Source organism: Microbispora sp. H10885 (assembly GCF_014161415.1).
Classification (GTDB): domain Bacteria; phylum Actinomycetota; class Actinomycetes; order Streptosporangiales; family Streptosporangiaceae; genus Microbispora; species Microbispora triticiradicis.
Genome location: NZ_JABBWY010000005.1, coordinates 113,766 through 342,351, shown reverse-complemented (window position 1 = coordinate 342,351; position 228,586 = coordinate 113,766). Strand labels below are relative to the sequence as shown.

Below are 228,586 nucleotides of genomic sequence, written 5' to 3'. Positions count from 1 at the left end.
GGGCACCGCCCTGTGCGCGGTGGAGGCGTCCCCGGCCGGATCCGCCGGAGGGACCGTACGGGTGACCCCGGCCACCTCGCTCGACCTGACCCGGCCGATCGCGACCGTGTCGTTCGCCTCGGCTCCCGCGCGCGTCCTCGCCACCGCCGGCGGCCCGGAGACGCCGTGGGTGCGGGAGGCCCTGCTGCGCGGCGCGGGGCTGCTCGCCTCCGAACAGCTCGGGATCGCCGAGTGGTGCCTCGCCACCACGGTCGCGTACGTCAGGGAGCGCAGGCAGTTCGCCCGGCCGGTGGGGTCGTTCCAGGCGGTCAAGCACCGGCTGGCCGACCTGTGGCTGGAGATCGCGGGAGCCAGGGCGGCGGCCCGGAACGCGGCCGCCCGGCTGGCGGAGGCGCCGGTCGCGGGACCGCCCGGCGGCGACGCGGCGGTGGCCGTCACGGTGGCCGTCGCCGTGGCTCAGGCGCACTGCGGAGCGGTCGCCGTCCACGCCGCCGAGGAGTGCGTGCAGCTTCACGGCGGCATCGGGATGACCTGGGAACACCCCGCGCACCTGTACCTCAAGCGGGCCAAGGCCGACCAGATCGCCCTGGGCACGCCGGGCGACCATCGCGAGGCCCTCGCCGGTCCGGCGGACCTCCCCGCGCCGGTCTGACCTCTCAGAGCCGCTTCTCAGAGCCGCTTCTCAGAGCCGCTTCTCAGAGCCGCTTCTCAGGGACGCAGTGATCTGAGCAGGAGGTCGGCGAAGTGGCGGCCGACCTCCTCGCCGGTCAGCGGGCCGTCCGGGTGATACCAGGTGCCGAGGTGGTGGACCGAGCCGAAGAAGAAGTCGACCACCATCTCGGCGGGGATGTCGTCGCGGAAGACGCCGTCGCGCTGCCCCTCGGCGACCAGGCCGCGGAACCGCTCGTGGTAGCGGCGCCGCTCGGCCCGCACGGTCTTGTAGGTCTCGGGGGCGAGCTGGTGCATCGACCTGAAGAAGATCTTGGAGTCGTCCAGGTTGTCGACCGTGGTCACGACGACGTCCGTCGCCGCCGCGTGGAGCCGCTCGGCCACCGGGCCCCCGGCGTCGGCGAAGCGGTTGAGCCGCTCCATCTGCAGGCGCAGCACCCGGGCGTAGATCTCGTGCAGCAGGTCGTCCTTGGACCCGAAGTAGTGGTACATCGCGCCCTTGGTGACCCCGGCCGCCGCGACGATCTCCTGGACCGAGGTGCTCTCGAAGCCCCTCTCGGCGAACAGCCGGGTCGCCTCGGCGAGCAGGCGCCGCCGTACGGGCTCCTCCACGGGCGCGCCGCCGACGGGTGCGGAGCGATCCGATACACGCCGGGCCATCCTGACCTCCTCGTCGTCCGGCCCAAGCATACCGACTGGTCGGTCGCCGCCTGGGGACTGCGCTGCTCGGTAATGCGTGATCCAAGGACTGGCGGAATCGCATTACTTCCCTCACCTTAGGAGGGTTGGGATTCCCGCTCGGGTATCCCGGGAGAAAGCCGCATGCAGACTGTGGGGGTTGGCGTGCCAAACGGTTCCATCTATGTGCCGAAAGACGAGAAGTTCACCGGCGCATCGCCGCAGAACCTGTACGTGACGTTCTGGTTCGCCGGGCGCAAGAACCGGATCCGGATACGGGCCGCCATCGCGGTCGCGGGCTTCGTCGTCGGCAACCTGCTGGGCTCCCGGCTCGGGTTGAACCCGTTCGTCGCGGGAGTCGTGCTGGGCGCCCTGGCGGGCGGCGTGGACTGGTTCGTCGCCTGGCGGCTGTACGAGCGCACGGCGGTGTGGCGGGGCAAACGCCGCGGCGAGGTGCGCACCGGGCGGCTGCTGCGCCTCATGCTGCGCCGTCGCGGCTACCGGGTCATGGACGGCCGGGCCGTCCCCGGAGAGGCGTCGATCGACCACCTCGTCATCGGCCCCGGCGGCGTGTGGATCGTGGACAACGAGGCGTGGTCGCCCGACACCCTCATCGCGCGGTACGGCGAGCGGCTCTTCTTCGACGAGAAGTTCGGCACCTCGGTCGCCAAGGGCCTGATCTCCGCCGCCGAGTCGATGGCGGCGCTGCTGACCAAGGAGACCGGGATCGCGGTGACGATCGCCCCGGTGCTCGCCGTGCACGGCGGAAAGATCAAGGCCTGGGGCGGCGTCCTGAGCGGCGAGGGACTGACCGTCGCCTACCCCCGCCGCGTCGCTGGCTGGATCCGCTCCAACGGGTCGGCGGCGTACACGGAGGAGCAGATCGACCTGCTGGCGCGCACGGCCGCCCGCATCCTGCGCCGCATGAGCTGACCCGGGCCGCATGAGCCGACCGGGGCCGCCGGGCCGGACGTCGCTGCGCTCCGGCCCGATTTTGAGCGCTCTGAGGTGTGCGATAGCCTCTAAGAGCTCTGCGCCGCTAGCTCAGTTGGTTAGAGCAGCTGACTCTTAATCAGCGGGTCCGGGGTTCGAGTCCCTGGCGGCGCACCGAATCCGGAAGCCCAGGTCGTCATCGGCCTGGGCTTTCGTCATTCGCTGATCCTTGTGGCCGGTGCCGGCGGTGCGGGGCGAGGATGCCGTAGGCCGGGCCCGGCGCGCTCCCCGAACCGGCCTGAAGTGCTACTCGGACGGCGCCGACCATACCTTCGGCCGATACCGCGCCGGGTTCGGGCCTCGCAGGATCAAGCCATGCCATACGAAGATCCGCACGCCGCGCCGAGAGCCGAGGCCCTCACCAGGCATGACAAGGCTCGCCCGGCTCTGACCGACCGGATCCTGCGGGCCGGCCTGGCCGCGGTCGCCGGACTGCTCACCCTGACGGTCTTCGCCTCCTGGACGCCGGCGTCCGCCTCTCCCGCACACGCCTCCGCCGGCTCTTCGGTCACGCCGAGCGGCAGGCCGTATCTGCCCGAGCCGACCGGTCCCCATCCGGTCGGCACGACGTCCATGCGTCTGGAGGACACCTCGCGCCCCGACCCCTGGGTCCCCGCGGCCAGGTCGAGGGAGCTCATGGTCTCCCTCTGGTATCCGGCGAAGTCCCGGATCGGACGGCGGGCGCCCTACATGACGCCCAGGGAGTCGGAGCTCATCCTGAAGGGCAAAGGGGTGACGGGCGTGCCGCCCGACGTGCTGAGCAGAACGCGGACCCACGCGTTCAGCGGCGCCGGACCGGCGGGACGCCGACACACTCTGCCCCTGGTCGTGCTCTCTCCCGGCTTCACCGACCCCCGCAGCTCGCTCACGGCCCTGGCCGAGGAACTGGCGAGCAGAGGCTACGTGGTGGCCGGCGTCGACCACACGTACGAGACCTTCGCCACCACGTTCCCCGGCGGGCGGCTGACGACCTGCGCCGCGTGCGAACTCGAAGGCGTCGACGACTTCGGTGCGAAAGCGGTGAGGAACCGGGCGGCCGACGTCTCCTTCGTGATCGATCAGCTGACGGGTCCGCACTCCAGGTGGACGGGCGCCTCGCTGATCGACGCGTCCCGGATCGCGATGGCGGGCACGTCCCTCGGAGGCGCGAGCGCCGCCGAGACGATGCTGAAGGACTCCCGGGTGCGTGCCGGAATCAACATGGACGGCCTCATGTTCGCCCCGATCCCCGCGAGCGGGGTGGCGCGCCCGTTCCTGTTCCTGGGCCAGCCGTTGCACAGCCCAGGGGGAGAGGACGCCACCTGGGACCGCGACTGGGCACACCTGACCGGGTGGAAGCGCTGGCTCGTGGTGGCCGGAGCGGTGCACCCGTCCTTCAGCGACTACGACCTGCTGGCCCAGCAGATCGGCGTCGACCTCGGCAGCCGCCTCCCCGGAAGCCGCTCCGTGGACATCACCCGCAGGTACGTCCGAGCCTTCCTCGACCTGCACCTGCGCGGTAGGCCACAGCCCCTGCTAGACAGGCCGTCGGCACGCTACCCCGAGGTCGAATTCTGCACGCCGGAGACGAAGACCTGCACATAGAGGGGTCGACGGCCGGGGTCACGGGGTCCGGGTTTCGAATGCCTGGCGGCGCGCCGCTTCGGACAGCCCGGGCCGATCCGCCCGGGCCGTCCGCGACTCCCGGGTGGCGTGCAGGGACGCGAGCAGGCGGACGCGTTCGTCGTCCGCGGTGCCGGGCTCGGCCGTGTAGACGAGCAGGACCGGCCCGGGATTTCCGGGCAGAGGATAGACGTCCCAGTCGAGGGTGAGCTCGCCCACCTGGGGATGCCGGAACAGCTTCGTCCCGTGAACCGTCTCACGCACCTCGTGCCGGGCCCAGAGCCGGCGGAAGTCCGCGCTGCGGATGCTCAGCTCACCGATGATCGTCGTGGCGCGCGGATGGGTCGGATCGGTCGCGACGGCGGCCCGCAACATGCCGATGTACTGCAGGGCGGTGGTCTCCCAGTCGGGGCAGCGCGCAGGGGTCCCGGGATCCTCGAACAGCACCATGAGCATGTTCCGCCGCCCCGGCGGCAGGGTGGCCGGATCGCCGAGCAGCGCCTCGGCGAGCGTGTTCCACGCGAGCACGTCGAGGTGGCGGCCGAGCACGACCGCGGGAGTGCCCATGACGTGCAGGAGTCGCCTTGTGCCGTCCGGCACGCGCTCGGGGGCGCGGCGCGTGCGGACGGCCGCCGGTCGCCGTGCCGCCCGGGCGAGGGTGAACAGGTGCCGGCGTTCCTCGTCGTCGAGGTCGAGCGCGGAGGCGAGGGCGTCGAGCACCTCGTCGGAGGGCCGCACCTCACGGCCCTGCTCCATGCGTTGGTAGTAGTCGGTGCTCAGCCCGGCCAGCAGCGCGACCTCCTCACGTCGCAGGCCGGCCACCTTGCGCCGGGGCCCCGGCTCCAGGCCGACGTCCCGCGGGCGCAACCGGCCGCGCCGGGCACGCAGGAAGTCACCGAGCTCACGGGCGTACGCGTGGTCGACAGCCATGACGACAGTCTGCCGCCGCGGTCCGCGCCGAAGGTAGGTCCGGCGTTCCCAGGGAAACGCGTGCGACCGAGTCCCGGCGACCCCGTCCTAGCGTCGTCGCCATGACCGAATGGAACGCCAGTCACATTCCCGATCAGCACGGCCGGGTCGCCGTCGTCACCGGCGCGAACTCGGGACTCGGCCTGGTCACCGCGACCGAACTCGCCCGTCACGGGGCACACGTCGTGATGGCCGTACGCGACGTCGCCGCGGGCGAGCGGGCGGCCGAGACGATCCGGCGCTCCGCACCACGGGCCGGGATCGAGGTGCGGGAGCTCGACCTGGCCTCGCTCGCATCGGTGCGCGCGTTCGCGACGGGCATGACCGCCGGCTTCCCGGCGATCGATCTGCTGGTCAACAACGCCGGTCTGGTCCTCCTCGGCCCGGCCCGCACGACGGCCGACGGGTTCGAGCTCCAGCTCGGCACCAACATGCTGGGCCACTTCGCCCTCACCGGCCTGCTGCTCGGCAGTCTCGGCCGGGCGGACGCCGCACGGGTGGTCAGCCTCAGCTCGATCACCCACAAGAAGGCCCGCCTCGACTTCGACGACCTGATGTCGCGGCGCGACTTCAACGCCAGTCGCGCGTACGGCCGCTCCAAGCTCGCCACCACCGCCTTCGGCCTCGAACTCGACCGCCGCCTGCGCGCCGCCGGATCACCGGTCGTCAGCGTCGTCGCCCATCCCGGGCTGTCCAGAAGCAATCTCACCCCCCGGGCCTGGGAGCACCGCGGCCGGATCGGGCGGATCCTCGCCCGAGGCGGGCTGCTGGTGACGCAGCCGGCCGAGCGGGGGGCGCTGCCCCAGCTCTTCGCCGCGACCGCGCCCGGCGTGCGCGGCGGCCAGTTCTTCGGGCCGTCCGGCCTCTTCGAGACGCGCGGCCGGGTCGTCGAGGTCCGCCCCAGCGCGCACGCGGCCGACCCTGCCGTCGGGCGCCGCCTCTGGACCGCCGCCGAAGACCTGACCGGCGTCATCTACCCCTGACCCCCGCCCGGCTCGGAAGCCACCGGGTCGAGGGTGTGGATGCGGCCGAACTCGCCGTCGTAGCCGGGGTCCTTGGTCACCTCGCCGTTCCGCAGGCGGCCGACCGCCTCGGCGAGGCGCGGCGAGCAGGCGGCGATGTCGGCGAGGGGAAGATCGCCCAGGATCGCGAGTTCCGGGCCGAGCGCGGCCACGAGCCGGTCGGTCTCGGCGGCCACCTTCTTGCTCTTCGGGCCCACGCCGAGGATCTCCGCCACGACGTCCGGCAGCGGGAGGAGGTTGCGGAAGCCCGCCGCGCCGCGCGGGCTCCGGCCGGCCGGGCGGTCGGCGAGGTCCTCGACCCTGCTCTGCACGCCGACCGTGAGCGTACGGCCGCAGACCGGGCAGATTCCGCCGAGCTTGCGGGTCTCCTCCGGGTCGAGCCGCACGCCGCACTTGCGGTGACCGTCGACGTGGTACTTGCCCGCCTCGGGGAAGAACTCCGTCGTGCCGGCCAGTCCGTCACCGCTGCGCAGGGCCTCCAGCACGGCGAAGTAGTCGAGGCCGGTGTCGAACACCGTCGTCTCGCGGCCGACGATGGGCGGCGAGTGGGCGTCGGAGTAGCTCACCAGCCGATAGCCGTCCAGCCCGGAGACCTGCCACATCATGCCGGGGTCGGCCGACAGCCCCGTCTCCAGCGCGAACACGTGCTCGGTGAGGTCGCCGAAGCACTCCTCCAGCGTGTCGAACCCCGACTTCGAGCCGAACACGCCGAACCAGGGCGTCCAGACGTGTGCCGGCACCAGGTAGGCGCCCTCGCCCCGGGCCAGGGTCGTCTCCAGCAGGTCCCGCGCGCTCATGCGTACGGTGGGCCGCCCGTCCACGCCGAGGTCGGCGATCCCGGCCAGGACCCGGTTGAACGCCTCCACCTGCTCGAAGCCGGGCAGGTGGACGAGATGGTGGATCTTGCGGGACCGGCCGCCCTGCCGGTAGACCGTGGAGACCTCCACGGTCAGCATGTACCGCACGGGCGCGGTCGCGACGCTGCCGGGGAGGGTGCGGGAGACCTCCCGGTCGAGGTCCTCGCGGAGCCGGAACAGCCCCGGCTCGGCCGGTACGAGAGCGGTGCGCAGCCGGTCCAGCCAGGCCGGGTGGGTGAAGTCGCCGGTGCCCATCAGCGTGACGCCCTTGCGCCGCGCCCACCAGGTCAGCTGCTCCAGGTCGCTGTTCCTGCTGCACGCGTAGGCGTACCTGGAGTGCATGTGCAGGTCGGCGTGGAATCGCACGGCGAACCTCCCTTCGCTTGACCAACGATCTACCACGTTGCCGACGCCGGAAGGCCGAAACACGGCCCGGACCGGAACCGTCACGGGCTGGGGGACGGCCGGGGGCCACCGGCGCAGCCCGGCCGCAGGGGGACGGGGTGCTCGGCCCAGCGCAGCGCGCACCCCGCCACGACGACCGGATACCAGCGTCGCAGCGGCTGACCGCTCTCCAGCGCGCCGGCCAGCGCCTCCAGCATCGCGACGTGCGACGGCCAGCCCATCGGGCCGTCGTACGCCAGCTTCTCCTGCCACGAGGCCTCACCCACACGGCCCGTACGCGGCTCGACGAACAGGTCCCGGCTGTAGCCGTCGCTGCCGATCGCCAGGAGGCTGCCGTGCCACTTCCCGTGCTCGGGGTCGGCTCCCTCCCGATCGCCCCACATCACCAGGGAGCGGCAGTTGGAGTCGTTCCTGTCGTCGATGTCGAAGAGGCCGAGCAGGTCGTACGACGGCGGGAGCTGGAAGCCCGCTCCGGAACCGTCCTCGGTGCCGTCGTGCCGGAGGTAGGAGGCGTACAGGTCGTCGGGCAGGCGGCGTGAGTGCGTGGCCTCCCATCGGGCGAGGTCCTCCGGGTCGGCGCCGAGCTTGAGCTGTCGCAGCGTGGCCGAGGCGTGCGCGGCCAGCCACCGTTCGATCCGGTCCCACGCCCGGTTCACCCGTGCGGCGACCGCCGGATCGGGCGCGCGAAGTGGGTACGTGGACTGGTCGTCTGCGAAGGCCGGGTCCTGAGCCTCCAGGATCTCCGCCGCGCTCTGGTCGTCGTCCCACAGGACCGGCGGGCAGTCGATGGCCTTCGCCTCCTCCGGGGTGAGCGCGTTGGCCCTGATCCTCGCTTCAATCGCGGGATCGCCGCAGGACAGCGACACCAGGCCGCCGAAGGCGTAGGAGCAGGTCACCGTATTCCCACCAGGATCCGGCTCGCCCGCGAGCCCGGCCGTCAGGAGCGCGGTCACGAGCGCCGGCCCCGCGACGCGTGTCCACCGGGATGCGATCACCCGCGCACCTTATCGATCTTGCGTCCCGCCATACCGGGAAATTCGCAAGTATGTGCGGTCGGTCGTGCCGCACGTCGATCCGGGTTGGTTTGATGGGGGCATGAAGACGGCGGAGTGGTACCGGTACTTCGCGGAGCGGGAGGCCAGGGGGCACAGCCCGGTCTACGAGGCGCTGGGCCTCGCCGTGGCCGCCGACCCCGGGCTGCTCGAACTGATCGACGGCCTGCCGGAGCCGAAGCGGCAGCCCAACCTGCTGTTCGCCGCGGTGCGCTTCCTCGGCGGGCCGTACGACGACTTCGGCCGCTTCCGCGCCTGGACCGTACGGCACTGGGACCGCGTGCGGGAGACCGTGCTCGCCCGGCGGACGCAGACCAACGAGACGGGCCGGTGCGCGAGCCTGCTGCCCGTGCTGGCGGCGCTGCCGCGGCCGCTGGCCCTCGTCGAGGTGGGCGCGTCGGCGGGGCTGTGCCTCTACCCGGACCGCTACCGCTACCGCTACGACGACCCTGCCGGCCCTGGGCCGGAGATCGGACCGGCCGCGAGCCCGGTCCTGCTCACCTGCCGGACGAACGGCCGGGTGCCGGTGCCGGACCACCCGCCGGAGATCGTGTGGCGGGCCGGGATCGACCTCGACCCCGTCGACGTACGCGACGACGAGGCCGTGCGCTGGCTGGAGTGCCTGGTCTGGCCGGGACAGGACGACCGGCTGGCGCGGCTGCGCGGGGCGGTGCGGATGGCGCGGCGGGACCCGCCGCGCCTGGTGCGAGGAGACGCCTCGGCCGTCCTGCCCGATCTCGTCGCCGCCGCCCCCGCCGGGGCGACGGTCGTCGTCTTCCACAGCGCGCTGATGCCGTACCTCGACGCCGGAGCGCGGAACCGGTTCGTGGCACTGGTGCGCGGCCTGCGGGCCCACGGACTTCCGGTGCGGTGGATCTCCAACGAGGGCGCGCCCCGGCTGCCCTCGGTGCTCGCGGGGCTGAGGGCCGCCCTGCCAGGCGACCGGCTGACGTTCCTGACCGCGCTCGACGGCCGCCCGCTCGCCATGACCGGCCCGCACGGCGAGTGGCTGGACTGGCTCGCCTGACCGAGTGCGGCGGATGCCGATACTGGGGTCATGACGCTTTACGACGAGATCGGCACGACGTACAGCGCCGTCCGCAGGCCGGACCCGAGGGTGGCCGCCAGGATCACCGCCGCGATCGGGGACGCCGCCACGGTCGTCAACGTGGGGGCGGGCGCGGGGTCGTACGAGCCGCCGCGGACCCTGCTCGCGGTCGAGCCGAGCGCGGTGATGATCGCGCAGCGGCCGCCGGGGGCGGCCCCCGCGGTGCGGGCCCGGGCCGAGGCCCTGCCCCTCGCCGACGACGTGGCCGACGCCGCGATGGCGATCCTGACCGTGCACCACTGGTCGGACCTCCCGGCCGGGATCGCCGAGATGCGCCGGGTCGCCCGGCGCCGCGTGGTGATCCTCACCTGGGACCAGGAGGTCACCAGGGACTACTGGTTCCTCGCCGAGTACCTGCCCGAGGGCGTGGCGCTGGACGAGGGCCGCACCCCCTCGATCGCCGAGCTCGGCCGGATGCTCGGCGGCGCCAGGGTGGAGGCCGTGCCGGTCCCGCACGACTGCGCCGACGGGTTCGGCGCCGCCTACTGGCGCCGCCCGGGGGCCTATCTCGACCCCGTCGCCCAGTCGGGCATGTCGGTGTTCGGCCAGCTCGGCCCGGAGATCGTACGGCCGGCCCTCGACCGGCTCGCGGCCGACCTGGAGTCGGGCCGCTGGCACGAGCGGCACCGCGACCTGCTGGGCCTGGAGGAGTACGACGCCGGCTACCGGCTGCTCGTCGCGGACCTGTGAGCCGACCTGTGGGCCGACCTGTGGGCCGCCGTGCGGACCGCCGGCCGCCGCGAACGGCGGCCGGCGAGCCACTCTTCGTCAGGCCTTGACCTCGACCGCCGCGGGCGGCGCCTCGGCGCGGCTGCGCAGCGCCTCCAGGCCGACCAGGTCGTCGGGCTCGGCGTCCGGGGTCTCCTGGTCGAACCGCGCCAGCGCCGGGTGACGCAGCGCGATCGTGATCGTGAGGGCGATGGCCAGCCCGCAGACCACGTACAGCAGGCCGATCCCGCGCCCCTCGCCGACCCCGAGGACCTTGCCGACCGAGCCGGCCAGCGCGCCGTCCGGCCGCATCAGCGGCTCGAAGACCAGCCCCACCAGCCAGGCCTGCACGGCCAGCCCGACCGGCTGGGTCGACAGCGCGAGCATCCGGTTGATCGAGATGACGCGGGCGTGGTAGCGCTGCGGCACCTTCGAGTGGATGATCGTCAGCCAGATGCCGTCGCTGATCGTCATCATCAGCGACATGCCGAACGCGCCGAGCGTGATCAGGATGAGCGACGGCCGCAGACCGGCGATGGCGCAGAAGATCCCGAGCACTCCGGCGGCGGCCAGCATGCCGAACATCCGGCGGTCGCGCGGGCCGCCCCACAGCGTGATGACCAGGCCGCCGCAGACCGCCCCGATGCCCGCGAGCAGCGCGACCCGCCCGGTGTCGGCCAGCTCGCCGACCGACAGCACCAGCGGCGGGATCATGATGAACCCGGTGAACAGGAAGAAGTTCACGATGAACATCGTGAAGGCCATCGCCCGCAGGCCCCGCCGCCGGAGCAGGTAGCGGAAGCCGTTGCGGATCTCGGCGGAGACGGTCTCCCGGCGCCGCCAGGCCATGCTGGCCGGGAAGCGCACCAGCAGGGTCACCGTGAACGCGGCCGCGTAACAGACCACGTTGGCCGTGAGGATGCCCTCGATGCCGATCAGCGCCAGCACGGCGACGGAGAACAGCGGCACCATCAGCTGGGCCACGGCGTTGCCGAGCTGGACGACCCCTCCCACGTGATGCAGGTAGGCCTTGGGCGCGAGCTGCGGGCCCGCCGACTGCCAGGCCACCCGTTGCAGGGTCACCGATATCGATAGCAGCACCAGCAGGCCGTACAGCAGCGGCATGTTCAGGGTGTCGGAGACCATCAGCGCGAGCAGCCCGGCCTGTACGGCGAGGGACATGCCGTCGGCCACCAGCATCGCCCGTTTGCGGTCGTACCGGTCCACCAGCGCGCCGATCAGCGGGGCGAGGATCAGCCCCGGCACCAGCCCGACGATGGCGAACAGGCCGAACTGCACCAGCGAGCCGTTCTTCAGGTACGCCCAGATCGGCACGGCGAACTCGGTCATCACCGCGCCGATCATCGAGACGATCTGGCCGGTCGCCACCGTGAAGAACCGGCCGAGGGTGGGCTGCGGCCCGTCCGTGTCGGCCTTCCGGTCGGACGAGACGGCCTCCCGCCACCAGGTCGCCGTGTCGCCGGGCGCCGGGACGTGCCACTCCTCGGGACGGTCCACGGAGGTGTGCGCGGTGGTGACGATCGCGGCCAGCTCCTCGGTGCGGTACCGGAGGAAGTAGTGCCCGGCCTCGGCCATCACGACCAGCGCGGTGGTCTCGGAGACGCAGTGCCAGTCGCGGTAGCGCTCCTCGTAGAAGTCGGTCAGCGCGTCGCGGTCGCCCACGATGGAGATCACCGGGGCGCGCAGCTGCGGGCTCTGCTGCTCGACCAGCTCGCTGAAGTAGTCCTCACCGGCCCGCGCGTCCACCCGCATCGTGCTGATGATGTGGTCGACCTGCTCGGGGTCGAGGTCCTGCAGGTCGGCGCCCATCGCGCGCAGCCAGTTGGCGTGCGCGTTGGCGTTGTCCAGCGCCTTGCTGCGGAAGATCCGGCCGAGCAGGCCGTTCAGGCCCTTCGTGGGGGTGGCGAACGGGAAGCTCCCGCCGGTGTAGACGGCTTCGACGCGCCGCCCCTCCGCCTCCAGCCTGCGCGCGATCTCGGCGGTCAGCGCGCTGCCGACGCAGTGGCCGTACAGCGCGACCGGGCCGCGCACGCGCTCGACGACCTCGTCGCAGACCCGCTGCGCGGCCTCGTGGAACGGGATCGGGCTCTCCTCGACCCCGAGCTCGTGGCCCGGCAGGGCGACCGAGAACAGCGAGTGCCCGGCCGGCAGCGCGTCGGCCAGCGGCTGGTAGACCATCGCGCTGGCCCCGCCGTACGGGATGCAGACCAGCGACAGCGTCGGCGTCTTCACCGGCCGGGTCAGCTCGACCAGCAGCCCCCGCGCGCCCTCGCCCGCGGCGCCCTCCGGGGTGCCGTTGGCCCTGTCGATCAGCGCGGCCAGCTCCCGCACGGTGCGGTTGGCGATCGCGTCGAGCACGGTCACCTGGTAGCCGTCGGAGGGCAGCGCCTGGCGCAGCTTGGCGACCATGCGGATGAGCAGCAGCGAGTGGCCGCCCAGCGCGTTGAAGTCGCTGTCGATCGAGATGGCCTCGATGCCGAGGACCTCCCGCCAGACCCCGGCCACCACGATCTCGGTCTCGGTCTCCGGCTCCGCCAGGTCCTCCGTCGCCCGGACGACCGGGTCGGGCAGCGCCTTGCGGTCCACCTTGCCGTTCGCGTTGAGCGGGATGCTGTCCAGCGGCACGAACATCGACGGGACCATGTACTCCGGCAGCCGCGCCGCGCAGTGGTCCGCGAGGTCTCCGGGCTCCTGCGCCTCGGGCACGTAGTAGGCGACGAGCCGCTTGTCCTCGGGCGTGAACGCGTGCACGACGACGACCGCGTCCCGCACGCCGGGGTGGTCGAGCACCGCCGCCCTGACCTCGTCCAGCTCGATGCGGTAGCCGCGGATCTTCACCTGGTCGTCGAAGCGGCCGAGGAAGACCACGTTCCCGTCGCGGGCCCAGGCGACCCGGTCGCCGGTGCGGTACATCCGCCCGCCCGGCACGAAGGGATCGGCCAGGAACCGCTCCTCGGTGAGGTCGGGCCGGTTCAGGTAGCCGCGGGTGACGCCCACGCCGCCGACGTACAGCTCGCCCGGCACGCCGACCGGCTGCAGCCGCCGGTTCGGGCCGAGGACGTACATCCGCATGTTGGGCAGCGGACGCCCGATCGGCACGACCTCCACGAGCTGGGCGTCCCGGACCGGGTAGATACACGTGCCGACCGACGCCTCGGTGGGACCGTACTCGTTGACGAGCCGCCCCGGGCCGAGCATCTCCATCCACCGGTTGGCCATCGACCCGGGCAGCGCCTCGCCCGCCACGACGATCGTGCCGGCGAGCGCCTCGGCCTGCCGGGCGTCGATCTGGTGGCCGAGCACCTCCAGATGTCCGGGCGTGCACTTGATGAAGCTGTACGGCCCGCCCGCGACGAGCAGCGCGCCCAGCTCGCCCATGTCGAAGTCCTGCGCCAGCACGGTGACCCGCTGGCCGGTGACGAGCGGCGCCCAGAGGTTGGGGACCACGAGGTCGAACGCCACCGAGCCGAACAGCGGCGCTCCGCCGTCGCCCTGGCTCGCCAGGTCCTCCACGGCCCACCACACGTGGTTCACCAGGCCGCGGTGGGTGACCTGCACGCCCTTCGGCTTCCCGGTCGACCCCGAGGTGAAGATCACGTACGCCAGCCGGTCGATGTCGTACGGCACGCCCACCGGGTCCGCGGGCAGGGCGTCGAGCACGCCGCTCCCCACGTCGACCACGTCGTCCAGCGCGTCGACGCCGTCGAACAGGTGCGCGTACCCCGCTGAGGTCAGGACCAGCGGGGTCGCGGCGATCGACAGCATGTCCGAGACGCGCTGCGCGGGGAACTTGGGATCCATCGGCAGGTACGCCGCGCCGGCCTTCCACACGCCGAGCAGGCAGGCGATCAGCTCCGGGCTCCGGTCGAGCAGCACGCCCACTGTGTCCTCGGGCCCGATGCCCCGCTCGCGCAGCAGGTGGGCGACCTGGTTGGCGCGGGCGTGCAGCTCGGCGTACGTCGTGGTGCGGCCCTCGAACGCGACCGCGACCGCATCGGAGTCCGCGTGCCGCTCCAGCAACTCGGGCAGGGCCACATCCGGGTACGGCCGGGCCGAGTCGTTCCAGGCGCCCAGCGCGAGATCGCGTTCGGCGTCGGTGAGCAGGTCCAGGTCGGCGAGCGGGGTGTCCGGGGCGGCGGCGATCCGCTCGGCCAGCGCGCGGTAGTGCCCGGCGAGCCGGGCGACCGCGTCCGCGTCGAACCGGTCCTTCTGGTAGGTCAGGTAGAGCTCGGGGTCGCCGCCGCCGTTCAGGTGCACCAGCAGCGCGAGGTCGTAGGTGAAGTCGTCGACCTCGTGCGCCCAGACCGACGCCTCCAGCCCCGGCCAGCGCCCGCGCTGGTCGCGGAAGACCCGCAGCGAGAAGCCCACGGTCGACAGCGAGAAGTTGCGGGCGTCCCGGTCGCGCAGCGCCCCCGCCAGCTCGGAGAACGGCAGGTGGTTGGTGAGCGCCTCGCCGAGGCGGCGCCGCACCCCCGCCGCGGCCTCGCGGAAGGAGGGGTTGCCCGACAGGTCGGCGCGCAGCGGGAGGGCGTTGACGAAGCAGCCGAGCACGGGCTCCAGCTCCACCCGGCGGCGCCCGCCGTCGACGGTGGCGATCGTCAGGTCGTCCTGGCCGGTGTAGCGGGCCAGCGCCATCGAGAAGACCGTGAGCAGGGCCACGAACGGCGTGGTCCCGGGGCCGCCCGCCTCACGCAGCGCCCGCAGGACCTCCTCCGGCAGCGTGAACAGGTGGCAGTCGCTTCGCCTGCCCTCGGGGACGGCCTGGTCGGTTCTGGCGATCGGCAGCTCGACGGAGGCGGCGCCGTCGAGCCGGTCGCGCCAGTAGGCGAGCCGCCGTTCCCGCCGCTCGCCGGTCAGCTCACGCCGGGACCAGGCCGCGTAGTCGGCGTACTGGAGCGGGGGAGGGGCGACCCCGGCGGGGCGGCCCTCGTGGGCGGCGGCGTACACGGTGGTGAGCTCGTCCACGATGATGCCGACCGACCACCCGTCGCAGGCGATGTGGTGGCAGACGAACATCAGCACGTGGTCCTCGTCGCCCAGCTGGACCAGCGTCGTGCGGTAGACCGGCCCGGTCTCCAGGTCGAAGCGCTCGACCGCGGCCCGGGACGTGATCTCGCGGGCCCGCTCCTCCCGTTCGGACTCGGGCAGGTCGCGCAGGTCGATGACGTCGAGAGGCGCGGGCCCGGGGTCGAGGACGACCTGCCGGGGCTCGGGCCCGTCGCCCTCGTAGACCGTGCGCAGAATCTCGTGGCGTTCGACCAGGGTGTCCAGGGCGATGGTCAGAGCCCGGACGTCGAGCGGGCCGGCGAGCCGCAGGCCGATCGTGGCGTTCGGCGCCGGGGCGCCTTCGGCGAAACGGGCGCCGAGCCACATCTGGGCCTGCTCATAGGAGCAGGGGGCGGGCCCCGCGCCGCGTGGCGTGATCGCGTCTGCGGCGGCCGCCCGGGCGGCGAGCAGCCGGCGCAGCGCCTCCTGCCTGCGTGGGGAAAGCGACGCTATTAGATGCTCGTTGTCAGTCGTCGGCGTTATCGTCACCGAGCGTTCTCCTCTCTGCGCACAAATGCGCAGGCGCCAACTGACCAGACGGAAAAGTGGTTGATCGAGAAACGCTTGAACGTTGAATTCCGCAGGGGTCGCCGCATATCCCGCCACTTTTGGCGGCGGGACGCATGGGAGCGCTCCCACGAAAGGATTATTACGATACGTGATACACCCTGGTAACGCAAGCCTTACATTGACCTGCTGTTGGCCACATTCGGTAAGAGGAAATCGACCTTCCGTGATCATGCGCAGACGAGGGAAGGTTCGGCCGCACAGGCCTTGCCGAGTGCCACAGCAAGATGTCGAATAACCTGACTGAGGTGGTCGGAAAAGGCGTGTAACTTGTTTCTTGCGCGGCACCCTATCGGGGTTCTATGTTGGCCGCCGGAATGAATTTCCGCAGGGGCGCCGCCTATTCGAGGGCCCGCCTGCCTCCTCAATTCGACTTGTCGTCGTGGCCGATCACGGCCGGATATCGCTCAGCAGGAGGACGCATGAACGACGGCTGGACGCCCCTGGAGATAAACCCGGACGGCCCCGCCACTCCCGAAGGGCTGGTCGAGCGCCTGCGCGGGCTGGACGTGGGCGATCTGCTCGTACGGGAGAAGGCCCTCGTCTTCCGCGGTTTCGGCGTCACGCCCGAGACTCTGGACCCGGTCATGGACATGCTCCTGCCCAACCGGCTGGCGTACGTCCACGGCAACTCGCCCCGCACCAAGGTCGGCGGCAACGTCTACACCTCCACCGAGTACCCGCCCGAGTACACGATCTCTATGCACAACGAGTTGTCGTACTCCGCCACCTGGCCCTCCCGGCTGCTGTTCTTCTGCGAGAAGGCGGCCGAGACCGGCGGGGCCACCCCGGTGGTGGACGGCGTGCGCTGGCTGGAGTCGCTCGACGACGAGGTCAGGGAGGCCTTCGCCAAGGGCGTGCGCTACACCCAGAACCTGCACGCCGGCCGGGGGCTCGGCAAGAGCTGGCAGGAGACGTTCGAGACCGAGGACCGCGACCAGGTGGCCGAGTTCCTCGACGGCATCCGAGCCGACTGGCAGTGGCGGCCCGACGGCGGCGTGCGGGTCTCGCAGATCAGGCCGTCCACCACCCGGCACCCCGTGACCGGGGCCGAGGTGTGGTTCAACCAGGCCGACCAGTGGCACCCCGCCTCGCTCGGCGACGAGACCGCCGCCATGCTCGCCGAGCTCATGCCGCCGGAGGAGCTGCCGCAGTCCGTGACGTTCCCCGACGGCGCGCCGATCCCCGGCGACTACGTCATCCAGGCGCGCGACCGCGGCCTGGACAACGCGGTGGACGTCGACTGGCGGAGCGGCGACCTGCTGCTGATCGACAACGTGCTCGTCGGTCACGGCCGCCGGCCCTTCACCGGCTCCCGCCGCGTCCTCGTCGCCATGTCCGACTGAAAGCCCCGTCCGACTGAGAGCACGGCCGACTGAAAGCCGTCTCCGACTTCCAAGCCGTCTCCGGCTGAGAGGGGATCCGCAGTGAGCAAGATCGCTTTGGGGGTCGCCGCGACCTTCACCGCCGAGCCGCTCGGGGACGCCCTGAGATTCTGGCTCGCCGAGCTGGGGACCGAGGGGGACGTCGCCTTCGCTCCGTACGACCAGGTCTTCCCCTCCCTGCTCGACCCGGGCAGCGTGCTCGGCCGGGCCGGCGCCGTGGTCGTCCTCGTCCGCGCCGAAGACCTCACGGCCGGCGCGGCGGATGCGGCCGGCGGGGACTGGGCCGCTCTCGACGCCGCCGCGGACGACCTGGCCACCGCGCTCCGGACGTCGGCGGCCGCGGCGGGCACCCCCCACCTCGTCGCCGTCTGCCCCGCCTCGCCCGAGCACGGCTCGACCGGCGCCCACGCGCGCCTGACCGCCAGGCTGGCCCAGACGCTGGAGGACGACCGCGCGGTCGCCGTGCTCACCTCGGCCGAGCCGTACGAGCCGGCGGACCCGGAGGCCGTCCACGACGCGTTCGCCGACCGGACCGGCAACGTCCCCTACACCGACCACTACTTCGCCGCGCTCGCCGCGGCGGTCGTACGCCGCCTGCAGGCCGTGACCACCCCGCGTCCCAAGGTCGTCGTCGCCGACTGCGACGGCACCCTGTGGGACGGCGTTGTCGGCGAGGACGGCCCGGACGGTGTCGTGATCGGCCCCGAGCGCGAGGAGATCTGGCGGGAACTGGCCCGGCAGGTCGCGGCGGGCCGGCTGCTGTGCCTGTGCAGCAAGAACGAGGAGAAGGACGTCCGCGAGGTCTTCGCCCGGCATCCCGGGCTGCCCTTCGGCCTGGACGACGTCACGGCGATGCGCGTCGGCTGGGAGGCCAAGTCGCAGGCCCTGCGCTCGCTGGCCGACGAGCTGAACCTCGGGCTCGACTCCTTCGTCTTCCTCGACGACAGCCCGGTCGAGTGCGCCGAGGTCCGGGCCGGCTGCCCCGAGGTGCTGACCCTCCAGATGCCACCCCGCGCCGCGGAGGCGGCGGCCTTCCTGCGGCACTGCTGGCCGCTCGACCTCGCTGCGGTCACCGAGGCCGACCGCGAGCGCACCCGGCGCTACCAGGAGGAACGGCGGCGCGAGCAGGCCAGGGACGAGATGTCCCTCGCCGACTTCTTCGCCACGCTCGACCTGCGGGTGACGATCACCCCGGCCGGCCCCGAACACGAGGCGCGGGCCGCCCAGCTCGCCGAGCGGACCAACCAGTTCAACCTCTCGGGGACCCGGCGCCTGGACGGCGACGAGACGTTCGTCGTGGACGTCAGCGACCGCTTCGGCGACTACGGCGTCGTCGGCCTCACCGACGTGCGGACGGACGGGGACGCGCTGCGCGCCGGCGCGTTCCTGCTGAGCTGCCGCGCGCTCGGGCGCGGGGTCGAGCACCGCATGCTCGCCCACCTGGGCGCGCTCGCGCGCGACCGCGGGCTGGCCCGGGTCGCGCTGTCGTTCCGGGCGACCGAACGCAACCAGCCCGCCAGGGACTTCCTCGCCACCCTGCCCGCCACCGCCGAGCCGTACGGCGAGGAGGCGGCGTGGTACGTCCTCACCGCGGCCGACGCCGCGGCCGTCGTCCACTCACCCGTCCACTCACCTGTCCACCCATCGGGCCCTGCTGAGGAGAGGGCAGCGGGGCTCGTCCGGATCGATCCGACGGCCGTGCCCGCCGGATGGGCGGCCGTCGAGCGGATCGCGACCCGGCTCACGGGCCCCGAGGCGATCCTGGACGCGATGCGGGCCGCGCGCCCGGCGACCGAGGTGGCCGGGGCGACGCCCGTCGAGGCGACCGTCATGCGGTGGTGGGCGGAGCTGCTCGACAAGCCGCCCACCTCGGTGAACGACGGCTTCTTCGAGCTGGGCGGCCACTCGCTGCGGCTGGTGCAGTTCATGGCCCGGGTGCGCGCCGAGTTCGGGGTGGAGCTGCCCTTCGACACCCTCTACACCACCTCGTTCACCATCGCCGAGGTGGCCAAGGTGATCGAGGAGCGGCAGCTCGCCGAGACCGGCGACGAGGAGCTGGCCGGGCTGCTCGACGAGCTCGCGGGCCTGTCGGACGAGGAGATCGACGCCCTGCTCGAATCAGGGCTCGAATCGGGGAACGGCTGATCCGCATGGCCACGATGCTGCTGAGCACCCACGGCACGAACGGCGACGTGCTCCCCTTCATACGGATCGGGCGTGAGCTGGCGGAGCGCGGTCACGAGGTCACCGTGCTCACGCACTCCTGGTTCGCCGACCGGATAGCGGCCGCGGGCCTGCGGCACCTGCCGATCGACACCGCGGAGGGTTACGACCGGCACCTGGACGACGCCCGGCGCTACATGCTCGACCCGCTGAAGGACCCGGACGGCGTGCTCCGGCTCTACCGGCGCAACGGCCTCTTCGAGCTGCTGGTCGAGGAGGTGCGCATGATCGAGGCGCACTACCGGCCGGGGGAGACGGTGGTGGTCGCCCGGCACACCTCGGGCATCGCCGCGCTGATGGCCGCCGAGCTGCACGGGGTCCCGGTGGCGCTGGCGTCCGTCACGCCCCACCAGTACGTCTCGCTGCCGGTCCTCGCCAACCTCTTCCGGCACGTGCTCGGTGAGGGGTACGACGAGGTCTACCGGACGTTCGGCCTGCGCCCGGTCCGCGACTGGGCCGCCTACCTGAACAACGCCCCGGTCCAGCTGGTGCTGTGGCCGGAGTGGTTCGACGCCGCGGGCCTGCCGGCGCCCGCGAACGCCGTGCGCTGCGGGTTCGTGCTCGGCGACACGGCGGAGGGGCCGGTCCCCGACTGGGCCGAGCCACCCGTGCTGATCACCGGTGGCACCGGCCAGGTGCTGCACGACCGGTTCTACGAGGTGGCGGCCGCCGCGTGCCGGCGGATCGGGAGGCGGGCCCTGCTGGTGAACCGGCACCCGGCGTTCCAGCCGGAGTCGCTGCCCGACGGGGTGGAGTGGGTGCCCTCGGCGCCGTTCGCCTCGTTCATGCCTCGTGTCGCGGCCGTCGTCCACCACGGCGGGATCGGCACGCTCGCCCGGGCGCTGGCGTCGTCGACCCCGCAGGTGCTGCTCGCCCACGGAGTCGACCGCCCCGACAACGCGGAGCGGCTCGACCGCGCGGGTGTGGCGGAGTGGCTGCCCGTGTCCCACTGGGACGAGGAACGCGCCGCCGGGCTGCTCGCCCGTGCCCTCGCCGACGACGGGTACCGCGAGCGGATCGCCCCGCTCGCGGCCGACGCCGCATCGGAGGACGGCGTACGGGTCGCCGCCGACCACGCGGAGGCCCTGATCGGCACCGACGAGATCCTGCGGCGGCCGGTCCCGCGCGAGCGGCTGGCCCGGCTCACCCCCGAGCAGAAGGTGCGGCTGGCCGCCCTGGCCCGCGCCCGCCGCGGCTGAAGGGGCGTGTGAAGGAGGGCCTCCCGGGTACGCCGTACGCCCACGGAGGGGGAGGCCCATGAGCGAGGTGACGGCGCCGATCTCGCGCTTCGACTACGACAAGGTGGCGATCGTCACCGGAGCCGACTCGGGGATCGGGCGGGCGACCGCGGTGGCGCTCGCCGCGCACGGGTTCGACGTCGGGGTCACCTACCACCAGGACGAGAAGGGCGCGCGGGAGACGGCCGCGCAGGTGGCGGAGCAGGGCCGCCGCGCGGCCGTCCGGCGGCACGACCTCACCGACCCCGTGACCGCCGCCGAGGTGATCGACGAACTCGCCGGCGAGCTGGGCGGCCTCGGCGTGCTGGTGAACAACGCGGGCACCGGAACGGCCGAGCCGCTGCTCGACATCGGCTACGACCGGTGGCGAGAGGTGGTGGCGGTCGACCTGGACGGGCCGTTCCTGTGCTCCCAGCGCGCCGCCCGCCGGATGATCGAGCGCGGCGCGGGCGGGCGGATCATCAATGTGACGAGCGTCCACGAGGAGTATCCCCGCCTGGGAGCGGGGCCGTACTGCGCGGCGAAGGGCGGCCTGCGGATGCTCAGCCGCACGCTCGCGCTGGAGCTGGCCAGGCACGGCATCACGGTCAACACCGTGGCCCCCGGAGAGATCGCGACTCCGATGACCGGCCAGGAGGACCGGCCGCCCCGGCCCGGCACCCGGCCCGGCTACCCACTGGGCCGTCCCGGCGACGCCCGCGAGGTCGCCCAGGTGATCGCCTTCCTGGCCGGCCCGGGCTCGTCGTACGTCACCGGCGCGTCGGTCTTCGTGGACGGCGGGCTCGGCCTGATGGGTCCCCAGGCCGCCGGTGACGCGGACGAGGACCTCTGGGCGTCCGCCTGAGCGAACCGGCTCAGGTGAGGTCTCGAAGCCAGCGGAGGGCGACCGCGCCGGCCAGGCGGGGCGGCACCGTGCCCGCGCCGAGCCCGACGTCCACGAGCAGGTCGAACACCTCGGTGCGGCGGGCGGCCACGGAGATCGCCGCGTCGATGAAGCCGGGGGAGCGGGCGGCCAGGGAGAGCACGTCGGTGGTGCGCAGGTGCCGCCCGAGCGCCCGGCGCAGGGCCCGCCGGTAGGCCCGCAGCGGGTCCGCCGGCGAGCCGATCGCGGCCTCGGCGGCGAGCCGCCCCGACAGCAGCGCGTAGTAGATGCCCTCGCCGGTCAGCGGATTGACAAGGCTCGCCGCGTCGCCCGCCAGCAGCACCCGGCCCGCCCCCGGCACCGGCCGTCCGCTCGACAGCGGCAGGTGGTGGGCCCGCAGGTCGCGGACGGGCGACCTGATCTCGCCGAGCAGGGGCAGCAGCCGGTCCAGCCGCCCGTGCAGGATCTCGCGCCCCGGCCGGCCGGTCTGTCTCAGCATCGGCAGCAGCAGCCCGTAACCGACGTTGGCCGTGCCGTCGCCCACCGGGAACGACCAGGCGTAGGCCGGCCAGCCCTCGCTCCGCATGACGATGACCTGCACGTCGTCGTCCGGCGGCACGTCGGCGTACCCGCGCACCGCGATGGCGGTGTGCCGGTCCGGGCTCGGCGGGACGCCGATCAGCCGCCGGACGGCCGAGTTGGCGCCGTCGGCGGCGACGACCACCCGCGCCGCCACCTCGCCGTCGAGCACGACGAGCCCGTCGCGGACGGCCAGCGTGCGCACCCGGTGGCGGCGTACCTCCACGCCGCGCGCCGCGGCGGCCTCGACCAGCCGGGCGTCGAAGACCCGGCGGGGAACCACGTGGTTGGGCCGCGCGACCGCGGCCGAGACCCGGACCCCGCCGGGCGACGTCACCGCCAGGCGCGGGGTGGGCCGGTGGTCGGAGAGGAGATCGGGCAGGCCGAGCAGCGCGAGCTCCTGCCGCGCGTGCGCCGCGATGCCGTCGCCGCAGGGCTTGTCCCGCGGGAAGGCCGCCCGGTCGAGCAGCAGCACCCGGCAGCCGGGGTCGAGCTGCCTGGCCCGCAGCGCGGCGGCGGAGCCCGCCGGTCCGGCGCCCACCACCACGAGGTCCCACACGTCGTCCACATTCACAGACCGTACGTGGAGAAGAGGCTGGTGGTGGGCCACGACTTCACCGAGTTCGCGGCGGTGTGGAGAAGGGCGTCGATGTCCCCGTAGTTCAGTCCCGAGGCGTCGTCGCGCTGGTCGAACAGCACCACCCAGCTCAGTCCGTCGTAGCGCCGGACCATGAGCGTGGAGGTGCCGGCCAGCGACCCCGTGTGCCAGGTGTTGCGGCCCCCGGTGACCGGGCGGACCTGCCAGCCGAGGCCGTAGTACCAGCCGTCGGAGTTGACCCCGATCGACGGCTTGGCGAACGCCTTGGAGATCGACGCCGAGGTCAGCACGCCGGCCGCGTCGAAGAGGGTGGTGAACTTGGCCAGGTCGACGGCCGTGGCGAGCCAGCCGCCGTGGGCGGCCATGTTCTCCAGGTTGAACCCGCCGTAGGGGAAGGGCACCACGGAGTTCGAGGTGTCGATCACGCTCTTGCCGGTGTACTGCGAGAAATACGGTGCCTCGCCCGCCTTGCGGAGACTCTTCGCGGTCCTGCCGAGCGCCATCCGCTTGATCTTGAGGGGTGTCAGCACCTTGCTCTGGACGTAGCTCGCGTACGAGACGCCGCTCACCCTCTCGATGATCTTCTGAAGGAGGACGTATCCGTAGTTCGAGTACGCGTACGTCGTGCCGGGGGCGTGGTCGAGCTTGAGACCGGACGTGTGCGCGATGATCTGCGCCTGCGTGATCGGCAGCGGGACGCCGAGCGCCGCCGCGATGACCCGGTCCCTGAACATCGGGTCGCCCGAAACCTCGGAGTCCCACCCGCCGAGGTGCTGGAGCAGGTGGGTCACGGTCACGGCGGCGAGGCGCGGATCGGCGGTCGTGCTCAGCCCCAGCAGCGGCGCCACCTTGGCCGAGAGGCTGAGCTTGCCGTCCTGCGCCAGCTTCAGCACCGCGGCGGCGGTGACCGGCTTGCTCAGGCTCGCGACGCGGAACAGCGAGGTGGGACCGGCCGCGAACGAGGTGTCCGCCGTCCAGTTGTAGCCCCGGGCGAGCACCAGCTTGCCCTTGCGGACCACGGCGAGGGACGCGTGCGGGATCGTCCGTGCCTGCATGAAGCGCTTCAGCGTGTCGTCGAAGGGCTTCAGCGACGTCGCGCCGCGGCCGGTGACGCTCCACACGCGGGCGGCCGCGCCCGCCGGCGACGCGGGCAGCCCGGCGGCGAGCCCCGCCACGGCGCCGCCCGCCAGCAGGCGCAGGGTGTTCCTCCGGGTTACCGAAAACCTGTCCGAAATCATGACCGTTGATCTTAGGGGAGCTCTGACCGGTCGTTACCGCCCCCCTGACCGCGCCGACAGGCCGACGATCCAGCCTGGTACTCGTCACTTTTAGCGATCATACCATCACAATAGGTAGCGACTTGATAAGTTCAATTAGCTGCTGGTGAGGCTTATCAAAATGGAAGAGGCGGCCGGGTGGCGGGCAGAGGCAGGCCGAGTCGGACCACGGTATACGCACGTCTGGGCATGGCGCTCGCCGAACTCAACGACCGGCTCGGCGGCTTGCCCAATCCGCGGGAGGCCCAGGAGATCTGGGACGACATCTGGCATGAGGAGGCCCATCACTCTACGGCCCTTGAGGGGAACACGCTCGTGCTCCGCGAGGTTCGAGCCCTTCTTGACCAGGGAAGGGCGGTGGGAGCGAAGGCCCTCCGCGAGTACAACGAGGTGCGTGGCTACGCCACGGCAGCGCAGTGGGTTTACGGGCAGGCGTTGGAGCCGGACGCCTGGCACGACGGAAACCTCATCACGATCAACGAGGTCCGGAGGGTGCATCATGCGGCGATGACCCCGGTGTGGGATGTCGCACCACATCCGGACGCGACGGATCGAGAGGGGCCGGGGAACTTCCGCGAGCACGACATCATGCCCTTCTCCGAAGGGATGATGCCGCCGCCCTGGCCCTTGGTGCCGGAGCAGGTCGGTCAATGGGTCACGGAGGTGTGCGTTCTGGGCAAACGGATCGAGGCGGGTGACGAGCTTGAACATCCCCTGCCCGAGGAGCTGGCCAGGTTGCACAACGGCTTCGAGCGCATCCACCCCTTCCTTGACGGCAACGGTCGTACGGGACGTCTCGTTGTGAATCTCGTTCTCGTCAGACTTCGCTACCCTCCGATCATCATTCTGAAGCGACAGCGTTCCTCCTACCTCGCGGCGCTGCGGCGAGCGGACAACGGGGACTACGGGGCGCTGGGCGAGTTGATCGCACGCGCGATGGAGGACAATCTCAACCGCTTCATCGTCCCGAACATCGCCGGGCCTGCCCGTCTGGTTCCGCTGGCGGCGCTCGCCGACGATGAGTTCAGCCTCGCGGCTCTCCGGCAGGCCGCTCAGCGTGGTCGTCTCAAAGCCGTCCAGGGGGCCGACGGGATCTGGAGGTCCTCACGCAAGTCCGTTGAGGCGTACCGGGCCTCGAAGCACCAGCGGCCGGTGGGGCGCGGGCAGGCGTGACGGAGGCCGCGGCGGGGTGGCCGCGGCCTCCTGGCTTCACCGGGACATGCCGGCGCCTGCGCGTCTGGACCTAGATCCTGCCGGTGCCGGCGTTGGCGAGGACGTTCGCCTTCACGCCGCTCGGGTTGTCGACCGTGTACGAGTACGGGATGGAGGCGACGCTGCCGGAGGTCTGCGGCGTGCCGGAGTTCACGAGGTAGTTGTTGCGGGCGACGATCGAGCCGCCCGGCGAGGAGCCTTCGGAGGTGTGCGTGGGCTCGGCGACGTTCTCGAAGTAGTTGCCCTCGACGAGGACCCCGGCGCCGCAGGTGGAGGCGATGCCGTAGCTGTAGTCCGTGTACGACGGGTTCTTGTAGTAGTAGTTGCTGAACACGTGGACCGGGTTGCCGAAGCGCACTCTCGGGTTGCGCTGGGCGCAGGTCTGGAACGCGTTGTGGTGGTACGTCACCCGCAGGTGCCCGGTGTCCTCGGAGCCGTTGCTGTCGCTGTGGCCGACGAGCGAGCACTTGACGTGGTCGTGGAGCTTGTTCCAGGACACGGTGACGTAGTCGGAGCCGTGCGTGATGTCGAGCAGGCCGTCGTAGTAGTCGGTGCCGTGGCTCGTGTCGCTCGACAGGTCGTTGTGGTCGAGCCACACCCGCTTGGCGTTGTCGAGGTGGATCGCGTCGCCGTTGCCGTTGCCGGCCGGGACCTTGGAGATCTTCAGGTTGCGCACGACGACGTTGGAGACGTCGCGGATGTTGACGCCGCAGCCGGTCAGCCCGGAGTTCGCGCCGACCCCGACGAGGGTGGTGTTGCCGCCCACCCGTACGTCCTCGGAGCAGGTGAAGTTGCCGTTGATCTGGACGGTCTTCGCGGTGTCACCCTTCACGGCGGCGGTGAGCGCGGTCAGCGAGGTGACCGTCGTCGCCGGCCCGCCGGCGCCGCCGCTGGTGCCGCCGCCCTGCGTCGCCCAGCCGACCAGCCCGGTGGTGGGCGGAGTGGTGGGGCCGCCCGTGGGGGTGGAGGTCGGGGTGCTGGTGGGGGTCCCGCTCGGGGTGGAGCCGGTGGGCTGGAGGGTCCACTGTTTGGTGGCGACCGAGTCGCAGGAGTTCTGCTGGACGAGGGCGCCGGAGGTGGTGGAGTTGTCGGCGGTGTTGAGGCATTTGTCGCTGTTGGCGTTGATGATGCGGTAGGTGGATCCGGAGGCGGTGAGTTCCCAGGTTTGGGAGGTGGCGCCGGTGCAGGTTTCCTGTTGGACGGCTTTGCCGGCGGAGGTGGAGGCGCCGGTGACGCCGGCGCATTTGCCGCTGTTGCCGGCGGTGAGGCGGACGCCGCTGTCTTGGGCGGACAGGGTCCAGGTCTGGTTGGTCGTGCCGGTGCAGGCCGAGACGGTGAGTTGTACGCCGTCGGAGCCGCTGTTGCCGGGGACGGTGAGGCACAGGCCGCTGGCGCCGTTGACGATGCGGTAGGCGCCGGTGGTGGGTGCGGCGTTGGAGACGCCGGTGAAGACTCCGCCGACCAGGGCGACGACCCCGGCGACGGCGCCGGCCACCCCGGCTGCGTTTCTGGTGCTCCTTCTCAAGGCCGAGCTCCTTGCGTGTCGTGCAGGACCCCTGACCGAGGGGATGAATCCTGGTCCCACGAGGAATTCATGGACGTGAACGACATTCATGGGTAGGAACGCCAGGCTCAAGGTACGGACCTGTCCAGCGGTGGTCAACGGTCACCGCCGGGGTCTCGTGCGTACGCGGCGCGCCGTACGAGATCATCGTGAAACGTTCACGCCGGACGTGCCGGGGAGGAGTGGCGGATGACCGACGAACAGGTGTTCAGCGCGTGGCTGCGGGACCGCAGCGAGCCCGACTGGACGGCGGTGGTCACGCATCCCTTCGCCGCGGCGATCAGCCGCGGCACCGCCGACATGCGGCGCTACCTGGAGCAGGACTTCCAGTTCGTGGACGCCTTCACGGCGCTGCTCGGTGCGGCCGTCGCCGCGGCCGACTCCTTCGAGTCGCGGGTGGCCGTGGGCCGCTTCCTCGGGCAGACGGTGGCCGACACCGAGCGCGGCTACTTCCACCGCGCGCTCGCCGCGGTCGGCGGCGATCCGGCCCCGCCCGTGCTGGAACCGGTGACGATCGAGTTCCGCGCGCTGATGGACGAGGTGCGCCTCAGCCAGGACTATCCGCTGATCCTGGCCGTGCTGTGCGTGGCCGAGTGGACCTATCTCGGCTGGGCCACCCGGATCCCCGCCGAGGGCGGGACCTTCGTCCACCGCGAGTGGGTCGAGTTGCACAGCGGGCCGGAGTTCGAGGCGTGGGTCGGCTTCCTGCGCGGCGAACTCGACCGGCTCGGCCCGGGACTGGACGAGAGCGGCCGGGCCCGCGTGCTGGACGTCTTCGGCCGCGCGACCGCCCTGGAGCGCCGCTTCTTCGACATGGCGGCCGGCTGATCGGCAGGGTCGTCTCAGGGAGCGCGCAGGGCCAGCGCGGCGAGGCGGCGCAGGGAGAGCCGGAGGAAGACGGCGCTCAGCGGCCCGGCGACCCGCCAGCCGATCCGGCCGGCCACCCCGAAGGGCAGGTGCAGGTGCTCCTCCCACAGGATCCTGCTCCCGCCGCCGGGGCGGGGCAGCACCTGGAACCTCCCCGTCCCGCGGACGACCCGGCCGGTGTGGCGGACCTCCACCTCGTCCGGCGGACGCCAGCCGGTGACGTCCATCGTGTCCAGGAACGAGAGCGGGCCGATCCCGGTCGTCGCCGCGAGCCTGCTGCCCCTGCTGTGGCCGTCGCCCTCGACCACCCACGCCCGGGTCAGCAGCATCCACTCGTGGTGCCGGGGCCAGTCGGTCAGCACGGCGAAGACACGCTCCGGGCTCGCCTGCGCGTCCACCGTCACCGTGAGAGTCTCCATGCCTGTCCCCATGCCAGTCCCCATGCCAGTCCATACGCATCGGTCGTCGCCGCCGGACGCCTCCCGTCCCGGAGGCGCGGGCCGTCAAAGAAGCGGGCTATGCCAGGAAGCGGACCGCGTGCGACGTGGCGCCGTCCGCGGCGAACCCGAGCAGGCGCTCACCCTCGTCGGCCAGCGCGTCCCGGGCCGCCGAATCCAGCGGTGCGAACGGCTCGATCTCCAGGGTCGCCGTCTCCCCGGCCCGCTCGATCCGCCACAGCCCGGCCACGAACCCGTCGACCAGGATCGTCGCCCGGACGATCCCGTTCACCGTGAACACCCGCCGCCGGTGCTCGTCGGCGATGATCCGCCTCCGGTCGGCGTGTGAGAGCAGCAGGTTGTCGAACTCGGGCAGGAACCGCACCGGCGCCTCGGCGTCCGGCTCCGGCGGCGGCGCGCCCGGCACGTCGAGAAGCTCCACGCCGTTCTCGTCCCGGTACGCCACCAGGTCCAGGCCCTTCACCACCGAGCGGAGCCCGGTCAGGCCGGACCAGGTCCGCAGGTCCGCGAGCGACGCTGGCCCGAAGGCGGCGAGATACCGCAGCACCATGTCCCCGGCGGCCGAGCCGTCGCCGAGCGGGCGGCCCAGCCACGACTCGGCCGGGACGTGGCGGGCCTGCGACGAGGCGCCCCACACGCCCCGCGGCGGCACCTGCACCAGCGGCACGATCCCGCGTACGGCCCTTGCCAGGGCCTCGCCGTCCGGCCACCGCTCGCCCAGCCGTGCGGCGAGCTCGGTGAACGTGAGGGGCCGCTCGTCCATCAGCGCGCGGGCGGCGGCCTCCACCTCCCGGAGGTCGGCCTCCGGCAGGCGTCCCGCGACCGACGTGCGGAGCCAGCGGTCGAGGACGGGCTGCACGACCGGGCGCAGGGCCAGGCAGTCGTCGGCGCTGACGAGGTGGATCGTGCCGCGCATCAGCACGATCCGCACGACGGAACGGCCGACGAGCAGATCGGCCAGGTCCTCGTGCCGGAAGCCGAGCAGCCGCGTCCACAGGCCGACGTACGCCGACAGGGGCGCCTGGGACTGCATGCCCACCAGGCGTTCGATCGCGGCCGACGCCTTCATGGTGTGGCGGCGCAGCAGCATCTGACGGTCGAGCAGGGCGCGGTTGAGCGCACGTGTGGTCAGGGCGGGGGTGAGCACGCGTGGGGTGAGCACGCCGTCAACCTAACGCCCCCGACCGACATTCCGGCCGCGCCCTGCTGCCGGGATCACTACCGGGCCTTGCTTGCCGGGACCGCTGCCGGGATCCGCTCAGGTGCGCACGAGCGGCGTGTCGACGAGGTGCTCGGCGAGGAACCACGCCTGCAGCTCGCCCGTACGGACGACCTCGGAGACGAGCAGGTCGTTGGTGCCGTCGTCGCCCATGTCGGCCGCCCGGGAGGCGGCGTCGTGCGCGGCGACCAGGATCGTCTCGTGGGCTTCGAGAAGCCGCGAGAGCATGGCGGGCACCTCCTCCACGCCGTCCGGCGGCCGTGGGATCACGGTCATCTCCGCCACCTGGCGCGGATCGCCGACCGCGACCCCGCCGAGCGTCTGGATCCGTTCGGCGACGGCGTCGATGATCGGCAACTGCTCGCTCGCGTGCTTGTCGAGCAGCAGGTGCAACTGGTAGAAGGTCGGCCCCCGCATGAGCCAGTGGTGCTTCTTGTACAGGCTGTACAGGATCTGCGTGTCGGCCAGGATCTGGTTGAGCCGCTGGCAGGAGTACTCCCGGGTCTCTCTCGGCAGGCCGACGGGGAAGTCCCGGACCGTGCCGAACGACTGGATCTCCACACCCCTCTGGTGCAACCAGGGCTGGCTGCTCGCACGGACTCCGGAGGAAGGGTTGGCAGCCAAGACGTCGCTCCTCACTCATTCGGTTTGTAGCTACCAGTGAGTCTTTCGCCTGGTATGTCCCCTAAACGCCTTCTATAGCGATTTGGCCAAGGTGAACCCTCCGGCCCCGTGCCCGCGTACCTCGGAGGTGTTGAGACTTCCGCGTCACCACGCCCTCGCGTTCGCCGCCGTCGCGGCCGCCGTCCTGTCGTCCGCCCTGTCCTCTGCCTGCGCCGGCCCGGACGCGACCCCCGTGTACGGCCCGCCGCCCACCGTCGAGCAACTCGCCGCGCGGGCGGGCTGCACCCCGAAGATGCAGATCGACGCGGCGGAACTCCGCCAGGGGCACTGCCACACGCCGATCGGCGACTTCTTCCTCACCACCTTCACCACCCAGAGGGGCAAGGACGAGTGGATGGACCAGGCGCCGGAGTACAGCCCCCACCTCGTCGGCGACATCTGGACCGCCCTCGCGCCCCGGGACGTCCTCGACCGGCTCCGGCTGAGGATCGGCGGCGACCTCCACCTCAAGGACCACAGGGTCAAGAGCCCCGGGTGAGCCGGGCGCTATCCGGCCCGCAGAGCCTCCTCCCGGCCCTCCGACAGCCGGGCGGCCGTGCGCTCCGCCGTACGCCTGGCCCAGCGGCCGGTGGTCAGGACGGCGAGACCCAGGACGAGCAGGCCGTACGCGGCGGTGATCCAGTGGCCGGTGCGCGCGGCCGGCACGAAGCGCGCGCCGGAGGCGGCGGCCACGACGGCTCCGGCGATGGCCACGCCCAGCGACTGGCCGACCTGGCGGCTGGTCGAGGCGACCGCGGCGGCCACTCCCGCCTGCTCCAGCGGCATCCCGGAGACCGCGGTGTTGGTGATCGGCGGGTTCAGCATGCCGAACCCCACACCGAAGATCACGTAGATCCCGAGCAGGAGGGGGAGGGGCGTGGTGAGCGTCACCTGGGCGAGCAGCGCCCCGGCGGCGGCGAGGCAGACGCCTCCGGCGACCAGCGGCGCGCGCGGGCCGCGCGTGCCCACGAGCCGGCCGGACAGCGGCCCGACGATCATCGTGCTCACCGCGACGGGCAGCGTGCACAGCCCGGCGTCGAACGCGGAGAGGCCGCGGTGTCCCTGCAGGTAGAGCGTGTTGAGGAAGAGGAACGCGCCCAGGGCGGCGAAGCCGGAGACCGCCATGAGGGCCGCTCCGGAGAACGGCGCGCTGCCGAAGAACCGCATGTCGATGAGCGGTTCGGGCCTGCGCAGTTCGTAGGCGACCAGCCCGGCCAGGGCCGCCGCCGCGACCGCGAAACAGGCGGCGCTGACCGCGGCGCCCGCCGCCGGGCCCTCGATGATCCCGTACGTCAGTGTGCCGAGCAGGACGATGACCAGCACCTGCCCGGCCGGGTCGAGCCGGCGTGCGGCCGGCGCCTTGGACTCGGGCACGTAACGCCAGGTGAGGAACACCGCGAGCAGGCCGATGGGCACGTTGATCCAGAAGATCGCCCGCCAGCCGACGCTGTCGGTGAGCAGGCCGCCGATCACCGGGCCGAGCGCCATGCTGATCCCCACGACCCCGCCCCACACGCCGATCGCCTGGGCCCGCTCCCTGCGGTCGGTGAACGTGTTCGTGATGATCGACATGGCGACCGGGTTCATCATCGACCCGCCGACGGCCTGGACGACCCGGGAGGCGACCAGCCAGGCGAGGCTCGGCGCGAGGCTGCACAACAGGGACCCGGCCGAGAAGATCACCAGCCCGGTCTGGAAGGTGCGCCGGCGGCCCACGCGGTCCGCCGTGGACCCGGCCAGCATGAGCAGGCCGGCGAGCGTCAGCGTGTAGGCGTCGACCGTCCACTGCAGGCCCGAGACCGGCGCGTGCAGGTCCCGCCCGAGGGCGGGCAGCGCGACGTTCACGATCGTGTTGTCCAGCGACACGATCAGCAGGCTCATGCAGCAGATCAGGAGAACAAGAATCCGCCTTCGGCGGGTCATTTACGACACCTCACCACGCAACCGTACAGAAGCGGTCAAAAGTGGGTTGAGGTGGGTCGGGAGGCCGCCCCCGGCGGCCTCCTGGCGGTCTCCTGGCAGGCTCGCGAGGTCAGATCTCCAGTCTGTCCTCGATCGAGCGGAGCTGGTGCCGGGCCAGCGCCAGGTTGGCCCGGGCGCGGTCGAGGGCGAGGTAGAGGAACAGGCCCTTGCCGCCGCGACCGGTCAGCGGCCGGATGAGGTGGTACTGCGAGCCCAGCGTGATGAGGATGTCCTCGATCGTCTCGTTCAGCTGGAGCGCCTCGATCGCCCGCAGCTTGGCCCTGACCACCTCGGTGTTGGCCGCCGCGGCCACCTGGAGGTCGAGGTCCTTGGACCCGCCGAGCGCGCCCAGCGCCATCCCGCTTCCGTAGTCGGCCACCACCGCGCCGACCGCGCCGTCGATGGTCAGCATCTCCTTGAGGGAGACATCCATGTTCGCCATGCGTTCTCTCCTGGTTGGTGTTCGTGTCCGCGGTCGCCCGCTGGCGCTATCCGCGTCCGGCGATGGCGGCGATCCTGTCCGCCGCCCTGCGTCCCTCGATCCGGAGCAGGCCGAGGTTCGCCCCCGGGCCCGCGAGAACGGTGAGGACGAGCGTGGGTCCCGCGGCGTAGCACGCGGTGTGCCCCTGGGCCGCGGAGACCAGCGTCTCCTCCAGCCGCCCGATCTGGGTGAGATCGGTCATCTTCCGGCTCAGCGACAGCAGCGCCGACGTGAGCGCCGCCGTCTGCTCGGTGCCTGTGCCTGTGCCGTGGCCGTTGCCGGTGGAGAGGTCCGTGGTCACGAGCATGCCGTCGACCGTGCACGTGAGCGCCCCGGTGATCTCGGGCGCCCGCTCGCGCAGGACGACCAGCTCCCGATGTATGTCGTGGCGAAGATCCACCGAGGCATCCCTTCCGGCCCGCTTGAGCCACCCGATCACTACAGCGCCTCCAGCGCGTCACGCACTCTGAGCAGCAGGTTCACGTCGGTCACGGCGCCGGCGACCGGAACCGCCGCCGGCCGGGGCGTGCGCGTGGGCAGCGCGGCCGGCTGTTCGTCCGGCTGTTCGTCCGGCTGTTCGTCCGGCTGTTCGTCCGGTTCCGCCTGATCCCTCGCCAGCAGGCCCGCCGCCGCGAGCTCCCGTACGGCCAGCAGCGTGGAGTAGGCCGGGTGCCCGAGACGGCGGGCCAGCTCGACCGGAGTGGCGGTGGAGTCGGCGGCCAGCAGCAGCTCCCACTGCAACCGGGTGAGCAGCGCGTGGGTGCCGGGAATCCGCCGCAGGGGCGTCACCGGCCGCGCGTCCAGCTCGGCCGACGGCCACGCCCGCTCCAGCCGCGCCCGCCGCCTGGCGCACTCGCGCAGCAGCCCCGGCACGTCGAAGAACCAGTGGACCCCGAGCCAGTGCGCGTCGCCCGCCCTGAACCTGGTCCGGAGCGTCCTCGGGGCGAGCAGGAAGAACGCGGCGTCCAGCGTGGCCGACAGCACGCAGAACTCCAGCTCGCCCCGGCTGAGCACACCCCTGCTCACGAGCAGCGCGCCGCCGTCCCCGCCCGGCCCGGCCTCCTGCCGCGCGTGCCGGATCCCGGCGGCGTCGATCCGGCCCGACCCGCCGAGCAGGTCCTCCACCCCGGGCGTGGCCGCGCAGTCCACGTACGACACCCGGCCGCGTACGAGGTAGACCGTGCCCTCCTTGCCCACCCGCAGCGAGCCGGTGGCCTCGTCCTGGGCGAGACCGGCGAGCACGGTGTCCAGAGCCGGAGCGGACCCGGGCCGGGTTCCCATCAGGAGGCGACCAGCTCGTCCGTGACGGCGCGCAGCCGCAGCCGGGCCAGGGCGAGGTTCGCCCGCTCCACGTCCAGCCGTACGCACAGCAGCAGCGGGCCGTCGAACATCATCTCCATGGGCCGTACGAGGTGGTAGGACGTGCCCGTGGTCACGATCACGTCCTCGACCCGGAGGCCGGTCTCCTCGGACGCCGTCGCTACGCCGTCGAGCGTGGCGCGGTAGGCCGCGCTGAGCCCGGCGGCCGCCCGGCCGGGATCGGCGATCCCCCTCGCCGCGACGGCCATTCCGCTGGTGTGGTCGACCAGAATGGCGCCGAGAGCGCCAGGGATCGACATGGCCTCCGAGAGGCAGTCCTCTATCCCGATCAACCCGTCACTCCCGTCACGTCACGCCTCGCCGATACAGCGCGGCCAACATTAGAGGAGCAGGTGGACGGGCCACCCGAGTCGGAAACGGGCTGGGATGAATGGATTAATCCATAAGAATAAGAATTGTTCTCCCCGGACTGGTAATCCCGGTTTTCATGAAATTTCCTCGTATCGAGCGTCTCGGTGGGCAGGGCGCGGGGAACCTCGTACGGCGGCCAGAATGGGAGGCGTGGAACGGATCCTGGTCAGCGCCTGCCTGCTCGGCCGCCGGGTGCGGTACGACGGCGGGGCCAAGACGAGCGACGACGACCTGCTCGCCCGGTGGCGGGCGGAGGGGCGGCTCGTACCGTTCTGCCCCGAGGTCGAGGGCGGGCTGCCCGTGCCCCGCCCGCCGGCCGAGATCGAGGGCGGTGCGGGCGGTGCGGCGGTGCTCACGGGAGAGGCCCGGATCCTGACGCCGGACGGCGCCGACGTGACCGAGGCGTTCCTGTCCGGGGCGCGGCAGGCCCTCGCCGCCGCCCGGTCCTCCGGCGTACGGATCGCGATCCTCAAGGAGGGCAGCCCGTCGTGCGGGTCGCTGCGGATCTACGACGGCACCCACCGCGGCAGGACCACCCCGGGGCAGGGGGTGACCACCGCGCTGCTGGAGCTGAACGGCGTCCGCGTCTTCGGCGAGGACCGCGTCCCCGACGCCGCCCGCTACCTGGAGACCCTCACGTAGCTCAGGGGGACAGCGGATCCGCGGTGACGATGACGGCCTTCTCGTCGGGCTTGTGCACCAGGACGTTGTCCACGTAGGACCGCACCGCGGCGTCCAGGCCGACGTCCTTGCCGGCCGCCTCCGACATGTACCAGCGGTGGTCGAGCACCTCGTGGAAGAGCTGGGCCGGTTCCAGCTTGCGCCGCATGGCGGCCGGGATCGCGCTCACCACCGCCTGGAACACCTCGGCCAGCCAGCGGTGCGCCACGATCGCCTCGTCCTCGTGCCGCAGCCCGTTCGACACCCGGAACGCGTCGAGGTCGTTGAGCAGCCGCCTGGCCTGGTTCTCCTCCACGTCGAGGCCGGTCAGGCGGAGCAGCCGGCGCTGGTGGTGCCCGGCGTCCACGACCTTCGGCCGTACGATCAGCCGGGACGTGCCGGCCTTGCGGCGCACCATCATCTCGGCCACGTCGAAACCGAGCGAGTTGAGCCGGCGCACCCGCTGGTCGACCCGGTGCCAGTCGACCTCCTCGATGATCTCGTCCTCGGTCAGCTCGTCCCACAGCCGGTGATAACGCTCGACCAGCTGGTCGGCGAAGACCAGCGGGTCGATGGTCGGGTGGAGCAGCCCGCCGGCCTCCAGGTCGAGCATCTCCCCGTAGATGTTCACGTGCGCCACGTCGATGTCGTGGGCGCGCTGGCCCTCGCTGATCGCGGGGTGGAGGTCGCCGGTCTCGGCGTCCACGAGATAGGCGGCGAACGCGCCGGCGTCCCGGCGGAACAACGTGTTCGACAGCGAGCAGTCGCCCCAGTAGAAGCCGCTCAGGTGGAGCCGTACGAGCAGCACGGCGAGCGCGTCGAGCAGGCGGGTCAGCGTGTCGGGCCGCACCGAGCCCGACAGCACGGCGCGGTACGGCAGGGAGAACTGCAGGTGCCGGGTGATCAGGGCGGAGTCGAGCTCCGAGCCGTCGGCGGCGCTGCGCCCGGTCACCACGGCCACCGGCTCGACCGACGGCGCGTCGTGCCGGGCCAGATCCCACAGCAGGCGGTACTCCCGCTTGGCGTACCGGGTGCTGATCTCCTTGATCGCGTAGACCCGGCCGGACAGCCGGGCGAAGCGCACGACGTGCCGGGAGATGCCGCGCGGCAGCGTCACCAGGTGGTGGACGGGCCATTCTTCGAGGGGGAGGTCCCAGGGCAGGCGGATCAGGTCGGGGTCGCTGGGGGCTCCGGTGATCTGCAGGGGCACCGATTGCTCCTTATCTGGGGGCTTCCACACAAGTGTCGCGGATAGAGTCGGGCGCTATGACGCTGGTGGACGAGTTCATCGATTGGTACCTGGCCGAGAACCCGGTCATGGCCGCTCTGCTGGGGGCCGACGGGTACGACCGCACGCTGGGCGACTTCAGCGAGGCCGCCTTCACGGGACGGGAGCGGGCGGCCGAGGAATGGCTGCGCAAGCTGTCTGAGGCGACCCCCGAGGACCCGGGGGACGAGATCGACCGCGACCTGGTCGCCGCCCATCTGCGCGGCGCCGTGGCGCTGGCCCGCTGGCCGGAGTGGCGGCGCGATCCGGCCGCCTACCTCGGTCTGGTCTTCGCCTCGATGTTCACGCCGTTCCAGCAGCGCCTCAAGCCGGAGGCCGAGCTGGTCGACGCCGCCGTCGCGCGCCTCGCCGAGGTGCCGGCCGTGCTCGCCGCCTGCCGGGCGAACCTGGTCCCCGAGATCGCCGCCGACCTGCTGGTGCGGCGCGGCCTCGACCAGGCGCGTACGGGACGCCGGTTCCTGACCGAGACGCTGCCCGCCCAGGTCGGCGATCCGGAGCTGCGGGCGCGGCTCGCCCGGGCCGCCGAGCCCGCCGCCGACGCCTTCGACGGGCTGGTCCGCTTCCTGGAGGACTTCCGGCCGGGGGGCAGCTGGCGGATGGGCGAGGAGCTCTACTCCGCCCTGCTGCGCGAGCGGGAGATGCTCGGGTACGGCGCCCCCGAGCTGCACGAGAAGGGCAGGCAGGCCTGGGCCGAGCTCGACGGGCGGATGACCGAGGTCGCGTCCCGCCTCGGACCGGGCACGTGGCGGGAGGCGATGGAGTCGCTCATGGACGACCACCCGCCGACCCTGGAGGCCATGCGCGCCGAGTACGAGGCCGAGACGTTGCGGGCCCGCGACTTCGTCCGCGAGCGGGGACTGGTGACCTTCCCGGAGGGGGAGGAGTGCCGCGTCGAGCCGTCTCCGGAGTTCCAGCGGCCCATCATCGCCGTGGCGAGCTACCTCGCCCCGCCGCCGCTGTCGGCCTCGCGGGACGGGATCTTCTTCGTGCCGTACACGCCGGACGGCTTCACCGAGGAGCAGGTGCGGCAGCGGCTGCGGACCAACTCACGGGCCCAGATGCCCTCGATCAGCGTCCACGAGGCCTACCCCGGGCACCACTGGCACCTCGGGTGGATGGCCGGCAATCCGCGCCGCGCCCGCAAGATCTTCCGTACGCCGTACTTCGTGGAGGGCTGGGCGCTCTACGTCGAGAAGCTGATGCACGAGCAGGGCTACTTCGACACCCCGCAGACCGAGCTCGCCCACCTCGACTGCCGCATCTGGCGGGCCGCCCGCATCGTCGTGGACACCGCGCTGCACTGCGACGACATGACGCCGGAGCAGGCGGAGGAGTTCCTCACCACGAAGGCGTCCCTGTCGCCGGGGACCGCCGCGGGAGAGGTCAGCCGCTACTGCGCCTGGCCCACCCAGGCTCCCTCGTACCTCACCGGCGCACTGGAGATCGAGCGCATCAGGGCCGACTACGCGGGCGACCTGCGGACCTTCCACGACACGATCGCCGGGTCCGGCGGCCTGCCGCTCGGCCTCGCCAGGAAGGCCGTGCTGGGCTGAGCTTCGCATCCCGGGTTCCGGGCGCGTGGGTCAGCCGGCGAGCGCACGTTCGATCACGGCGGTGAGCTGGTCCTCGGTGAGCACCGCGGGCCGGCCCACCCCCAGGGCGCGGACGTAGACCTCACACAGCCATTCGAGCAGGCGGGTCGCCTCGAACGCCTGCTCCAGGCCGTTCCCGATCGTCACCGCGCCGTGGCTGGCCATCAGGGCGCCCTGCCTGCCCTCGATCGCGGCGAGGACTCCCCGCGCCAGTTCCGGCGTGCCGTACGTCGCGTACGGGGCGACCCGGACCGTGCCGCCGAGCAGCAGCGCGTTGTAGTGGACCGGCGGCAGCTCGGTCATGGTGGACGCGACGACGGTCGCGAAGACCGAGTGGGTGTGGACCACGGCCCGCGCGGAGGTCGCCTCGTACAGGGCGAGATGCGTCGGCGTCTCCGAGGAGGGCTTGGTCCCGCCGTCGACCACCCGGCCGGTGAGGTCGAGGACCGGGCAGTCCTCGGGCCGGAGCCGGTCGAGTGCCACTCCGGACGGAGTGACGACGACCAGGTCGCCATCCCGGGCGCTCAGGTTGCCCGAGGTCCCGATCACCAGACCGAGTTCCGCCGCCCTGCGGCCGTACTCGCACAGCTCACGCCGCAGCTCGTCCACTCGCTCGTTCACCTGCTCGTCCACCCCGTCATCCACCCGGCGAATCTACACAATCGGCGGGTTTTCGTGATGTCCTGAACCCATGTACGAGGCTTCCGAGTGGCGTCGCGAGGGTGACACGATCCGCAGGACCGTCGTCGCCCGCGACTTCCGTACGGCCATCGCGATCGTCAACGACATCGCCGAGCAGGCCGAGGCGCTGAACCACCATCCCGACATCGACATCCGGTGGCGCACCCTGCATCTGGCGCTGACCACCCACGACGCGGGCGGCCTCACCGACCTCGACTACAAACTCGCCGCCCGCATCGACGCCATAGTCGCCGACCACGAGGCAGGATCCGCACAACCCTGAAGCACGGGCTCCCGATCTTCGAAGCCCGCGCTGCCCGCGCGCTGCCCGCACTGCCCGCACTGCCCGCGCTGCCGCCGGCCCTGCGCTTCGCGGGTGCGGCGTCACGCCGCTGCGCCCGAGCACGGTTAGCGGAGTCGTCCCGCCCCTTGCTGCGGCTTTTTTGGGCGCTTTCGTCCGGCTGGACCCCCTTATGCGGTGGCTTTGATCGGCACGTGACTGTGCGATTTGTGTCGGGAGCTGACGACGTCGTGCAGTATGTCGCGCAGTGATATATGCCGATTTATTTGATTCGCTGTCGCAGCGTCATCCCCGCGCGCCTGTGACTCCAGCAAAATCGCTGCTCAGGGTGTTCGTGGCGCGCTGGTGTGGAAGAATTCATACAGGATTTCGAATCGGCAGGGGAGGTGTGATGGATCTGTTCGACATGAATCCTGAGCGCCTCCATCGTTCGAACGATACTGGTGATGGCGACTGGTGGGATCAGCTCATCGCCGGCTCGCCCCTTTGGTCGTCCGAGGGCGCACTTGCCCGTGAATACGTGCCGATCGTCGATCCCGATGTACGAAACGACGCGAGCCGGCACGGTATCCCGGCGAATTTCCCCTTCATTCGAGCATTTAAGACTCGTGCGGGTACCGCTGCCGTTGACGACTCCAGCGCTGACGACTCCAGCGCTGATGAAATCGTGAATGGCCCCGCCCCTGATGGCACTCCTGACCATGCCGACATCCTCGGCCCTGGAGTCGGTTCCGCCGCCCCTGCCCCTCGCGCAGGAGATGCCGACAGCGGCGCCCCTGGCCCTGGCCCTGCCGGTGCCTGTGCCGGTGCTGATGCCCTGGGCGCCGATGCCGCGCGCGTCGATGCCGCGCGCGTCGATGCCGCGCGCGTCGATGCCGCGCGCGTCGATGCCGCGCGCGTCGATGCCGCGCGCACGGATGCAGGGCGCACCGATGGCGGTGCCGCCGACGGTGCTTTTCCTGACGGTGATCCTCCCGGTTGTGCTTCTCCCGACGCGGCTTGTCCGGATGGCGCCGGGGGTGCCTACAGCGGCGCTTCCGGCGGCGTTTCCGCTGGTGCTTCTGGTGGTGAGTCCGGTGGCGCGTCTGGCGGTGCCAGGGGCGCCGACCAGAACGATGCGGGCCCGGACCGGGATGCTTCTGGTGCTGGTGGGTCGTCGTCGTGGGTGGCGGTGGCGGCGGTTGGTGAGGCGGCGCGGGCAGTGGCGCTGGTGCCGGTGCCTGAGTCGGCGGAGGTATGTCTGGCCGAGGCCGAGGAGTTGCTGGCGGCCCGTGACCGCATCACCAGCGCGCTGGCCGCCCGGGTGGGCCGGGTCCACCGGGCTGGGGAGGCGAAGAGCCATGGGCATGCCTCGACCAGGTTGTGGTTGCGCTCTGTCGGGGGCATGACGATCCCGGGTGCGGGCCGGTTGGTGACGATGGGCGTGGAGTTGGGTCGCCTGTCGCGGGTGCGTGAGCGGTTCGCCGAGGGCAGCTTGGCCGAGGGGATCGTGGAGGCGATCTGCACGGCTACCGCGGGGTTGACCGACGATCAGGTCACGACGGCTGAGGCGATTTTGCTGGAGTTGGCAGGTTCGGCGGGGGCGGCGGAGGTGGCCAAGGCGGGGCGGTATCTGCGGGCGGTGCTGGACCCCGACGGCCACGAAAGCGATGAGCAGGCCGACTTCGACCGCCGGTTCTTTAGGGTGCGGCGGCGCCGGAACGGCGGGCTGGAGGGAGAGTTCTACCTCCCGGTCGAGGCCGCCGCGCGGTTGCAGCACCTGCTCGATGTCTACGCCAGGCCCAAGGCCGAGGGCGACGACCGCACCCCGAGCGTGCGGAACGCCGATGCGGTCATCGCGTTCCTGGACAACAAGATCGCGACCGAGCTCCTGGTGCTGGTCAACGCCGAATCCCTCCCCGACGACCCCCCAGCCGACAACCCCGGAGCCGACAACCCCGGAGCCGACAACCCCGGAGCCGACAACCCCGGAGCCGACAACCCCGCAGGCACCGACCCCTCAGGCGATCCCACAGCTGACCCCACAGGCACCGATCCCTCAAGCGACCCCTCGGGCGACCACCCCACGAGCGGCCCCTCGCGCACCGACCCCTCAGGTGATCCCACAGCCGACCACCCCACCAGCGACTCCTCGCGCACCGACCCGAGCGACGGCCCTGGCCCAGACCTCGGTTCATGCGGCCCTGGCTCCGTCCCCGGCGCTGACGCCTGCGTCAGCGAGGACTTCGGCACGCCTTGCGCCGCGACAACCGATGCCGACAGCGAGCCCTCTGCTCCCGAGCGCCCGGCCACAGGCGGCCCGGCCGTCGTCTGGCCGCACTTCGACGCGGCCGACGGCGACGAGCGTGCCGACCTCGGCGAGGTTGGTGAGGTCGGCGAGGTGGGCGAGGTCGCCGACACCCGGCAGGGTCACGCCGACGAGGCAGAGACGCACAGACACCGAGCCTGGAATTCGCAGCGCACTCGTGCGCAGCAGACGCATGCCCCTGATCCCCCGACTGAGCCCGCGACCAAGAGTGACGTCGCCACTGGCGCTCCAACGGAGGACGGTCCAAGCGGGGACTGCCCTGGGGATCGCCGTGCTCACGGCAGCCCCGGTGGGGACCGCTCTGCCGACGACTGCCCGGCGGAGGGCTACTGGCATGCCTTCACGCCAGGTGGGGCGCCGCATGGGATGTCCCGGGCAGGAGCCGATGCTCCGCCGGGTGTGGAAAGCGACGATGACGCGTGGCCGGGGGTGTGGGTGAACAGTCCGCCGCCGGGGGTGTGGTTGCGGGGGTTGCCGGGGTTGATCCTGGCGACCGGGCATCTGCTGCCCGCCTCCACCGTGCACCGGCTGGCCCGTACCAGCACTTTGGTGCGGATCGTGATGGACGCCGGTGGGCAGGTGCTGGACATGGGCCGCAAGGTGCGGTTGGCGACCCCGGCGCAGCGGCGGGCGGTCTTCGCCCGGTATGCGACCTGCTGGGTGGACGGCTGCCCGCTGCCGGCCACGATGTGCCAGATCGACCACGCCGAGGACTGGTGCAGCGGCGGGCTGACCGACCTCAAACTGCTGGGACCGGCGTGCCAGTTCCACAACCGCGACCGCTACCGCCACCCCACCCGCTACACCCGCCGCAAGATCGGAGACGACCGCTGGGCCTTCACCTACCGCAACCCCCGAGACTCCCGAAACCCCCGAAGTGCCCGGCGGCGCCAATGACTGTGAACCTCTCGACGCCGCTGGCCGGTCAGCCGAACAGGTCAGCCGAACAGGTCGGCCGGGGGTACGGGGGCGAGGATGGAGTCGCCGTCGTGGATGGGGGCGGCCCCGGCGACCAGCCGGGTAAGGTCTCCGTCCGCGACGCATCGGGCCTGGGTGAGGCCGCCCGCGGCCCTGCGGGTCAGCGCCTCGACGGGCAACTGCCCGGGGGCCGCCGTCAGGATGACGTTGCCGAACCTGCGGCCGCGCAGGATGCCGGGCTCGGCGAGCAGTGCGGTGTGGGGGAACACGCGGGCGGCCGTGGAGACGACCCGTTTGACGAAGGGCAGGCCCTTGCCGTCCGCGATGTTGATCAGGGCGGTACCGGAGGGACGCAGGACACGGGCCATCTCCGCCATGTACTCCGCGGTCGCGAGCTCGACCGGCATGGTCGCGCCCGTGAACGCGTCGAGCACGAACAGGTCGGCCGAGGCGTCGGGCAGAGCGGCGGTCGCCGTGCGGCCGTCCGCCACCCGGACCTTCAGCCGGGGCACGGACTTGAGCCTCAGCTGGTCGCGTACGAGCTGGACCAGTCCGGCGTCCGGCTCGACGACGATGTGCCGGGACCCGGGCCTGCGGGCGGAGACGTAGCGCGGGATCGTGCAGGCCCCGCCGCCGACATGCACGGCGTCGAGCGGGCCCTCCGGCAGGCAGTCGATCACGGCGGCGATGAGCTGTACGTAGGAGAAGTCCAGATAGGTGGGATCGGTCAGGTCCACGTACGACTGGGGCACGCCGTCCCTGATCAGCATCCACCCGTCGGGCCGGTCGAGGTCGCGCAGGAGCTCCACCTCGCCGAAGGTCACTTGATAGCGGCCTGGCAACGGTTCTTTGCTCCTTGCCACCTTTGGCTCCTTTCGCGTGATATGAGAACCGTATGCGGAACAGGGCCCTGCTCGCCCTCGTCACGGTCGCCGCGGCCATTTTCGTCTTCGGCGTGGTCGGCCTCGTGGTCTCGGGCAGGCAGGAGCCGGTGATGGTCGCCACGCCGGTCGCGTCCCCCACCCTTCCGCGAACGCTCCAACTGCGTCCGGACGGCTCGCCGGACGAGACGGCCGCCGCCTACTTCGACGCCTGGGCCAAGGGCGACTACGAGGCGATGCGCGACCTCGTCGACGAGCCGCCGGCCGACTTCGCCGACCAGCACCGCCAGTTCGAGGACGCCGCGCTGTCGAACTCGATGCGGATCACGCCCGGGACCGTGAAACGCGACGGGGACGAGACGGCCGAGGTGCCCTTCACGCAGGAGCGGGACGAGCCGGACAAGGGGCCCTGGCGTTTCGACTCGGTCCTGCGCCTGGCCGTACGGGACGCCACCTGGAAGGTCCTGTGGACGCCGGCCGTCCTGTTTCCCGAGATCGAAGCCGGTGGCCGCCTGGTCAGGACCACGCCGACGGCCGGGCCGCTGCGGCCGGTGACCCGGGAGGGAGAGGAGTTCCCCCAGGACTCGGACGCCGACGCGTACCTCGACGGGCTGGCGGGTCAGGTGGCGGCGCCCACGAACGGTGTCGAGGTGGGGTGGGAGCTGCGGGTCGAGAACCCCGCGTCGCCGTCGAAGGTCGTCCTCGCCTACACGCCCAAGCAGCAACCGGCCGGCGTGCGGACGACCATTGAGTGGTCGGTTCAGGCGGCGGCGGCCCGGGCGCTCGACGGCGTGCCGCAGCGGGCCGCCATCGTCGCCGTACGGCCGACGACCGGGGAGATCCTCGCGGTCGCCGACCGTCTGGGCGGACGGGGCGCCTTCGAGCGCAAGTACGCCCCCGGTTCGACGTTCAAGACGGTCACGGCCGCCGCCCTGCTCGGTGGAGGGCTGGCCCCCGACACCACGGTGGAGTGCCCGGCGGTGTACCAGATCCCCTTCCACCGGGCGATCCCCAACTACCACGACGAGGACCACGGGGCGGTCACGCTGCGCCACGCCTTCGCCCTGTCGTGCAACACCACCTTCGCTCGGTTGACGGTCGAGCGGCTGAACGCCGACAGGCTGGTCGAGCAGGCGAGGGCGTTCGGCTTCGGCGTGCAGGGGGAGAGCGGCGGCGGGGAGGGCAGTGGGCAGGGTGGTGGCTACACGTGCGGCAGCCTGAAACGGCCGGAGAACCCCGACGCGCTCGCCGAGGACTCCTTCGGGCAGGGCACGGTCGAGGCGACCCCCCTGTGCATGGCGCTGGTCGCGGCGGCGGTGAAGAGCGGCGAGTGGCGGCCGGCCCGCCCGCTGGCGGATGACGCGTCCCAGGGCGAGCTGCCGCAGAGCGTCCCCCTACCGGCGAACGTGGCGGAGGGGCTGCGCGACCTGATGAGCGCGGTCACCGTCGACGGGACCGCCGCCGAGGCCCACCTGCCGGAGGGGGTGGCCGGCAAGACCGGCACGGCGGAGGACTGGCAGGGCGGCCAGGACCACGCCTGGTTCATCGGCTACCAGGGTGACCTCGCCTTCGCCGTGTTCGTCGAGCACGGCGGCACCGGGCGGAGCGCCGCCGTGCCCATCGCCGCCCGCTTCCTGCAGGCCCTCTAGACCCTTCAGACACCGACCCTTCAGACACCGGGCCAGGCGAACCGGTGGGTGTGGATCCCGAAGTAGGTGAACGCCTCGGCCCTGGTGACGCCGGGCACCCGTTTGACGTGGTCGTTGAGCACCGCGAGGAGCTCGGCGGGCTCCCGGCACACCACCTCGGCGAACAGGTCGAACGAGCCCGCCGTGAGCACCACGTAGATCACGCCGGACAGTTCGCTGATCCGGTCGGCGACCTCGTGCACGTCGCTGTCGACGCGTACGCCGATCAGCGCCATGACCGGCAGGCCCAGCGCCATCGGGTCGGTGACCCCGACGATCTGCACGACGCCCTCGTCGCGCAGCCGCTGCACCCGCTGCCGTACGGCGGGGGCGGACAGGCCGGTCGCCTCGGCGAGCGCGGTGTAGGAGGCCCGGCCGTCCCGCTGCAGCTCGCGCAGCAGGACCCGGTCGATCTCGTCCGGGATCATGCGACCAGCTCGGCGACCGCCGCCGCGAACACCTCGTGGTGCCGGTCCACGTTGGCCTCGGTCGTGGCCGGGGACATCAGCGCCATGTTGTGGAACGGCGTGAGCAGCACCCCCCGGTTGGCCAGGTAGACGTGCAGGTAGTCGTCCAGGTCGGGGTCGCCGGCCGCGTTCGACTCGCCGCCGTTGCGCGGAGCAGGGCTGGTGAAGCGATACTCGGCGCGTGCGCCCAGCCGGCTGACCGACCACGGCAGGCCGTGGTCGCCGATGATCTCCTCGACCCCCTTGGCGAAGCGGGTCGCCAGCTCGGTCATGACGGTGAACGCGTCGTCGGTGAGCACGTGCTCCAGCGTGGCCCGCATGGCGGCGACCGACAGGGGGTTGCCCGCCAGCGTGCCGCCGACCCCGCCCATGTCGACCAGGTCGAGCCCGTCCATCGCCTCGATCCGCGCGGCGACCTCGGCCGACAGGCCGTACCCGCCGCTCGGGATGCCGCCGCCGACGGCCTTGCCGATCGTCACGATGTCGGGACGCAGGTCCCAGGCCTTCGTGCAGCCGCCGGGCCCGGCCGAGAAGGTGTGGGTCTCGTCGTTGATCAGCAGGCTGCCGTGCCGCCGGGTCAGCTCGCGCACGCCCTCCAGGTAGCCCGGCTCGGGCAGCACGATCCCGATGTTGGTCAGGGCGGGCTCCATCAGGACCGCCGCGACGTCGCCGTACGCGAGTTCGCGCTCAAGCGCGGGCAGGTCGTTGAACTCCACGACGCGGGAGGTCACAGTGGGGTCGACCGGTGCGCCGACGTTGCCCTCGCGGGACACCTGCCGGCCGTCCGGGCCGACCACGATCAGCACCTCGTCCACGCTGCCGTGGTAGCAGTAGCTGTTGACCAGGATCTTCGGCCTTCCGGTGATCGCCCGGGCCAGCCGGATCGCCCACCGGTTGGCGTCGGTGGCGGTCAGCGAGAAGCTCCAGTACGGCAGGCCGAACCGGCGGCCGAGCTCGGCGCCGACCCAGGCCGCGTCCTCGGTCGGCATCATCACGGTGGCGCCGCCCAGGCGGCCGAACCGGTCGGCGACCGCCTCCACGGTCGCCCGCGGTGAGTGCCCGGCCATCGCGCCCGTGTCGCCGAGGCAGAGATCGACGTACTCGTGGCCGTCGAGGTCGGTGACGCGGGCGCCGTGGGCCTCGGCCAGGTACAGCGGGAAGCCCGCGGCCGTCTTGTTCATCCACGTCATCGGCACGCCGCCGAAGAGGTGCCCTCTCGCCTGCTCGTACGCGGCGGCCGAGCGCGGGTTCCGCTCCCGGAAGAGGCCACGCTCGCGGTCGAGCAGCCGGGCCAGGTGAGTGCGGTCGATCATGTTCCCTGCCTCAGAAAAGCTTGCTGAACCCAGTGTCGGCCACGGATTCTGAAGTAAACGTACACAACCACGTTCGTTTCGTCATCACCGGGGTGGTCGCGTCCGTAGTCGGGAAAACTTCTCGTCTGAAAAATATTTGTCCTGGACGGTAGTAAGGCGGAAACCATTCACATAGTTGACCGGCTGTGAGGGAATCATCTCGTCTCCCGGCCTGACGCGGAGGCGACATGGACCCCAGCGCTGTGCACGACGCCCTTGCACGGCACCTGCTCGTCGACGGCTTCCGGCTGGTGCTCGACCTGGACCGGAGCGCGGGCTCCTGGCTGGTCGACGCCCGTGACGGGCGCAGGTATCTGGACTTCTACACGTTCTTCGCCTCGTCGCCGCTCGGGGTCAACCCCTTCGCCGGCGACCCCGGGTTCGTCGGGCTGCTCGGCCGGGTGGCGGCCAACAAGCCCGCCAACTCCGATATCTACACCGTGCACCTCGCCGAGTTCGTCGAGACGTTCCGGCGGGTGCTCGGCGATCCGGAACTGCCGCACCTGTTCTTCGTCGAGGGTGGGTCGGCGGCCGTGGAGAACGCGCTCAAGTGCGCCTTCGACTGGAAGAGCCGCTGGAATGAAGCCCACGGCCGTCATCCGGGTCTCGGCACCCGGGTCCTCCACCTGACCCGGGCCTTCCACGGCCGCGGCGGCTACGCGCTCTCGCTCACCAACACCGACGCCGTCAAGACCGACCGGTTCCCCCGGTTCTACTGGCCGCGCGTCGACGTCCCGGCGATCCACCTCGGGGACGTCGAACGCGCCGAGAAGCGGGCGCTGGCGCAGGCGAGGGAGGCGTTCGAGCGGTTCCGCCACGACATCGCCTGCTTCATCGCCGAGCCGATCCAGGGCGAAGGGGGCGACAACCACATGCGCCCCGAGTTCCTGCGGGCCATGCAGGGCCTGTGCCACGAGTACGAGGCGCTGTTCGTGCTGGACGAGGTACAGACCGGGGTGGGTCTCACCGGCACGCCCTGGGCGTACCAGCAGCTCGGGCTGGCCCCCGACATCGTGGCCTTCGCGAAGAAGGTGCAGGTCGGCGGCATCATGGCGGGCCGCAGGGTGGACCTGGTGCCGGACAACGTGTTCCGGGTGAGCGGCCGGATCAACTCCACCTGGGGCGGCGGGCTGACCGACATGGTGCGGTCCCGCCGGATGCTGGAGATCATCGAGCGGGACGGGCTGATCCCGAGAGCGGCCATCCTGGGCGAGAAGCTGCTGGGCGCCCTGCGGGGCCTGGAGTCCGACGGCCTGGTCGCCAACGCGCGGGGTCGCGGGCTCATGTGCGCCTTCGACGTCCCCGACCCCGGCGGGCTGGTCACCCGGCTGCGGGAGGAGCGGGCGATCCTGGTCCTGCGCTGCGGCGAGCGGTCGGTGCGGCTACGCCCTGCCCTGTCCGTCCAGCCCGACGAGCTTGAGCACGGCCTCGCCGGTCTCCGCGCCTGCCTCGCCGGCGTCTGAGCACCTCTCCCGTCCTTCCCCGGACGGCTCCGCCTCGCCGCGCCAGCGGCAGATGGCCCTGACCCGCGACTCCACGCCCAGCTTCGCGTAGATGCGGTTCACGTGGTTCTTCACGGTCTTCTCGCTCAGGAACAGCCGCTGGGCGATCTCGCCATTGGAGTGACCTGTCGCGATCAGCTCCATGACCTCGCTCTCTCGCTTACTCAACCCAAGGGCGGTGTGGTCGTCGCCTCTCATCCGGCCTCCGTCGAAGACGTCAGAGATCGCCGGGGCCCCCGCGCGGCGGTTGTCAGGCAGCATAACCCTCAATGTCCACCGATGGGGGCTAAGAGGGCTGACTTGCCCGGGTCAATGCCCTCCGTGGACCGTGACGGTTTCGAGGTGCGGATCGGCGGCGATCTCGGCCGGCGTGAAGCGCTCGGTCACCCACCCGCCGCGCGAGAACAGCGCCGTCTGGTCGGTGTGGTGCGGCGACGCGGGGTTGGCGGACAGGGAGTAGGTGAGGACGGTCCGCGTGCGGGGGCCGTCCTTGGTGAGCTCGACGGCCATCATGAAGCTGGAGCCGGTGTTCACCTCCGGATAGCGTCCGTCCGTGCCCAGCGGTCCGCCCGTGCGCACCCGGTCGAAGCAGCCCTCTCCTTCCGTGCAGCCGGGAATCGGGATCGAGGAGTAGCTCTGCGCCTGCCCGGGGGTGAGCGTCAGGGGAATCCGGTTGGACCGGAAGCGGAGCACGGCGCCGGCGAGGGCCTGCCGTACGGTCGGGTCGTCGCTCTTGAGCCCGCTCGGGGTGGTCAGCGGGCGCGCGGGGTCGAACGGCACCCGCCACGGGCTGAAGACCGGCTCTCCCGGCTTGGTGGGGCGGCCCAGCCGGCTGAAGAACTCGCGCCACAGGACGGCGCCCTCGCCGTCCAGGGTGGCGCGCCCGTTCCACTTCTCCAACGTCCGGCAGGCCTCGCGCACGTCCAGGAGTTCGGGGTGGGTGCGGCACAGCTTCAGCAGGTCGTCGCGCATGAGCTCGAAGGTGAGGTTGCGCTTGCCGCGCACCGTGGCCTGCAGCGTCTCCAGCGTGAAGCCGGGCGTGCCGAGCCCGTCGGCGCCGGACAGCCGCTGGGCGATCATGTCGAGGCTTACCCGCGGGCGCGGCTCCAGGTCGGTGCCCGTCTGGCCGTACGCCTCGGGATAGCCGGTGAGCGGCTTCGCCGGGTTCGTCATCCAGTAGGTGTTGTTGGAGTTGGCCACGTAGTCGGCGCGGACCAGCCTCGGCTGGTTGCCCGGCCCGAAGACGCCCGGCACGACGGCGTCGCCGTCCCTGCCCCACAGGCACGCGGAGGTCGAGCCGTCCAGGACGTACTCATCGAGGCCCGGAACGGGCGAGGGCCTGGCGCAGCGCTCCGCCTCGGCGTCGGTGACGTGGGGGACGAGAGAGGTGTCGGCGAAGTAGGCGGTCCCGCTCGCGTCGGTGGCGAGGGTGTGGACGAACGGCATCCCCTGGTAGGTCCGCTGGGCCGTGCGCAGCTCGTCGAGGCTGCCCGCCCTGGCCATCGCCAGCCACTCGTCGGCCGCCCGCAGGTTGGCGGCGTTCGCGTCGGCCAGCGCGTACGCGGCCTCGTCGGTCCGGCCGATGGCGAGCACCGGGCCGTAGCGGGAGGTGAGGAGCGTGTGGCCGGAGACGGTGCCGTCCGGCAGGGTGACCTCCACCTCCTGCTCGCCCATCGGCTCGGCCCGGCCGTCCACGGTGTAGCTGTGGCCGTCCGCGAGCTTCAGCCGGTAGACGGTGAAGTGCTGGGCGTGGGAGACGGTGTGGGTCCAGGCGACCTTGGCGTTGTGGCCGATCTGGACGACCGGGGTGCCGTACAGGCTGCCGCCGGAGACGTCGAGCACGCCGGGGATGGTGAGCTGGACCTGGTAGAAGCGGCGGATCCCCTGCCAGGGGAAGTGCGGGTCGGCCAGCACCATGCCGCCGCCCCCGCGCGTGGCCCGACGGCCGAGCGCCCAGGCGTTGCTGCCGGCCGCCGGTTTGGGTTGCGGTCCCTCGGGTTCGGGTTCGGCTATCCCGGTGACGGCCTCCTTGAACGAGGAGCTCGACGTCATGCGGGCGAGGTCGAGCAGGTTGTTCCACATGTCGGTGGCGGTGATCGGACCGACCCACGCCTTGCCCCGGCAGGTGGGGTCGGGCAGGTTCGCCACGCCGGTGTCCGCGAGGTAGCGGTTGTATCCGGCGACGTAGCCGTCGACCAGGCGGCGCAGCTCGCCGCTCGGGCCGACCGGCGCGGGCCGGGCCAGCAGCCGCCGTACGACGCCGGATTCGGCGACGCTCTTGTAGTAGACGTCGCCGGCGAGGTTGGAGACCGGCCGGACCGGATCGTCGGACTCGGCCTCCGGGCCGAAGTAGCGGGAGCGTTCGCCGCGTAGCGTCACCACCCAGGAGGCCAGCGTGCACAGGTTGTCCTGGGCGAAGGCGTAGCCGTACCCGAATCCGAGGCCGCCGTAGTCCTTGGCGGTGATGTGCGGGATGCCGTACTCGGTGCGCCGGATCGTGGCCGAGTAGCCTCCGCCGGCCGCCTCCGCGGGGGGTACGGCCGCGACGGCGGGGGCGAGTAACGCCAGCGTGATCGCCGCAGTAGGCATGAGCCTCATGGGAGCTCCTATTCGAAACGCGCGTTGTCGGGCGTGGTCATGCGCCGCAGCAGCGGCAGCGTCGTGAGGATCACCAGGAGGGAGGCGGCCAGGCCGCCGCCGAGGGAGGCGAAGTAGACGGGCCCAGGCATCGCGATCGACGCGCTCCTCATCGCGAGGGCGTCGATGAGCGGCTCGGCCACGCCGAAGCCGGAGCCGGCGGCGAGCGCGGCGGCCAGCACGAGCGGCAGCACCGACTCCAGCAGCACCACCGCGGCCAGGGTGCGCGTGGGCGTGCCCGCCAGCCGCAGCAGGGTGAACGGCCGCCTGCGCTCCACCAGCCCGCCGCCGGCCGCCACCACGAGGCCGCAGGCGCCGGCGACCAGGGTGAGCCCGACCATGGCCAGCGCGACGTTCTCCGCCTGGACGTAGAGGTCCGCCCTGACCTCGGCGATCTCGGCGAAGGTCATCGGCGCTTCGACGGTGTAGCCGGACAGCAGGGTGCGCAGCCGCTCCAGTGTCGCGGGATCGCGTGTGGTGATCATGATGGCCGCCAGGTCGAGCCCGTCGGTGGAGGCGTGCGGACTGGCCGGGCCCGCCAGCGGAAGGAGTCTGTCGACGGTGAGAGGGTTGTCGGCGCCGACGATGCGGGCGAAGTTGCCCGCCACGGCCCGGGCGCCCCTGCCGTCGATGTTCACAGGGCAGCGGCCGAGTACGGGGAAGCGGGCCAAGTCGGTGCACTCGACGACGTACGGCATGGGCGGCGGGCCGTCGGGCCGCGGGCCGGCATCGACCGGCAGCGCATTGACCGGCAGCGCATTGATCGGCAGCGCGTAGATCGGCAGCACGTCCACGCCCGGGCGGGCGTGCAGCCGGTCGAGGAGCTCCGTCCCCGCCCGCGGTGAGAGGCCGGAGACGCCCGGCCGGTCGAACCTGGCGCCCAGAACGTCGTTGAGCGTGCCCCCGGCCACCTTCTGCTGGCCGGCGACCACCGTCGGCACGAGGGCCGCGATCGTCGTTCCGATGAACACCGCCAGCACCAGCCCGCTCACCGACCTGAAGGCGGTCTTCGGATCGGCGGCCAGGCGCCGCGCGGCCAGCAGCGTCGCCCCGCCCCGGGTCAGCCGGGCGGCCAGGCGCGCGGCGACCATGGTCAGCCAGGGCCCGGCCAGCATCAGCCCGGCCATGACCAGCGCGAGCGCGACGACGGCCGGCAGATCGTCGGGCTCGCCGTTCCGGTACACCGGGCCCGCGAACATCCCCAGCCCTGCCAGCAGCGGGATCACCCGCCACGCTCGCGGCGGGGACGCGGCGGTCTTCCGCGCCACGCCGAGCGGCGAGATCCGCACCCGGCGCAGCGACCACAGGGCGGCGCAGGCCGCCACGACCGGCACGCCGCAGAGCACGGCGGCGTACTGCCAGGCGTGCGGGGCGACCAGCCCGGGGAAGAACCGGGCACCGGTGATCCGCACCCCGGCCACGGCCGGCCGGACGAGCTGGAAGATCGCGAGGCCGGTCAGCGCGCCCACCAGCGCGCCCAGCGCGGCGTCCACCGTCGCGAGCACGTTGATCTGCCGCGTGGTCGCTCCGACCAGGCGGATCGCGGCGAAGCGGGTCTCGCGGCGAGCCGCGGCCAGCCGGGTGGCGGTGCCCACGAGCACCAGCAGCGGGACGATCAGCCCGACGGCGGCCATGCCGAAGCCGAACCGGTAGACGTCCGCGCTGTCGTCGAACGCGGGCTCGGTGGAGACCGTGTCGACCTGCCTGGCGCCGGGCATGGCGACGACCTGATCCGGCGTCTGTCCTACCACCACGACCAGCTCGTCGGGCCCGGACAGCGCCGCGTCGCCGATCAGTCCGGCGCGCGTGCCGGGGAAGCGGGCGGCCAGCTCCTCACGGGGTGCCGAGTCCAGCAGCCCGGCCATCGCGGGCGAGGCGTAGTACTGCCCCGGGCCCGGCATGCGGGACAGGCCGGGGACGACCGGCGCCCGCGTGCCGAGCGCGGCGGCGTCGAGCCTCTTGATCGTCCGGCCCCCGTAGAAGTCCTCGTGGTAGTTCCACAGCGCGCCGTCGGCCGTCGCGTCGAGGGCCCAGCTGCTGGGCGCCGAGCCGGTCGTGCACTCCCAGCAGGGACGGCCGCCGGTGGCCTGGAAGGCGTTGAACAGCGACAGCGTGGCCAGCAGCACCGCGACGCCGGCCGCCACCCCGACGGCGATCAGCGCCAGCCTGGCCGCCGCCTCCCTGCCGCTGCTCAGCGACAGCCGCAGGCCCAGCCGGATCACCGGACGGCCCCGATCGTGTACGGGTCGGAGACACGGCCGTCGCGCACCACGACCTCCCGGTCGGCGCAGGCGGCCACCCGGGCGTCATGGGTGACCACGATCACGGTGGCGCCCTCCTCGCGGGCCAGGCCCACCAGCAGGTCCATCACGTGCTCGCCGGTGAGCGTGTCCAGCGCGCCGGTGGGCTCGTCGGCGAACACGACCCGCGGCCGCGTCACCAGCGCTCTGGCGATCGCCACGCGCTGCGCCTGCCCGCCGGACAGCTCCCCGGTGCGCCGGCCGCCCAGGTCGGCCAGTTCCAGCCGCTCCAGCCATTCGGCCGCCCGCCGCTGGGCGTGCTTTCTCCTGGCGCGGCCCAGCAGCAGCGGCAGCATCACGTTGTCGGCCGCGGTCAGCTCCGGCACGAGCTGGCCGAACTGGAAGACGAAGCCGAAGGCGGTGCGCCGCAGCTCGCTGCGGCTGCCGTCGTCCAGGGTGTCCAAACGGCGTCCGTCGAACCACACCTCGCCGCTGTCGGGCGTGAAGATGCCGGCCAGGCAGTGCAGCAGCGTCGACTTGCCGGACCCGCTGGGACCCATGATCGCCACGACCTCGCCCGCGGCAACCGACAGGTTCGCCTCCCGCAGCGCGGGCGTGCTTCCGTAGGAGCGGCTGACCCCCCGAGCTTCGATGATCACGATGCGCGCACCACCTCGGCCAGGGCCCCCAGCCGGGCCTGGGTGACGTCGATCCACCGCAGGTCCGCCTCCAGGTGGAACATGGCGTGGTCGGCCAGCAGGGCGTCGGTCAGAGGGCCGCCGCGCTTGATCTCCGCCAGCTCCCGCATGCGCCGCATGTGCGTGGCGCGCTGCGCGTCCAGATAACCGGCCGCGTCCCGGCCCAGCATCAGCGCCAGCACGACCTTGGTGAACAGCACGGTCTGCAGGTACGGCTCGGCCGCGACCGGTTCGGCCAGCCACGTGGCGACCTCCTGCCTGCCCAGCGGGGTGATGGCGTAGCGCTTGCGGTCCGGCCCGTCGCCCGGTTCGCTCTGACCGGTGACCTTGCCGTCCCTGGCCAGGCGGCCCAGCGTCGAGTACACCTGCCCGAAGGGCAGCGGCCTGCCCCGGCCGAAGATGGTGTCGTAGTCGCGTTTCAGGTCGTATCCGTGGCTCGGCTCCCGTTCCAGCAGGCCGAGCAACGCGAGGGGAACGGTCATGTGCGCGACTATACATCGAGTGTATACGCGGAGGTGATAATTGCTCATGGAAAAACGAACGGCCGGTCCGTGAGGACCGGCCGTTCGCCGTTGGGGTGAGTGATGGGACTTGAACCCACGACATCCAGGACCACAACCTGGCGCTCTGCCAGCTGAGCTACACCCACCATGTCCGCCGTTCGCGGCGTACGAAGAAAGTGTAGCGGTATTTTCGAGTCCTCCGCGCCCTCGATACCGCACGTCCCTCCCGAGGTCCGGAGGGTCCGGAGGTCCGCCTCCTACGATCCGGAGACGGCCTCGGCGACCTCGCGGGCGGTGGCCGAGTCGGGACCCGGCTGCGGGACGAAGACCGCGGCACGGTAGTAGCGCAGCTCCCGGATGCTCTCCGTGATGTCGGCCAGCGCGCGGTGTCCACCCTGCTTCTCGGGAGAGGCGAAGTAGACCCGGGGATACCAGCGGCGGGCGAGTTCCTTGATCGACGACACGTCGATCATCCGGTAGTGCAGGTGGCCGTCCACCAGAGGCATGTCCCGGGCGATGAAGGCGCGGTCGGTCGCGATGGAGTTGCCGCACAGCGGCGCCCGCTTGGCCTCGGGGATGTGGGACCGGATGTAGCCGAGCACGACCGCCTCGGCCTCGGCCAGCGTCACCCCCGTCGAGAGGGCCCGCAGCAGTCCCGAGGCCGTGTGCATCTCCCGCACGACGTCCGACATCTGTTCCAGTGTCTCGGCGGGCGGCTTGATGACGACGTCCACGCCCTCGTCCAGCTGGTTCAGCTCACCGTCGGTGACGATGCAGGCCACCTCGACCAGCGCGTCACGGCCCAGGTCGAGCCCGGTCATCTCACAGTCGATCCAAACCAGCGGGTCAGTCATGCCTCAAGCGTAATAGGGACGTCACTGGGCTTGGAGCGAGTTCAGCACCCGCTTGACGACCGACTGGTCCAGGTTGTCGGGCACCGAGACGTACAACATCGCCGGTTGGACCCCCTGGCCGCGGTCCACGAGGACGAACGCGCCCCGCTCCGTCTTCCAGGCGAGCTTCTGGGCGGTGGACGCCTTGGAGAAGTCCATCTCGAACTCGATGACCCAGCCCTGCTTGCCGCTCACCTTCATGGCCTCGCTGCGCAGGACCTTGCGCGTGTGCGGAAGGCCGTAGAAGGCGGGTTCGTACGCGACGAGCATCGTCTGGGAGAGCCGCTCGAAGTCCTGGGGGCCGGTGTAGGGGATGACCCGGGGCAGTTCGGCGGCGAAGACGCTGCCCACCCAGCTGCTGCCCTTGCCGTCGTAGTCCTGCTGGGACATCGCCTGGTAGCCGCTCGTCCACAGCGGGAACTGTTCGTTGGACGGGTTGTTGATCTCCTGTGACTTCGGCACCACCCACTTGCCGCCCGGGAAGGCGTAGGACAGCCCGGACACCGAGTCGTTGATCCGGCCGCCGGTCGGCTCCGGCAGCGTGGGCAGCGGCCGGGACTGCTCCGGGCTCGGCTGGGGCGGCACGGTCTGGTCCAGCCGCGGCGGGGCCGTCGTCGCCGGCTCGGGGCGGGCGGTCACCGTTCCGGCGCGGTCGCGCAGGAGGACGAACGCGCCGCCGATGAGGAGCGCCAGCACGACCACCGCCGCGATGCCCCCGACGATCCACGGCCACACCGCCGTGCTCCGCTGCTGCGTGCCGAACTGGGGCGCGGGAAGCTGGGCCGTGGGCGCGCCCTGCTGGCCGGGATGGCCCTGCTGACCCTGATAGCCCCACGGCGGCCCGTAACCCCCGGGGCCATAGCCTCCAGGGCCCCCAGGGCCGGGGCCTCCGGGACCGCCGGGGCCGTAACCTCCGGGACCGCCCGAGGGCTGGGTCCACTGCTGGGCCGGTGCGGCCTGGCTCGGCACAGCCTGACTAGGCACAGTGTGGGCCGGCGCAGTGTGGGCTGGCACAGTGTGGGCCGGCGCCGTCTGGGGCGGTGCCGTCTGATCGGGTGCGGCCGCGGCCTCCTGCCCCGGCTGTCCGGGGGCGTGGGTGGCGTCGGTCCACTGATTGCCGTCCCACCATCGCAGGAGGGGGGAGCCGTACGGGTCCGGATACCAGCCGGCAGGGGTCGTCGTCATGCGCGCCACACTAATGAAGTCAGCATTTGTAGGTAAAACTTGCCGCGTCCTGAATCGATTTCCCGGTCGTCGTGGGGGAAAGGACACGGAGCGTCGCCGATCCCTTGAACGATCCGGGGCCGGTCACCTTCCAGTGCAGGGGGAGATGTACCGACGTGTCCCCGGAGGATACCCGCTGCTCCTGCTCCTGCCGTTTGCGGTCGTCGCTGCGGATCCAGAGGTAGCGGATCGTCCCGGCCCCGCCGTTGGTCGTGACCACCCCGACGAAGTCGGCCGTGCCGTCACAGCGCACCGTCTTCTTGGCCACCTTGACGTCGACGCCGCTCACCGCGGCCTCCACGGCGGGTGTCTGCCGAAGCCACAGGATCACCGCCGCGATCAGGATCGCCAGCAGCGCCGTGCCCGCCCAGGCCGTCGTACGCCGGCGGCGCCGGGGCGGGGCGGCGGCCGGGCGCCCCTGGGCGACGGCGGAGGTCCGGCCCGACCGCCAGATCTGCGCCGCCGTGGTCTCGGACGGGGCCTCGGTCGGCACGCCGGGCCCGAACCGCATCAGCACGTCGTCGTCCATGCCGGAGGACGCGCCGGAGGACGCGCCGGAGGGTACGGCGGAAGGCAGGTCGAGCAGGGTCACCGCCTCACCCGCGGCCGGCACAGAGCCGGGAACAGAGCCGGGCAGAGAACCAGGCACAGGACCGGGCACAGGACCGGGAACGGACCCGAAGAAGTCGCGCGCGGCCCGGGCGAGCCGGTCTCGTGTCATGAACCCGGGCGGCAGCCCCTCGCGCCCGGAGAGCAGGGTGTCACGGGCGGCGGCCAGCCCGTGGGCGGTGGCGGCGCTGATCGCCCGGCGCAGGAGATCCGCCTCGGGCCCGGCCGTCTGTCCGGCGGCGAGTCGCCGGGCGAGCGTCACCCAGGCCGCGACGTCGTGTTCCGGCGGCGCGTGCTCGCCGCGGAGCGCCGCCACCAGGCCGCGCTCGGCGAGCAGCGCCGCGCCGTCCTCGGAGACGACGACGGTTCCGGCGCCGAACGCGCCGTGCGTCAGCCCGGCGGCGTGTACGGAGGCGAGCGTCTGCGCCGTCTCCAGGAGGACGGCGGCCACGCTGCCCGCGTCGAGATGCCCGCCGGCGCTCCTCAGCAGCTCGTCGAGGGACGGCATCGCGCGGCCGGTGATCAGCCACACCTCGTCGCGCGCGGCCACCAGGTCGACGACGGGCAGCAGCCCGGCCGCCCCGCCGCGCTGGAGGCGCAGGTCGTCGGCGACCGTCGCGACCAGCCGTTCCCTCGCCCGGGCCGCCGCCGCTGGTTCGAACCGCAGCACGCTGGACGGCCTGCCGCCGGGGGAGACCGCGTCCGTCCAGACGCCGGCCTCGCTGATCCGGGTGCGGCCGGTGAGCCGGTGCCCCGCGACCGTCACCGGGGCACCTCCTCCGGCGGTGAGCTGCTGCCGGTCCCGCTCACGGTCGGGGTGGGCCGCGTCGTGGGCGGCGTCGAGGTCCGGGTGGCGCTCGGCCTGGGGGAGGGCCGCGTGGTGGGCGGGTCGCCGGGGATCGACGCGGTGACCGTGGGGTCGGGCTGCGAGGTGGGCTTCGCCGAGGGCTTCGGCCGCGTCGTGGGCCGGGCCGTGGGCCGCGGCGTCGGCCGCACGGTGGGCTTGACCGTCGGTTTCACGGTCGGCCTGCGCGTCGGCCGGAGGGTCGGGTTCACGTTCGGCCGGCCGGTCGCGGTGGGCCGGACGACCGGCGTCGGTGAGGCGACCGGCTTCGGGCTGGTGGAGGCGGGGGAGGGCTCGGGGGAGGGCTCGGAGTCCTCCGGCTCCTCCGTTGGAGTGTCGCCGGTCGTCGAGGGATCGATCCCGAGGGGGCTCGGCGTCGCGATCGTCGTGCCCGCCTGCAGGGTGGTCCCGCTGACCGTCTGCACGAGCGCCACGGTTCCGGCCGCGATCACGACCATTCCGGCCAGGGTCAGGCCGATCTTCATCCGGGCCTGGCCCAGCAGGCCGCCCAGCCGGGTCTCGGCCAGCGTCGTGCCGGCCTCGGGAACGTCCTTCTTGAGGGGGAAGAACGGCACCAGCAGCCCGGCGAGCGCCGCGAGCCGCCGCCGTCCCCGCTCCTCCCAGGCCGGGCCGTACGCGCCGGCGGCGACGGTCTCCAGTTCCCGCAGGAACTCCTCGGCGGAGGCGTACCGGTCCTCGGGCCGCTTGGCCATGCCGCGCTCCACGAGCCCGCGCAGCGGCGGCGGCACCTCGTCGACTGGCGGAGGCATGGTCTGGTGCTGGCGGGCCAGCGCGGCGATGTTCTGGGCGCGGAACGGCCGGCTGCCGGTGAGGCACTCGAAGAACACGACGGTGGCCGCGTAGACGTCGCCGGCCCGGCCCGCCCTGCCGCCGGACCACTGCTCCGGCGCCATGTACGGCGGGGTGCCGGAGGCGTTCACGCCCTCGCCGGCCTGGACGGCGATGCCGAAGTCGACGAGCTTGCTGTTGCCGTCGGCCTCGACCATGACGTTCTCCGGCTTGTAGTCCCGGTGAACGACCCCGATCTCGTGCGCCGAGGCCAGGCCGAGCAGCGAGCCCTTCAGCACGGTGAGCGCGGCCTCGGGGCCGGTGGGCCCCTCCGATCGCAGCATCGCGCGCAGCGAGACGCCGTCGACCAGTTCCATGACGATGGCCGCGCCGCGGGAGGTCTCGGCGTACTCGTAGAAGCGGGCGGCGTGCGGATTGGGATCCATCGCCGCGAGCAGCCGGGCCTCGTGCCGGAACCGGGCGACGAAGTGGAGGTCCGTCATCAACTGATCGGACAGGTACTTGATCGCCACCGGGACGTCGTCGGCGTCGTGCCGGGCGAGCACCACCCGCCCGCCGCCCCCCACGCCGAGTTCCTTGATCTCGGTATAGCCGGGGACGCGCCAGGCGTCCGTCTGGCCGTACATAACGGTCTCCTCATCGCCTGGGGCCCCCGCCGCATCCGAGACCGTAGCTTAGTGACGACCCCGCCATTGCGATGAAAAGTCATGATTCAGTTAGGTTTGGTGTCAGTACCGGCGGTCGCCGACATGTGGCGGAACCGGGATGCCGGGGGTGAGGCGCGGGTCGGGCTCGGGGACGCCCCAGGACACGGCGAGCGGCAGCACGCCCGCCCAGACGGGCAGGTCGTAGTCCTCCTCGTCGTCCTTCGGCGGTCCCTGCCGCACCTTAACCGACGCCTCCTCAAGCGGCAGCGCGAGCACGGCCGTCGCGGCCATCTCCTTGCGGTCGGGCGGGCGTACGACGTCCCACTGACCGGGCGCGAGCTGCTCGGTGATCGCCCGCAGCCCGGCGAGCCGCTCCTCGGGGTCGTCCACGAGCCGGGCCGTCCCGTAGACCATGGCGCAGCGGTAGTTCACCGAGTGGTGGAACGCGGAACGGGCCAGCACGACGCCGTCGAGATGGGTCACGGTGACGCAGACCTGAGCGCCGGAGCCGGCCCGCAGCGAGGCGGCCCCGGTGGAGCCGTGCAGGTAGAGGGTGTCGCCGATCCGCCCGTAGCCGGTGGGGATCACCATGGGGGAGCCGCCGGCCAGCACGCCGAGGTGACAGACGAGACCGGCGTCCAGGATGGCGTACAGGTCCGCGCGGTCGGTGCGGGCCCGGTCCTTCGAGCGGTTCAGGGTGGTGCGAGGGGTCGTGGAGAGCATGTCCGTTACGTTATGTCCAGGGTGGACTGGTGGAACATGTCCACTTCTGGCCGCCGCGGGGAGACCACTTTTGCGGAGAACACTTTTGCGGAGAACGCTGTGCGCCTGACCATCGATGTGCCGCTGACGGTGGACCGCGCCGCTCCGGCGTCGCTCGCCGTCCAGGTCGCCGCCCAGTTGCGGGAGGCCATGCGTACGGGCGGGCTCAAGGCGGGGGAGCGGCTGCCGTCCACCCGGAGACTCGCGGTCCTGCTGGGGGTCAGCAGGACCGTCGTGACCGACGCCTACCAGCAGCTCTACGCGGAGGGGTGGCTGGAGGGGCGGCACGGATCGGGCACCTACGTCGCCGAGGACGCGCTGCCGTACGAGTACGCGGTCCCGGACCACGCCGCCACCGGCACGGCCGGGACGGGCGAGGACGCCCCGGCGGCGTCGGCCGCTCCCGGGGACGTGGTGGACCTGCGGCCGGGGCGGCCGTGGGTGTTCGGGTACGACCGGGCGGCCTGGCGGCGGGCCTGGCGATCCGCCGGCGACCTGCCGCTGAACGCCTTCCCCGACCCCTACGGCCACCCGGAGCTGCGCGAACTGCTGGCCGGGCACCTGCGCAGGGCCCGGGCGGTGCCGGTGGACGCGGGGAACGTCATGGTGACCCGGGGCACCGGCAACGGCCTCGACCTGGTCGCGGCGACGCTGCTGGGTCCGGGAACCCGGGCCGGGGTCGAGGAGCCGGGCTGGGGGGCGGCCCGGCGCGTGTTCGCCTCGCGGGGGGCGGAGGTCGTGCCCTGCCCGGTGGACGAGCAGGGCGTGATCGTCGAGGCGCTCCCCGACGACCTGCGGGTGCTCTACACCACGCCCGCGCACCAGTTCCCGGTGGGCGGCAGGCTGCCGATCCCGCGCAGGGAGCGGCTGCTCGCCTGGGCCCGCAGGACCGGCGCGGTCGTCGTGGAGGACGACTACGACGCCGAGTTCCGCTACGACGTCGCGCCGCTGCCCGCGCTCTACGGGCTCGACCCCGCGCGGGTGGTGCTGCTCGGCACGCTGTCGAAGTCGCTCGGTCCCGACGTGGGCCTCGGCTGGCTGGTCGCCCCGGCGGACCTGCTCGGCAGGGTCGCCGAGCGCCGGGCGCGCGTCGCCGACCGCACGTCGGGGCCGGTCCAGCGGGCCGTGACGACCCTGCTGGAACGTGGCGACCTCGACCGGCACCTGCGCAGGATGCGGCTGGAGTACGCCCGCCGGAGGGCCGCCATCGTCGAGGCGCTCGGGCCGCGCGTGCGCGGTGACACGGCCGGGCTCCACGTGATGGTCGCGCTGCCCGCCGCCGTCGTCCCCGGCCTCGTACGGCGGGCCGGGGAACACGGCGTGCTCCTGGACACGACCGAACGCCACCACCTCGGGCCGCCCCGGGTGCACGGCCTCGTGCTGGGGTACGGCTCCGCCTCCCTCGCCGGGGTGCGGCGCGGATGCGCGGTGATCCGGGCGCTCATACCTCCTGGAGAAGCCTGAGCCCGCCCCTGGGCAGGGCGTCCTCCAAGCCGGACGCGTCCTCTCCGATGATGCGGGCGATGTCGATCGACCCCGGGTCGCCCTCCCGGGTGCCGGGCACCTGGGAGTGGCCGAAGTGCCCGCCCCGCGCCCACAGGCGCCTGCTGCGCTCCGCCGCCAGGGAGTGGGGATAGGGCAGCGGGGGGCCGGCCGGCCAGCGGCGCGGCACCCCCCAGGAGTCGAGCCAGGCCAGGATGTCGTCCAGGCCGTCGAGCTTGGTGTCGGTGAACGGTTCCCTCGCCGAACCGATGACGTGGATCTGCACGCAGACCCGTCCGTTCCTGCCCCGGTCCGCCGCCAGCGCGCCGCCCGCCAGGGTGGGCGGGAGCAACTGGACGATCTCCCCGGTCACCGGGTTCCACACCAGGTGGGAGGGCCGGCGGAGATGGATCAGCCGCTGGGCGACGGATCTGGCCGAAACCCCGTGGGGATCGGCGGGCCAGATGAACCAGACGGTCCTCGGGGCTCCTCCGAGCATCGATCCGGAGTCCCCGGGGGAGGGAAGTCGGCTTGCGCCGGGCAGCCATGCTTGGGCCACAATGCCCCCTCAAATCCTCGGTCGCGTCGTTTTTCCCCTTTCAAACTTTCCTCGACACCTCAGGTCGCCTGATTGTTACCGCCCGGTGCTGATCTCCTCACGAGGAAGGAGAGGACACCGGATCGTCGGCGGGACTCGGGCTGGGGGTGGACCCGTCACCGGGGTCGTCACTGGGCCGGGTGGTCGGGCCGGGACCGTCGTCGCCGTTCCCCTCCTGCCCGTCCCAGGAGATCCGGCAGGACGGCCGGCCCGCGGCCGACCGGAAGGTCACCACACCGCTGCCCGGGACCGCCGGATCGGCGACGGCGAGCGTGATCCGTCCGCTCGCCCCCGCGCGCAGCCTGCCCTGCCGGGGGGAGACGGTGACGCCGCCGGACGCGGCGGCCGTCCACTCGATCACCGAGCCGCGCGCGGCCAGGGTGATCGTCGCGCCGGTGGCCCCGCCGAGGTCGCCCGGGCACAGGGCGGTCAGCGACGGCCTCGGCGCGCGGGTCGTACGGGAGGATGTCGGCCGCGACCGCCCCGGCGGTGGGAGGGTGTGGGGCGGGGCGGTCGCGGCCGGGTGGGGGGAGTCGTCCGGAGGGGCGGAGGGGTCGCCGTCCTGGTCATCGGTCTGGTCATCGGTCTGGTCGTCGGCCTGCTCGTCGGCCGGCGGGTCGCCCTCGTCCAGATCCAGCGCGGGATCCATCGCGGGGTCCAGGGCGGGGTCCGGCGCGGGGGAAGGGGCAGGGGAGGCGGTGGGGGGCACGCGCACCGCCTCCAGGCGGTCGGCGGGGGACTCCCCGGAGACCAGCGCGAGCCCGCCCGCGGTGGCGAAGACGCAGGCGGCGGCGAGCAGCACCGGGGCCACCTTGAGCGGCCGGGGCCGTCTGCGCGCTCCCCCGTGCCCACCGCTGTGCCCACCGCTGCGCCGGGCCCGCCCCTGTGCCCGTCCCCGCGCCGCGGCGGCCGGGAAGCCGCGGTGGTCGAGGGGAGCGGTGGCGTCGGCCGGGGGGTCGGCGCGCAGGATCGAGTCGATCACCTGGCGGCGGGCGGACAGCGGCGGATACGCGATGGGGATCATGTCCAGCAGCCGTTCGGCCGACACGTGCCTGCCCCGGCCCTCCCGGCAGATCTCGCAGCCGGCGACGTGCCTGCTCAGCCGCTTGCGCAGCGGGTCGCTCAGCGGCCCGTCCCGCCAGTCGGCGCCCACGCCGTTGTCCACCAGGGCCGACAGGCCGGGGCAGTGGGCCCGGGCGACCCTGGCCAGCACGAGGGCCGCCGCGCCGTTCTCCAGGTGGTCCCGGGCCCGGCCGAGCCGCGCCGACACCTGCCGGGAGGACAGCCCGAGGACCGATCCGGCCTCGGCGGGCGTCAGGCCGTGCCGTACGGCGAGGATGAGCGCCTCGCGCTCGGCGGCGCCGAGTTCCCCCAGCACCTCCTGCACGAGCGCGGCGAGCGGGGGATCGGCGGACTCGTCGAGAGCGATCACCGGTCCGGCGTGGCCGCCCGTGGTCTCGGGCGCGGCGCACTCGGACCGGGTCAGCGCGTACAGCCACGCCCGCAGCCGGACGGGCTCGGTCAGCCGATCCGCGTAGCAGGACGCGGCGACCAGCGCGTCGTGCATGGCGCGCGCCGCGGCCTCCAGGTCGCGAAGCAGGGTGTAGGCGTAGTCGCTCAGCCGGTCGGCGTACGCGTCGTACAGGGCGGCCGCCGCCTCGGCGTCGCCACGCCGCAGCGCCTCCAGCAGTCGATGGTCGTCGGCTCGCCCGACGCCGGGCCATTCGGGCAACGGATATTCCTCCCCGTGTGACGGAACCGGATGTCGCCGATCCCCACACGAGTGGGACGCCGCCCTGACGGGCGCCGTTTACGGGCCGCGCGGCCGTGCCCGAAATCATGCCCAACCGGCATGACCTGCGAAAATAGGGACTGATGCGGCCCTTGTGAATCAGGAGGTCACCGCTGCCCGCCGTCCCCGCAGTCGGGCGCGCAGAGGCGGCGCGCGATGCCCTTGAGGAAGATGTTGCGGATCTCCAGCACCGTCTGCGGGAAGAACGCGGCGCCGCCTGTGGCCTTGGCGATGGAGGTCATCTGCGTCCGGTCCTCGTCCTTCTGCGTGTTGTAGGAGATGATCAGGAGGCTGACCGGCCGCTTGGGATCGAAGGCGCCCTTCAGCTTTCGCAGGATCTCGGTGTTGGAGATGCCGCCGTTCGGGTCGTCGTTGCCGACGCCGTCGGTGAACAGCAGGATCGTGTTGACCTTGTCGGGTTCGTACTCCTTGGTCATCTTCTGGTAGGCGGCCCAGAGCGTGTCGTTCAGGCCGGTGTTCCCGGTGGGGATGGCCTGCGCGCTCTGCAGCGCCTTCGTGATCACGTCACGGCGGGTCACACCGTTGATCTGCTGGGCCAGCGGCCCGATGTGCACGACGGGCTTCCAGTCGACGCCCTTGCCCTGCAGGTTGTCGGAGAACGCCCAGATGCCGATCTCGGCCTTGTCGGGGAACAGCTTCAGGCCCTCGACGCTGATGTCGGTGATCGCGCGCATCCGGGTGATGCCGCTCTTGTCGGCGGGCAGCGCCATGGTGCCGGAGATGTCCATCAGCGCGAGCAGCTTGGTGCCGAGCTTGATCTGGTGCCAGGCCTGGGAGAGCCGGGTGACGGCCGCCGCGTCCGGCAGCGGGATCGTGGCCGGTTTCTTGGCGCTGACGCCGTTGTCCGGCTTGAGCAGGCTGCCGCCCTTGCCGTCCGGCGTGCGGAAACCGTAGTCCTGGACGGTCTTCCTGCCGCTGGGGGAGGAGACCTCGGCGGCGAAGGCCTGCGCGGCCTTGCGCGCCGCGGCGTCCCGGGCCGTGACGATCAGCGGGTAGTCCAGGCTGACCGTGCCCTCGGCCGGATAGAGCGCGACCGCCGGGTTCGAGGGGGTCGTCGTCGTGTTGTACGACCAGACGGCCTGCTCGGAGGTCACGCCGACGGGAATGCGGGCCGCGGCCTTGGTCAGCGTGGCGAACAGGCTGTCGGGCGACGGCACGGTCGACTCCGAGAGCCTGCGCAGCACGCCGACGAGCGTCTCCTCGCTCCCGCCTCCCTGGTTGAGCACGGCGGCCCCGGCCAGCAGCGCGCCGAGACCCGCGGCGTTCTGGGTGGGGTCGAGCGCGAGCACGCGCACCTTCTTCGCCAGGCCGTCGGGGTTGGCGGCGTTCGCGGCGCTCATCAGGCCGGTCCAGCTCGGGCTGAAGGCCGACTGCAGCTTGTCCGCGCCGGCCCTGGAAGCGGCCAGTACGACGGGGGTGCTGGCGGCGTTCGCCGCGGGCTTGGGCGCGCTCTTCAGGCCGGTCAGCCAGAGGCTGGAGTCGGGAATCCACAGGTCGGGGTCGAGCTTGCCGCTGGTGGGCCCGGTGCCGGCCAGCCCGTTGGCGACGTCGGCGGACTGCGCGGCCTTGACCGTCACGGCGACGCACCTGCCGTCCACGGAATTGCCCGCCTGGCCGAACCTGGAGGCGATCTTCTTGATGGCCGGCTGGATGTCGGGTGAGGCCACGACCGACAGCGACACCTTCTCGCCGGCGCAGCCCGGGCTCTTGTTCACCACCACGTACGCCGCGACGCCGAGGAGCACGGCCAGGGCGACCGCCCCGGCCAGGGGGACGAGCACCGAGCCCCGCCCGGCCCGCCGCCGCGGCGGGGGCTCGTACGGGGGCTCGTACGGGGGTTCGAAGCCGCCATCGAGCTCGTCTGTGCGGTGCCGTCCGCCCACGGTGCCCCCTTTCTCCACAATTTCTTAGGGGACGATACTGGCAGGGCGATGCATGGTGGTACGGCCGTTTCTCCGTCTGAGCATGGTTCCGTCCGGCATGGTTCGCGAACGGCGTACCCTGGGCCGGTGGTCATCCCGGTCGAGGACGCCGCCGACGCCCGTCTGGCGGATTACGTGCGGTTGCGCGACGTCGACCTGCGCAGGAGCGTGGAGAGCGAGCGCGGGCTGTTCGTCGCCGAGGGCGAGAAGGTGATCAGGCGCGCGATCGGGGCCGGCCATCCGGTGCGCTCGGTGCTCACCACGGCCAAGTGGCTCGACGCGCTCGCCGACGTCGTCGACGGGACCGCTGGGGGAACCACCGTCTACCTGGTCTCCGACGAGGTGATGGAGGGGGTGACCGGCTTCCCGGTGCACCGTGGCGCGCTCGCCGCCATGGAACGGACCGAACTGCCCTCCGTCGGCGCCCTCCTGACGGACGCGGAGCGGATCCTCGTCCTGGAGGACCTGGTCGACCACGGCAACGTGGGGGCGATCTTCCGCTGCGCGGCGGCGCTCGGCGTCGGCGCGATCGTGCTGTCGCCGCGCTGCGCCGACCCCCTCTACCGCAGGGCCGTCAAGGTGTCGATGGGCGCGGTGTTCGCCATCCCGTACGCCCGGATGACCGACTGGCACGGCGGGCTGGCGGAGGTCAGGGCGGCCGGGTTCCGCCTGCTGGCGCTCACGCCGGACCAGTCGGCCGTGCCGCTGGACGAGGCCCCGCTGTCCGGCCGGGTCGCCCTCATGCTCGGCTCCGAGGGAGACGGGCTGTCGTCCCACTGGCTGCACGAGGCCGACCAGCCCGTCTGCATCCCGATGAGCCCCCGGGCGATGGACCTCGGCGTCGACTCGCTCAACGTGGTCGCCGCCGCGGCCGTCGCCTGCCACGGCCTGCTCAGGCGCTGACTCAGGGGGCTGACTCAGGGGGCTTACTCAGGGGAGCGCGAGCCCCTGCTCGTCGATCCAGTCGAGGAGCCTGCGCGCGGTGGTGTAGCGCGCCCGTTCGCTGCGCTCGCCCAGCAGCACCCCGACGTACGTGCGATCGTCGCGGGTGACGGCGAACGACAGGCAGTATCCGGCCTGGCGGGTGTAGCCGGTCTTCAGCCCCACCGCGCCGTCCTTCAGCAGTTCGTTGGTGTTGCGCCACACGTGCGCCCGGTGGAGGCGCGACTTCGTCACCGCGCGCTTGGGGCTCCGGGCGACGGTCGCGATCACCGGGTCCCCCAGCGCGGCCACGGCCAGCGTCGCCTGGTCGCGGGCGGTCGAGTAGCCCTTGGAAGGCAGCCCGTCGGGGTTGGCGTAACGGGTGTCGCGCAGCCCGAGACGCTTCGCCGTGTCGTTCATCTGCGCCACGAACTTCGCCGTCCCGGGGCCGTACCGCTCGGCCAGGGCGTGCGCGGCGTCCGCGCCGGAGGGCAGCATGAGCGCGTAGAGCAGGTCGCGCACGGTGAGCCGCTCGCCCGCCCGCAGCCCCGCCGCCGAGGCGCCGCCGGCCAGTGCGTGCTTCACGTCGGCCTTGGTGATCGTCACCACGTCGTCCAGCCGGGCCCGGCGGCGGACGACGTACGCGGTCATGACCTTGGTGAGGCTCGCGACCGGCACCCGCCGCGTCTCCCGCTTGGCGAACTGGATCGTTCCCGTCGTGACGTCGACCAGATAGGCCTCGCTGGCCGTCACCGACGGCGCCGCGGACCGTGCTGAGGACCGTGCCGCGTGTGCTGTCCCAGAGTGCGCCGCGGACACCGGGCGGGCGTCCGCGGGCGCCGCGACGGCCCCTGCCGTGACGAGGGCGGCGGCGGTCAGCGCGATGAGTACCCCGTTACGCATCCCGACATGATCGCACGGCTTCGGGGGCGGGGGCGCCGGGCCGGTTCCTGCGGCGGCGCAGGAGCAGCGCGACCACGACGGCCGCGGCGAGCACGGCCGCGGCGGCCAGCGCCGGGGACCGGGCGGCGAGCGACAGCCAGGCCCACAGGAGCGAGTAGAGACCGAAGGAGGTCACCGGGACCCAGGTCAGGCAGCCGAGGGCGCTCGCCACCAGATACCAGCGGTAGTCCACCCGCAGCGCGCCGGCCACCCACGGCAGGGTGTGCCGGAGGCCGGGCACCCAGAAGCAGCCGTACACGGCGAGCGCGCCCCACCGGCGCACCACGCCCTCCACACGCTCGATGCGCTCCCGGCCGATCCTGCGGCCCACCCGGGAGCGGTAGAGGGCGTCGCCGAGCCTGCGGCCGATCCAGTAGTACGCCTGGAACGCGCCGAACAGGGCGACCGCGCCGACCGCGACGACCAGCCACAGGGGCAGGCCGAACACCGAGGCCGCCGTGGGGTCAGGGATTCGCACGTGCTCTCACCACCGGTCCGGGGGGAGTCATCAGGCAAGCCTCACCTTAGCGTCACCGAACGCCACGTCTGCAAGCAGATGGCAACTCACGGTCAATCCACCCTCCGTACACCTGAGAGTGACGAAAACAACGAGGCGACGGGTTCGCGAAGTTGTGCGGTGTGACGCGGCCGGGGAACGCGCCCACCACCGACAGGGGCCTTCGCGAACTCGCCTCCACACTCCGGGTCCACAGCTCCGGCGCGGGCCGGGGCTCATCCGCCGAGCGCCGCGCCGGCCTCGGCGACCCAGCGTGGCACACCCACCCGCTCGGCCACGGCCAGCGCCTTCTCGTAGTGCTCCCGGGACGGCAGGCCGAGCCGTACGGCGAGGTCCCCGAGGGTCTTGGCCACCGGCCAGAGGGCGACCACCCCCGTGCCCGCCCCGGCGATGCGGTCGTGGAAGGGCGCTAGCTTCTCGTACGCCTCCCGCATCCTGCCTTCGTCGTCGAGCAGCATCCCCGCGAGCGCGCGCCAGATGAGCGTCAGCTCGTAGAGGAAGTCGGTGCGGACCGGCTCCCGGCTCGCGGCCACCACCCGGGCGTCCCGGTCGTGGCCCGCGGCGGCGAGCGCCACGGCGTAGGCGTCGAGCGTCCACTTGGCGCCGCGCTGGTGGGCCTCGCTCAGCGGATCGACCATCTCCGCGGCCCGCCCGTCCACCAGGTGCAGGCAGAACGTGGCGATCAGCGGCAGGTCCTGGCGGCCTTCGAGCATGCCCGCGCGCGCGGTCAGCCGGGCCGCGTTGCGGTAGGCGCGCTCGGCCCCCGCGTAGTCGCCGGTGATCATCAGCCGCTGCCCGGCGTACCACGCGCCGACGGCGGCGGGGGCGGGCAGGTCGTAACGCCGTCCGAGCCGCTCGGCCTGGGCGAGGTGCTCGTCGGCCTCGGCGAAGGCGCCCCGCGCCGCCGCGCACTCCAGCAGCACGAGGTGCGCCAGCGTCTGCACGGCGATCTGACCCGACTCCGCGCCGACCCGCAGCAGTTCGCGGCCGATCGTCTCCCGCTCGTCGACCTGCGTCAGCGTGTACGACTGCCGCAGCCGGCCGCTCAGCGCCATGGCGAGCAGCGCGGGGTCGCCGCTCGACCTGGCCAGCTCCTCGGCCTCCAGCGACGCCTGGTAGCCGCGCTCGGTCGCCGACCCCTCCAGTTCGAGGGCGAGCGTGGCGAGCAGGCTGGCCCGCAGCGACTGCTCTCCTGCCGGCAGCTCGACCAGGGCCTTCTCGGTGACGTCGACGATCTCCCAGGCCGTGCGGGTGAAGTCGCGGGCGATGCCCTTGTGCGGCACCGCGAGGGCCGCCGCGACGCGGGCGGTCAGCTCCAGGTCGCCGAACGGCAGCGCGACCGCCATCGCCTCTCCCCGGTGCGCGCGGGCGGCGGTCATGTCGCCGCACAGCGCCAGCGCCCTGATCATGCGCAGCTGTAACTCCAGCCGGTTCCGTACGGGTCCCCGGCCCGCGTGCGCCCGGTCGAAGGCGGCGATGGCCTGCTGCCACAGGGTGGCCGCCTCCCGGTGGGCGAACCTCCGCTCGGCCTGCTCGGCCGCGAGGCCGGCATACCGCACCGCCTTGGCGGCCGTTTCCACCGTGCCCGCCGCGTCGTAGTGGTGGGCCAGCGCGGCGACGTCGTTCGGGCTGCGCTGCTCGATGACGGAGGCGACCGCCGCGTGCAGCCGCGACCGGCGCAGCCGGGAGGCGTCGGAGTAGAACGTGTCCCTGACCAGGTCGTGGTCGAACCTGAGCTTCCCGGGGCCGGGCTCGGTCACGAGGCCGGCGAGCAGCGCCGCCTCGACCGCGTCCACCACCGCGTCCTCGTCGCCCGAGACGTCGACGAGCACGTCCACGTCCACGTCGCGGCCGATCACCGCGGCCTGGAGCAGCACCTGCTGGGCCCGCTCGGGGAGCCGGGCGATCCGCCGCCGCAACACGTCGCGCACGCCCGAGGGCACCTCGGAGATGTCCGCCTCGGCCTCGAACAGGCGGGCCGTCTCCTTCACGAAGAACGGGTTGCCCCCGGCCCGCTCGACGATCGTGCTGACGACCTCCTCGTCCACCTCGCGCACGCAGGTCGCCCGGACCAGTTCCGCCACCGCCGCGTCGTCCAGGCCGCCGAGGCCGACCCGCACCGGGTCGAGCCGGGCGAGCGCGGCCAGCACGTCCTGCTGCTGGTCGTTCAGCTCGCCGTCGCGGCAGGTCACCACGACCAGCACCCGGCTGGCGGCGAGCAGGCTCGGCAGCGCGCGCAGCAGCGCGAGCGTCTGGTCGTCGGCCCAGTGCAGGTCCTCCAGGAGGATCAGCAGCGGAGCCTCCCTGGCGACCGCGGACAGGTAGCCGCCGACCGCCCGGTGCAGCCGGAAGCCCCCCGACGTCTCGTCGTCGCCCGTGTCCGGGGCGGCGTCGTCCAGCAGCGGCGCGAGCAGCGCGGCGTACTCGCCCGCGCCCCTGCGGGAGATGAGGGCGCGCAGCACCTCCACCCAGGCCCAGCCCGGCGGGGTCGCCGTGCTGTCGGGGCAGCCGCCGGTCGCCCCTATCCAGCCCTCCTGCTCCAGCCGCTCGAACAGCCGCCGTACGAGCGTCGACTTGCCCGCGCCGGGGTCGCCGCTGATCACGGCGACGGTGAACCGGCCCGCCTGCGCGCGGGGCACTGCGGAGGCGAGCGCGGCCAGCTCGGCGTCGCGCCCGACGAACGGCTCGGGCTCCAGCGGCGGCGCGTCCCCGGTCGCGACCGGGCGCGGCGGCCAGGTCGCGGTGATCTCGACGGGCCGGCGGGGCGCGGGCAGCACGAGGTCGAGCCCGGGATCCTGGGCGAGGATGTCCGACTCCAGCTTCCGCAGCGCGGGGCCGGGGTCGATGCCCAGCTCGTCGTCCAGGATCGTGCGGGCCCTGCGCAGGGCGGCCAGGGCGTCGCCCTGGCGCCCGCACCGGTACAGGCCGAGCGCGAGCAGCCGCCAGCCCTCCTCGCGCAGGGCGTGCTCGGTGGTCAGCGCCTCCAGGTCGGGCACGGTCTCGGCGTGCAGGCCCATCCGCAGCCCGGCGTCGGCGTGCCGTTCCCTGGCCACCAGGCGCAGCTCGCTGAGCCGCGCCACCTCCGCCTCGGCCCACGACTGGTCGGCGAAGTCCGAGTACGGCGTGCCCTGCCACAGCGCGAGCGCCGACTCCAGCCGGGCCCGGGCGGACTGCGGGTTCTCCTCCAGCCGCTCTCCGGCCGACCGGACCGTGGCCTCGAAGCGCAGCGCGTCGACCTGCTCGGGAGCGGCGCGCAGGGCGTAGCCGGACGCGACGGTCACGAGCAGCCGGTTCGGCCCGCCGCGCGGCCGGTTCGGCTCCAGCACCCGGCGCAGCCGGGAGATGTACACCTGCAGGCCCGACTGCGCGCCCTTGGCCGCGTCGTCGTCCCACAGGTCGAACAGCAGGGTGTCCACCGGCACCACCTGGCCGCGCGCGGCGAGGAGGCGGGCCAGCACCGCCCGCTGCCGCAGCCCGCCGAGGTCGAGCTCGGCGGCGCCGTCGTGCGCCCCCACCGGCCCGAGGACCCGGAACGTCACCGGGCTCGTCGGGGGAGTCATGGGGCGCTCCTCTGCTGTTGTCGTGTGCCAGGGCGGACGGGGTGGCAGGCGTCTGTCAGGCGTCACCGTATGCGCGCCCCGAAGCGGGCACAAGGCTTTCCCCAAGCCGTGCGCCCTCACCTTCTCGCCCTGCGATATTAGGCGATCAACCGGGTGATCACGGGCGATATCGGGGTGAGTCTCGCGGCAGGACTGGCCAGAGGACTGGCGGGAAGACCGGCAGGAGGCTCAGAGGGCGCTGGAGTGCCGCACGGCGGCCGGGTCCGCGTCCGGGTCGGCGTCAGGGTCGGCGTCCGGCCCGGCGGCCCGCGCCTCCCGCCTGCGCAGCAGCGCCCAGCCGCCGAGCGCGAGCCCGCCCCACGGGATCTCGATCGTGTACGTCCAGAAGCCGAACAGCACGGCCGCGGCGGTGGCCCCGCCCGCGGGCTGGCCGAACGCCCCGATCAGCAGGGTGGCGACGCCGCCCTCCATGATCCCCGCCCCGCTGGGCGTGACGAGGGCGGTGGTGAGGACGCGGCTCAGCGCGAACACGGCGACGGTCTCGGCCGGCCCCGGGTAGGAGTCGGTGGCGACCATGCAGGCGGCCATGATGAGGCACTGCAGCGACAGGAACGCGACCATCCCCAGCGACAGCCCGGCCCACCGGGTGTGGATGATCCCGGCCGTGTCCCTGCGCAGCCGCTCGATGGCCGCCGACGCCGCGTGCTCGGCCGGGCGGAACCGCCGGGGCGCGAGCCGTACGAGCCGGTCGAGCGCACGGCCGAGCAGGGCGGCGGCGCGGTCCCAGTAGAGGGCGGCCGCCACCACGGCCACCAGCGCGAGGATCGAGACCGCGCCGGCCCAGCCCGCCTTGGCGACGGTGGGGTTGGTGGCCTTGCCCGCGATCAGCAGGCAGGCGATCCCCACGGCGGGCAGGATGAACCGGAACAGCGAGTTCCAGATGCCGGTGACCAGCGTGTAGACGACGATCGGCCGGTTCGCGAAGCCCCAGCCGCGGGTCATGCCGAACGTCAGGGCCACCCCGGCCGCGCCGCCGAACGGCAGCAGGTTGCTGACCGCGCTGCCGGCCGCGTTGAGCGTGAGCGCCTGCGGGTGGGTGAGGCCGGGCAGGGCGGAGGTCATCACGTACGTGTACGCATACAGGCTGGCCAGCCAGAGCAGGGTCATCAGCGCGATGGTCTGCCAGCCGAGGCCGCCGAACCGCAGGCCGATCTCGTGCCAGCTCACGGTCGCGCCGGTCAGCGTGTGCACGATCTGCGGCAGGTAGACCACCAGGGCCACGGCGAGCCCGAGCGACACCGTGGACAGCGCGATCTGCAGCCACTTCCTGTTCACCCGCGAATGCCCCCAGTCCGGTCTCCGGTCGCCTTCAGTCTGCCGGGCCGCGAGACCGCCCGGCTCCTCCTCACGGAGGATCACGTCCCCTAGGGGGAGTCGAACGGATGCCTGAGGCGGGTGCCTCTGGGCAGCCCCCGGCGGACGAACCACTCGGTGCCGAAGACGAAGCGGTAGGCGGGACCGGGGATCCTGAGCATGGCGCCCAGTGTGCGGTCGCCGTCACCGCCGGTCGCCTGGCTGGCGTGGGCCGCCATCGACGCGCGCTTCGCCTTCGCGTACCTGCGTACGCTGACCCGGTGGGTGATCGCGTCGCGCGGGGAGTAGGCCCGCTCGAAGCTCCGCACGTCGATCGCCGGGTAGAACCTGGCGGCCAGCCGTACGCCCCTGAGTAGCAGGTCGCGGTCGACCGTCGCCTCCAGCACGATGGGCGTGCCGGCGATCTCGGCGGCCCGGCTGCCGACCCGGTAGACCTGCACGTGGTCGGGGTGGCCGTAGCCCCCCGCCGGGTCGTAGATCGTGAGCAGGTCGGCGGCCTCCTCCTTGAGCACCGAGGCCAGCCGTTGCGCCGCGTCCTCGACGTCGGCGTCGATGAACGCGTTGTCGGGCCGGTCGTCGGCCACGCCGCCGTCGATCGCCAGGCCGGAGTCGCCGTAGCCGAGCAGCACGACCCGGGCGCAGCCGAGGGCCGCGGCCGAGCGGTACAGCTCGTCCATTCTGGTCCTGCCCAGTTCCTCGCCCCTGGGCAGTTCGGCGAGGCCGCGCTCTCCGGCGGTCGCGACGACGAGCACCACCCGGTGTCCCTCGTCGGCCAGCATCGCCATGGTTCCGGCCGTCAGCAGCGCCTCGTCGTCGGGATGGGCGTGGAAGAACACCGCTGTGCTCATCGCGCCCCACGGAACGTTGTCATAGTGTGCTCCACCACGTGTCGTCCTCGTGCCATGATCCCACGTGGTCCGCGTCCCGCGACGCCACCCCTGCCGGGGAGCGGCCGGTTTGATGGGCATCGCGCGCTCTGTCAGGCTGACCCGGTGAGGATTCTCCACGTCAGCGACTGCTACCTGCCGCGGCTCGGAGGCATCGAGGTGCAGGTCGCGGATCTCGTCAGGGCGCAGCGTGAGGCGGGCCACCAGGTGGAGGTGGTGACGGCGACGCCGGGGGAGCCGCTGCCCGGCGTACACCGGGTGGTCGCGAACCTCCCGTTCGACCTGCCGGTGCACCCGCGCGGGACCGCCCACCTGCTCCGGATCATGGCGAGCGGGCGGTACGACGTCGCGCACGTCCACACCGGGGCCGTCTCGCCGTTCGCGTGGATGGGGGTGCGGGCGGCGGTGCGGGCCGGGCTTCCGGTGGTCGCGACCGTGCACAGCATGTGGGACCCGGTCACCCGGGGGATGTACCGGGCGCTGCAGGGCGCCTTCGGCTGGCGGCGCTGGGGGCTGGTCGTCAGCGCGGTCAGCGAGGCCGCCGCCCGGCCCATCCGCGACGTGGCGGGTCCGCGCGTGCCGGTGCAGGTCGTCTCGAACGGGCTCGACGTGACCTCCTGGCGGCCCGGCCCGGCGGACGGGCTGGTCGACGGGCCCGTGGACGGCCCGGTGGACGGCTTGGCGGACGGGGCCGTGCACGTGGTCGCGGTGGGCAGGCTGGCGCCGCGCAAGCAGCCGCTGCGGCTGCTCAAGCTGCTGGAGGCGGCGCGTGCGCGGGTGCCGGGGGACATCGCGATGCGCGCGACGATCGTGGGGGACGGCCCCGCCCGCGGGCGGATGGAGCGTTATCTGCGGGAGCGGCGGATGGGCTGGGTGTCCCTGCCGGGCAGGTACACACGGGAGCAGATCAGGGCGTTGCTGGCCGCGGCCGACGTGTTCGTCGCCCCGGCCCCGCGCGAGTCGTTCGGGCTGGCCGCGCTGGAGGCCCGCGCGGCCGGGGTGCCGGTCGTGGCACGGGCGCAGAGCGGCGTGGCCGACTTCGTCAGTCCCGGCAAGGAGGGCCTGCTGGGCCGTACCTTCGACGACCTGGTGGCCTCGGTCGTCCGGCTGACCCGCGACTCCGCCCTGCGGCAGTCGATCGCCGAGCACAACCGGGAGACCGAGCCGGTCAGGTGTTCCTGGCCCGCGGTGCTGGAGGGCTTCGCCCGCTGCTACGAGCTGGCCAGGGGCTGACCGAAGCCGCGTTCAGAACGGGAGGACCCTTCCCGAGGGGGTGCGCAGGTCGACCGGGGCTGGCGTTCTCGGCGGCCGCGGTCGCTGCACGATCTGCACCTTCTTCATCCGGCCCTCCTTTCGGCGGTGTCCGCTCGGCTGGTGCCGTCATGATTCCCATGATTTGGCCAGGATTACCCTCCGTGCGTCAGTTCTTGTTCTTGTAACATCCGCCGTCCGGTCACCCCGGCGTCTCCCGCCGCCGCGGAGGGCCTGGCGCGGGCCGGGGCCGGGGATGTGAACGCTCACTCACCGGCGGGCGGCTCGTGATCTATCTGATAAGGACGGGGTGCTCGATTTGGCGCCGATTAGCGAGCGCCGTCTCGATGTGCTGTTCCATGGCCCGCGCGCGATCGTGATCACCCTGCCGGGAGCTGGCGGAGGCGAGATCGCGAACCACCCGCAGCACCGCCGCCGCGACTTCCTGCAGATGTGTTTCCCGGTGCCAGTTCCCGCTGAGCGGGTCCAGGCCGAGGACATTCAGCATGGCCCGGGCCGAGCGGCATTCCCGCGCCGCCCTCTCGCGGTCTCCGGCGGCCAGCGCGGCGTTGCCGTCGGCCACCGCCGCGTGGACGGCGGCCAGGGCCTGCGGCACGTTCAGGTCGCTGTCCATCGCCGCGCTGAACTGCGCGGGAAGGGGGGAGGGAAGGGGAGCGGCGGCGTCGGAGCCCACCCGCATCACGAACCTCTCGACGCGCCGGTAGGCCGCGGCCGCCTCGTCCAGGGCGTCGAGGCTGAATTCCACCGGAGACCGGTAATGGGCGGCCGCCAGGTAATAGCGGAGTTCGGCCGGCCGTACGCGGTCGAGCAGGGCCGGGAGGGCCAGCGGGTTGCGCAGGTGTTTACGCACTTTCTCGCCGCCCTGGGTGACCGGTCCGTTATGCAGCCAGAATCGCGCGAACGCGTCTCCGGCGGCCCGTGACTGGGCCATCTCGTTCTCGTGGTGCGGGAATATGAGATTGGCTCCGCCGCCGTGGATGTCGAATTCCGTGCCGAGATATCGGCGGGCCATCGCGGAACATTCCAGATGCCACCCCGGGCGCCCCTCGCCCCAGGGTGAGTGCCACACCGGCTCGCCGGGCTTGGCGCTCTTCCACAACGCGAAATCGCGAGGGTCGCGTTTTCCGCGTTCGTGTTCCTCGGCCGCCCGGAGATGCCGGGCCTGCTGCCGCGAAAGGGACCCGTAGTGTGGATAGGAGTCGACCGAGAAATAGACGTTGCCGTCGGCCTCGTAGGCGTGCCCGGCCGCCACGAGCTCCTCGATCATCTCGACCATCTCGGGGATGTGCCCGGTCGCCCGTGGCTCCACGCTGGGAGGAAGGCAGCCCAGGGCGGCGTAGGCGCGGACGAAGGCGCGGTGCACGGGATCGGTGATCCGCCACCAGGGAATTCCCTCGGAAAGTGACCTGCCGATTATCTTGTCTTCGATGTCGGTGACGTTACGGCAGAGCAGGACCTCGTATCCGCTGCTTTTCAGCCAGCGGTGCAGAATATCGAAGTTCACCTGCGACCTGAGCTGTCCCACATGCGGCGGAACGACGACGGTGGGGCCGCAGAGATAAATCGACACCTTTCCGGGAATTCGGGGGACGAAATCGCGGACGGCGCGGCGATGCGTATCGTAAAGGCGAAGACCCACCTAGCCGAGGGTAAGCGACTTATCCGCTCGCTGTCGATAGTGCGGGCCGACCCGGGTTCGCACACCGGGAAATGTCGATTGTGAGGGCGGGTGAGGGTGGGGGAATAAGGACGTCTCGCCCGCTCGTTGCCGCTGCCATGGAGCCGACGAAACGGGGCCGTGTCCGGGTGGAGCCGACGGCCAAGCGCGTGCGCGTCTATGTCGAGGGGCTGCCGGTGGCCGACACCACTCGCGCCCTGCTGGTCTGGGAGGTTCCCTACTACCCGACGTACTACTTCCCGGTGGAGGACGTCCGCATGGACGCGCTCAAGGCCACCGGCGAGACGCGGCACTCGCCGAGCAGGGGCGACGCGCCGGTCCACGACGTGGCCGGCAGGCCGGGCGCCGCCGTTGTCCACGGCGACGACGCGCCGCTGCCGGAGATCCGCGGGTACGTCCGCTTCGACTGGGACGCGATGGACAACTGGTTCGAGGAGGACGAGGAGGTCTTCGTCCACGCCCGCGACCCCTACACCCGGGTGGACGTCCTGGCCGCTTCGCGCCACGTCCGGGTGGAGGTGGAGGGCGTCACCGTCGCCGACTCGCGCAGTCCCCGCATCCTGTTCGAGACCGGCCTGCCCCCGCGGTACTACCTGCCCAAGACCGACGTGCGGCTGGACCTGCTGCGGCCGTCGGAGACCGTGACGCGCTGCCCGTACAAGGGGCGGGCGGAGTACTGGTCGGTCGGCGAGGACGAGCAGGGCAGGGACCTCGTCTGGTCCTATCCCACCCCGCTCCCGGAGTCCCAGAAGATCGCCGGACTGGTCGCCTTCTACGACGAGAAGGTGGACGTCTACATCGACGGCGTTCTCCAGCCCCGCCCGAAGACCAAGTTCGCCTGACCCGGCACGGCGGGCGGGGTGCTGGTCCGGCCGGACGGGACCGTCGCGCGGGCGGGGGACCGCTGCGCCGGGGGCCGGCCCGGCCGGCGCGCCGTCCCACTGGTTCGTCCCCGCGGTGCCGTCCGGCCGGCGTCGGGTCAGCGTCGGGTCAGCGTCGGGTCAGCGGCGGATGACGTGCAGGACGCTGGCGATGCGCTCGGCGGCGGTGACGACGTCCGAGGCGTGGCCGATGCGGCCCGCCCAGGACAGCCAGTACCACCACTCGCCGTCGCTGGCGTTGGACGCCAGCACGTCCTCGGCCATCGTGGGCTCCATGGGGTTGATGACACGCAGACGCGGGTAGAGGCCTGCCGGCGCAGTCAGGCGTACCTGGAACGAGTGAGCCTCGAGCTGGGCCGCGAGCCGCTCCAGATGGTCCATCGCCGCACTTCGGTCTACCGTCGTCATCGTCGCCTCCGGGGAACGTCAGGACCTATCACCGGAAAGGGTGAACCCGCTACGACACACCGGCAATCGTCCGGATCCCGCGAAACCGCGCAATAACCAGGGAACTCACCCCGATTCCGTGGAACGCACACGGGTTCCCGGCCACGAACGCATAACAGTCGCGGGGGGTTGGGTGCCTGCTCCTTTACGTTGGGGAAACAACCGTAAACGGGGACTCTGCACAAACGGAGGGCGTGTCCATGGCCCGCGGAGAGCACTCACCCGCTTGCGCGCGACGCTGGCGCGAACAGGCGCAGATACGGCAGTGGACGCTGTGGCAGACCGTCCAGGCGATCCACGGGTGCTGCGGCGTGAGCCTGCTGAAGGCCCACCGGCTCGGGCGCGGCTGGTCGGCCCGGCAGGCCATCGAGGAGCTGGAGCACCTGTGTGACCAGCAGGACCTCGGGCACCCGCACGCGAGCATCGACCTGCTGAACGCCTGGGAGAACAACCGGGCCCGCCCCCGCCCGCAGACGATCGACCTGCTGGCCCGTTTGTACCGTGCCAACGCCGTGCGGCTCGGCCTCGCCGCCGACTACTGCGAGGACACGGGCGGGCAGCGGATCGTCGTCGTGGGGCCCGGACAGACCGGCGAGCAGGCCCGCACCGAGGACCTCACCGCCGACGACGCCGAGCGCCGGGCGCTGTTCCACCAGGCGATGCTGCTGGGCACGCCGAACGGCCGGTTCTTCGCCGAGGTCGAGGGCATCCGTCACGAGCTCGACCGCACCCTCGCCCTGGGCACGGTGAACGAGGACCAGCTCGACCGGCTGGACGAGCAGGTCCTGCGTTACCGCCGTGAGTACATGACCACCCCGCCGATGCCCATGCTCTGCCGCGTCATGCTGGAGATCTCCGACGTGCGCCGGCTGAGCGCCGCCCGCCAGCCGTCCTCGGTTCAGCGCCGCCTGCTCACCGCGACCACGATGCTCACCCTGCTCGCCGCCGACGCGCTGATGAAGCTGGGCGACACGCGCCAGGCCCACGCGTGGTACGGCACCGCCCGCGCCGCCTCCGACGACGTGGGCGACCTGCGGCTGCGCGCGCTGGTCCGCGCCCAGCAGACGATGCTCCTCTACTACTACGGCGACCTGAACGAGACCGTCCGGCTGGCCCGCGAGGCGCGGATGCTGGCCGGCTCGGCGCCCAGCTCCCCGGCGGCGCTGGCGGCGGCGGCCGAGGCCCGCGCGCTGGCCAGGATGGGAGACGGCAAGGCGGCCAGGATCGCGCTCGCCGAGGCCGAGCAGATCTTCGCCCGGATGCGCGGCATGAGCCAGGACGACCTGGCCTTCGTCTTCACCGAGAAGCGGATGACCTTCTACCGCACCGGGACCCTGATCGAGCTGGGGGACGCCCAGAAGATCCAGGGGATGGACACGTTCCCGCCGGGCTTCCAGACGATCGACCCGGCGCTGATCCTGCTCGACCAGGCGAGCCACCTCGCGAGGACCGGCGACCACGAGGAGGCCTGCCGGATCGCGGCCGAGGCGCTGCGGCAGGTGCCGGCCGAGCACCGCACCTCGATCGTGGTGACGCGGGCCAGGGCTCTGCTCGCGGACGCCGATCCCGCTCTGCCCGCCGTGCGGCGCCTGCGGCAGGTGCTGGCCGAGTCGTCGCCCGCGCTCGTGCTGAGCGGGCTGTTCCCGTCCGCAGAGAACGCCTGACGCCGTCGTGAGGACCTCCGGCATGAGGATCATGGAACGCCCGTCGCTGGCCGAGGAGGCGTTCGAGGTCCTGCGCGAGGTCTGCGCGCGGATCGGCGTGGACGCGCGCGGCGCGCAACTCATGCGGCTGCGCAGCAACGCCGTCTTCAAGCTGCGCGCGAACGCCGCCGGTGGCGGCGCGGCGGCCGGGGAGATGGTGGTGCGGATCGCGACGGCGCCGGACGCGCTGACCCGCCTGCCGGTGGTCCTGGCGGTCGCCCGCTGGCTCGCCGACCGGGGCTTCCCGACCGTGCGGCCGGTCGACGAGATTCCCGGCCAGCCCATCGTCCACGAGGGCCGCGCGGTGACCTTCTGGCGGTACGTCCCCTCCTGGGGCCGTCCGACCACCCGGCAACTCGGCCGGGTGCTGCGCAGCCTCCACCGTGAGCCGGTGCCGCCGATGGGGCTGCGGGCGCTCACCGACCCGCTCGCCGAGGTGCGGCACGCCGTGGAGCAGCGGGCCGAGGTGCTCACCCCCGGGCAGCGCTCCTGGCTGAGAGACCGCATCGAGGAGCTCACCGGGCGCTGGCGCGACCTGGACACCGGCGCGCCGGTGCTGCTGCACGGCGACGCGTGGATCGACAACCTGCTGCGCCGCCAGGACGGGCACGTCGTGCTGTGCGACTGGGACGGCGTGGCCGTCGGGCCGCGCGAGTGGGACCTGGTGCACACCTATCACGGGCAGCGCCGCTTCGGGCTGTCGACGGACGACGTGGACGGCTTCGCCCACGCGTACGGCTCCGACCTTCGGCAGTGGCCGGGCTACGGCACGCTCATGGAGGTGCGGGACATGTACGCCGTGGGCATCCACATCCGCAACGCCGCCGGAGACCCGTTCTCCCGCCAGGAGCTGCCCCGCCGGCTCGACTCGCTCACGCGCGGTGACGGCCACGCCCGCTGGTACATGGCGGCACCGGCATAGCCTCAGGTAATCGCGGGTACTGTCCGTACAGGCTGTGAGTGTCGCAGTGGACGATTTCCAAAAACGTGGTCTGTGAAAAGCGCACCCGGGTTGTTCCCGGCGGCGGGCGTGCGTGCCATTCCAGCGTCCCACGCGGATGGGCGACGATTCCGCTACGCAGCCTCATGCTCCCGACCTGGGAACATGGTGCGGCTTCCAAGAAGGAGAAGCAGTTGTCTGAAGGCACTGTCAAGTGGTTCAACTCGGAAAAGGGCTTCGGTTTCATCGCTCCGGACGACGGCACCGCTGACGTGTTCGTTCATTATTCGGCGATAACGTCGAACGGTTATCGTACGCTGGACCAGAACCAGCGGGTCAGTTACGTGACCGTTCAGGGCACCAAGGGACCGCAGGCCGAACAGGTCACGCCGCTGTAGATCGTGACCCTCGGTGACGGTGCGGCAGTGAGCGGCCGCACGGGCGGTACCGCGTCGGCCCGCGCCGTTCCGGCGGCGCGGGCCCGATGTTTTGCCGCTCCTTTGCCGGGAAGCGGGAACGGTCATGAGACTCAGCATGACCTCCGACCTCTGGTGGAAGAACGCGGTCGTGTACTGCCTCGACATCGAGACCTTCGCCGACGGCAACGGCGACGGGATCGGCGACTTCCGGGGCGCGATCCAGCGCATCGACCACCTGGACAGGATGGGTGTCACGTGCATCTGGCTGATGCCGTTCTTCCCGACCCCTGACAAGGACGACGGGTACGACATCACCGACTTCTACAACGTCGACCCGCGCCTGGGGACGCTCGGCGACTTCGTCGAGTTCATGCGGGTGGCCAGGGACCGCGGCATCAGGGTCATCGCCGACCTCGTGGTCAACCACACCTCCGACCAGCATCCCTGGTTCAAGGAGGCGCGTTCCAGCCGGGACTCCCGCTACCGTGACTGGTACATCTGGTCGGACAAGCCGGAGCCGGACGACCCCCAGGGCGTCGTGTTCCCCGACAAGGAGGACAGCCTCTGGGAGTACGACGAGAAGACCGAGCAGTACTACTACCACCGGTTCTACCGGTTCCAGCCCGACCTGAACACGGCCAACCCCGAGGTGCAGGACGAGATCTCCCGCATCCTCGGCTTCTGGATGGAGCTCGGCCTGTCGGGGTTCCGGGTGGACGCCGTGCCGTTCCTCATCGAGCAGGTCACCGACAGCGGTGACGACCTGCCCGACCCGCACGAGTTCTTCGCCTGCCTGCGGGCGTTCCTCAGCCGCCGCGACGGCAGCGCGATCCTGCTCGGCGAGGTCAACCTGCCGTACCCGGACCTCGTGAAGTACTTCGGCAACGACCTCGGCGACGAGCTCACCATGTGCTTCGACTTCATCAGCATGCAGCGGACGTACCTGTCGCTGGCGCGCGAGGACGCCCGGCCGCTCGCCGCCGCGCTGCGGGAGCGGCCCAACCCGCCCAGGGACAGCCAGTGGGCGACGTTCATGCGCAACCACGACGAGCTCACGCTCGACAAGCTCAGCGACTCCGAACGCGAGGAGGTCTTCGCGGCGTTCGGCCCGGACAAGGACATGCAGGTGTTCGGGCGTGGCCTGCGGCGCCGCCTGCCGACGATGCTCGGCGGCGACCTGGAGCGGATCAAGATGGTCTACAGCCTGCTGTTCTCCCTGCCGGGCACACCCGTGCTCTTCTACGGCGAGGAGATCGGCATGGGGGAGAACCTGGAGATCGAGGGCCGTCTCGCCGTACGGACGCCCATGCAGTGGACCCCGCACCGCAACGGCGGCTTCAGCGACGCCGATCCCGCCAAGGTGAGCATTCCCATGCCGAAGGGCGACTTCGGCCCGGAGAAGGTGAACGTCAGCGCCCAGGAACGCGACCCCGACTCGCTCCTGGCGTGGATCACCCGCCTGATCCGGCACTACCGCGACTGCCCCGAGTTCGCCTGGGGGAAGTACACCGTGCTCGACACGGGCGTGGACGCGGTGTTCGCGCACCGCGCGGACTGCGACGGCGAGACGGTCGTCGCCGTGCACAACCTCGGCGACGCCGAGACCGAGGTGGAGCTCACGCTGGAGGGGTTCGACTCGTCGAAGGTGCTGACCGACCTGCTCGTGGACGGCCGGATCGAGATCGACGACTCGGGCAGGGCCGGTTTCCCCATGGGCCGGTACGGCTGCCGCTGGTTCCGGGCCTCCGCCCCCGAGACCGCCCCCGCCGACTCCGCAGACCCTTCCTAGGGGACGCCTCAGGGGCGGCTCCGGTGGATCTCCGATGGGCCGCCGCCATCCCCATGGCCACAGTGAGGAGCCATGGGGATGGTCTTGGGATACACGCTGGTCGCCGCCGGCGCCGCCGTGATGTTCGTGCTTCATCTGACGGCGGGGCTCGACCCGCTGACGGACATGATCAGTGAGTACGCCTTCGCGCCGCACGGCCTGCTGCTGCCCGTCTCGCTGACGCTGCTCGCGGCCGGCTCCGCCGTGCTCGCCGTACGGCTGGCGCGGCTGGACCGGCGCCCGGCCCTGCTGGTCGGCGTGTGGAGCGGCTGCCTGCTGCTGGTCGCCGGGTTCCCGACCGACCGGCCGGGGCTGTCCCTGTCGGTGTCCGGGGGCATCCACCGCTACGCGGCGTTCGCCGCGTTCGTCAGTCTTCCGCTGGCCGGGCTGCTCGTCGCCAGGGCCACCCGGTCGCGGCCGGTCCGGCTGCTGTGCGCGGTCGCGCTCGGGTCGCTCGTCCTGGTGGTCGTGCCGTACGCCCTCCGCGCGCTGGGCCTCGACCCCGGCATGGTGCCCGCCGGTCTCACGCAGCGCCTGACCGTCGTCTCGGAGGTGGCGGCGCTGCTGGTGATGGCGGCCTCAGCCGCCGCAGCTCAGGTACGCGAAGGCGCCGGAGCGGACCTTGTAGGAGTCCCGCACCCGGGTCCGGCCCGTCTCGGTGTCGACCTTCAGGACGGTCACCACGTCGCGGGATCCCCGCGACCGCACCAGGTGCAGGGTCACCTCGTGCCCGCCGGTCCAGTCGATCATGTCGAGCGCGGCGTCCTTCGGCAGGGAGAAGCGGACCGAGCCCGTCGCCTGGTCGGTCGCGACGTCGTAGAAGCGCAGCCTCGCCTTCTCGCCGAGGCCGGTGACGTAGGCGACCGTGCGGTCGTCGGCGGACAGTCCCCATGGGCCGTTGTTGGCCACGATCTGGGGCGGGACGGCGGCGGCCAGTTCGGCGCCCGTGTCGTCGTGGACGGCCAGCCCGATGGTGTTCTCGTCGCCGGCCCGCTGCAGGAGGACGGCCGAGCCGTCCCCGCTGAAGCCCGCGAACCCGTCCGTCCCCGGGGTGGTGCCGGTCGCGCTCGCCCGCGCCACGTCGAACAGGCGGACCCGGGTGTGGCCGTCCCCCGTGGTGTAGCCGAGGGCGAGGCGGTCGCCGTCCTGGGAGAGCTTCAGCCAGGCCGCGTTCATGCCGACGCCGCGCGGCAGCGGATTCCTCGGCATCACGCGGACGCCACCCTGAACCCCGCCGTGGAACTCGCGTACGACGAGCCGGTGGTCGGACTTGCGGAAGTAGGCCACCGACTCGCCGTCGCCGCTGACCGTGAGCGGGGCGCTGTTGGTCCTGTCGGGCCTGCCCTTGGCGGTCAGCGGCCACAGCATGGCGTCCTTGAGCGCGACCCGCCTGCCGTCGAGCAGGTCCAGCCGCCAGGTGTGGCAGGGCGTCGCGGTGCCGTCCTTGCGCGGGCAGGAGTCCACCGACGCGTAGCGGATCGTGTGGTGGATCGTGCCGTGGGAGGCCCGCGCCTGCGCGGCGGCGGCGGTGGCGGGTGCTGCCGCCGGGATGGCCAGTGCCGGGATGGTCAGCACGGTCAGGGCGAGGCCGGTCAGTCCCCGTGTGCGGGTGGGGTGCTGCATGATCATCTCCTTTCCGGGATGTCATGCATTGGACCCGTCCGGGACCCGGCCGGTTCTGTCACGTGTTGATATCGGCCTGCCGGTGGTCGAGGGTCTCCAGCGCGTCCTCGACGGCACGGTGGAAGGTCGGATAGGCGTACATCATGTGCCGCAGCCGTGCGGTGGGGATCTCGTTCTGCACCGCCACCACGAGCGCGCCGAGAACCTCGCCGCCCGCCGGACCGCTGCTGGTGGCGCCGACCAGCACCCCGCGCCGCGCGTCCTCGACCAGCTTGACCAGGCCCTCGTGCCCCGGCCCGTGGATCCAGCCCCGGGCCGAGTCGCCGAGGGCGGCGAACCCCACCCGCACCTCGACGCCGGCCTCCCGGGCCTCCCGCTCGGTCATGCCGACCGCGCCGACCTCCGGGTCGGTGAACGTGACGCGCGGCACCGCGCGGTAGTCGGCGGCGGGCCCGCCCTCGCCGAGGATGTCGCGGGCGGCGATCCTGCCCTGGTAGACGGCGACGTGCGTGTAGGCGCCGCGGCCGGTCACGTCGCCCACCGCCCAGACGCCGTCGCCGGCCCGCATCCGGTCGTCCACCTCGACGAACCGGGCCTTCTCGTCCAGGCCGGCGTTCCCGGCGCCGATCGCCGCCAGGTCGACGCTGCGCCCGGTCGCCACCAGCAGGTGTGCGGCGCGCAGGATCCGGTCGTCGCCGAGCGTCAGGGCGAAGCCGTCGCCGTCGTGCCGCACCCGTTCGACGGCGACGCCGGTGTGCGTCTCGACGCGTTCCCCGGCGAACACGCGGGCCAGCAGCGCGCCCGCCTCCGGCTCCTCGCGGGGCAGCAGGCGGCCGGCGCCCTCCACGATCGTGACCCGGGCGCCGAACCGGGCGAAGACCTGGGCGAGCTCGCAGCCGATAGCTCCGCCGCCGAGCACGATCAGCGACTCGGGCACCCGCCGCGCCACGACGGCGTCCCGGTTGGTCCAGTACGGCGTGCCCTCCAGGCCGTCGATCGGCGGAACGGCGGGAGTGGTGCCGGTGGCGACGACGATCCCCCGCCGGGCACGCAGCCTGCGGCCGTCCACGGTCACCTCGCGCGGGCCGGTGATCCGGCCGCGGCCGCGGACGACCTCGACTCCTGCGCTCTCGAAGTGCTCGGCCCTGTCGGCGTCGCTCCAGTCGTCGGTGCCCTCCCCGGTGATCCGGTCGATCACCGGGGTCCACGCCGGGGTCACCCGGACCGACCCGGCCACACCGGGCACGCGGCGGGCCTCGGCCAGCAGGTCGGCCGCGCGCACCATCATCTTCGAGGGGACGCAGCCCCAGTAGGCGCACTCGCCCCCGATCAGGCCGGCCTCCACGGCGGCCACGCCGAGCCCCGCCTCCGCCAGCCGTCCCGCGACGCCCTCGCCGCCGGGTCCCATGCCGAGCACCACAACGTCGTAGGCCCCGTCTCCAGTCATGCCCGTCCACTGCCCGCGGACGGCCCCTGTGCACGTACGGGAACACTGGGAAAAACGTGAGGAGGGGGCGGGCCGTGACCGGCCCGCCCCCTCCTCACGCGGTCGTCGGGTCGTTCGTCAGATGAGGCCCAGCGCCTTGACGGCGTCGCGCTCCTCCACCAGCTCGCCGACCGAGGCGTCGATCCGCTCGCGGGAGAACGCGTCGATCTCCAGACCCTGGACGATCTCCCAGCGGCCGTTCCTGGACACGACGGGGAAGGACGAGATGAGGCCCTCCGGCACGCCGTACGAGCCGTCGGACGGCACCGCGGCGGAGGTCCAGTCGCCCTCGGGCGTGCCGTTCACCCAGTCGTGCACGTGGTCGATCGCCGCGTTGGCCGCCGACGCGGCCGACGACGCGCCGCGCGCCTCGATGATCGCCGCGCCGCGCTTGGCGACGGTCGGGATGAAGGTGTCGCGCAGCCACTCCTCCTCGACGAGCTCGGCCGCGACCTTGCCGCCGACCTCGGTGTGGAAGAGGTCCGGGTACTGCGTCGCGGAGTGGTTGCCCCAGATCGTCATCTTGCTGATCTCGGTCACCGGGACGCTCAGCTTGCCGGCGAGCTGCGACAGCGCGCGGTTGTGGTCGAGGCGGGTCATCGCGGTGAACCGCTCGGCCGGCACGTCGGGAGCGGCGGACCGCGCGATGAGCGCGTTGGTGTTGGCCGGGTTGCCCACGACGAGCACGCGGATGTCGTCGGCGGCGTTGTCGTTGATGGCCCTGCCCTGCGGGCCGAAGATCCCGCCGTTGGCCTCGAGCAGGTCGCCGCGCTCCATGCCCTTCGTACGGGGGCGGGCGCCGACGAGCAGCGCGACGTTGGCGCCGTCGAAGGCCCGGGCCGGGTCGTCGGAGATCTCGATGCCGCGCAGCAGCGGGAACGCGCAGTCGTCGAGTTCCATCGCCGTGCCCTCGGCCGCCTTCACGGCCTGCGGGATCTCCAGGAGGCTGAGCTTCACCGGGGTGTCGGCCCCGAGAAGCTGGCCCGAGGCGACGCGGAACAGCAGCGCGTAACCGATCTGGCCGGCCGCGCCGGTGACGGTCACTTTGACGGTCATGACGATCCCCATTCGCGATATGTGTGACTCACGGATGCTACCCGCCGGATCCCGTCCCCTCGTGACCAGGTCAGGTTCGTGTCCGGTGCCGTCCGCCCCGGGCGTTCCGCCGGGGCCGCCCGGCGGAACGCCCGGAGGAGGCGGGTTGACGCGCAGTAGGCCCCTGGCCACGCGTTTCACGGATGAATGGGTGAAACTTTCACGTAACACGCAGGCGTCTTCGGGCGTAACGTCACCATGGATGCCCTGTTCGGGCGGCGGGTACACGCCGGGTGGGCTTTCCGTGGCGATGTGGGTCTTGACGGGTCTCTGTACGGCGCCGGGGGTGGTGCCTATGGTTCGTGGGAGCGCTCCCAAGCGCAGAAACCACCGCCAGGAGGACCTTCCCAATGAGATCCACCCCCCGACCGGGAGCCGTGAGCTCCACGGTGCGCCGCGGCCTGGTCGCGGCGGCCGTGCTCGCGATCGGCTCCACGGCGGCCGTGGCCACCGCCACTTCGGCGAGTGCCGCGGTCTCCTGCAAAGTCACCTACTCCGCCAGTCAGTGGCAGGGCGGCATGTCCGCCAACCTGACCATCCAGAACCTGGGCGACGCGCTCAGCAACTGGACGCTCACGTTCACCTTCCCGAACAGCGGCCAGAAGGTCGCCCAGGGCTGGTCGGCCAACTGGAGCCAGTCGGGCAGCAACGTGAGCGCGACCGCGCTCGACTGGAACAAGTCGCTGGCGACCGGCGCGTCGACGAGCCTCGGCTTCAACGGCACCTGGACCGGCAGCAACCCGTCGCCGACCGACTTCAAGATCAACGGTGTGTCCTGCAACGGCACCCCGCAGTCGCCGTCGCAGTCGCCGTCCCAGTCGCCGTCGCGGTCTCCTTCGCAGTCGCCGTCTCAGTCTCCTTCGCAGTCCCCCTCGCAGTCGCCGTCTCAGTCTCCTTCGCAGTCGCCGTCGCAGTCCCCGTCCCAGTCGCCGTCGTACTCGCCGCCGCCGCCCGGGACCCACGTGGACAACCCGTACTCCGGCGCCACGGGCTACGTGAACCCGGACTGGTCGAGGAGCGCGTCGAACGAGCCGGGCGGCTCGAAGATCGCCAACACCTCCACGGCGGTCTGGCTGGACCGCATCGCCGCGATCAGCTCCGGCTCCGCGGGCCAGAACAGCTTGGGTCTGCGTGACCACCTGGACGAGGCGGTCAGGCAGGACGCGGCCAACGGCAGCGCGCCTCTCACGATCCAGGTCGTCATCTACGACCTGCCGAACCGTGACTGCTCGGCGCTCGCCTCCAACGGTGAGCTGAAGATCGCGAACAACGGCCTCGCGCGGTACAAGTCCGAGTACATCGACGTGATCGCCGGGATCATGGCTGACTCGAAGTACTCCAACCTCCGCATCGTGACGATCATCGAGCCCGACTCGCTGCCGAACCTGATCACCAACGTCAGCAACTTCCAGGCGTGCCAGGAGGCCCAGTCCTCGGGCGCCTACGTCCAGGGTGTGCAGTACGCGCTGAACAAGCTGCACGCGATCCGGAACGTCTACACCTACATCGACGCGGCGCACCACGCCTGGCTCGGCTGGGACACCAACTTCGGCCCGGTGGTGAACCTCTTCCACCAGGTCGCGTCCGGGACCACCGCGGGCGTGAACAGCGTCGACGGCTTCATCACGAACACCGCCAACTTCGCCGCGCTGTCCGAGCCGTACTTCACCATCAACACCTCGGTGAACGGCCAGTCGGTGCGTCAGTCCAAGTGGGTCGACTGGAACTACTACGTGGACGAGCAGACCTTCGCGGTCGGCCTGCGCAACGCCCTGGTGGCGAAGGGCTTCCCGAACACGCTGGGCATGCTGATCGACACCTCCCGCAACGGCTGGGGCGGCTCGGCCCGTCCGACCAAGGCGAGCACGTCCACCAACGTGGACACCTTCGTCAACGAGTCCCGCGTCGACCGCCGGATCCACGCCGGCAACTGGTGCAACCAGTCCGGTGCCGGCATGGGCGAGCGGCCGAGGGCGAACCCCGCCACCGGTCTCGACGCCTACGTCTGGATCAAGCCTCCGGGTGAGTCCGACGGCGCCAGCGCGCAGATCCCGAACGACGAGGGCAAGGGCGCGGACCCGATGTGCGACCCGACCTACCACGGCAACAGCCTGAACGGCAACAACCTGACGGGCGCGCTCGCCAACGCCCCGCTGTCGGGCCACTGGTTCTCCGCCCAGTTCCAGCAGCTCCTGGCGAACGCCTACCCGCCCATCTCGTAACCCGAGGAACCGCGTAGGCGCACAAGAAGGCGGGCCCCGTCGCGATCGCGACGGGGCCCGCCCCTTTTCTGCGTGTACCGCGCCGGTCAGGTGTAGTGGCTCGACCGGCTGCTCCGGGTGAGCTTGAACACGACCGACACGATCAGGGCGATCGCGCCGATGATCAGGACCCACTTCAGTGCGCCGAAGATGAGCCCGATCACGGAGCCGAGAAGGAAGAACCCGACGACGACGGCTGCTGCGATGAGGAGAATGCGTCCCATGCCTTCACGGTACGGGCCGCACTCCCCCCGCTCACAGGGCCGAAGGCCAAGTTCAGGGCAGACTCAGGGTCATCTCAGGGTGCGCCTCGGCAGGGGAGATCAGTCGTTGGCGTGCAGCGCGGCGTTGAGCTCGATGCCCCTGCTCTCCCTGGACACCGCCTCGACGGCCCCGGTCGTCGAGTTGCGGCGCAGCAGCAGGCCCGACTTGCCCGACAGCTCCCTGGCCTTCACGACCTGCCCGTCCGGGAGGGCGACCTTGGTGCCTGCCGTGACGTACAGCCCGGCCTCCACCACGCAGTCGTCGCCCAGCGAGATGCCGATGCCCGAATTGGCCCCGAGCAGGCACCGCTCGCCGATCGAGATGACCTCCTTGCCGCCGCCGGACAGCGTCCCCATGATCGAGGCGCCGCCGCCCACGTCGGAGCCGTCGCCCACGACGACCCCGGCGGAGATCCGGCCCTCCACCATCGAGGCGCCGAGCGTGCCGGCGTTGTAGTTGACGAAACCCTCGTGCATGACGGTGGTGCCGCTCGCCAGGTGGGCCCCGAGCCGTACGCGGTCGGCGTCGGCGATCCGCACGCCCGCGGGCAGCACGTAGTCGACCATCCGGGGGAACTTGTCCACGCCGTACACGGTCACCGGGCCGCGGGCCCGGAGGCGCAGCCGCACCTCCTCGAAGCCCTCCGCGCGGCACGGGCCGTGGTTGGTCCACACGACGTTGGCCAGCAGCCCGAAGATCCCGTCGAGGTTGAGCCCGCGCGGCCGGACCAGACGGTGGGACAGCAGGTGCAGGCGCAGGTACGCGTCGTGCGCGTCGGCCGGCGGAGCCGCCAGGTCGGCGACGCCGGTGCGCACGGCCACGACCTCGACGCCGCGGGCGGGGTCGGGGCCGACGAGCTCCGCCATGTGCTCGCCCAGGTCCTCGTGGGAGATCGGCTCGGTGCCCACGGCCGGGGGCTCGCCCAGCGCCGGGAAGGGGAACCAGGTGTCCAGCACGGTGCCGTCCGCGGCGATCGTGGCCAGGCCGATGCCGTACGCACCAGAGGTGGAGTCGATAGCTGTCATGGGCACCTACGCTACCGGCTCAGGATCCGGGATCTCCGGGGCGGACCAGACCCGACTCGTAGGCGTGCCGTACGGCCTGGGCGCGGTCGCGCAGGCCGAGCTTGGCGAGCAGCCGGTTGATGTGCGTGCTCACCGTCGCCTCGGCGATCGACAGCGCGGCCGCGATCTCGCCGTTCGACAGTCCCCGCGCGACCAGGCGGAGCACCTGCTCCTCGCGGGCCGTCAGCCCCGACTCGCCGGACGGCGTAGCGGCGGGCCGCGCGCGCCGGTAGGCGTCGACGACCCGCTCCGTCACGGCCGGGTCGAGCAGGACCTCTCCGCGCGCCGCGCTGCGGATCGCCGCGAACAGGTGTTCGGGCGGCGAGACCTTGAGCAGGAAGCCGCTCACCCCCGAGCGCAGGGCGTGGTCGAGGTTCTCGTCGGTGTCGTACGTCGTCAGCAGGATCACCCGTGGCGGCCGTGGGGAGGCGAGGATCCGCCGGGCCGCTTCCAGGCCGTCGAGGCGCGGCATCGCGATGTCGAGCAGCACGACGTCGGGCCGCAGGCTCCGGGCCAGCTCGACGGCGCGCTCGCCGTCGGACGCCTCGTCCAGCACGGTGAGGTCCGGCTGCGTCCCGATGACCAGTCGCAGCCCGGCCCGGACCATCGCCTGGTCGTCGGCGATCAGGATCCCGATCGCATCCGTGCCGTCCGGAGCGTCGTTCACGGCGTCGTTCACGGCGTCGTTCACGGCGTCGCTCACAGCGGCAGCACCGCCCGGACGCCGAAGCCGCCCGAGGGGAGTGGCGCCGCGGTGAGCGTGCCGCGGAACAGCGCGGCCCGCTCCCGCATGCCGATGAGCCCGTGCCCGCTCCCTCGCGTGCCCGGCCGGGGGCGCCCTTCGCGGGGGCCGTGGTCCACGACGTCGAGGCGCAGCTCCCGAGGGGTGTAGGCGACGGTCACCTCCGCCTGGGTGGCGCCGGCGTGCTTGAGCGTGTTGGTCAGCGCCTCCTGCACGATGCGGTAGGCCGACAGGTCGAGCCCGGCGGACAGCGGCACCGGATCGCCCCGCACCTCCAGGGTCACGTCGAGCCCGGCGGCCCTGACCTGGTCCAGCAGGTCCCGCAGCCCGTCGAGGCCGGCCCGCGGCCCCGGGACCTCGGCCGGCGATCCGCGCAGCAGGCCGAGCATCCGGCGCAGCTCGTCCACGGCGCCCCGGCCGGTCTCCTCGACGGCGGTGAGCACCTGCCGCTCGCGTTCCTGGTCCTCGCGCAGCATGAGCCGTACGCCGCCGGTCTGCATGGTCATCACGCTGACGCTGTGGGCGACGATGTCGTGCAGTTCGCGCGCTATCCGGGCGCGCTCCTCCGCCACCGCCTCGCGGGCCAGCAGTTCGCCGCGCTCGGCGGCCTGCTCGGCGAGCGCGCGGTGCCGGCGTACGGCGAGGCCCGCGCCCGCCGCGATCGCGCACATCACCAGCGCGACGGCGACGTCCCCCGGGCCGGACGGCGGGGACGACGCGGCCAGCATGGCGGCCACGAAGGCACCGGTCGCGCCGAGGCCGCACATGGCCTTGACGCCGCGCGGCCGGACCTCCGACAGGAGTGTGAACAACAGTACGAGCTGGGTGTAGAACTGCCAGGCCGCCGCCATCCGGGGCGTCAGGACGAGCAACGCGACGTTGGCGGCGGAGTAGACGGCGAGGATCGCGAAGGGGGCGCGACGCCGGAACAGCACGCCGGCGGCGGCGACGAGCCCGGCGGCTGTCCAGAGGAGCAGATGGCCGCGTGAGGGGGCTGCCGTGCGCCCGCTGACCTCCTCGGCGACCGCGAACAGGCCCACGGCCACCGCGACGAGCCAGTCGACGGGGGCGGGGAGACGGCGGTGGAGCATGACGCAGACAGTAGTGGTCACTCGTTCAGATATTCACGCCCATTGCATGACAAAAGGGGCACACCGCCCCTGGCCATGCCCGCTGCCCGGCGTCCTTCGCGACCGGGGGATGCGGGGGGCGCGGAAATCCGCCTGGAGGGGGACCAGGGGTCAAAGAACGCTTTGACGACGGGTCCCGGGACCGATCCGTACGGTCCACCGCATGCTTACCAACGCGAACTCCTTCCGCCGCGTCGCGGCGGGCGCCAGCCTCGTCCTTGCTCCGCTCTGCCTGCTCCTCGGCATGGCCGCCGACCCGTCGGAGCCGGGGGTCGAGGACCCCCTGGTGTACGCGCACAACCCGGGGGCCGTGGGCGTCAGCGCGACCCTCCTCCACTACGCGTGGATCCTGTGGGTCCCCGGTGTGATCGGCCTCGTCCACCTCGTACGCGGGAAGGGCGTGGTGCTCGCCCACATCGCCGGGGTGATGGCGGTCCTCGGCCTGATCAACTTCTCGGCGCTCATGATCTCCGACTTCTTCGACATCGTGGCCTACCAGATGCTCCCGGCGGACCAGGCGGAGAAGCTCATGCAGGACGCGGCGCAGCCCGCGATGATCGCCGCCTGGCAGATGCCCGGCATGATCGGAAGCTTCCTCGGGCTCGTCCTCGTGGCCGTCGCGTACGCCCGGGCGGGCCGGGCGGGATGGTGGTTCCCGGCCGGTGTGCTGGCCGGGATCATCGTCTGGCTGTTCGGCGCGAGCGCCTGGAACCTCGTCCTGGGGCTCGGCGGCCCGGTCGTCCTGCTCGTGGTCTTCGGCGTCGTGGGCGTCTCGATGATCCGGATGCGGGACGAGGAGTGGGCCGCGACCTCCGCGTGACCCCTGTTGTCACCCTGTTTCGCCGGGTCTCAGGTTGGAAGAGGCGTTTGCGGGGAAAGTTGACTCGGCACCACCGAGTCGTGTGAGACGGGTCGCGTGAGGCGAGGGGGGCGGATGGCCGACGTGCAGGAGTACGCTCGGAGCTGCTTCCGCGGAGCCGCGTCGAACCGTTTGGGCGTCGAGCTGGAGTTCCTGGTGTTCGACGCGGTGGACCCGGCGAGGCCGGTCCCCGTCGCCAGGATCGCGGACGCGCTCCCGCCGCTCCCGGGCGGCAGCAAGGTGACCTTCGAGCCCGGCGGTCAGCTCGAACTGTCGGCCCCGCCGGACGCCCTGCCCGCCGCGATCGCCAAGCTCACCGCCGACGTCGAGGCCGTACGGCTCGCGCTCACCCGGGCCGGGCTGCGGCTGGGCAACCGCGGCCTCGACGTGCTCCGCCCGCCGGCCAGGCAGTTGACCGAGCCGAGGTACGAGGCGATGGACGCCTTCCTGGGCCGTCCGTACGGCCGGACGATGATGTGCTCGACGGCCTCGATCCAGGTCAACCTGGACTTCGGTGACGATCCGCGGAGCCGCTGGGAACGAGCCCACGCGCTCGGCCCGGTGCTCGTGGCCGCCTTCGCCAACTCACCCGCCGGCGGGTGGGTATCCGGGCGCCAGGCCGTGTGGAGCCGCCTCGATCCGACCAGGACCGCTCCCGTCGCACAACGCCTGGACGGGGGAGGCGACCCGGCGGACGACTGGGCGCGCTACCTCCTCGACGCGCGTCTGATGATGGTCCGGGAGGGCGACGACTGCCGGCCCGTCCTCGACGGCTCGGCGTTCCGCGACTTCGCCCGGGTGGCCGGGCGGCCCGCCGGCGAGGCCGACCTCGTCTACCACGCGACCACGCTCTTCCCGCCGGTGCGGCCCCGGGGCTGGCTGGAGGTGCGCTACCTCGACGCGCAGGGTCCCGCCGGATGGCCCGTGTGCGCGGCCGTCGTCCACGCGCTCGTCACCGACGACCAGGCGGCGGCGACCGCCATGGAGGCCGCCCGGCCGCTCGCCGGCAGGTGGACGGACGCCGCCCGCCTCGGGCTCACCGACTCCGCCCTGCGCCGCTGCGCCTCCGTCTGCTTCCGCGCCGCCGCCGAGGCCCTGCCTCGGCTCGGAGCCGGGCCCCGGCTGGTCGGCCGGGTCCGCGCCTTCGCCTCCCGGCACATCGAATCCGGCCGCCCACCGGCCGTCGACCGGATGGAGGAGATGTTCGCATGACCGAACTCGACATCGGCATGCCCGGCCTGAAGGACAGGATCGCGGCCGAACTCGCCGCCGTACGGGAGCGGTCCCTCGTCTACACCGACGCCGACGACGACGTGCTGACGCGCCAGCACTCGCCTCTCATGTCGCCGCTGGTCTGGGACCTCGCCCACGTCGGCAACTACGAGGAGCTGTGGGTGCTGCGGGAGGCGGGCGGCATCGAGCCGCTGCGCCCGGAGATCGACCACCTCTACGACGCGTTCAGGTATCCGCGCGCGGACCGGCCCACGCTGCCGCTGCTCGCCCCGGCCGAGGCCAGGAGGTACATCTCGGGCGTACGCGGCCGGGTGCTCGACGTCCTCGACCGGCTGGACCCGGCCGACCCCGACCCGCTGCGGGCCGGCGGTTTCGTCTTCGGGCTGGTCCTGCAGCACGAGCACCAGCACGACGAGACCATGCTGGCCACGCTGCAGCTGTCCCGGCGGCCGGGACTGGTGCGGGACGGCGAGCTGCCGCCCGGCGCTCCGGCCGCCGATCCCGAGGTCCACATCCCCGCCGGGATCTTCAGCATGGGCACGGACACGGTGGCCTGGGCGTACGACAACGAACGCCCGGCGCACCGGCGGCACCTGCCGGGCTACTGGATCGACCGTCACCCCGTCACCTGCGGGGCGTACCTGCGGTTCGTCGAGGACGGCGGCTACCGCGACCCGCGCTGGTGGCTGCCGCAGGGCTGGGAGTGGGTCGAGCGGAGCGGTGTGGACGCCCCGCTGTTCTGGACGAGGGACGGCGACACCTGGTGGCGGCTCCGCTTCGGCCGGGAGGAGCCGGTGCCGCCGGACGAGCCGGTCCAGCACGTCTCGTGGTACGAGGCCGACGCGTACGCCCGGTGGGCGGGCAAGCGGCTGCCGACCGAGGCCGAGTGGGAGAAGGCGTGCGGGGGCCGCGAGTATCCCTGGGGCGACGCCGGGCCCACCGACCTCGCTTACCGGGCGAACCTGGGACACCGGGCCGCGCGGCCCGCGCCGGCCGGGGCGTACCCGGCGGGCGCGAGCCCGTACGGCGTCGAGCAACTCGTCGGCGACGTCTGGGAGTGGACGGATTCGTGGTTCCAGCCCTACCCGGGCTTCCGGAGCTTCCCGTACAGGGAGTACAGCGAGGTCTTCTTCGGGGAGACCTACCGGGTGCTGCGCGGCGGGTCGTGGGCCACCCATCCCTCCGCGGTGCGGACGACCTTCCGCAACTGGGACCTCCCGATCCGCAGGCAGATCTTCGCCGGGTTCCGCTGCGCCCGCTCGGAGGACTAGGCGATGTGCCGCCACGCGGCGTGGCTGGGGCCGGCGCGGTCCCTGGCCTCGCTCGTCAGCGACCCCGAGCACGGCCTGCTTCGCCAGTCGTACGCGCCGCGCCTGCAGAGGTACGGCACCGTGAACGCCGACGGGTTCGGGTTCGGGTGGTACGACGCGGCCCTGCCGGAGCCGGTCCGCTACCGCCGGGCGGTGCCGATGTGGGCGGACGCCAACATGCCCGGCCTCGCCGCGGCGGCGCGCTCGTCGTGCCTGCTCGCGGCGGTCCGGTCGGCCACGACCGGCATGCCGGTCGAGGAGACGGCGACGGCGCCGTTCGCCGACGGGCGCTGGCTGCTCAGCCACAACGGCAGGGTCCGGCGCGAGGCGGTCCGGCCCCTGGTGACCGGCGTGGAGGCCGACCCGGAGAGCGCGTGCGACTCGGCGTGGCTCGCCGCGGCGGTGTTCGCCCGCCTCCGCGGCGGTGTGCCGCTCGCCGACGCGCTGCCCCTCGTCGTGCGCGGGGCCGCGGAGGGGGACCGGCACGCGCGGCTCAACCTGCTCGTGACGGGCGGCGCGGAGGTGGCGGCCGTCGCCTGGGGCGACACCCTGTTCACCCACCTGGAGGAGGGAGTGCTCGTGTCCAGCGAGCCGCTGGACGACCGGCCCGGTTGGCGGGCCGTGCCCGACCGCAGCCTGCTGCTCGCCTCCCCCGACGGCGTGGCGGTGACACCCATCGACTGAGAGGTGGCCCATGAGCATGATCGATCATCTCGGCGGCGACTACCTGCGCCAGACTCTGGAGGGCGACGTGCGCGCCGGGCTCACCTCCACACCGAAGTGGCTGCCGCCCAAGTGGTTCTACGACGCGGCCGGAGGCGAGCTGTTCGCCCGGATCACCCGGCTGGCCGAGTACTACCCCACCCGGTGCGAGCTGGAGATCCTGCGCCGCCGGGCCGTCGACGTCGCGGCCCTCAGCCGCGCCGACACGCTCGTCGAACTGGGCTCGGGCACCAGCGAGAAGACCGTGCTCCTGCTCGACGCGCTGGCCGCCGCCGGGACGCTCCGGACCTACGTCCCGGTCGACGTGGACGCCGTCACGCTGGAGGCCGCGGCCGAGCGGCTCGCCGTACGCTATCGCGGCCTGGACGTGCGGCCGGTGCGCGCCGACTTCGAGCGGCACCTGGCGCTGCTGCCGAGGACGGGCAGGCGGCTGGTCGCGTTCCTCGGCGGGACCATCGGCAACCTCACGCCCGCCGCCCGGGAGGTGTTCCTCAAGGAACTGCGCGCCACCATGCGGCCGGGGGACACCCTGCTCCTCGGCGCCGACCTGGTGAAGGACCACGCCCGGCTGGTCGCGGCGTACGACGACCCGCGGGGCGTCACGGCCGCCTTCAACCGCAACGTGCTCCGGGTGGTCAACCGCGAGCTGGACGCCGCCTTCGAGCCGGAGGCGTTCGAGCACGTCGCGCTGTACGACGAGGACAACGAGTGGATCGAGATGCGGCTGCGGGCGACCCGGCCGATGGAGGTCCCGATCAGGGCGCTCGGCCTGACGGCCGGCTTCGCCGAGGGGGAGGAGCTGCGCACGGAGATCAGCGCCAAGTTCCGCAGGGAGGGCCTGCTCGGCGAGCTGTCCCGGGCCGGGTTCGCGGTCGCCCGCTGGTACACCGACAGCGGAGGCGACTTCGCGCTGACCCTCGCCGCCGTGCCGATCGTCAACAGCTGAGCCGGCGACCCGCGGCGGCCGGGACTGCCGCGGACAGCGGCAGGCGCAGGACGAAGCGGGCGCCGCGCGGGGAGTCCTCGACGCGGAGCGTGCCGTGGTGCGCGTCCGCCGTGATGCGGCAGAGGGCGAGGCCCAGCCCGGTGCCCTTGGGGTCGCGGCGGCGCCCGTCCTTCAGCCGGACGAACGGCTCGAAGACGCGCTCGCGGTCCTCCGGCGCGATGCCGTCGCCGTCGTCGAGCACGGTGACGACCGCCTCGTCCCCGGCCCGCTCGACGCTGACCTCCACCTCGCTGTGCGCGTGCCGCTGGGCGTTGACCAGCAGGTTGGTCAGCACGCCGCACAGCTGGACCCGGTTGCCGAGGACGGTCACGTCGTCCCTGATCTCGGCGCGCACCGGCACCCCGTCCGTACGGGCGGCGGCCTCCTCCCGCGCGAGCGTCCCGAGGTCGACCGGCTCGGGCTCGGCCGCCGCGGCCGTGCGGACACGGGCCACCGCGAGCATCTCGTTGATGATCGCCTGGCAGCGCTCGGTGGTGCGCACCGCCGTGCGCAGGGTCTCGTACGGATCGGTGTCATCGCGGTAGAGCAGGGCCTCCTCCAGCTGCGTCCGCAGCCCGGCCAGGGGGGTCCGCAGCTCGTGGGAGACCATCGAGGCGAAGTGCCGCTGCTGGCGCACCGAGGAGTCGAGGTGTTCGAGCAGGTTGTTGGAGGCCCGGGCCAGCTCGGCGATCTCGTCGCGGCCGCGCGGCTGCGGCACCCGCAGGCTGAGGTCGCACACGGTGATCTCTTCGACCTTCTCGCGGATCTCCCGGACGGGACGCAGAGTGCGCCCCGCCGCGCGCCAGCTCGCCCACGTCCAGCCGGCCGTCATGAGCAACACCCCGATCGCGATGAACAGTTCCAGCCGCCGCGTCGCCAGGAGAGCCGGCTCGGCCCTCCCGGAGTAGACGGCGTGCGGCTCGCCGTTCCAGAAGAGCCGGGTCTGCACCGGCAGCACCCGTACGGCGGTGACCACGATGCACCGCTCCCCGTCCCGGCACTCGATCCGGTACTGCAGGCGGTCCTGGTCGCCGGGCATGGGAGAGGTCAGCGGCGGCCTGCCGGTCGCCCCCCGGCTGGCGGTGATCACCCGGTTCCGCGAGTCGACGAGCTGCACCAGGTTCTCGGGCGCGGCGGGCGGCTCCGGGACGCCGTCGGGGCCCATCGAGGCGATCCACTCGGTGGCCACCCGCTGGGCGTCGATGAACAGGTGCGAGTGGATCCGGTTCCGGACCGCGAGGTCCAGGCCCACTCCGATCACGGTGAGGACCACGAGGGAGAGGACCGCGCTCATCGTGGCGATGCGCGCCTGGATCGAACTCGGGCGTAAAAGGAAAGGAATGCGCCTGCCAGCCATGACCCCTCCCCGAATCTGTGTAATGCAATGCCCGCATAAAAAGATATGAGACGTATCCGAGATCGGAACCCTCAGGACAAAAAGGATCACAAGTCTTACCAGCTCAGGGCCGATGCTTGGCTGTCCCTTTACGCTCGCCTCACGCCCCTTTCCCGGACCGTGGGAACAGCGGTCGCCGAGGTGAAATCGCGCCGCATGTGAAAAGGGTGGCGGCGCCCGCGGCGAGGACGAGACACGCGGTCACCACCGCCGCGACCGCCGGCCAGGGAATCACCAGGGGGACGGCCGCGCCGGCCTTCTGGGACAGCCCGGCGCGCATCCCGAGCAGCGCGGGTACGGCCACCGCGAACCCCAGCGTGGTGCCGATCCCGGTGACGAGCACCGCCTCGGCCGCGGTCGCCCCGATCACCTGCCGCCGCGTCGCTCCGGACAGGCGCAGGACGGCGAACTCGCGCACGCGCGCCGACGCCGCCATCACCTGCGTGTTCACGATCGCCAGGCCGGAGTAGCCGGCCGAGACCCCCACCAGCAGGAGCGTGAACAGCCAGACGAGCCGGTCCTCCTCCGCCTGGTCGGCGGCCGGACTCCCCATGGCGTACGCCGCGGCGGTCGTCCGCACCATGCCGGTGACGAGCACGGTGAAGCCCACCGTCAGCAGCACCGGGGCCGCCGTGGCGGCGGTGCGCCGTACGGCCGCCAACGCGTTCCGCCCGGCCAGCATGCCCACGGCCGCCCGGGAGATCGGCCACGCGAATGCGCGGACGAGTGGCGGGAGGGTGACCGGCGCGAGCAGGGTGAGCCCCATGATGAGCGCCATCGCGGCGACCAGGACGGCGTTCACCAGGGAGTCCTCCCGCGCGGAGGCGCTCGCCGCCGCCAGGGCCAGGCCGCCGGCGACCGCCATGACGCCGGTGATCCACCGCAGGCGCGTCATCGGCGTGCCGCCCGCCGCGTGGTCGCGCAGGGCCTCCAGCGGGCGGACCCGGGCGGCCCGGCCCGACGCGGACCACGCGCCGAGCAGGCCCGCCGCGATCCCGGCCGCGACCGCGCCGGCCACGGGCAGCGGGGTGAGGCGCACGTCGAACGATGCGGGCTCGAAGCCCGCCGTGACGAGCACCCGGCCCAGGGCGGGCGCGACGGCGGCGCCCAGCAGGGCCCCGGCCACGGCCGCGACGACGCCCACGGCGAGCGCCTCGCCGTACACGATCAGCCGCACCTGGCGCGGGGTCGCGCCGGCCACCCGCAGCAGGCCGAACTCCCGGCGCCGCTGGACGACCCGGAACGCGAACGTGGAGGCGACCACGAACACCGAAACGAAGCCGCCGAGCAGCGCCATCGCGGTCAGCACCTGCATGCCGATCCAGCGGGTCCGCGCGTCGGCGGCGGGCTCGGCCTCCGCCCGGTCCTCCCCCGAAAGCACCCGCGCCGTGCCGTCCCCGGCGCCGCGCACGGCGCGCCCGGCCGCCGCCCGAACGGCGGAGAGATCGGCTCCTGGCTCGGTGCGCAGCCCGATGACGCGGACCCCGTCCCCGGACCGTGTCACCCCGTCCCCGGACCGCGCCGCCTCGTCGTCGGAGACGTACGGCCCGGGGTCACGGTAGGGGACGACCGCCGCGACACCGGGCACGGACGCCAGGGCGCGGACCAGCGCCTCCGTCGTCTCGGGCGACCAGGGCGGGTTCTCGGCGAAGTTGTTCTCCTCCCCGGGCACGCCGGGGCCGCGCACGAGCAGGGGCACGGCGGCGTACCGGGCGGGCACGCGCGGGCCGGCGGACGTCAGCAGCAGCGCGCTCGCGGTGAGGATCGCGGCGCCGAGGCAGAGCGCGGCGAAGGTGCCCGCCAGGCCGGTCCACCGGCCGCGGAGCAGCGAAAGACTCAGCGGCCGGTTCAGTGGCCGGTTCAGTGGCCGGTCCAGTGGGCGGTCCAGTGGGCGGTTCAGCACGTCTCCTCCAGCAGCGCCACGCGGGCGGCGATCTCGGTGGCGCTCGACCGGTCCAGTTCCCCGGCGAGCCGCCCGTCGGCGAGCAGCACGACCCGGTCGCCGTACGCCGCGGCGGCGGGGTCGTGCGTGACCATGACGACGGTCTGCCCGTGGGCGTCCACGAGCGCGCGCAGGAGTTCCATGACCACCCGGGACGCGGCGCGGTCGAGCGCGCCGGTCGGTTCGTCGGCGAAGAGCACGGCGGGCCGGGTGATCAGCGTGCGGGCGATCGCCACCCGCTGCCGCTCGCCGCCGGAGAGTTCGGCGGGCCGGTGCCCGGCCCGCCGCTCCAGGCCGACCTCGGCGAGCGCCTCGCGCACCTCGTCCCTGCCGGGCCGGCGCCCGGCCAGGCGGAGGGGAAGCGCCACGTTCTCCTCGGCGGTGAGCGAGTCGGCGAGGTTGTACTCCTGGAACACGAAGCCGACCCGTTCCCGGCGCAGCAGGGTGAGCGCCTTCTCGCCGAGCGGGCCGAGGTCGACGCCGCCGATCAGGACGGTCCCGTCCGTCGGCCGGTCGAGCCCGGCGGCGCAGTGCAGCAGCGTCGACTTGCCGGAGCCCGAGGGCCCCATCACGGCCGTGAAGGTCCCCTGGGCGAAGCCGAGGGTCACCCCGTCGAGAGCGTTCACCGCGCCGGGCCCGGTGCCGTACACCATGCGGACCGAGTCGAGCAGGACCGCCTGCGCCGTACCTGTCTGTGCTGTGCCTGTCTGTGCCGTGCCTGTCTGTCTGGTGCCGGATCGCGTCGTGCCGGTTCGTGTCATGGACCCGAGCCAACCGGGGGCGGGCCCGCGAGGCACTGGCGCTGAGGCGAGAACCGGAGGTATCCCCAGCACTACCGACAACGGCGGGCCCGGCGGCTAGCGTCGATGCCGTGGTCGCCCCCTTCCTCGTCCCCGCCGTCGCCCCTCTCACGCCCCGTACCGCGCTGGAGGCGCTCGGCGGGCCGCCCCAGCGGTTCCTCGCCTCGGCCTGGCCGTGGCGGTCGCTGGTGTACCTGCTGACCGGGATCGTCCCCGGTTCCGCCTTCGCCGCGGTCCTGACGCCGGTCCGGGCGATGGACGGCCCGGCAGCCGTACCGGTGTCCCTCGTGGTGGCGGCCGTGCTGCTCACGCCCGTGGCCCGGTTCGAGCGGTGGCGGCTGAGATACGTGGACCGGCAGCCCGTACGCGGACTGCCGGGCGGGTGGTGGCCGGGATGGCGGGAGGCGGGGCACACCCTCGTGGGGCTGTTCGCGCTCTGGTGGGTCGACCTGCTGGTGGCGGCGGCCGCGATCGGGGGGCCCGCGGTGCTGATCCTCTCCCCGGTCGTTCAGCCGATCGCTCCCGAGGGGGAGGCGACTCTGGCGGAGACCTTCGCCGGCTCGGCCGTCGGACTGCTGCTGGTGCCCGTCGCGGCGTACACGGTCAGCGCCTGGGCGGGCGCCCGGGCCGCGATGGCGCGGGCGATGCTGGTCCCGCAGGAGGCCGAGATGCGGGAGATCGCGCGGTCCCGGGCCCGGCTGGTGGACGCCTTCGAGGCCGAGCGCCGCCGCATCGAGCGCGACCTGCACGACGGCGCGCAGCAGCGGCTGGTCGCGCTTTCGATGAAGCTGGGCCTGGCCGGGCTCGACCTCCCGCCGGGCTCGCCCGCGGCCCTGCGGCTCGACGAGGCGCGCGAGCTGGCCGGGCAGGCGCTGGAGGAACTGCGCGAGCTGATCCGCGGCGTCCATCCGCAGGTGCTCGCCGATCGCGGGCTGCCCGCCGCCGTACGCGACGTCGCCGGGAGGTCGCCCGTGCCCGCGCGGGCGGACATCGCGCTGGACCGGCGGCTCCCCGAGCGGGTGGAGGCGGCGGCCTACTACGTCGCCTGCGAGGCGCTCGCGAACGTGGCCAAGCACAGCGGGGCCGGCTCCTGCACGGTGCGCGGCCGGCTGCGCGGCGCACGGCTCGTGCTGGAGGTCGCCGACGACGGGCGCGGGGGAGCGGACCCGGCGTGCGGCACCGGTCTGACCGGGCTCGCCGACCGGGTGGCGGCTGTCGGGGGCACGCTCACCGTCGACAGCCCGTACGGCGGCCCGACCACGGTGCGGGCGGAGATCCCGTGCGAAAGGTGATCCCGTGCGTGTGGTGATAGCCGAAGACTCGGTGCTGCTCCGGGAGGGCCTCGTGGGCCTGCTGGAACGCTTCGGGCACGAGGTCGTCGCGGCGGTCGGCGACGCCGCCGCGCTGGTCGCCGCGGTCGCCGAGCAGGACCCGGACGTCGTCGTCGCCGACGTGCGCATGCCGCCCGGATTCAGCGACGAGGGGCTGCGGGCGGTGCTGGAACTGCGGGCGGCGCGGCCGTCCCTCGCCGTCCTGGTGCTCAGCCAGTACGTCGAACAGACCTACGCCGCCGAACTGCTCGACCAGACCCGGTGCCCGGGCGGGGGCGGGGTGGGTTATCTGCTGAAGGACCGCATCGGCGACGTCACGCAGTTCGCCGGGGCGGTGACGACGGTCGCGGGCGGTGGCACGGTCATCGACGCCGAGGTCGTCCGCCAGCTGCTGCGCGGGCGGCGCGACCCGGTGGCCCGGCTCTCACCGCGCGAGCGCGAGGTGCTCGCCCTGGTCGCGGAGGGCAGGTCCAACGCCGCGATCGCCCGCGCGCTGTTCGTCACCGAGGCGGCCGTCGCCAAGCACATCGCGAGCATCCTCGCCAAGCTCGACCTGCCTCCGGACGCGGACGACCACCGCCGTGTGCTCGCGGTGCTCGCCTACCTGCGTGCCGGAGTCTGAGCGGGCCTGAGGTCGCGCCGCGCCGGTCGCGTGCGGATGACCGAGCGCCGGTCCCGGCGCCGGTGGGGGCGGGAAGGCGTGCCGGGCGGCTCTGTGCGTGCTCGCCCGGCGAACGCCCCGTCAGCGTCCCGCGCTGGAGATGACCTTCTCGGGAACGACGCGTACGGTGACGCGCTGCTCTCCCGGCTGGCGGTAGGGGTAGGCGTCCACCCCGAGGTACTTCTTCGCCAAGCCGTCGATGACCGCGTCCGCGCCTTCGAGCTCCAGCGTGGCGGTGCCGGAGACGCTGACGAAGCGGAAGGCGTTGCCCGGGTCGAGCACGCTGACCGACACCCGGGGGTTGGCGCGCAGGTGCCGCTCCTTCGCCCGTCCCACGGCGGTGTTGAAGACGACTTCCTCTCCGTCGATGTCGACCCACACCACGGTGTTGTGCAGCGATCCGTCCGGCCTGACGGTCGTCACCCAGGCGTGGACCGGCTCCTTCAGTAAAGCCACGGCGTTCTCATCGAGCTTGCTCATTCGACTTCTCCTCGGTCGGTCGGCGCTGGCCCAGATCGGCAACACGACAGCGCACGACCACATTCTCTTCCCGAGGACGGGGGACATGATCCTCGCCTCCGGATCAGCGTACGGAGACGGGCTCGGGGGCGGGCATGACGGGGCGCCTGACCTCCTCCCGCAGCCGGGGCGCGAGCTCGGTGGTCAGCGGCGCCCTCTCGGTCCGCAGCCGGTTGAGCGCGAGCACGAGCGCGGTGCCCCACAGCAGGTGCCCCGCCAGCAGCGTGGCCTGGCGGCCCGGGCGGTCCTTCGGCAGGGGCGCGTACGCGCCGATGCTCGGAGCGAGGCCCCGGCAGCCGAAGTGCCACACCAGCAGCCCGTACGCCGTGCCGATCGGGACCGGCACCCGCTGACCGGCCGACAGCAGGCCCAGCACGGTGCCGCAGCTCGACCCGAAGGCGTAGTGCGCGATGGTCGAGAGCACGCTCTCGCCCGGTCGGGGACGGCTCCCGCGGCCCGGCAGAGTCATCCGGGCGAATCGCCGCGGCGGCGGCTCCTCCAGCAGACCGGCCCTGTCCGCCGCCATCAGCATCGCGCTGTACACCGCCGTCGCGAGCGCGCCGCCGACGGCGCCGTTCACCAGGTTGCGCATCATGAGGAGCCTTTTCCCACCCCGGCCGGATCACCCGCCCTCGCGGTGCCCCGTTCTCGGTAAACAATCAAGGCGTCGCACGACAGCCGTGGGCGAGTCGCGGAGCTCGTGGTATGCCGGTCGGGTGGCAGGGACGGTCACATGCCGAAGATCCCGCGGAGAAGCCGGCGGATGGAGTTGGAGCGCGGCTCGGCCCGGGTCTCCTGGTCGCTCGGACGGGTGGCGGGCACGGGTCGGGCCTCCTGATCAGGGGCGGCGGTCGCGGAGCGGGGCTTGTTCTCTACGAGCCGGCAGCCCAGCGACAGGTAAGCACGCAACTGGTCGTAGTAGATGCGCCCGGTGACGAACCTGCCGTCTTCCACCGACCACATTCCGCAACCCCTCCAGAAGACGGGGCGGCCGGTGCCGGGGATCACGGTGCCGTCCGGGAGCAGCATTTCCCCCGTCTGGGTTCCCGACGTGACCCATTCGACGGAAACGGTGTCACCGCAGACCGAGATCGTGATGACCCTGGTCGTCAGGTCGGGCACGGTGGAGAAGAACTGGCCGAAATACCACTCGATCTGTTCGTGCCCCTCCACCACGCCGACGGGGGTCACGAGAACGGCGTCCGCGTGGAAGCAGTCCAGAAGGCGCCGTTTGTCGTGCGTGCAGAGCGCCTCCGCGAAAGCGTCATGGATCTCCCGAGGATCGGGCATGGCTCCCCCTCGCCCTCACGGAAGCGTACTCCGGTGGTGAGAACGGCCGGTCTCATCGAGGAGTAAGGCCTTGTCCAAGAATGTCAACTCGCGACGATGGAGGTGAGCAGGCGGTCCCAGTCGGCGAGGAAGCGGTCGAGGTTGTAGCGGGCGAGCGCGGCCGAGCGGGCGGCCTTGCCGGCCTGGGCGGCGAGCTCCGGTTCGTTGGCGAACCGGTCGAGGGCCCGCAGCAGCGTGGGGATCTTGGTCGAGACGACCCCCGCCTCCGGCGGCACCGCCTCGACGGCCTCGGTGGTGGCGAGGGCGACGACCGGCATGCCGATCATCATGGCCTCGATCAGCGACAGGCCGAGCGAGGTCCAGCGGTAGGGGTGCAGGTAGACCCGGCGCCTGGCGAGCTCGGCGTGCATGGCGCTCTGCGGCAGGTCCTCGAAGGCCTCCATCGCCCCGTCGAGGCCGAGCTTGGCGGGCAGGTTCGTCACCTGCATGCCGAACACGTCGATCGGGGCGCCCGTGGCGAAGGTGGGCAGCAGGTCGGTGCCCGCCACCCGCCAGCGTCTGATCGGCTCGTTGACGACCACCCCCGCGCGGGGCAGTTCACCGCTGTAGAGGTGGCCGGGGTCCACCACGCCGTGCTCGATCACGTGGGTCGGCGCGCGGCCGGAGTCCCAGAAGAGGTCGTTGAAGTGGGTGACGTGGACGAGGGGGATGTCGTCCCGGTCCGCCAGCGGGTGGCGGGTCTTCGGCACGTCTCCCGCGGGGGTGTTGTGTTCGACGTAGACGCCCGGCACGTCGCGGCCCAGCCACTCACGGGCGAGCTCGATCTCGTGCGGCCGCTGGTAGACGATCAGGTCGACGTCCTCGGCGGCCAGCCGGTCGTGGGGCACCTCCCGCACGGTGCCGGGCCAGGGATAGGTCTCCGCCCGGCCCCGCCCGTCCGGGCCGCGGTCGGGCGTGAGCGGCACCAGGTATTCGTGCCCCCCGTGCACGAAGGAGGTGGTCCACGAACCGTGGACGTGCCAGACCATGATCTTCATCGTGTCGCTCCCCGTCCGTCCTTCTGCAGACTCTGGAACACCGTGCCTCCTGTCGCGCCTCCCCGCCGGGCGCGTCACCCCTCTGCCCCGCCCGTACCCGCTTAAGGCTCAGCCGTGAGCGGAATCCTCGGCAGCACCAGATCGACCGCCGCGGCGAGGTCGGGCGCCACCTCGAGGGCCGCGGCCACCTCCTCCGGCAGCGTCACCGGGGTCGGCACGAGGACGCCCCGCGCGCCCGCCGCGCGGGCCGCCTCCACATCCCGGCCGATGTCGCCGATCACGACGCAGTCGACGGGCGAGACGCCGAGCCGGCGGGCGGCGCTCAGCACGAGGCCGGGCGCGGGCTTGCGGCAGGCGCAGCGGTCGCCGTCGTCGTGCTCGCAGATCTCCCACACGTCGAACGGGCCCAGCAGGGCCTCCACCCGGTCGTTCACGGCCCGCAGGGCCTCCGGCGCGATCAGCCCCTTGGCCACCCCCGACTGGTTGGTGACCACACCGATCGGGACACCGGCCGCGCGGAGCCGGTCCAGCGCCTCCCGCGCCCCCTCCACCGGCGCCACGCGGCCGGGATCGCTGTTGTAGGGAACGTCGTGGACGAGAGTGCCGTCACGGTCGAAGAGCACCGCGGCGGGCTGGTGAGCGGGCTGGGTCACGGGCGGCCTCCTGCGGAATCGCCCGCCGGGCTACCCGGAGGAAATCGGAGCAAACGCACTGTTACCACGACCTGACCGCGTGCTGACTACCTGCAGGTCAGCGCATTTGGCTACGCAGAGTAGCGGTTATTGAGCACATCCCCCACTCACGTCGACTTCTCTACAAAGCAGTGTTTAGCGCCACTTCTCTCGGTAACCAGACCGGCACTGCGCAACGGAGGGAAACCGATGCGGTTCTTGGGCATAAACGCGATATTTCATGATCCAGCCGCCGCGTTGGTCGTGGATGGCGAGGTGGTCGCCGCAGCGGAGGAGGAGCGCTTCAGCCGGCGCAAGCACGGCAAGCGGCCGGTGCCGTTCTCCGCCTGGGAACTGCCCGAGCAGGCCGCGGCGTGGTGCCTGGAACAGGCCGGCCTGCGACCCGAGGACCTCGACGGCGTCGCCTACTCCTACGACCCGGAGCTGGTGCTGCCCGGAGGGGAGGGACAGGACGCGCGCTGGGAGGAGATGCGCACCACCTACGCGCGCCGGGCCCCCAACTTCCTGGCGACCGCCCTGCCGGGGCTGGACTCCGCCCAGGTGCGGTTCGTCCCCCACCACATCGCGCACGCCGCGTCGGCCGGGCTGGCCGCGCCGTACCGCGAGTCGGCGGTGCTGGTCTGCGACGGCCGGGGCGAGGCCGTGTCGCACCTCGCCGGGCACTACCGGGACGGCGAGCTCACCATCCTGGCGAGCCAGGCCCTGCCGCACTCCCTCGGACTGATGTACGAGGACCTCACCGCGCACCTCGGCTTCCTGCGGTCGAGCGACGAGTACAAGGTGATGGCCCTCGCCTCCTACGGCGAGCCGCGGTTCCTGCGGGAGATGCGCGAGCTCGTTTACCCCACGGGCGACGGCGGTTTCCGGGTCGAGCCGATCGACTGGAGCGTCTACGCCAAGGCCCTCGGCAAGGGCGAGAAGTGGACCTCCGACCACGCCGACCTCGCGGCCAGCGTGCAGACGCGACTGGAGGAGGTGCTGCTCGACCTCGCCAGGTGGCTGCACGAGCGGACCGGCGCCCGTTATCTGACGATGGCCGGGGGAGTGGCGCTGAACTGCGTGGCCAACACCCGGCTGTTCGCCGAGAGTCCGTTCGAGGACGTCTGGGTGCAGCCCGCGGCGGGCGACTCCGGCACCGCGCTCGGCGGGGCGCTGCACCTCGCGCAGGCCTCCGGCGACCGGGTCGCCCCGATGCCCGGCGCCGACCTCGGCCGCGGCTGGACCGACGAGGAGCTCGGCGCCTGGCTCGACGTGGCGAAGGTGCCGTACGAGCGGCCCGCCGACCTCGCCGCGGCCGTCGCCGCCGAACTGGCCGCCGACCGCGTCGTGGCCTGGTTCCAGGGCCGCGCCGAGTACGGCCCCCGCGCCCTCGGCCGCCGCTCCCTGCTCGCCAACCCCGGCAATCCCCGCAACACCGAGCGGCTCAACGACGTGAAGGGCCGCGAGCAGTTCCGCCCCATCGCCCCGATGGTCCTCGCGGAACGCGCCTCCACGATCTTCGGCAGGGGCCCGATGTCGAGCCCGTACATGCTGTTCGTCCACGACGTGAAGCCCGAGTGGCGCGACCGCGTCCCCGCCGTCGTCCACGTCGACGGCACGGCCCGCATCCAGACGATCGAGCGCGGGCGCGACCCGCTGCTCGCCCGGTTACTCGAGGAGTTCGAGGCCCGCACCGGGGTTCCCGTGGTGGTCAACACGAGCCTCAACACGGCGGGCCGTCCGATGGTGGACGACCCGCGCGACGCGCTGGAGTGCTTCGGCTCGGCGCCCGTGGACGTGCTCGTTCTCGGCCCGTACGTCGTGCGCAGGGGGGCGGTGTTCGCGGGATGACATCGGAGACGGCCCGGCAGACGACACAGCAGGCGACACAGCAGGCGACACAGCAGACCAACCGGCAGAGCGGCCGGAAGCGGAGGAACGCGCCCGCGGACGCCACCCCCCAGGGGCCGGCGGTCACCGTCGTCATCCCGACGATCGGGCGGCCGAGCCTGGCCGCCACGCTCGCCGCCATCGGCCCCCGGGAAGCCGCCGGCCCCCAGGAGGGGGACGGCCCCGAGGTGATCGTGGTGGACGACCGTCCGGGGGAGGACGCCGAGGCCCTGCCGGTCCCCGCCGGCGTACGAGTGCTCAGGTCGGGCGGGCGCGGCCCGGCCGCCGCCCGCAACGTGGGCTGGCGGGCGGCGACGACCCCGTGGGTGGCGTTCCTGGACGACGACGTGGTGCCGGGGCCCGGCTGGGCGCGGGCGCTGGCGGCCGACCTCGCCCGCCTGCCCGCGCACGTGGGCGGCAGCCAGGGACGGCTGGAGGTGCCGCTGCCCGGCTCCGCCGAGGGCCGCCGCCCGACCGACGCCGAGCGCAACACGGCCGGCCTGGCCGGCGCCGACTGGATCACCGCCGACATGGCCTACCGCAGGACCGCCCTGGAGGCGACCGGCGGGTTCGACGAACGCTTCCCCGGTGCGTACCGGGAGGACGCCGACCTCGCGATACGCGTGGAGCGGGCCGGGTTCTGCCTGGTGAAGGGGGAGCGCCTGACCCGGCATCCGGTGCGCGGCGACGGCTTCTGGTCCAGCGTGCGCTTCCAGCGCGGCAACGCCTCCGACGCGATCATGCGCCAGGCGTACGGCCGCGACTGGCGTCTGTTCATCGGCGGGCCGGGCAGGCTCAGGCGGCACGCCCTCACCACCGGCGCGGGCCTGCTCGCGCTCACGCTGGCCGCCGCCGGCGTGCGGACCGGCCGCCGGACGCGTCTCGCCGCGGGCGCCGCCGGGCTCGCCTGGCTCGGCCTCACCGGAGAGTTCGCCTGGGCGCGGATCGCCCCCGGGCCGCGTACGCCCGGGGAGATCTGGCGCATGGCCGTGACCAGCGTGGTGATTCCGCCGGTCGCGTGCGCCCACCGGCTCAGGGGCGAGCTGGCGGTGCGGACGGGGAGGCGTCCGTGATCGGGACCGCACTGGTGGTGCGGCCCGACAACGCGGGAGACGTGCTGCTCGCGGGACCCGCCGTGCGCGCCGTCGCCGCCGGGGCGCGGGAGGTCGTGATGCTCGCCGGTCCGTACGGCAGGGCGGCGGCCGAACTGCTGCCCGGCGTCGGCCGCGTGCTGGAGTGGCGCGCCCCCTGGATCGACCCCGACCGGATGCCGGTGACCTCCGAGCACGCGGCCCGCCTGGTCGATCAGGTGCGCGCCGTCGGCCCCGACCTGGCCGTGATCTTCACGTCCTTCCACCAGTCGGCGCTGCCGACGGCCCTGCTGCTGCGGCTCGCCGGGGTGCCGCGCATCGCCGCGATCAGCGAGGACTACCCCGGCTCCCTGCTCGACGTGCGTCACGTCGTGGACGAGAGCGTGGACGTCCCCGAGCCGGAGCGGATGCTCGGCCTCGCCCGCGCGGCCGGCTTCGTCCTGCCGCCGGGCGACGACGGGCGGCTCGCCGTACGCGGGCCGCTGCCGGACGTGGAGCGCCTCACCGGCCCGCCGGGCTACGTGGTGGTGCATCCCGGCACGACCGCGCAGGCCAGGGCGTGGCCCGTGGAACGCTGGGCGGAGGCGGTCGAGGCGCTGCTGGCCGCGGGCGAGCGGGTCGTCGTCACCGGCAGCCCGGGGGAGCGGGCCCTGACCGCGATCGTCTCCGGTCCCGCGGCGGACCTCGGCGGGGCGACCACGTTCGCCGAACTGGCCGCCGTGCTGGCCGGGGCGTCGGTGGTCGTGGCGGCCAACACCGGTCCCGCCCATCTCGCGGCGGCGGTCGGCACGCCTGTGGTCAGTCTGTTCGCGCCGGTCGTGCCCGCCGCCCGCTGGGCGCCGTACGGCGTGCCCTCGGTGCTCCTCGGCGACCAGGACGCCCCCTGCAGGGGGAGCAGGGCGAGGCTCTGCCCCGTCCCCGGCCATCCGTGCCTGTCCGCCGTCAGCGGCGCGCAGGTCGTGGACGCCGTCCGCGACCTGGCCGCGGCGAAGGAGTCGCTCGGCGGGGTGGTCACGGAGCTCGGCGAGGCGGTCACGGAGGGGGTGCCATGAGGATCGCGCTGGTGTCGGAGCACGCGAGCCCGCTCGCGACCCTCGGCGGCGTGGACGCCGGCGGGCAGAACGTGCACGTGGCGGCGCTGGCCCTGGCCCTGGCGGAGCGGGGCAACGAGGTCGTCGTGCACACGCGGCGCACCTCCCCGGAGCAGCCGGACACCGTGCCCATGGAGCCCGGCGTCACCGTCGAGCACGTGCCGGCCGGGCCGCCCGAGCCGCTGCCCAAGGACGAGCTGCTGCCGCACATGCCGGAGTTCGGGGCGCACCTCGCCCGCCGGTGGAAGGCCGAGCGGCCCGACGTCGCGCACGCCCACTTCTGGATGAGCGGCCTGGCCACCCTGACGGCGGCCGAGCCGCTCGGCGTCCCGGTCGTGCAGACCTACCACGCGCTCGGCACGGTGAAGCGGCGCTGGCAGGGCGAGGCCGACACGAGCCCGGCGACCCGGATCTCCGCCGAGCGCGACATCGGCCGCCGGGCCGTCGCGGTGGTCGCCACCTGCTCCGACGAGGTGCGGGAACTCGTCGCGCTGGGCGTGCCGCGCGACCGGATCGCGGTCGTGCCGTGCGGCGTCGACCTCGGCCTGTTCCACCCCGGCGGCCCGGCCGCTCCGCGCGGCGACCGGCCCCGGGTGCTGAGCATCGGGCGCATGGTGCCGCGCAAGGGGGTGGACACCGTCGTCCGCGCGCTGCGGCACGTGCCCGGCGCCGAACTCGTCATCGCGGGCGGCGACCCGGGCGACGAGGAGGGCACGCGGCTGCGCGCGCTGGCGGACGGCCTCGGCCTCGGCGACCGGGTCCGGCTGATCGGCAGCGTGGGCCGGGCCGAGGTGCCCGCCCTCATGCGCTCCGCCGACGTGCTGGTGACCGTCCCGTGGTACGAGCCGTTCGGCATGGTGCCCCTGGAGGCCCTGGCCTGCGGGGTGCCGGTGATCGCCTCGGCGGTCGGCGGCCACCTCGACACCGTCGCGGGGTGCGGCGTGCTCGTGCCGCCCCGGCGGCCCCGCGCGCTGTCCCGCGCGCTCGGCGACCTGCTCGCCCGGCCCGAGCTGCGGTCGGCGCTGTCGGCCGCCGGGGCCCGGCGGGCGCGCGCCCGCTACGGCTGGCGGAGGATCGCCGAGCAGACCGAGTCCGTGTACCGAAACCTGGCCGGCGGGCGTCTCGGCGTCCTCGCCGCCGCGGGAGGCTGAGCGATGCATCCTCACCTGGCCCGGCTGAGCACCGCACTGACGGCGGTCGACCCGGAGACACCCAAGATCCACGCCTGGGGTTACAAGCTCGCCGCCGTGCTGAGCGGCGGCGGACGGCTGCTCGCGTGCGGCAACGGCGGCTCGGCCGCCGAGGCGCAGCACCTGACCGCCGAGCTGGTCGGGCGCTACCGCGCCGACCGGAGGCCGTACGCCGCGATCCCGCTGCACGGCGACACCTCGTCGCTGACCGCCATCGGCAACGACTTCGGCCTGAAGGAGCTGTACGCGCGGCAGGTGCGGGCGCACGGCCGCCCCGGCGACGTGCTGATCTGCCTGTCCACCAGCGGGACGAGCGCCAACGTGACCGAGGCGGCCGAGGCCGGCCGCGAGTGCGGCCTGACCACCTGGGCGCTGACCGGCCCCGGGCCGAACCCGCTGGCCGACCTCTGCGACGAGGCCCTGACGGTGCCCGCCGACGACACCGCGACCATCCAGGAGGTGCATCTCACGGTGATCCACATGCTGTGTGACGTGATCGAGAAGGCCGTCGCGTGAGCGCACCACTCGTCATCGTCGGAGACTCCCTGCTCGACGTCGACGTCGAGGGCACGGCCGACCGGCTGTGTCCCGACGCGCCCGTCCCCGTGGTCGAGGGGCAGGCGGAGCACCACCGGCCGGGCGGCGCCGGCCTCGCGGCGCTGCTCGCCGCCCGCGACGGCACACCGGTGACGCTGGTCACCGCCGTCGGCGACGACCCCTCCGGCCGCTGCCTGGAGGACCTGCTGTCGCCCACGGTCGAGATCGTACGGCTCCCGCTGCGCGGCACGACCGTGCGCAAGACCCGGGTCCGGGCCCGGGGGCAGACGCTGGTCAGGATCGACACCGGAGACGGCCGGGCCATGGGGCGGCCGGGCCAGGTGGCCCCCAGGAGATCCACAGGAGCCTCGGCCTTCGCCCGCGCCGCGGACGCCCTCGCCTCGGCGGGCGCGGTGCTGGTGGCCGACTACGGGCGCGGCGTGGCCGACCTGCTCCGGGAGTTGCTGCGCGGCCTCGACGTGCCGGTCGTCTGGGACCCCCACCCGCGCGGGTCGCTGCCCGTGCCGGGCTGCGCGCTCGTCACGCCCAGCGAGGCGGAGGCCCGGGGCATGTGCGGCGAGCCGTACGTCTCGCCGGAGCGCACGGCCCGCAGGCTCGTGCGCGATCTCGACGCCGAGGCCGTCGCGATCACGCTTGGTGAGCGCGGCGCGATGCTGGCCCGTCGCGGCGGCAGGTTCGGGCCGGTCCCCGCCCCGCACGTCGCCGTCGGCGCGGACGCCTGCGGCGCCGGCGACCGCTTCGCCGCGGCGGCGGCCCTCGCCCTGGCGGACGGCGCGTCCACCGAGGACGCCGTCGCCCGCGCGGTCGGCGAGGCCACCAGGTTCGTGGCGGACGGCGGGGCAGCCGCCCTCCGCCTGCCGCGTCCGGCCGCCGAGGCGCCCGTGCCGTTCCCGTCCGGCGCCTCCGCCTTCGAGGTGGCCGCCGCCGTGCGGGCCTCCGGAGGCCGGCTCATCGCGACCGGCGGATGCTTCGACCTGCTGCACGCCGGCCACGTGAGCCTGCTGCGGCGGGCCAGGGCGCTCGGCGACGCCCTCGTGGTCTGCGTCAACTCCGACGACTCGATCCGGCGGCTCAAGGGCCCGAGCAGGCCGCTGGTGAGCGAGCGCGACCGCGTCGAGGTGCTGCGCGCGCTGGGCTGCGTGGACGCCGTGACGGTCTTCGGCGAGGACACGCCGTCCCAGGTCATCGAGCGGCTGTGCCCCGACGTGTGGGTGAAGGGGGGCGACTACGACGAGCGGTCGATGCCCGAGGCCGAGGCCGTGCGCCGGGCCGGCGGGGAGGTCGTCATCCTGCCGACCGTGCCCGGATATTCCACCACGGGCCTGATCGCCGCCGCCCGGGCCGCATCGTGACCTCCGTCGCGGGTAGCGGTCCTCCAGTCGAAAGGGAAACCCAATGGTGGGAAACGTACTGATCACCGGCGGCGCGTCCGGCCTCGGCCGGGCCACCGCGGCGGCGGTCGCCAAGGCCGGCGGCCGGCCGCTGGTCGTCGATCTCAACGAGCCGGACGGCGGGTTCGACCACGTGCGCGCCGACCTCGCCGACCGGGAGCAGGCCGAGCGGGCCGTACGCGAGCTCGCCGAGCGGGCGGGCGGACTCGACGCCGTGGTCACGGCGGCGGGCGTCGACGCCTGCGGACGGCTGGAGGACGTGGCCGCCGACAGGTGGGAGCGGGTGATCGGGGTCAACCTCCTCGGCACCGCCGCGGTGGTCCGGGCGGCCCTGCCGTTCCTGCGCGAGTCCGGGGGCAGAGTCGTCACCGTCGCCTCCACGCTCGGCGTGCGGGCGCTCAGCGACGCCACGGCCTACTGCGCCTCGAAGTTCGGCGTGGTGGGCTTCACCCGGGCCCTGGCGGCCGAGCTGGCCGGGCAGGTCGGGGTGACCCTGCTGATCCCCGGCGGCATGCACACGAACTTCTTCGACGACCGGCCCGAGCAGTACAAGCCCGGCCCCGACGCCCGGCTGAACCAGCCGGAGGACGTCGCGTCGGCGATCCTGTTCGCCCTCGGCCAGCCGCGGGGCTGCGAGGTCAGGGAGCTGGTCGTGGCGGCCTCGACGGAGACGTCATGGCCCTAGAGGAACCCGGAAGACCGGTCCTGCTCGCCCTGCGCGGGCTGGGGCTCGGCGACCTGCTGGCCTCGGTGCCCGCGCTGCGGGCGCTGCGGCGGGCGCATCCCGGGCATCACTTCGTGCTCGCCACCCCCGCCTACCTCGGCGGGCTGCTCCCGCTGATCGGCGGCGTCGACGAACTGATCGACGTGTCCGGGCCGGGACCGGTGCCGTACGCGTCGCCGGACGTCGCGGTGAACCTCCACGGCAGCGGCCCGGAGAGCATCCAGGCGCTGCGCCGCACGCGGCCGGGCCGCCTGCTCACCCACACGCACCCCGCCGTCCCCGGCTCGGACGGCCCGGAGTGGGACGCGGAGACGCACGAGCGTCAGCGGTGGTGCGCACTGCTGGAGTGGTACGGCATCGCGGCCGACCCCGACGACCTCGCGCTCGGCGACCCGGGGCCGGGGCCGCTGCCCGGCGGCGAGGTGGTCATCCATCCGGGCGCGGCGTTCCGGGCCCGGCAGTGGCCGCCGGACCGCTTCGCCCAGGTGGCCGCCGAGCTCGTCCGGACGGGCCACCGGGTCGTCGTCACGGGCGGGGTGACCGAGATCGCGCTCGCCCGGCACGTCGCGGCCCTCGCCGGGCTGCCGGAGGAGTCGGTGCTGGCCGGCCGTACGAACCTGCCCGAGCTCGCCGCGCTCACGGCGCACGCGGCGCTGGTGGTGTGCGGCGACACCGGCATGTCACACCTGGCCACCGCCGTCGGCACGCCCTCGGTCATCCTGTACGGCCCGGTCCCGCCCGCGCTGTGGGGGCCGCCGCCGGGCCGCCCGCACATCGCGCTGTGGGCCGGACGCCGGGGAGACCCGCACGGCGACACGCCGTCGGAAGGCCTGCTGGAGATCGGAGTGCCCGAGGTGCTGGACGCGGTCAGAAGGTTACGAGGAGTGGAGGTGCGGTGAAGGGATCCCGTGTCGTGGTCACCGGAGGAGCCGGGTTCCTCGGCTCCTACCTGTGCGAACGCCTGGTCGAGAAGGGCGCGGCGGTCGTCTGCCTGGACAACTTCCTCACCGGCTCCCCGCGCAACGTCGAGCACCTGATCGGCCGCCCGGCGTTCCGGCTGGTGGAGTGCGACCTCACCGGGTTCGTCCACGTGCCCGGCCAGGTGGACCTGGTGCTCCACTTCGCGTCGGCGGCGTCGCCCGCCGACTACCTGCGTCATCCGATCGAGACGCTGAAGGTCGGCAGCATGGGCACGCTGCACGCGCTCGGACTCGCCGCCGAGAAGAGCGCCCGGCTGGTCCTCGCGTCCACCAGCGAGGTGTACGGCGACCCGCTGGAGCACCCGCAGAAGGAGACGTACTGGGGCAACGTCAACCCGGTCGGGCCGCGCAGCGTGTACGACGAGGCCAAACGCTTCGCCGAGGCGCTGACCACGGCCTACCACGACTCGCGGGGCGTCGACACCGCCATCGCGCGGATCTTCAACACCTACGGCCCCCGGATGCGGCCGCACGACGGCCGGGCGATTCCCACCTTCATCCGGCAGGCGCTGCTGGGCGAGCCGATCACCGTGACCGGCGACGGCAGCCAGACGAGGTCGATCTGCTACGTGGACGACACGGTCGACGGCGTGCTCGCGCTCGCCGCGAGCGACTTCGCCGGGCCGGTGAACATCGGCAACCCGGCGGAGATGTCGATGTCGGACCTGGCGGAGACGATCCGGGACCTCGCGGGCTCCTCCTCGCCGGTCCGGTTCATCGACCGGCCGGTGGACGACCCGGCCGTACGCCGCCCCGACACCTCGCTCGCCGAGGAGCGGCTCGGGTGGCGTCCCCGCGTCGACCCCGTCACCGGCCTGCGCCGCACCATCGACTGGTTCGAGAAGGAGCTGAACTCCCCGTACTCCGTCGCCTCCTGATCGCCGCCGTCCCGGGCCCCCGCCCCGGCGGGGGCCTCAGTCCAGGCCCGTTCCCTCCCGCCACGCGTCGTCCGCGGCCCGGTGCCGGTGATCACGGGGGGACATGCCGAAGGCGGCGCGGAAGTTGCGGCTGAAGGTCGCGGCGTCGCTGAAACCCCAGCGGGCGGCGATGGTCTGGATGGGCCGTGCTCGCAGCAGGGGGTCGGCGAGATCGCGGTGGCACCCCTCAAGGCGGCACCGGCGAATCCAGCCCGCCACGCTCATCCCCTGCTCCTGGAAGATCTTGTACAGGTGCCGTACGGAGATCCCGTGCGCCGCGGCGATCATCTCCGCGTTCAGGTCCGGATCACCGAGCCGCTGCCGGATGAAATGGTGGATCAGCGACAGCAGAGCCTGGTGCCGCGACTCGGGCGCCAGCGCGCGGGTGGCCTCGCACCGGTGCGCGCAGGCCGCCGCGACCAGGTCGAGGGTGACGGCGCCCAGCGCCTCCGCGTCCTGGCGGGTGAGGTCGCCGGCGTTCTCCGTCAGCTGCCTCAGGTGCGCGGCCAGGACACCGGTGATCCCGGCCCGCGCGGGAAACGGAGCCGCGACGAGCCGCCCGATCATGTCGGACCGAAGGCCCAGCGAGGATCTCGGGAACTGGACGATCAGAGATTCCGCCGGCCCACGGTCGGCCCCTCGCCATCCCTGCCACGGCTGGGACGAGTCGATGAGAAGAAGGTGATTCACCGCGAAGCGCGCCTCCCGGCCCGCCTGCGTCATCGCACCGTCGCCGGCGAGAACGAGGTGGAGCTGGAAGACCTCCGGATCCGTCTGCCGGATGAGCTTCGCGGGCCGGCTCACCTGCAGCCTACTGTGGCTCATCGCCGACAACGTGACCGCGCCGAGGTCGAACAGCCGCGCCGACGCGTTGAAGTCGGCGGGGCTGTCCGAGGCCGGCCACGTGCTCACGAGTGTCTGCGACAACGTCTGATGCCAGAAAGGAAAACGGTCCCGAGCGGCCAGGTCCCTGGTGCTCCACTCCAGAACTTGCATCCGCACCCCCCGACGCACACAAATCGGCATCAAGTTTACAGAAATCGTCAAGACGTAATTCCGCAATCTCCGGCATACCGACGTCGCATACCGAATTCCGGGTGCACCACATTCGTTAGTGGTGCAGATCTGAAAACAAGCGCCGAAGGCCGGGGCCGCCGAGGTGGAAGCGCCTGGAGTGCGATCGCGCGACCGCCGTCAGGGCGTACGGACCCGAGGGGCCCGGGCCCGCTTCGGGTTTCGGCGCGCCCGTGGGTTTGGTAAGGCTGTAGGCATGATCTTTCCCGCGAGGGCGCTCAACACCGCCGTACTCACCCTTCTGGTCGTCCCGATCACCACGGTCGCCGCCGCTCCCCAGGCGACGGCCGACGCCGGGGGCAGCTCCCACGCGGCGGCGTCGGCCCGCCGTCTCCTGGCCCAGCTGAAGGTCGCCAGGCCGCTGCCGCTCCGCGGATACAGCCATCGGCGGTTCCAGCCCCGGTGGGCGCACCACAAGGGAGCGTGCGACGCGCGGGAGGTGGTCCTCGCCCGCCAGGGGCGGGGGGTGCGCAGGGACGCGCACTGCCGCCCCGTCAAGGGCGCCTGGTACAGCCCGTACGACGGCAGGGTGCTGAAAAGCGTCAAGCAGGTCGACGTGGACCACCTGGTGCCCCTGGCGTACGCCTGGCGCTCCGGCGCCGCCCGATGGAGCCAGGCGCGTCGCCGGGCTTTCGCCAACGACCTCACCCGGCCCGAGCTGGTCGTGGTGAGCCATTCGGTGAACATGGCCAAGGGAGGCCGGGGCCCGCAGAGCTGGCGTCCGCCGCGCCGGAGCCACTGGTGCCGCTACGCCACGGCGTGGATCGCCGTCAAGCACCACCACCGGCTCTCCGTGACCGGGAAGGAGAGGACGGCCCTGCTCAACATGCTCCGCACCTGCCGGCGCTGACCCCCCGCCCGCCGCTCCCGGACCGCCTTCACGGCCGGGAGACGGCGTCGGCGGCGGTGCGCACGATGGCGGACAGCGTGTCGCCGTGGGCACCGTGCCAGTAGACGCGGCCGCAGGCGAGGCAGCGGGCGAACGCGTCGTAGCTGCGCCGGGTGCCGGGCTCCAGCGCGTCCTCCACCTCTGCCTTGCCGACCGGCGTGAGCGTTCCGTTGCAGGCGGTGCAGCGGGTCCACGGTGCCAGCGGCGGCCGGAACCGGTCGAGCACGTCGAGGAACTGGTCGTCCGGCCGGGCGCCGCGCACGTACGCGCCGTGCCGCAGCGACCGGCGGCGCAGGATGCCGCGGTCCTGCGTGAGCAGCACCCGTTCCTCGGCGCCCGCCTGCTCGATGAGGGCGTCGTCGTCCATGTCGTTGTGGTAGGCGGTGTCCAGGCCGACCAGGCGGAGACGGCGGGCCAGCGTGCCGAGATGGACGTCGAGGAGGAACCGGATCCCCGGGATCACCTGCGGCCTGCGTACCGGCCGGACGTCCACGACCTCACCCGGGCGCGGCCGGTACGACGGGCCGGCCGGGCGCTCCGCCGCGGTCAGCCCGCCGACCTCGGTCAGCGGCACCCCGGCCGACTCGATCACGTGCCCGAGCGAGGAGGTCCCGTCGTAGGGCAGGAACACCTCGGGCCGCCGGTTGCGCGGCGCGAGGAAGAGCCACAGATCAGGCGAGAAGCGTACGGACAGGTCCATGCTCCCAGCATGCCCCTCGGCATGCGGGCCGCCGGGCCGCGGACGAAGGCCCCGCTGCCGTCCGCCGGGGGGAGGGCGGCAGCGGGGCCGTACAGAGGGTGGGCAGGGGCTCAGGCGGCGACGGTCGTCCGGCCGCGGACCTGGAGGACGGTCAGCAGGCCGACGACGACGGTGACGGCGCCGGTGATCCAGGCGGTCCACGCCGAGGCGGCGTCGCCGTCGAAACCGAACGCCCAGGGCGAGACGAACAGCAGGGCGCCGAACGCCGCGGTCACCCAGGAACTCGCGCCGCCCGCGCCCAGGATGGACCACAGGGCGGAGACGACGAGGAGCGCGCCGAGGACGAGCAGGGGTTGCGTCGCGGCCTGGGCGTCGGCCCAGAAGAACGGCGCGACCACCGCGACCAGTCCGGCGAGGAGGGCGACGACGTCGGACAACGATCTCGTGAGATCCATCCGTGCCTCCGTACGGGAGAGATTGGCTGTGCTCCGACACTCCGTCTGATTGACCGCCCGGTCAACAACCCGTTACGTCAGGATTTCCTAACCCTGAGTGACAACGCACTGAACGCGCGGGTCGCGGACTCCGCGCGGAAACCTCCCCCTGTACGGCGATGGCCGCCCGCCCGGGAAAGTCCCGGCGCCGGCGGCCACCTTCACGAACCGGTCAGCGCCTGCCCCTGACCTTGACGGTCTCCTTGTTGTAGTTGTCGCCGGCGCCGTCCGGCTTGTAGTTCTTCTCGAAGTTGCCGGCGATGTCCACAGCGAACCAGCGGACCTCCGTGGTCTGGTTCACCGTGATCCTCTGCGCGCCCTCGCGCATGCCGGCCGCGGCCAGCTTGGGCGAGTTCAGCGTCGGGCGGCCGCCGTCGAGCGTGTAGTAGACGTTCGCCGGCTCGTCGGTCGTGAACGTGAACGTCACCGAGGTGTCGTCCTTCGCGAGCTCCTTGAGCCGGGAGTCCGGCCGGTGGTGGTCCTCCCCGTACTCCCGCGCCACCTCCAGGATGGCGATCTGGCCGCCCGCGAACTCCATCGCCTCCTCGTGGCCCTCCTCGAAGGGCGGCTGGAAGCCGACCGCGCGGTACTGCTTGGTGGCCTGGTCGTAGACGTCCGCGCCGACCTCGAAGTCCCAGCCGATGATGCCGCGGTTGTACCAGTGCTCGTCGGCGCTGTTGCCCGCCGCCGAGTAGAGCACGTCGACCACCGGGCCGGTGCGCCCCGGCCAGATCGCCGTTCCGCGCCAGTCCTGCACGGCCGACAGGATGTGACCGGACGCGTTCCAGAAGAAGCTCTCGGTGCCGAAGTCGGTCCGCGGCAGCGTCTCACGCCCGGCGGTCTTGTACGCCCCCGGAGGCCACATGAAGTAACCGCCGTAGGAGTGCGTGTTCATGGCGAACCTGATGTTCGGGAACGTGTCGACGAGCCACACCTGGTTGCGCGTCTCGGGCTCCGAGAGCTCCGACGGCCCGCCGAACGTGTCGCTGGTGCAGGTCGTGGAGGCGCCGTTGAACCCGTCGAACACCGAGCCGACGGTGAAGTTGCGGTTGAGGTCGACACCCCAGGAGTTGCGGCGCCCCGGGTCTCCGTTGGCGGCCGGGCAGTGGTCGGTCATGTTGCGCCGCTGCATGTTGAAGTCGTACATCGAGTAGTGGCCGCCGTCGGGGTTGGCCGTCGGCATCACGAAGATGTCGAGGTCGTCGACGAGCCTGCGGGTGGCCGGGTCCTCGTTGTAGTTGCGCAGCAGCCGCTCGGCGGTCTCCACGCAGGTCACGGGGGTCACCCACTCGCGGGCGTGCTCCTGGCAGTAGAGGAAGACCCCGACCTTCGAGCCGTCCCGGTGCCTGCCGATCCGCAGGGCCTTCATCTGGAACGGCCGGCGCGAGACCGTCGCCGGAGCCAGCAGGCCGTCGGTCAGCCGGGTCGCGGGGGCCTCCGCCACCAGGCCGTTCCCGGCGTTGCCCCGGTAGGTGGCGGCGGTGAGCAGCGCGGAGGCGGCGGCGTCGCCGTTGAGGGCGGCCACCACCTGCGCGGCCGTGCTGCTGATCGCCCCGGAGGCGTCGGTGGCGAGGGTGACCGCCACGTTCCCGCCGGTGACCGCGACCGACAGCGGGGTTCCGGTGGTGGCCGGCCTCACCAGCGCGACGCTCACGTCGTTGCCGCCCTCGCTGCCGTACGCCTTGGAACTCACGTAGAAGGTGCTCGCGGCGGCGGCGCCGGTCCCGCTGCCGAACTGCGCCTGGGCCGCCCGCCGGTAGCCGTTCGTCCGGTACGGCAGGTCGACGATCTCCGCGATCTTCGGGAACTGCTCGGCGAGCCCGGTGATGCGGCCGGTGACCTCGGTCGGGTCCATGTAGTGGTCGACGAAGTCCGACACGTAGTGCTTGCTCGGGGGCTTGCGCCTCTCGCCGAGCCACTTGGTCACCGGCACCGTGACCGAGCCGCCCCGGCTGCTGGTCACCGTGACCTTCGTGGGGACCTGCGCCACGGGGACGGGCGCGCTGAACCGGTGGTACATGTACTGCCCGGCGTCGGTGAAGCGGGACATGGTCGTCGTGCCGCCGGAGCCGTGGGCCGTGCCGGGACCGCTGTCCCAGGTGGCGGTCAGCACGGTCTGCGCGTCGGCCGCGCTCGACTTCACCTCGGCCGACAGGAAGCTCTGGCCGTCCAGGCTGGTGAACCACTCGGCGCGCAGCGGGGTGAGCGTGTCGGTCTCCGCGGCGTCGGCGGCGGCGGAGGCGAGGGCCTGCCGCCGCTCGGCGAGGTTCGCGGCGTAGTCGCCCTGGTCGGATATCGCGTCGCGGACGTCGAAGCCCTGGTCGCGCAGGCCCTGCGCCTCGCCGGGGCTGAGCACGGCGTGCACCTCGACGCCGCCGTCGACCGGCTTGGTGTACTCGGCCAGGTCGACGCCCAGCGAGACCAGCCTGTCCACCGCCGCCTGGTCGGCGACGACGACCCGCATCAGCGCGACGCCGTCCTGCGCGGTGCCGGACACGCGGTCGGGCGGCACCGGCTGGGGTGAGGGATCGGCGAGCACCGGGAGGGCGTTCAGGGTGAGCGCCAGAGGGAGCGCGAGCACGGCCGCGTAACGCCGCGTTCGGCGGGGGGAGCTCCTCATCGGGTTTTCCTCCATCTGGCGTGCCCCTCCAGGCAGGGGGGTCGGCCGGACCGGGGCACGCAGGTCGAAGGAAGTCTTCGTCGGTGTAGGAACTTCGTCAAGGAGCTCCAACTCTCCGATTTCGGGATTTTTCCGTAATGGGACGCATTAGTGCCGAATTGAGGGTTGTGGTGCACGCGCCTCATTGGTAACGGCCGTGCCGATAGCCGGAACTCTATCCGCAACCGCTGGTCTGGGGTTACTTCATGTGCTAGTCATGTTACCTAAAGTAATCGTCAAACTGCTGGAGGTGTCATGCTCGCGGGCGTACTCGCCGCCGTGGCGGCCGTCGGCCTGGTGGCCCTGTCCGTCATCCTCTTCCGCACACTGGGCCGGGGCACCGACGACCGCGATCCGGGCGGCACCTCCGCCGGCCACGCCGGGTCGATGCTCTCCTCGCTCTTCCTGCTCGTGTTCGCCATCGCGATCGTCGTGCCGTGGACCTCGGCCGACGCGGCGCGGCAGAACACCTATCTGGAGACGCAGGCCCTCGTCGAGACCTACTGGGCCGCCGCGCCCCTGCCCGTCCCCGACGCCGGCCAGTTACGCGAGGGGCTGAGGGAGTACGCGCGGTACGTCGTCGACGACGAGTGGCCGCTGATGGCCGCCGGGCGGCTCGGTCCGGAGGGGACGGACCGGCTGGAGTCCCTGCGCGCCTACGTGGCGGGACTGCCGGTGACGACGGACGAGGCCCGCGACGCGAAGAGCGCGGTGCTGGACCGGATGGCGGACCTGTTCGCCGCCCGGCGGCAGCGCGCGGCGGACGCGGGGACGGCGCCGCCGCCGGGAGTCCTCCTGCTGACGGTCGTCACGGGCGTCCTCGTCGTCGTCTTCCCGTTCCTGGCCGGGGCGAGACCCCGGGGCTTCGCGCTCATCCCGGTCACGGCCATGGCGATCCTGCTCGGCGTGGGCGTCTACCTGGCCTGGAACATCGCCCATCCCTTCAGCGGGGGCCTGGCGGTCAAGCCGGACGCCTTCGTGAGCGCCCTGCACGAGTTCCAGCGGATCCCCGAGGGCCGCTGACATGGGCCGGACGGCGGGCCTGCGCATGGCCGTCGCGGCCGTCTCCGCCTGCGCCGCGCTGTCAGCCGCGTTCCCCGGGCAGGCGCGGGCCGAGCGCCACACGCTCGCCGCGGCCGGGGCGGCGGCATCGGGGCGGCTGGAGACCGGGGGGACGGTGCGGGCGGCGGAAATCACGGCGACGGCCGTCGGCCCCGGAATCGCGCCCGGAGTCGTGGGCGGCGTGGCGGGTGCGTCCCGCACGGCTGCCGACCCGCACCGGCCGGGGGCGCGGATCGGCCTCTGCGTCGACGTCGACGTGATCGTCGGCCTGCACGTGGAGGTGGGCGTCGGAGGCCCGGCCCGCTGCACGCCGCCGACACCCGTGCCGCCGCCTCCGCCTGCCCCGCAACCCGCGCCTCCCAGCCCGCAACCACCGCCACCGCCACCGCCACCGGCGTCGCCTGCGCCCGCGAAGCCCAGGCCGGCCCCGCCGAAGGCGCCGCGCCCCTCCCAGCGTCCGGCCGTGCCCCGGCCGCCGGTCGTCGTGGCGCCGTCACCCCGTCCTCATGCGACTCGTCCCCATGCGACCCCGCGGCCCGTGGCCACGCCGTCGGCGTCCTCCGTCCACCGGGTGCCGGCCAGGCATGCCGCGACGCCTGTACGGCGCCGCGACCCTCTGGGGTCGCTCACGGTCGTCGTGGTCCTGTGCGTGGCGATCGCCGCCGCCGCGGCCGCCGCGTTCCGGGTGCGGTAGCCGTACGCCGTCAGCGCCGGGCCATGCCGGGAGAGGGATCGGCGAGCGCGGCGCCGAACACCCACGACGAGGTCTGGGCGATGAAGTCCCCGGGGAACCCGAGCGTGAACCCGGTGGCCTGTTCCAGCCGCTCGCGGATCTCGGGAGGGAGGGCGAGACCGGCCGAGGCGAGATTGTCCCGGAGCTGGTCGGCGGAACGCGCCCCGACGATCGGGTGGACGGCGGGGGAGCGGCTCATCGTCCACGCGATCGCCACCTGGGACGGGGTCGCCCCGAGTTCGCCGGCGGCATCCCGCACGGCCCGGGCCACGGCGTGGTCGCGGTCCGAAAGGGACTGTGCGGCCAGCCGTCCGGCGGGCGCGGGCCCGTCCGCACCGGTGTACTTGCCGGACAGCACGCCGCCCCCGAGCGGGCTCCACGCCGTGACGCCGAGCCCGAGAGACTCGGCCATGGGCAGCAGCTCCCTCTCGATGTCGCGCTGCAGCAGGCTGTACGGCACCTGCAGGCCGACGAAGGGACTCCACCCGCGCCACTCGGCGAGGGTGTTGGCACGGGCCACGACCCAGGCGGGGGCGTCGGAGATCCCCACGTACAGCACCTTGCCGGCCTGAACGGCGTCGTCCAGGGCGCGCATCGTCTCCTCGATCGGGGTGTCGCGGTCCCACATGTGCACCCAGTAGAGATCGAGGTAGTCCGTACGCAACCGGCGCAGGCTGGTCTCCAGCGAGGCCCTCAGGTTCTTGCGGTGGTTCCCCGCGGCGTTCGGGTCGGCGCGGTCCCGCGAGACGGTGTACTTCGTGCCGAGGACGAACGACTCGCGCCGGCCTTCGAGCAGCTCGCCGAGGATCTCCTCGCTGGCTCCGTCGCGGTAGTTGACGGCGGTGTCGATCGTGTTGCCGCCCGCCTCGGCGTACAGGTCGAGCATCCGGCGGCACTCCTGTGGAGGCGCGCCGACCCCGCCCTGCTCGCCGAAGGTCATCGCGCCGAGGATCAGATCGGACACGCGCAGGCCGCTCGCGCCCAGGGTTCGGTATCTCATGCCGTGGCCGATCCCCGGACGTCCTGGTCCAGTGCCCAGCGGTGCCCGCACGGATCGAGCGGCTGACCGGATAACTGTGTCATAGGCAAGACTATACACGTTGTATGGACAACGTGTCTGCCTCCGATGGCCGCTCACGGCGTGCCGACGCCACTGGCCGTCCGGTCGCTCGGGGTCCCGTGGTCCTGCACCGGCTTCGCGGCCGCTTCGTGGCTCGCCGGCCTGTCGGCCGGGAGAGCGACGGCGGGGACGACCGCGGCGGCGGTGATGCCGATCGCCCACCAGAACGCGCTCTGGAAGGCGCCGGTGGCGCCGTGGCCGAGGAGCGACTGCAGCGCGACAGCCACGATCGCGGTGCCGAACGAGGCGCCCACCTGCTGGACGATGCGGGTGTTCATGGTGGCGTGCGGGATGCCCGCCGGTTGGATGTCCCGGTAGGCGACGGACATCGGCGGGATCAGCACCGCCCCGATCCCCAGACCGCGAACCAGCAGCACGGCTCCCAGCCACCACAGGCTCGTGTCCGGCCCGGCGAGCGCGAACGGGACGGTGGCGACGGCGGCGAGCAGGAAGGCGGCGATCGTCACGGCCCGCGCCCCGAACCGGCCGACCAGCCTGCCGATCACGAAGCGCGAGACGAGCGCCCCGGCACCCTGCGGGATCATCAGCAGTCCGGCGTCCAGCACGCTGTCACCGCGTAGCTGCTGGTAGTAGAGCGGAAGCAGGAACATTCCGGCGTACATCGCCGCGCCCGCGGCGAACAGGGCCGCGGAGGCGCTGCCGAGCGAGCGCACGCGCAGCAGCCGTACGTCGACGATCGGCTCCCGCTCGCCGGGCCGCGACGCCCAGGCGACGAACGCGGCCAGCAGGACGAGTCCGGCCGGCAGCGGCACCAGCACTCCGGCGTGGGCGATCCCACCGTTCTCGGACAGTTGCGAGAGGCCGAGCAGGATTCCCGCCAGCGCCGGCGCGAGCAGCACCAGGCCGATCCAGTCCAGGCGCCCGCGCCCGTCCGAGGGGCCGGGGCGGCCGGCGGGCAGGAAGCGCCACGCCAGCAGCAGCCCGGCCGCGATCACGGGCACGTTGACGAGGAACAGCCAGCGCCAGCTCAGCCAGTTGAGGATCACGCCGCCGATCACCGGGCCGAGGATCGGGCCGAGCGCGACCGGCAGGCTGACGGCCGCCATCAGCCGGCTGCTGACCCGCCCGCCCGCGGCTCTCACCGCGAGCGTCTGCATCAGCGGGAAGATCAGCCCGGCGGCGAAGCCCTGCAGCACCCGGAAGCCGATCAGGGCGGCGTCGTTCCACGCCACCGCGCACAGCACCGAGGCGAGCGCGAACAGCACCAGCGCGGCCATCCAGACCCGCCTGCCGCCCCAGCGGCGCTCCGCCCACCCGGTGGCCGGGATCGCGACGGCCATCGCCAGCAGGAAGCCGGTGGTGACCCACTGGATCGTGCCGGTGGTCGAGTGCAGCTTCACGACCAGCGTGTGGATCGCCAGCGTCACCATCGTCGAGTCGAGGATCGCCGCGATCCCGCCCACGACCAGCGCGATCAGCGCGTGCTTCACCTGTGGCGACAGCTTCGCCTCGGTGGTCTCCGTCATCGTCTCGTCCCTGAGATAAGAGTGGAATCCATCTCTTAAGAGACTAGGGCGCGTTGTTAAGAAATGTAAACCTCTCTTATGATGGAGTCGTGACATCTGCCGCCGCGTCCTCTCGTCAGCGCCGGCGCGGGCCCGAGCTCGAGGCCGCGCTGCTGGACGCGGCGTGGGACGAGCTGCTCGAGGCCGGCTTCGCGAAGCTGACCATGGAGTCCGTGGCCTCCCGCGCCGGCACCGGCGTCGCCGTGCTGTACCGCCGCTGGGCCAACAAGAACCAGCTCGTGCTCGCCGCGCTCGAGCACTACCGGAACAGCCATCCGGTCGATCTCCCCGACACCGGCACCCTGCGCGGCGACCTCCTCGCCGCACTCACCGGCATGGGCGAGGCCCGCGCCGCCTTCTCCGCCATCGCCGCGGCCGCGGCCTTCTCGGGGCTGCTGGCCGATACCGGGCTCACCCCCGCTCAGGTACGCGAACGGATCCTGGGCGACCAGCCGCTCTCGCGCGTCAGGGTCATCTACCAGCGCGCCCACGACCGCGGCGAGATCGACCTGGAACGGATCCCTCCCGCGGTGCTCGCCATGCCGTTCGACCTGGTGCGCCACGACCTGCTCATGGACCTCACGTCCCTGAAGCCCGCACGCGTGACGTCGATCGTCGACGAGATCTTCCTCCCTCTCGTCCACAGCTATCACGACGGGCCGGGGCCGGCGGGAACCGTCTCACCCGCCCCGGCCTGAGCGCCGTGGAGTCCTTGCAGCTCGTCGTATTCTGAGGGGCATGCCTTCGAAGCGCGGCGCGCAGCCGGCCCGCAGATCGGTCGCGGAGCCGGCGTCCACCGGGCTGCGGGAGCGCATCCTGTCCGCGACCCGCGAACTGCTCAGGGAGCGCCGGTTCGACACCCTCAGCGTCGCCGACATCCTCACCGCCGCGGAGGTCTCCCGGGCGAGCTTCTACTTCTACTTCCCGAGCAGGCAGGCGGTGCTCGGCGAACTGGTGCGCGACGCCGTGGCGCAGGGGCAGCAGGCCGCGCGCCCCTGGGTCGAGGGGCTGCAGGACCCCGTCGCCGCCATGCGCGCGGGGGTACGGGACGGTGCCCGGCTGTGGCGCGACAACGCCGGCGTCCTCATGGCCATCGTGGAGAACCAGGGCTCGGACGAGGGCCTGCGAGCCCTCTGGCTGGAGCAGATGAACCTGTTCACCGACGCCGCCGCGGCCCGTATCGAGTCCGACCCGCAGGTTCGCGGGCGGCTCGGGGACCTGGACGTGCGCGCCGTCGCCGCGTCGCTCACCTGGATGGGCGAACGGCTCTACTACCTCGCCGCGGCCGGGGTTCCCCCGTTCCACGACGAGGAGGTGCTCGTCGACGTCCTCACCAACGCCTGGACGTCCATCCTCTACGGCCGGCCGGTCACCCCACTGGTGGAGCACCCGGCGGGGTGACCACTCCGCGCCGAGTCCGATCGGTGCGCGCCGGCGCCGCCCGGGAAGGCGGCGCCGGCTCCGTTGCAGGCCTGAGGGCCGGCCTCAGGCCCTGCGGGCCCGGGTGACGACCTCCTCGCCCGTGAGCGGGCTGCTGGGGTGGTGGCTCAGGCACAGCGGCGTACGGACCTTGGTGAACGACCCGCCCTCGACCGCCGCGTAGAACTGGCCGGACCGCAGCCGGGACACGTCCGGGACGTCGCCGCCCTTGGCCTTGGCCAGCTCGCGCGCCGCCGTGATCTGCGCCGGCGCGTTGAGCAGGCCGAAGAACTGCGTGGCCGCGTTGCCCGTGATCTGGTTGTGCAGCCCCTTCGGCGCCTGGGTGGCGAACACCAGCCCGAGGCCGTACTTGCGCGCCTGGGCGGCGAGGGCGAGCGTGCTCTGGGTGCAGGCGGTGGCCGCCCCGGACGGCGCGAAGGTCTGCGCCTCGTCCATCACGAACAACCCGCCGAGCGGCCGGTCTCCGGCAGGGTGCCGCTTGATCCAGGAGAACAGCGCCATCTGCAGCTGGTTGACGAAGCTCTGCCGCTGGGCGTCGGAGGTCAGGCCGGTGAGGCTGATCACCGAGACGCGGGCTCGCTTCCCCTCCGCCGGGGTCAGCAGGACGCCGGGGTCGACCGGAACCCCCTTCCCGGCGAACAGAGGATCGCTGATCATCTCGGCCCGCAGGTGCTGGGCCATCTCGGTCGCGAGCCTGGCCGCGCCCTCGAGGCGGCTCACGCCGTCCGGCAGGTCGTCGAGCAGGGCGACGAGCCCGTTGAGCGCCGTGCCACCCTGCCGTCCGTAATGGACGACGGCCTCGCGCAGCACCGCCCGGCCCAGGTGTGCCCTCGCCGTCCTCCCGTCGACCTTGGCCCGCGGCACCAGCGCGGCGAGGGCGGCGTCCACCGCCTCCCCGAACTCGTCGGGGTCGTCGAGCACGCTCGCGAAGTCCGGCAGCGGCTGGAAGCTCAGCGGGCGTCCCTGCTCCTTGCGAGGGGTCCAGACGACCACATCGGTGTTCGCCAGATAGTCGGCGGCCCTGGCCGCGTCGTCCTCGCCCCACGCGCCGGGCGGCTCGGGCCACGCGTCGCCGAGCCGCGCCAGGTCGTTGTTCGGGTCGAGGACGACCGAAGAGACCCCCTGCAGAGCGCACTCCTCCACCAGCCGCCGGATCAGGACGGTCTTCCCCGACCCCGAACCGGCGAAGATCGCCACATGCTTCCGCAGGGCGTCCAGTGCGATCCGCACCGGCCGGTCGTCCGAGCTCGCCGCTCCGATCGTCAGGTACGGAGTCGTCAGTGCATCAATGGGCGACAGTGGCCTGCGAGGGCGAGGAACCACCGGTTCCTCCGCAGGAGTCTGCTCCGCAGTCGGCACCTCGGCCGGTGGTGCCTCGGCAAAGGACGGCGGCGGCCCGAACCGCTGATCGGAAGCAGCCGGGTCGTTGCCCACGTCGCTGGGCAGCACATCATCGGTAGGGGGCGATCCGGGCGCAGCGCCGGAGGTCGGGGACGGCACGTCGGACACGGGCTGGCGCGTCGGTCCGGGCACGGTCTCCTGCTGGTGCAGCCGCGCCCGCCGGTCGGGGTTGGCGACAGGCCGGGGCTGGTCCGGCCGCGTGGCCGCCCGCGAGGACCTCGCGCGCCCGGAGCCGTCGACGGCTCCGGCCCCGGACAGGCCCGGCACCGCCGCGTCGCTCAGCGCCTCGGCGAACAGCTTCACCTCGCTGGTCGGTCTGCGGGCGACCAGCCAGGCCTGAAGGTGCGGCGGGTTCTCGGCCAGCAGGGTGCGCAGCGCGGCGAAGATCCCCAGGTCGTCGTCCACGACCTGGAGGATCCGCCCACCCGCCTGCTCGAAGGCGGCCAGCGCCTCCTGGGTGACCGGCCCTTTCGCCCAGCCCTGGTTCCTGAGCACGAACAGCTTCCGCTGGGGGATCCGGTCGTTGAGCCCCGCCGCCGTCGACGCGTTGAGCAGGCGGGTCAGCGCTGCGGTGTGATGGGTCGCGGAGATGGCCCGGAAGCACCAATGGGCCTCGTTCTCGGTCGCCTCGTCCAGGGTGCGCCGCAGGCGCGCGTGCAGGGGCGGCTTGGAACTCGGCGACGGGTCCTGGCTGAACACACGTCCCGCCTCACCCTGCTCGGCGATCCAGGCCTGCAGCCCGGCCGACAGCAGCCCGGGCATCACGGCGTCCTCCGTCACCGGGTCAAGCGCCCCCGCCACGTCCGCCCGCTCCCTCAGCTCTGCGAACCGCCTGTCGAGCGCGCCGAGCTCCGGCCGGGGTTTCGGGTCCACAACGATCGGGTCGATCCGCGTGTGCTCGTTGAGGCGTTCCAGCTCTGTGACCCGCCCGCTCGTCAGGCACGACTGAACGTGCTTGTCGATGCGGATGAGCAGCTGACGAGGGGTGTACTCGTGGGCCTGCCCAAACGCCTCCGGCCGCACCGGCCAGGTCGGATAGGGAGGCGTGAACCCCACCGCGCCGTACTGCGCGGCGAACCGCTTCTCCACCAGGGCGCGTCCGGTCTCCGCGTCGGGGATCGTCTTGAGCAAAGGCGTCAACCGGAACCTGTCCTGCACGGTGTCGGTGGCGTACTTCTGGATCTTCACCCAGGTGGGAGGGATGGCGGACAACACGGTCAGGGTGCGGCGCGTCACCTCGCGCAGGGTCATGAGCCCGCCGGCGATCGGCTCGACGGCCCTTCTGTACTCCGCGCTCTCCTCGCCGCCGTGGCCCATGGCGGTCGTGGACTGGGCGATCAGTGTGTCGATCTGGTCCACGGCGATGACCGAGGGACCGGTCAGGGCGAGCAGCCGGGACAGGCTCCTGACGACCTCCTGCGGGGACCTGTCCTTCGTCCGGAACCCCCAGCCGCCACGCTCGCCCGGGTCGGCCTCCGGGAGGCAGGTCAGATAGGCCTCACCGATGTCCTGAGCGGTCAGGTCGCGGGACGCGCACAGCGCGAGGGCGCGTGCGATGTCCTGGGCGTCACGGCCGGCGTCCTGGTTGTACACGCGCAGGGCCCGGATGAAGACGTCCAGGTCGTCCCTCGTGAGAGGAGTGTCACCGATCACCGCGTGACGTACCGGTTGCGGCACGTCGGCCAGCAGGCACAGCCTCCAGAGCAGCTCGGTCAGCTGACTCGCCGAGTTCGCCATGGGGCGGGACAGGCTGTCGAGCATTGAGAGGAGCGTGCTCTCCCAGAAGGTCCGCGCGTCCAGGAGTCCGACGAGGAAGAAGTAGCCATCCTCCTCCTGCACCTTCTGCCGGATCCAGCCGAGCAGGTGCGTCTTGCCCGCGCCTCGCTGGCCCTGGACGACGACCCCGATCGGGCTCGCGTCCGGGCTCTCCTCCGCCTCGATGAATCCGTCGAGGATGGTCCGCACGGTCTGCCGGTGCAGGCTCTCGACATGGAACGGCGAGGGCCGCCACACGTCGTCGGCCACCCGGACGTAGTTGAAGCGCAGCGCAGAGAGGGCCTGCAGCTCCTCGCTCGTCATCATGCTCCAATCAGGATCAGGTGCTTGGCCTGGTCCCCGATGGTCACCGCGGCCCGCCTGTCGTCGTCGCTCAGCGCCTTCTGGTTCGACTCGGGGATGAGGTGCACGTCGGGCTGGGCGATCATCCGGCGGAGGGCGGCGTCGACCAGTTCTCGCGGGGCCTCGCCCAGCAGCGGGCGCAGCCGGGTCAGGCTCACCCAGGCGTTCGGCCCGTCGGCGAGCTGCGCGTACGCCTTCCGGATCGACGTCTCGACGTCATCGGAGAGGAAGGTGGCCACGCTCGCGTCCGAGGCCCTCGAAACCGTCTTCTCCTGGGTGGTGATCGTCTCCTCGACTCCCCTGGGGGGCGTCGTTGCGGGGTCCTGCCGGCCGAAGACGTCGGCGAGGCTGCTCTCGCTGCGGCTGACGTGCCGCTGGACGCCCGCCACGAGCGCCCTGACCGCAGCGGCGGCGAAACCGGTGCCCGGGGCGCCGACGCCGGCCCGGAAGAGCTCCGACGCGTGGTGCCAGCCCTTGTCGGTCAGCACGTGGCTGTAGGAGCGCCCCTGCTTCCGGCTGTCCATGTATCCGCCGGCGTTGAGGGCGGTCCGCTCCTTGCCGGTGATGGTGACGCCGTACTTCTCCTTGAGCTCGGGATTGGAGAGCTCCCGATCCTCGGCCATGAGGACCAGGAGGGCGCAGGTCGCGGAGAAGGACAGGGGTTTGTCAGGCATGGGGGGATCCTTCGAACGTTCCATTGCGGCGGGTGTGGAGGAAATGCTCGATCTCGGCCAGGACGGTGCCGATGTGGCCGAGGACCTGGTCGTTGGTGAAGCGACGTACGGCGTAGCCCTCCTGCTGGAGGCGCAGATCGCGGCGCAGGTCGGCGGTGCGGCGGCGCGGGCCGAGGTGCTCGGGGCCGTCGATCTCGACGACGCAACGTTCCGCGCGGAACAGCAGGTCGACCCTGATGGGAGTGGTGAGCGGGCCCGACCGGTACGTCTGGTTCCAGGCCCGTCCCGCCGCCCATGCGCAGGAGGTCAGCGCGGTCTCCAGGCTCTTCTCGGCGGCGCTGCCGGGGTGTGGCAGCCCGGCGATGGGCGGATAGGCGAGCACCGGCAGCGGTTGGTCGTCCGCCGGACCGCGGGTGCCGGTCAGTTCACGGGCGAGGGCTGCCACCTCGTCGGGGATCGGGGCGGTCACGCTCTCGACGCGATCGACCGCCCGCAGGGGCGGCCCGGTGAGCCAGACGCCGAACCGGCCGTGCTGGGCGAGCCATTCGCACCCCGTCACCAGCACCTCCTCGGCGGCGGGGGAGAGCCCGGAGGACGGCCGTACGAGGATCGCCGCCTCCGGACGCCGATAGCCGTCGCGGAGCACCCGGGCCAGCCCCGCGGCGCGGACCTCGGGCGGGAAGGGCCCGGTCCGGCCCGCCGTACGGTCACCGGCCGCGACCCCGCTCGCGCCGGCCCGCTCACGCAGGGCCCGCTCGGCGAGGTGGGCGAGGAAGGGGGCGAAGTGCCGGGTGGTCGAGGCCGTGCGCAGGGCAAGGGCCCGTACGGCGGGGACGGCCGCGCCACCGGCCCCGGTGATGCCGTCCGCGTCCGGCAGCCAGGCGGGAAACATCGCCACCGCCGCGGTCTCCAGCTCGCCCAGCACGTCGGCGACGAGATCCGCGGGGGTCCGGGCGGGGCGGGGAGCGTAGGCGACCAGCGCGGGCGCGTCGTCGGGGAGGGGTTCCAGCGCGAGGGCAACCGCCCCGGCGTCCTCGCCGACGTGCACGACCCGGCCGACGGGAAGATCGTTCCACGACCGCGCCATCACGCCGTCCCCACCTGCTTGGTTGAAGATCCGACAATCTTGACCCGGCAGAGGGTATCCGGCGGCGGCAGGGTCGTGCATGAGATCCGAAATTTCCCGATAAAGGCCGAGGCCGGTACGGCGGATCAGGCGGTCTCGGACCTGATCAGGCGGAGGAACGCCTTGATGCCCGACAGGACCTCCTGGTTGTCGGTGAGACGGCTGAGGGAGTCCTCGAACTTCCTGCCCACCGCGTCGAGGCGGCGATCGAGGTCGTCGGCGCGGGCCGTGGCCGCGTGCAACCCGGCGCGCGTCTCAGGGACGAGGGCGTCGAGACGCTCGGCCAGTTCGGTGGCCCGGGCCTCCAGCGCCGCGACGCGCTCGGCCAGCGCGACGGCGTCCTCGCGGGGGTAGCGGACCTCCTCCAGCATCGTGGTCATCCGGCCGCGCAGGTGGGCGAACCAGGCGCCCGCCGGCCGGAGGAACGTGGCGAGCAGGTAGAAGACCGCGAAGTAGTAGCCGACCGTCTCACCGGAGAAGTACGTGATCACCGCGAGGAGGGCGGCCGACACCAGGTGAGCGGCTACGGCGGCCCGGCGCATGCGGACCGCGATGCGGCGGGCCTCGGCCTCCCGTTCCGGTGGGATCGTCATCCCGCGCTCGCGGCTGACCCGGATCTCGTGGATCAGCGCGTGGGCCTGGAAGTACACGTTCCACGGAAGCGTCAGGAGCACGATCAGCCAGATCAGGCACAGCGCCCCGAATCCGAGGGAGACGACCACCGGCAGCGGGACGTCCACCACGTAGACCAGGACGATCCCGGCGATCGTCGAAATGATCGTCAGAAAGACGATTCCGCTTCTGCTCACGACGGCCCTTCCCTCAGGTGTTCCGGGCACCAGTGTCGCCGCCGGACCGCGGCCCGGGCATGAGCATGATCACCCGGATCGTCTGAGTAGGACCGCTCAGTGAGGAAGGGGTGACCCGCGAGGACGCGGGCCACCCCTGACGGGAAGGAAGGGTCAGAAGACCGGGACCCCGTCGCGGACGAGCTTCCAGTTCGCCTCGGCGAAGGTCGCCGGGTCGATGGTGCCGGTTCCCGCGGCGTACTCGATCAGCGCCTGGCGGATCTCCACCTGGGCGTTGTACACCACGGGAGCCGTGCTGACGTGCGGGAACCCGCCGCCGCCCGACTGGCGGTAGTTGTTGATCGCCACGATGAACTGCTGGTCGGCGGCGACGGGCTTGCCCTGGTACGACAGGCCGGCGATGCGCTGGCCGACCGGCTTGGCGATGTCGATGTCGTACGTCACGCCGGACAGCTGGTCGTAGTTGTAGTCGGGCGTGCCGCCGGCGTTGGTGAGCGTGGCGAGGTCGATCGGCGCGCCCGGAGCGACCTGGGCGAAGTACTTCGCCGAGTACTCCAGGAAGTCCTTGATCTGGGCGCCCGTCATCTTGATGCCGAGCAGTGTGTTGTCGTAGACGTACAGCCCGGCCATGTCACGCACGCTGACGGGGCCGGCCGGGAACACGGCGCTGCGGCTGAACGGCGCGGCGATGGACAGCACGGGCAGCGAGGCGTCGGCGGTGCCCGCGACGCCCTTGCTCACGAGCTCGGTCTGCACCTTCTGGATGTAGTCGAGGATCGGCGTGTCCTTGTACGGCGACTCGGCCGCGGCCAGCTGCTCCTTCGACTGCGCGATCACCTGGTTGACGTAGCCGACGGTCTTGTCGTGCTGCTTCTTCATCAGCGCGACGATCTTCGGGTCCTCGGCCACGCCGTTGGTGTTCAGCGTGGTGGACGACTTGCCGGTGACGGTCCACTTCCCGCGCTCCTTGGCGAGGGTGAAGTCGACGACGCTGAGGCGCTGGCCCCACTTACCGGGCTCGGTGAGCAGCACCTGCCGCCCGGTGGCCTTGTTGGTGACGAACCGCTGCGGCACGTCGTTGTGGGCGTGCCCGAACAGCACGGCGTCGACGCCGGGCACCTCCTCGGCGACCATGGCGGCGGCGTTCTCCACCGGCAGGTCCGAGCCGTACGACGACAGGCCGTTGTCGCCCGCGTGGGCGGTGACCAGGACGACGTCGGCGCCGAGGCCGCGGATGACCGGCACCCACTTCTTGGCGGTCGTGACGAGGTCGAGGAACTTCAGCTTTCCGTCGACATTCGCCTTGTCCCAGATCGCGACGCCGGGGTTGGTGAGGCCGAGCACCCCGACCTTGATCGGCTTCTCGCCCTTGACGTTCATCGTCTTGATGACGAACGGCCGGTAGGCCGGGAGGCCGGTTCCGGCGGAGACGGCGTTCGCGCCGAGGACCGGCGCCTTCATCTGCTTCACCCACGCGCCGAGCAGCGGCAGGCCGTAGTTGAACTCGTGGTTGCCGAGCGTCACGGCGTCGTACCCGATGGCGTTCATGGCCTTCGCCATGGGGTGGGTCTCGCCGGTCGAGGTGATCGGCTCGATCTTGGCGTAGTAGTAGTCCAGCGGTGTGCCCTGGAGGGTGTCGCCGGAGTCGAAGAGCAGGGTGTGGCCGGCGCCGCGGTCGGCCCTGATCTGCGAGACCATCGTCGAGATCTTGGCCAGGCCCACGTCGTTGTGCGCGCTGTCGTCGTACTCCGCGTTCTTGTAGTAGTCCCAGTTGAGCGCGTTTCCGTGGATGTCGGAACTGGCCATGACGGTGATCTTCACCGTCTTGGCGGGTGCCGCCGAGGCGGCGGCGCCGGGCAGGAGGAGACCGAGGGCCACGGTGGTGGCGCCCGCGGTCAGCCTGATCGCTGAACTCATGGTGGGTGACGATAGTGTCACGCAATTACCAAGTGGTCACGAAGTTCTTAACCGGACATGTCGCTACAAGGTGACACGCTTCTCACCCGGGCCGGGGTAGGACCGATGAGGTGGCCGACAAACTCGAGACGTACCGGGCGAAACGCGACCCTGCGCGCACCGGCGAGCCCATGCCCGCCGACGGCCCGTCGCCGCGGGGTGAGGACGACACGTTCGTGATCCAGGAGCACCACGCCCGGTCCCTGCACTGGGACCTGCGCCTGGAGCGGGGCGGTGTGCTGGTCTCGTGGGCGATCCCCAAGGGCCTGCCGCCCGACCCCGCGACCAACCACCTCGCCGTGCACACCGAGGACCACCCCATGGAGTACGCCCGCTTCGAGGGCGAGATCCCCAGGGGCGAGTACGGCGGCGGCACGATGACGATCTGGGACCGCGGCCGCTACGCGACCGAGAAGTGGAGCGACCGCGAGGTGAAGGTCGTGCTGAGCGGTTCCCGGGTGGCCGGGCGCTACGTGCTCTTCCGGACCCGCGGCCGCAACTGGATGATCCACCGGATGGACCCCCCGGACGGCGGGTGGGAGCCCCCACCGGCGCGGCCGGCGCCCATGACCCCGGCGAGCCGGACCCGCGTCCCCCGCGACCCCGAGCGGTACGCCTGGGAGTTCTGGTGGGGCGGGCGGCGGGCGCTGGCGCACGTGGAGGGCGGCAGGCTCACCCTGCGCGACGCGGACGGCGCCGACGTCACCGTGGAGCACCGCTGGCTGCGCCCGCTGGCCGAGTCGCTCGGCAGCCGGGCCGTGATCCTCGATGGCGAGGTGGCGGCCCTCGGGGCGACCCTCGTCTACGTCTGCTACGACCTGCTCTACGACGACGGGCGGTCGCTGCTGGACGAGCCGTTCGAGCGCCGTCGTACGCGCCTGGAGGCGCTCGCGGTGACCGGGCCGCGCTGGCAGACCGCGCCGTCCTGGCCCGGGGAGGTCCACGCGGTACGGCGGGCGGCGGCCGAGCAGGGCCTGCCGGGCGTGGTGGGCAAACGGCTCGACTCGGCGTACGCGCCGGGGGAGGAGTCCGCGGCCTGGGTGCGCCTGCCGGGTAAGGGGGACGGCGCGGGGTAGTCGCCGGGAAGGGGAGGTGCGGCCATGAGCGGTCCCAGTGGAAGCGGGGGAGCGGCCGGGCGGCGGCATCCGGTCACCGGCGAGCACAAGTACGAGCAGGAGATCACCTCGGCGGACGAGCACGAGGAGCGGCCGGGACGGAGCCTGGTCACGACCGACCACGAGGTGATCAGGCGATGGGCGGGGGACCGGGACGCCACTCCCGCCACCGTCCCCGGCACCGAGCACGAGGGCCGTCCGGGGGTTCTCCGCTTCGACTTCCCGGGCTACGGCGGCGAGGACCTGAAGCACATCTCCTGGGACGAGTGGTTCAGGACGTTCGAGGAGCGCCGGCTCGACTTCGTCTACCAGGAACATCGCAAGGACGGCAGCCCGAGCAACTTCTTCCGCCTGGAGAACCCCGGCCGGGAGGACGCCTAGCCGGTCCTCCACGTGGGGGTCAGTTTGTGGCCGGAGAGGAAGAGAGGGCCATGGGTGCGGACCGGCCCGTCGGGGTGACCGCCAGGGAGCCGGAGCAGGCGGGGCAGGAGCCGGGCGGTGTCGGCGTCCCAGTAGACCCATTCGGTGTCGCCGCCCTTGGAGGTCAGCGGTGCGCGCCGCTGGGCTCCTGCTCAACGGCACCCCGACGAGAAACCTGCCCGGCTAGGGCAGGTCAGTCCTTGGTTGGCAGGGCGGCGCGGGCGATGACGTCACGTTTGGCCGCTTCGTGTTCGGCGGCCTCGTGTTCGGCGGCGGTGCGCCTGTCGTAGGCGGCGCGGGCCGCGGCGATGGCGTTCTGGTGTTCCTCGGTCCAGTGGACCAGGGCGCGGATGGTGCTGTGCGGGGTCGCGCCCATCTGCGTCAGTTCGTAGTCCACGCGTGGCGGGACGGTCGGGTGCACCGTTCGGCTCACCAGCCCGTCGCGTTCCAGGTGCCGCAGGGTGCGGGTCAGCATCCGCTGGCTGACCCCGTCGATCGCGCGGCGCAGCTCGGTGAAGCGCAGGCTGCGCTTGTCGAGCAGCGCGATCACCAGGAGTGACCACTTGTCGGCGATGCGGTCGAGGATCTGCCGCACCTCGCAGTCGGCGCGCTGGTCCCAATCGACGTGGCGATGCTGAACGTGGCGCTGCCGGCGATCCGCGCCGATCTGGGCCTGTCCACCGGGATGCTCAGCGGGGTCGTCAGCGCCTACGTGCTGGGCTACGGCGGGTTCATGTTGCTGGGCGGACGCGCCGCCGACCTGCTGGGCCACCGCCGGATGTTCGTGTCGTGGCTGGCGGCATCCCGGTGACGGCCCCGGCCTGACCGCCGGCGTGTTCGTCGCGGGCCTGACGCTGCTGGGGCTGTTCACCGCAGTCGAGCGGCGCTCTTCGTCCCCGCTGGTGCGGCTGGGGATTCTGCACCCGGCGCCGCTGGTGCGCGTCAACGTGGCCGCGCTGTTGTTCCTGGCCGCGTTCGCGGGCTTCCAGTTCCTGGCCACCTTGTACCTCCAGGAACTGTGCGGCTGGAGCACGATGCAGACCGGTCTGGCCATGCTGGTGATCGGCATCGACACCGTCCTCGCGCCCGCCCTGACGCCGCGCCTGGTGAACCGTTTCGGCAACACCCGCGTGCTGTTCGGCGGCCTCGTCCTCGCGGCGGCCGCGTACGCGCTGTTCCTGCCCGTCAGGATGGACTGGACCTATGCCGCCATGCTTCCGGCGCTGCTCCTGCTCGGTTCGGTCTTCTCCCTGGCGTACGGCCCGCTCACCATGGCCGCCACCGACGGCGTCGCCGAGGACGAGCACGGCTTGGCGGGCGGCCTGCTCTACACCTCCATCCAGTTCGGAACGGCGCTCGGACTGTCGGCCGTCACCGCCGTCAGCGTCGCCGCCGGCACGGGCCTGGACGCCCTGCGCACAGCGCTGATCGTCCCCGTGACGGCGGACGCACTCGGCGCCATCGTCATCGCCTTCGGCCTCCGCGCCCCCGCCACGCCCAATGGTCCAGCCCAACCGGCACCAGCCGAGGCCGCGACCACCGTCTGAGCAAGGGCCACCGAGAGGAAGGAACGAGCGTCGGCCACACACGTGACATCGTTCGCCGAGATCAACAGCCGGTTCGACGCCTTATCAGGTGGTCCTCGCGGAGCGGACGAACCCGAGCTCGGCGGCGTAGTCCTCCAGCTTCGCCCGCAGTTGGCGGCGTCCCCGGTGCAGGCGCGACATCACCGTGCCGATGGGGACGTCCATGATCTCCGCGATCTCCTTGTAGGCGAAGCCCTCCACGTCGGCGAGGTAGACGGCCATCCGGAAGTCCTCCTGCAGTTCCTGGAGCGCCTGCTTCACCCGGGAGTCGGGCAGGCTCTCCAGCGCCTCCACCTCGGCGGATTTCAGCCCCGTCGAGGTGTGCGAGGCCGCCTCGGCGAGCTGCCAGTCCTCCACGTCCTCCGTCACGGCCCGCTGCGGCTGGCGCTGCTGGCGCCGGTAGGTGTTGATGTAGGTGTTCGTCAGGATGCGGTACAGCCAGGCCCGGAGGTTCGTGCCCTCGCGGAACTGGTGGAAGTTGCTGAACGCCCGCATGTAGACGTCCTGCACGAGGTCCTCGGCGTCGGTGGGGTTGCGGGCGAGCCGTAGGGCCCCGGCGTAGATCTGGCCGATGTACGGCAGCGCGTCCCGCTCGAACCGCAGCCGCCGCCGTTCGACCGCCGTGTCGTCGACGATCGTCATTTCCCCACCTCCTTGAGGGACTGCTTTATAGTTACGACCGCTTTGTCCGATCCGGTCGCACGGGTCGCCTACCCGTGGTCTCCGTTTCAACACGGCTTGCCACCGGCTTTCCGGTTCGCGCCGGCGCGGCCACCCTGACCCACGCCTCGACGCGGTCGGGTAGGGCGGTTGTCGGAGAAGAATCCCTGGCGGCCGGTTCTCAGGCCGCGTCGCGGCGGCCGGCGGACCGGATCGTGCCGCTGGAGGAGGGGCCACCGGAGGCGGGACCGCCCGCGGGCGGGCCCTCGGGAGCGTGCGGGGCGAGGTCGGCGCCGCGCGGGGTCCGGTACGGCTCGCGCGCCCGCAGGTCCACGGTCTGGATGGTCCGGCTGATGTCGCTGGGCGTCACCAGGCCGACGATCCGGCCGTCGTCCAGCACCACCGCCCGGCCGTCGGCGGAGCCGCTCATCCGCTGGAGCAGTTCGGTGAGGAGGTCGTCCGGCCGGGCCGACGGCACGTCCGGCGGCGGGCAGGCGATCTCCCGGAGCGGCGTGACCTCCCTGCGGCCGGGGTCGACGGCCCGGACGCGGCCCAGCGTCACCAGCCCCGCGAACCGGCCGTCGTCGTCGACGAGCGGATAGGTGGACAGGTGATGGCGGAGCACGAGCCGGTCGATCAGCCCGGCCACCGTCTCGCCTGGATGGGCCGTGATGGGGTGCCGGGACATGACCTCCGCCACCTTGATCCCGTGCAGCGCGGCGTCGATCTGCGTCTGCTGCTCCTCCGCGCTGGCGGCGTTGACCAGGAAGAGGCCGATGAGGGCCAGCCAGAGCCCCTGGAAGCCGAGCCCGGAGACGAGGTTGAGGAACCCCAGGACGATCAGCGTGTAGCCGAACACCCGGCCCGCCCGGGCGGCGGCGACGGCGGCCCGGAGGCGGTCGCCCCAGCGCGCCCACAGGAAGGCGCGGAGCACCCGGCCGCCGTCCAGCGGCGCGGCGGGGATCAGGTTGAACACCGCCAGCAGCACGTTCACCGCGGCCAGGTAGCCGAACATCCCGCTTACCAGCGCGGGCCCGCCCACGGCGGAGACCCCCCACGTCACGAGGGCGAAGAGGCCGCCGAGCACGACGCTGGTGAGCGGGCCGACCCCGGCGATCCTGAGGTCCGCGCCGGGGGAGCGGGGCTCGCCGCGGAGCTGGGCCACACCGCCGAGCAGCCAGAGCGTGATGCCGGTGACCTCCACGTCGTGCCGGCGCGCGACGATGGCGTGCGCGAGCTCGTGCGCGAGCAGCGAGGCCAGGAAGAGCACGGCCGACACCAGCGCGGCCAGCACGTACGCCGCGGTCGGCAGGCCGGGGAAGGCGATCGGGAAGCGCCCGAAGGCCAGCCCGACGACCAGGATCACGACGATCACGAGAACGCTGACGTTGAGCCCGACCGGGACCCCGCCGATGCGGCCGAGACTGATCGACGATCGCATCCTGCCTCCCCTCGTCCCTGTGACAGGGCCTACCCACAAAGGCACAGGTCACGCGGTTGTGGAGGGCCTGGAGGCCGCGACGCACGGTCAGCGGGACGCCGCAGGGCACCGCTGTGCGTATATCGCGCGAACCGTGTGGGAATCAGAACCCGCTCGTGGTGCTCCGCCGACCTACTCGAAAGCGGCGCTTGACCGGCCTCTGGCTAAAGTTGGTTGACAGCGTTGCGTACCGACCGTCGAAGGACAGTCGTCATGTCCGACCCATGGGCTGTGAAGCGCCAGCTAACCGTCGCGCTCAACGAACATGACCTGGAGGGCGTGCTCGAGATCTTCAGCCCGGACGCCGTCCTCGTCTCGCCCTTCGGTGTGGCGGAGGGACTCGAGCAGATCGGGTGGATGTACGAGCAGATCTTCAAGAGCTTCCCCGACTTCCACCTCTTCGCGTGGTACGAAGCCGTCACCTGCGAGGCGCCCCTGATGGTGGAGTGGACGGCCACGGGCACGCACCTCGGGCCCATCCTGCTGCCGAACGGGTGCGAACTGCAGGGGACCGGTCGCCCGGTCACCTTCCGCGGCACCTGCGCGTCCTTCGTCGAGGACGGCAAGATCAAGAGCCATCGGGAGTATTTCGACCAGTTGGAGCTGTACGCCCAGCTCGGTCTGTGCCTGACGGCCCCGGGCTGAGCGCCGGCGCGGCGCCGGCCGCGGACCTCGTCAGGTGGGTCCGCGGCCGCCGCCGGTGGATCACCTCAGGTAGATGTTCGGCCTGGCGGGGGTCGCCATGCCGTCGCCGAGGAAGAAGCCCGGGTGGGGCGGCTGGTTGTAGGCGGTGTTCTGCCAGGCGATCGCCAGCCGGTACGTCGGGTCGTGCATGAGGGTGTGGATCTGCCGGGTGGTCGCGGTGGTCGTGCTGTAGATCCGCAGGGCGGTGTTGTCGCTCGTCGGCCAGACGACCTCCTCGCGCCAGTCGCCGAACAGGTCGGCCGACAGCGACGGGGTCGACTTGGTGCCGTTGTTGGAGTGGACCCCGCTCGCCGTCAGCAGCCGGGTGTCGCCACCGGTGCCGTACTTGTCGATGTGGGTGGCGTCGAGCAGTTCGCGCACCGGGTCGGCGTCCCACCACACGAGGAAGTTCGTCGAGCCGGGCTTGCGGCCGACGTTCTGTCCCCTGGTGTTGTAGACGCCGGAGACGGCGGACGACCACGACTCTGCGCCCGGGCTGCCGGACCAGATGTCGCCGGAGACGCCGCGTCCGTTGTCGCAGCCGCAGGAGCCGTTGGTCCAGATGATCGATCCGGTGCGGGCGTCGGCCATCCACGCCGCGGGCTTGCTGGTGTCCTCGTCGACCTTGAACACCTCCAGTCCGGCCCGCGACGGGTCGAGGTCGCCGACGTGCAGCGCGTCGCCGTGCCCGTTGCCCGTGTTCCACAGCGGCGCGCCGTTGTCGTTGACCGCCATCGCGCCGAAGACGATCTCGTCCCTGCCGTCGCCGTCCACGTCGGCCACCGCCAGGTTGTGGTTGCCCTGGCCGGTGTACTGGCTGCCGCTGGAGTTGGAGTCGAACGTCCACCGCTTGGTCAGGGAGCCGTTGCGGAAGTCCCACGCCGCGATGACCGTACGGGTGTAGTAGCCGCGCGACATGATCAGCGACGGGCGGGCGCCGTCGAGGTAGGCGGTGGCGGCGAGGAAGCGGTCCACCCGGTTGCCGTAGGAGTCGCCCCAGGAGGAGACCGTCCCGCGCGGCGGGTCGTAGTTCACGGTGGACAGGGCGGCGCCGGTCTGGCCGTTGAACATCGTCAGGTACTCCGGCCCGGACAGGACGTAGCCGGAGGAGTTGCGGTAGTCGGCCGAGGAACTGCCGATGACCCTCCCGGTGCCGTCCTTGGTGCCGTCGGCGGTCTTCATCGCCACCTCGGCCCTGCCGTCGCCGTCGTAGTCGTACACCTGGAACTGCGTGTAGTGCGCGCCCGCGCGGATGTTGCGGCCGAGGTCGATCCGCCACAGGCGGGAGCCGTTGAGCCGGTACGCGTCGACGAAGACGTTGCCGGTGTACCCGGACTGGGAGTTGTCCTTGGCGTTGGACGGGTCCCACTTCAGCACGATCTCGTACTGGCCGTCGCCGTCGAGGTCGCCCACGCTCGCGTCGTTGGCGCTGTAGGTGTAGGAGACTCCGTCGGGCGTCGTGCCGCCGGACGGCGGCTGGATGGGCACGTCGAGGTGGTCGCCGCCGGTGAAGCGCAGCGACGTCTCCGACGAGGCCTGCTCGGCGCCGTTCACCACGGCCCGCACCGTGTACGACGCGTCGGCGGCGGCTCCGGAGTCGAGGTAGTTCGTGGAGTTGGTGATCGGCGAGGAGTTCAGCCTGGTCGATCCCCGGTAGACGTTGAACCCCGTGCCGGCGTTCTCGGTGCCGAGCAGCCGCCAGGAGACCAGGTTGCCGCTGCCGGACCGCACGCTGATCAGGCCGCGGTTGAGGTTCTCCATCTGCCGCGCCCCGGCCGGGATGGTCGTGGGGCTCGCCGACGGGCTCGGGGAGGGGCTGGGCGACGCGCTGGGCGACCGCGTCGGGCTGGCGCTGGGGCTGGGCGAGGCGCTGGGGCTGGGTGACGCGCTGGGACTCGCGCTGGGGCTGCTCGTGACCCCGCCGGTGCAGGTGGTGCCGTTGAGCGAGAAGCTCGCGGGCACGGGGTTGGCGGAGTCGTTCCACGAGCCGTTGAAGCCGAACGACGCCGTCCCGCCGGTGGGGATCGACCCGTTGTAGCCGGCGTCCTTCGCGGTCACCTGCGCGCCGCTCTGGGTGACCGTCGCGTTCCACGCCTGCGTCACCGTCTGTCCCGCGGTGTACGTCCAGGTGAGCGTCCAGCCGTTGACGGCGTCGCCGAGGTTGGTGATCGTCACGGAGGTGCCGAACCCGCCCTGCCACTGGTTCGTCACCTGATAGTCGACCCGGCAGCCCGCCGCCGCCGACGCGGGGAGGGCGGGCAGCGCCCCGGCTCCCGCGAGGGCGGCGGCCGAGGCCACGGCGGCGATCGACGCGAATCTTCGTCGTGTGGTCATCCAAGCTCCAGACGAGGGTGCCGGTGGTGCCGGCAGGGCCGCGACGGCGTCCGGGACGCACCGCGGACGCGACGGCGCCATGCCGGGTGCCGCGTCATCACAACGCGAAACGGGCGCAGTGGTCAAACACCCCCGATTCACCCATGTGGACGCAGCCGCCCGCCGCGTTCCCGGATGGCCGCCCGAGCAGGTGAGAGCGCTCGCGGCCGGGCCCGTGCCGGTCGTCCCCGCCACGCCGGCCGGTGATGATCACTGAAAATTTCACCTCCAGGGCACGGCCGCGCTGGGAACGTGCACAGACCCGACCGGCCGCCGGCTGCATCCGCGGCCTCCGCCGGGCTCGAATACCGATGCGTAGACGTACGGCACGTCACGGCAAGAGGAGGAGCGGCCCATGCCACAGCCTGCCACGGTGATCGTCGTCGGCGCGGGACTCGCGGGCCTGGCCTGTGCCGTCCATCTGCACAGGGCGGGGGTGGCGGTCCGGGTCCTGGAGGCCTCGGACGGCGTGGGCGGCCGGATCCGCACCGACATCGTGGACGGCTTCCGGCTCGACCGCGGGTTCCAGGTCTTCAACACCGGCTATCCGGAGGCCGCCCGGGTCCTCGACATCCCGGCGCTGCGCCTGCGTCCGTTCACCTCGGGGGTGATCGTCTTCCGGGACGGGCGGCACGAGCGGGTGACGCTGCCGTGGCGGCATCCGCGCCAGGCGCTCAGCGGCCTGTTCGCCCGGGTGGGCACACCGGTGGACAAGGCCGTGCTCGCCGCGGTGACCACCCGCGACCTGCTGCTGCCCGGCTCCCTCGTACGGAGGCGGGGCGGCGCCGAGCGCCGCACCACCGAGGAGGAACTGCGGCACTGGGGCGCGTCCCCGGAGGTCGTCGAGAACCTGTTCCGGCCCTTCCTGTCGGGGGTGGTCCTGGAGCGGGAACTGGAGACCTCCGGCCGGATCTTCCACCTGCTCTGGCGGTCCTTCGTGCGGGGCGTCATCGGCCTGCCGGCCCTCGGGATGGGGCGGATCCCCGAGCAGCTCGCCGGCCGCCTCCCGCCGGACGCGGTCCGCCTGGAGACCCCCGTCGGCGCGCTGACCCCCACCGGCGTCGCCCTCGGCGGCGGGGGCGAGATGGAGGCGGCCGCCGTCGTGGTCGCGGCCGACCCGGCCACGGCGGGACGGCTCCTGCCCGGCCTGCCGGTGCCCGCGATGCGGTCGGTGACGACCTTCTACCACGCCGCTCCCGCGTCGCCGCTCTGGGAGCCGACGCAGATCGTGGACGCGGAGGGCGTGATCACCGACACGATCGTGGTCACCGACGCCGCGCCCGAGTACTCGTCCGACGGCCGCGCGCTGATCTCCACCTCGGTCCTCGGCGTGCACGGCGACCGGGACGAGCCCCGGGTGCGGGACCGGCTGGCGCGGATCTACGGCGACACCTCGTCGTGGGAGCACGTCGCCACCTACGCGATCGAGGCGGCCCTGCCCGCGATGCCGCCCCCGATGCCGCTGCGCCGCCCGGTGCGGGTGCCGGTCGAGGGTCCCGGGGCGCGGCGCTACGTCTGCGGCGACCACCGTGACACCGGGTCCATCCAGGGCGCGCTGGTCTCCGGACGGCGGGCCGCCCGGGCGGTGCTGGAGGACCTGCGCACGCGCCCGGCGGCGGCCCGGCAGGGCCGGACCGCCCGCGACCGCGCCGGTCAGGCCTGAGCGCCGGAGCCGGAGCCGTCGCCGGTACCGCTGCCGGAGCCGCTGCCGGGGTCCTCGCCGGAGTCCGCGCGGGCACCGTTGCCGGGCAGGTCCAGCCAGTGCTGCATGCAGACGATGAGCTCCTCGGCGTCGACGGGCTTGGTGACGTAGTCGCTCGCGCCCGACGACAGCGTCTTCTCGCGGTCGCCGTGCATCGCCTTGGCGGTCACCGCGATGATCGGCAGCTTGGCGAAGCGCGGCATGGACCGGATGGCGGCGGTGGCGGCGTAGCCGTCCATCTCCGGCATCATGATGTCCATCAGCACCAGGTCCACGTCGTCGTTGCGCATCAGCACGTCGATGCCCTTGCGGCCGTTCTCCGCGTACAGCACCTGCATGCCGTGCAGTTCGAGGATCGTGGTGAGGGCGAAGACGTTGCGCACGTCGTCGTCCACCACCAGGACCTTGCGGCCGACCAGCGCGCTGTCGACCTTCCCGGTCTCGTGCGCGCCCTCCTCGGCGGGCGGCTGCTGCACGAGCGGCAGCACGTCGCCGGGCTCGTTCGCCGACAGGTGCAGCGTGATCCGCTCACGCAGTTCGTCCAGGCTGGGCAGGCGCTCCAGCGGCTGGTTGCGGGAGCGCACCTGGAGCAGGTCCTCCTGCGGACGCGACAGCTTGCGCGAGTGGTGCGCGAGCACCGGCAGCGTCCGCAGGGAGGCGTCGCGGTCCAGGCCCCTCAGGAAGTCCGCCACGATGTCGTGGGGCATGCCGAGGTCGAGGACGATGCAGTGCACGCTCTCCCGGAGCAGCAGCGACAGCGCCGAGTCCGGGTCGTTCGCGGTCGACACCTGCACGGATCCGTGGGTGTCGCGCAGGTCCGCCGCGACGCTCTGCGCCAGCATCGACAGCAGGCCGCCCGGCCTGGCCTCGACGACCAGCAGACGGCGGCGCGCCCCGCCGCCACTCCTGCCGTCCCCGTTCTCGCCGTTCCTGCGGTCGGGTCCGGCGCCCAGGACGGCCGCGACGGCGCCGGCCGTCGTCACCGGGGAGACCTGAGTCCGCTCCGGTTCCGGCACGCCGGCCTCCGGCTCGTCCCGGTCCGCCAGGTTCTGGGCGGCGAAGTGGGTCAGCGGGAGATAGAGGGTGAACGTGCTGCCCTCGCCCAGCGCGCTCGTCGCGTGGATCTCGCCGCCGAGCAGGGTGGCGATCTCCCGGCTGATCGACAGGCCGAGGCCGGTGCCGCCGTACTTGCGGCTGGTCGTGCCGTCGGCCTGCTGGAAGGCGTCGAAGATCTGCGAGAGGTTCTCCGGGGCGATGCCGATGCCGGTGTCCACCACGTGGAAGGCGAGGACCTCCTGCCCGGAGGCGCCCGGCAGGTCCGCGCCGGGCGCGCGTTCGATGCGGAGTTCGACCGAGCCCGCCTCGGTGAACTTGACCGCGTTCGACAGCAGGTTGCGCAGCACCTGCCGCAGCCGCTGCTCGTCGGTCATCAGGCGGGCCGGGACGCCGGAGGCGACGGTGACGCCGAAGCGCAGGCCCTTCTGGGTCGTCAGCGGCCGGAAGTTGGCCTCCACGTAGTCGAGGAGCTGACGCAGGCTGACCGGCTCCGGCGTGATGTCCATCTTGCCGGCCTCGATCTTCGACAGGTCGAGGATGTCGTTGATGAGCTGCAGCAGGTCGGTGCCGGCCGAGTGGATGACGTTCGCGTACTCCACCTGCTTGGGCGTGAGGTTGCGGGTGGGGTTCTGCGCGAGGAGCTGGGCCAGGATGAGCAGCGAGTTGAGCGGGGTGCGCAGCTCGTGGCTCATGTTGGCGAGGAACTCGCTCTTGTACTTCGAGGCCAGCGCGAGCTGCTGGGCGCGGTCCTCCAGCTCCTGACGGGCCTGCTCGATCTCGGTGTTCTTGGTCTCGATGTCGCGGTTCTGCTGGGCCAGCAGCTCCGCCTTCTCCTCCAGCTCCGCGTTCGAGCGCTGCAGCTCCTCCTGCCGCACCTGCAGCTCGGTGGCGAGCCGCTGCGACTCGGCGAGCAGCGCGTCGGTGCGGGCGTTGGCCACGATCGTGTTGACGTTGACGCCGATCGTCTCGACGAGCTGCTCCAGGAAGTCGCGGTGGGCCGTGGAGAACCGGCCCAGGCTGGCCAGCTCGATCACGCCGAGAACCTGGTCCTCCACCACGATCGGCAGCACGACGAGGCTGGCCGGACCGGCCTGCCCGAGGCTGGACGAGACCGTCAGGTAGGCCGGCGGGACCTCCTCCACCAGGATCGTCCGCCTGGCCTGCGCGGCCTGGCCGACGAGGGACTCCCCGAACGCGTGGCGGCGGGAGATCTCCCGGTGGCCGTAGCAGCCGACCACCCGCAGCTCCGCGCCCGCCGGGGTCTCCTCCGCCAGCAGGAACGTGCCGTGCTGCGCGTTGACCAGCGGCGCCAGCTCGTTCATGACCAGCTCGGCGACCGCCGACAGGTCGCGGTGGCCCTGCATGAGCCCGGAGATGCGGGCCAGGTTGGTCTTGAGCCAGTCCTGCTCCTGGTTGGCCCGGGTCGACTCGCGTAGCGACTCCACCATGGAGTTGACGTTGTCCTTGAGGTCGGCGAGCTCGCCCTCCGCGTCCACCGTGATGGAGCGGGTGAGGTCGCCGGAGGTCACGGCGCTGGTGACCTCGGCGATCGCGCGCACCTGGCGGGTGAGGTTGCCGGCCAGCTCGTTGACGTTCTCGGTCAGCCGCTTCCAGGTGCCCGACACGCCCTCGACCTCGGCCTGACCGCCCAGCCGTCCCTCGCTGCCCACCTCGCGGGCGACGCGGGTGACCTCGGCGGCGAACGACGAGAGCTGGTCGACCATCGTGTTGATGGTCGTCTTGAGCTCCAGGATCTCGCCCCGGGCGTCGACGTCGATCTTCTTGGTCAGGTCGCCCTGGGCGACCGCCGTCGTGACCTGGGCGATGGACCGCACCTGGTTGGTCAGGTTGTCGGCCATCGAGTTCACGTTGTCGGTGAGGTCCTTCCAGGTGCCCGCCACGTTGGGCACCCGGGCCTGGCCGCCGAGCTGGCCTTCGGTGCCGACCTCGCGGGCCACGCGGGTGACCTCGTCGGCGAAGGCGCTGAGGGTGTCGACCATGGTGTTGATGGTCTGGGCGAGCGCGGCGACCTCGCCCTTGGCCTCGACGGTGATCTTCTGGGAGAGGTCGCCCTTGGCGACGGCGGTGGCGACCTGCGCGATGGACCGCACCTGGCTGGTGAGGTTGGACGCCATGACGTTCACCGAGTCGGTGAGGTCCTTCCAGGTGCCCGACACCCCGCGTACGGTCGCCTGGCCGCCCAGGCGGCCTTCGGTGCCGACCTCCCGGGACACCCGGGTGACCTCGTCGGCGAAGGACGAGAGCTGGTCGACCATCGTGTTGATGGTCTCCTTGAGCTCCAGGATCTCGCCCCGGGCGTCCACGCGGATCTTCTGCGACAGGTCGCCGCGGGCGACCGCCGTGGTGACCTGGGCGATGGACCGCACCTGGTCGGTGAGGTTGTCGGCCATGACGTTCACCGACTCGGTCAGCGCCTTCCAGGTGCCGGAGACGCCCTTCACGTCGGCCTGGCCGCCGAGGCGGCCTTCGGTGCCGACCTCGCGGGCCACGCGGGTGACCTCGTCGGCGAAGGCGCTGAGGGTGTCGACCATGGTGTTGATGGTCTGGGCGAGCGCGGCGACCTCGCCCTTGGCCTCGACGGTGATCTTCTGGGAGAGGTCGCCCTTGGCGACGGCGGTGGCGACCTGGGAGATGTTGCGGACCTGGCTGGTGAGGTTGCCGGCCATGAAGTTCACGGAGTCGGTGAGGTCGCGCCAGGTGCCGGAGACGCCCTTCACGTCGGCCTGGCCGCCGAGCTGGCCTTCGGTGCCGACCTCGCGGGCCACGCGGGTGACCTCGTCGGCGAAGGACGAAAGCTGGTCGACCATGGTGTTGACGGTGTTCTTGAGTTCGAGGATCTCGCCGCGGGCGTCGACGGTGATCTTCTGGGAGAGGTCGCCCTTGGCGACGGCGGTGGTGACCTCGGCGATGGAGCGGACCTGGCTGGTGAGGTTGCCCGCCATGAAGTTCACCGAGTCGGTGAGGTCGCGCCAGGTCCCGGCCACGCCGGGGACCTGCGCCTGGCCGCCGAGCTGGCCTTCGGTGCCGACCTCGCGGGCCACGCGGGTGACCTCGTCGGCGAAGGACGAGAGCTGGTCGACCATGGTGTTGACGGTGTTCTTGAGTTCGAGGATCTCGCCGCGGGCGTCGACGGTGATCTTCTGGGAGAGGTCGCCCTTGGCGACGGCGGTGGTGACCTCGGCGATGGAGCGGACCTGGCTGGTGAGGTTGCCCGCCATCGCGTTCACCGAGTCGGTGAGGTCCTTCCAGGTGCCGGAGACCGCCGGCACCTCGGCCTGCCCGCCGAGCTGGCCCTCGGTGCCGACCTCCCGCGCCACCCGGGTCACCTCGGAGGTGAAGAGGGAGAGCTGGTCGACCATCCCGTTGAAGACGGTCGCTATCTCCTGCAGCAGCCCGTCGCCGTCCTCCGGCAGCCGGGTGCCGAAGTCTCCGTCCCGTACGGCGGTCAGGCCCGCCAGGAGTTCCCGCAGATCCAGTTCCGGATCGCCGCCGGCGGCGCGGGATGTTCTCGCGCGCTTGACGGTGCCAGCTCTCTCGACCATGTCCACCCTCGCGATCCCGTCTGACCAGGAAAAGAAAGCATATAAAGCACCGCCGGGCGCGTCGCCCCGCGGCCGCGCGAATGGTACATCTCGCAGGGTGCGAACGCCGTATCTCCCTGGTGGGCCAGGGGAGACGCGGGACGGCCGGAAGCAGTCCGGAGGGGGCCGGAGAGATCTGGCGCGGAGGGGCTCAGCCCGTGGAGTCGCGGCCGGCGTCGAACGCCCTCTCGTAGTGTTCGCGGGCCTGCTCGACCACCGCGTCGTCGATCCACGCCACCGGCTCGACGTGGTCGATGAGCGGCTCGTGGTCGGGGCCCCGCCCCGCCACCCGGCCGGTCAGCACCCAGGCGTGCCGCTCCTCGTCCTGCTCGGCCAGATGGGTGTACTTGCACATCTGGCGGGCCAGCCAGTCGTGCGTCGATCTCGTCCACCAGTGCTCGGCGTCGAGCACGGTCACCGACAGCCCGGGCAGCTCCAGGCCGCTCTCGTAGTCGACGCTGGGCTTGCCCTCGTCGGCGTCCGGCCCCTTCGAGTACCGCAGGTAGAGGCCGGACCGGCGTTCGACCAGCTCGGTCAGCTCGTCCAGGCTCTTGATCGTCGGTAGTCCGCTCACCTCGCCCCTCCCGTGGCCGCGTCTCCTCCCCCCGCGTGAACAGGGCAAACCCGTCTCATTCCGCCGGTGTCGAGCGGAACACCGACTGCGGCGGCTTCTTCGCCTGGTAGAGCCACGCGTCGAAGAAGGAGCCGAGCTTCTGCCCGCTCAGCCTCTCCGCGAGGGCGACGAAGTCGGCCGTGGTCACCGTGCCGTACCTGTGCTCCTGCGCCCAGGTCTTCAGCAGGGCGAAGAACACCTTGTCGCCGATCTTCTCCCGGAGGGCGTGCACCGTCATCGCGCCGCGCAGGTAGATCGCGTTCTCGTCGAACATGTGCGCCTGGCCGGGGTCACCGGTCTTCAGGCGCCAGAAGGCGCCGTCCTTCCGGTAGAGCCGGTCGAAGGTGTCCCTGGCGGACGGCCCGTCGTGCTGCTCCTCGTAGAGCCATTCCGTGTACTTCGCGAAGCCCTCGTTGAGCCAGATGTCCCGCCAGCTCCGCACCCCGACGCTGTCGCCGAACCACTGGTGGGCCAGCTCGTGCACGATCTCGGAGTCGTCGGTCGGGCCGCCGCTGTAGACGGGCCGGCCCTGCGTCTCCAGCGCCGTCACGGAGCCGCGGCCGTCCGCGACCCCGCCGGTGGAGGAGAACGGGTAGGGGCCGAAGAGCGACGACTCCCACCTGACGGCCTCCGCCGTGAGATCGTGCAGACGCTTCGACTTCTCCTCCAGCGCCGGGTCGTACGCCGTCACGTTCGGTATGCCGTCGACGGTCCCCTCACTGACCTCGAAATGGCCGATGGCGAGCATGGCGAGGTAGGGCGCCATCGGCTGCCGCATCTCCCACCGCACGGTCCGGTAGCCGTCGGAACCGGCCGCCTCGTCCGCGCTCGCGCGCTCGCCGTTGGCCAGCACGGTCAGCTCCTCGGGCGCGGACACCCGGAAGCTGAAGGTGGCCTTGTCCGCCGGGCTGTCGTTGGCCGGGAACCAGCTGCGCGCGCCGTCCGGCTGGGACGCGACGAACGCGCCGTCCTTGGTGTTGATCCACCCCTGCTGGCCGGTGTCGTCCGACACCGCCGTGAGCTTCCCGGCGTAGGAGACCGCGACCGTGAAGGTGGTCCCGGCCTTCAGCCCGGCGGCCGGAGTGATCACCAGTTCCTGGCCGTCGCGGCGGAAGCCGGCGCGGGCGCCGTCCACCGTCACGCTCTTGACCTCCGGTCCCGAGAAGTCGAGGTCGAACCGGGACAGGTTGTGGGTGGCGGTCGCGGTGATCGTCGCGGTGGCGTCCGCGGTGTGGTCGCCGGGGTCGAACCGGAGCCGCAGATCGTAGTGGCCGACGTCGTAGCCGCCGTTTCCCTGCAGGGGATAGTACGGATCGCCGATCCCCGGCGCGCCGGGAAGGAACGCGCCCGGCTCCGCGGCGGCGGGAGCGGCCGGGGACGCGATCATCATGACACTGGCGGCCAGGGCGGCTAATTTACGCACCATGTCCCCATAATGGGGATTTTCCGGAAAAAGCGGTAATTCATCACATTCTTCACATAAGACGCGAAAGCCCCTCAGGCGTCGGCCATCACCTCGTTCACCAGATCGAGGCCGAGGTCCTGCGCCCGCCGGACCGGCAGATCGGCGTCGGCGAACCAGTCGTCGGTCGCCTCCGGGTGCGGGCCGACCACGGCGACCCTGCCCTCGCCGTACGGGGTGACGAGGGCGGCGACGGCGCCGTTGGGATAGGTGGCCAGGACGGTGGCCCGGTTGCCCGGCTCCAGCAGGAAGCAGGGGCCGTCCTGGAAGAAGACGCTGCGCTCCCGGCCGCGCCATCGCACGTCGACGAGGGTGTCCTCCTCGTCGTCCACGGTGGCGCCCGGCGTGGCGATGTACTGGTCGGTGTCGCCCGGCAGCAGGGCGAAACCGGGAGTGGCGCCGGCGAGATAGCCGCCCAGGCAGAAGCCGAGGTACCGGCCGCCTCCGGCGACGTAGTCGCGCAGCGCGCCGCGGTGCCGTTTGAGGTGCCGGTAACCCCGGGACAGGTCTCCGCCGCCCGGCTGGGCGTACACCGCGGCCAGGGACAGCGACTCCGCCGTGAGCGGCACCTTCTCGTGCGGGCCCGTGTAGCGCACGTCGAAGCCCCAGCGGCTCGCCTCCAGCAGCCCGGCGACCGCCTCGGAGCACCCGGGAACCGAGGCCGGGCCCCGGTAGACGAGCGCGAGCGGCTGTCCGGAAGGCCGCAGCGGGGCCGGCTCGGAGCGGAAGGCGCGCCGTACGGCGCCGAGAATGCCGTCGAATCCCATCAGACCCTCACCCGATCCCCTGCCGCTCACCCATCGCGCTCACATGTCCCCGACGGCGGCCTGCGCCGGGATGCCGCGCCAGCTCGTCCCGGGGGTGAGCCGCTCGCCCTTCATCAGCAACGACAGGGCGCCGAGCGAGACGTCCTCGCCCACCACCGAGTCGTAGAGCACCACGGAACGGGCGCCGACGCTGGAGCCGGACCGGACCGTGACGGCCGACATCTTCATGACCCGGTCCTCGAACAGGTGGGTCTGCAGCGACACCCCCGGCCCGATCGCGACGTCGTCGCCCACCTCCACCAGGTCGAACTCGGTCAGATACGTGGTCGCGATCCAGGCGCGCCTGCCGATGCGGGCCCCGAACCACCGCAGCACGGCCGGCAGGAACGGGGTTCCGGCCAGGAGGGCGACCCCGGCGGGCACCGCGGCGGCCTCCCACAGCCCGGTGACGAACTCGGTGCGCCGGACGAACCTGCTCCACAACGGCTCCACTCTCGGCCGGTACGCGCCGATGAGGCGGCGTTTGAACGCGACGCAGCAACCGACCACCCCCAGCGACGCGGCGCCGGCGACGAGCGGCGCCGCGGCCGCCACCACGGGCAGGGGCAGGAGGCGCGCGAGCGCGTGCACGCCCAGGAGGTGGAGGTAGAGCGCGGCGCCGAACAGCATCGCCGGGAGCGTGGCGCGGAAGAACTCGACGCCCAGGCGGTGCAGCACCAGCAGGCGCGGCGGCCGGAACGTCTGGTCTTCCGGAAACGCGCCGCTGTCCTGCCGTACGGGAAGGTGCATCGCGGGCGAGCCCAGCCACGAGGTGCCCTCCGGCACGCCGTCCGGCGGCGGGACGGTGCTGACGCCCACCAGCGAGCCCGGCCCCATCCGCGTCCCGGCCGGGACGACCGCGGCGTTGCCCACGAACGCGCGCCTGCCGACCTCGGTGGGACGCAGGGCGATCCGGCCACGGGCGAAGCTGGCCGCGCCGACGCCCGCCATGTCGGCGACGAAGCTCTCCTCGCGCAGCGTGAGGAGATCGGGGTCGAGCTGCGCGGCCGTCGACACCTCGGCCCGGCGGCCGACCCGCGCGCCGAGCAGCCGCAGCCACGGCGAGGTGTACAGCGTGCCGTAGAGCGAGTTGGTCAGCGTCAGGCTGGACTCCAGGAGTTTGTCCACGGCCCACTTGCGCACGCCGAGGCAGGAATGCGCCGGATGGATGCCGGCCGGCGCCTTCGGCAGCACGAGCCGTTTGCCGGCGGCCACCACCGCGCAGACGACGGCCACGAACAGCGGGCCCGCCAGGAAAACGGCGACCGGAGCGGCCGGCGGGCCCCAGGCGGCCACGACCGTCCAGATGACCAGGACGCTCGGCATGATCGTGGCCAGCAGGATCGCCTCGATGCAGACGAGGCCGGCCACGGCGGCGGCCACATGGCGGGCCTTCCAGCTCCCGGCGCCGGCGGGGGCGCGCAGCATCGCCTCGACGGCCGGTCCCACGGACTCCACGGGATTCGGCGGCGACCCGGCCCAGCGCCCTCCCGGGGGCACCGTCTCGCCGTGCGTCAGGGCCGACTGGTCGCCGAGCGCGGCGTGGCCGGCGACCCGTGCGCCCGGCCCGAGCACGGCGCCGTTCCCGACGAACGCGTGCGGCCCGACCTCCACCGGGGCGACGACCACCCACCCGTCCTCCACCAGCCAGGCGTGCAGCGAGGCGCGGTAGCCGACCGAGGCGCCCTCGCCGATCCGCAGCATCGCCGGGAGGTTGACGTCGGCGGTCGCGACGGCGGTTGCGGGCCCGACCTCCGCGCCGAGCAGCCGCAGGTAGGGGGCCATCATGGGGGAGCCGCTCAGCGTCCGCAGCGGAGACAGGGACAGCAGCAGGTTCGTCGCCCACAGCCGCAGGTAGGTCGCGCCCCACAGCGGGTGACGACCCGGCCGGACGCCGCCCGACAGCGGCCGCACCAGCAGCACGGGCAGCAGCCAGCGCACCCAGAGGTACGCGGCCGCCGCGGCCAGCGCCAGCGCGCCGACCAGGTCGGTCCCCGTTCCGGGGAGGAGCAGCCAGTCCTCCTGCGTCCTGCGGCCCCCGGGGAGCGGGCCGCCGTGGGGCGTGGTCCAGGCGTACAGCGTGACGGAGACCGGCAACGTGACCATGAGGAGCAGCAGGTAGACGACCACGCTCTGCGCCGCCCCGGCGGCCGCGACCGCCCGGCCGCCGTGCCGCAGCGGCCTCGGGCGGGGACGGGAGGCCGGCGCGCGTCCGCCCCCGCGGCCTCCGTTCGCGGAGAGGTGCGCGGCGAGGCGGCGTACGGTCGGGTTCGCGTAGAGGTCGCGCACCGCGAGCCCCGCGCCGATCTCGCTCGTCCGCAGGAGCGACACGATGCGCGCGGCCAGCAGGGAGTGACCGCCGAGGTCGGTGAAGAAGTCCGCCTCGACCGACAGCGACTCGGGGTCGAGCCCGAACTCCTCCGCCCATGCGGCGCGCAGCCGTGTCTCCAGTGCGCCCTCGGCGGGCGCCACCGGCCCGGAGCCGACCAGTCGGCGGCCGCTCGGCCGCGGTAGCCGCCCGCGGTCCACCTTGCCGCTCGGCATGGTGGGCAGGGCGGCCACGACGTCCAGGAACGACGGCACCATGTAGGCCGGCAGGCGGCGGCTCAGGCGATCGCGCAGCCGCCCGGTGAGCGCCTTGTCGTGGCCGTTCGCGGGCACGACGTAGGCGGCCAGTTCCCCGTCCGGTCCGTCCACGCCCGGCGCGGGCATCAGGGCGGCCACGGCCTCGGCGACGCCGGCGTCCTCCAGCAGCACGTTCTCGATCTCGCCCAGGTCCACCCGGTGTCCGCGGATCTTCACCTCGGCGTCGGAGCGGCCGAGGTATTCGAGCTCCCCGGTCGCGGTCACCCGGCCGAGGTCCCCTGTGCGGTACAACCTGCCGCCGGGGGGCGCCAGCGGGTGTTCGACGAAGCGGTCGGCGGTCAGGGCGGGACGGCCGACGTAGCCGCGGGCGACGCCGGGACCGCCGATGCAGATCTCGCCGACCTCGCCGTCCGGCACCGGGTCGCGCCGTTCGTCGAGCAGCACGACGGTGTAGGTGGGCAACGGCCTGCCGATGGTGACCGGCCGTCCCGGCAGCAGTTCGGCGCAGGTCGCGGTGACCGTCGCCTCGGTCGGCCCGTACGTGTTGAGCATCCGCCGCCCCGGCCGGCTCCACCGCTCCACCAGCGGCGCCGGGCAGGGCTCGCCCCCGACGAGGATGGTGCGCAGGGACGGCACGTCACGCGGGATCGTCGCGAGCAGCGTCGGGACGCAGTACAGGATCGTGATTCCGTGCTGGTCCAGGAAGTCCGCCAGCTCCGCGCCGAGCTGCCGGGAGCCGGCCGGCCCCGCGACGAGGGCCGCGCCGGCCGACCAGGTCGGCCAGATCTCCTCGACGGAGAAGTCGAAGGAGATGGACATCCCCTGGTAGACGCGGTCGTCCGGCCGCACGCCGTACAGCTCCGGCACCACTCGGAGGAAGTTGCAGATGCTCGACTGGGCCACCTCGACACCCTTCGGGCGCCCGCTCGACCCGGAGGTGTACATGACGTACGCGGCCGGGTCGTCGTCCGCCGCGCCGTTGAGCGGTCTGGAGAACGGACGGGTGGCGGGCGCCGACGCGATCAGGTCCGCGGAGGCGTCGAGGGCGAGCACGCGGCGGCCCGGCGCCCTGACCTCCGGAGCCCGTCCGGACGTGGTGAGCACGAGGTCGACGCCGGCGTCGCCGAGGATGTAGCCGGTTCGGTCCGGGGGCGACTGCGGGTCGAGCGGCACGAACGCCGCACCCGCCTTGCCCACCGCGAGCAGCGCCAGGTAGGTGTCCGGCGACCGCGGCAGCAGGATCGCCACCCGGGAACCGCGTCCGGCCCCCAGGTCGCGCAGGAGGTGCGCGAGCCGGTTCGCCCGCGCGTCGAGCGCGGCGTAGGTCCAGCTCAGCCGCCCGCACTCCAGGGCCGTCGCCGACGGCGTCAGGTCGCAACGGGATTCGAAGACGTGGTGCAGGCGTCCGGGCGACCTCCCGGGCAGAGCCCGCGAGGCGTCGGCCTGCGCTGTTCGAGATAAGTAACCCGGCATGATCACCCTTTGGCCGATCGCGTACGGACGGGTGGGCGTGATCGTCGGTGGCCCCGCGTACGCTCGGGTGCGACCCTTCGCGGGACACGGACGCGCGGGGACGCCCGTCGCGACGCTGTCGACGACCCGCCGCACCGCGGTCGCTCTCCAGGGTGTGCCCCTGCCGCCGCCGCTCCTTGGTAGGAGCTCCGCACAATCACAGCAAAGAAGCGTCATCCGGGTGCGGCGCGCGCGAACCCCGCTGACCCCTTCCGTCCCTCTATCAACGCATCGGTTCCGGTAGCGTGCCGTACGGCAGTGATCTGGAGGAATGGAGGCGCGGTGAGCTGGGCGGACTTCCAGTACGAGATCTACCTCAACGGCATGGCGGGCGTCGTGCCGCGCCTGCCCACGGATCTGAACCGGCTGGAGGAGATGGCCGAGCGGCGCCTGGGTCCCGGGCCGGTGGGCTACGTGGCCGGCAGCGCGGGCGGCGGGCGCACCGAGCGGGCCAACCGCGAGGCGCTGGACCGCTGGCGCATCGTGCCGCGGATGCTGCGCGACGTGCGCGGGCGCGACCTGTCGGTGACCGTGCTCGGCCGGAGACTGCCCGCGCCGCTGGCGCTCGCGCCGATCGGCGTGCTGTCGATCATGCACCCGGACGCCGAACCGGCCGCCGCCCGCGCCGCGGCGGCGCTGGGCGTGCCCTTCGTGCTGTCGTCGGCCTCCAGCACGCCGATGGAGGAGGTCGCCGCGGCCATGGGAGACGGCGAGCGGTGGTTCCAGCTCTACTGGGGCCGCGACCGCGAGGTCACCCTCAGCTTCCTCGCCCGGGCCAAGGCGTCGGGGTTCAGCGTGCTCGTCGTCACCCTCGACACGCCGCTGCTGGCCTGGCGGCCGCGCGATCTCGACCAGGCGTACCTGCCGTTCCTGCGCGGCGTCGGCACCGCCAACTACTTCACCGACCCGGCGTTCCAGGCCGGGCTCGCGCGGCCGGTGCACGAGGACCCGGAGGCCGCCGTCCTGCACTTCGTGGGACTGTTCGGCGACCCCGGCAAGACGTGGCCGGACCTCGCCCTGCTGCGCGAGCACTGGGACGGCCCGATCGTGCTGAAGGGCATCCTCCATCCCGACGACGCCCGGCTGGCCGCCGACGCGGGGATGGACGGGGTCGTCGTGTCCAACCACGGGGGGCGCCAGGTCAACGGCTCGATCGGGGCGGCCGACGCGCTGCCGGCCGTCGCCGACGCGGTCGCCGACCGGCTCACGGTGCTCTTCGACGGCGGCGTCCGCGGCGGGGACGACGTCGTCAAGGCCCTCGCGCTCGGCGCCAGGACCGTGCTGCTGGGCCGGCCGTACGCGTACGGGCTGGGCCTGGACGGCCAGGCGGGCGTGGAGCACGTGCTCCGCTGCGTGCTGGCGGAGACCGATCTCACCCTGGCCCTGTCCGGCTGCGCCGGGCCCGCCGCGCTCACCCCGGCCCTGGTCGCCCGGTTCTGACCCGGCGGGCTCAGGTGGCCGAGCCGAGATCCTCGGCCAGGGCCGACTCCTCCAGCCTCTCCCGCCGGGCGGTGGCGGGGCCGGCCGCGGCGAGCTCGGCGGCCTGGGCGCGCTCGGCCTCGCCGAGCTGCCGGTGCGCGGCGGTGAGGATCACCGCGCCGAGGAGCACGGCGGCGGCCCCCAGGTAGAACGGCGCGTGCTGACTGTCGAAGTGCTCGGCGAGCCGGCCCGCGACGAAGGGCGCGAGGCCGCCGCCGATGAAGCGGATGAACCCGTAGGAGGCGGAGGCGATCGGCCGCTCCACCGGCGAGACGGTCATGACCGCCTGCGTGGTGACCGTGTTGTTGACGCCGATGAAGACGCCCGCGACGATCACCCCGCAGATCACCACGACCCGGTTCGAGGTGAACAGCGCGATCACCAGGATGTCGAGGCTGAACAGCACGAGGTTGGCGTAGAGCGTGCGGGCGATGCCGAACCGCGCCTGCAGGCGCGGCGCCCCGAAGACGGAGAAGACGGCGACCAGGATCCCCCAGCCGGTGAAGACGAGGCCGAGCTGGTGCTCGTTCAGCTCCATCGGGTACGGCGCGTAGCCCAGGACGGTGAAGAAGCCCCAGTTGTAGCAGAGGGCGGTCAGGCCCAGGATGAGCAGGCCGCGGTGGCGCAGCGCCTTCAGCGGCTCGGCCACGCCGGTCTTCCGCGCCGGGGCGGGGGTGCGCTGGACGAGGGTGACGGTGGCGACCAGGGCGATCGCCATCAGCACCGCGACGCCGTAGAACGGGCCGCGCCAGCTGATGCCGCCCAGGGTCCCGCCGAGCAGGGGGCCGACCGCGATGCCGACGCCGAGCGCGGTCTCGTACAGGATGATCGCCCCGGCGAAGCCGCCGCTGCCGGAGGCGACGATGACCGCGAGGGAGGTGGCGATGAACAGCGCGTTGCCGAGGCCCCAGCCGGCCCGGAAGCCGACGATGCCGCCGATGCTCCCGGACGCGCCGGCGAGCGCGGCGAACACCACGATCAGGGCCAGACCGGCGATGAGCGTGCGCTTGGCGCCGATCCGGCTGGAGACCCACCCGGTGATCAGCATGGCCACCGCTGTCACCACCAGATAGCTGGTGAACAGCAGCGAGACCTGGCTGGGCGTGGCGTGCAGCTTCGAACTGAGGGCGGGCAGGATCGGGTCCACCAGCCCGATCCCCATGAACGAGATCACGCAGGCGAAGGCGACGGCCCAGACCGCCTTCGGCTGCTTGAAGGGGCTGGCGACGGTGGCATGAGCTGCGGGGGCATGAGCTACGGGGGCATGAGCAGAGCTCACCGGACCTCCTGGGAGTAGCGAGGGGGAGCGCCCTGGTCCCTACTCGCCGGCCTCGTTCTGGAGCAGGCGGCGGAGCAGGGGGAGGAACTCGCCGGCGACCCGCGTCAGGTCGCGCAGTTCACCGGGGGAGAGCGTGCCGAGCAGCTCGGTGAGCCGCTCCCGGCGCAGGCGGCGCCGCTCGGCGAGCAGCGCGCGGCCGGCGTCGGTGATGGCGACCCGCACCGCGCGGCCGTCGAGGTCGTCGGCCGCCCGGTGCACCAGCCCTTCGCGCTCCAGGCGCCGCACGAGCTGGGTCATCGACGGCTGGGTGACGGACTGGCGTGAGGCGAGGACGCTCAGCCGCTCGGGGCCGTTGCGGTCCAGGTACGACAGGGTGGCCGCGGCCGTGAGGCTGAGGTCGCCCTGCGCGGACAGCCGCCGTACGGCGAGCACCGCGAGGTCGTCCAGCACGGCGGCGACCGCGGGGAAGTCCTCGCCGGGACCGGCGTTCGGGACGGTGGACACGGGGTTCCTCCAGGGACCGGAAATTACATAGGAAGCTTATACAATTGCCCGGAATGCTCCCTCACGTGGGGTCCGGTGCGGGGTCCGGGACGAAAAGAGCCGCCCGCGTACCGGCCAGGAATCGGTACGCGGGCGGCCCGCCACTGCCGTGGCGCTCAGCGGGCGAGCGGGTACGACGGCCCCGGGACGTCCGGGACGGGCACCCCGCCGCGCACGGCTCCGTACGCGAACAGGCCGATCGGGCCGGGCCCGCCGCCGGCGGCCGCGGTGGAGGTGACGGCCAGGGCGAGCGTGTTGTGACCGTGCTCGCGCAGCAGCCCGGCGGGCAGCACGAACTCTTTCTGCGGCCCGATGTCGCCGCCGTACTGACCGACGTTCCAGCCGTTGAGGTAGATCAGCGCCCGGGAGGCCGCCGGGACGGCGCCGCCGAAGCGCAGGCCCACGGAGACGTCCTGGCCCTCGGGGAGGTCGAGCCGGAAGCCGGTGCGGTACCACGTGACGCCGGGCGCGAGCGGCCGTCCGGCCGGGGCGGCGATCTCCTTCCAGGCGCGGTCGGGGTAGCCGGGCAGGTGCCAGCCGGAGCGCTCGCCGTACAGGCCGCCGGTGTTGAGCGGCCCGCGCACCGGGTCGGCGAGGTCCTCGCCGCCGCGGGCGCCCTGGATCTTCCAGGCGATCGCCGCCGCCCCCTCCACCGCGGCGGCGACCAGGCCGCGCGGCTGCTTGAACCGGTTGTCGTCGGCCGTCCAGTCGTCGTTGTGGCCCATGTTCTGCACCAGGACCGCCAGCGTGGCGGTGCGCCCGGGCTTCAGCAGGCCCGCGGGGACCGCGAAGCGGCCCGGCCCCGGCTCGGGGTTCGCCGCGTCGACGTCGGCCTGGGTGCCGCCCGCGGCCGAGCCGAGGTAGCGCCCGTCGAGCCAGACGAGGTAGCGCCCGCGCCTGCCGGTGATCGCGTTCAACGCCACGGAGGTCTCCGCGCCCGTCGCGGTGAAGCGGCCGCGATACCAGACGTCGCCGTAGTGGAAGCCGTAGTCGTCGGCGTACAGCACGGGCCCGGCCTTCGGCTTCATCGGGCTCTCGGTCGTGGTCTTGTCGGCCGTCGGCCAGGACGAGTCGTCGAACCCGGGCGCGGCCTCCGGCGCCTCGTCGTGGACGCGCCACCCGGTGAGCGCGGGCAGGCGCGCGGCCTCGCGGGGTCCGGGCACCCGGCCGAGCAGCGATCCGCTCGGCGTCCGGGTGACGCGCACGTCCGTGTCGCCCGGGTCACCGGCCAGGCGCAGCCGGGAGGCCCGCGCGTCGGCGAACACCTCCACCTCGCCCTCCCGGGCGGTGTCGGCGGTGAGCCGTACGGCACCGCCCTCGACGGCGGCGGACCGGACGAGGGACGTGCCCCGCACCAGCACCGGTGCGGCGTCGGTGCCCGCCCGCCAGAACGTCGCGGCGGTCTCGTCGGTGCCCAGCAGGAGCAGCAGCGGCCGCCGCCCGCCGCCCGAGACCAGCACGCGGGCGAGGCCCTGATGCGTGTAGTCCAGGCGGAGGTCGCCGCCGTCGAACGCCCAGCGGACGTCGCCCTCCAGCACCTTCACCTGCGGTCTGGTGGAGTAACGCAGGATCGTCGCGCCCGGGGAGCCGGCCGTGCCGTACAGCACCGCGACGTCCCGGCCGCCGGCGAAGGCGTGGGTCATGATCTCTGAACTGGACGCCGCCAGGCGCTGGCCGCCCAGGTCGTACGCGCCGACCAGGACGTGCGCGTCGCGGCCCCTGACCTGCACGGGCAGGGCGTACGTGCCGTCCGGGACGGTCCACGAGAGCGTGGCCGCGTCGGTGGTCGTGGCGGCGCGGTCGGCGTGCCGGACGAGCGCGAACCGGGTGCCGGTGTCCGGGTTCGCCCGGGCGACGACCCCGATGGCCGGGTTGTCGGTCGTGGGAGCCGCCGCGGGGTCGGTCTTCGCCAGCGGGGCGACGGCCTGCAGGAAGTAGCCCTGCCGCTTGAACTCGTCGTACTTCGCCGTCGGCTGCCGGGCCTCGTTCACGGCCGCGCCGTAGTCGTACGACGTGTAGACGTCGTTGGGCTGGGCGAGGAAGCCCCAGTTGGTGCCGCCGAAGCCCATGTAGTAGTTGAACAGCGTCGCGCCGCTCACCAGCAGGTTGGACTTGTAGAAGAACTTCATGTACGCCGGGCCGGTCAGGTCCCGGCACCGGTCGTAGCCCGCGTTGTTCAGGTCGATGGCCCCCGCCTGGTACTCGGCGGCGAACACCGGGGCGTCGTCACGGAGCCTCTCGGTGACCCCCTCGCCCCACGGGCCCCACACCGTCTCGGCGTTGGCGCAGTCGAAGGACTGCGGATAGTCGTCCACGCCGGGGATCTGGACGGCGCCCGGCCCCGCGGCCCAGGTGGAGCTCCAGTCGGCGGCGTCGCAGCAGTCGTTCGTGGTGATCGGCACGTCGATGCCGTCCGCCCGCGCCTGGTCCTGGATGTCCTGCATGTACGCCGCGTCGGTGTTGGCGGCGTACTCGTTCTCCGCGTTGTAGAGGATCACCGACCCGCCGCGGCCCACCTGGTGGCGGGCGATGATCGGGTTGATGTGGTGGAGCCAGTCGCGGTACGCCTGGGTGAACCCGGCGTCGCTGCTGCGGCCCCGGCCGGGCACGTTCTTCAGCCATCCGGGGAACCCGCCGCCGGTGGTCTCCGCGTTGATGTACGGCCCGGGGCGGGCGACGACGTACAGGCCCGCCCGCTCGGCCGTGCGCAGGAAGCGGTCGACGTCGCGCACGCCGGTGAAGTCGTATACGCCCGGCTTGGGGGAGTGGTAGGCCCAGTCGAAGTAGACGGAGACGGCGTTGAACCCGCCGGCCCTGATCTTCTCCAGCACGTCCCGCCACAGGCCGGGGCTCGGCAGCCGGAAGTAGTGGATCTCGGCGGCCTGCACGACGACCCTCCGGCCGTCGATCATGAGCGAGTAGTGGTCGTAGGTGACCCGGGGCGCCGCCGGGGCGGCCGCGGCCGGGCCCTGGAGCGGCACCGGCAGGAGGACGAGCAGTGCCGCGAGCACGGCCAGGACCTTGCGCACCATTACCGGCCTTCCGATCGTCGGGGCGGGGGTGTCTCCTCGTGCGATCTTCCGGGATTAGTTTGACTAGCGCCCCAACAAACGTCAACGGGTACGGAGCCGCGGAAGGGAGCGGGCTCACGTCACGGCAACGCGCGCGGCACGGGGCTGATACACGGCGAGCCGCCGGGCGAAACATCGCTTGTCTAACCTCCGCACATGGCGGACATCTTTGACTCGTACGCACTGGCCGACGCCTGGGACGAGATGTTCGAGCGGCCGGGCGTGCCCCGGCCGGCGTACCAGGCGCTGTTCGCGGCCCTGCAGCCCCTCGGGGCCGAGGAACTCCGCTACCGGGCCGACCAGCTCGCCCGGGTGTTCACCGACCGCGGGGTGACCTTCGACTACGCGGGGGAGGAGCGGCCGTTCCCGCTCGACCTGATCCCCCGGGTGCTCGACGCGGCCGAGTGGGACCTCATCGCCAGGGCCGTACGGCAGCGCGTGCGGACTCTGGAGGCGTTCCTCGACGACGTGTACGGCGAGCGCCGGGCGTTCCACGACGGCGTGGTGCCCTGGCGGCTGCTGCACTCCTCGCCGCACTTCCACCGGGCGGCCGACGGCATCGCGGCGCGCGTCCGCGTGCACGTCGCCGGGATCGACATCGTCAGGGACGAGGACGGCGGCTTCCGGGTGCTGGAGGACAACGTCCGCACGCCCAGTGGGGTCAGCTACGTCCTGGAGAACCGGCTGGCGATGAGCCGCACGCTGCCGGCGCTGTTCGCCGAGCAGCGGGTGCGGCCGGTCGAGGAGTATCCCGCCCGCCTGCTCGCCGCGCTGCGGAGGGCCGCTCCCGAGCACGTGACCGACCCGGCCGTCGTGATCCTGACGCCGGGCGTCCACAACGCGGCCTACTTCGAGCACGCCCTGCTCGCCCGCCTCATGGGCGTCGAGCTGGTCGAGGGCCGCGACCTGGTCTGCGAGGACAACCGGGTCCACATGCGCACCACGAACGGCAGGCGCCCGGTCCACGTGATCTACCGGAGGGTGGACGACGACTACCTCGATCCCCTCCACTTCCGCTGGGACTCCACCCTCGGCTGCCCGGGGCTGCTCAACGCCGCCAGGGCCGGGCACGTGACGATCGCCAACGCCGTCGGCAACGGGGTCGCCGACGACAAGCTCGTCTACACGTACGTGCCGGACCTCATGCGCTACTACCTGGGCGAGGAACCGCTGATCGGCAACGTCGAGTCCTACCGCCTGGAGGACCCGGAGACGCTGGAGTGGGTGCTGTCGCGTATCGGCGACCTGGTGCTCAAGCCGGTGGACGGCGCCGGCGGCAAGGGCATCGTGATCGGCCCCCGGGCGTCGGAGGAGACGTTGCGGGAGCTGTCGGAGACCGTGCGGGCCGACCCGCGGGGCTGGGTGGCGCAGCGGCCGGTCGCGCTGTCGACCGCCCCCAGCCTGATCGGCGACCTGCCCCGTCCCAGGCACATCGACCTGCGGCCGTTCGCGGTCAACGACGGCGACGACGTCTGGCTGCTGCCCGGCGGGCTCACCCGGGTCGCGCTGCCCGAGGGAGAGCTCGTGGTCAACTCCAGCCAGGGCGGCGGCTCCAAGGACACCTGGGTGCTGCCCGCCGAGGGTGGTCCCGGGCCCGGTGCGGTGCCGGGTCCGGCTCCCACCACGATGGCCGGGCCGCCGCCGTGGTGGGAGCCGAGCCGCGGCGCCGCCTGGGACGCCGGGCAGCAGTGATCGGCGGCACCATCACCCACAGAAGGGAGAGGGCAGTGGCGAGAGACCTGCTGAGCCGGATCGCCGAGACCCTGTACTGGATCGGGCGCTACGTCGAACGCGCCGACGACATCGCCCGGATCCTCGACGTCTCGCTGCGCCGCGCCCTGGCGGGCGAGGACGACGCGACGGCGGTCTTCGCGATCCTCGGCCACCCGCTGCCCGTCCCGGACGCCGGCCCGCCGACGGCCGCGACGATGGTGCGCCGGCTCGCCTACGACCCGGCCGATCCCGGCTCGATCGCCGACTGCCTGCGCGCGGCCCGGGAGAACGCCCGGGGCGTCCGCGAGATCATCTCCACCGAGGTGTGGGAGTGCCTGAACGTCACCTGGAACGCCCTGCCGGAGACGCGGGCCGCCGCCGAACGGCTCGGGCCGCACGTGTACCTGCGGTACGTCAGGGAGCGGGCGGCGCTGCTGGCCGGACTGGCCAACGCCACGATGAGCAGGGACGACGGGTGGCGGTTCCTGGTGCTCGGGCGCAGCCTCGAACGGGCCGACATGACCTCACGCCTGATCGCCGTGCAGACCGGTCTCCTCGCCGATCCGGCGGCCTGGCGGATGCTGCTGGAGGCGTGCGGCGCCGACGAGTCGTTCACCCGTACGCACCGGGGCGACAGCACGAAGGTGCTGGAGTTCCTGCTGCTCGACCGGTTGTTCCCCCGGTCGGTCGTGCACGCCCTTGCCACCGCCGAGCGGTGCCTGGCCGAACTCGCCCCGAACCAGGGCCGCGCGGGCACGGCCGACGCCGCGCGGGCCGCGATCGGCCGGGTCCGGATGACGCTGGAGTACGCCGACACGGCCGCGCTGCCCGCCCGGCTTCCCCGGCTGCTCGACGAGATCCGGGAGGCGGGCGCGGCGGCCATGCTCGCGATCGGCGACCGATTCTTCCCCGGCGCCGCCCCGGCGGGCTGGGTGAGGGGAGGCTCCTCGTGGGCTGGCGCGTGAAGATCAGTCATGTCACCCGGTTCGACTACGACGGCTCGGCCTCCGCGTCGTACAACGAGGTCAGGATGACCCCGCTGAGCGACCGCGGCCAGACCACGCTGGAGCGGCGGCTGGTCGTGCGTCCCTCGGCGCCCGTCTGGACCTACACCGACCACTGGGGGACGATCGTCGGCGTCTTCGACCTGACCGCGCCGCACCGGTCGCTGACCATCGAGTCGTACGCCCGGGTGGACACCTCCGCCGCGCCGCCGCTCGGCGTGCCGCCGGCCCGGGACGACCTGCGCACGGCCGGCGGGCCCGTGGGCGAACTGCTCCGGCCGACCCCGCAGACCGGGATCTCGCCCGGACTGGCGGCGGACGCCCGGGAGCGTGCGGCGGGGCTGGACGCGCACGAGGCGGCCGAGGCGCTCGCGTGGCACGTCAACGAGCGGATCGCGTACGTGCCGGGCGCGACGGGCGTGCGCACCAGCGCGCAGGAGGTCTGGGAGCACGGCAAGGGCGTCTGCCAGGACATGGCGCATCTCACGGTGGCGCTGCTGCGCGCCGCGGACATCCCGGCGAGGTACGTCTCGGGATATCTGCACCCCCGGCCCGAGGCGGAGATCGGCGAGGCGGTCGCCGGGCAGAGCCACGCGTGGATCGAGTACTGGACGGGAGAGTGGAACGCCCTCGACCCGACCAACCGCACGAGAGGCGGTGAGGCCCACGTCGTCGTCGGCAGGGGCAGGGACTACACGGACGTGCCGCCCATCAAGGGCGTCTACCAGGGCATGGCCTCCGGACGCCAGGAGGTCGTGGTCGAGGTCGTCCGCCTGGCCTGAGCGGACCTGAGTCGCCTGGGTGAACGTGAGCGGGTCCTGAGCGGGCCTGGGCGCGGATGGTTCGCGCGTTTTCCGCCGCTTTTTTCGGTGCTTTTTCGGCGCGGCCCACGCGGCGTGTGACCTGCGTCATCGCCGGGAAGGGCGGTCGCCGTGCGTGCGGGGGCGAACACCGGCCGCGAATGAGACGCCGGTCACCGGGTAGCTGCCGCCCTCGTAGGTCCCCGCCCCCGGCGGTGGAAGGCTCTGAACAGGAGGACTTATGGCCGCTCCGGTCGACTGGGGAAGAGGAGTGGCCGACGCCTGGTCGTCGGTCGTCACCTTCGTCCCCAAGTTCCTCGCATTCGTCGTCGTCCTGGTGGTGGGCTGGCTGGTCGCCAAGGCCCTGCGCAAGGTGGTGGACGCCGTACTCGAACGCGTCGGGTTCGACCGCTGGGTCGAACGCGGCGGCGTGGGACGGGTGCTCGCGCGCAGCAAGTACGACGCGTCCGACCTGCTCGCGAAACTGGTGTACTACGCGATCCTGCTGGTGACGCTGCAGATCGCCTTCTCCGTCTTCGGCCCCAACCCGGTCAGCGCACTGCTCGCCGGCGTCGTGGCCTGGCTGCCCAAGGCCGCCGTGGCGATCGTGATCATCGTGGTCGCCACCGCCATCGCCAGGGCCGTCAAGGACATCGTCAGCGCGGCGCTGGGCTCCCTGTCGTACGGCAGGACGCTCGCCACGATCGCGTCGGTCTTCATCATCGGCCTCGGCGTCATCGCGGCGCTCAACCAGATCGAGGTCGCGACCACCGTCACCACGCCGGTCCTGATCGCCTTCCTGGCGGCCGTCGCCGGAGTCGTCATCGTGGGCGTCGGCGGCGGGCTGGTGCGGCCCATGCAGCAGCGCTGGGAGCACTGGCTGAACCGTGCGGAGGTGGAGACCGAGACCATCCGCGCCCAGGCGGCCGCCTACAGCCAGGGCCGCTCCGACGCGATGGAGACCGTCCACGTGCCGCAGGAGGCCATGCCGCGGGAGACCTACCCGCGCCAGACGGCCGGCGCCTTCGCCCAGCCGGCGCGCACCGCCTACCCGCAGACCGCCGGCTCCCCGCAGGCGCCGGTGTCTCCGCAGCCGATGTCCCCGGAGGGCCCGACCACGGGGTACCCGCAGGAGGGCGCGTACCCGCAGGAGGGCGCGCCGGCCGCTCCGGGCGCGGCGACCACCCCGATCAGCCCGGCGGACCCGCGCGGTCGGTCGGCGCGCAGTGAACCGAACCCCGGTCAGGCGGCTCCGGGTGAGGCGGGTCCCGCCTCGTGGCCCACGCCGCCCGAGGAGCCTCCGCCGGTCCGCTGACCGCCGTCTCCTCCGTCGCGTTTCGCGGGGCGTCCCGACCAGAGGGGCGCCCCGCACCCGTGTCAACCGGGCGGGGCGGGCGTGGCGTCAGGCGGGGTCGGCGGCGGTGTCGAGCAGCAGGCAGACCGCGGTCATGCGCAGGACGGCGAAGTCGAGCGGCTGGTCCGGCCCGGGCGTCCGCCAGCCCTTCTCCTGGGCCCCGTCCCAGAAACCGATCAGATAGGCGAGCAGCGAGGACGGCCCGACCCGCTCGCCGAGGCCCGAGATGGCCTGCCGGACGGCGGCCATGTGCTGGTCCAGCGAGGCGAGGACGCCCGGGTGCTGGTGCCGCAGGTCCAGCACACGCTGCGCGAACTCGGCGCGGATGCGGACAGGCCAGGAGTGCTCGGACACGTGGGTCTCCGGGGGTGAGGCACAGGGATGCCCCATCACGATAAGCGGCCCCGGCGGCGAACTCGCCCGAAACCGCTCTTTTCGCCGGGGGACCGTCCCGCCACGGCGGCCGTCAGATCGCGCGCGTGCTGGAGCCCCGTACGACGAGTGTCGTGGGCAGGATCCGGGCCGGCGGGGCGTCGGCGCCGTTGATCATGGAGACCAGGGCCTCCGCGGCGGCCGCGCCGAAACCGTCCTTGTCCTGGGCGATCGTCGTCAGGCCGGGGGGCACGAGGGCCGCGACCTCTATGTCGTCGAACCCGACCACCGCGATGTCCTCGGGCACCTTCAGTCCGGCCTCGGCGATCGCGCGCAGCGCGCCGACGGCCATCTCGTCGCCCGCGACGAACACCGCGTCGGGCCGTTCGTCCGTCTCCAGCAGCCGCCGCATCGCCGCCTCCCCGCCGGTGACGTAGAAGTCGCCCTCGGCGACGTGCTCGGGCCGGTACGGCAGGCGCAGCAGGGCCAGCTCCTCCTGGTAGCCCTGCAGGCGCTCCGCCCCCGGCCGGGTGTGCGCGGGCCCGGTGATTGTGGCGATGGCCTGCCGGCCCTGCTCGTGCAGGTGCCGTACGGCCTGGCGGGCGCCGCCCACGTTGTCGGAGGTCACGTATGTGGCCTTGGGGCCCTGCACGGGACGGTCGAGGCTGACACAGGGCACCCCCGACTCGGCGAGGTGCCGCAGCGACGGGTCCCAGGTGCCGCTGTCGATCATCACCACGCCGTCCAGGTTGTGCCTGCGGGCGGCCCGCACGTACGCGTCGTCGGTGTGCTCCCCGCTGGTGGCGAGCATGAGCAGGTGGTATCCGCGCCCGCTGAGCGCCGTCTTCAGGCCGATCAGGATCTCCTGGAAGAACGGATGGCGCCAGCCGGGCCGGCGGTGGTCGGTGTCCCACAGCAGGCCGACCATGAAGGACTTCTTGGTGGCCAGCGTGCGCGCCGACTCGTTGGGCAGGTAGCCGATCTGGCGGGCCGTCCGCAGGACCTGCTCCCTGGTTTTCGCGTTGACTACCTCGGGATTGTTGAACACTCGGGAGACGGTCGCCGGGGACACGCCGCACAGGCGCGCCAGCTCTCTGATCGTTGCCACGGACCAAACGCTATCGCATCTCGCTGTAACCGGTTTCATGGACCGTTCTCACAAAGTACGTACTTCCTGGGCCGCTCGCAACCCGTAATCGAAATTTCCCACAGTTATGTTTCTGTGACTTGACACATTCCCTTCTTCTTAGGTGTGATGTCGGGCATCGGCCGACGCTGCTTCGTTGCCACGGGCTCGGCCGCTGTCGCCATCTCGCAGCCGCATCCCTTCTCCTGTGAAGGAGTCCAGGTGTCCGCTGCGAAACTCCGCCTGCCCGCGCGTCCGGTCGTCGTCCCGTACGGCGATACCCGCGGCTTACGGAGGAACGGATCCATCGCCCGCACGGCCGGTCTCGGCGCGTGGGCCGATCACTCGTGCGCGGGCGCCGAGTCTGGAGCGATCACAGGATGACGGCGATCGAACACCGCCCCGCCGGGCCGCGGGCCTTCCCGGCCGGCTTCGTCTGGGGTACGGCCACCGCGGCGTACCAGATCGAGGGGGCCGTCGACGTCGACGGCCGGGGGCGCTCGATCTGGGACACCTTCTGCAGGATGCCCGGCGCGGTGGCGCGGGGCGAGTCAGGTGAGATCGCCTGCGACCACTATCACCGCTGGCAAGAGGATGTCGATCTCATGAAGGAGCTGGGGGCGGCCGCCTACCGATTCTCCGTGGCCTGGCCGCGCGTCCTGCCGGACGGGCGCGGGCCGGTGAACCGGCGCGGCCTCGACTTCTACCGACGCCTCGTCGACGCCCTGCGCGAGGGCGGCATCGAGCCGTATGTCACGCTGTACCACTGGGACCTGCCCCAGGCGATCGAGGACCGCGGGGGCTGGCGGGTCCGCGAGACGGCGGAGCGTTTCGCCGACTACGCGGAGGTGATGTACGACGCGCTCGGCGACTCGGTGTCGAACTGGATCACGCTCAACGAGCCGTACTGCTCGTCGATCGTGGGGTACGGCGAGGGCCGGCACGCGCCGGGCGCGACGGAGGGGCACGGCGCACTGGCCGCCGCCCATCACCTGCTGCTCGGTCACGGCCTCGCCGTCGCGCGCCTGCGGGCGCTGGCCCGGCCCGACCAGCGGGTCGGGGTGACGCTCAACATGTCGCCCACGGTGCCGGCGACCACCTCGCCGGAGGACGTCGCGGCCGCGCGGCGGATGGACCTGCTGGTCAACCGGCAGTTCACCGACCCGCTCTTCGGCGGCTCCTACGCCGCCGACATGGCCGAGACGTTCGGCCGGATCACCGACTTCTCGTTCCGGCGGGACGGCGATCTGGAGACCATCGGGACGCCGGTGGACTTCCTCGGGGTGAACTACTACTACCGGCTGCACGTGGAGGCCGCGCCCTACGCGGAGGCCGACCCGGGCCGCCGTACGGCGTTCGACCTCGGCGTGCGCACCGTCACGCCGGAGGACGCGCGCACCAGCGGGCTGGGCTGGGTGGTGGAGCCCGAGGGGCTGTACGAGACGCTGGTCGGCCTGACCACCCGTTATCCGGACCTGCCGCCGGTCTACATCACCGAAAACGGCTACGGTGACGACGGCGTGCTGGAGGACGCCGGGCGCGTCGACTACCTGCGCGACCATCTGGCCGCGACCCACGACGCGATGACGGCGGGCGCCGACGTGCGGGGCTACTTCGCCTGGTCGCTGATGGACAACTTCGAGTGGGCCCGGGGGTACTCGGCGAGGTTCGGGCTCGTGCACGTGGACTACGAGACCCAGGAGCGCACGCCGAAGTCCAGCTTCCGCTGGATGCGCGAGTTCATCGCCGATCCCGTGATCGACGGCCCCCTGGCCCCCGAGCCGCTGTTCATCGATCCCGTGATGACCGACCCGGTGATCGCCGGGCCCGTCATCGGGGACCCCGGCGTGGTCGGCTACGGCACGGGCGGCTACGGCAGGGCTCACTACGGCTACGGCCCGGACGACTTCGACGTCGCCGATCCCGTCGCCTCCGGTCCGCCCGTCGACGTCCTGGTGGCCGGCACTCCCCGGGGCGACCGTTCGGGGGGCGACCTGGGCTGACCGACCGGCCGAGGCCCCGCTCGACAGCGGTCAAGCATGTCGGTCAATTCCCATTTTGGTGCGCCGAATCCCGATTTGTCGGCTACTTTGGTGATCAAAGTACGGCACGGCATCAGGGGCAGCACGATGAACTTGGAGCAGGGGCCGCCGGGGATCGACGTCACGGTCCCCAGCGTCGCCCGGATCTACGACTACCTCCTCGGCGGTAAGGACAACTTCGCCGTCGACCGGGCGGCGGCCGAGAAGCTCATCGAGCTGACTCCGAACGCGCGCGAAGGGGTCCGGAGCAACAGGCGCTTCATCCGCCGTGCCGTGACCCTCATGGCCGAGAAGGGCATCCGCCAGTTCCTCGACATCGGCGCCGGGCTGCCGACGCAGGAGAACGTCCACGAGGTCGCGCTGCGGGCCGCCCCCGGCTCGCGGGTGGTCTACGTCGACAACGACCCGATCGTGCTGACCCACGGCCGGGCCCTGCTCGCCGACAACGCCACGACGATCGTGGTCGACGGCGACCTGCGCGACCCCGAGGGCATCCTCGGCGATCCCCGGATCAACGAGCACCTCGACCTCAGCCGGCCCGTGGGGCTGCTCATGGTCGCGGTGCTGCACTTCATCCCCGACGCCGAAGGCATCGTCGCCACGCTGCGCGACCGCCTCGCCCCCGGCAGCGCGATGGCCCTCAGCCACCTGTCGTACGGCGACCTCGACGAGGAGAAGATCCGCGAGGGGCGCGAGCTGTACAAGAGCACCTCCGCCGCCGGCGTCACCCCCCGGACCCACGCCGAGCTCCTGCGGTTCTTCGACGGGTTCGACCTGGTGGAGCCGGGCCTGGTGGTGACCGAGGACTGGCGTCCCGAGCCCGACGAGCCCAGGCTGCCGAGGATCCCCGGCGTGGACGGCTACGCGGGCGTCGGCCTCCTGCGCTGAACCTCCCGGCGGGACCGGATCAGTCCCCGGCGATCCACAGGTCGGGGCCGAAGACCTCGTAGCGGATGTCGGAGGCGGACACGCCGCGCGCCGTCAGCTGCGCGCGTACGGCCCGCATGAACGGCAGCGGCCCGCACAGGCAGGCGGTGACGCCCGCGGGCAGGTCGACCGCCGACAGGTCGGCCCGGCCGGCCGACGGAGCCGGACCGCTCAGGTCCTGTTCCGGCAGGTCCTCGTACCACCGGTGCAGGGTGGCGCCGGGCAGGGCCGCGACCAGGTCCGCCAGTTCCTCCCGGTGGACGTGGGAACCGGGGGAGCGGTCGGCGTGGACGACCACCACCCGCCGGCCCGACCCGGTGGCGACGAGGTGATCGAGCATCGACAGCACGGGGGTGACCCCGATGCCCGCCGAGGCGAGCAGCAGCGCGCCGTCGCCCTCCGGCAGGGTCAGATCGCCGAAGGGCGCGGAGACGTCGAGCACGTCACCGGCCCGAAGGTGCTCGTGCAGCCAGGTCGAGACCTCTCCCTCGGGCGCGCTCTCGCCGCGCACCCGCTTCACCGTGATCCGCCAGTCGCCGCGCTCGGGGGCGTTCGACAGGCTGTACTGCCGGATCTGCCGCGCGCCGTCGGGCAGCGTGACCCGGACACTGACGTACTGGCCCGGCAGGAACTGCAGCGGGACGCCCGGGCGCAGGAGGAAGGAGGCGGCGTCCGCCGTCTCGTCGCGCCGCTCGGTCACCGTGGCGCGCGTCCAGCCCCGGCCCGCCTCGCGGTAGAGGTCGCGCTCCAGGCCGATCAGCGTCTCGGCCATGAGCCAGTAGACCTCGTCCCACGCCTGGGCGACCTCGGGCGTGACAGCGTCGCCCAGCACCTCACCGATGGCGCCGAACAGGTACTTGTGCACCACGGCGTACTGCTCCTCGGTGACGCCGAGGGAGGCGTGCTTGTTGGCGATCCTGGACAGCATCGTGCCGGGAAGCCCGCCCGGGTGGTCCACCAGCGCGGTCGCGAACGCGGCGATCGAGCCCGCCAGCGCGACGCGCTGCTCGCCGTTGGCCTGGTTGCCCCGGTTGAACAGGTCGCGCAGCAGCTCGGGGTTGTCGGCGAACAACGTGTCGTAGAAGCGGGCGGTGATGCTCTGGATCGCGCCCGCGATCACGGGCAGGGTGGCGCGGACGGTCGCGGCCGACTCCGGGGACAACATGATTCCTCCAAATTGGTATCTAATACGCATATTAAAAGCCGTGGGTCTGCCGGACTCTTCCCGCGTACGCGGGTCAGGAGAGGCCGAGCAGCACCGGCCCGGACGGCGAGGAGACCAACTGGTCGACGGTGACCGGATCGAGGGAGGCGTAGAAGGCGTGCTGCGCCGCGCGCAGCGCGCCGCGCAGGCGGCAGGCGGCCCGGAGCGGGCAGGGGACCTCCCCTTCGCAGGTGACGACCTCCTCCTCTCCCTCCAGTTCGCGGACCAGCCAGCCGATCGACGCCGTACGGCCGAACCGGGTCAGTTCCAGCCCGCCCCCGCGTCCCCGGCGGGCCTCCACGACGCCGAGGTGCTGCAGGCGGGCGATGGCCTTGGCGGTGTGGTTGTAGGGAATCGCCATCGCCTCGGCCACCTGGCGGGTGGTGAGTGACGTGCCCTCCTCCAGGACCGCCAGGCGCATGGTCACGCGCAGGGCCAGGTCCGTGAACTTCGTCAACCGCACGTCTCGACCCTAGCAAATCGGTATTTAATACTCCAATTTGGGTGGGCCGGACGTTCCGGTCCGGCGAAAATGTCGGTGGCCGGTCCTAGGGTTGGGCGGCGACAGGATCCGTGACGAAAGACGGGAACACCCATGACGACCCTGGCCGAACGCCCGAACACCGCGCTGCTCGTCATTGACGTCCAGAAGGGGGTGGTGGCGGGCGCGCACGACCGCGACGCCGTGATCGCGAACATCGACACCCTGATCGGCAAGGCCCGTGCGCAGGACGTGCCGGTGATCTGGGTGCAGCACTCCGACGGGCGCGAGTTGCAGCGGGAGAGCGAGGCCTGGGAGTACGTGCCGGAGCTGGTGCGGCGTGACGACGAGCCGCTCGTCCACAAGATCTACGGCGACTCGTTCGAGGACACCGATCTGGAGGCGCGGCTCGCCGAGCGCGGGGTGGGCCGGGTCGTCGTCACCGGCGCCCAGACCGACGCGTGCATCCGCTCGACCCTCCACGGGGCCTTCGTCCGGGGCTACGACGTGACGCTGGTCGGCGACGCGCACACCACCGAGGACCTCACCGCCTACGGCGCGCCGGCTCCGGCGCAGGTGATCGCGCACACGAACCTCTACTGGCAGTTCCAGACCGCGCCCGGCCGCGGCGCGGCGACCGTTCCCACGGCTGAGGTCGACTTCGGCACCCCCTGAGCCGTCCGGACATCCCGAGTCGTTCGGACGGGCCGAGCCGGTGGCGCGGTTCCGGGGCCGCTCAGGGGGCATCACCGGGGGAGAGCGGGCCGCTGGAGGGGGAGGCGCGCTCGGCGTCGAACGTGAGCGTGGTGGACGTGACCGCAGCCGCCTGTCCCGAAGACCTCGTCCGGGCCGTCCGGGCGGTGGGGGTCCGTGACGAGCGCCTGCTCCGGGCGGTGCGTTCGACTCCGCGGGCGGGATTCGTCCCGCCCGCGCACGTCGCGCACGCGTACGAGGACGCGCCGATCCCGATCGCGCACGGGCAGGTGACGACCCAGCCGTCCCTGTCGGCGACGATGATCGAGGGACTGGCGCTCACCGGCGTGGAGCACGTGCTGGAGGTCGGCTCCGGCCTCGGATACCAGACCGCGCTGCTCGCCCGCATGGCCGGCGACGTGGTCGGCGTCGACCTGTGGCCCGACCTCGTGCGGGCGGCGCGGCGCAACCTCGCCCGGCAGGGCATCCGCAACGCGGAGGTGCGGGTCGGCGACGGCGGCCAGGGCGTGCGTGAGCACGCTCCCTACGACGCCGTCATCGTCTCGGCGGCGTTTCCCACGGTCCCCGCGCCGCTGGTCGAGCAGTTGCGGCCCGGCGGGCGGCTGGTGCAGCCCATCGGCACCGGCGGCCGGGAGGAGGTCGTGCTCTTCGAGCGCACCGTCATCGGCCTCGAACCCCGTCAGGTCCTCACGCTGGCCAGTTTCGTCCGCCTGCACGGCCGCTTCGGCTACCCCTCCTGACCGGTGCGGTGGCGGGCGGACGGGCGGTCAGGCCTCCGGTTCGCCCTCGTGCACGTGGTAGGTCCTGGTCCACGAGGCTCCGCAGCGGCAGCGGGTCAGCTCCAGCAACCGGCCGTCCTCGGTCACGGCCAGGCCGTCGTCGAGGCGGACGTGAACATGCACGCTCATTGGTTGTGCCTTTGCTGTCGACGAGCCCCGGCGACGAACCCGGGACCTCTCGTGCGGTTTATCCCAATATAGGTTGACGTGTTCATGAACCATCCGCATTTGGGTAGATATGTCCGGATGCGAGGAGGATCTTCGGATGGCGGGCTTGATGCGGGACCCGCAGGATAGGGGACACGTCTCTGTCTCTTCTCGCAAGGAGGATCCTTCATGCGGACTCGCCGCATCGGTGATCTCGGGGTCGGCGCGATCGGTCTCGGCGGCATGCCGATGTCGATCGAGGGGCGGCCCGACGAGCAGCGCTCCATCGCGACCATCCACGCGGCGCTGGACGCCGGAGTGACGCTGATCGACACGGCCGACGCCTATCACCTGCACGCGGACGAGGTGGGCCACAACGAATCGCTGATCGCCCGCGCTCTGGCAGGCTACGGCGGCGACACCTCGGACGTGCTGGTCGCGACCAAGGGCGGCCACCTGCGCCCGGGCGACGGCTCCTGGACGAAGGACGGCTCGCCCGAGCACCTGAAGCAGGCGTGCGACGCCTCCCTCAAGCGGCTGGGGGTCGAGGCGATCGGCCTCTACCAGTTCCATCGGCCCGACCCGCGGGTGCCGTACGAGGAGTCGATCGGGGCGCTCCGCGACCTGCTCGACGCGGGCAAGATCCGCCACGCCGGGATCTCGAACGCGAACCCCGACCAGATCCGCCAGGCCGGCGACATCCTCGGCGGTCGCCTCGTGAGCGTGCAGAACCAGTTCTCGCCCGCGTTCCGCTCCAGCGAGGCCGAACTCGAACTCTGCGCGCAAATGGGCATCGCCTTCCTGCCGTGGAGCCCGCTGGGCGGCATCTCCAAGGCCGGCGAGCTGGGGTCGCGCTTCGCCCCGTTCGCGGAGGTCGCGAAGGCCCACGAGGTGAGCCCGCAGCAGGTGTGCCTGGCCTGGATGCTGGCCAAGGCGCCGGTGGTGATCCCGATCCCCGGCTCGTCGCGGCCGGAGACGATTCTCGACTCGGTCAAGGCGGTGGACCTGGAGCTCACTCCCGAGGAGCTGGGCCGCCTCGACGCCGCCGGCTGAGCGCCGTCTCACTCGCCGGGCCAGTCGTCGGCCCACTGACGGTGCCGGGCCGCCGCCGCGAGCGCGGCGGCCCGCGCCGCCTCCGTCGGCGTGAACGGCAGGTCGCGTCTCGTCACCACCAGGGCGGCGCCGGGATTCACCGGAACCGTCATCACGGTGTTCGGCGTCCTGTCCGGAGCCGGCTCACCGGGCTCCCGCCACCGGACGTCCGCCGTACGCAGCAGTTCCGTCATGGCCGGGAGCAGCTCGCCCGGATCGTCCCGTACGCGCTGACCCAGCAGCAGCGCCTGGATGCCGGGGTCGATGAGGTCCTTCACCTGGGCGGGGACGATGACGGCGTCGGCGCCGCCGGCCCCGTCGACGGCGCGCCACAGGTCCTGCGGAGTGAGCGAGGCCGGGGCCTCGACGACGAACTCGTCCAGGGCGTCGCAGCCTCCCCGCGTCATCGCCGCGCTGCCGGCCGGGGCGATCTGCAGGGAGAGGATGTTGCAGCCCAGCCGGGCGAAGGCCCCGGCGAGCGCGGCGAGGCGGCCGGGACGCTCGGCGACCCTGGCCCGCACCCGCCACAGGCTGGTCGCGTGATCCGTGCCCGGGCGGACGCGCCCGCGCACGGCCCCCGGGACCGACAGTCTCTTGTGCACGGCCGAGCCGACGATCAACGCCAGCCCGACGCCGACGAGCACCACCGGGCCGGGGTCGCGGTGGCCGAGCAGGGTGGCGAGCACGTGGGCGAGCCCGACGGCGAGGAAGAGCGCGGCCAGTTCCGCGATCTCCCGCCGCCAGGATCGGACGCCGTGATGCCGGTGAAGCGGGCCGGGAGTCGGATGGCCGCCCTCGCCGGCGGCGTTTCTCGGTTCGCTCATGCCCAGAAGTCTGACCCGGCGCTGTTACGCGGTCACCGTGCGTGGAATGTCGTCCGCATTAATCCGCTCTCACCGGGCCGCCGCCCGCATCACCGGATCATCACGGTTCCGGCGTGGAGCCGTCCGTCCTGACCCAAAGGCAGAACGGATGCCCCGCGGGGTCGAGGAGGACCCGCACGTCGTCCTGGGGCTGGTGGCCGGCGAGCGTCGCCCCGGCGCCGGTCGCGTGCGCCACGGCCGTCTCCAGGTCGTCCACCTCGATGTCCAGGTGCAGCATCATCCGCTGGTCTCCTGGACCGGCGGGCCAGACCGGCCGGACGTACTCCTTCTCGGTCTGGAACGACAACCCGGCGCCGCCCCTGGGCGGGTGCATCGTCACCCAGCCGGGTTCGTCGGAGTCGATCGTCCAGCCCAGCAGCCGCTGGTAGAAGGCCGCGAGCTCCCGCGCGTCCGGCGCGTCGAGCACCGTCGCGGACAGGGTCATGCGTGGCGTCACGCGTCCTCCCGAAATTGTCCCGAGATCGTCGTCCGGCCGCTGCCCCGCGCGCCTTCCTTCAATCCCGGAGCGTGATCCGAGAGTGATGATCTTCCGCCGGCTCCTCGCCTACAATGCATGAAAGCGGTTCCACAGGCGAGGGGCAGACGCTTGGACGATTCGAGACGGGCACCGGAGGGCGTCGATCCCACCGTCCCGAACATCGCCCGGATGTACGACTACTACCTGGGCGGCAAGGACAACTTCGCCGCCGACCGCGAGGCCGCCGAGAAGATGCTCGCCATCGGGCGGCAGATGGGCAACGACGGACGGGAGGTCGCCAGGGAGAACCGCGGCTTCCTGCAGCGTGCCGTGCGGCACCTGGCCGAGTCGGGGATCACGCAGTTCGTCGACATCGGCGCGGGCCTGCCGACGCAGGAGAACGTCCATCAGGTCGCGCGGCGGCACGCTCCCGGAGCGCGGGTGGTGTACGTGGACATCGACCCGGTGGTCCTCACGCACGCGCGGGCGCTGCTGGCCGACAATCCCGAGACGATCGCGGTGGCCGGGGACGTGCGGGACCCGGACGCCGTGTTCGACGACCCGGAGGTGCGGGCCCACATCGACTTCGCCCGGCCGTTCGCGGTGCTGCTGGTCTCGGTGCTGCACTTCGTCACGGACGACGAGGACGCCGACCGGATCGTCGCCCGGATCCGCGAGCGGATGGTCCCGGGGTGCCACCTGGTGCTGTCGCACATCCTGACGACCGACGAGGTGGCCGAGGAGGTCGTCGCGGAGAGCAAGAAGGTGTACGCGGCCACCTCCTCCGGCGGGCTCGTGGGCAGACCCTTCAAGCGGATCGAGGCGTTCTTCGACGGCCTGGAGATCCTGGAACCCGGCCTCGTGCCCGTGCAGGCGTGGCGGCCCGACGTCCCCTGGGAGGTGCGGGCCGACGACAGGACCGGCATCTTCGGGGCGGTCGGCGGCATGCCCTGACCAGCCGTCCCCGCCCGTCCCCTCTCGTCCTCGGGCGTCCCCCCTCGTCCCCGGGCGTCCCCCTCCGTCCCTGGGCGAACGGCCCCGGCGGCGACGGGCTCAGCAGTGGCGGGTCAGCACAAGGCCCGGGTCAGCACAGAGCCCGGGTCAGCACAGGGTCGGGGTCAGCACAGGGCCCGGGTGAGCACGTCGAGAGTGAGTTCGACGATCTTCTCCGGAGGCTCCGCTCCGGTGCCTTCGGCGGGCGGCGTCCCGTGCCCGGCGAGGTCCGGTTTGAGACGGCGGGCCCCCGCGCGGACTACGCCCCAGGCCAGGTCGGCCCGCAGCGCGGGATGGTCCATCCCGGCCTCGCGCAGCGCGTCGGCGAGCGGCGCGGTCAGCTCGCCGTGCAGTTCCTCCACCCTGATCCGGCACTCCTGCGGCAGCCCGATCGCCTGCAGCGCCGGGATCAGCGCGTAGTCGGGGCTGCCGACGAAGTCGAGCGCCGCTCTGCCGTACGCGCGGATCCGGTCGGGCAGCGGATCGCCGACGGGCGCGACGGCGGCGCGCAGACGCGCTGACCAGCGGGGAAAGGCGTCCTCCACGAGCTGGGCGAGGATGTCGGCGGTGGAGGCGAAGTAGCGGTAGACGCTGGAGCGGGCCAGGCCGATCCGGGCGCCGACGGCCGCCGGGGAGAGCGCGTGCACGCCCTCGGAGGCCAGGATCTCCCGCGCCGCGTCGAGCAGGGCGGCGTGCTGGTTGGCCCGGTGGTCCGCGACGGTCGCCGCGCTGATCCTCGGCATCTCCCCCTCCAGGGCTGCTACGTCTTCGGGTCGCGCCCTCCAGTATCGGGCCCCGCCGCCGCCACCGGTTCCCCCGGCTCGTCCGGCTCGTCCGGGGAGGCCGGTGTGCGGGGGAGGAGAAGCGTGGCGCCGACCCCGGCCAGCAGCGCCAGCGCCGTGATCAGCGCGACCCTGCGGGTCGCCTCGGCGGCGCCCTCGACCGCCGCCGCGTGGATCGCGGGATCGCGGATCGAGGGGATGGCGGCGCCGGCGCTCTCCTCGACGACGCGCGCCACGCCCGCCCGCACCTGCTCGGGCCGGTCGGCCAGCCCGCGCTCGACGGCCGAGCCGAGCCCGGCCACCAGCACTCCGCCCAGGACGGCGACCCCCAGGGCCGCGCCGAGCTGGCGGATCGTGCTCTGCAGGGCCGAGGCCCCGCCGGAGAGGCGGGCCGGCACGTCGGCGAGGAGCACGCCGGTGAGCTGGGCCGTCGCGAAACCGATGCCCGCGCCGTAGAGCAGCAGCCACGGCACGAGCCGCCAGGGGCCCATGCCGGGGGTGAGGGACAGGCCGATCCCGGCCGCGCCGACGGCCTCCATGCCGAGGCCCGCCCGCACGATCGCGCGCGGCGACCACCGCTTCGACAACGCCGGGACCAGGCCGCCCGCGAGGAAGGTCCCGAGGGCGAGCACCGCGATGACCAGCCCGGCGCGGAACGCGGTGTAGCCGAGCGCGGACTGCAGGAAGAGCGGCAGCACGAGGATCATGCCGAACTCGCCGAGCGCCACGATCACCGCCGCCATCGAGCCGTACCGGAAACTCGGCAGCTCGAACAGCGTCAGGTCGACCAGCACGGGCCGCCCGGCGCGCTCGCGCCGCCGTTCGAGCACGACGAGGGCGGCCAGCGCGACGACGCCGGCGCCGAACGCGAACGGCACGGGCGAGACGCTCTCGAAGCGCAGGCCGAACAGGTCCGCGGTCCGGCGCGGCGTCAGCCAGCCGTACTTCTGGCCCTCGATCAGCGCGAAGACGACGCCGGTCGTGCCGGTCACGGCGAGGACGAGGCCCGCGAGGTCGGCGCCCGCCGCGTGCCCGGCCCGCGACTCGGGCACCCGCAGCGAGCCGAGCAGGAGCAGCGCGGCGATCGGCAGATTGATCCAGAACGCGGCGCGCCAGCCGTACTCGGTGACGAGCCAGCCTCCCGCCAGCGGGCCGGCGGCGGCCATGCCGCCGATGATGGAGCCCCAGACGGCGAAGGCGATCACCCGTTGCCGTCCCGTGTAGATCTGGTTGATGATCGCGAGGGTCATCGGGACGGCCATCGCGGCCCCCACGCCCTGGACCGCGCGTACGGCGATCAGCATGGGCCCGTTCACCGACAGCGCCGCCAGCACGCTGGCCAGCAGGAAGACCGCGACGCCCAGGGCGAACAGGCGGCGCCTGCCGTGGAGATCGCCCATCCGCCCGAACGGGATGAGCAGCGCCGCGAACATCAGGGAGTAGACGGAGTTGATCCATTCCACGTCGGTCGCGCCGAGGCGCAGGTCGGCGAGGATCGCGGGCACCGCCACGTTCACGATCGTGGCGTCGATGACCACCATCGACACGCCGGTCGCGAGCACGACGAGGGGAAGCCAGCTTTGGCGCGAGTTTGGCGACGGCATGTCGCGAATATAGCAACAACCTGTCGCCAACTGACCCGCCGAGCCCGCCGAGCCGGGTGCCGGCGGCCCGCGAACCGTCCGGGCCGGCTATCCGCGGCGGGCGCGGGCGCGGCGCCTGCCCTCGTGCATGGCCTGCACCCGGGCGACCGGGATCGTGTGGCCCTCCTCGACGAGGTCGCGGGGGAGTCGCTGGGGCTCCGGCATCAGGTCAGCCCAGGGATCGGCGTCGCGTAGCAGGCGCGCCGCCGTGCGCACGGTGAAGTCGCCGGGCGTGATCCGGTCCAGGTCGTCCCAGGCGACCGGGAAGGAGACGGGGACGCCGGGCCGCACACGGGGGCTGTATGCCGCGACGACGGTCGCCCCGCCGGACCGGGTCGAGTCGACGAACACCCGGTCTCCCCGGTCCTCCCGGATGAACGCCGTCGTGGCGAGGGCGGGATCGAGGCGTTCGGCCCGGACGCCGAGCGCGCGGGTGGCGGCGGCCACGTCCTCCGTCGTCTCGCCCTCCAGCGGCACGAACACGTGCAGGCCCTTGGCCCCGCTGGTCTTCACCGCGCCCGACAGCCCGGCGTCGGCGAGCGCCCGGGCGACCAGGCGGGCGGCGCCGACGGCCCGGGGGAACGCCTCGGCCGACGGCGGGTCGATGTCCAGCACGAGGTGGGTGGGCCGGTCCCAGTGACCCGCGTGGACGAGAGCGGGGTGATACTCCACCGCCCGCTGGTTCGCGAGCCACAGCAGGGTCCGCCGGTCGTCGCACAGCGCGTACGACACCCGCCGCTGGGAGGACTCGGCCCACACCGTGACCGTCCGCACCCAGTCCGGGGCGTACGAGGGCACGTTCTTCTGCATGAACGGCGCCTGGCCCTCTCTCACCCGCACGACGGACAGCGGCCGGTCGCGCAGCACCGGGACGATCCGGTCGCGTACGGCGTCCAGGTAGTCGACCAGGTCGCGCTTGGCCGCGCCCGCGCCGTCGAACAACGGCCGGTCGAGGTTGGTCAGCGTGACTCCGTCGCGAACCTCATCGCTGGTCATGCGATCACCATGCCCGCGCCCGGCGCCGGAAATCAACGCGGCCCCGGCGTCTCTCCATGCCGTCTCTAAATATGAGACATAATTGCTCAAATGACGAGACGCCTGGAATAGTGACGGCATGGCACACGAAACGGCCGTCTACACACACGGTCACCACGAGTCCGTCCTGCGTTCCCACCGCTGGCGCACCGCCGCCAACTCCGCGGCGTACCTGCTGGGCGCGCTGAAGCCCCACATGCGCGTCCTGGACGTCGGGTGCGGGCCCGGCACGATCACCGCCGACCTGGCCGGGCACGTGCCGCAGGGCGAGGTCGTCGGCCTCGACAACGCGCCCGGCGTGCTGGAGCAGGCCCGGGAGGAGGCGGCGCGGCGCGGCGTCGCCAACGTGAGCTTCACGACCGGCGACGTGCACGCGCTCGGCGTTCCCGACGCCTCATTCTGCGTGGTGCACGCCCACCAGGTGCTCCAGCACGTCGGCGACCCGGTGGGCGCGCTGCGCGAGATGCGGCGCGTGACGAAGCCGGGCGGCATCGTCGCGGCGCGCGACTCCGACTACGCCGGCATGATCTGGTATCCGCTGGTCCCCGCGCTGGACGACTGGCTGGACCTCTACCGCCGGGTCGCCCGGGCCAACGGCGGCGAGCCCGACGCCGGTAGGCGCCTGCGCTCCTGGGCCGGGGAGGCCGGCTTCACCGAGATCACCTCGTCGTCGTCCACCTGGTGTTTCGCCACCCCCGAGGACCGGGCGTGGTGGAGCGGCCTGTGGGCCGACCGCACCCTCCAGTCCGCCTACGCGAGCCGGGTGATCGAGGGCGGCCACGCCACCCAGGACGACCTGCGGCGGATCTCCGACGGCTGGCGGGAGTGGGGCGCGAGCGCGGACGGCTGGTTCAGCGTCGTGCACGGCGAGATCCTCTGCCGGGTGGGCTGACCACCCCTCCCCGCCGTGATGGTGCGGCCGGTCACGGGGGAGGATCGGGGTGTGACCTGCGGAAGACGGAGCCCTGCCGCGGAGCGTGCGGGCCGCGCCGGCGGCACGCGGCACGCCGCGCCGCCGTCACGGCCGCCGGGGGGCTGACATGCGGCCGGCGGCGGGAGACCCGGTCACCCTGTTCCTGTGCGGGGACGTCATGCTCGGGCGCGGCGTCGACCAGATCCTCCCGCATCCCGGCGATCCCGCCCTGCGGGAGCCGCACCTCCGGGACGCCGGGGCGTACGTCGAGCTGGCGGAGGCGGCGAACGGCCCGATCCCGCGCCCGGCCGGATACTCCTGGCCCTGGGGCGACGCGCTGGAGGCCCTGGACGAGGCCGGTCCCGACGTCCGGGTGCTCAACCTGGAGACGAGCGTCACCCGGTCCGGCGACTTCGCGCCGGACAAAGCCGTGCACTACCGGATGAACCCCGCCAACCTTCCCGCGCTGGCCGTGGCCCGGCCGGACGTGTGCGTGCTGGCCAACAACCACGTGCTCGACTTCGGCGTACGCGGGCTCACCGAGACGCTCGGCGCGCTGGCGGCGGCGGGGCTCCGCCAGGCCGGGGCGGGGCGTGACGAGGACGAGGCGCGGCGGCCCGCGGTCGTGCCGCTTCCCGGCGGTGGGCGCGTGCTGGTGTTCGCGGCCGCGATGCCGTCCAGCGGCGTCCCGGGCGGGTGGGCGGCCCGGCGGGACCGGCCCGGCGTGGCCTTCCTCCCGGCGCCGTCCCCCGCCGCCGCGGCCGAGATCGTCCGGCGCGTACGGCGGGTCAGGCGGCCGGGGGACGTCGTGGTCGTCTCCGTCCACTGGGGGTCGAACTGGGGCTACGAGGTCGGCGACGACCAGACCGGGTTCGCGCACGCGCTGGTCGACGGCGGCGTCGACCTCGTCCACGGCCACTCCTCGCACCACCCCCGCCCCGCCGAGGTGTACCGGGACCGGCTGATCCTCTACGGCTGCGGCGACTTCATCGACGACTACGAGGGCATCACCGGCTATGAGGAGTACCGCGACGACCTGCGGCTGCTGTACTTCGCGACGGTGGAGGCCGCGTCGGGGCGGCTGCGCGAACTGCGGATGGCGCCGATGCGGGCCGTACGCATGCGGCTGCGTCGCGCCGGTGACGAGGACCGCGAGTGGCTGCGCGGGACGCTCGACCGGATCGGCCGGAGGTTCGGCGCGCGGACCGGACCGGCGCCCGGCGGGACGCTCGTCCTCGCGCCGGCCGGGTAGGAGGTGATCACGATGCTGGTCTGCGAGATCATGACGGCGCCGGTGGTGACGGTGCGGCGCATGGCGACGATCAGGCAGGCCTTCCGCCTGCTGTACGAGCAGGACATCACGGCCGCGCCGGTGGTCGAACGGCCGGGACGGATGGTCGGCATCGTCAGCGAGATGGATCTGCTGCGCGGCGAGTTCGAGAGCGAACCCCGGGCCTTCCTGCGCCCCGAGGCCCTGCCCACCGGCAGGCCGCCCGCGCTCGTCGAGGAGGTCATGACGCCGCGCGTCGCCACCGTGGGCGACACGGCCGACGTCATGGACCTCCTTGACCTGATGATCACGACCGGGGTGAAGAGCGTCCCGGTGGTGCGCGACGACGACCTCGTCGGCATCGTCAGCCGGCGCGACCTGATGGGACTGCTGGTCCAGGGCGACGAGCGGATCCGCGACGACGTGCTCGCGGCGCTGCGCGACTGCGCCGACACGGCGCACTTCGGCGCGGCGGTGCGCAACGGCGTCGTCGAGTTGTACGGCCCGGGCGACGAGCGGTCGGCCCGCATCGCCGAGATGGTCGTCAGGACCGTCCCCGGCGTCGCCGGCGTCGTCTTCCCCGAGGGCCTGATCAGCTGAGTCCGTCGCCGGGGCCGGGGCGGGGGTCGTCGTCGGGGCTGTTGTCGTCGAGGCGGGCGAGCACGTCGGTGGCCAGCCGTTCGAGCGCGGCGACCTGCTCGGGGGTGAGCCCGTCGAAGAACAGGCGGCGCACGGTCGCCACATGCCCCGGGGCCGCGGCGGCGATGGCCCGGCGGCCCTCCTCGCTGATCACGACGAACGCGCCCCGGCCGTCCTCCTCGCACTCCTCCCGCCGGACGAGGCCCCGCCGCTGCATCCGGGTGAGGTGGTGGGACAGGCGGCTCTGCTCCCACTGGAGGCCGCGCTCCAGCTCGAACGGCCGCAGCCGCCCGTCGGCGTTGTCGGTGAGGTGCACGAGGACCTCGTAGTCCGCCAGGGAGAGGGCGGAACCGGCCTGCAACTCCCGGTTGAGCCGGGCCGTGAGACGCCCCTGCATGCGCAGGTAGGCCCGCCAGGCGCGCTGTTCGTCCGCGTCGAGCCAGCGTGGGCTGTTCATGCCGCCCAGGGTATCCGGAATCAATGACTCGTCATCTATGTTGTGGGGCACCAGTAGATGATGCATCATCTACATGGCGACGAGGAAAGGGTTCCGATGACCACGACCAGGCTGACCCCCCGTGTGGACGTCCGCAGGGCGGCCGAGCGCTTCACCACCCGCATCTCCTGGCTGGATTCCAAGCACTCGTTCTCGTTCGGCGGCCACCATGACCCCGGCAACACCCACCACGGCCTGCTGCTGGTGAACAACGACGACACCGTGCATCCGGGCACCGGCTTCGAGACGCACCCGCACCGGGACATGGAGATCGTCACCTGGGTGCTCCGGGGCTCGCTGGTCCACCAGGACTCCGAGGGGCACTCCGGCGTCATCTACCCGGGGCTCGCCCAGCGCATGAGCGCGGGCACCGGCATCCTCCACTCGGAGAAGAACGACTCCTGGCGGCTGACCGGCGGCGGCGCCCACGACGAGCCCGTCCACTTCGTCCAGATGTGGGTGGTCCCCGACGAGCCCGGCATCACCCCCGGGTACGAGCAGCTGGAGATCGAGGGCGACCTGCTGGCCGGCGGCCTGGTGCCGGTCGCCTCCGGCATGGACAAGCACGACGGCGCCGCGGCCATCCGGATCAAGAACCGGTACGCCGCGCTGCACGCCGCCCGCCTGGAGCCCGGCCAGTCCGTGGAGCTGCCGGAGGCGCCGTTCCTGCACCTTTTCGTGCCCCGGGGCGCGGTCACCCTGGAGGGTGCGGGCATGCTGGAGACCGGCGACGCCGTACGGTTCACCGCCACCGGCGGGCAGAAGGTCACCGCGACCGAGCCCGCCGAGATCCTCGTGTGGGAGATGCACGCGACCATCGCCGCGTGACGATCTGGGAAGGACGGACAACCGATGGAGCAGACAGACCCGAAGGTCGCCGACAATCCGGAGGCGCGCCGCTTCGAGATCACCGTCGACGGCGTCCTCGCCGGCTTCGCCGACTACGGGCTCGACGGGCAGACGATCTCCTTCACCCACACCGAGATCGACTCCTCGTTCGAGGGCCGCGGCCTCGGCTCGGTGCTGGTCCGCGCCGCGCTCGACGCCGCGCGCGACGCCGGGCTGTCGGTCCTGCCGTACTGCCCGTTCGTACGGCGGTACATCGCGCGGCACCCGGAGTACCTCGATCTGGTGCCGGCCGACCGGCGGGCCCGGTTCTCGCTCGACGGCGACGAGGCGGCCGGGTGACCGCCGGGCCGCTGAGCCCAGGGGAGCCCGCGCTCCACGGCTGTACGGTCGCCGCCGAGCCGATGCCGGAGAGCGTGCTCCTGCCCGGCCACGACGTGCCGCTCGGCCGGTACACGACGGTGCGCCGGCTGCTCCCGCAGCGTCCGCGCCGGATGGTCGGCGCGTGGTGCTTCGTCGACCACTTCGGCCCGGACGACGTGCGCGACCGGCCGGGCATGCGGGTGCCGCCGCATCCTCACACCGGGCTGCAGACGGTCACCTGGCTCGCCGAGGGGGAGATCCTGCACCGCGACAGTCTCGGCAACGTCCAGGCGATCGTGCCGGGACAGCTCAACCTGATGACCGCGGCCCACGGGATCGCCCACTCCGAGCAGTCGCCGCCGGACCACCCCCCGGGGATACACGGGCTGCAACTGTGGGTCGCGCTGCCGGAGGACGCCCGGCACGGCGAGGCGAGGTTCGAGCACCACGCCGCGCTGCCCGTGCTGACCGACGGGAACGTCACGGTGACCGTCGTGGTGGGGGAGGTGGGAGCGGCCCGGTCGCCCGCGCGGGCGCACACCCCGCTGCTCGGGGCCGAGGTGCTCTTCGGCGGCGCCGGACGCCACCGGCTGCCGGTCGACCCGGCCTTCGAGACGGCGGTGCTGGCCATGTCCGGTACGGCGGAGGTGGCCGGGGTGACGCTGTCCCCGGGATCGCTGCTCTACCTCGGGCAGGGCCGTGCGGACGTGCCGCTGGAGACCACCGGGCCCGCGCGGCTGTTCGTGCTGGGCGGGACGCCGTTCGAGGAACCCCTGGTGATGTGGTGGAACTTCGTCGGCCGTTCGCACGAGGAGATCGCCGCGGCCCGCGACGACTGGGCGCGCGGCGCCCGCTTCGGCGTCGTCCCCGGCGGGCAGGAGCGGTTGCCCGCGCCCGAGATGCCCACCGTACGGCTGAAGGCACGCGACCGGCACGGCCGGCGCCTGGGTTGACCCTGCGCAGTCACCGCTCCCGATCCGCTTCGCGCATTCGCCGAGGCCGCCGCGCCGGCCGCCCCTTCGCGCTGCCCTGACCGGCGCTACGGGCCCCCACCGGGCGAGCCACTGCACAGAGGTGGCTCGACGCTGGTAGTCAACACCGAATGTGACTCCCTGCTTCGCATGAAGAGCCCGGCCGGGATTCCGGCCGGGCGGCCCCCTCCAACGCGAGAGCCAATGATGTAGCGAGTCACATCGCGATCATCCGCTGAGCGTGCCGGGTGTGCAGAAGCCGGTCGACGTGAGACTTGGTCCATCGTGATCGGCCTGTGGGGGTCAGCACGCCCTCAGCGTTCAACAGTTCACTGATCGCAATGAGACTGAGCCCTTGGGCACGCAGGTGAAGGACACGAGCAACTACTTCGGGCGGGCAGACAGGCGGTCGGCCACGCCCCTGATGAGGCGGCCGAGGGAGGGAGCAGTTCACTGTCTCTTCCCGCGGAACAGCCGCAGCAAGTCACAGAAGATCCGGTACCTGACCTTCGTCTGCTGCTCGTCAGCGGCCCAGAAGGTCGCCACCATGGCGACCCCGACGTACAGCGTGAACACGGCGATGACCGCCGCGATGAATACGGCAACCCAAGCGGTTGCCGGTCCGACCTCCGCCAGCATCTGGCGAAGCAGTCCGACCATTCATGGCTCCCCTGCTTAGGGCGGGGAGCGTGGACCTAGCCGGGTGCCAGGCCGCTCCTCCGCCAATGTCGGCGGAGGCGAGGACCAAGCAGAGGGGGAAGGTCGACGACGTTATTCCAGTACTGCATATGTATGTTCTCTCTTGGTCGTCACGCGAGCAGTTGCTCCTGCGGTAACGGTAACCCGTTGATGAAGGCGTACCGCTAATTCACTCCAAGCCCGGCAACGACTATGCCTTCATGACCTATCGGGCGCCACCGTCCCTGCTAGACAGAGTCCCGTACGGCCACCATGCCTGGCATCGCCAACTGTGGCACCATCCGAACCGCAGACGCTCCGATCGTATGTAGCTGGCCACACCCCAGCCGGGAAGTCCGGGAAACGGTCGTTTCCGGGACACCTCCCTGGCCCTCGCCTGGGACGGGCGGCCTGCGCTGCACTTCACTTTGTGGCACGTTCGGCCTTACGCCGGCGACGTAGTTCTCGTTGAGCTTGAGCGCGGGCGCACTCGCGGGAGCAGTAGAGGACGCCTTCGGTTCGGTGCTGGCCGTATTCAGCGCGGCCGCGTTGTCGAACGAAGGGGCGCTGGCAGTTTTGCGCATCCAACTGGCGATCGAGGTTTCGCCCGCCGGTGGAGACGCGGGCGTAGCCGATGCGGATCTCTCTGCGGTGGGCGGGGAGGCCTACCTTCGCTTCCACTTCACGATGAGGGGTACTTCCCCCGCCTCGGGGGTACTCGCCTCCGCCCTCCAGCGCCACGATGAGTGGCCGCGGCAGCCGCCTCAAGATTTCTCCGCACGGTACGAGTGGTGGGATGGTCGGCACCGAGCACCCCCTCGCAGTCTGCCAGCGTGGCCTCGTACAGCGGGATGGCCCGGCCCAGGTCCCCCGCCGTCTCGTAGGCGCCGGCGAGGTTGTTGCGGGAGGTCAGGGTGTGGGGGTGGTCGCCGCCGAGTACCCGCTCGCAGTCTGCCAGCGTGCTCTCGTACAGCGGGATGGCCCGGCGTAGATCGCCCGCCGCGTGGTAGGCGTGGGCGAGGTTGTTGCGGAAGGTCAGGGTGTCGGGGTGGTCGGCGTCCAGCACCCGCTCGCAGTCTGCCAGCGTGCTCTCGTACAGCGGGATGGCCCGGCGTAGATCGCCCGCCGCACAGTAGGCGGTGGCGAGGTTGTTGCGGGAGGTCAGGGTGTCGGGGTGGTCGCCGCCCAGCACCCGCTCGCGGTCGGCCAGCGTGGCCTCGTACAGGGGGATGGCCCGGCCCAGGTCCCCCGCCGTCTCGTAGGCGTGGGCGAGGTTGATGCGGGAGGTCAGGGTGTCGGGGTGGTCGGCGTCCAGCACCCGCTCGCGGTCGGCCAGCGTGGCCTCGTACAGGGGGATGGCCCGGCCCAGGTCCCCCGCCGTCTCGTAGGCGTGGGCGAGGTTGATGCGGGATTGCAGCGTGTGGGGGTGGTCGCCGCCGAGCACCCGCTCATGATCGGCCAGCGTCGCCTCCAGCAGCGGAATGGCCCGGTGTAGATCACCCGCCGCACAGTAGGCGGTGGCGAGGTTGATGCGGGAGATCAGCGTGTCGGGGTGGTCGCCGCCCAGCACCCGCTCGCGGTCGGCCAGCGTGCTCTCGTACAGGGGGATGGCCCGGCCCAGCTCCCCCGCCGCCTGATAGGCGTGGGCGAGGTCGTTACGGATGGTCAGCGCGCCGGGGTGGTCGGCGCCCAGCACCCGCTCCCGCCCGGCGAGGGTGGCCTCGTACAGGGGGATGGCCCGGCCCAGATTGCCCGCCGCCCGATAGGTGCCGGCGAGGTTGCCGCGGGAGGTCAAGGTGTCAGGATGGTCGGCGCCCAGCACCCGCTCATGGCCGGCCAAGGCTGCCTCGAACAGCGAAATGGCCCGGCCCAGATTCCCCGCCTCCCGGTAGACGCCGGCGAGGTTGTTGCGGGAGGCCAGGGTGGAGGGGTGATCGGCGCCCAGCACCCGCTCGCAGTCGGCCAACGTCGCCTCGAACAAGGGGATAGCGCGGGTGAGGTCGGCCAGGTCGTACAGGTACCGGCCGCACCAGCCGCGTAGAGCCAGCAGCTCGGTGGGCAGGTCGCCACCGGCGAGGGCCCAGTGATAGACGGTGTTGGTCTGGTCGATCAGCGTTTCGACCTGGGCGCGGGCCGCCCAGCTGCCGGCACCGTAGGGCAGGGTGGCGTTGAAAGCCTGGAGCAGGCCGACGGCCCGGGCGAGGGCGGCAGACAGGTGGCCGTGGTGGGTGGCTCGTTCGCGCAGCACGCGTTGCACCAGGCGGTGCATCAGGACGGTGGCGCCGTCCTCACTGAAGGAGATCAAGCAGTTATCGGCCAGGGCGGCGAGCGTTTCCCGCAGGTGCACCGGGTGGATACCGGCCTTGCTCCCGGCCGACAGCACCGTCAGGGGGATGCCCGCCGGCGACAGCACCGAGAGCATCGCCAGCAGGTGCGGGGCCGAGGGCAGGGACGCCTCCGCCTGGGTGATCGACAGCATGATGGCCTGGGCGGTGCCGGCCGGGTAGGCGTCGCCGTCGTGGGCGGGCAGATAGTCGCCGATGGGGAAGGCGTGCAGCAGGTCCAGGTAGCTGGGGTAGTCCAGATGCAGGCGGGCGATCACGGAGGCGGCCTGGGCCAGCGCCAGCGGCAGGTGTCCCAGCTCCGTGGCGAGTTCGGCGGCGCCGCCGGGGTCGTCCAGGCCGGTACGCCGGTGCAGGAAAGCCTGCGCCTGGTCGAGGGTGAACACGCCGACCTCGAGTGGCTGATAGGAGCGCAGGAAGGCGCGGTTGCGGGTAGTGATGAGCGCGCGGGTGGCGCCGGTGGCCGGGCACCAGCGGCGCACCACGGCGACGTCGGCGGCGTTGTCGAAGACCAGCAGCGCGGGCCGGGTGGTGGCGGCCAGCCAGGATCTGGCCCGGGCCGCGGCCGTGGCGGCGTCGTCGTCGGGCCGACGTTGGCCAAGCCGCTCGGCCAGGGCGGCCAGCCCGGTCACGATCTGGTCGGTGCTTTCGGCGGCGATCCAGGCGACCACCGGCCAGCCCGCCGCCTGGCAGGCCCAGGCGTAGGAGGCGGCCAGCATCGTCTTGCCCACACCCGGGGTGCCCGCCACCGCGCAGATCGCCACCGCCCCGCCGTTGCCGGCGTCCGCGTGCTTCGCGGAGGGCCCATCGTCCAGCAGGACGGCCAGGCGGCGCAGCAGCTGCTCGCGCGGCTGGAACCCAGGCGGGCGTTGCGGGATGTCTCCCTCGACGATCTGACCCGGCGCCCGCTCCGGTGGGGGCGGGTAGTGGTGATGGTGTTCGACGCCGACGGCCTTTTCGATGAGGTTGTGGTGGAACTCGATGTGGTCCCCGGCGGTGCCGCTGGGCGGCTCATCCCCGGTCATCGCTATCCCCGTCCACGAAGGTGGGCGTCGGGGGCGTGGGCCCGGTCACCTGCTTGCCCACGACTGTGCCGCCGAAGGCGTTGCCGTGGAACTCAATGTGGTCGCCGCCATAGCTGTGCCGCTCACCGCCGGACACGGTCCGCTGTACGGGTGATCCCGCCGGTGGCGTCTGCGGGACGCCCGGCACGGCAGGCGCTGCTGCGGCCGGCTGGGAGGCCGCCTGCCTCACGTCAGCGCGCACCTGCAGCAGCAGGGCCACCACCGCCACGACCAGACCGGCGGAGCCGATGAACATGCTCACCACGCTCGCCCGCTGATCCAGCACCTCCAGCACCTGTGGCGGCAGATGCAACGGATCGGCGAAGAACCCGACCAGCCCCACCACCAGCAGACCCGCCAGCACCATGATCGCCGCGATCGCCATCCCCCGCCCCATCCGTGACCGGGGCGCCGGTGCTGAACCATCCCTCGCCTGCGCCATGTCTCCAGACTGCTGCCCAGCCCGAGAAGTGTCGCCCGGAGTGACGAACGTGTTACCTCTCCTCGTTCTTTAATGAATTGGTGGTTTTCGGAACTGCCCGGGTGATCAAGCCGTGCGGGCCGCCCCGAGGAGGGCGGGCCCGCGCGGTGCTGGGCCCCGACCGCCCCGACGCCCTCACCTCCCGAGACATCCTCGCCAGCGCCTACCACTCCGCGATCGGCCGGGCGGGCTCGGCGCCGCTCCGCGGAGCCGGTTTTCGCGTGATGTGACGGATCACGGGGTGAACCGGGGAGAAGTTCCGACTATCGGAACGCGTGGTTCTACTTTGCGTGCTCATTAAGTAACTTTCCGCAGGGAGACCGGCGCGCCGACGAGGAGGCCGACCATGACGGCGGAGATCGTGGACACGTCCATCACCGGCATCACCGGCCGGGTCCGGCGGCGGGTCGACGAACTGCTGTCCGACTTCCTCGACGCGCGGCGCCCTCCGGTCGGCGACCACGACGTGGCCGAGGGATACCGCCTGCTGCGTGAATTCGTGATCGAGGGTGGCAAGCGGGTCCGGCCTCTGCTGTGTTACTGGGGCTGGCGGGGCGCCGGCGGTGAGGAGCTTCGCGAGGCGGCGGTTGTCGCCACCGGCGCGGCGCTGGAGCTCTACCACGCCGGTCTTCTCATCCACGACGACCTCATGGACGGCAGCGAGCTGCGCCGGGGACGTCCGACGATCCACCGGGGGCTCGCGCGGCCGGGGCGGTTCGGGGCGGCCGAGGCGTTCGGCCAGTCCGCGGCGATCCTCCTGGGAGTGCTCGCCCAGGCCTGGGCCGAGGAACTGCTCGCGGACGCCGCGCCCGCCGACGTGCGGGCCCGCGCGGCCCGCGACCTCTTCAACCGCATGCGCACCGAGGTCGTCACCGGTCAGTACCTCGACCTGCTGGCGCACGCCCGGGGTGACGACGGGGTCGAGCAGGCGCTCACGGTGATCCGGTACAAGACGGCGCGCTACACGGTGGAGCGCCCGCTGCAGATCGGCGCGGCGCTCGCCGGGGCCCCGCCGAGCCTGCTGGAGGCCTACTCCCGGTTCGGCCTGCCGTTGGGGGAGGCGTTCCAGCTGCGCGACGACGTCCTCGGCGTCTTCGGCGATCCCTCGGTCACCGGCAAACCCGTCCTCGACGACCTGCGTGAGGGAAAGCGGACCGTGCTCATGGCGTACGCCTCCGCGCGGGCCCGCGGACCGGAACGGGACCTGCTGCGCACCTGGCACGGCGATCCCGCACTGGACGAGGCGCGGGCGGCGGAGCTGCGGCGGATCATCGTGGACACCGGCGCGCTCGACCGGGTCGAGGAGCTGATCGTCCAGCGGACCGGCCAGGCGCTCGCGGCGCTGCGCGACTGCCCGATCACGCCGGAGGCGGCCGAGGCGCTGGCGGTGCTCACCGAGCGGCTCACGCGTCGCGTCCGGTGAGGCGCGCGAACGGCTCGCCCGCGTCATCGGCGGCTTCCCGCGTCCTTCGCCCCAACCGCCCGACCCGCGCCTTTCGCGCTGGGGCCGGTCCGGCGGCGCGGGACCCTCCGGGCGGCGCCCCTCCGATGCCTTCCCCTCCACCGCTCGGCGACGAGCACGACCTGTTAGCGGACAACCGGCCGCCGGCCGATCAGAAGATGGGTGATGTGCTGTGACCGAAACGACCCCGCAGACCAGCGCGCCGAACGACAGCAGGCTCAGCCTGAGCACCAGGGCCGCGCGCAACCTGGCCACGACGACCAAGACCCCGCCGCAGATGCAGGAGATCACCTCCCGGCACCTGCTGCGCGTGCTGCCCTGGATCGAGGCCGTCGGCGGCGTCTACCGGGTCAACCGCCGGCTGACCTACCAGGTGGCCGACGGGCGCGTGACGTTCGTCTCGACCGGAGCGGAGGTGCGGGTCATCTCCGCCGAGCTGTGTGAGCTGCCGGCGCTGCGGGGTTTCGGCGACGCCGACGTGCTGGCGTCGCTGGCCGATCTGTTCACGCAGCGGGAGTACGAGGCGGGGCAGGTCATCGCGGCGGCGGGGACTCCGATGGAGGAGGTCGTGCTGCTGGCCCACGGCAAGGTGGACAAGATCGGTGAGGGGGCGTACGGCAACGAGACGCTGCTCGGGGTGCTGGCCGACGGGGAGTACGTCGGCGAGCAGATGCTGGTGCACCCCGAGGCGCGGTGGGAGTGGACGGTGCGGACGGTGACGCCGTGCACCGTGCTCGCCCTGACCAGGGACGCCTTCGAGCGTCTGCTGGCGTTGTCGGAGAGCCTGCGCGAGCACGTGTCGGCGTACCGGGAGGACCCGGACGGCCCGGTGAACCGGTACGGGGAGGCGGAGATCGCGCTGGCGGCGGGGCATGTGGGTGAGGCGACGCTGCCGGGGACGTTCGTGGATTACGAGCTGGGGCCGCGGGAGTATGAGCTGAGTGTGGCGCAGACGATTCTGCGGGTGCATTCGCGGGTGGCGGATCTGTACAACGAGCCGATGAACCAGACCGAGCAGCAGTTGCGGTTGACGGTCGAGGCGTTGCGGGAGCGGCAGGAGCACGAGCTGGTCAACAACCGCGACTTCGGGTTGTTGCACAACGCCGATCTCAAGCAGCGCATCCACACCCGGTCGGGCCCGCCCACCCCCGACGACCTCGACGAACTGCTGACCACCGTCTGGAAGAACCCGACCGTCATGTTCGCCCACCCCAAGGCGATCGCGGCCTTCGCCCGGCAGTGCAACAGCCGGGGCATCTATCCACAGACCGTCGAGTTCAACGGCCAGAAGGCGCCCGCCTGGCGCGGGGTCCCGCTGCTGCCGTGCAACAAGATCCCCGTCAACGACCAGGGCGTCAGCTCGATCATGGTCATGCGCCTGGGGGAGAAGGACCAGGGCGTCGTCGGCCTGCGCCGCACCGGCCTGGTGGACGAGTACGAGCCGGGTCTGTCCGTGCGCTTCATGGGCATCGACGACAAGGCGATCATCTCCTACCTCGTGACGACCTACTACTCGGCGGCCGTGCTGGTCCCCGACGCCCTCGGCATCCTGGAGAGCGTCGAGGTCCTGTGATGTCGTCCTACCGGCTGCCGGACTTCTATCTCCCGTATCCGCCGAGGCTCAACCCGCACGTCGAGACCGCCCGTACGCACACCCGCGGCTGGGCGGAGCGGATGGGGATGCTGGACGATCCGGACATCTGGACCGTGGAGTCGCTCGACGCGATGGACTACGGCCTGATGTGCGCCTACACCCATCCCGACTGCTCCGCCCCGGAGCTGGACCTGGTGACGGACTGGTACGTCTGGGTCTTCTACTTCGACGACCACTTCCTGGAGACCTTCAAACGCAGCAGGGATCTCGACGGCGCCCAGGAGTACCTGGACCGGCTCGACGCGTTCATGGCGGACGACCCGCCCGAGCCGGTCAACCCCGTGGAACGGGGACTGGCCGACCTGTGGCTCCGCACCGTGCCCGCCATGTCGGCGGCGTGGCGGCGGCGGTTCGTCCGGGTCACCCGGGATCTGCTCCAGGAGTCGATGTGGGAGTTGTTCCACATCGAACGGGACGCCGTCTCCAACCCCATCGAGTACATCGAGGAACGCCGGAAGGTCGGCGGCGCCCCGTGGTCGGCGGCGCTGGTCGAGCACGCGGCGGGCGCGGAGCTTCCGGCCCGGCTGGCCGGCAGCCGGCCGATCCGGGTGCTGACGGAGTCGTTCGCCGACTCCGTGCACCTGCGCAACGACCTGTTCTCCTACGAGCGGGAGGTGCGGGAGGAAGGCGAGCTGTCCAACTGCGTGCTGGTCTGCGAGCGTTTCTTCGGCTGTGACACCGCCCGGGCCGTGGAGATCACCAACGACCTGCTCACGTCGCGGCTGCACCAGTTCGAGCACACCGCGCTGACCGAACTGCCGGCGCTCTTCGCCGACGAGGCGGTCTCGCCGCCCGAGCAGGGGCTCGTCCTCCGGTACGCCAAGGGGCTGCAGGACTGGCAGGCGGGAGGCCACGCCTGGCACTCGGCCTCCAGCCGCTACACGAAGAACGGCGGGCAGGCGGGGGCCTTCGGGATGAACGTCTCGCGCGCCCACCTCACGGGCGCGGGCGGCCTGCGCAACCACACCCACAGGCCCTTCGCGGCGGCTGGTGTACGGCTGCCCGAGCCGTACATGCCGTTCCAGGTGCGCGACAACCCGCACCTGGACGCGGCGCGCGCGGCCGACCTGGAGTGGTGCGCGGCGATGGGGTTCTTCGACGGGGTTCCCGGCATCCCCGCGACCGCCGTGTGGGACGAACGGCGGCTCGCCGGATTCGACCTGGCTCTCTGCGCGTCCGGCATCACCCCGGACGCCACCGCCGACGAGCTGGTCCTGGCCACCAACTGGCTGGCCTGGGGGACGTACGGCGACGACTACTATCCACGCGTCTTCGGCGCGGCGCGTGACCTGGTCGGCGCGAAGCTCCTGAACCGGCGGCTCAAGGAGCTCATGCCGCTGGATCTCGTCCCGCGGCTGACCCCGTCGACGGGGCTGGAACGAGGGCTCGCCGACCTGTGGCCGCGCACCGCGGGGCCGCTGCCGACCGGCTCCCGCGAGATCTTCCGCACGTCGGTGGAGGAGATGATCGACAGCTGGGTGTGGGAGCTGGCCAACCAGGCCCAGAACCGGGTGCCCGACCCCGTCGACTACCTGGAGATGCGGCGCAGGACCTTCGGCTCGCACATGACGATGTGCCTCGCCAGGCTCGCCCCCGACCGGGTGATCCCCGTGGAGATCCACCTGACCCGCGAGTTCCTCGGCATGACCGACGCCGCCCAGGACTACGCGTGCCTGCTCAACGACCTGTTCTCCTACCGCAAGGAGATCCAGTACGAGGGCGAACTGCACAACGCGGTCCTGGTGATGTCCACCTTCCTCGACTGCCCGCCGCAGGAGGGCGTGACGGTGGTGGACGGGCTCATGACGAGCCGGATGAGGCAGTTCGAGCACATCACCACCATCGACCTGCCGGCCCTGCTCGACCGGATCGACGCGGGCGAGGCCGTACGGGAGTCGGTCGCGGCGTACGTGACCGATCTGCGGAACTGGATGGCCGCCATCCTGCGCTGGCATCAACGGTGCCGGCGTTATCTCGACGAGGAACTGCGCGCGGGTCCGGTGGCCCGGTGGACCCAGGGCCCGACCGGCCTCGGCACCGCCACCGCCAGGATCGGCTCCCTCGCTCGCGCGTACGGCGCGACCACGTACGGCGCGACCACGTACGGCGCGACCACGTACGGCGCGCCCGCTGGGGACGGCGCCGCGCACCCGCCCGTGCTCCACCTCACGGCGGGTGCCTCATGAGCGCGCCGATCGGGCCCGACGGCGCGTCGCGGCTGGCCCTGGGCACCAGGGCCGCGCGCACCCTCGCGACCACCACCAAGACCCCGCCGCAGATGCGGGAGATCACCCCTCGCCACCTGCTGCGGGTGCTCCCGTGGATCGACGTGCAGGGCGGGGTCTACCGGGTCAACCGGCGGCTGACCTACACCACGGGAGACGGGCGGGTGACGTTCGTCTCGACCGGGGCCGAGGTCAGGGTGATCCCGGCCGAGCTGTGCGAACTGCCGTCGTTGCACGGGTACGCCGACGCGGAGGTGCTGGCCGCGCTGGCGGACCGGTTCGTGCAGCACGAACTGGACCAGGACGAACCGGTGCCCGCCGGGCAGGTGGTCCTGGTCGCCCACGGCAAGATCGCCTGCGTCGGCGTCGGCGAGTACGGTGGCGAGACGCTGCTCCGGGTCGTGGCCGACGGGGATCACCTCGGTGATCTCACCGGCCCGGCGGCGCCCCCCGCCAGGGCGCTCACCCGCTGCGTCGTGCTCGTGCTCGAACGGCCGGTGGCCGACGAGCTGACCGAGCGCTCGGACAGCCTGCGGGAGCAGCTGAACCGCCCGGCGGCCGGACGTCCGGCCAACCGGTACGGGGAGGCGGAGATCGCGCTGGCGGCGGGGCATGTGGGTGAGGCGACGCTGCCGGGGACGTTCGTGGATTACGAGCTGGGGCCGCGGGAGTATGAGCTGAGTGTGGCGCAGACGATTCTGCGGGTGCATTCGCGGGTGGCGGATCTGTACAACGAGCCGATGAACCAGACCGAGCAGCAGTTGCGGCTGACGGTCGAGGCGTTGCGGGAGCGGCAGGAGCACGAGCTGGTCAACAACCGCGACTTCGGGTTGTTGCACAACGCCGATCTCAAGCAGCGCATCCACACCCGGTCGGGCCCGCCCACCCCCGACGACCTCGACGAACTGCTGGCCCGCCGGCGCAGCTCACACTACTTCCTGGCCCACCCCCGGGCCATCGCCGCCTTCGGCCGCCAGTGCACCGCCCGGAGCCTGTATCCGGACGTCACCGAGTCCGGCGGCGCGAAGGTGATGGCGTGGCGGGGGGTCCCGATACTGCCCTGCGACAAGATCCCCGTCACCGACCGCGGGCTCACCTCGATCCTGGTGATGCGCACCGGAACCGAGAAACAGGGAGTCGTCGGGCTGCGCCGCACCGGCCTGGCGGACGAGTACGAGCCGGGTCTGTCGGTGCGCTTCACCGGCATCGACGACAAGGCGGTCATCTCCTATCTCGTGACGACCTATCACTCCGCGGCCGTGCTGGTGCCCGACGCTCTCGGCGTCCTGGACAGCGTGGAGGTCGGCTGAACGCCGCCGCCCTGGCCGTACGCCGGCCGCCCTCGCCGGAAACCGCCGCACGTGCGCGGCGCTCCGGTTAGGGTGGCCGCTGGCCGATCACAAGGTGCTCTTCGGAATGCGATGACGGAGGTCTGCGATCGTGCTGATGGAACGGTCCGGCAGGGCGGAGACGGCGTCGGCCCTGGGCAGCCTGGAGCGCGGGATCGCGATCCTCTTCTGCCTGGCGGTCGGTATGAGGCCGATGAACCTCACCCAGGTGCACCGTTCGACCGGGTTCTCGAAGACGACCACGCACCGCCTGCTCGGGGTCCTGCAGGGACGCGGCCTGGTCACCCGCAGGGGCGGCGACTACACGGTCGACGGGCGCTTCGCCGAACTGCTGTCGCCACGCGGCTGGCCCGTGCAGGGCCGCCGGGTGCCGGACTGCCGCCGGGCGGTCCTGCCCTACCTGCTCCAGCTGTACGAGGCCACCCGCCAGACCGTCAACCTCGCCGTGCCCGACCGCGGCGAGGTCGCGTACGTCGAACGGCTGTATGGGCACAACCGGGTCAGGTCGCCGTCGGACGGCGTCGACCGCGCGCCGCTCCACTGCACGGCCGCGGGCAAGGCGCTGCTCGCCCATGACGCCGGACTGCGGAAGGCCTTCTACGCCGGTCCCGCCCCCCGGCGGATGACGGGCCGTACGGTGACCGGCCCGGCCACGCTGGAACGCGAGCTCGCGGCCGTCCGCGGTGAGGGCGTGAGCTACGCGCGGGAGGAGTACGCCGAAGGGGTCTGCTGCGCCGCCGCGCCCGTCTTCGCGCCGGACGGCCGGGTGTGCATGGTCGTCTCCGTCGCGGCCCCGGCGGGCGCCGCGGCGCTGCCGCGCCTGGGCCCGGCCGTCCGCAGGACCGCCCACCAGATCACCGGAGCCCTGAGCACCGTCCTGGCGCCGGGACCGGAGCGCACCGGACCGGTTTTCAGCAGGGCACCGGCGGACGCCGGGAACGGCAGCAGGGTGCCGGCGTCCACCGGCAGTCCCGGCAGGGCGGCGGTACGGCCCTAGACGGCGAACCGCGCGGGACCCGGCCGGTTGGGCTGACCGATGCGTGGGGAGAGTCTTCGATGGCGGTGTGACCTGCGAAGACAGTCGTGAGGTGCGGCCGCCGGCGTATTCGGGGGCGCGACGGGGAGCGGGTGTCATGCGGGTTGCATCGGGGGCGTGCGTCCTCGCCGGGCGGATCGGTCTCGTCGCCGTGCCGGTGGCCGTGCTGCTGACGGCGTGCGGAGCCCCGGAGCCGCCGACGCGGTCACGGCCCGCGGCCACACCCGCCGCCGTGTCCACCACGGACCCGGTCCCCCTGACCACGCCCGCCCCGCCGCCCGCCTCGCCGGCGGTACGGGCAGCCGCCGATCCGGAGGCGTGCCGGAACGCCGACTGCGAGGTGGAGGTCCGGCAGGGAGACCGGCTGCGGCTCGACGCCGCCACCGGCCTCGACGCGCTCACGGTGGCCGCCCTCGACCAGGGCGTGGTGCGCCTGCGTTTCGAGGGCTCCTCCGGCGGCTACCGCGTCGAGGGCATGAACGTCGGGGTCAGCCAGGACTGCGTCAACGGCCGCTGCCGGACCAGGGGAGCGTTGACGCTGACCATGGACCGGCCCGCCCGCATCGGCGACATCCACCTCCGGCTGACGAGCGTGCGGCCCGACGAGGCGGTCCTGGCGATCTCCCCCTCATAGCGCGCCGTCCGCCCCGGCTGTCGCCGATCCAGGAGAGCGACCGCCTCCTCCGCGCGCCGGTGTTCGTGCTCTCCCCGGTCAGGTCCGGTTCCACGCTCTTCCGGGTGCTGCTGAACAGCCATTCCAGGATCCACGCGCCACACGAACTGCACGTCCGGCGGATCGCCGTGACCCTCACCACCGAGCCCGTACGGCAGGCCATGGAGGCGGCCGGGCACCGTACGAGCGACATCGAGCACATCCTGTGGGACCGTCTGCTGCACCGGGAGCTGGTCAGGAGCGGTAAGGAGATCGTTTCCAGGCGCAGGCGCGAGGGGCTCGTCGTCCGGTACGAGAGGCTCGTCGACGACACGGAAGGCGAGTTGCGCCGGGTCTGCGCCTGGCTCGGCGTCGAGTACGAGCCCGAGATGATCCGCTACGGCGACAAGGACCACGGCGAGTTCGTCAAAGGCATCGGGGACTGGCGCGACAAGATCCGCAGCGGGCGGGTGCAGCGCGGCCGCCCGCTGCCCGCTGCCCGCTGCCGAAGAGGTGGCCGAGCCGCTGCGGGAGATCGCGGCGGCCTGGGGTTATCTCTGACCTGGGCCTGGGGACATGGCGCGGCTCGTCCCGCATGCCTCCGGAGCGTGAGCGCACCCGATCTGACCGGTGGCGTCAGCAAGGGTGAACGTTTCAGCAAGAGGCGACCCGCCTGTGGTACGGCTGGGGACGCCGGATGAGGTGGTGAAACGGGTCGTTCGCGGCGAGTCCTTCCGGGGAGTGGCCCGGCCGCCTCCTTGACGCGCCGCTCCCCGTCGTATTGGCTCCGCTGCTGCGCCACCATCGGCCCAGGAGCGGAGAGTCCCACGAATGTTAGCGCTAACAATTACACGCTCTGTGCTGGCGAGTGCGCACGTTCGCAGTTCGGGATCAGATCTCTCTGGAGGGCTGACATGAAACCGCCCACTACCGGGACGGAACGGCATCGGACTCGCGCGCGGGGGCCGGCCACGGCCTTGGCGGTCATCGCCGCCGGCGCCGTCGCGCTCGGGCTCGCGATCCCCGCTCACGCGGCCTCGACGTTGAAGGCCGCGGCGGAGGCCAGGGGGAGGTACTTCGGCACCGCGCTGACACGGGGAGACCTCGGTATCAGCGCCGAGGTCAACCTCGCCGCGGCCCAGTTCGACATGGTGACCCCCGGCAACGAGATGAAGTGGGACGCCACCGAGCCGTCCAAGGGCTCGTTCAACTTCGGGTCGGGCGACCAGATCGTCTCCTTCGCCCAGTCGCACGGCATGCGGGTACGCGGGCACAACCTGGTGTGGCACGCCCAGCTGCCCGCCTGGGTCGGCAGCCTGCCGCTCAACCAGGTCCAGGGCGTGATGGAGAACCACATCACCACCGAGGCCACCCACTACAAGGGGAAGGTCTACGCCTGGGACGTCGTCAACGAGCCGTACAACGAGGACGGCACCCTGCGCCAGGACGTGTTCTACAGGGCGATGGGCTCCGGCTACATCGCCGCCGCGCTGCGGGCCGCGCACGCCGCCGACCCGAACGCCAAGCTGTACATCAACGACTACAACATCGAGGGCATCAACGCGAAGAGCAACGGGCTCTACTCGCTCGCGCAGTCGCTGCTGTCCCAGGGCGTCCCGTTGCACGGCATCGGGTTGGAGAGCCACTTCATCGTCGGCCAGGTGCCGTCGTCCCTGCAGGCGAACATGGAGCGCTTCGCCGCCCTGGGCCTGGACGTCGCGATCACCGAGCTCGACGACCGCATCCAGATGCCGGCGGACAGTTCCGAGCTGCAGCAGCAGGGCACCGACTACGGCAGGGTCGTGAACGCCTGCCTGGCCGTTCCTCGCTGCGTGGGTGTGTCGCAGTGGGGCGTGGACGACGGCCACACCTGGATTCCCGGGACGTTCCCCGGCTACGGCGCTCCCATGACGTGGGACTCCGGCTACCAGCCCAAGCCCGCCTACCAGGCGGCCCTGAGCGCGCTCAACAGCGGCACCTCCTCGCCGTCACAGTCGCCGTCCCAGTCGCCGTCACAGTCACCCACGTCGTCGCCGTCGGTGTCGCCGTCCCGGTCGCCCAGCGCCTCGCCGAGCCCGTCTTCGTCTCCCATCGGGGGTGCGTGCTCGGCGACGATCAAGACGATCAACAGCTGGGGCGGCGGGTTCCAGTCCGAGGTGACGGTGCGGGCGGGCAGCGCGCCGGTGAACGGCTGGACCGTGAAGTGGAGCTGGCCGGGCGGGCAGAGCATCAGCAGCCTGTGGAACGGCCGGCAGAGCACGTCCGGTTCCTCGGTGACCGTGACCAACGAGTCCTACAACGGCTCGATCGCGGCGGACGGTTCCACGACGTTCGGCTTCACCGCCAACGGCAGCGCGGCCACCCCCACCGCCACCTGCACCAGCCCCTGACCCTGTCCCGGAGCGAGACGTGTGCCGGGCCGGCACCCCGGCCCGGCACTTCAGGCCCGGCACTTCGGCCCGGTATGGCGGGAACGACGGCGTACGGCGTGCCGGGTTGTCGGTCCGCGTCCGTACGATGTCCCGCATGACCGGGCATGAATTCACGCTCACCGCCACGGGCCCGTTCGACTTCGACGCGACGCTCCGGTTCGTCGAGGACTGGCCGGCCACCAGCGGGCTGCCCTCCGACGGCAGGACGCTGCGCTTCGCCTACTGCGCCGAGGCCGACTGGCTGCCGATCGGCGTGGCGGTGACCGCCGCGCCGGGCGGGGTAGCGGTGCGGACGACCAGGCCCGCGGGGCCGGCGATCCGGGGTGAGGTGGCCCGCATCCTGTCCCTGGACGTCGACGGCTCGGGCTTCGCCGAGATCGGCGAGTCCGATCCGGTGCTCGGGGAGTTGCAGCGCCGCAGCCCCGGCCTGCGGCCGCTGTGCTTCTGGAGCCCGTGGGAGGCCGCCTGCTGGGCGGTGATCGTGCAGCGTTCGTCGATGCTCATCGCGTCCCGGCTCAAACAGCGCATCGCGGAGCGGTACGGCGCCACGGTCGAGCTGGACGGCCGGGCGTACACCGCCTTCCCGCCGCCCGTGTCGCTGGTGAACGCCGACGGACTCGGCCTGCCCGAGCAGAAGGAGGAGTGGCTGCGTGGCCTGGCCCGCGCGGCGCTCGACGGCGTGCTGACCACCGAGCACCTGCGCGCGCTCGACCCGCCGGAGGCGCTGGCCGAGCTTCGCGCCCTGCCCGGTGTGGGGCCGTTCTCCGCGGGCCTGATCCTGATCAGGGGCGCGGGGGCGCCCGACGCGTTCCCGGGCGACGAACCGCGCCTGTTCGCGATCCTCCGCGAGGCGTACGGGCTGCCGCAGGACGCCACGGCGAGCGCGTACCGGAAGGTCGCCGACGCCTGGCGGCCCTACCGCTCGTGGGCCTCGTTCCTCTTCCGGTCGACGGCGTACGGAGTCGGGGAGGACCGGCGGGCGGGCTCTGCCGCCGGCCAGACGGGGGAGGACGTCAGAGCCAGCCTTTCTCCTGGGCGGCGCGGATCGCGGTGATCCGGTTGGGCGCGCCGAGCTTCGTGACGGCGCTGGACAGGTAGTTGCGCACGGTCCCCTCGGTCAGGTGCAGCGCCGTGGCGATCTGCCGCACCGACGCGCCCTCGGCCGCCAGCGACAGCGCGCCGCGCTCGCGGTCGGTCAGCGGGCTGTCGCCCGCCATCATCGCCGACGCCGCCATCTCCGGGTCGAGGTAACGCCCTCCGGCGTGCACCTTGCGGATGGCCCTGGCCAGCTCGTCGGCCGAGGCGTCCTTCGGAATGAAGCCGCGCACCCCGGCGGCAAGCGCCCGCCGCAGATGTCCCGGCCGCCCGAAGCTGCTCAAGATGATCATCGCTTGGCCCGGCAGTCCCTCGGCGGCGGTGAGGCCGTCCATCCCGGGCATCTCGATGTCCAGCACCACGACGTCGGGCCGGTGCTCCCGCACGGCGGGTGCCACCTCGTCGCCCCGGCTCACCTGGGCGACGACCTCGAGGTCGGGCTCCAGCCCGAGCAGGGTGGCGATCGCGCCGCGGATGAGGTGCTCGTCGTCGGCGAGCAGGATGCGGATCATCGGGTCGGTCATCGGGCCACCGCCTCGGTGAGGACGTGCGCGCGGTCGGTGGTCGGCACGACGGCCCGCAGGACGAACTCGCCCGAACCGGTCGGCCGGGCGGTCAGGCTGCCGCCGGCGGCGGTCAGCCGCTCGCTCAGCCCGATGAGACCGGTGCCGCCGTCGTCGGTGCTCTGGCCGCCTACCCCGTCGTTGACCATCTCCAGCACCGCCGTCGCGCCGGTCAGCCTCAGCGTGACGCGGGACCGGGTCGCGGCGCTGTGCCGCAGCGTGTTGGTGGCGCCCTCCCTGACCACCCACGCGAGCAGCGTGGCCGCCTCGCCCTGCGGTGTCCGCTCCGGCAGTTCGAGGGTGCACCGGATGTTCGCCGCCTCCAGCACGGCACGCACGCTGCCCAGCTCGGCGGACAGGTCGATGGCGCGGTAGCCCCGCACGGCCTCCCGGATCTCCCGCAGGGCGTCCTTGGCCAGTCCGCGTACGGCCGTCATCTCCTCCGTCGCCTGGTCGGGGGCCACGCGGGCGAGCTTGACCGCGAGCTCGCTCTTGACCGCGATGGCGGAGAGGCTGTGGCCGACCAGATCGTGCAGGTCCCGGGCGAACCGGAGGCGCTCCTCCGTCACGGCGAGCTCGGCCTGCGCCTTCCTGCCCTCGTGGGCCTGGATGACCATGCGGTAGATCCACAGCCAGAGCCGGTTGCTGTAGGGCAGCAGCGCCAGCATCGGCAGATAGAGGAAGAGCTCGGCGCGCTGCTCGCCGAAGCCGGGAAGCAACAGGAAGTCGAGCGCGACGTAGACGCCCGCGGCGCCCGCCGTCAGCGCCACGGCGGCCCGGGCGCTCACGCCGAGCACCGCCACCCCGGTCCACGTCGTGGTCAGCGTGCTCCAGGAGAACGGCAGCATCGCGGAGGCGACCCCGGGAACATCAGCCACGAGGACCGCCCCAAGGACGATCATCACCAGGGCGAGCGCGCCGGAGGCGACGACCTCGCGTACGGCGTACCGGCCGTCGACGGCGGCGCGGACGATGCGGAGGAACAGCCAGCTGAAGATCGGAAGACCCCCGGCCACGAGGACGAGGCGGCTCCAGCCGACCCCGCCCTCGGTTCTGCTCACCACGATCTGGATCACCGGGCCGAGCCATGCGAACACCAACTCGAGGGCCAGGGTCCAGAAGGTGATGTGACGCGCCCGCTTGATCCCGGCGTTCATGGCCCAACCTTACCCATCAGCCCCGGCGCGGATCCCAGCGGAAGAACGCCCGGGCCAGCAGGGCGGCGACCGCGATCCACACGGCGAGGAGGCCCAGGGAGGGCAGGGCGGCGCCCCAGCGCTCCAGGGGGCCGAGCGGCTCGTGACCGGCGCCGATGTAGTCCAGCCCCAGGTAGGCGGTCCGCATGGTCTCCACAATGGGCGTCATCGGCAGGAACTCGATCGCGGTGCGCAGTGCCGGCGGCAGCATCTCCGGTGGCAGCATCACCGGCGAGCCGCCGACCAGGAGCAGCACGACCGGCAGGGTCGCGATCTGCGCCATCTCCCCGGTGGAGGACAGGCCGGAGACGGCCATGGCGAGCAGGGAGAAGAAGGCCGCGCCGAGAAGCGCGGCGAGCAGCAGCAGCAGGATGTCGGCCGGGGCGCTGGTACCCATTGCGGCGGACATGAGCACACAGAGGATGATCACCTGGCCGAGATACACGGCGGTCGCGCCGAGGGCGCTGCCGCCGAGGACGGCCGTCCTGGTGGCCGGCCCGCCGAGCAGGCGCTTCAGCACCATCTCCTCACGGCGGGAGGTGTAGAAGCCGGCGAGGTTCATGAACGTCGCGAAGACCAGGATGAAGGCCATCATCCCGGTCATCACGTACTGCGTCCCCGGGATGCCGGCGGTTCCTTCGCCGACGCCGTTGGACGCCAGCGCGCCGGCGATCAGCAGCGGCAGCAGGACGGCGTTCACGAACGCCGTACGGTTGCGGAAGACAAGGGTGAGGTCGACGCGGGCCAGCCGCACCGCCTGCGCCACGTCGTTCATGCGGTCTCCTTCACCACGGAGTGGAAGACGTCCTCAAGTGAGGCGGTCCGGACGGCGAGCCGTTCGAGCGCGACGCCGCGCTCCGCGGCCCAGGCGAACAGCGGCACCAGCGCCTTGTGGGCCCGCGTGGCCTGGTCGCCGCCGGTGACGGTGTACGTGACGACGGGCGTCCCGCCCGACAGGGCGACGCCGGGGGTGTGGCCGCCGATCAGCGGAAGGGCGTCCAGGGGGATCTCCGGCGGCAGCCGGAAGGAGACGCGGTCGCCGTGCCTGCCGACGACCTCCTCCAGCGTCCCCTCGACCCGGATCTCGCCCTCGTGCATCACGGCGAGCCGGCTCGCGAGATGCTCGGCCTCCTCCAGGTAGTGCGTGGTGAGCAGGATGGTCGTGCCGTCCGTCACCAGGTCGCGGATCAGGCCCCAGGTGGTCCGGCGCGCCTCGGGGTCCATCCCGGTCGTGGGCTCGTCCAGGAACACCACCTCGGGACGGCCGATGATCGACAGCACCAGGTCGAGCCTGCGCTTCTGGCCGCCGGACAACTGCCGTACCCTGACCCGCGCCTTGTCCGCCAGCCCGGCCAGCTCCAGCGACTCGTCCAGAGGACGGGGGTTCGCGTGCAGGTCACGCCACAGCCCGATGGTCTCGGCCACCGTCAGGTCGGAGAGGAAGCCGTTCTCCTGCAGCATGATCCCGACCCGCGGGCTGAGCGCCCGGCGCCTGCGGTACGGATCGATCCCCAGCACCTCCACGACGCCGGAGGTGGCGGGGCGGTAGCCCTCCAAGACCTCCATCGTCGTCGTCTTCCCGGCGCCGTTGGTGCCGAGCAGGGCGAACAGCTCGCCCCTGCGGACCGTCAGCGAAACGCCCCTGACCGCTTCGAACTCGCCGTACCTCTGCCTGAGCTCGGTCGCCGCGATCGCCACGTCCAGGGCGACCGCCGTTTCCCGCACGTCCGTCGTCATGGCTCAAGGGTGGGTTCTGCGCCGCTTCCCGCTGTAGTCGCCGATGCCACCGGATCGACATGGGCCTCGCGGATCACCGCGATGACAAATGCCAAAAGGACGCCGTCGGCGGTCCCCACCGCGCCGGCGGAGTGTTCTCCACTTGATCGCCCACTACGGTCGCAGCTGTGCGAATTCTCATCGTGGGCGGCAGCGGCCTTCTCGGCGGCGAACTCGTACGGCAGGCCACGACGGCCGGTCAGATCGTGGCCGCCACATACCTGACTCGGCCGGGAGCGGTGCCGGGAGCCGAGTGGCTGCCGCTCGACGTCCGTGACCGTAAGGCCGTATTCGGCTTGATCGGCGCGATCGGTCCCGACGTCGTCGTCAACGCGGCCTTCCGCCAGCCGGACTGGGAGACGATCGCAGTCGATCCCACGGCGGTGATCGTGCGCACTTCTCTGATAATCGGTGACGGCGGCTCGGCACACGAAGACATGGTGCATGCACTTGCCGCGGGCGACACGGATGGGGTGTTGTTCACCGACGACGTGCGCTGCCCGGTGCATGTGAGTGATCTGGCGGCGGCCCTTCTGGAACTCGCGGGATCCGATCGCGCGGGAACTCACCACGCAGCAGGGGCCGACGCGATGAGTCGATATGAGCTCGGGCGCCTGATAGCGCGGCGGGACGGACTCGATCCGTCTCGGCTCCCATCCGGCCGGCGTGCCGGCACCGACGTGCCCGGGCCGCTCGATGTCCGGTTGGACTGCCGTCTCACTCAGCGGCATCTGACGACCAGGCTGCGCGGCGCGCGGGAGTTCCTGAGACAGCCACGCTCGAACGGGTCGCTGTCGTAGTCGACGAGTCGGGCCGGCACCGCTCGGTCTTCCTGTCACGCCTTGCCGAGTTGTCCTGTCAAAGGAGGTGGACAGCGGCGACGCAGTCGTCGTGGCGCCTTCGACCGCGTGAACGTCGTCGCCCAGACGACCGCCGACGACCACCAGCCCGGCTGGTCCGAAGAATGAGGAGTACCGGCAGGTGAAAGTCGAGATCCCCTGATGCAGGCCCTCCTCCACACGGTGGGGGTGTCGGCCGGCTGCGTACTGGCCCTCGCCCCGGCCCTGCTACCCGCCGCACGTCCCAGCAGGAGGTGGCCGCACATCGTCATGGCGTTCGGCATGGTGGCCGGGCATCTGGGCGGCTGGTTCCTCTCCGCCGGGGTGCTGGCGCTGCTCACCGCCGGCTGGCTCTGCGGCTCCCCATCCCGCCGCACGCAGATTGGTCATCACATCCAGGACTTCGCGGGCATGTCCATCCTCTTGGTGCTGACGGCGTTCGGTGCGCCCGCTCTTGCCGGCGCTTCGTACGGACACTCGCATGGAGGCGGTTCGCCGGCTGCGGTGGCCCTGGTTGTCGGTCTGACCTGGACCTGCGCTCGGCTCACCCGCGTTCTGCACGTGAGGAGGGCGGACCGAAGGGTGCTCACCCAGGACGCGTGCTCGGCCGGCATGGCGGCCGGCATGACCTTCATGGCCGCGTTGGCTCTCTGATGCCGTCGCGTCCAGGTGTCCGGCGCGCGAAGATCCGGCGGATGTCCGGCCCATATGCCGGGCGAACCGGTTTCTGGCAGGCGCACCGGTCAGGGCGTTGTCACGCATCGGGGTGCTGTCCGGTCTGAGCTGGTACACGGCCGGATCGAGCCGGCCACCGTCCAGCAAGGAAGCCTGATGAGCACCGATCACGCTCACGCTCACCACCTCGAGAACCCCGACAAGAGCGGGCCGCCGCCGAAGCTCGACGTGGTCGCCACCGTGCCGGGAGCGCCGCCCGCGCCGGAGGGGGCCGAGGCGATGACGATCCTGGTCACGTTGCCGCCGAACAGCCCCGGTGCGCCACCTCACCGGCACTCCGGGCCCGCGTACGGGTACGTGGTCAAGGGGGCCATCAACTTCGAGCTCGAAGGAGAGCCCGTACGGGTCGTCCGTGCCGGTGAGGCGTTCTGGGAGCCCGGTGGGGACGTGATCCACTACCAGGACGGCAACCATCTGGCAGACGAGGAGTCGGCGTTCGTGGTGACGATGTTCTGCGCGCCCGGGCAGCCCATGCTGACCGTGGTCAGCCCGGAAGAGCTGGAGGCGCGGCGAGACCGTCGCGCGCCGCAGTCATGACCAAGGTTTCGCTGACCGCGCTCGTCCGCAACCTGCTCGAACTCGCCCGTGAGGCGCACAGCGGTCGCAGCGCCGCCACCGTCCACGGTGGGCACGATCGTTCGTTGCGGCAGACCGTCATGGCCTTGCGGCAGGGCGAGCACATGCACGAACACGAGCATCCCGGTGAGGTCACGATGCACGTGCTGCACGGGCGAGTCCGGCTTGTCGCCGGGCCCGACTCGTGGGACGGGCTGCCCGGCGACCTGCTGGTCATGCCCGAACGCCGCCACCGCGTGGAGGCCGTGCAGGACTGCGCCTTCCTGTTCACCACCGCACGCTGAAGGTGTGGAAGGCGGGAGCCGCATCCGGCTCTCGCCTTCCTGATGTCCGTCGGGGCTGCTCGTGATGGCTAACGTTCGTCGGCGGGGTAGTCGGCAGAGCGGCTCACGTCGGCCCATTTCTCGGTCTCCGCGGCGCGGATCTCGGCGGCTTTCCGGGCGGAGGCGAGGGCGTCGCTGCCGAGGAGGAGCCGTCGGGGTGGGTCGTCGTCGCGGACGACATCGATGATGATCTTGGCGGCGCGCGCCGGGTCGCCGGGCTGGGTGCCGTCGGTGTCGCGCCGGTAGCGGTGGATGGCGCCCACGGTCTGCTCGTACTCGGGCCCGACGGGGTGGATCTCCATGGAGGAGCCTTGCCAGTCGGTGCGGAACGCACCCGGCTCGATGATGACGACCTTGATGCCGAAGGGCGCGACCTCGCTGGCGAGGACTTCGGAGAAGCCTTCCACGGCGAATTTCGCGGTCTGGTAGGCGCCCATTCCGGGGGTGCCGCCGACGCGTCCTCCGATGGAGGAGAACTGTACGAAGACTCCCGATCGCTGGGTGCGCAGGACGGGCAGGGCGGCCCGTGTGACGTTCACGACGCCGAAGAGGTTGGTCTCGATCTGGGCGCGGAAGTCGTCTTCGTCCATCTCTTCGATCGGCGCGCTGTTGCCGTAGCCGGCGTTGTTGACCACCACGTCGAGGCTGCCGAAGGTGTCGGTGGCCTCCTTGACCGCCCGGGAGGCCGCGGCGGCGTCGGTGACGTCGAGTGCGACCGCGCGTATCCGGTCGCCGTGGCGGGTCACCAGATCGTCGAGTTGCTTGGGGCTGCGCGCGGTGGCGATGACCTGGTCGCCCGCTTCGAGGACGGCCTCGGTGAGGCGACGTCCGAGGCCGCGTGACGCGCCGGTGATGAGCCATGTCCTGGCCATGGGTGTTTCCTTCGCAGTCGATCTAAGTGTCTCATTAATGTAGCACTTATAGGAGTAGTATCCACGCTGATGGGACATGAAACCCTTCATGTGCTACAGAGGCGCAGGCGGCATCGGTCCGGCACTCTAAGTGCCTCATAGATGTAACACTTAGGCGGGTGAGAGCAGACGCGACACGTAACCTGGAACGGGTCCTGAGCACGGGCGCCCGCATGCTCGCCGACGACCCGTCGGCGACCATCGCCGCCATCGCGGCTGCGGCAGGAGTGGACCGCCGTACCGTCTACCGCCGCTTCGCCTCCCGTGAGGACCTCATGGCCGCCGTCTACGGGGCACGCTACGACGCGGTCGAGAAGGCCATCGAGGCCGCAAGGCTACGCGAGGCCCCGGTCGCGGTCGCGCTGCATCTCTACGTCGAGGGCATCATCGCCGCCAACCGCAAGTGGCCCGTGGAAACGAGCCGCATGCTCCGCGACGTGACGATTCGCGAGCGCCGCCGCCGCCTGATCGACGAGGTCGACGCCTTCCTGCGGCGCGCCGCCGACGAGGGCCTGCTGCGCTCCGACCTGCCGCCCGGCTGGGTGGCCGCGGTCCTGCCGCCGCTGCTGGAACAGGCCGCCGAGGAGTTGTCCGAGTTGAGTGCCGCGCAGGCCGCCGACGTCGTGGTCGACACGCTGCTGCGAGGCGTCGGCACCCCACAGGCGCGCTGACCCTGCGCGGCGGTGGCACCCCACAGGCGCGCTGACCCTGCGCGGCGGTGGCGTGCAGGCCCGTGACAGGCGGTCGTGACGGCAGCCGGCAGTCCAGGAGCGGCCTGCCGATCCTTCATGGCCCCGATCCCGCTCCTGGTTCCGGCCGCGGTGAGGCGGCGGTAGCGGGTGTCACCAGCACCTGAAAGAGCGATTCGATCCACCGGGCAAGCGTCTCCGGCTGCCCCTGGGTCAGGGCCGGCGTGCCCAGAACGCTGCGCATGAGCCACACCCCCGCCTGTAGGGAGAGCATCAGTTCCGCCCGGACGCCGGTGGCGGTACCGGACAGCTCCTCGTCGAGGTGCCGCCCGGCATGCCGCCCGATCGCCTCGCGCATGATCTGCGCGGCTCTGGGATTGGCCGCCGACCTCAGCATGAGCAGGAACGGCCCGAGTTCCTCCGCCTCCGGCGCTGTCCGCGCCACCAACGCCCGCGCCGTCTTTCCGGCCAGTTCCACGCCGGTGCCCGCGATCACCGTGCGCGGCGCGAAGGCCACGTCGACGGCCTCGGCGAACAGCCGTTCCTTCGATCCGAAGTAGCGATTGATGAGCATCGCGGTCACGCCTGCGCTCTCCGCGATGTCGCGGACGCCCACTCCGTCGTAGCCGTACCGGGTGAAGGCGGGGACCGCCGCGTCGAGGATGGCCTGCCGGGTGGCGGCGGCGTCGCGCCTGCGTCTGCCCGGGGTGGGGCCCTGCGGCTCTGATCGGCTCAGGGGAGAGGTGGGCCCGGCGGTGTCACTCATATCTACGACTGTATACTTTGGAGCAAGTCTACGAGTGTAGACATCGGGTGTGATGCGTCTCGCCGCCCGAACCACGATGCGAGGATGAGATGGATCTTCAACTGAGGGGCAAGCGTGCCCTGGTCACCGGCTCCAGTTCCGGCCTCGGCGAAGCCATCGCCAGGGCCCTGGCCGCCGAAGGCGCCGAGGTCGTCGTGCACGGCCGTGACCGCCTGCGCACCGAAACCGTCGCCGCCGCCATCCGGACAGCCGGCGGCCGGGTTCACACCGCGGTCGGAGACCTGGCCACCGACGACGGCGCCGACGTCGTGGCCAAGGCCGCGCTGGCCGGCGGCCCAATAGACATCCTGGTCAACAACGCCGGCGCCTACTCCCACCGCTCATGGAAGGAGGCCACCGCCGGAGACTGGAGCCACACCTACGAGGTCAACGTGATCTCCGGAGTCCGGATGATCCTGCGCCTGGTTCCCCGCATGCACGAGCGCGGCTGGGGTCGCGTCATCCAGATCGGCGGCGGGCTCGGTCTGCAGCCGAGCGCGGACCTGCCCCACTACACCGCCACGCTGGCCGCCCGCCACAACCTCGTGGTCTCGCTGGCCCGCGAGCTGAAGGGGACCGGAATCACGGCCAACACCGTCGCTCCCGGCGCCATCCTGGTCGACAGCGTCCAGCGGTTCCTCACCGACCTTGCTCCGGCCCGCGGTTGGGGCGAGACGTGGGAGGACATCGAACGCAACGCCATCGAGGAGCTGGTGCCCAACGACGTCGGCCGGATGGGCCGTCCCGAGGAAATCGCCGCCGCGGTCCTCTATCTCAGCGGCCCGCTCGCCGACTACGTCACGGGCACCACCCTGCGGGTGGACGGCGGCACCATCCGCGGTGTCCACTGATCGCCCGTCGCTTCAGCGATCGCCGGGGCCGCGTCTCGCTCATCCGGCAAGATCTCGTTGCTCATGGCGTCATCGCGCGGAAGCCGAAGGAGGGATCGGCTGCCGTCCGCCGGCGTCTGCCTACCGAGCGGGGGAGAGACTCCCGCTCGGTTGCCCGGGCGCCCACGAGGTGAGGATGCGCAGCGCGTCGTCCGATGGCGAACCGGGTTCGGCGGTGAGAACCATGAGGCGCTGTCCCGAGCCGTCGGGACTGCTCCACGTGTCGCAGTCGAGGGTGAGGTCGCCGACCAGCCGATGCCGGTAGCGCTTGGTGCCGTACGCGGCATCGTTGACGCGGTGCTCCGCCCACCAGGTACGGAAGTCGGCGTCTCGCACGGACAGCTCGCCGACGAGCCGGGCAAGCTCTGGCTCGGAGGAATCGGCCGCCGACTCCATGCGCAGGGCGGCGACGGCGTCGCGGGCGTCGTGCTCCCACTCCAGGTGCATGCTCCGGATGATCGGGTCGGTGAACAACAGATACAGGTAGTTGCGCCGATCCTCAGGAAGCTGCGAGAAGTCGGTGTACAAGGCGGCGGCGCCGGCGTTCCACTCGAGGATGTCCAGCCGTTTGCCCAGGACGATGGCGGGGGTCGCGGTGAGCTGGTCGAGCAGGCGTCGCATGGCGGGGCGCACACGTTGCGCGGGCCGGCGCCTGCGAGGCCGGGCGTCGGTCTTGCCGGCCAGTTGGTACAGGTACCGCTGCTGGTCGTCGTCGAGGCGCAGCGCGCGGGCCAGTGTGGCGAGCACCGAGGCGGACGCCCGGACACGGCCCTGCTCCAGCCGTATGTAGTAGTCGACGCTGATCGCGGCGAGTTGGGCGACCTCCTCACGACGGAGCCCCGCGACCCTACGCCGAGAGTCCGGCTCGGGCAGGCCGAGATCCTGCGGGGCCAGTTGCGCCCGGCGGGCCTTGAGGAAGGCGCCGAGTTCGCCGGGGCCGGATGTGCTGGTCATGTCCTCCATTGTGCGGACCTGGGTGGCGAAGGTGAGGGGGCAGGTCTTTTCCCAGGCAAGAACTCGCCGCTTCTGCCGGTCCAGGGTTGCGACGACTGTGGACACGTGCCCGGCATCGTGCCGGGGCCGACCACTGGACGGAGAACCCCATGGCGAAGATCGACGTCACCTTCCGCAGCAACGGTATCCCGCTCGCCGGCCATCTCCACCTTCCCGGCACCCCGGCCACAGGGCCGCGTCCGGCGATCGTCGTCGGGCACCCCGGCACCGGTGTGAAGGAGCAGGCCGCCGGCCTCTACGCCCGCCGCCTGGCCGAAAGGGGGTTCGTCGCACTCGCCTACGACGCGGCCTATCAGGGCGAGAGCGGCGGCGAACCTCGCGGCCTGGAGGACCCCGCGCAGCGCGTCGAGGACCTCAAGGCCGCCGTCTCCTTCCTGACCGGCCGCGGTGAGGTCGATCCGGACCGCATCGGCGTGCTCGGCATCTGCGCTTCCGGCGGCTACGCCCTCTCAGCCACCGCGGGTGACCGCCGCGTCAAGGCCGTCGCCACCGTCAGCGCCGTCGACGTCGCCCGCCAGTTCCGCCTGGGGGCCGACGGCGCCCAGGACCCGGCCGTGTTCGCCGGCATGCTGGACGCCGCGGCCGACGCCCGCACCGTTGAGGCCCGGGGCGAGGAACCGCCGGTCCTGACCCTCTTCCCCGACACCGTCGAGAACGCCTATGCGCTCGGCGGGGAGCACGGTGCCGAGGGCTTCGAGTACTACCGCACCGAACGTGGCCGGCACCCCCGCTCAGCGGGCTTTCTCACCTGGAGCAGCATCGACAGGATGGCGGCCTTCGACGCCTTCGCGCCGATCCCGCTGATCGGGCGCCGGCCGCTGCTCATGATCGTCGGCACCCGCGCCGTCACGTCCTGGATGAGCATCGAAGCCTTCCAGCGCGCCACCGGCCCCAAGGAGATCTTCTGGATCGACGGCGCCAGCCACGTCGACCTCTACGACAAGGAGAAGTACGTGGATCCCGCAGTAGAAAAGATCGCCGGGTTCTTCGGGGAGAACCTGAACCGGTAGAGGCTGCGTGCTCCGCGCGTTCCGGCGGAGTGGTGGAAATGCCTTCATCGCGGACCATGGGCCGGAATGATGGAAAGGCTCCGCAGATGAGGGTGTACGTTCCGTCAAGCCGGGAGAACGCGCGTGACCGAGGGCCGGATGCTTCTGGCGGAGTACTTCCTGACCGAGAGCCAGACGGTCATCATGATCGCCAATCCGGACGATCCGGAGCCCGAGCTGGTGGCGGTGCCGCACACGCTGCGCGACGTACGGGCGCACGTGGCCGAGTTGACCGGGATGCTGGAGTCGGCGCCCCGGCGGCCGGAGGCGCTGGGCCGGGTGACGGAGCTGCTGTCGGATCCGCTCCTCACCGATCTGGCCGAACCGGTCGCCAACCGGCTGGGGCCGGGTGACCGGGTGTGGCTGATTCCGCATGACGCGCTGCACCGGGTTCCGCTGCACGCCGTCGGCCCTGAGCTGGCAGCGCACTCCGTCGCCTACGCGCCGAGCGCGTCGGTGTTGCGGTACTGCCGGGGCAACAGGGGTGGTCGCCGGCAGCGGGCCCTCGTCGTCGCCGACCCGCCGGGAGGGGCCGAGCTGATGTTGGGGCCCGCCCAGGCGGAACTGCTCACCGGCCTGTTCAAGACCGAGACCCTTGCCGGCGAGGGCGCGGTCAGCGGCGAACTGGTTCGCAGGGTCGGTGGGGCCGACATCCTGCATGTGTGCGCGCACGGTGTCTTCGACGCGGCCGCTCCGATGCGTTCGGGCGTCGTACTCGCCGACGGCTTGTTCACCGCAGAGCGGTTTCTCAGGCTCAAACTGTCCAGGACGCTGGTCGTGCTGGCCGCGTGCCGGACCGGCGTCGCCGCGGCCCGGCCTGGCGACGAACTGCTCGGCCTGGTCCGCTCGGTGCTGCACGCGGGCGCGCCCGCCGTGCTGGTCAGCCTGTGGACGGTCGACGAGCTGGCGACCACGATGCTCTTCCGGCATTTCTACGAGCGGCTGGTCGCGGGCGAGCACGCCATCGACGCGCTCCGTGCCGCCCAGGAACGGCTGCGCGTGACGACCGCGGGCGACGTGCTGGCCTATCTCGAATCGGTCGCGCCGCTGCTGCCGGCTCCGGCCGCGGCCCGGCTCCTGATCGCCGAGGCCCGGATCCGGCTGATGGCCGCCGACTTCGGCAGGGCGGTCGCGGCCTGCGACGCGGCTCTCGAAACGGTCGGTGAGCCCGCCGTACGGAGAAGTGCTCAGACGATCAGGCAGCGGGCCTTGCTGCACGCGGGCTCGGAGCCACCGAATCTGGGCCGCGCCGTCTACGCGCATCCGTACTATTGGGCGGCTTTCGTGCTCATCGGCGACTGGTACTAGGAAGGGGCGGCATGCGGACGGCGGCTGAGCTCATGGCCACCGGCTACACGACCACGGTGGAGGAGGCGCCCGAGCGTGCCGACGGCACGCTCGTCGTGCTCGACGACACGGGACGGCCCCGCTGGGTGGTGGGCCCGGCCGGACGCGGGCTCGCGGTGGAGATCGGCCCGGACGCGCCGGTCAGCGGGCTCTCGGCGCTGCCCGGCGTACTCGAACTGATCAACAGCGGTCTGCCGGCCGTGCTCGTCGTCGAGGACGGCCGCCTGATCGGGCTGCTGGACGCCGCGCTGATCAGGACGGAACTGCGCAGGGCCCTGGAGGAGGACGGGGACGCCATCGGCACCGTCCTGGACGGCGACTGGGAGCTGTACGGCACGCCCGAGGCGCGGATAGGGCTGGTCAGGGTCAGGTGCCAGGTCTGCGGAACCGTGGCGGAAGTGGACGAGTACCCGATAGCCGAGATTCCGTGCCCCGGCGGCCAGGGGCATCGGCTCGTCGACTCCGGGACGGAATGACGGGTGAGCGGGCTGTTCGACGGCGCCGTCGCCTTCCTCGACCGGCGGCAGCTCACCTCGGTCTGGATGCCGCTGACGGCGTTCCTCGCGGCGCTGGTCACGGTGGCCGCGTCGGGGACGGGCTGGGGGAGGACGCTGACCTGGTGGAACGGCCTCGCCGGGGAGACCCGGATCCTGCTCGTGCTGGGAGCGGTGCTCGTCACCGTACTCGCCGGGCAGCTTCTCGCGGTCGCCCGCCCGGGCCTGGTCCGCTGGTACGAAGGCCACTGGCCGGATTCGCCCCCGCTCCGTCCGCTGCGGAAAGCGCTGCGGGCCCGGCATCTGGCCGCGCAGAGCGTGCGGCGCGCGGCCGACGCCGACCTCTTCCTCGGATATCCGCGTACGGCACAGCGGACCCTGCCGACCCGGCTCGGCAATGTGCTGCGTGCCGCCGAGGAACACGGCGACCGGTACGGGATGGACGCGACGACCGTCTGGCCCCGGCTCTACACCGTCCTGCCGGACCCGTTCCTCGCGTCGTTCGCCCAGGCCGCCGCGGCCATGGAGACGGCGGTGATGATCAGCTTCCTGGGCGGAGCCTTCGCCGTCGTGGGCGGGACACTCGCCGTGCTGATCCTGCCGGGCGCCGGGGCCGTGTGCTGCGTCTGGGGCGGGGCTCTCGTCGCGATCCTCGGCTACCGCGGGGCCGTCCGGGCCGCCCGGCCGTACGCCCAGCTGATCCGCTCGGCGTTCGACGTGCACCGGTTCCTGCTGCTTGAGGCGATGCGGCTGCGCCTGCCGGAAAGCCCCGCCCAGGAACGCGCCCAATGGGAACAACTCGGCAAGCTCTGGTATCGGGGCGCCCCCGACTACGACCGGATCCCGGCCCTCCGCTATCCGGCGTCTTCTGCGCCTTCCCCCGAACCGGCAAGGCTGGTGACCTCGGGTGACCCGGTGCCTGTGAAGGCCCTCCCCGTAGCGACCGCCCCGGTGCGTACGGGACGGGCGTTTCCGGTCCGGTCGTCGCTCGCGGGCGTGGTCGTGCTCGCCGGAGTGGGCGCGGCCGTCACGGCACCGGCGCTGGGCCCCGACGGGGAGATCCGCGCGACGCGGGACCTTCCGGCGTTCCACGTTCTGGTGCCGGCCGACCTGGAGGGCGAGGGGGCGGGCCGGCTCAGCGGGCGCTACACGGTGACGCCGGTGGCGAAGGGCGGGGCGCCGTCCGACCTCGGCCCTCCGCTGGGTGCGGCCCTGACGGGCAGGGTCGCGACGACCGTGCCGGTCGGCGCCGTACGGGTCCAGCGTGGCCAGGTGGTGAGCCTCCGTACGGCGAAGGGGATGTTCGGCGGCCTGCTCGCACTGGACGTCCCGGACAAGGACACCCTTGTCGTCGCCGTGCCCGCCGCCGATCTCGACGCGTTGTCACGCGGCCTCGACGCGGGGCCGGTCCGCCTGGTCCTGCCGGTCGGCTGAAAGCACGCGGAGACCGTCGCGGACCCTTTCGTCCAGCAGAGCCCAGCCGGGCTCGGGAGCGTCGGAGGGGATGCGCGCCCGCTCGCGCAGGGCGTCCTCGGCACGCCCCAGCCAGTCCAGCACGTCGGCCGTACCGGCACGGCAGGCGGCCTCCTCGGCGCGCAGGCCGAGCAACCGGTATCGGACGGCGGCCTCGCGCCATTCGCGCAGCGCGTCGTTCCACTCCAGGCCGAAGGTCAGCACGAGGGCCTTCGTGAGAACCAGTTCCGCCTCGATCGTCGACCGGGCCCGGGTCAGCGGTTCCCGCAGCTCCACCGGGACGCGTGGGGTGACCTCCTCGTCCACCAGCCAGAGCGCCTGCGTGGCCAGAGCGATCCAGCGTAGGCCGTCCACCGGCTGCTTGAGCTCGGGATCCCTGTTCACGATCGTGCTCTGACCCGCGACGAACCCACCGAGCGAGGCGTGTACGGCCATGCCGAGATACTGCCTGACCAGCCCGAAGTCGGCGGTGCCTGGCTCGCGCAGGAAACCGTCGTACAGCCACGGGCCGAGCACGTTCATCCGGTTCTCCGGCTTCAGCTGGATCATGAAAGCCGCGTAACGGTCGGTCACCCTCGCGGCCACGGGGCGGTCGGCGAGGGCCGCGACGCACGTCTCGGCGAGCAACAGCGGCGCCAGCGCGGACACCGCGCCGGGTGTGGGGTGGAACACCGCCACCGCCCAGAACGGGAACAACCAGTGCGCGGTCATCACCCGCAGCCGCCCCGGCCAGACGAACCTGATCGCGAACACGGCCGCGCAGATCAGCGCGCCGCCGAGCCAGCCGGTGAGGAACCCGGCCTCCGACCACCGCGCGGCGAACCAGCCGCCCACCGGTCCCGCCGCCACCAGCATCGCCACCGCGTTGCCGGACGCCATGACGAACCGGTGGACCCGGATGCTCACGCGGTGCTCGTGCCGTACCGCCCTGTCGAGCAGGCCCATCTGCGCGGCGAGCGCCGACGCGCACGCCGGCAGCGCCCAGTCCCACCAGGTTTGCACGGCGGACGCCACCATCGGCGCCACGGTCGTGAGCATCATGGCGATGGACCAGAACCGGTCGATCGGCAGCGGCGGCCGGATGAACGGGCCGAACTGGGAGATCTGGGCGAGCCGCCGCTCCGGAGGCCGCCACCGCTCCGGCAGGAAGTGCGCCAGGCGTGTCCCGTACCCCGCCAGTAGGGGCAGGGTGGCCCAGACCAGCGGCTCGTGCCCGAGCCTCAGGAGCACGGCCGCGACGGCCGCGCCGCACGCCGCCTCCGGCCAGCCCGCCAGCCCCATGGCCAGGCCGAACACGGCCAGGGCGGGGCCGGGCAGGTGGAGTGAGACGAGCATGGCCCCGGCGAAGGCGTGCAGCAGGGACAGGAGGGCCCGCCACGCGTCGAGGCGGCCGGGGACCTCGGCGATCTCCTCGAACACCGCCCGCCAGTCACCGCGTCTGCGCAGCCGGATGCGCCGCTCCACCCGGTAGCAGGCGAATCCGAGCACGGCGATTCCGAGGCCGAGCTGGCCCGGCGACAACAGCACCCGCACAGTCTGACCGGGTAGGCGCCTGGCCACAGTCAGTTGACGAAATTCGCCACACCTCGCCCGGCATTCCCCAATGATGTCCCGCATGGGTCTGTTGCGCCTGCCGCTCGTGATCTACCCCTGGTTCGCCTGGCTTGCCGTACTGCTGGGGTTCAAGGCGGCGGACAGCGGCTCGGCCGTCCCCACCGTGCTCCTGATCGGCCCGGCGGTGCTGATCGGGTTGATGATCCGGCTCGACGTCTGGTCGGCGCGCGTGCTGAGTCCGCGGGAACGGGCCCGCAAGCTGCTGAGCGACGGCACGGGCATCGTCTACGCCCTGGTCTTCGTCTGGTACGCCTACGCGGCCGGCTTCCTGCCGTCGATCGTCGACTTCTGGCACCGGCACTCGTCGCTCGGCAGGTACGAGATCGTCCTGGCGCTGTTCCTGGCCTGGCACAGTCACCTGCCCGCCGTCGCCGCCGTCACCCGGGTCCCGATACTGGGGCCGATCCACGCCGTCTTCGAATGGTTCGCCGTACGCAAAGGGTGGACGGCGTTTCTCGTCGGGATCGTCTCAGGGGACCGCGGGATCGCGGAGTTCGCCGCCTGGCTGGTGTTCTTCGAACTGCTCGCGCAGCTCCATCATCTGTTCGTCAGCAAGCACCCGCCACTCTGGCGCTTCCGCAGGATCGAGGCACACCACTACTTCGGCGGCACGCCCGCCTACCGGCGCATGGTGGCGGAACTGTGGATCGAGGAGGACGTGCGCGGGAAGACGTGCCCCGGTCTCGGCCTCGTGCACACGCTCTGCGACGAGGCCATGGTCGCGGCCCAGGACAAGGATCCGCATCCCGAGATGGCCCGCTTCTTGAAAGCCGAGAAACGGCCGGGCCAGGCGGCCAAGGCCTGGTTGGACGCGGCGTCGGAGCTGTTGGCGCAGGCGACGCGCGCGCTACCCGACCCCGGGCCCGCCCAGCGGCGTGAGCTGGACCTCGCCGAGGCCCACCTCGTCAGGTTCCGCGCCCACCTCGAAGGGAGCCTCGGTCAGCGGGAACGGGCGCTGGCGAGCCAGCGCAGGGTCCGTGAGCTGTGGACCAAGCACGACCTGCACAACCTCAGCGCCAACAACCTGTGCGTCGAACTCATCGGCGCCCGCGCCGAGGAAACCCAGCCGGTGGTGCCGGAACGCGCCCTGGCGGAGCTGCACCGGCATCTCGGCCGGCCGGACCTGGTGCCGTACGTGCGCTGCTCGCTGCTCCTGCTGGCGGCCGAGTACGCCACCCTGACCGGCGACTTCGAAAGCGCCGCGTCGATGCGGACCCTCCGGCACCAGTACGTCATCGGCCGGACGGACTTCCACGTCCTCAACGGTGAGCAGCGAGCGGCGGGCATGCCCACCTTCCCCGCCCGCCAGTACCGCATGACCCTCGCCTCCCTGGAGGTGCTGGACGCCCGTACCCGAGGGCACACTGTCACGGTGGACGACGGCACCCGCCCGCCGAGGATCATCCTGTCCAACCTGCCCGGCGGCCGGGCCGGCGCCCAGGCCGAGGCGGGGATGCGGCTGTGGTTGCTCGGCCGGACCACCGAGGCCGCCGCCATGCTGAGTGAGGCCGCGGACCTGCTCCAACGTGGCGGCTTCAACGCGGAGGCGTTCACCGTGCTCTACGAACTCGGCACCGCCCAGCGCGTCACCGACCCCGCCGCCGCCTACGCGACCCTCACCCAGGCCCTTCACCTCCAGCAGCGCCTGCGCGCGGGCCTGGCCGACACCGGCCTCCGCCTCGCCACCGGCAGCGCCACCGAACACCTCGCCCGTACGCTGACCGACCTCCTGCTCCGCACCCTTCCCGCCCCCGCCCCGCCGGCCCTCACCATCTTCGACCTGGCCGAGCTCTCCCGCTCCCGCGTCCTCCTCGACCAACTGGGCACCCGCCCGACCCGGCCCATCACCTACCCGGCGCTCCGCGCCCTCCTGGCCGAGGCCGGTTAGAGAAAGATCCGCGAGAGGCCGGTGGTGTACGGCCAGGAATTCCCCGAAGGAGGCACATGCTCCCGATCGTGCGTCGAATCGCGGTAACGGTAGTGGCCGCACTGCTGATGGCCGGCTGCGCATCTGAGCCGGAGCAACCGAAACCACCTCCTGCGGTCGTGTTCACGCCGGAGATGGCGGAATCAGTCCTTCAGGAAGTCGTCGCCGGAGTCGGCAAGAGCGGCGTCGCCGACTTCTGCTCCAAGTTCGCGCGCAGCGTCGGGACATGTGAGGCTCTTCTGAAGAACGCCCTGGGGCAGTGCCTCCTGCCCGGAGACAGGCCGACCGTGAAGCGCTCGGTGCATCTACCCGCCACCGGCACGTACGAAGAAACGTGGCAGCTGGTGGTCGAGGGGAGAACACTCGATGGTCAGAAGTACGTCTCGGACTTTCCGATCGTCCTGTCGGCGGGGGCGCCGAAGGCTGTGATAGGGATCTACTGGACGGGCCAGGGGTACGGCAGGAACATGGACGACCCCCCGAAGTACACGGTCCCCCCGCAGAACGCCTGCCCTAGACCGTCGAATCAGAAGTAGATGTCCCGCATGCCGAGGTGCCACGATGACTGGTGATCCATTCGGCTTCCTGCAGCGGTGGTATGCCGCTCAGTGCGACGACGAATGGGAGCACGCCTATGGCGTCACGATCGATACGCTCGACAACCCGGGGTGGAGCATAGCGGTGGATCTCGTCGGCACCGAGCTTGAGGGCCACGCCTTCGACTGGCGATCCCTCGACCGGACTGAGGACGACTGGATCCACGTCAGAAGCGACGGCCGGCTGTTCCAGGGCGCATGTGGTCCCGCGAACCTGGCCGAGATGGTCGCTGAGTTCGAGAAGTTCGCGACGACTCCAGCCAGTATCGGCTCCATCTGATCGGACCGCAAGGGAGTCCGCGCTGTCAGCTTGGGCTTCGCATAGATCACGACCGTTGGGGGCATCGACTTGGGCGTTGGGCCGGTCACGAGAGACCGTGGTTACCCCTCGTTTTCCAGCCTGATTGCACGCTAACTGCACGACGGCAGGAGCAGGGGAGCAGTTAGGGCTCGTCGGCTTTGTAATCGTGATCACCTTGTAGTCGGAGCGTCCCGCCGAGGGCATTTCCCTTATTTTGGTTTGCTCCCTCGTGCCAGCCAGGTCTGAATCAACTCAGTGGCAAGCCAGTGGCCGCGATTCTCTGCCGCGAAGTGCCGGTAAATCCTCATGTTCGACCGCGTGATGGGCTCGGCTCCATTCCATGCGCGGAGTGTGCCATACGCGTTCCGGCGGCCATAGTCGCTGGTGGCCGTGCCTCCAGCCGCATGCTGGCCGCCCGAGGGGGTGAATGAACGCAGGGGTCTCGGCTCACATCGGGACCCTGCGCCATGTCCTGGCTCGATCAGAGTTCAGAGATCCGGAAATACCACCATGCACCGGGTTGTCGTGGGAGCACGTGCGGGTGCGGCTCTGGGATGGTTCGGCGGCGGAATTCCTGATCCAGCCTCGTCACGAGCCGTGCTAGCTCTGCGCGTTCAAGAGCCGGCAGGCGTCGGAGCGTGTACTCCAGAGTGTCTCGGGCGTTTTTCGGATCGCAGCATGGACATCCCGCGTTGGGAAGGTAGAGATGTCGGCCGGGTTGCCGGACGAAACGTTCGTACTCGGCGAACGCGCCGACGATGGCGCCGGGCCAGAGACGCTGTTGCTCTATGCGAGCGATGGCGGCACAGGTCCGACTCGTCAATTTCGGGATCTTGGGGGCTGGGCGGTAGCGCCGCCGATTGACCCAGAGTCGCGCACGCAGTGCGCTTGGCCGTCTACGCGGCATCAGCCTTTCGGGTGGTCATGGACGCATGGTGTCACGTCCCCGGCCTGGGAACCAGACGCGGTCTGGTCGAGCTCAAATGCCGCCGCGTATATTTCGCGACTGGCGATAACCGGTGGCGTACGGCTGCACACGCCATCGCGGCGCGATCAAACGAAAGACCAGGTCAGAGCCCAAAGAGGCTGATGAGGAGAGCGCGCCTGAGGGATTCGAACCCCGACCGTCGGATTAGAAGTGGATCGCCGTTTCTTGACCCGATGGTGCGCTGACCTGGGGCCGATCTGTCGGCCGTGCTCGTCCCTAAGAAAGATCATGCCGGGCATGTTCCGGATCTTCGGGTGGGACGTCAGGAGCCCAGGTTGGCCAAGAGGGCAGGCATAGGTCGATGCGCGGAGGGGTTGGGCCGGCTCGTCATGGTGAACGGAAACTTGTTGTCGATCCACAGCAGACCCGCCAACTCTGCGGGCACGTCCCACCGGGACGGAGGGACGGCAGCCTTGCCGATGTAAGCGTCCCCGGGTTTGAACTGGAAGGTGATGACCTGCTCGCCAGTAAGTAGGTCGTCGAGTTCTCGAAGCCCGAGGCCGGTGAAGGGGTGAGCACCAACTGCTACCACAAGCGGGAGCTCATGCTCCTCAACCAGTTTTCGATACTTGCTGATCTTGCCTCTAACGGGCGTAACAATCTGTGCCGCGCTGACTTGGCCGGCGATTGCACTGGGTGGCTCGAAGCAGGCATACAGGCCGAAAGGAGAGGGGAGGGTTCCGCCGTCGCCGCCGCTCTGAACGAGAAAGGTGTAGCCGAAGCTGGCGGGTATGCGGAACGGGCAGAAAGGACTACCCAGTGCCTTGCGGACCTCTTCGGCGATCCTCTTGGCTGTACGCGAGTCAGGGGCCGGTATCGGTCGACTTGTTTGCTCTAGCATCAACAGCACTCCGACCGGGATCGTCTTGATGCGCTGGGTCAGTTGGTGCCAGGCGCGCATTGACTGGTAGGTGTCCTGACGCGGTGAAGCGGTGTGCACCTCGACGAGACACAGCGGCTCGCCCTCGGCAGAGAGGACGGTCCAGTCAGGGGTCTGTCGGTCCCAGGGATGGTCATAGACAACCTCCAGCCCGGCTTGGCGCAGCGCGGCTCCGACTGCCATTTCGAAGTGGACAGACCAGTAGCGCTCGTCTTTCCATACCCTGCGTGCGAGCTGGTCAGCTTGCCGGACGGGTAGTCGGCCTAGTTGGTCATCCAGCCACTTGCGACGCTCTGCGAACTCCTCGCTGACGGCGTTCTCGTAGGTGAGAGCGCGACCCTGCGGGGTCTTGTTGCCGTGGCGCCTTCGGTAGTCGTCCACGAACCAAGATCCGAACCGACGTGAAGGAATAGAAGTAGCTTCCACGTTGCCCAGTGTGACGGGCTGGCCACACGACCGAAAGCGGGTTTGCTGTCGCGCTGGAGAAGCGTCCGCGCTGAGTGATCGTCCTGTCGCCATCGTTCCACCCGTCAGGGGCCATGGGGTCAAGGTGGAGCGCCCGACTGGGCGAATGATCTTGGCCCCCTGGCCCCTGGTCTGCTCGGCTTGTCCGGGCGATGGCGACGGGACGATTAGCCTCTACGACGTGGTCCACCAACGAATCTTGGAAGCTCTCGCGCTGTGAGGCCGCCAACGCGACGGCACGAAGGGTCTCGGTTCGCTACGGGGACCCTTTCGGCGTGCTCAGTTGATCCGGAGGCTCGCGGCATCCTGTCACTTGCCCATGCAGCCGAGATCGTTCGGACTTGTGTCCGGAGTGGCCGCTCACCCCTGTACCTGATGGCGTCCCTTTGCATCCTCAGTGACCCGATCACGTAAGCCAAGCTCAGAGAGGGAGGGCCCTGTGGGGGAAGGTGCCCCTGAGGATATTGTTGATCTTCGACGAAAAAATTTTGATCGAGACTTCCCGATCACGCGCCTTCTGCGCCACTTAGCATCAGACGGCCGAACGCTCACGGCCGCCAATCCGGCACGGCAGGTTAGGAAGGACCCCGAGTGATCGACCCCGGTACCACCCTGGCTCTGGCAACCGGCATTCTTGGCGCGAGCACTGCCATGCTCCGCGCTTGGTTACAAGGCCGCACGCAACGTCACGGAGCACGAGAAGAATCCCGACGCGATCATCTGCGGCGATTGCCACCCGGAAGCCGCATCATCGATCTTGGCGAGTGCGGAATAGTAGTAGAAATCGGTGTCCCGTCGAGCCCTGTGCAGAAGGGCAGTTCCCGGTGACCTCTGACGAGCCACCATCCT

200 protein-coding genes, 2 tRNA genes and 3 pseudogenes (1 of these 205 running past the window's edge) are annotated in these 228,586 nt (G+C 72.2%); 98 read left to right on the top strand and 107 right to left on the bottom strand.

Going from position 1 to position 228,586, the window contains the following annotated elements; translation table 11 throughout:
• Positions 1–652 carry the 3' portion of an acyl-CoA dehydrogenase family protein gene (locus HHX37_RS15655; protein ID WP_182885862.1) on the top strand. It extends 512 nt beyond the left edge of the window, so the window shows 652 of its 1,164 coding nt (coding positions 513–1,164); its start codon lies beyond the left edge, outside the window; the stop codon is at positions 650–652.
• Between the two features lie 56 nt (positions 653–708).
• Here HHX37_RS15655 and HHX37_RS15650 read toward each other — a convergent pair whose 3' ends face one another.
• Positions 709–1,329 carry a TetR/AcrR family transcriptional regulator gene (locus tag HHX37_RS15650; protein ID WP_182885861.1) on the bottom strand — a complete coding sequence of 207 codons (621 nt, stop codon included), beginning with the start codon at positions 1,327–1,329 and terminating at the stop codon, positions 709–711.
• 204 nt (positions 1,330–1,533) lie between these two features.
• On the opposite strand from HHX37_RS15650, the gene HHX37_RS15645 reads away from it, so the two are divergent.
• The 3 genes from HHX37_RS15645 (at position 1,534) to HHX37_RS15635 (ending at position 3,924) form a co-directional block, all read left to right on the top strand.
• Complete coding sequence (locus HHX37_RS15645; RefSeq protein WP_310738160.1) at positions 1,534–2,280, top strand: NERD domain-containing protein; 747 nt, start codon at positions 1,534–1,536, stop codon at positions 2,278–2,280.
• A 100-nt stretch (positions 2,281–2,380) separates the two neighbouring features.
• Positions 2,381–2,454, top strand: a tRNA-Lys gene (locus tag HHX37_RS15640).
• A 201-nt stretch (positions 2,455–2,655) separates the two neighbouring features.
• Positions 2,656–3,924: an alpha/beta hydrolase family protein gene (locus tag HHX37_RS15635; RefSeq protein WP_182885860.1), complete on the top strand. Its 1,269-nt coding sequence runs from the start codon at positions 2,656–2,658 to the stop codon at positions 3,922–3,924.
• Between the two features lie 18 nt (positions 3,925–3,942).
• Here the strand turns inward: HHX37_RS15635 and HHX37_RS15630 are convergent, their stop codons facing one another.
• Positions 3,943–4,872: a helix-turn-helix transcriptional regulator gene (locus tag HHX37_RS15630; protein WP_182885859.1), complete on the bottom strand. Its 930-nt coding sequence runs from the start codon at positions 4,870–4,872 to the stop codon at positions 3,943–3,945.
• Positions 4,873–4,973: 101 nt separating this feature from the next.
• Here HHX37_RS15630 and HHX37_RS15625 point away from each other — a divergent pair, with 101 nt between their 5' ends.
• Positions 4,974–5,894 (top strand): oxidoreductase, encoded by a 921-nt coding sequence (locus HHX37_RS15625; RefSeq protein WP_182885858.1) that lies wholly within the window; start codon positions 4,974–4,976, stop codon positions 5,892–5,894.
• Here the strand turns inward: HHX37_RS15625 and HHX37_RS15620 are convergent.
• Both HHX37_RS15620 and HHX37_RS15615 read right to left on the bottom strand, forming a co-directional pair.
• A complete protein-coding gene (locus HHX37_RS15620) occupies positions 5,885–7,156 on the bottom strand; it encodes an endonuclease Q family protein (RefSeq protein ID WP_182885857.1) in 1,272 nt (423 codons plus the stop codon). The genes HHX37_RS15625 and HHX37_RS15620 overlap by 10 nt on opposite strands.
• Positions 7,157–7,236: 80 nt before the next feature.
• A complete protein-coding gene (locus HHX37_RS15615) occupies positions 7,237–8,190 on the bottom strand; it encodes an SMI1/KNR4 family protein (RefSeq protein ID WP_182885856.1) in 954 nt (317 codons plus the stop codon).
• A gap of 100 nt (positions 8,191–8,290) precedes the next feature.
• On the opposite strand from HHX37_RS15615, the gene HHX37_RS15610 reads away from it, so the two are divergent.
• Positions 8,291–9,274: a DUF2332 domain-containing protein gene (locus HHX37_RS15610; RefSeq protein ID WP_182885855.1), complete on the top strand. Its 984-nt coding sequence runs from the start codon at positions 8,291–8,293 to the stop codon at positions 9,272–9,274.
• 30 nt (positions 9,275–9,304) lie between these two features.
• Positions 9,305–10,045: a methyltransferase domain-containing protein gene (locus HHX37_RS15605; protein ID WP_182885854.1), complete on the top strand. Its 741-nt coding sequence runs from the start codon at positions 9,305–9,307 to the stop codon at positions 10,043–10,045.
• A gap of 78 nt (positions 10,046–10,123) precedes the next feature.
• On the opposite strand, the gene HHX37_RS15600 is transcribed toward HHX37_RS15605, so the two are convergent.
• Positions 10,124–15,619: a non-ribosomal peptide synthetase/MFS transporter gene (locus tag HHX37_RS15600; protein ID WP_182885853.1), complete on the bottom strand. Its 5,496-nt coding sequence runs from the start codon at positions 15,617–15,619 to the stop codon at positions 10,124–10,126.
• A gap of 500 nt (positions 15,620–16,119) precedes the next feature.
• Here HHX37_RS15600 and HHX37_RS15595 point away from each other — a divergent pair, with 500 nt between their 5' ends.
• The 4 genes from HHX37_RS15595 to HHX37_RS15580 all read left to right on the top strand — a co-directional run bounded on the left by HHX37_RS15595 (position 16,120) and on the right by HHX37_RS15580 (position 21,387).
• Entirely contained in the window at positions 16,120–17,043 is a 924-nt protein-coding gene (locus HHX37_RS15595; protein ID WP_182881452.1) for a TauD/TfdA family dioxygenase, read from the top strand.
• An 81-nt stretch (positions 17,044–17,124) separates the two neighbouring features.
• Entirely contained in the window at positions 17,125–19,227 is a 2,103-nt protein-coding gene (locus HHX37_RS15590) for an HAD-IIIC family phosphatase (RefSeq protein ID WP_182885852.1), read from the top strand.
• A 5-nt stretch (positions 19,228–19,232) separates the two neighbouring features.
• A complete protein-coding gene (locus HHX37_RS15585; RefSeq protein ID WP_182885851.1) occupies positions 19,233–20,504 on the top strand; it encodes a glycosyltransferase in 1,272 nt (423 codons plus the stop codon).
• 58 nt (positions 20,505–20,562) lie between these two features.
• Positions 20,563–21,387, top strand: coding sequence for an SDR family oxidoreductase (locus HHX37_RS15580; RefSeq protein ID WP_182885850.1), 825 nt, complete (start codon positions 20,563–20,565; stop codon positions 21,385–21,387).
• Between the two features lie 10 nt (positions 21,388–21,397).
• On the opposite strand, the gene HHX37_RS36720 is transcribed toward HHX37_RS15580, so the two are convergent.
• Positions 21,398–22,552: a geranylgeranyl reductase family protein gene (locus HHX37_RS36720; RefSeq protein WP_310740389.1), complete on the bottom strand. Its 1,155-nt coding sequence runs from the start codon at positions 22,550–22,552 to the stop codon at positions 21,398–21,400.
• A gap of 2 nt (positions 22,553–22,554) precedes the next feature.
• Positions 22,555–23,820, bottom strand: a complete 1,266-nt coding sequence (locus HHX37_RS15570) for a serine hydrolase domain-containing protein (protein WP_182885849.1) — start codon at positions 23,818–23,820, stop codon at positions 22,555–22,557.
• 228 nt (positions 23,821–24,048) lie between these two features.
• On the opposite strand from HHX37_RS15570, the gene HHX37_RS15565 reads away from it, so the two are divergent.
• Positions 24,049–25,032 (top strand): Fic family protein, encoded by a 984-nt coding sequence (locus HHX37_RS15565; protein ID WP_182885848.1) that lies wholly within the window; start codon positions 24,049–24,051, stop codon positions 25,030–25,032.
• A 70-nt stretch (positions 25,033–25,102) separates the two neighbouring features.
• Here the strand turns inward: HHX37_RS15565 and HHX37_RS15560 are convergent, their stop codons facing one another.
• On the bottom strand, positions 25,103–26,596 hold the full coding sequence (locus HHX37_RS15560; RefSeq protein WP_259406470.1) for an RICIN domain-containing protein: 1,494 nt from the start codon (positions 26,594–26,596) through the stop codon (positions 25,103–25,105).
• 228 nt (positions 26,597–26,824) lie between these two features.
• Here HHX37_RS15560 and HHX37_RS15555 point away from each other — a divergent pair, with 228 nt between their 5' ends.
• Positions 26,825–27,463 (top strand): TenA family protein, encoded by a 639-nt coding sequence (locus HHX37_RS15555; RefSeq protein ID WP_182885846.1) that lies wholly within the window; start codon positions 26,825–26,827, stop codon positions 27,461–27,463.
• Positions 27,464–27,477: 14 nt separating this feature from the next.
• Here HHX37_RS15555 and HHX37_RS15550 read toward each other — a convergent pair whose 3' ends face one another.
• The 3 genes from HHX37_RS15550 to HHX37_RS15540 form a co-directional block, all read right to left on the bottom strand.
• Positions 27,478–27,921: an SRPBCC family protein gene (locus HHX37_RS15550; RefSeq protein ID WP_182885845.1), complete on the bottom strand. Its 444-nt coding sequence runs from the start codon at positions 27,919–27,921 to the stop codon at positions 27,478–27,480.
• A gap of 97 nt (positions 27,922–28,018) precedes the next feature.
• Positions 28,019–29,122, bottom strand: a complete 1,104-nt coding sequence (locus HHX37_RS15545; RefSeq protein ID WP_310740388.1) for a winged helix DNA-binding domain-containing protein — start codon at positions 29,120–29,122, stop codon at positions 28,019–28,021.
• A 96-nt stretch (positions 29,123–29,218) separates the two neighbouring features.
• The gene (locus tag HHX37_RS15540) at positions 29,219–29,803 is read right to left on the bottom strand and encodes a Dps family protein (RefSeq protein WP_182873887.1); all 585 of its coding nucleotides are present in this window, start codon (positions 29,801–29,803) and stop codon (positions 29,219–29,221) included.
• A gap of 130 nt (positions 29,804–29,933) precedes the next feature.
• On the opposite strand from HHX37_RS15540, the gene HHX37_RS15535 reads away from it, so the two are divergent.
• Positions 29,934–30,341 (top strand): hypothetical protein, encoded by a 408-nt coding sequence (locus HHX37_RS15535; RefSeq protein WP_182885844.1) that lies wholly within the window; start codon positions 29,934–29,936, stop codon positions 30,339–30,341.
• Between the two features lie 8 nt (positions 30,342–30,349).
• On the opposite strand, the gene HHX37_RS15530 is transcribed toward HHX37_RS15535, so the two are convergent.
• From HHX37_RS15530 to HHX37_RS15510, 5 genes are all read right to left on the bottom strand, one after another.
• Positions 30,350–31,765, bottom strand: coding sequence for an MFS transporter (locus tag HHX37_RS15530; protein WP_167521575.1), 1,416 nt, complete (start codon positions 31,763–31,765; stop codon positions 30,350–30,352).
• Between the two features lie 109 nt (positions 31,766–31,874).
• Positions 31,875–32,246 (bottom strand): hypothetical protein, encoded by a 372-nt coding sequence (locus HHX37_RS15525; protein ID WP_111698019.1) that lies wholly within the window; start codon positions 32,244–32,246, stop codon positions 31,875–31,877.
• A 46-nt stretch (positions 32,247–32,292) separates the two neighbouring features.
• Positions 32,293–32,685, bottom strand: a complete 393-nt coding sequence (locus HHX37_RS15520; RefSeq protein ID WP_182885843.1) for a roadblock/LC7 domain-containing protein — start codon at positions 32,683–32,685, stop codon at positions 32,293–32,295.
• 38 nt (positions 32,686–32,723) lie between these two features.
• Positions 32,724–33,566, bottom strand: coding sequence for a transcriptional regulator (locus HHX37_RS15515; RefSeq protein WP_182885842.1), 843 nt, complete (start codon positions 33,564–33,566; stop codon positions 32,724–32,726).
• Complete coding sequence (locus HHX37_RS15510; protein ID WP_244302199.1) at positions 33,566–33,904, bottom strand: roadblock/LC7 domain-containing protein; 339 nt, start codon at positions 33,902–33,904, stop codon at positions 33,566–33,568. The genes HHX37_RS15515 and HHX37_RS15510 overlap by 1 nt, the downstream gene beginning before the upstream one ends.
• A 262-nt stretch (positions 33,905–34,166) precedes the next feature.
• Between HHX37_RS15510 and HHX37_RS15505 the strand changes: the two genes are divergently transcribed.
• Entirely contained in the window at positions 34,167–34,658 is a 492-nt protein-coding gene (locus tag HHX37_RS15505) for a DUF523 domain-containing protein (protein ID WP_182881462.1), read from the top strand.
• Between the two features lies 1 nt (position 34,659).
• Here the strand turns inward: HHX37_RS15505 and HHX37_RS15500 are convergent, their stop codons facing one another.
• On the bottom strand, positions 34,660–35,886 hold the full coding sequence (locus tag HHX37_RS15500) for a DUF4032 domain-containing protein (protein ID WP_182873882.1): 1,227 nt from the start codon (positions 35,884–35,886) through the stop codon (positions 34,660–34,662).
• Between the two features lie 56 nt (positions 35,887–35,942).
• Here HHX37_RS15500 and HHX37_RS15495 point away from each other — a divergent pair, with 56 nt between their 5' ends.
• Entirely contained in the window at positions 35,943–37,517 is a 1,575-nt protein-coding gene (locus HHX37_RS15495) for a DUF885 domain-containing protein (protein WP_182885841.1), read from the top strand.
• A gap of 30 nt (positions 37,518–37,547) precedes the next feature.
• On the opposite strand, the gene HHX37_RS15490 is transcribed toward HHX37_RS15495, so the two are convergent.
• Positions 37,548–38,201, bottom strand: a complete 654-nt coding sequence (locus HHX37_RS15490) for a class II aldolase/adducin family protein (RefSeq protein WP_310740387.1) — start codon at positions 38,199–38,201, stop codon at positions 37,548–37,550.
• A 46-nt stretch (positions 38,202–38,247) separates the two neighbouring features.
• On the opposite strand from HHX37_RS15490, the gene HHX37_RS15485 reads away from it, so the two are divergent.
• Complete coding sequence (locus HHX37_RS15485) at positions 38,248–38,520, top strand: 4a-hydroxytetrahydrobiopterin dehydratase (RefSeq protein WP_111698014.1); 273 nt, start codon at positions 38,248–38,250, stop codon at positions 38,518–38,520.
• Between the two features lie 280 nt (positions 38,521–38,800).
• Here HHX37_RS15485 and HHX37_RS36715 read toward each other — a convergent pair whose 3' ends face one another.
• A complete protein-coding gene (locus tag HHX37_RS36715) occupies positions 38,801–39,880 on the bottom strand; it encodes a hypothetical protein (protein WP_259406529.1) in 1,080 nt (359 codons plus the stop codon).
• Here HHX37_RS36715 and HHX37_RS38225 point away from each other — a divergent pair.
• Positions 39,842–40,342, top strand: a pseudogene (locus HHX37_RS38225) (DUF222 domain-containing protein); the annotation flags it as partial. The gene HHX37_RS36715 and the pseudogene HHX37_RS38225 sit on opposite strands and share 39 nt — an antisense overlap.
• A 76-nt stretch (positions 40,343–40,418) precedes the next feature.
• Here the strand turns inward: HHX37_RS38225 and HHX37_RS38220 are convergent.
• Positions 40,419–40,715 (bottom strand): pentapeptide repeat-containing protein, encoded by a 297-nt coding sequence (locus HHX37_RS38220; protein WP_396775862.1) that lies wholly within the window; start codon positions 40,713–40,715, stop codon positions 40,419–40,421.
• A 497-nt stretch (positions 40,716–41,212) separates the two neighbouring features.
• On the opposite strand from HHX37_RS38220, the gene HHX37_RS38215 reads away from it, so the two are divergent.
• Positions 41,213–41,743 carry a DUF222 domain-containing protein gene (locus HHX37_RS38215; RefSeq protein WP_396775860.1) on the top strand — a complete coding sequence of 177 codons (531 nt, stop codon included), beginning with the start codon at positions 41,213–41,215 and terminating at the stop codon, positions 41,741–41,743.
• 41 nt (positions 41,744–41,784) lie between these two features.
• On the opposite strand, the gene HHX37_RS15475 is transcribed toward HHX37_RS38215, so the two are convergent.
• Entirely contained in the window at positions 41,785–42,627 is an 843-nt protein-coding gene (locus HHX37_RS15475) for a fused MFS/spermidine synthase (protein ID WP_310740386.1), read from the bottom strand.
• A 32-nt stretch (positions 42,628–42,659) separates the two neighbouring features.
• Between HHX37_RS15475 and HHX37_RS15470 the strand changes: the two genes are divergently transcribed.
• Complete coding sequence (locus HHX37_RS15470) at positions 42,660–44,294, top strand: penicillin-binding transpeptidase domain-containing protein (protein WP_182885839.1); 1,635 nt, start codon at positions 42,660–42,662, stop codon at positions 44,292–44,294.
• Positions 44,295–44,314: 20 nt separating this feature from the next.
• Here HHX37_RS15470 and HHX37_RS15465 read toward each other — a convergent pair whose 3' ends face one another.
• Both HHX37_RS15465 and HHX37_RS15460 read right to left on the bottom strand, forming a co-directional pair.
• Positions 44,315–44,761, bottom strand: a complete 447-nt coding sequence (locus tag HHX37_RS15465; protein WP_111698011.1) for an Lrp/AsnC family transcriptional regulator — start codon at positions 44,759–44,761, stop codon at positions 44,315–44,317.
• Entirely contained in the window at positions 44,758–46,113 is a 1,356-nt protein-coding gene (locus tag HHX37_RS15460) for a transaminase (protein WP_182885838.1), read from the bottom strand. Before HHX37_RS15460 ends, HHX37_RS15465 begins: the two co-directional genes overlap by 4 nt.
• A gap of 227 nt (positions 46,114–46,340) precedes the next feature.
• On the opposite strand from HHX37_RS15460, the gene lat reads away from it, so the two are divergent.
• Complete coding sequence (lat, locus tag HHX37_RS15455; RefSeq protein ID WP_111698009.1) at positions 46,341–47,615, top strand: L-lysine 6-transaminase; 1,275 nt, start codon at positions 46,341–46,343, stop codon at positions 47,613–47,615.
• Here the strand turns inward: lat and HHX37_RS37725 are convergent.
• The 12 genes and pseudogenes from HHX37_RS37725 to HHX37_RS15395 all read right to left on the bottom strand — a co-directional run bounded on the left by HHX37_RS37725 (position 47,535) and on the right by HHX37_RS15395 (position 59,482).
• Positions 47,535–47,852, bottom strand: a complete 318-nt coding sequence (locus HHX37_RS37725; protein WP_111698025.1) for a helix-turn-helix domain-containing protein — start codon at positions 47,850–47,852, stop codon at positions 47,535–47,537. The two genes, lat and HHX37_RS37725, sit on opposite strands and share 81 nt — an antisense overlap.
• 111 nt (positions 47,853–47,963) lie before the next feature.
• Positions 47,964–50,243 carry a penicillin acylase family protein gene (locus HHX37_RS15445; protein ID WP_259406469.1) on the bottom strand — a complete coding sequence of 760 codons (2,280 nt, stop codon included), beginning with the start codon at positions 50,241–50,243 and terminating at the stop codon, positions 47,964–47,966.
• 17 nt (positions 50,244–50,260) lie between these two features.
• Positions 50,261–52,513, bottom strand: coding sequence for an FtsX-like permease family protein (locus HHX37_RS15440; protein ID WP_182885836.1), 2,253 nt, complete (start codon positions 52,511–52,513; stop codon positions 50,261–50,263).
• Positions 52,510–53,190, bottom strand: coding sequence for an ABC transporter ATP-binding protein (locus HHX37_RS15435; protein ID WP_310740385.1), 681 nt, complete (start codon positions 53,188–53,190; stop codon positions 52,510–52,512). Before HHX37_RS15435 ends, HHX37_RS15440 begins: the two co-directional genes overlap by 4 nt.
• Positions 53,187–53,711, bottom strand: a complete 525-nt coding sequence (locus HHX37_RS15430; protein ID WP_165900476.1) for a PadR family transcriptional regulator — start codon at positions 53,709–53,711, stop codon at positions 53,187–53,189. Before HHX37_RS15430 ends, HHX37_RS15435 begins: the two co-directional genes overlap by 4 nt.
• A gap of 91 nt (positions 53,712–53,802) precedes the next feature.
• Positions 53,803–53,878, bottom strand: a tRNA-His gene (locus HHX37_RS15425).
• Between the two features lie 111 nt (positions 53,879–53,989).
• Positions 53,990–54,586, bottom strand: coding sequence for an oligoribonuclease (gene orn / locus HHX37_RS15420; RefSeq protein ID WP_111698004.1), 597 nt, complete (start codon positions 54,584–54,586; stop codon positions 53,990–53,992).
• Positions 54,587–54,607: 21 nt separating this feature from the next.
• Positions 54,608–55,594: a hypothetical protein gene (locus HHX37_RS15415; protein WP_182886002.1), complete on the bottom strand. Its 987-nt coding sequence runs from the start codon at positions 55,592–55,594 to the stop codon at positions 54,608–54,610.
• 117 nt (positions 55,595–55,711) lie between these two features.
• Positions 55,712–55,810, bottom strand: a pseudogene (locus tag HHX37_RS38210) (DUF2510 domain-containing protein); the annotation flags it as partial.
• A gap of 19 nt (positions 55,811–55,829) precedes the next feature.
• Positions 55,830–57,224 (bottom strand): hypothetical protein, encoded by a 1,395-nt coding sequence (locus tag HHX37_RS15405; RefSeq protein ID WP_182885835.1) that lies wholly within the window; start codon positions 57,222–57,224, stop codon positions 55,830–55,832.
• On the bottom strand, positions 57,221–58,738 hold the full coding sequence (locus tag HHX37_RS15400) for a serine/threonine-protein kinase (protein WP_182881472.1): 1,518 nt from the start codon (positions 58,736–58,738) through the stop codon (positions 57,221–57,223). The genes HHX37_RS15405 and HHX37_RS15400 overlap by 4 nt, the downstream gene beginning before the upstream one ends.
• A gap of 102 nt (positions 58,739–58,840) precedes the next feature.
• Complete coding sequence (locus HHX37_RS15395) at positions 58,841–59,482, bottom strand: pyridoxamine 5'-phosphate oxidase family protein (protein ID WP_138462119.1); 642 nt, start codon at positions 59,480–59,482, stop codon at positions 58,841–58,843.
• A gap of 99 nt (positions 59,483–59,581) precedes the next feature.
• Between HHX37_RS15395 and HHX37_RS15390 the strand changes: the two genes are divergently transcribed.
• Positions 59,582–60,985: a PLP-dependent aminotransferase family protein gene (locus HHX37_RS15390; protein WP_310740384.1), complete on the top strand. Its 1,404-nt coding sequence runs from the start codon at positions 59,582–59,584 to the stop codon at positions 60,983–60,985.
• On the opposite strand, the gene HHX37_RS15385 is transcribed toward HHX37_RS15390, so the two are convergent.
• The 3 genes from HHX37_RS15385 to HHX37_RS15375 form a co-directional block, all read right to left on the bottom strand.
• Entirely contained in the window at positions 60,963–61,502 is a 540-nt protein-coding gene (locus HHX37_RS15385) for a hypothetical protein (RefSeq protein ID WP_182885833.1), read from the bottom strand. The genes HHX37_RS15390 and HHX37_RS15385 overlap by 23 nt on opposite strands.
• Before the next feature lie 157 nt (positions 61,503–61,659).
• Positions 61,660–63,333 carry a sigma factor-like helix-turn-helix DNA-binding protein gene (locus HHX37_RS15380; protein WP_182885832.1) on the bottom strand — a complete coding sequence of 558 codons (1,674 nt, stop codon included), beginning with the start codon at positions 63,331–63,333 and terminating at the stop codon, positions 61,660–61,662.
• A gap of 167 nt (positions 63,334–63,500) precedes the next feature.
• Positions 63,501–65,297, bottom strand: coding sequence for a substrate-binding domain-containing protein (locus HHX37_RS15375; RefSeq protein WP_182885831.1), 1,797 nt, complete (start codon positions 65,295–65,297; stop codon positions 63,501–63,503).
• Between the two features lie 126 nt (positions 65,298–65,423).
• On the opposite strand from HHX37_RS15375, the gene HHX37_RS15370 reads away from it, so the two are divergent.
• Positions 65,424–66,239, top strand: a complete 816-nt coding sequence (locus tag HHX37_RS15370; protein WP_182881476.1) for a TrmH family RNA methyltransferase — start codon at positions 65,424–65,426, stop codon at positions 66,237–66,239.
• A 27-nt stretch (positions 66,240–66,266) separates the two neighbouring features.
• Here the strand turns inward: HHX37_RS15370 and HHX37_RS15365 are convergent, their stop codons facing one another.
• The 5 genes from HHX37_RS15365 to HHX37_RS15345 all read right to left on the bottom strand — a co-directional run bounded on the left by HHX37_RS15365 (position 66,267) and on the right by HHX37_RS15345 (position 73,498).
• The gene (locus HHX37_RS15365; RefSeq protein ID WP_182885829.1) at positions 66,267–67,160 is read right to left on the bottom strand and encodes a D-alanyl-D-alanine carboxypeptidase family protein; all 894 of its coding nucleotides are present in this window, start codon (positions 67,158–67,160) and stop codon (positions 66,267–66,269) included.
• Positions 67,153–67,677, bottom strand: coding sequence for a DedA family protein (locus HHX37_RS15360; protein WP_138462113.1), 525 nt, complete (start codon positions 67,675–67,677; stop codon positions 67,153–67,155). Before HHX37_RS15360 ends, HHX37_RS15365 begins: the two co-directional genes overlap by 8 nt.
• A gap of 254 nt (positions 67,678–67,931) precedes the next feature.
• On the bottom strand, positions 67,932–71,276 hold the full coding sequence (locus HHX37_RS15355; protein WP_182885828.1) for a BTAD domain-containing putative transcriptional regulator: 3,345 nt from the start codon (positions 71,274–71,276) through the stop codon (positions 67,932–67,934).
• Positions 71,277–71,504: 228 nt separating this feature from the next.
• Positions 71,505–72,695: a lysylphosphatidylglycerol synthase domain-containing protein gene (locus tag HHX37_RS15350; RefSeq protein ID WP_310740383.1), complete on the bottom strand. Its 1,191-nt coding sequence runs from the start codon at positions 72,693–72,695 to the stop codon at positions 71,505–71,507.
• A 5-nt stretch (positions 72,696–72,700) separates the two neighbouring features.
• The gene (locus HHX37_RS15345; protein ID WP_182873864.1) at positions 72,701–73,498 is read right to left on the bottom strand and encodes a PIG-L deacetylase family protein; all 798 of its coding nucleotides are present in this window, start codon (positions 73,496–73,498) and stop codon (positions 72,701–72,703) included.
• Positions 73,499–73,642: 144 nt separating this feature from the next.
• Here HHX37_RS15345 and HHX37_RS15340 point away from each other — a divergent pair, with 144 nt between their 5' ends.
• Positions 73,643–74,770 (top strand): glycosyltransferase family 4 protein, encoded by a 1,128-nt coding sequence (locus tag HHX37_RS15340; protein ID WP_182881478.1) that lies wholly within the window; start codon positions 73,643–73,645, stop codon positions 74,768–74,770.
• Positions 74,771–75,080: 310 nt separating this feature from the next.
• Here the strand turns inward: HHX37_RS15340 and cysS are convergent, their stop codons facing one another.
• Positions 75,081–76,448, bottom strand: a complete 1,368-nt coding sequence (cysS, locus tag HHX37_RS15335; RefSeq protein ID WP_182881479.1) for a cysteine--tRNA ligase — start codon at positions 76,446–76,448, stop codon at positions 75,081–75,083.
• A gap of 188 nt (positions 76,449–76,636) precedes the next feature.
• Between cysS and HHX37_RS15330 the strand changes: the two genes are divergently transcribed.
• Positions 76,637–77,329, top strand: a complete 693-nt coding sequence (locus tag HHX37_RS15330) for a DUF427 domain-containing protein (protein WP_310740381.1) — start codon at positions 76,637–76,639, stop codon at positions 77,327–77,329.
• A gap of 159 nt (positions 77,330–77,488) precedes the next feature.
• Here HHX37_RS15330 and HHX37_RS15325 read toward each other — a convergent pair whose 3' ends face one another.
• On the bottom strand, positions 77,489–77,776 hold the full coding sequence (locus tag HHX37_RS15325; RefSeq protein WP_117408619.1) for a hypothetical protein: 288 nt from the start codon (positions 77,774–77,776) through the stop codon (positions 77,489–77,491).
• Positions 77,777–78,015: 239 nt separating this feature from the next.
• Between HHX37_RS15325 and HHX37_RS15320 the strand changes: the two genes are divergently transcribed.
• The 5 genes and pseudogenes from HHX37_RS15320 to HHX37_RS38205 form a co-directional block, all read left to right on the top strand.
• Entirely contained in the window at positions 78,016–79,479 is a 1,464-nt protein-coding gene (locus tag HHX37_RS15320) for an XRE family transcriptional regulator (RefSeq protein WP_117408620.1), read from the top strand.
• Between the two features lie 22 nt (positions 79,480–79,501).
• The gene (locus tag HHX37_RS15315) at positions 79,502–80,440 is read left to right on the top strand and encodes a phosphotransferase enzyme family protein (RefSeq protein WP_244302188.1); all 939 of its coding nucleotides are present in this window, start codon (positions 79,502–79,504) and stop codon (positions 80,438–80,440) included.
• A 212-nt stretch (positions 80,441–80,652) separates the two neighbouring features.
• A complete protein-coding gene (locus HHX37_RS15310) occupies positions 80,653–80,856 on the top strand; it encodes a cold-shock protein (protein WP_117408627.1) in 204 nt (67 codons plus the stop codon).
• 124 nt (positions 80,857–80,980) lie between these two features.
• On the top strand, positions 80,981–82,666 hold the full coding sequence (locus HHX37_RS15305) for an alpha-amylase family protein (protein ID WP_182885826.1): 1,686 nt from the start codon (positions 80,981–80,983) through the stop codon (positions 82,664–82,666).
• A 72-nt stretch (positions 82,667–82,738) separates the two neighbouring features.
• Positions 82,739–83,224 (top strand): annotated as a pseudogene (locus HHX37_RS38205) (DUF998 domain-containing protein); the annotation flags it as partial.
• A 60-nt stretch (positions 83,225–83,284) separates the two neighbouring features.
• On the opposite strand, the gene HHX37_RS36695 reads toward HHX37_RS38205, so the two are convergent.
• The 3 genes from HHX37_RS36695 to HHX37_RS15285 form a co-directional block, all read right to left on the bottom strand.
• Complete coding sequence (locus HHX37_RS36695) at positions 83,285–84,328, bottom strand: hypothetical protein (RefSeq protein ID WP_182885825.1); 1,044 nt, start codon at positions 84,326–84,328, stop codon at positions 83,285–83,287.
• A gap of 58 nt (positions 84,329–84,386) precedes the next feature.
• A complete protein-coding gene (locus HHX37_RS15290) occupies positions 84,387–85,775 on the bottom strand; it encodes a dihydrolipoyl dehydrogenase family protein (protein ID WP_182885824.1) in 1,389 nt (462 codons plus the stop codon).
• A gap of 117 nt (positions 85,776–85,892) precedes the next feature.
• A complete protein-coding gene (locus HHX37_RS15285) occupies positions 85,893–86,870 on the bottom strand; it encodes a malate dehydrogenase (RefSeq protein WP_117408628.1) in 978 nt (325 codons plus the stop codon).
• Positions 86,871–87,286: 416 nt separating this feature from the next.
• Here HHX37_RS15285 and HHX37_RS15280 point away from each other — a divergent pair, with 416 nt between their 5' ends.
• Positions 87,287–89,131: a glycoside hydrolase family 6 protein gene (locus HHX37_RS15280; protein WP_310738168.1), complete on the top strand. Its 1,845-nt coding sequence runs from the start codon at positions 87,287–87,289 to the stop codon at positions 89,129–89,131.
• 86 nt (positions 89,132–89,217) lie between these two features.
• Here the strand turns inward: HHX37_RS15280 and HHX37_RS15275 are convergent, their stop codons facing one another.
• The 4 genes from HHX37_RS15275 to HHX37_RS15260 form a co-directional block, all read right to left on the bottom strand.
• Positions 89,218–89,394, bottom strand: a complete 177-nt coding sequence (locus HHX37_RS15275; protein WP_182873855.1) for a hypothetical protein — start codon at positions 89,392–89,394, stop codon at positions 89,218–89,220.
• A gap of 99 nt (positions 89,395–89,493) precedes the next feature.
• Positions 89,494–90,459: a 2,3,4,5-tetrahydropyridine-2,6-dicarboxylate N-succinyltransferase gene (gene dapD / locus HHX37_RS15270; RefSeq protein WP_182885823.1), complete on the bottom strand. Its 966-nt coding sequence runs from the start codon at positions 90,457–90,459 to the stop codon at positions 89,494–89,496.
• Between the two features lie 19 nt (positions 90,460–90,478).
• Positions 90,479–91,201: a response regulator transcription factor gene (locus HHX37_RS15265; protein WP_310740380.1), complete on the bottom strand. Its 723-nt coding sequence runs from the start codon at positions 91,199–91,201 to the stop codon at positions 90,479–90,481.
• A complete protein-coding gene (locus HHX37_RS15260; RefSeq protein WP_182885822.1) occupies positions 91,198–92,331 on the bottom strand; it encodes a sensor histidine kinase in 1,134 nt (377 codons plus the stop codon). The genes HHX37_RS15265 and HHX37_RS15260 overlap by 4 nt, the downstream gene beginning before the upstream one ends.
• Before the next feature lie 202 nt (positions 92,332–92,533).
• On the opposite strand from HHX37_RS15260, the gene HHX37_RS15255 reads away from it, so the two are divergent.
• The 5 genes from HHX37_RS15255 (at position 92,534) to egtD (ending at position 97,441) form a co-directional block, all read left to right on the top strand.
• A complete protein-coding gene (locus HHX37_RS15255) occupies positions 92,534–93,190 on the top strand; it encodes a hypothetical protein (protein WP_182885821.1) in 657 nt (218 codons plus the stop codon).
• Between the two features lie 114 nt (positions 93,191–93,304).
• A complete protein-coding gene (egtA, locus tag HHX37_RS15250; protein ID WP_182885820.1) occupies positions 93,305–94,441 on the top strand; it encodes an ergothioneine biosynthesis glutamate--cysteine ligase EgtA in 1,137 nt (378 codons plus the stop codon).
• The gene (egtB, locus tag HHX37_RS15245; protein WP_259406468.1) at positions 94,438–95,733 is read left to right on the top strand and encodes an ergothioneine biosynthesis protein EgtB; all 1,296 of its coding nucleotides are present in this window, start codon (positions 94,438–94,440) and stop codon (positions 95,731–95,733) included. Before egtA ends, egtB begins: the two co-directional genes overlap by 4 nt.
• 3 nt (positions 95,734–95,736) lie before the next feature.
• Entirely contained in the window at positions 95,737–96,456 is a 720-nt protein-coding gene (gene egtC, locus HHX37_RS15240) for an ergothioneine biosynthesis protein EgtC (protein ID WP_182885819.1), read from the top strand.
• A gap of 16 nt (positions 96,457–96,472) precedes the next feature.
• A complete protein-coding gene (gene egtD, locus HHX37_RS15235) occupies positions 96,473–97,441 on the top strand; it encodes an L-histidine N(alpha)-methyltransferase (RefSeq protein ID WP_396775857.1) in 969 nt (322 codons plus the stop codon).
• Here egtD and HHX37_RS15230 read toward each other — a convergent pair.
• From HHX37_RS15230 to HHX37_RS15220, 3 genes are all read right to left on the bottom strand, one after another.
• On the bottom strand, positions 97,431–98,774 hold the full coding sequence (locus tag HHX37_RS15230) for a sensor histidine kinase (protein WP_182885817.1): 1,344 nt from the start codon (positions 98,772–98,774) through the stop codon (positions 97,431–97,433). The genes egtD and HHX37_RS15230 overlap by 11 nt on opposite strands.
• Before the next feature lie 202 nt (positions 98,775–98,976).
• Positions 98,977–100,779, bottom strand: a complete 1,803-nt coding sequence (locus tag HHX37_RS15225; protein ID WP_220502891.1) for an ABC transporter permease — start codon at positions 100,777–100,779, stop codon at positions 98,977–98,979.
• Positions 100,773–101,579 (bottom strand): ABC transporter ATP-binding protein, encoded by an 807-nt coding sequence (locus HHX37_RS15220; protein ID WP_182885816.1) that lies wholly within the window; start codon positions 101,577–101,579, stop codon positions 100,773–100,775. Before HHX37_RS15220 ends, HHX37_RS15225 begins: the two co-directional genes overlap by 7 nt.
• A 110-nt stretch (positions 101,580–101,689) precedes the next feature.
• Between HHX37_RS15220 and HHX37_RS15215 the strand changes: the two genes are divergently transcribed.
• Together HHX37_RS15215 and HHX37_RS15210 are read left to right on the top strand one after the other, a co-directional pair.
• Positions 101,690–102,910, top strand: a complete 1,221-nt coding sequence (locus HHX37_RS15215; RefSeq protein ID WP_182885815.1) for a sensor histidine kinase — start codon at positions 101,690–101,692, stop codon at positions 102,908–102,910.
• Between the two features lie 4 nt (positions 102,911–102,914).
• Complete coding sequence (locus HHX37_RS15210) at positions 102,915–103,571, top strand: response regulator transcription factor (protein WP_182881496.1); 657 nt, start codon at positions 102,915–102,917, stop codon at positions 103,569–103,571.
• Positions 103,572–103,691: 120 nt separating this feature from the next.
• Here HHX37_RS15210 and HHX37_RS15205 read toward each other — a convergent pair whose 3' ends face one another.
• From HHX37_RS15205 to HHX37_RS15185, 5 genes are all read right to left on the bottom strand, one after another.
• Positions 103,692–104,090, bottom strand: coding sequence for a PPOX class F420-dependent oxidoreductase (locus tag HHX37_RS15205; RefSeq protein WP_182881497.1), 399 nt, complete (start codon positions 104,088–104,090; stop codon positions 103,692–103,694).
• Between the two features lie 103 nt (positions 104,091–104,193).
• Positions 104,194–104,724 carry a hypothetical protein gene (locus HHX37_RS15200; protein WP_182881498.1) on the bottom strand — a complete coding sequence of 177 codons (531 nt, stop codon included), beginning with the start codon at positions 104,722–104,724 and terminating at the stop codon, positions 104,194–104,196.
• A gap of 134 nt (positions 104,725–104,858) precedes the next feature.
• Positions 104,859–105,419, bottom strand: coding sequence for a nuclear transport factor 2 family protein (locus HHX37_RS15195; RefSeq protein WP_182885814.1), 561 nt, complete (start codon positions 105,417–105,419; stop codon positions 104,859–104,861).
• 83 nt (positions 105,420–105,502) lie between these two features.
• On the bottom strand, positions 105,503–106,456 hold the full coding sequence (locus tag HHX37_RS15190; protein WP_117410389.1) for a glycosyltransferase: 954 nt from the start codon (positions 106,454–106,456) through the stop codon (positions 105,503–105,505).
• A 101-nt stretch (positions 106,457–106,557) separates the two neighbouring features.
• The gene (locus HHX37_RS15185; protein WP_310740379.1) at positions 106,558–107,109 is read right to left on the bottom strand and encodes an HAD family hydrolase; all 552 of its coding nucleotides are present in this window, start codon (positions 107,107–107,109) and stop codon (positions 106,558–106,560) included.
• Positions 107,110–107,337: 228 nt separating this feature from the next.
• On the opposite strand from HHX37_RS15185, the gene HHX37_RS15180 reads away from it, so the two are divergent.
• The 9 genes from HHX37_RS15180 to HHX37_RS15140 are packed head-to-tail and all read left to right on the top strand — an operon-like array spanning position 107,338 to position 116,920.
• The gene (locus HHX37_RS15180) at positions 107,338–108,978 is read left to right on the top strand and encodes a carbamoyltransferase (RefSeq protein ID WP_182885813.1); all 1,641 of its coding nucleotides are present in this window, start codon (positions 107,338–107,340) and stop codon (positions 108,976–108,978) included.
• Positions 108,975–110,090: a glycosyltransferase family 2 protein gene (locus HHX37_RS15175; RefSeq protein ID WP_182885812.1), complete on the top strand. Its 1,116-nt coding sequence runs from the start codon at positions 108,975–108,977 to the stop codon at positions 110,088–110,090. The genes HHX37_RS15180 and HHX37_RS15175 overlap by 4 nt, the downstream gene beginning before the upstream one ends.
• Complete coding sequence (locus tag HHX37_RS15170; RefSeq protein WP_182885811.1) at positions 110,087–111,160, top strand: glycosyltransferase family 9 protein; 1,074 nt, start codon at positions 110,087–110,089, stop codon at positions 111,158–111,160. Before HHX37_RS15175 ends, HHX37_RS15170 begins: the two co-directional genes overlap by 4 nt.
• Positions 111,157–112,350, top strand: coding sequence for a glycosyltransferase (locus HHX37_RS15165; RefSeq protein WP_182885810.1), 1,194 nt, complete (start codon positions 111,157–111,159; stop codon positions 112,348–112,350). Before HHX37_RS15170 ends, HHX37_RS15165 begins: the two co-directional genes overlap by 4 nt.
• A gap of 3 nt (positions 112,351–112,353) precedes the next feature.
• A complete protein-coding gene (locus HHX37_RS15160; protein ID WP_182873835.1) occupies positions 112,354–112,905 on the top strand; it encodes a D-sedoheptulose-7-phosphate isomerase in 552 nt (183 codons plus the stop codon).
• Entirely contained in the window at positions 112,902–114,299 is a 1,398-nt protein-coding gene (rfaE2, locus tag HHX37_RS15155; RefSeq protein ID WP_182885809.1) for a D-glycero-beta-D-manno-heptose 1-phosphate adenylyltransferase, read from the top strand. The genes HHX37_RS15160 and rfaE2 overlap by 4 nt, the downstream gene beginning before the upstream one ends.
• A gap of 43 nt (positions 114,300–114,342) precedes the next feature.
• Entirely contained in the window at positions 114,343–115,023 is a 681-nt protein-coding gene (locus HHX37_RS15150; protein ID WP_182881506.1) for an SDR family oxidoreductase, read from the top strand.
• On the top strand, positions 115,014–115,961 hold the full coding sequence (locus tag HHX37_RS15145) for a glycosyltransferase family 9 protein (RefSeq protein WP_182885808.1): 948 nt from the start codon (positions 115,014–115,016) through the stop codon (positions 115,959–115,961). The genes HHX37_RS15150 and HHX37_RS15145 overlap by 10 nt, the downstream gene beginning before the upstream one ends.
• Positions 115,958–116,920: a UDP-glucuronic acid decarboxylase family protein gene (locus tag HHX37_RS15140; RefSeq protein WP_182881508.1), complete on the top strand. Its 963-nt coding sequence runs from the start codon at positions 115,958–115,960 to the stop codon at positions 116,918–116,920. The genes HHX37_RS15145 and HHX37_RS15140 overlap by 4 nt, the downstream gene beginning before the upstream one ends.
• A gap of 36 nt (positions 116,921–116,956) precedes the next feature.
• Here HHX37_RS15140 and HHX37_RS15135 read toward each other — a convergent pair whose 3' ends face one another.
• Positions 116,957–117,955: a helix-turn-helix domain-containing protein gene (locus HHX37_RS15135; RefSeq protein WP_259406467.1), complete on the bottom strand. Its 999-nt coding sequence runs from the start codon at positions 117,953–117,955 to the stop codon at positions 116,957–116,959.
• A 274-nt stretch (positions 117,956–118,229) separates the two neighbouring features.
• On the opposite strand from HHX37_RS15135, the gene HHX37_RS15130 reads away from it, so the two are divergent.
• On the top strand, positions 118,230–118,883 hold the full coding sequence (locus tag HHX37_RS15130; protein WP_182881510.1) for an HNH endonuclease family protein: 654 nt from the start codon (positions 118,230–118,232) through the stop codon (positions 118,881–118,883).
• Between the two features lie 28 nt (positions 118,884–118,911).
• Here the strand turns inward: HHX37_RS15130 and HHX37_RS15125 are convergent, their stop codons facing one another.
• The 3 genes from HHX37_RS15125 to HHX37_RS15115 all read right to left on the bottom strand — a co-directional run bounded on the left by HHX37_RS15125 (position 118,912) and on the right by HHX37_RS15115 (position 122,736).
• On the bottom strand, positions 118,912–119,622 hold the full coding sequence (locus tag HHX37_RS15125) for a Mut7-C RNAse domain-containing protein (RefSeq protein ID WP_182885806.1): 711 nt from the start codon (positions 119,620–119,622) through the stop codon (positions 118,912–118,914).
• A 110-nt stretch (positions 119,623–119,732) separates the two neighbouring features.
• Positions 119,733–120,077, bottom strand: a complete 345-nt coding sequence (locus tag HHX37_RS15120) for an SPW repeat domain-containing protein (RefSeq protein WP_111697282.1) — start codon at positions 120,075–120,077, stop codon at positions 119,733–119,735.
• Positions 120,078–120,288: 211 nt separating this feature from the next.
• Complete coding sequence (locus HHX37_RS15115; RefSeq protein WP_182885805.1) at positions 120,289–122,736, bottom strand: M14 family zinc carboxypeptidase; 2,448 nt, start codon at positions 122,734–122,736, stop codon at positions 120,289–120,291.
• A 294-nt stretch (positions 122,737–123,030) separates the two neighbouring features.
• Here HHX37_RS15115 and HHX37_RS15110 point away from each other — a divergent pair, with 294 nt between their 5' ends.
• Entirely contained in the window at positions 123,031–123,798 is a 768-nt protein-coding gene (locus HHX37_RS15110; protein WP_111697284.1) for a DUF4239 domain-containing protein, read from the top strand.
• Between the two features lies 1 nt (position 123,799).
• Positions 123,800–124,531, top strand: coding sequence for a hypothetical protein (locus HHX37_RS15105; RefSeq protein ID WP_182885804.1), 732 nt, complete (start codon positions 123,800–123,802; stop codon positions 124,529–124,531).
• A gap of 10 nt (positions 124,532–124,541) precedes the next feature.
• On the opposite strand, the gene HHX37_RS15100 is transcribed toward HHX37_RS15105, so the two are convergent.
• Together HHX37_RS15100 and HHX37_RS15095 are read right to left on the bottom strand one after the other, a co-directional pair.
• The gene (locus HHX37_RS15100; protein ID WP_182885803.1) at positions 124,542–125,570 is read right to left on the bottom strand and encodes an aldo/keto reductase; all 1,029 of its coding nucleotides are present in this window, start codon (positions 125,568–125,570) and stop codon (positions 124,542–124,544) included.
• Between the two features lie 134 nt (positions 125,571–125,704).
• Positions 125,705–127,177: an MDR family MFS transporter gene (locus HHX37_RS15095; protein ID WP_182885802.1), complete on the bottom strand. Its 1,473-nt coding sequence runs from the start codon at positions 127,175–127,177 to the stop codon at positions 125,705–125,707.
• A gap of 89 nt (positions 127,178–127,266) precedes the next feature.
• On the opposite strand from HHX37_RS15095, the gene HHX37_RS15090 reads away from it, so the two are divergent.
• Both HHX37_RS15090 and HHX37_RS15085 read left to right on the top strand, forming a co-directional pair.
• A complete protein-coding gene (locus HHX37_RS15090; RefSeq protein ID WP_182885801.1) occupies positions 127,267–127,914 on the top strand; it encodes a TetR/AcrR family transcriptional regulator in 648 nt (215 codons plus the stop codon).
• 40 nt (positions 127,915–127,954) lie between these two features.
• Positions 127,955–128,617 carry a TetR/AcrR family transcriptional regulator gene (locus HHX37_RS15085; protein WP_182885800.1) on the top strand — a complete coding sequence of 221 codons (663 nt, stop codon included), beginning with the start codon at positions 127,955–127,957 and terminating at the stop codon, positions 128,615–128,617.
• A gap of 84 nt (positions 128,618–128,701) precedes the next feature.
• Here HHX37_RS15085 and HHX37_RS15080 read toward each other — a convergent pair whose 3' ends face one another.
• From HHX37_RS15080 to HHX37_RS15060, 5 genes are all read right to left on the bottom strand, one after another.
• Positions 128,702–132,139: an ATP-binding protein gene (locus HHX37_RS15080; protein ID WP_259406465.1), complete on the bottom strand. Its 3,438-nt coding sequence runs from the start codon at positions 132,137–132,139 to the stop codon at positions 128,702–128,704.
• Positions 132,136–132,849: a hypothetical protein gene (locus HHX37_RS15075; RefSeq protein ID WP_182885799.1), complete on the bottom strand. Its 714-nt coding sequence runs from the start codon at positions 132,847–132,849 to the stop codon at positions 132,136–132,138. The genes HHX37_RS15080 and HHX37_RS15075 overlap by 4 nt, the downstream gene beginning before the upstream one ends.
• Positions 132,842–133,936: a DUF559 domain-containing protein gene (locus tag HHX37_RS15070; protein ID WP_182885798.1), complete on the bottom strand. Its 1,095-nt coding sequence runs from the start codon at positions 133,934–133,936 to the stop codon at positions 132,842–132,844. Before HHX37_RS15070 ends, HHX37_RS15075 begins: the two co-directional genes overlap by 8 nt.
• A 125-nt stretch (positions 133,937–134,061) precedes the next feature.
• Positions 134,062–134,784, bottom strand: coding sequence for a hypothetical protein (locus HHX37_RS15065; protein WP_182885797.1), 723 nt, complete (start codon positions 134,782–134,784; stop codon positions 134,062–134,064).
• A gap of 153 nt (positions 134,785–134,937) precedes the next feature.
• Positions 134,938–136,701: a bifunctional metallophosphatase/5'-nucleotidase gene (locus tag HHX37_RS15060; protein WP_182885796.1), complete on the bottom strand. Its 1,764-nt coding sequence runs from the start codon at positions 136,699–136,701 to the stop codon at positions 134,938–134,940.
• A gap of 110 nt (positions 136,702–136,811) precedes the next feature.
• Here HHX37_RS15060 and HHX37_RS15055 point away from each other — a divergent pair, with 110 nt between their 5' ends.
• Both HHX37_RS15055 and HHX37_RS15050 read left to right on the top strand, forming a co-directional pair.
• Positions 136,812–137,816 (top strand): DNA polymerase ligase N-terminal domain-containing protein, encoded by a 1,005-nt coding sequence (locus HHX37_RS15055; protein ID WP_182885795.1) that lies wholly within the window; start codon positions 136,812–136,814, stop codon positions 137,814–137,816.
• Between the two features lie 24 nt (positions 137,817–137,840).
• The gene (locus HHX37_RS15050; RefSeq protein WP_182873816.1) at positions 137,841–138,236 is read left to right on the top strand and encodes a hypothetical protein; all 396 of its coding nucleotides are present in this window, start codon (positions 137,841–137,843) and stop codon (positions 138,234–138,236) included.
• Between the two features lie 232 nt (positions 138,237–138,468).
• On the opposite strand, the gene HHX37_RS15045 is transcribed toward HHX37_RS15050, so the two are convergent.
• A complete protein-coding gene (locus HHX37_RS15045) occupies positions 138,469–138,870 on the bottom strand; it encodes a helix-turn-helix domain-containing protein (protein WP_310740378.1) in 402 nt (133 codons plus the stop codon).
• Positions 138,871–138,906: 36 nt separating this feature from the next.
• Between HHX37_RS15045 and HHX37_RS36690 the strand changes: the two genes are divergently transcribed.
• Both HHX37_RS36690 and HHX37_RS15040 read left to right on the top strand, forming a co-directional pair.
• Complete coding sequence (locus tag HHX37_RS36690; RefSeq protein WP_259406464.1) at positions 138,907–139,086, top strand: MFS transporter; 180 nt, start codon at positions 138,907–138,909, stop codon at positions 139,084–139,086.
• Between the two features lie 22 nt (positions 139,087–139,108).
• Positions 139,109–139,822 carry an MFS transporter gene (locus HHX37_RS15040; RefSeq protein WP_310740377.1) on the top strand — a complete coding sequence of 238 codons (714 nt, stop codon included), beginning with the start codon at positions 139,109–139,111 and terminating at the stop codon, positions 139,820–139,822.
• Positions 139,823–139,906: 84 nt separating this feature from the next.
• Here the strand turns inward: HHX37_RS15040 and HHX37_RS15035 are convergent, their stop codons facing one another.
• Together HHX37_RS15035 and HHX37_RS15030 are read right to left on the bottom strand one after the other, a co-directional pair.
• Entirely contained in the window at positions 139,907–140,503 is a 597-nt protein-coding gene (locus tag HHX37_RS15035) for a sigma-70 family RNA polymerase sigma factor (protein WP_111697297.1), read from the bottom strand.
• A 199-nt stretch (positions 140,504–140,702) separates the two neighbouring features.
• Positions 140,703–141,962: a site-2 protease family protein gene (locus HHX37_RS15030; protein ID WP_182885794.1), complete on the bottom strand. Its 1,260-nt coding sequence runs from the start codon at positions 141,960–141,962 to the stop codon at positions 140,703–140,705.
• 252 nt (positions 141,963–142,214) lie between these two features.
• Here HHX37_RS15030 and HHX37_RS15025 point away from each other — a divergent pair, with 252 nt between their 5' ends.
• On the top strand, positions 142,215–142,646 hold the full coding sequence (locus tag HHX37_RS15025; protein WP_182885793.1) for an ester cyclase: 432 nt from the start codon (positions 142,215–142,217) through the stop codon (positions 142,644–142,646).
• Positions 142,647–142,706: 60 nt separating this feature from the next.
• Here HHX37_RS15025 and HHX37_RS15020 read toward each other — a convergent pair whose 3' ends face one another.
• On the bottom strand, positions 142,707–145,019 hold the full coding sequence (locus HHX37_RS15020; protein ID WP_182885792.1) for a cellulose binding domain-containing protein: 2,313 nt from the start codon (positions 145,017–145,019) through the stop codon (positions 142,707–142,709).
• A 394-nt stretch (positions 145,020–145,413) separates the two neighbouring features.
• On the opposite strand from HHX37_RS15020, the gene HHX37_RS15015 reads away from it, so the two are divergent.
• Entirely contained in the window at positions 145,414–146,721 is a 1,308-nt protein-coding gene (locus HHX37_RS15015; RefSeq protein WP_182885791.1) for an NAD(P)/FAD-dependent oxidoreductase, read from the top strand.
• Here HHX37_RS15015 and HHX37_RS15010 read toward each other — a convergent pair.
• The 5 genes from HHX37_RS15010 to HHX37_RS14990 all read right to left on the bottom strand — a co-directional run bounded on the left by HHX37_RS15010 (position 146,712) and on the right by HHX37_RS14990 (position 158,358).
• Positions 146,712–151,379 carry a HAMP domain-containing protein gene (locus tag HHX37_RS15010; protein ID WP_182885790.1) on the bottom strand — a complete coding sequence of 1,556 codons (4,668 nt, stop codon included), beginning with the start codon at positions 151,377–151,379 and terminating at the stop codon, positions 146,712–146,714. The genes HHX37_RS15015 and HHX37_RS15010 overlap by 10 nt on opposite strands.
• Before the next feature lie 190 nt (positions 151,380–151,569).
• The gene (locus HHX37_RS15005; RefSeq protein WP_182885789.1) at positions 151,570–151,992 is read right to left on the bottom strand and encodes a DUF6098 family protein; all 423 of its coding nucleotides are present in this window, start codon (positions 151,990–151,992) and stop codon (positions 151,570–151,572) included.
• A 55-nt stretch (positions 151,993–152,047) separates the two neighbouring features.
• Positions 152,048–153,457 carry a M1 family metallopeptidase gene (locus HHX37_RS15000; protein ID WP_182885788.1) on the bottom strand — a complete coding sequence of 470 codons (1,410 nt, stop codon included), beginning with the start codon at positions 153,455–153,457 and terminating at the stop codon, positions 152,048–152,050.
• Between the two features lie 71 nt (positions 153,458–153,528).
• Positions 153,529–154,260 (bottom strand): BPL-N domain-containing protein, encoded by a 732-nt coding sequence (locus HHX37_RS14995; RefSeq protein WP_111697304.1) that lies wholly within the window; start codon positions 154,258–154,260, stop codon positions 153,529–153,531.
• A 39-nt stretch (positions 154,261–154,299) separates the two neighbouring features.
• On the bottom strand, positions 154,300–158,358 hold the full coding sequence (locus HHX37_RS14990) for a Pls/PosA family non-ribosomal peptide synthetase (RefSeq protein WP_182885787.1): 4,059 nt from the start codon (positions 158,356–158,358) through the stop codon (positions 154,300–154,302).
• Between the two features lie 321 nt (positions 158,359–158,679).
• Here HHX37_RS14990 and HHX37_RS14985 point away from each other — a divergent pair, with 321 nt between their 5' ends.
• Positions 158,680–159,837, top strand: coding sequence for a lactate 2-monooxygenase (locus tag HHX37_RS14985; protein ID WP_310738171.1), 1,158 nt, complete (start codon positions 158,680–158,682; stop codon positions 159,835–159,837).
• Positions 159,838–159,847: 10 nt separating this feature from the next.
• Here HHX37_RS14985 and HHX37_RS14980 read toward each other — a convergent pair whose 3' ends face one another.
• From HHX37_RS14980 to HHX37_RS14970, 3 genes are all read right to left on the bottom strand, one after another.
• Positions 159,848–161,155 carry an MFS transporter gene (locus tag HHX37_RS14980; RefSeq protein ID WP_310740376.1) on the bottom strand — a complete coding sequence of 436 codons (1,308 nt, stop codon included), beginning with the start codon at positions 161,153–161,155 and terminating at the stop codon, positions 159,848–159,850.
• A gap of 39 nt (positions 161,156–161,194) precedes the next feature.
• The gene (locus tag HHX37_RS14975; RefSeq protein ID WP_182885786.1) at positions 161,195–161,659 is read right to left on the bottom strand and encodes a MarR family winged helix-turn-helix transcriptional regulator; all 465 of its coding nucleotides are present in this window, start codon (positions 161,657–161,659) and stop codon (positions 161,195–161,197) included.
• A gap of 155 nt (positions 161,660–161,814) precedes the next feature.
• Entirely contained in the window at positions 161,815–164,730 is a 2,916-nt protein-coding gene (locus tag HHX37_RS14970) for a beta-galactosidase (protein WP_182885785.1), read from the bottom strand.
• Between the two features lie 195 nt (positions 164,731–164,925).
• Here HHX37_RS14970 and HHX37_RS14965 point away from each other — a divergent pair, with 195 nt between their 5' ends.
• The 4 genes from HHX37_RS14965 to HHX37_RS14950 all read left to right on the top strand — a co-directional run bounded on the left by HHX37_RS14965 (position 164,926) and on the right by HHX37_RS14950 (position 169,601).
• Positions 164,926–166,461, top strand: coding sequence for a circularly permuted type 2 ATP-grasp protein (locus HHX37_RS14965; protein WP_182885784.1), 1,536 nt, complete (start codon positions 164,926–164,928; stop codon positions 166,459–166,461).
• A gap of 35 nt (positions 166,462–166,496) precedes the next feature.
• Positions 166,497–167,447 (top strand): alpha-E domain-containing protein, encoded by a 951-nt coding sequence (locus HHX37_RS14960; RefSeq protein ID WP_182885783.1) that lies wholly within the window; start codon positions 166,497–166,499, stop codon positions 167,445–167,447.
• The gene (locus HHX37_RS14955) at positions 167,432–168,268 is read left to right on the top strand and encodes a transglutaminase family protein (RefSeq protein ID WP_182881537.1); all 837 of its coding nucleotides are present in this window, start codon (positions 167,432–167,434) and stop codon (positions 168,266–168,268) included. Before HHX37_RS14960 ends, HHX37_RS14955 begins: the two co-directional genes overlap by 16 nt.
• Before the next feature lie 259 nt (positions 168,269–168,527).
• Entirely contained in the window at positions 168,528–169,601 is a 1,074-nt protein-coding gene (locus HHX37_RS14950) for a mechanosensitive ion channel family protein (protein ID WP_220502889.1), read from the top strand.
• Positions 169,602–169,688: 87 nt separating this feature from the next.
• Here HHX37_RS14950 and HHX37_RS14945 read toward each other — a convergent pair whose 3' ends face one another.
• Positions 169,689–169,994 carry a DUF6401 family natural product biosynthesis protein gene (locus HHX37_RS14945; RefSeq protein ID WP_182885782.1) on the bottom strand — a complete coding sequence of 102 codons (306 nt, stop codon included), beginning with the start codon at positions 169,992–169,994 and terminating at the stop codon, positions 169,689–169,691.
• Positions 169,995–170,106: 112 nt separating this feature from the next.
• Positions 170,107–171,120, bottom strand: a complete 1,014-nt coding sequence (locus HHX37_RS14940; RefSeq protein WP_208759138.1) for a LacI family DNA-binding transcriptional regulator — start codon at positions 171,118–171,120, stop codon at positions 170,107–170,109.
• A gap of 398 nt (positions 171,121–171,518) precedes the next feature.
• Between HHX37_RS14940 and HHX37_RS14935 the strand changes: the two genes are divergently transcribed.
• Both HHX37_RS14935 and HHX37_RS14930 read left to right on the top strand, forming a co-directional pair.
• Positions 171,519–173,141 (top strand): GH1 family beta-glucosidase, encoded by a 1,623-nt coding sequence (locus HHX37_RS14935; protein WP_182885781.1) that lies wholly within the window; start codon positions 171,519–171,521, stop codon positions 173,139–173,141.
• A gap of 90 nt (positions 173,142–173,231) precedes the next feature.
• Positions 173,232–174,068, top strand: coding sequence for an SAM-dependent methyltransferase (locus HHX37_RS14930; RefSeq protein WP_310738173.1), 837 nt, complete (start codon positions 173,232–173,234; stop codon positions 174,066–174,068).
• A gap of 19 nt (positions 174,069–174,087) precedes the next feature.
• Here the strand turns inward: HHX37_RS14930 and HHX37_RS14925 are convergent, their stop codons facing one another.
• Positions 174,088–175,272 (bottom strand): globin domain-containing protein, encoded by a 1,185-nt coding sequence (locus HHX37_RS14925; RefSeq protein ID WP_182885780.1) that lies wholly within the window; start codon positions 175,270–175,272, stop codon positions 174,088–174,090.
• A 73-nt stretch (positions 175,273–175,345) separates the two neighbouring features.
• Complete coding sequence (locus HHX37_RS14920; RefSeq protein ID WP_111700916.1) at positions 175,346–175,774, bottom strand: RrF2 family transcriptional regulator; 429 nt, start codon at positions 175,772–175,774, stop codon at positions 175,346–175,348.
• Positions 175,775–175,906: 132 nt separating this feature from the next.
• On the opposite strand from HHX37_RS14920, the gene HHX37_RS14915 reads away from it, so the two are divergent.
• Both HHX37_RS14915 and HHX37_RS14910 read left to right on the top strand, forming a co-directional pair.
• Entirely contained in the window at positions 175,907–176,467 is a 561-nt protein-coding gene (locus tag HHX37_RS14915) for a cysteine hydrolase family protein (RefSeq protein WP_182873797.1), read from the top strand.
• A gap of 131 nt (positions 176,468–176,598) precedes the next feature.
• On the top strand, positions 176,599–177,246 hold the full coding sequence (locus tag HHX37_RS14910) for a protein-L-isoaspartate(D-aspartate) O-methyltransferase (RefSeq protein WP_310738174.1): 648 nt from the start codon (positions 176,599–176,601) through the stop codon (positions 177,244–177,246).
• Positions 177,247–177,273: 27 nt separating this feature from the next.
• Here the strand turns inward: HHX37_RS14910 and HHX37_RS14905 are convergent, their stop codons facing one another.
• On the bottom strand, positions 177,274–177,414 hold the full coding sequence (locus HHX37_RS14905; protein WP_165900687.1) for a hypothetical protein: 141 nt from the start codon (positions 177,412–177,414) through the stop codon (positions 177,274–177,276).
• Between the two features lie 207 nt (positions 177,415–177,621).
• Here HHX37_RS14905 and HHX37_RS14900 point away from each other — a divergent pair, with 207 nt between their 5' ends.
• The gene (locus HHX37_RS14900; RefSeq protein WP_182885779.1) at positions 177,622–178,485 is read left to right on the top strand and encodes an aldo/keto reductase; all 864 of its coding nucleotides are present in this window, start codon (positions 177,622–177,624) and stop codon (positions 178,483–178,485) included.
• 8 nt (positions 178,486–178,493) lie between these two features.
• Here HHX37_RS14900 and HHX37_RS14895 read toward each other — a convergent pair whose 3' ends face one another.
• Both HHX37_RS14895 and HHX37_RS14890 read right to left on the bottom strand, forming a co-directional pair.
• Positions 178,494–179,348 carry an ACT domain-containing protein gene (locus HHX37_RS14895; protein WP_182881543.1) on the bottom strand — a complete coding sequence of 285 codons (855 nt, stop codon included), beginning with the start codon at positions 179,346–179,348 and terminating at the stop codon, positions 178,494–178,496.
• Positions 179,349–179,448: 100 nt separating this feature from the next.
• Complete coding sequence (locus HHX37_RS14890) at positions 179,449–179,844, bottom strand: VOC family protein (protein ID WP_220502888.1); 396 nt, start codon at positions 179,842–179,844, stop codon at positions 179,449–179,451.
• 150 nt (positions 179,845–179,994) lie between these two features.
• Here HHX37_RS14890 and HHX37_RS14885 point away from each other — a divergent pair, with 150 nt between their 5' ends.
• Positions 179,995–180,819 (top strand): SAM-dependent methyltransferase, encoded by an 825-nt coding sequence (locus tag HHX37_RS14885; protein ID WP_259406462.1) that lies wholly within the window; start codon positions 179,995–179,997, stop codon positions 180,817–180,819.
• A gap of 164 nt (positions 180,820–180,983) precedes the next feature.
• Here HHX37_RS14885 and HHX37_RS14880 read toward each other — a convergent pair whose 3' ends face one another.
• From HHX37_RS14880 to HHX37_RS14870, 3 genes are all read right to left on the bottom strand, one after another.
• Entirely contained in the window at positions 180,984–181,601 is a 618-nt protein-coding gene (locus HHX37_RS14880; RefSeq protein WP_182885777.1) for a TetR/AcrR family transcriptional regulator, read from the bottom strand.
• 17 nt (positions 181,602–181,618) lie between these two features.
• Positions 181,619–183,244, bottom strand: coding sequence for an MFS transporter (locus HHX37_RS14875; RefSeq protein ID WP_182885776.1), 1,626 nt, complete (start codon positions 183,242–183,244; stop codon positions 181,619–181,621).
• An 87-nt stretch (positions 183,245–183,331) separates the two neighbouring features.
• A complete protein-coding gene (locus HHX37_RS14870) occupies positions 183,332–184,279 on the bottom strand; it encodes a DNA polymerase domain-containing protein (protein WP_182873792.1) in 948 nt (315 codons plus the stop codon).
• Between the two features lie 118 nt (positions 184,280–184,397).
• Here HHX37_RS14870 and HHX37_RS14865 point away from each other — a divergent pair, with 118 nt between their 5' ends.
• From HHX37_RS14865 to HHX37_RS14855, 3 genes are all read left to right on the top strand, one after another.
• Positions 184,398–185,210: a class I SAM-dependent methyltransferase gene (locus tag HHX37_RS14865; RefSeq protein WP_182885775.1), complete on the top strand. Its 813-nt coding sequence runs from the start codon at positions 184,398–184,400 to the stop codon at positions 185,208–185,210.
• A 148-nt stretch (positions 185,211–185,358) separates the two neighbouring features.
• Positions 185,359–186,483 carry a CapA family protein gene (locus HHX37_RS14860; RefSeq protein WP_182885774.1) on the top strand — a complete coding sequence of 375 codons (1,125 nt, stop codon included), beginning with the start codon at positions 185,359–185,361 and terminating at the stop codon, positions 186,481–186,483.
• Positions 186,484–186,495: 12 nt separating this feature from the next.
• Positions 186,496–187,101 (top strand): CBS domain-containing protein, encoded by a 606-nt coding sequence (locus tag HHX37_RS14855; protein WP_259406492.1) that lies wholly within the window; start codon positions 186,496–186,498, stop codon positions 187,099–187,101.
• Here HHX37_RS14855 and HHX37_RS14850 read toward each other — a convergent pair.
• The gene (locus HHX37_RS14850; protein WP_182885772.1) at positions 187,094–187,597 is read right to left on the bottom strand and encodes a MarR family winged helix-turn-helix transcriptional regulator; all 504 of its coding nucleotides are present in this window, start codon (positions 187,595–187,597) and stop codon (positions 187,094–187,096) included. The genes HHX37_RS14855 and HHX37_RS14850 overlap by 8 nt on opposite strands.
• A gap of 96 nt (positions 187,598–187,693) precedes the next feature.
• On the opposite strand from HHX37_RS14850, the gene HHX37_RS14845 reads away from it, so the two are divergent.
• The 3 genes from HHX37_RS14845 to HHX37_RS14835 are packed head-to-tail and all read left to right on the top strand — an operon-like array spanning position 187,694 to position 189,798.
• The gene (locus HHX37_RS14845) at positions 187,694–188,464 is read left to right on the top strand and encodes a pirin family protein (RefSeq protein ID WP_182881551.1); all 771 of its coding nucleotides are present in this window, start codon (positions 187,694–187,696) and stop codon (positions 188,462–188,464) included.
• 24 nt (positions 188,465–188,488) lie between these two features.
• Positions 188,489–188,824, top strand: a complete 336-nt coding sequence (locus tag HHX37_RS14840) for a GNAT family N-acetyltransferase (protein ID WP_182881552.1) — start codon at positions 188,489–188,491, stop codon at positions 188,822–188,824.
• The gene (locus tag HHX37_RS14835; RefSeq protein WP_310740375.1) at positions 188,821–189,798 is read left to right on the top strand and encodes a pirin family protein; all 978 of its coding nucleotides are present in this window, start codon (positions 188,821–188,823) and stop codon (positions 189,796–189,798) included. The genes HHX37_RS14840 and HHX37_RS14835 overlap by 4 nt, the downstream gene beginning before the upstream one ends.
• Before the next feature lie 235 nt (positions 189,799–190,033).
• Here HHX37_RS14835 and HHX37_RS38200 read toward each other — a convergent pair whose 3' ends face one another.
• The 4 genes from HHX37_RS38200 to HHX37_RS14815 form a co-directional block, all read right to left on the bottom strand.
• A complete protein-coding gene (locus HHX37_RS38200; protein ID WP_182885771.1) occupies positions 190,034–190,270 on the bottom strand; it encodes a recombinase family protein in 237 nt (78 codons plus the stop codon).
• Entirely contained in the window at positions 190,267–190,476 is a 210-nt protein-coding gene (locus tag HHX37_RS14825) for a hypothetical protein (protein ID WP_182885770.1), read from the bottom strand. The genes HHX37_RS38200 and HHX37_RS14825 overlap by 4 nt, the downstream gene beginning before the upstream one ends.
• 700 nt (positions 190,477–191,176) lie before the next feature.
• Positions 191,177–193,861, bottom strand: coding sequence for a tetratricopeptide repeat-containing protein (locus tag HHX37_RS14820; RefSeq protein WP_182885769.1), 2,685 nt, complete (start codon positions 193,859–193,861; stop codon positions 191,177–191,179).
• A complete protein-coding gene (locus HHX37_RS14815) occupies positions 193,848–194,285 on the bottom strand; it encodes a hypothetical protein (protein WP_182885768.1) in 438 nt (145 codons plus the stop codon). The genes HHX37_RS14820 and HHX37_RS14815 overlap by 14 nt, the downstream gene beginning before the upstream one ends.
• A gap of 137 nt (positions 194,286–194,422) precedes the next feature.
• On the opposite strand from HHX37_RS14815, the gene HHX37_RS14810 reads away from it, so the two are divergent.
• From HHX37_RS14810 to HHX37_RS14765, 10 genes are all read left to right on the top strand, one after another.
• Complete coding sequence (locus tag HHX37_RS14810; protein ID WP_182885767.1) at positions 194,423–194,611, top strand: hypothetical protein; 189 nt, start codon at positions 194,423–194,425, stop codon at positions 194,609–194,611.
• 116 nt (positions 194,612–194,727) lie between these two features.
• The gene (locus HHX37_RS14805) at positions 194,728–195,804 is read left to right on the top strand and encodes a polyprenyl synthetase family protein (protein ID WP_182885766.1); all 1,077 of its coding nucleotides are present in this window, start codon (positions 194,728–194,730) and stop codon (positions 195,802–195,804) included.
• A 211-nt stretch (positions 195,805–196,015) separates the two neighbouring features.
• Positions 196,016–197,416, top strand: a complete 1,401-nt coding sequence (locus HHX37_RS14800; protein ID WP_310738176.1) for a family 2B encapsulin nanocompartment shell protein — start codon at positions 196,016–196,018, stop codon at positions 197,414–197,416.
• The gene (locus HHX37_RS14795) at positions 197,416–199,683 is read left to right on the top strand and encodes a terpene synthase family protein (protein ID WP_220502887.1); all 2,268 of its coding nucleotides are present in this window, start codon (positions 197,416–197,418) and stop codon (positions 199,681–199,683) included. Before HHX37_RS14800 ends, HHX37_RS14795 begins: the two co-directional genes overlap by 1 nt.
• The gene (locus HHX37_RS14790) at positions 199,680–201,032 is read left to right on the top strand and encodes a family 2B encapsulin nanocompartment shell protein (RefSeq protein ID WP_182885765.1); all 1,353 of its coding nucleotides are present in this window, start codon (positions 199,680–199,682) and stop codon (positions 201,030–201,032) included. The genes HHX37_RS14795 and HHX37_RS14790 overlap by 4 nt, the downstream gene beginning before the upstream one ends.
• Positions 201,033–201,168: 136 nt before the next feature.
• Positions 201,169–202,068: an IclR family transcriptional regulator gene (locus HHX37_RS14785; RefSeq protein WP_259406490.1), complete on the top strand. Its 900-nt coding sequence runs from the start codon at positions 201,169–201,171 to the stop codon at positions 202,066–202,068.
• 136 nt (positions 202,069–202,204) lie between these two features.
• Positions 202,205–202,741 carry a hypothetical protein gene (locus HHX37_RS14780; RefSeq protein ID WP_182885763.1) on the top strand — a complete coding sequence of 179 codons (537 nt, stop codon included), beginning with the start codon at positions 202,205–202,207 and terminating at the stop codon, positions 202,739–202,741.
• Positions 202,742–202,845: 104 nt separating this feature from the next.
• Positions 202,846–203,460 carry a sulfotransferase gene (locus HHX37_RS14775; protein WP_220502886.1) on the top strand — a complete coding sequence of 205 codons (615 nt, stop codon included), beginning with the start codon at positions 202,846–202,848 and terminating at the stop codon, positions 203,458–203,460.
• A gap of 213 nt (positions 203,461–203,673) precedes the next feature.
• Positions 203,674–205,149: an endo-1,4-beta-xylanase gene (locus HHX37_RS14770; RefSeq protein ID WP_182885762.1), complete on the top strand. Its 1,476-nt coding sequence runs from the start codon at positions 203,674–203,676 to the stop codon at positions 205,147–205,149.
• A 136-nt stretch (positions 205,150–205,285) separates the two neighbouring features.
• Positions 205,286–206,245, top strand: coding sequence for a DNA-3-methyladenine glycosylase family protein (locus HHX37_RS14765; protein ID WP_182885761.1), 960 nt, complete (start codon positions 205,286–205,288; stop codon positions 206,243–206,245).
• Here the strand turns inward: HHX37_RS14765 and HHX37_RS14760 are convergent.
• From HHX37_RS14760 to HHX37_RS14745, 4 genes are read right to left on the bottom strand one after another with little or no spacing between them, the layout of a single operon-like run.
• Entirely contained in the window at positions 206,205–206,798 is a 594-nt protein-coding gene (locus HHX37_RS14760; RefSeq protein WP_182885974.1) for a response regulator transcription factor, read from the bottom strand. The two genes, HHX37_RS14765 and HHX37_RS14760, sit on opposite strands and share 41 nt — an antisense overlap.
• Before the next feature lie 8 nt (positions 206,799–206,806).
• Entirely contained in the window at positions 206,807–208,006 is a 1,200-nt protein-coding gene (locus HHX37_RS14755; RefSeq protein WP_182885760.1) for a sensor histidine kinase, read from the bottom strand.
• Between the two features lie 16 nt (positions 208,007–208,022).
• Positions 208,023–208,820: an ABC transporter permease gene (locus HHX37_RS14750; protein ID WP_182881564.1), complete on the bottom strand. Its 798-nt coding sequence runs from the start codon at positions 208,818–208,820 to the stop codon at positions 208,023–208,025.
• Entirely contained in the window at positions 208,817–209,782 is a 966-nt protein-coding gene (locus tag HHX37_RS14745; protein WP_182885759.1) for an ABC transporter ATP-binding protein, read from the bottom strand. The genes HHX37_RS14750 and HHX37_RS14745 overlap by 4 nt, the downstream gene beginning before the upstream one ends.
• 167 nt (positions 209,783–209,949) lie before the next feature.
• Here HHX37_RS14745 and HHX37_RS14740 point away from each other — a divergent pair, with 167 nt between their 5' ends.
• The 4 genes from HHX37_RS14740 (at position 209,950) to HHX37_RS14725 (ending at position 212,255) form a co-directional block, all read left to right on the top strand.
• Entirely contained in the window at positions 209,950–210,621 is a 672-nt protein-coding gene (locus HHX37_RS14740; RefSeq protein WP_182885758.1) for a sugar nucleotide-binding protein, read from the top strand.
• Positions 210,622–210,930: 309 nt separating this feature from the next.
• Positions 210,931–211,314 carry a hypothetical protein gene (locus HHX37_RS14735; protein WP_182881567.1) on the top strand — a complete coding sequence of 128 codons (384 nt, stop codon included), beginning with the start codon at positions 210,931–210,933 and terminating at the stop codon, positions 211,312–211,314.
• Positions 211,315–211,491: 177 nt separating this feature from the next.
• Positions 211,492–211,932: a cupin domain-containing protein gene (locus HHX37_RS14730; protein ID WP_182881568.1), complete on the top strand. Its 441-nt coding sequence runs from the start codon at positions 211,492–211,494 to the stop codon at positions 211,930–211,932.
• On the top strand, positions 211,929–212,255 hold the full coding sequence (locus HHX37_RS14725) for a LuxR family transcriptional regulator (protein WP_182881569.1): 327 nt from the start codon (positions 211,929–211,931) through the stop codon (positions 212,253–212,255). Before HHX37_RS14730 ends, HHX37_RS14725 begins: the two co-directional genes overlap by 4 nt.
• Before the next feature lie 68 nt (positions 212,256–212,323).
• Here the strand turns inward: HHX37_RS14725 and HHX37_RS14720 are convergent, their stop codons facing one another.
• Positions 212,324–213,166, bottom strand: a complete 843-nt coding sequence (locus tag HHX37_RS14720; RefSeq protein WP_182881570.1) for an oxidoreductase — start codon at positions 213,164–213,166, stop codon at positions 212,324–212,326.
• A gap of 158 nt (positions 213,167–213,324) precedes the next feature.
• Here HHX37_RS14720 and HHX37_RS14715 point away from each other — a divergent pair, with 158 nt between their 5' ends.
• Positions 213,325–213,876 (top strand): TetR/AcrR family transcriptional regulator, encoded by a 552-nt coding sequence (locus HHX37_RS14715; RefSeq protein WP_182885757.1) that lies wholly within the window; start codon positions 213,325–213,327, stop codon positions 213,874–213,876.
• 115 nt (positions 213,877–213,991) lie between these two features.
• Here the strand turns inward: HHX37_RS14715 and HHX37_RS14710 are convergent, their stop codons facing one another.
• Positions 213,992–214,660 (bottom strand): TetR/AcrR family transcriptional regulator, encoded by a 669-nt coding sequence (locus HHX37_RS14710; RefSeq protein WP_182873766.1) that lies wholly within the window; start codon positions 214,658–214,660, stop codon positions 213,992–213,994.
• An 89-nt stretch (positions 214,661–214,749) separates the two neighbouring features.
• On the opposite strand from HHX37_RS14710, the gene HHX37_RS14705 reads away from it, so the two are divergent.
• Entirely contained in the window at positions 214,750–215,550 is an 801-nt protein-coding gene (locus HHX37_RS14705; RefSeq protein WP_182885756.1) for an SDR family NAD(P)-dependent oxidoreductase, read from the top strand.
• Between the two features lie 120 nt (positions 215,551–215,670).
• On the opposite strand, the gene HHX37_RS14700 is transcribed toward HHX37_RS14705, so the two are convergent.
• Positions 215,671–216,543, bottom strand: a complete 873-nt coding sequence (locus HHX37_RS14700; protein WP_182885755.1) for a helix-turn-helix domain-containing protein — start codon at positions 216,541–216,543, stop codon at positions 215,671–215,673.
• 149 nt (positions 216,544–216,692) lie between these two features.
• On the opposite strand from HHX37_RS14700, the gene HHX37_RS14695 reads away from it, so the two are divergent.
• From HHX37_RS14695 to HHX37_RS14680, 4 genes are all read left to right on the top strand, one after another.
• Positions 216,693–217,613 carry an alpha/beta hydrolase gene (locus HHX37_RS14695; RefSeq protein ID WP_182885754.1) on the top strand — a complete coding sequence of 307 codons (921 nt, stop codon included), beginning with the start codon at positions 216,693–216,695 and terminating at the stop codon, positions 217,611–217,613.
• Positions 217,614–217,736: 123 nt separating this feature from the next.
• Positions 217,737–218,960 carry a CHAT domain-containing protein gene (locus tag HHX37_RS14690; protein ID WP_182885753.1) on the top strand — a complete coding sequence of 408 codons (1,224 nt, stop codon included), beginning with the start codon at positions 217,737–217,739 and terminating at the stop codon, positions 218,958–218,960.
• 11 nt (positions 218,961–218,971) lie between these two features.
• Entirely contained in the window at positions 218,972–219,475 is a 504-nt protein-coding gene (locus HHX37_RS14685; RefSeq protein WP_182885752.1) for a hypothetical protein, read from the top strand.
• Between the two features lie 3 nt (positions 219,476–219,478).
• On the top strand, positions 219,479–220,927 hold the full coding sequence (locus HHX37_RS14680; protein ID WP_182885751.1) for a hypothetical protein: 1,449 nt from the start codon (positions 219,479–219,481) through the stop codon (positions 220,925–220,927).
• Here HHX37_RS14680 and HHX37_RS14675 read toward each other — a convergent pair.
• Entirely contained in the window at positions 220,877–222,493 is a 1,617-nt protein-coding gene (locus tag HHX37_RS14675) for a hypothetical protein (protein WP_182885750.1), read from the bottom strand. The genes HHX37_RS14680 and HHX37_RS14675 overlap by 51 nt on opposite strands.
• 88 nt (positions 222,494–222,581) lie before the next feature.
• Between HHX37_RS14675 and HHX37_RS14670 the strand changes: the two genes are divergently transcribed.
• From HHX37_RS14670 to HHX37_RS14660, 3 genes are read left to right on the top strand one after another with little or no spacing between them, the layout of a single operon-like run.
• Positions 222,582–224,468 (top strand): hypothetical protein, encoded by a 1,887-nt coding sequence (locus tag HHX37_RS14670; RefSeq protein ID WP_182885749.1) that lies wholly within the window; start codon positions 222,582–222,584, stop codon positions 224,466–224,468.
• A 56-nt stretch (positions 224,469–224,524) separates the two neighbouring features.
• Entirely contained in the window at positions 224,525–225,043 is a 519-nt protein-coding gene (locus tag HHX37_RS14665; protein WP_182885748.1) for a hypothetical protein, read from the top strand.
• Positions 225,044–225,068: 25 nt separating this feature from the next.
• The gene (locus HHX37_RS14660; protein WP_182885747.1) at positions 225,069–225,383 is read left to right on the top strand and encodes an immunity 53 family protein; all 315 of its coding nucleotides are present in this window, start codon (positions 225,069–225,071) and stop codon (positions 225,381–225,383) included.
• A 1,271-nt stretch (positions 225,384–226,654) separates the two neighbouring features.
• Here the strand turns inward: HHX37_RS14660 and HHX37_RS14655 are convergent.
• On the bottom strand, positions 226,655–227,653 hold the full coding sequence (locus HHX37_RS14655; protein WP_182885746.1) for a hypothetical protein: 999 nt from the start codon (positions 227,651–227,653) through the stop codon (positions 226,655–226,657).
• Between the last annotated feature and the right edge of the window lie 933 nt (positions 227,654–228,586).

Coding starts and splice junctions, on each gene's coding strand:
- HHX37_RS15485 (WP_111698014.1), top strand. CDS start 38,248: ATGTACGAGGCTTCCGAGTGGCGTCGCGAGGGTGACACGATCCGCAGG.
- HHX37_RS15525 (WP_111698019.1), bottom strand. CDS start 32,246: ATGGCGAACATGGATGTCTCCCTCAAGGAGATGCTGACCATCGACGGC.
- HHX37_RS15625 (WP_182885858.1), top strand. CDS start 4,974: ATGACCGAATGGAACGCCAGTCACATTCCCGATCAGCACGGCCGGGTC.
- HHX37_RS14840 (WP_182881552.1), top strand. CDS start 188,489: ATGGAGCAGACAGACCCGAAGGTCGCCGACAATCCGGAGGCGCGCCGC.
- HHX37_RS14995 (WP_111697304.1), bottom strand. CDS start 154,260: ATGGGATTCGACGGCATTCTCGGCGCCGTACGGCGCGCCTTCCGCTCC.
- HHX37_RS15555 (WP_182885846.1), top strand. CDS start 26,825: ATGACCGACGAACAGGTGTTCAGCGCGTGGCTGCGGGACCGCAGCGAG.
- HHX37_RS14855 (WP_259406492.1), top strand. CDS start 186,496: ATGCTGGTCTGCGAGATCATGACGGCGCCGGTGGTGACGGTGCGGCGC.
- HHX37_RS15150 (WP_182881506.1), top strand. CDS start 114,343: ATGGTGGGAAACGTACTGATCACCGGCGGCGCGTCCGGCCTCGGCCGG.
- HHX37_RS14905 (WP_165900687.1), bottom strand. CDS start 177,414: ATGAGCGTGCATGTTCACGTCCGCCTCGACGACGGCCTGGCCGTGACC.
- HHX37_RS14705 (WP_182885756.1), top strand. CDS start 214,750: ATGGATCTTCAACTGAGGGGCAAGCGTGCCCTGGTCACCGGCTCCAGT.
- HHX37_RS14725 (WP_182881569.1), top strand. CDS start 211,929: ATGACCAAGGTTTCGCTGACCGCGCTCGTCCGCAACCTGCTCGAACTC.
- HHX37_RS15465 (WP_111698011.1), bottom strand. CDS start 44,761: ATGATCCCGGACGAGATCGACCGGGTCCTGCTGCGCGAGCTGCAGCGG.
- HHX37_RS15010 (WP_182885790.1), bottom strand. CDS start 151,379: ATGGTCGAGAGAGCTGGCACCGTCAAGCGCGCGAGAACATCCCGCGCC.
- egtB (WP_259406468.1), top strand. CDS start 94,438: ATGACCGAACTCGACATCGGCATGCCCGGCCTGAAGGACAGGATCGCG.
- HHX37_RS14670 (WP_182885749.1), top strand. CDS start 222,582: ATGGGTCTGTTGCGCCTGCCGCTCGTGATCTACCCCTGGTTCGCCTGG.
- HHX37_RS15190 (WP_117410389.1), bottom strand. CDS start 106,456: ATGAAGATCATGGTCTGGCACGTCCACGGTTCGTGGACCACCTCCTTC.
- egtD (WP_396775857.1), top strand. CDS start 96,473: ATGATCGATCATCTCGGCGGCGACTACCTGCGCCAGACTCTGGAGGGC.
- HHX37_RS15510 (WP_244302199.1), bottom strand. CDS start 33,904: ATGTCGATCCCTGGCGCTCTCGGCGCCATTCTGGTCGACCACACCAGC.
- HHX37_RS15075 (WP_182885799.1), bottom strand. CDS start 132,849: ATGCCTGACAAACCCCTGTCCTTCTCCGCGACCTGCGCCCTCCTGGTC.
- HHX37_RS14820 (WP_182885769.1), bottom strand. CDS start 193,861: ATGACCGGGGATGAGCCGCCCAGCGGCACCGCCGGGGACCACATCGAG.
- HHX37_RS14900 (WP_182885779.1), top strand. CDS start 177,622: ATGCGGACTCGCCGCATCGGTGATCTCGGGGTCGGCGCGATCGGTCTC.
- HHX37_RS15085 (WP_182885800.1), top strand. CDS start 127,955: ATGCCTTCGAAGCGCGGCGCGCAGCCGGCCCGCAGATCGGTCGCGGAG.
- HHX37_RS14880 (WP_182885777.1), bottom strand. CDS start 181,601: ATGCCGAGGATCAGCGCGGCGACCGTCGCGGACCACCGGGCCAACCAG.
- HHX37_RS15550 (WP_182885845.1), bottom strand. CDS start 27,921: ATGGAGACTCTCACGGTGACGGTGGACGCGCAGGCGAGCCCGGAGCGT.
- HHX37_RS14990 (WP_182885787.1), bottom strand. CDS start 158,358: ATGCCGGGTTACTTATCTCGAACAGCGCAGGCCGACGCCTCGCGGGCT.
- HHX37_RS15320 (WP_117408620.1), top strand. CDS start 78,016: ATGGCCCGCGGAGAGCACTCACCCGCTTGCGCGCGACGCTGGCGCGAA.
- HHX37_RS15165 (WP_182885810.1), top strand. CDS start 111,157: ATGAGGATCGCGCTGGTGTCGGAGCACGCGAGCCCGCTCGCGACCCTC.
- HHX37_RS15430 (WP_165900476.1), bottom strand. CDS start 53,711: ATGACCGTTCCCCTCGCGTTGCTCGGCCTGCTGGAACGGGAGCCGAGC.
- HHX37_RS15230 (WP_182885817.1), bottom strand. CDS start 98,774: ATGAGCGCGGTCCTCTCCCTCGTGGTCCTCACCGTGATCGGAGTGGGC.
- HHX37_RS14770 (WP_182885762.1), top strand. CDS start 203,674: ATGAAACCGCCCACTACCGGGACGGAACGGCATCGGACTCGCGCGCGG.
- HHX37_RS36695 (WP_182885825.1), bottom strand. CDS start 84,328: ATGCAGCACCCCACCCGCACACGGGGACTGACCGGCCTCGCCCTGACC.
- HHX37_RS14895 (WP_182881543.1), bottom strand. CDS start 179,348: ATGAGCGAACCGAGAAACGCCGCCGGCGAGGGCGGCCATCCGACTCCC.
- HHX37_RS15355 (WP_182885828.1), bottom strand. CDS start 71,276: ATGACTCCCCCGACGAGCCCGGTGACGTTCCGGGTCCTCGGGCCGGTG.
- HHX37_RS14730 (WP_182881568.1), top strand. CDS start 211,492: ATGAGCACCGATCACGCTCACGCTCACCACCTCGAGAACCCCGACAAG.
- HHX37_RS15080 (WP_259406465.1), bottom strand. CDS start 132,139: ATGATGACGAGCGAGGAGCTGCAGGCCCTCTCTGCGCTGCGCTTCAAC.
- HHX37_RS36690 (WP_259406464.1), top strand. CDS start 138,907: ATGCTGAACGTGGCGCTGCCGGCGATCCGCGCCGATCTGGGCCTGTCC.
- HHX37_RS37725 (WP_111698025.1), bottom strand. CDS start 47,852: ATGAGAGGCGACGACCACACCGCCCTTGGGTTGAGTAAGCGAGAGAGC.
- HHX37_RS15580 (WP_182885850.1), top strand. CDS start 20,563: ATGAGCGAGGTGACGGCGCCGATCTCGCGCTTCGACTACGACAAGGTG.
- HHX37_RS15200 (WP_182881498.1), bottom strand. CDS start 104,724: ATGATGCGCAACCTGGTGAACGGCGCCGTCGGCGGCGCGCTCGCGACG.
- HHX37_RS15160 (WP_182873835.1), top strand. CDS start 112,354: ATGCATCCTCACCTGGCCCGGCTGAGCACCGCACTGACGGCGGTCGAC.
- HHX37_RS15135 (WP_259406467.1), bottom strand. CDS start 117,955: ATGCAAGTTCTGGAGTGGAGCACCAGGGACCTGGCCGCTCGGGACCGT.
- lat (WP_111698009.1), top strand. CDS start 46,341: ATGGACCCCAGCGCTGTGCACGACGCCCTTGCACGGCACCTGCTCGTC.
- HHX37_RS15365 (WP_182885829.1), bottom strand. CDS start 67,160: ATGCGTAACGGGGTACTCATCGCGCTGACCGCCGCCGCCCTCGTCACG.
- HHX37_RS15015 (WP_182885791.1), top strand. CDS start 145,414: ATGCCACAGCCTGCCACGGTGATCGTCGTCGGCGCGGGACTCGCGGGC.
- HHX37_RS14745 (WP_182885759.1), bottom strand. CDS start 209,782: ATGACGACGGACGTGCGGGAAACGGCGGTCGCCCTGGACGTGGCGATC.
- HHX37_RS15110 (WP_111697284.1), top strand. CDS start 123,031: ATGCTCGCGGGCGTACTCGCCGCCGTGGCGGCCGTCGGCCTGGTGGCC.
- HHX37_RS15515 (WP_182885842.1), bottom strand. CDS start 33,566: ATGGGAACCCGGCCCGGGTCCGCTCCGGCTCTGGACACCGTGCTCGCC.
- HHX37_RS15325 (WP_117408619.1), bottom strand. CDS start 77,776: ATGACGACGGTAGACCGAAGTGCGGCGATGGACCATCTGGAGCGGCTC.
- HHX37_RS14870 (WP_182873792.1), bottom strand. CDS start 184,279: ATGACCAGCGATGAGGTTCGCGACGGAGTCACGCTGACCAACCTCGAC.
- HHX37_RS15060 (WP_182885796.1), bottom strand. CDS start 136,701: ATGAGTTCAGCGATCAGGCTGACCGCGGGCGCCACCACCGTGGCCCTC.
- HHX37_RS14665 (WP_182885748.1), top strand. CDS start 224,525: ATGCTCCCGATCGTGCGTCGAATCGCGGTAACGGTAGTGGCCGCACTG.
- HHX37_RS15275 (WP_182873855.1), bottom strand. CDS start 89,394: ATGGGACGCATTCTCCTCATCGCAGCAGCCGTCGTCGTCGGGTTCTTC.
- HHX37_RS15050 (WP_182873816.1), top strand. CDS start 137,841: ATGAGCGGTCCCAGTGGAAGCGGGGGAGCGGCCGGGCGGCGGCATCCG.
- HHX37_RS15570 (WP_182885849.1), bottom strand. CDS start 23,820: ATGATTTCGGACAGGTTTTCGGTAACCCGGAGGAACACCCTGCGCCTG.
- HHX37_RS15400 (WP_182881472.1), bottom strand. CDS start 58,738: ATGTACGGCCAGACGGACGCCTGGCGCGTCCCCGGCTATACCGAGATC.
- egtA (WP_182885820.1), top strand. CDS start 93,305: ATGGCCGACGTGCAGGAGTACGCTCGGAGCTGCTTCCGCGGAGCCGCG.
- HHX37_RS14925 (WP_182885780.1), bottom strand. CDS start 175,272: ATGTTGTCCCCGGAGTCGGCCGCGACCGTCCGCGCCACCCTGCCCGTG.
- HHX37_RS15285 (WP_117408628.1), bottom strand. CDS start 86,870: ATGACCGTCAAAGTGACCGTCACCGGCGCGGCCGGCCAGATCGGTTAC.
- HHX37_RS15260 (WP_182885822.1), bottom strand. CDS start 92,331: ATGCTCCACCGCCGTCTCCCCGCCCCCGTCGACTGGCTCGTCGCGGTG.
- HHX37_RS15100 (WP_182885803.1), bottom strand. CDS start 125,570: ATGAGATACCGAACCCTGGGCGCGAGCGGCCTGCGCGTGTCCGATCTG.
- HHX37_RS14875 (WP_182885776.1), bottom strand. CDS start 183,244: ATGCCGTCGCCAAACTCGCGCCAAAGCTGGCTTCCCCTCGTCGTGCTC.
- HHX37_RS15445 (WP_259406469.1), bottom strand. CDS start 50,243: ATGCCTACTGCGGCGATCACGCTGGCGTTACTCGCCCCCGCCGTCGCG.
- HHX37_RS14750 (WP_182881564.1), bottom strand. CDS start 208,820: ATGAACGACGTGGCGCAGGCGGTGCGGCTGGCCCGCGTCGACCTCACC.
- HHX37_RS15120 (WP_111697282.1), bottom strand. CDS start 120,077: ATGGATCTCACGAGATCGTTGTCCGACGTCGTCGCCCTCCTCGCCGGA.
- HHX37_RS15470 (WP_182885839.1), top strand. CDS start 42,660: ATGCGGAACAGGGCCCTGCTCGCCCTCGTCACGGTCGCCGCGGCCATT.
- HHX37_RS14700 (WP_182885755.1), bottom strand. CDS start 216,543: ATGACCAGCACATCCGGCCCCGGCGAACTCGGCGCCTTCCTCAAGGCC.
- HHX37_RS15025 (WP_182885793.1), top strand. CDS start 142,215: ATGTCCGACCCATGGGCTGTGAAGCGCCAGCTAACCGTCGCGCTCAAC.
- HHX37_RS15385 (WP_182885833.1), bottom strand. CDS start 61,502: ATGCTCGGAGGAGCCCCGAGGACCGTCTGGTTCATCTGGCCCGCCGAT.
- HHX37_RS14695 (WP_182885754.1), top strand. CDS start 216,693: ATGGCGAAGATCGACGTCACCTTCCGCAGCAACGGTATCCCGCTCGCC.
- HHX37_RS14735 (WP_182881567.1), top strand. CDS start 210,931: ATGGCGTTCGGCATGGTGGCCGGGCATCTGGGCGGCTGGTTCCTCTCC.
- HHX37_RS14805 (WP_182885766.1), top strand. CDS start 194,728: ATGACGGCGGAGATCGTGGACACGTCCATCACCGGCATCACCGGCCGG.
- HHX37_RS14865 (WP_182885775.1), top strand. CDS start 184,398: ATGGCACACGAAACGGCCGTCTACACACACGGTCACCACGAGTCCGTC.
- HHX37_RS14965 (WP_182885784.1), top strand. CDS start 164,926: ATGGCGGACATCTTTGACTCGTACGCACTGGCCGACGCCTGGGACGAG.
- HHX37_RS14795 (WP_220502887.1), top strand. CDS start 197,416: ATGTCGTCCTACCGGCTGCCGGACTTCTATCTCCCGTATCCGCCGAGG.
- HHX37_RS15195 (WP_182885814.1), bottom strand. CDS start 105,419: ATGCCCGATCCTCGGGAGATCCATGACGCTTTCGCGGAGGCGCTCTGC.
- HHX37_RS15635 (WP_182885860.1), top strand. CDS start 2,656: ATGCCATACGAAGATCCGCACGCCGCGCCGAGAGCCGAGGCCCTCACC.
- HHX37_RS36715 (WP_259406529.1), bottom strand. CDS start 39,880: ATGGCTCTTCGCCTCCCCAGCCCGGTGGACCCGGCCCACCCGGGCGGC.
- HHX37_RS14950 (WP_220502889.1), top strand. CDS start 168,528: ATGGCCGCTCCGGTCGACTGGGGAAGAGGAGTGGCCGACGCCTGGTCG.
- HHX37_RS15030 (WP_182885794.1), bottom strand. CDS start 141,962: ATGCGATCGTCGATCAGTCTCGGCCGCATCGGCGGGGTCCCGGTCGGG.
- HHX37_RS38220 (WP_396775862.1), bottom strand. CDS start 40,715: ATGAACCGAGGTCTGGGCCAGGGCCGTCGCTCGGGTCGGTGCGCGAGG.
- egtC (WP_182885819.1), top strand. CDS start 95,737: ATGTGCCGCCACGCGGCGTGGCTGGGGCCGGCGCGGTCCCTGGCCTCG.
- HHX37_RS15115 (WP_182885805.1), bottom strand. CDS start 122,736: ATGAGGAGCTCCCCCCGCCGAACGCGGCGTTACGCGGCCGTGCTCGCG.
- orn (WP_111698004.1), bottom strand. CDS start 54,586: ATGACTGACCCGCTGGTTTGGATCGACTGTGAGATGACCGGGCTCGAC.
- HHX37_RS14685 (WP_182885752.1), top strand. CDS start 218,972: ATGCGGACGGCGGCTGAGCTCATGGCCACCGGCTACACGACCACGGTG.
- HHX37_RS15145 (WP_182885808.1), top strand. CDS start 115,014: ATGGCCCTAGAGGAACCCGGAAGACCGGTCCTGCTCGCCCTGCGCGGG.
- HHX37_RS14780 (WP_182885763.1), top strand. CDS start 202,205: ATGCGGGTTGCATCGGGGGCGTGCGTCCTCGCCGGGCGGATCGGTCTC.
- HHX37_RS15035 (WP_111697297.1), bottom strand. CDS start 140,503: ATGACGATCGTCGACGACACGGCGGTCGAACGGCGGCGGCTGCGGTTC.
- dapD (WP_182885823.1), bottom strand. CDS start 90,459: ATGACAGCTATCGACTCCACCTCTGGTGCGTACGGCATCGGCCTGGCC.
- HHX37_RS14760 (WP_182885974.1), bottom strand. CDS start 206,798: ATGATCCGCATCCTGCTCGCCGACGACGAGCACCTCATCCGCGGCGCG.
- HHX37_RS15345 (WP_182873864.1), bottom strand. CDS start 73,498: ATGAGCACAGCGGTGTTCTTCCACGCCCATCCCGACGACGAGGCGCTG.
- HHX37_RS15070 (WP_182885798.1), bottom strand. CDS start 133,936: ATGGCGCGGTCGTGGAACGATCTTCCCGTCGGCCGGGTCGTGCACGTC.
- HHX37_RS15395 (WP_138462119.1), bottom strand. CDS start 59,482: ATGCTCTCCACGACCCCTCGCACCACCCTGAACCGCTCGAAGGACCGG.
- HHX37_RS15585 (WP_182885851.1), top strand. CDS start 19,233: ATGGCCACGATGCTGCTGAGCACCCACGGCACGAACGGCGACGTGCTC.
- HHX37_RS15255 (WP_182885821.1), top strand. CDS start 92,534: ATGCTTACCAACGCGAACTCCTTCCGCCGCGTCGCGGCGGGCGCCAGC.
- HHX37_RS15650 (WP_182885861.1), bottom strand. CDS start 1,329: ATGGCCCGGCGTGTATCGGATCGCTCCGCACCCGTCGGCGGCGCGCCC.
- HHX37_RS14815 (WP_182885768.1), bottom strand. CDS start 194,285: ATGGCGATCGCGGCGATCATGGTGCTGGCGGGTCTGCTGGTGGTGGGG.
- HHX37_RS15610 (WP_182885855.1), top strand. CDS start 8,291: ATGAAGACGGCGGAGTGGTACCGGTACTTCGCGGAGCGGGAGGCCAGG.
- HHX37_RS15095 (WP_182885802.1), bottom strand. CDS start 127,177: ATGACGGAGACCACCGAGGCGAAGCTGTCGCCACAGGTGAAGCACGCG.
- HHX37_RS14790 (WP_182885765.1), top strand. CDS start 199,680: ATGAGCGCGCCGATCGGGCCCGACGGCGCGTCGCGGCTGGCCCTGGGC.
- HHX37_RS15125 (WP_182885806.1), bottom strand. CDS start 119,622: ATGGACCTGTCCGTACGCTTCTCGCCTGATCTGTGGCTCTTCCTCGCG.
- HHX37_RS15290 (WP_182885824.1), bottom strand. CDS start 85,775: ATGACTGGAGACGGGGCCTACGACGTTGTGGTGCTCGGCATGGGACCC.
- HHX37_RS15565 (WP_182885848.1), top strand. CDS start 24,049: ATGGCGCTCGCCGAACTCAACGACCGGCTCGGCGGCTTGCCCAATCCG.
- HHX37_RS14825 (WP_182885770.1), bottom strand. CDS start 190,476: ATGGTCGGACTGCTTCGCCAGATGCTGGCGGAGGTCGGACCGGCAACC.
- HHX37_RS15180 (WP_182885813.1), top strand. CDS start 107,338: ATGCGGTTCTTGGGCATAAACGCGATATTTCATGATCCAGCCGCCGCG.
- HHX37_RS15175 (WP_182885812.1), top strand. CDS start 108,975: ATGACATCGGAGACGGCCCGGCAGACGACACAGCAGGCGACACAGCAG.
- HHX37_RS38215 (WP_396775860.1), top strand. CDS start 41,213: ATGTCCCGGGCAGGAGCCGATGCTCCGCCGGGTGTGGAAAGCGACGAT.
- HHX37_RS14845 (WP_182881551.1), top strand. CDS start 187,694: ATGACCACGACCAGGCTGACCCCCCGTGTGGACGTCCGCAGGGCGGCC.
- HHX37_RS14850 (WP_182885772.1), bottom strand. CDS start 187,597: ATGAACAGCCCACGCTGGCTCGACGCGGACGAACAGCGCGCCTGGCGG.
- HHX37_RS14935 (WP_182885781.1), top strand. CDS start 171,519: ATGACGGCGATCGAACACCGCCCCGCCGGGCCGCGGGCCTTCCCGGCC.
- HHX37_RS15130 (WP_182881510.1), top strand. CDS start 118,230: ATGATCTTTCCCGCGAGGGCGCTCAACACCGCCGTACTCACCCTTCTG.
- HHX37_RS15605 (WP_182885854.1), top strand. CDS start 9,305: ATGACGCTTTACGACGAGATCGGCACGACGTACAGCGCCGTCCGCAGG.
- HHX37_RS14755 (WP_182885760.1), bottom strand. CDS start 208,006: ATGAACGCCGGGATCAAGCGGGCGCGTCACATCACCTTCTGGACCCTG.
- HHX37_RS14660 (WP_182885747.1), top strand. CDS start 225,069: ATGACTGGTGATCCATTCGGCTTCCTGCAGCGGTGGTATGCCGCTCAG.
- HHX37_RS15000 (WP_182885788.1), bottom strand. CDS start 153,457: ATGGTGCGTAAATTAGCCGCCCTGGCCGCCAGTGTCATGATGATCGCG.
- HHX37_RS15495 (WP_182885841.1), top strand. CDS start 35,943: ATGACGCTGGTGGACGAGTTCATCGATTGGTACCTGGCCGAGAACCCG.
- HHX37_RS15020 (WP_182885792.1), bottom strand. CDS start 145,019: ATGACCACACGACGAAGATTCGCGTCGATCGCCGCCGTGGCCTCGGCC.
- HHX37_RS14860 (WP_182885774.1), top strand. CDS start 185,359: ATGCGGCCGGCGGCGGGAGACCCGGTCACCCTGTTCCTGTGCGGGGAC.
- HHX37_RS15220 (WP_182885816.1), bottom strand. CDS start 101,579: ATGACACGAACCGGCACGACGCGATCCGGCACCAGACAGACAGGCACG.
- HHX37_RS15595 (WP_182881452.1), top strand. CDS start 16,120: ATGAACGACGGCTGGACGCCCCTGGAGATAAACCCGGACGGCCCCGCC.
- HHX37_RS15205 (WP_182881497.1), bottom strand. CDS start 104,090: ATGAGCAAGCTCGATGAGAACGCCGTGGCTTTACTGAAGGAGCCGGTC.
- HHX37_RS15530 (WP_167521575.1), bottom strand. CDS start 31,765: ATGACCCGCCGAAGGCGGATTCTTGTTCTCCTGATCTGCTGCATGAGC.
- HHX37_RS14785 (WP_259406490.1), top strand. CDS start 201,169: ATGGAACGGTCCGGCAGGGCGGAGACGGCGTCGGCCCTGGGCAGCCTG.
- HHX37_RS14720 (WP_182881570.1), bottom strand. CDS start 213,166: ATGGCCAGGACATGGCTCATCACCGGCGCGTCACGCGGCCTCGGACGT.
- HHX37_RS14765 (WP_182885761.1), top strand. CDS start 205,286: ATGACCGGGCATGAATTCACGCTCACCGCCACGGGCCCGTTCGACTTC.
- HHX37_RS15315 (WP_244302188.1), top strand. CDS start 79,502: ATGAGGATCATGGAACGCCCGTCGCTGGCCGAGGAGGCGTTCGAGGTC.
- HHX37_RS15630 (WP_182885859.1), bottom strand. CDS start 4,872: ATGGCTGTCGACCACGCGTACGCCCGTGAGCTCGGTGACTTCCTGCGT.
- HHX37_RS14710 (WP_182873766.1), bottom strand. CDS start 214,660: ATGAGTGACACCGCCGGGCCCACCTCTCCCCTGAGCCGATCAGAGCCG.
- HHX37_RS14915 (WP_182873797.1), top strand. CDS start 175,907: ATGACGACCCTGGCCGAACGCCCGAACACCGCGCTGCTCGTCATTGAC.
- HHX37_RS15305 (WP_182885826.1), top strand. CDS start 80,981: ATGAGACTCAGCATGACCTCCGACCTCTGGTGGAAGAACGCGGTCGTG.
- HHX37_RS15460 (WP_182885838.1), bottom strand. CDS start 46,113: ATGATCGACCGCACTCACCTGGCCCGGCTGCTCGACCGCGAGCGTGGC.
- HHX37_RS14970 (WP_182885785.1), bottom strand. CDS start 164,730: ATGGTGCGCAAGGTCCTGGCCGTGCTCGCGGCACTGCTCGTCCTCCTG.
- HHX37_RS15105 (WP_182885804.1), top strand. CDS start 123,800: ATGGGCCGGACGGCGGGCCTGCGCATGGCCGTCGCGGCCGTCTCCGCC.